Source organism: Polyangiaceae bacterium (assembly GCA_020633205.1).
GTDB lineage: Bacteria > Myxococcota_A > Polyangia > Polyangiales > Polyangiaceae > JAHBVY01.
In genome coordinates, this window is sequence record JACKEB010000010.1 from 519,044 (window position 1) to 749,729 (window position 230,686).

At 64.5% G+C, this 230,686-nt stretch carries 180 protein-coding genes (2 of these 180 cut by a window edge); 95 read left to right on the top strand and 85 right to left on the bottom strand.

Features of this window, described 5'->3' with window-relative positions; genetic code table 11:
* From H6718_02135 to H6718_02155, 5 genes are all read left to right on the top strand, one after another.
* A protein-coding gene (locus H6718_02135; GenBank protein MCB9584162.1) for a hypothetical protein crosses the window boundary here: on the top strand, positions 1–1,068 show its 3' portion. The gene continues 162 nt to the left of window position 1, outside the view; 1,068 of the gene's 1,230 nt are visible here — the last part of the coding sequence; its start codon lies off the left edge, out of view; its stop codon occupies positions 1,066–1,068.
* Positions 1,069–1,236: 168 nt separating this feature from the next.
* Complete coding sequence (locus H6718_02140; protein MCB9584163.1) at positions 1,237–2,556, top strand: serine/threonine protein kinase; 1,320 nt, start codon at positions 1,237–1,239, stop codon at positions 2,554–2,556.
* 142 nt (positions 2,557–2,698) lie between these two features.
* Positions 2,699–3,811 carry an Mrp/NBP35 family ATP-binding protein gene (locus H6718_02145; GenBank protein ID MCB9584164.1) on the top strand — a complete coding sequence of 371 codons (1,113 nt, stop codon included), beginning with the start codon at positions 2,699–2,701 and terminating at the stop codon, positions 3,809–3,811.
* A gap of 157 nt (positions 3,812–3,968) precedes the next feature.
* Entirely contained in the window at positions 3,969–5,762 is a 1,794-nt protein-coding gene (locus tag H6718_02150; protein ID MCB9584165.1) for a 30S ribosomal protein S1, read from the top strand.
* A gap of 282 nt (positions 5,763–6,044) precedes the next feature.
* A complete protein-coding gene (locus H6718_02155; GenBank protein MCB9584166.1) occupies positions 6,045–6,848 on the top strand; it encodes a hypothetical protein in 804 nt (267 codons plus the stop codon).
* A 72-nt stretch (positions 6,849–6,920) separates the two neighbouring features.
* Here the strand turns inward: H6718_02155 and H6718_02160 are convergent, their stop codons facing one another.
* Genes H6718_02160 through H6718_02175 form a run of 4 tightly spaced genes read right to left on the bottom strand, consistent with a single transcriptional unit; the run spans position 6,921 to position 11,465 of the window.
* Positions 6,921–8,150, bottom strand: a complete 1,230-nt coding sequence (locus H6718_02160) for an ABC transporter permease (GenBank protein MCB9584167.1) — start codon at positions 8,148–8,150, stop codon at positions 6,921–6,923.
* A gap of 39 nt (positions 8,151–8,189) precedes the next feature.
* Positions 8,190–9,398 carry an ABC transporter permease gene (locus H6718_02165; GenBank protein MCB9584168.1) on the bottom strand — a complete coding sequence of 403 codons (1,209 nt, stop codon included), beginning with the start codon at positions 9,396–9,398 and terminating at the stop codon, positions 8,190–8,192.
* Positions 9,398–10,153 carry an ABC transporter ATP-binding protein gene (locus tag H6718_02170; protein MCB9584169.1) on the bottom strand — a complete coding sequence of 252 codons (756 nt, stop codon included), beginning with the start codon at positions 10,151–10,153 and terminating at the stop codon, positions 9,398–9,400. Before H6718_02170 ends, H6718_02165 begins: the two co-directional genes overlap by 1 nt.
* Before the next feature lie 7 nt (positions 10,154–10,160).
* Positions 10,161–11,465 carry an efflux RND transporter periplasmic adaptor subunit gene (locus tag H6718_02175; protein ID MCB9584170.1) on the bottom strand — a complete coding sequence of 435 codons (1,305 nt, stop codon included), beginning with the start codon at positions 11,463–11,465 and terminating at the stop codon, positions 10,161–10,163.
* Between the two features lie 222 nt (positions 11,466–11,687).
* On the opposite strand from H6718_02175, the gene H6718_02180 reads away from it, so the two are divergent.
* From H6718_02180 to acs, 8 genes are all read left to right on the top strand, one after another.
* The gene (locus H6718_02180; protein ID MCB9584171.1) at positions 11,688–12,857 is read left to right on the top strand and encodes a hypothetical protein; all 1,170 of its coding nucleotides are present in this window, start codon (positions 11,688–11,690) and stop codon (positions 12,855–12,857) included.
* A gap of 341 nt (positions 12,858–13,198) precedes the next feature.
* Positions 13,199–13,783 carry a sigma-70 family RNA polymerase sigma factor gene (locus H6718_02185; protein ID MCB9584172.1) on the top strand — a complete coding sequence of 195 codons (585 nt, stop codon included), beginning with the start codon at positions 13,199–13,201 and terminating at the stop codon, positions 13,781–13,783.
* Entirely contained in the window at positions 13,783–14,898 is a 1,116-nt protein-coding gene (locus tag H6718_02190) for a hypothetical protein (protein ID MCB9584173.1), read from the top strand. Before H6718_02185 ends, H6718_02190 begins: the two co-directional genes overlap by 1 nt.
* Positions 14,899–15,028: 130 nt before the next feature.
* Entirely contained in the window at positions 15,029–15,196 is a 168-nt protein-coding gene (locus H6718_02195; GenBank protein MCB9584174.1) for a hypothetical protein, read from the top strand.
* An 8-nt stretch (positions 15,197–15,204) separates the two neighbouring features.
* Positions 15,205–15,468, top strand: coding sequence for a 30S ribosomal protein S20 (gene rpsT / locus H6718_02200; protein MCB9584175.1), 264 nt, complete (start codon positions 15,205–15,207; stop codon positions 15,466–15,468).
* A 611-nt stretch (positions 15,469–16,079) separates the two neighbouring features.
* Positions 16,080–17,480 carry a serine/threonine protein kinase gene (locus tag H6718_02205; GenBank protein ID MCB9584176.1) on the top strand — a complete coding sequence of 467 codons (1,401 nt, stop codon included), beginning with the start codon at positions 16,080–16,082 and terminating at the stop codon, positions 17,478–17,480.
* Between the two features lie 91 nt (positions 17,481–17,571).
* Entirely contained in the window at positions 17,572–19,020 is a 1,449-nt protein-coding gene (locus tag H6718_02210) for a hypothetical protein (GenBank protein ID MCB9584177.1), read from the top strand.
* A 326-nt stretch (positions 19,021–19,346) separates the two neighbouring features.
* Positions 19,347–21,305, top strand: a complete 1,959-nt coding sequence (gene acs, locus H6718_02215; protein MCB9584178.1) for an acetate--CoA ligase — start codon at positions 19,347–19,349, stop codon at positions 21,303–21,305.
* Between the two features lie 101 nt (positions 21,306–21,406).
* Here acs and H6718_02220 read toward each other — a convergent pair whose 3' ends face one another.
* Complete coding sequence (locus H6718_02220; GenBank protein MCB9584179.1) at positions 21,407–23,824, bottom strand: hypothetical protein; 2,418 nt, start codon at positions 23,822–23,824, stop codon at positions 21,407–21,409.
* A gap of 287 nt (positions 23,825–24,111) precedes the next feature.
* Between H6718_02220 and H6718_02225 the strand changes: the two genes are divergently transcribed.
* The 3 genes from H6718_02225 to H6718_02235 are packed head-to-tail and all read left to right on the top strand — an operon-like array spanning position 24,112 to position 30,717.
* Positions 24,112–26,628 (top strand): FAD-dependent oxidoreductase, encoded by a 2,517-nt coding sequence (locus H6718_02225; GenBank protein ID MCB9584180.1) that lies wholly within the window; start codon positions 24,112–24,114, stop codon positions 26,626–26,628.
* Positions 26,625–28,418: a cyclic nucleotide-binding domain-containing protein gene (locus H6718_02230; GenBank protein ID MCB9584181.1), complete on the top strand. Its 1,794-nt coding sequence runs from the start codon at positions 26,625–26,627 to the stop codon at positions 28,416–28,418. The genes H6718_02225 and H6718_02230 overlap by 4 nt, the downstream gene beginning before the upstream one ends.
* Entirely contained in the window at positions 28,411–30,717 is a 2,307-nt protein-coding gene (locus H6718_02235) for a hypothetical protein (GenBank protein ID MCB9584182.1), read from the top strand. Before H6718_02230 ends, H6718_02235 begins: the two co-directional genes overlap by 8 nt.
* 192 nt (positions 30,718–30,909) lie before the next feature.
* Here the strand turns inward: H6718_02235 and H6718_02240 are convergent, their stop codons facing one another.
* From H6718_02240 to H6718_02250, 3 genes are all read right to left on the bottom strand, one after another.
* Complete coding sequence (locus H6718_02240) at positions 30,910–31,230, bottom strand: four helix bundle protein (protein MCB9584183.1); 321 nt, start codon at positions 31,228–31,230, stop codon at positions 30,910–30,912.
* A gap of 1,072 nt (positions 31,231–32,302) precedes the next feature.
* Complete coding sequence (gene fbaA / locus H6718_02245; GenBank protein MCB9584184.1) at positions 32,303–33,328, bottom strand: class II fructose-bisphosphate aldolase; 1,026 nt, start codon at positions 33,326–33,328, stop codon at positions 32,303–32,305.
* A gap of 79 nt (positions 33,329–33,407) precedes the next feature.
* Positions 33,408–34,712, bottom strand: coding sequence for a M20/M25/M40 family metallo-hydrolase (locus H6718_02250; GenBank protein MCB9584185.1), 1,305 nt, complete (start codon positions 34,710–34,712; stop codon positions 33,408–33,410).
* A 176-nt stretch (positions 34,713–34,888) separates the two neighbouring features.
* Here H6718_02250 and H6718_02255 point away from each other — a divergent pair, with 176 nt between their 5' ends.
* From H6718_02255 to H6718_02290, 8 genes are all read left to right on the top strand, one after another.
* Positions 34,889–35,668 carry a phosphocholine cytidylyltransferase family protein gene (locus H6718_02255; GenBank protein ID MCB9584186.1) on the top strand — a complete coding sequence of 260 codons (780 nt, stop codon included), beginning with the start codon at positions 34,889–34,891 and terminating at the stop codon, positions 35,666–35,668.
* Between the two features lie 3 nt (positions 35,669–35,671).
* Positions 35,672–36,493 (top strand): haloacid dehalogenase-like hydrolase, encoded by an 822-nt coding sequence (locus H6718_02260; GenBank protein MCB9584187.1) that lies wholly within the window; start codon positions 35,672–35,674, stop codon positions 36,491–36,493.
* Positions 36,494–36,785: 292 nt separating this feature from the next.
* The gene (locus tag H6718_02265) at positions 36,786–37,928 is read left to right on the top strand and encodes an acyl-CoA dehydrogenase family protein (GenBank protein ID MCB9584188.1); all 1,143 of its coding nucleotides are present in this window, start codon (positions 36,786–36,788) and stop codon (positions 37,926–37,928) included.
* 75 nt (positions 37,929–38,003) lie between these two features.
* Positions 38,004–38,720, top strand: coding sequence for a hypothetical protein (locus H6718_02270; GenBank protein ID MCB9584189.1), 717 nt, complete (start codon positions 38,004–38,006; stop codon positions 38,718–38,720).
* Between the two features lie 51 nt (positions 38,721–38,771).
* Positions 38,772–39,512, top strand: a complete 741-nt coding sequence (locus H6718_02275) for an SDR family oxidoreductase (GenBank protein ID MCB9584190.1) — start codon at positions 38,772–38,774, stop codon at positions 39,510–39,512.
* A complete protein-coding gene (locus H6718_02280) occupies positions 39,509–41,158 on the top strand; it encodes a tetratricopeptide repeat protein (GenBank protein ID MCB9584191.1) in 1,650 nt (549 codons plus the stop codon). The genes H6718_02275 and H6718_02280 overlap by 4 nt, the downstream gene beginning before the upstream one ends.
* 101 nt (positions 41,159–41,259) lie before the next feature.
* Positions 41,260–41,913, top strand: a complete 654-nt coding sequence (gene msrA / locus H6718_02285; protein ID MCB9584192.1) for a peptide-methionine (S)-S-oxide reductase MsrA — start codon at positions 41,260–41,262, stop codon at positions 41,911–41,913.
* 55 nt (positions 41,914–41,968) lie between these two features.
* Entirely contained in the window at positions 41,969–42,220 is a 252-nt protein-coding gene (locus H6718_02290; GenBank protein MCB9584193.1) for a hypothetical protein, read from the top strand.
* Between the two features lie 3 nt (positions 42,221–42,223).
* On the opposite strand, the gene H6718_02295 is transcribed toward H6718_02290, so the two are convergent.
* Together H6718_02295 and H6718_02300 are read right to left on the bottom strand one after the other, a co-directional pair.
* On the bottom strand, positions 42,224–43,084 hold the full coding sequence (locus H6718_02295) for a hypothetical protein (protein MCB9584194.1): 861 nt from the start codon (positions 43,082–43,084) through the stop codon (positions 42,224–42,226).
* A 67-nt stretch (positions 43,085–43,151) separates the two neighbouring features.
* Entirely contained in the window at positions 43,152–43,541 is a 390-nt protein-coding gene (locus tag H6718_02300; GenBank protein MCB9584195.1) for a PilZ domain-containing protein, read from the bottom strand.
* A gap of 297 nt (positions 43,542–43,838) precedes the next feature.
* Here H6718_02300 and H6718_02305 point away from each other — a divergent pair, with 297 nt between their 5' ends.
* Complete coding sequence (locus H6718_02305; GenBank protein MCB9584196.1) at positions 43,839–45,215, top strand: penicillin-binding protein; 1,377 nt, start codon at positions 43,839–43,841, stop codon at positions 45,213–45,215.
* A gap of 43 nt (positions 45,216–45,258) precedes the next feature.
* On the opposite strand, the gene H6718_02310 is transcribed toward H6718_02305, so the two are convergent.
* Complete coding sequence (locus H6718_02310) at positions 45,259–46,995, bottom strand: DUF2330 domain-containing protein (GenBank protein MCB9584197.1); 1,737 nt, start codon at positions 46,993–46,995, stop codon at positions 45,259–45,261.
* A gap of 159 nt (positions 46,996–47,154) precedes the next feature.
* On the opposite strand from H6718_02310, the gene H6718_02315 reads away from it, so the two are divergent.
* Together H6718_02315 and H6718_02320 are read left to right on the top strand one after the other, a co-directional pair.
* Positions 47,155–48,291 carry an acyl-CoA dehydrogenase family protein gene (locus H6718_02315; GenBank protein ID MCB9584198.1) on the top strand — a complete coding sequence of 379 codons (1,137 nt, stop codon included), beginning with the start codon at positions 47,155–47,157 and terminating at the stop codon, positions 48,289–48,291.
* Positions 48,291–48,914, top strand: a complete 624-nt coding sequence (locus H6718_02320; GenBank protein ID MCB9584199.1) for a CoA pyrophosphatase — start codon at positions 48,291–48,293, stop codon at positions 48,912–48,914. Before H6718_02315 ends, H6718_02320 begins: the two co-directional genes overlap by 1 nt.
* Positions 48,915–48,956: 42 nt before the next feature.
* Here the strand turns inward: H6718_02320 and H6718_02325 are convergent, their stop codons facing one another.
* Entirely contained in the window at positions 48,957–50,567 is a 1,611-nt protein-coding gene (locus H6718_02325; GenBank protein ID MCB9584200.1) for a hypothetical protein, read from the bottom strand.
* Between the two features lie 507 nt (positions 50,568–51,074).
* Between H6718_02325 and H6718_02330 the strand changes: the two genes are divergently transcribed.
* Both H6718_02330 and H6718_02335 read left to right on the top strand, forming a co-directional pair.
* Positions 51,075–51,527, top strand: a complete 453-nt coding sequence (locus H6718_02330) for a hypothetical protein (GenBank protein ID MCB9584201.1) — start codon at positions 51,075–51,077, stop codon at positions 51,525–51,527.
* A gap of 412 nt (positions 51,528–51,939) precedes the next feature.
* Positions 51,940–52,968, top strand: coding sequence for a phosphatase PAP2 family protein (locus H6718_02335; protein MCB9584202.1), 1,029 nt, complete (start codon positions 51,940–51,942; stop codon positions 52,966–52,968).
* Positions 52,969–52,983: 15 nt separating this feature from the next.
* Here H6718_02335 and H6718_02340 read toward each other — a convergent pair whose 3' ends face one another.
* From H6718_02340 to H6718_02350, 3 genes are read right to left on the bottom strand one after another with little or no spacing between them, the layout of a single operon-like run.
* A complete protein-coding gene (locus H6718_02340; protein ID MCB9584203.1) occupies positions 52,984–53,694 on the bottom strand; it encodes a hypothetical protein in 711 nt (236 codons plus the stop codon).
* Positions 53,695–53,718: 24 nt separating this feature from the next.
* A complete protein-coding gene (locus tag H6718_02345) occupies positions 53,719–55,611 on the bottom strand; it encodes a protein kinase (GenBank protein ID MCB9584204.1) in 1,893 nt (630 codons plus the stop codon).
* On the bottom strand, positions 55,608–56,681 hold the full coding sequence (locus tag H6718_02350) for an FHA domain-containing protein (GenBank protein ID MCB9584205.1): 1,074 nt from the start codon (positions 56,679–56,681) through the stop codon (positions 55,608–55,610). Before H6718_02350 ends, H6718_02345 begins: the two co-directional genes overlap by 4 nt.
* Positions 56,682–57,008: 327 nt before the next feature.
* Here H6718_02350 and H6718_02355 point away from each other — a divergent pair, with 327 nt between their 5' ends.
* Both H6718_02355 and H6718_02360 read left to right on the top strand, forming a co-directional pair.
* Complete coding sequence (locus H6718_02355; protein ID MCB9584206.1) at positions 57,009–57,872, top strand: hypothetical protein; 864 nt, start codon at positions 57,009–57,011, stop codon at positions 57,870–57,872.
* Entirely contained in the window at positions 57,862–58,605 is a 744-nt protein-coding gene (locus H6718_02360; protein ID MCB9584207.1) for a hypothetical protein, read from the top strand. Before H6718_02355 ends, H6718_02360 begins: the two co-directional genes overlap by 11 nt.
* Before the next feature lie 51 nt (positions 58,606–58,656).
* On the opposite strand, the gene H6718_02365 is transcribed toward H6718_02360, so the two are convergent.
* The 6 genes from H6718_02365 to H6718_02390 all read right to left on the bottom strand — a co-directional run bounded on the left by H6718_02365 (position 58,657) and on the right by H6718_02390 (position 66,844).
* Positions 58,657–60,084, bottom strand: a complete 1,428-nt coding sequence (locus H6718_02365; protein MCB9584208.1) for a hypothetical protein — start codon at positions 60,082–60,084, stop codon at positions 58,657–58,659.
* Positions 60,085–60,276: 192 nt separating this feature from the next.
* Positions 60,277–61,971 (bottom strand): hypothetical protein, encoded by a 1,695-nt coding sequence (locus H6718_02370; protein MCB9584209.1) that lies wholly within the window; start codon positions 61,969–61,971, stop codon positions 60,277–60,279.
* 234 nt (positions 61,972–62,205) lie between these two features.
* Complete coding sequence (locus tag H6718_02375; protein ID MCB9584210.1) at positions 62,206–63,552, bottom strand: sigma 54-interacting transcriptional regulator; 1,347 nt, start codon at positions 63,550–63,552, stop codon at positions 62,206–62,208.
* Positions 63,553–63,709: 157 nt separating this feature from the next.
* Entirely contained in the window at positions 63,710–64,411 is a 702-nt protein-coding gene (locus H6718_02380; GenBank protein MCB9584211.1) for a hypothetical protein, read from the bottom strand.
* 91 nt (positions 64,412–64,502) lie between these two features.
* The gene (moeB, locus tag H6718_02385; GenBank protein ID MCB9584212.1) at positions 64,503–65,669 is read right to left on the bottom strand and encodes a molybdopterin-synthase adenylyltransferase MoeB; all 1,167 of its coding nucleotides are present in this window, start codon (positions 65,667–65,669) and stop codon (positions 64,503–64,505) included.
* A 368-nt stretch (positions 65,670–66,037) separates the two neighbouring features.
* The gene (locus H6718_02390) at positions 66,038–66,844 is read right to left on the bottom strand and encodes a hypothetical protein (GenBank protein ID MCB9584213.1); all 807 of its coding nucleotides are present in this window, start codon (positions 66,842–66,844) and stop codon (positions 66,038–66,040) included.
* Between the two features lie 425 nt (positions 66,845–67,269).
* Between H6718_02390 and pilB the strand changes: the two genes are divergently transcribed.
* The 3 genes from pilB (at position 67,270) to H6718_02405 (ending at position 71,861) form a co-directional block, all read left to right on the top strand.
* Positions 67,270–68,973 carry a type IV-A pilus assembly ATPase PilB gene (gene pilB, locus H6718_02395; protein MCB9584214.1) on the top strand — a complete coding sequence of 568 codons (1,704 nt, stop codon included), beginning with the start codon at positions 67,270–67,272 and terminating at the stop codon, positions 68,971–68,973.
* 117 nt (positions 68,974–69,090) lie between these two features.
* Entirely contained in the window at positions 69,091–70,224 is a 1,134-nt protein-coding gene (locus H6718_02400) for a type IV pilus twitching motility protein PilT (GenBank protein MCB9584215.1), read from the top strand.
* 242 nt (positions 70,225–70,466) lie between these two features.
* Positions 70,467–71,861 carry a porin gene (locus H6718_02405; protein ID MCB9584216.1) on the top strand — a complete coding sequence of 465 codons (1,395 nt, stop codon included), beginning with the start codon at positions 70,467–70,469 and terminating at the stop codon, positions 71,859–71,861.
* A 14-nt stretch (positions 71,862–71,875) separates the two neighbouring features.
* Here H6718_02405 and H6718_02410 read toward each other — a convergent pair whose 3' ends face one another.
* The 9 genes from H6718_02410 to H6718_02450 all read right to left on the bottom strand — a co-directional run bounded on the left by H6718_02410 (position 71,876) and on the right by H6718_02450 (position 82,882).
* Positions 71,876–73,774: a response regulator gene (locus H6718_02410; protein MCB9584217.1), complete on the bottom strand. Its 1,899-nt coding sequence runs from the start codon at positions 73,772–73,774 to the stop codon at positions 71,876–71,878.
* Positions 73,775–73,997: 223 nt separating this feature from the next.
* Positions 73,998–75,518 carry a circadian clock protein KaiC gene (gene kaiC, locus H6718_02415; protein ID MCB9584218.1) on the bottom strand — a complete coding sequence of 507 codons (1,521 nt, stop codon included), beginning with the start codon at positions 75,516–75,518 and terminating at the stop codon, positions 73,998–74,000.
* Positions 75,505–75,810, bottom strand: a complete 306-nt coding sequence (gene kaiB / locus H6718_02420; protein MCB9584219.1) for a circadian clock protein KaiB — start codon at positions 75,808–75,810, stop codon at positions 75,505–75,507. Before kaiB ends, kaiC begins: the two co-directional genes overlap by 14 nt.
* The gene (locus H6718_02425; protein MCB9584220.1) at positions 75,804–76,628 is read right to left on the bottom strand and encodes a response regulator; all 825 of its coding nucleotides are present in this window, start codon (positions 76,626–76,628) and stop codon (positions 75,804–75,806) included. Before H6718_02425 ends, kaiB begins: the two co-directional genes overlap by 7 nt.
* Complete coding sequence (locus tag H6718_02430) at positions 76,625–77,011, bottom strand: hypothetical protein (GenBank protein ID MCB9584221.1); 387 nt, start codon at positions 77,009–77,011, stop codon at positions 76,625–76,627. The genes H6718_02425 and H6718_02430 overlap by 4 nt, the downstream gene beginning before the upstream one ends.
* A gap of 78 nt (positions 77,012–77,089) precedes the next feature.
* Positions 77,090–77,479, bottom strand: a complete 390-nt coding sequence (locus H6718_02435) for a response regulator transcription factor (GenBank protein ID MCB9584222.1) — start codon at positions 77,477–77,479, stop codon at positions 77,090–77,092.
* A gap of 84 nt (positions 77,480–77,563) precedes the next feature.
* Positions 77,564–78,196, bottom strand: a complete 633-nt coding sequence (locus tag H6718_02440) for a response regulator transcription factor (GenBank protein MCB9584223.1) — start codon at positions 78,194–78,196, stop codon at positions 77,564–77,566.
* On the bottom strand, positions 78,193–79,761 hold the full coding sequence (locus tag H6718_02445; GenBank protein ID MCB9584224.1) for a PAS domain S-box protein: 1,569 nt from the start codon (positions 79,759–79,761) through the stop codon (positions 78,193–78,195). Before H6718_02445 ends, H6718_02440 begins: the two co-directional genes overlap by 4 nt.
* 100 nt (positions 79,762–79,861) lie before the next feature.
* Positions 79,862–82,882 carry a hypothetical protein gene (locus tag H6718_02450; protein MCB9584225.1) on the bottom strand — a complete coding sequence of 1,007 codons (3,021 nt, stop codon included), beginning with the start codon at positions 82,880–82,882 and terminating at the stop codon, positions 79,862–79,864.
* A gap of 383 nt (positions 82,883–83,265) precedes the next feature.
* Between H6718_02450 and H6718_02455 the strand changes: the two genes are divergently transcribed.
* From H6718_02455 to H6718_02470, 4 genes are all read left to right on the top strand, one after another.
* Positions 83,266–84,735, top strand: a complete 1,470-nt coding sequence (locus H6718_02455) for an amidophosphoribosyltransferase (protein MCB9584226.1) — start codon at positions 83,266–83,268, stop codon at positions 84,733–84,735.
* A gap of 228 nt (positions 84,736–84,963) precedes the next feature.
* Positions 84,964–85,881 carry a hydroxymethylglutaryl-CoA lyase gene (locus H6718_02460; protein MCB9584227.1) on the top strand — a complete coding sequence of 306 codons (918 nt, stop codon included), beginning with the start codon at positions 84,964–84,966 and terminating at the stop codon, positions 85,879–85,881.
* Between the two features lie 181 nt (positions 85,882–86,062).
* A complete protein-coding gene (locus H6718_02465) occupies positions 86,063–87,415 on the top strand; it encodes a hypothetical protein (GenBank protein ID MCB9584228.1) in 1,353 nt (450 codons plus the stop codon).
* 82 nt (positions 87,416–87,497) lie between these two features.
* Positions 87,498–88,832 (top strand): sigma-54-dependent Fis family transcriptional regulator, encoded by a 1,335-nt coding sequence (locus H6718_02470; protein MCB9584229.1) that lies wholly within the window; start codon positions 87,498–87,500, stop codon positions 88,830–88,832.
* Between the two features lie 227 nt (positions 88,833–89,059).
* On the opposite strand, the gene H6718_02475 is transcribed toward H6718_02470, so the two are convergent.
* The gene (locus tag H6718_02475; protein MCB9584230.1) at positions 89,060–90,688 is read right to left on the bottom strand and encodes a putative metal-binding motif-containing protein; all 1,629 of its coding nucleotides are present in this window, start codon (positions 90,686–90,688) and stop codon (positions 89,060–89,062) included.
* Positions 90,679–91,284: a hypothetical protein gene (locus H6718_02480; GenBank protein MCB9584231.1), complete on the bottom strand. Its 606-nt coding sequence runs from the start codon at positions 91,282–91,284 to the stop codon at positions 90,679–90,681. Before H6718_02480 ends, H6718_02475 begins: the two co-directional genes overlap by 10 nt.
* 427 nt (positions 91,285–91,711) lie before the next feature.
* Between H6718_02480 and H6718_02485 the strand changes: the two genes are divergently transcribed.
* The 4 genes from H6718_02485 to H6718_02500 all read left to right on the top strand — a co-directional run bounded on the left by H6718_02485 (position 91,712) and on the right by H6718_02500 (position 94,703).
* Positions 91,712–92,092, top strand: a complete 381-nt coding sequence (locus H6718_02485) for a DUF192 domain-containing protein (GenBank protein ID MCB9584232.1) — start codon at positions 91,712–91,714, stop codon at positions 92,090–92,092.
* Positions 92,093–92,163: 71 nt separating this feature from the next.
* Positions 92,164–93,120: a peptidylprolyl isomerase gene (locus tag H6718_02490; GenBank protein MCB9584233.1), complete on the top strand. Its 957-nt coding sequence runs from the start codon at positions 92,164–92,166 to the stop codon at positions 93,118–93,120.
* A gap of 167 nt (positions 93,121–93,287) precedes the next feature.
* Positions 93,288–94,220: a DUF4349 domain-containing protein gene (locus tag H6718_02495; GenBank protein ID MCB9584234.1), complete on the top strand. Its 933-nt coding sequence runs from the start codon at positions 93,288–93,290 to the stop codon at positions 94,218–94,220.
* Between the two features lie 12 nt (positions 94,221–94,232).
* Positions 94,233–94,703, top strand: coding sequence for a serine/threonine protein kinase (locus H6718_02500; protein ID MCB9584235.1), 471 nt, complete (start codon positions 94,233–94,235; stop codon positions 94,701–94,703).
* 73 nt (positions 94,704–94,776) lie between these two features.
* Here the strand turns inward: H6718_02500 and H6718_02505 are convergent, their stop codons facing one another.
* Positions 94,777–95,184: a hypothetical protein gene (locus H6718_02505; GenBank protein MCB9584236.1), complete on the bottom strand. Its 408-nt coding sequence runs from the start codon at positions 95,182–95,184 to the stop codon at positions 94,777–94,779.
* 31 nt (positions 95,185–95,215) lie between these two features.
* Positions 95,216–96,613, bottom strand: a complete 1,398-nt coding sequence (locus tag H6718_02510; GenBank protein MCB9584237.1) for a hypothetical protein — start codon at positions 96,611–96,613, stop codon at positions 95,216–95,218.
* 163 nt (positions 96,614–96,776) lie between these two features.
* Between H6718_02510 and H6718_02515 the strand changes: the two genes are divergently transcribed.
* The 10 genes from H6718_02515 (at position 96,777) to def (ending at position 105,479) form a co-directional block, all read left to right on the top strand.
* Positions 96,777–97,424 carry a DUF177 domain-containing protein gene (locus tag H6718_02515; protein MCB9584238.1) on the top strand — a complete coding sequence of 216 codons (648 nt, stop codon included), beginning with the start codon at positions 96,777–96,779 and terminating at the stop codon, positions 97,422–97,424.
* 4 nt (positions 97,425–97,428) lie between these two features.
* Entirely contained in the window at positions 97,429–97,617 is a 189-nt protein-coding gene (gene rpmF / locus H6718_02520) for a 50S ribosomal protein L32 (protein MCB9584239.1), read from the top strand.
* Between the two features lie 351 nt (positions 97,618–97,968).
* Complete coding sequence (locus tag H6718_02525) at positions 97,969–98,970, top strand: ketoacyl-ACP synthase III (protein ID MCB9584240.1); 1,002 nt, start codon at positions 97,969–97,971, stop codon at positions 98,968–98,970.
* A gap of 130 nt (positions 98,971–99,100) precedes the next feature.
* Positions 99,101–100,033: an ACP S-malonyltransferase gene (fabD, locus tag H6718_02530; protein ID MCB9584241.1), complete on the top strand. Its 933-nt coding sequence runs from the start codon at positions 99,101–99,103 to the stop codon at positions 100,031–100,033.
* A 339-nt stretch (positions 100,034–100,372) separates the two neighbouring features.
* Positions 100,373–101,116: a 3-oxoacyl-ACP reductase FabG gene (gene fabG, locus H6718_02535; GenBank protein MCB9584242.1), complete on the top strand. Its 744-nt coding sequence runs from the start codon at positions 100,373–100,375 to the stop codon at positions 101,114–101,116.
* A gap of 176 nt (positions 101,117–101,292) precedes the next feature.
* The gene (gene acpP, locus H6718_02540) at positions 101,293–101,535 is read left to right on the top strand and encodes an acyl carrier protein (protein ID MCB9584243.1); all 243 of its coding nucleotides are present in this window, start codon (positions 101,293–101,295) and stop codon (positions 101,533–101,535) included.
* A gap of 216 nt (positions 101,536–101,751) precedes the next feature.
* Positions 101,752–102,999, top strand: a complete 1,248-nt coding sequence (gene fabF / locus H6718_02545) for a beta-ketoacyl-ACP synthase II (GenBank protein ID MCB9584244.1) — start codon at positions 101,752–101,754, stop codon at positions 102,997–102,999.
* 231 nt (positions 103,000–103,230) lie between these two features.
* Positions 103,231–103,695 carry a transcriptional repressor NrdR gene (gene nrdR / locus H6718_02550; protein MCB9584245.1) on the top strand — a complete coding sequence of 155 codons (465 nt, stop codon included), beginning with the start codon at positions 103,231–103,233 and terminating at the stop codon, positions 103,693–103,695.
* Positions 103,696–103,744: 49 nt separating this feature from the next.
* Complete coding sequence (gene ribD, locus H6718_02555; GenBank protein ID MCB9584246.1) at positions 103,745–104,857, top strand: bifunctional diaminohydroxyphosphoribosylaminopyrimidine deaminase/5-amino-6-(5-phosphoribosylamino)uracil reductase RibD; 1,113 nt, start codon at positions 103,745–103,747, stop codon at positions 104,855–104,857.
* A 106-nt stretch (positions 104,858–104,963) separates the two neighbouring features.
* A complete protein-coding gene (gene def / locus H6718_02560) occupies positions 104,964–105,479 on the top strand; it encodes a peptide deformylase (protein MCB9584247.1) in 516 nt (171 codons plus the stop codon).
* A 45-nt stretch (positions 105,480–105,524) separates the two neighbouring features.
* Here the strand turns inward: def and tadA (H6718_02565) are convergent, their stop codons facing one another.
* Together tadA (H6718_02565) and H6718_02570 are read right to left on the bottom strand one after the other, a co-directional pair.
* Positions 105,525–107,447, bottom strand: coding sequence for a Flp pilus assembly complex ATPase component TadA (gene tadA, locus H6718_02565; protein ID MCB9584248.1), 1,923 nt, complete (start codon positions 107,445–107,447; stop codon positions 105,525–105,527).
* A 295-nt stretch (positions 107,448–107,742) separates the two neighbouring features.
* Positions 107,743–108,063 carry a hypothetical protein gene (locus tag H6718_02570; protein MCB9584249.1) on the bottom strand — a complete coding sequence of 107 codons (321 nt, stop codon included), beginning with the start codon at positions 108,061–108,063 and terminating at the stop codon, positions 107,743–107,745.
* A 202-nt stretch (positions 108,064–108,265) separates the two neighbouring features.
* Between H6718_02570 and H6718_02575 the strand changes: the two genes are divergently transcribed.
* Positions 108,266–108,790, top strand: a complete 525-nt coding sequence (locus tag H6718_02575) for a hypothetical protein (protein MCB9584250.1) — start codon at positions 108,266–108,268, stop codon at positions 108,788–108,790.
* Between the two features lie 455 nt (positions 108,791–109,245).
* On the top strand, positions 109,246–110,265 hold the full coding sequence (locus tag H6718_02580) for a tetratricopeptide repeat protein (protein MCB9584251.1): 1,020 nt from the start codon (positions 109,246–109,248) through the stop codon (positions 110,263–110,265).
* Between the two features lie 69 nt (positions 110,266–110,334).
* Here H6718_02580 and H6718_02585 read toward each other — a convergent pair whose 3' ends face one another.
* Positions 110,335–111,222, bottom strand: a complete 888-nt coding sequence (locus tag H6718_02585; GenBank protein MCB9584252.1) for a carbon-nitrogen hydrolase family protein — start codon at positions 111,220–111,222, stop codon at positions 110,335–110,337.
* Positions 111,223–111,625: 403 nt separating this feature from the next.
* Between H6718_02585 and H6718_02590 the strand changes: the two genes are divergently transcribed.
* The 12 genes from H6718_02590 (at position 111,626) to vgrG (ending at position 132,154) form a co-directional block, all read left to right on the top strand.
* Complete coding sequence (locus H6718_02590) at positions 111,626–112,990, top strand: sigma 54-interacting transcriptional regulator (protein MCB9584253.1); 1,365 nt, start codon at positions 111,626–111,628, stop codon at positions 112,988–112,990.
* A 979-nt stretch (positions 112,991–113,969) separates the two neighbouring features.
* Positions 113,970–116,507: an outer membrane protein assembly factor BamA gene (bamA, locus tag H6718_02595; GenBank protein MCB9584254.1), complete on the top strand. Its 2,538-nt coding sequence runs from the start codon at positions 113,970–113,972 to the stop codon at positions 116,505–116,507.
* Between the two features lie 344 nt (positions 116,508–116,851).
* Entirely contained in the window at positions 116,852–118,183 is a 1,332-nt protein-coding gene (locus H6718_02600; protein MCB9584255.1) for a PQQ-dependent sugar dehydrogenase, read from the top strand.
* A 146-nt stretch (positions 118,184–118,329) separates the two neighbouring features.
* Positions 118,330–120,339, top strand: a complete 2,010-nt coding sequence (locus tag H6718_02605) for a molybdopterin-dependent oxidoreductase (GenBank protein MCB9584256.1) — start codon at positions 118,330–118,332, stop codon at positions 120,337–120,339.
* Positions 120,340–120,650: 311 nt separating this feature from the next.
* Positions 120,651–123,377: a DNA gyrase subunit A gene (gene gyrA / locus H6718_02610; GenBank protein MCB9584257.1), complete on the top strand. Its 2,727-nt coding sequence runs from the start codon at positions 120,651–120,653 to the stop codon at positions 123,375–123,377.
* Complete coding sequence (nth, locus tag H6718_02615) at positions 123,374–124,375, top strand: endonuclease III (GenBank protein MCB9584258.1); 1,002 nt, start codon at positions 123,374–123,376, stop codon at positions 124,373–124,375. The genes gyrA and nth overlap by 4 nt, the downstream gene beginning before the upstream one ends.
* 150 nt (positions 124,376–124,525) lie before the next feature.
* A complete protein-coding gene (locus H6718_02620) occupies positions 124,526–126,175 on the top strand; it encodes a serine/threonine protein kinase (protein ID MCB9584259.1) in 1,650 nt (549 codons plus the stop codon).
* A complete protein-coding gene (locus tag H6718_02625; GenBank protein ID MCB9584260.1) occupies positions 126,172–127,257 on the top strand; it encodes a pentapeptide repeat-containing protein in 1,086 nt (361 codons plus the stop codon). Before H6718_02620 ends, H6718_02625 begins: the two co-directional genes overlap by 4 nt.
* A 3-nt stretch (positions 127,258–127,260) precedes the next feature.
* Positions 127,261–127,989 carry a DUF3540 domain-containing protein gene (locus tag H6718_02630; protein ID MCB9584261.1) on the top strand — a complete coding sequence of 243 codons (729 nt, stop codon included), beginning with the start codon at positions 127,261–127,263 and terminating at the stop codon, positions 127,987–127,989.
* A gap of 45 nt (positions 127,990–128,034) precedes the next feature.
* Positions 128,035–128,406 carry a DUF4150 domain-containing protein gene (locus tag H6718_02635; protein ID MCB9584262.1) on the top strand — a complete coding sequence of 124 codons (372 nt, stop codon included), beginning with the start codon at positions 128,035–128,037 and terminating at the stop codon, positions 128,404–128,406.
* 21 nt (positions 128,407–128,427) lie between these two features.
* Positions 128,428–130,566, top strand: a complete 2,139-nt coding sequence (locus tag H6718_02640; protein ID MCB9584263.1) for a DUF2169 domain-containing protein — start codon at positions 128,428–128,430, stop codon at positions 130,564–130,566.
* 88 nt (positions 130,567–130,654) lie between these two features.
* A complete protein-coding gene (vgrG, locus tag H6718_02645; GenBank protein MCB9584264.1) occupies positions 130,655–132,154 on the top strand; it encodes a type VI secretion system tip protein VgrG in 1,500 nt (499 codons plus the stop codon).
* Positions 132,155–132,219: 65 nt separating this feature from the next.
* On the opposite strand, the gene H6718_02650 is transcribed toward vgrG, so the two are convergent.
* The 4 genes from H6718_02650 to H6718_02665 form a co-directional block, all read right to left on the bottom strand.
* On the bottom strand, positions 132,220–133,803 hold the full coding sequence (locus H6718_02650; protein ID MCB9584265.1) for a methyltransferase: 1,584 nt from the start codon (positions 133,801–133,803) through the stop codon (positions 132,220–132,222).
* 2 nt (positions 133,804–133,805) lie between these two features.
* Positions 133,806–137,039, bottom strand: a complete 3,234-nt coding sequence (locus tag H6718_02655; protein MCB9584266.1) for a hypothetical protein — start codon at positions 137,037–137,039, stop codon at positions 133,806–133,808.
* 255 nt (positions 137,040–137,294) lie between these two features.
* Positions 137,295–137,822 (bottom strand): type II 3-dehydroquinate dehydratase, encoded by a 528-nt coding sequence (aroQ, locus tag H6718_02660; GenBank protein ID MCB9584267.1) that lies wholly within the window; start codon positions 137,820–137,822, stop codon positions 137,295–137,297.
* 33 nt (positions 137,823–137,855) lie between these two features.
* Positions 137,856–138,215 (bottom strand): roadblock/LC7 domain-containing protein, encoded by a 360-nt coding sequence (locus tag H6718_02665; GenBank protein MCB9584268.1) that lies wholly within the window; start codon positions 138,213–138,215, stop codon positions 137,856–137,858.
* A gap of 594 nt (positions 138,216–138,809) precedes the next feature.
* Between H6718_02665 and H6718_02670 the strand changes: the two genes are divergently transcribed.
* The 3 genes from H6718_02670 (at position 138,810) to H6718_02680 (ending at position 142,146) form a co-directional block, all read left to right on the top strand.
* On the top strand, positions 138,810–140,585 hold the full coding sequence (locus tag H6718_02670) for a 3-isopropylmalate dehydratase (protein ID MCB9584269.1): 1,776 nt from the start codon (positions 138,810–138,812) through the stop codon (positions 140,583–140,585).
* A 135-nt stretch (positions 140,586–140,720) separates the two neighbouring features.
* Entirely contained in the window at positions 140,721–141,527 is an 807-nt protein-coding gene (locus H6718_02675) for a hypothetical protein (protein ID MCB9584270.1), read from the top strand.
* A 148-nt stretch (positions 141,528–141,675) separates the two neighbouring features.
* A complete protein-coding gene (locus H6718_02680) occupies positions 141,676–142,146 on the top strand; it encodes a VOC family protein (protein ID MCB9584271.1) in 471 nt (156 codons plus the stop codon).
* Between the two features lie 40 nt (positions 142,147–142,186).
* Here H6718_02680 and H6718_02685 read toward each other — a convergent pair whose 3' ends face one another.
* Positions 142,187–143,302, bottom strand: coding sequence for a hypothetical protein (locus H6718_02685; protein ID MCB9584272.1), 1,116 nt, complete (start codon positions 143,300–143,302; stop codon positions 142,187–142,189).
* Positions 143,303–143,461: 159 nt separating this feature from the next.
* Entirely contained in the window at positions 143,462–143,755 is a 294-nt protein-coding gene (locus tag H6718_02690) for a septum formation initiator family protein (GenBank protein ID MCB9584273.1), read from the bottom strand.
* 349 nt (positions 143,756–144,104) lie between these two features.
* On the opposite strand from H6718_02690, the gene H6718_02695 reads away from it, so the two are divergent.
* From H6718_02695 to H6718_02710, 4 genes are all read left to right on the top strand, one after another.
* Positions 144,105–149,414, top strand: a complete 5,310-nt coding sequence (locus H6718_02695; protein ID MCB9584274.1) for a tetratricopeptide repeat protein — start codon at positions 144,105–144,107, stop codon at positions 149,412–149,414.
* Positions 149,415–149,528: 114 nt separating this feature from the next.
* Positions 149,529–150,206, top strand: a complete 678-nt coding sequence (locus H6718_02700; GenBank protein MCB9584275.1) for an RNA polymerase sigma factor — start codon at positions 149,529–149,531, stop codon at positions 150,204–150,206.
* Position 150,207: 1 nt separating this feature from the next.
* The gene (locus H6718_02705) at positions 150,208–150,720 is read left to right on the top strand and encodes a hypothetical protein (protein MCB9584276.1); all 513 of its coding nucleotides are present in this window, start codon (positions 150,208–150,210) and stop codon (positions 150,718–150,720) included.
* Positions 150,713–152,092, top strand: a complete 1,380-nt coding sequence (locus H6718_02710) for a hypothetical protein (protein MCB9584277.1) — start codon at positions 150,713–150,715, stop codon at positions 152,090–152,092. Before H6718_02705 ends, H6718_02710 begins: the two co-directional genes overlap by 8 nt.
* A gap of 151 nt (positions 152,093–152,243) precedes the next feature.
* On the opposite strand, the gene gspN is transcribed toward H6718_02710, so the two are convergent.
* From gspN to H6718_02790, 16 genes are all read right to left on the bottom strand, one after another.
* A complete protein-coding gene (gene gspN, locus H6718_02715; protein ID MCB9584278.1) occupies positions 152,244–153,284 on the bottom strand; it encodes a type II secretion system protein GspN in 1,041 nt (346 codons plus the stop codon).
* The gene (locus H6718_02720; GenBank protein MCB9584279.1) at positions 153,281–153,859 is read right to left on the bottom strand and encodes a hypothetical protein; all 579 of its coding nucleotides are present in this window, start codon (positions 153,857–153,859) and stop codon (positions 153,281–153,283) included. Before H6718_02720 ends, gspN begins: the two co-directional genes overlap by 4 nt.
* Entirely contained in the window at positions 153,856–155,322 is a 1,467-nt protein-coding gene (gene pilM / locus H6718_02725) for a pilus assembly protein PilM (protein ID MCB9584280.1), read from the bottom strand. The genes H6718_02720 and pilM overlap by 4 nt, the downstream gene beginning before the upstream one ends.
* A gap of 70 nt (positions 155,323–155,392) precedes the next feature.
* Entirely contained in the window at positions 155,393–156,874 is a 1,482-nt protein-coding gene (locus H6718_02730; protein MCB9584281.1) for a general secretion pathway protein GspK, read from the bottom strand.
* Positions 156,871–157,617, bottom strand: a complete 747-nt coding sequence (locus H6718_02735; protein MCB9584282.1) for a prepilin-type N-terminal cleavage/methylation domain-containing protein — start codon at positions 157,615–157,617, stop codon at positions 156,871–156,873. Before H6718_02735 ends, H6718_02730 begins: the two co-directional genes overlap by 4 nt.
* Positions 157,614–158,477 (bottom strand): type II secretion system protein, encoded by an 864-nt coding sequence (locus H6718_02740; protein MCB9584283.1) that lies wholly within the window; start codon positions 158,475–158,477, stop codon positions 157,614–157,616. The genes H6718_02735 and H6718_02740 overlap by 4 nt, the downstream gene beginning before the upstream one ends.
* On the bottom strand, positions 158,474–159,223 hold the full coding sequence (locus tag H6718_02745; GenBank protein MCB9584284.1) for a prepilin-type N-terminal cleavage/methylation domain-containing protein: 750 nt from the start codon (positions 159,221–159,223) through the stop codon (positions 158,474–158,476). The genes H6718_02740 and H6718_02745 overlap by 4 nt, the downstream gene beginning before the upstream one ends.
* A gap of 44 nt (positions 159,224–159,267) precedes the next feature.
* A complete protein-coding gene (locus H6718_02750; GenBank protein ID MCB9584285.1) occupies positions 159,268–159,759 on the bottom strand; it encodes a prepilin-type N-terminal cleavage/methylation domain-containing protein in 492 nt (163 codons plus the stop codon).
* A 41-nt stretch (positions 159,760–159,800) separates the two neighbouring features.
* Positions 159,801–160,217, bottom strand: coding sequence for a type II secretion system protein GspG (locus tag H6718_02755; GenBank protein ID MCB9584286.1), 417 nt, complete (start codon positions 160,215–160,217; stop codon positions 159,801–159,803).
* 93 nt (positions 160,218–160,310) lie between these two features.
* A complete protein-coding gene (gene gspF / locus H6718_02760) occupies positions 160,311–161,537 on the bottom strand; it encodes a type II secretion system inner membrane protein GspF (GenBank protein MCB9584287.1) in 1,227 nt (408 codons plus the stop codon).
* A complete protein-coding gene (gene tadA / locus H6718_02765; protein ID MCB9584288.1) occupies positions 161,537–163,300 on the bottom strand; it encodes a Flp pilus assembly complex ATPase component TadA in 1,764 nt (587 codons plus the stop codon). Before tadA (H6718_02765) ends, gspF begins: the two co-directional genes overlap by 1 nt.
* 2 nt (positions 163,301–163,302) lie before the next feature.
* Positions 163,303–165,822: a type II secretion system secretin GspD gene (gene gspD / locus H6718_02770; protein ID MCB9584289.1), complete on the bottom strand. Its 2,520-nt coding sequence runs from the start codon at positions 165,820–165,822 to the stop codon at positions 163,303–163,305.
* A gap of 86 nt (positions 165,823–165,908) precedes the next feature.
* Positions 165,909–166,895, bottom strand: coding sequence for a general secretion pathway protein GspC (locus H6718_02775; protein MCB9584290.1), 987 nt, complete (start codon positions 166,893–166,895; stop codon positions 165,909–165,911).
* A gap of 248 nt (positions 166,896–167,143) precedes the next feature.
* Complete coding sequence (locus H6718_02780; GenBank protein ID MCB9584291.1) at positions 167,144–168,550, bottom strand: sigma-54-dependent Fis family transcriptional regulator; 1,407 nt, start codon at positions 168,548–168,550, stop codon at positions 167,144–167,146.
* A gap of 149 nt (positions 168,551–168,699) precedes the next feature.
* A complete protein-coding gene (locus H6718_02785) occupies positions 168,700–169,257 on the bottom strand; it encodes an isochorismatase family protein (GenBank protein ID MCB9584292.1) in 558 nt (185 codons plus the stop codon).
* A gap of 108 nt (positions 169,258–169,365) precedes the next feature.
* Complete coding sequence (locus H6718_02790; protein ID MCB9584293.1) at positions 169,366–169,716, bottom strand: (2Fe-2S) ferredoxin domain-containing protein; 351 nt, start codon at positions 169,714–169,716, stop codon at positions 169,366–169,368.
* 126 nt (positions 169,717–169,842) lie between these two features.
* Here H6718_02790 and H6718_02795 point away from each other — a divergent pair, with 126 nt between their 5' ends.
* Positions 169,843–171,147 (top strand): hypothetical protein, encoded by a 1,305-nt coding sequence (locus tag H6718_02795; protein ID MCB9584294.1) that lies wholly within the window; start codon positions 169,843–169,845, stop codon positions 171,145–171,147.
* A gap of 128 nt (positions 171,148–171,275) precedes the next feature.
* Here H6718_02795 and H6718_02800 read toward each other — a convergent pair whose 3' ends face one another.
* From H6718_02800 to H6718_02810, 3 genes are all read right to left on the bottom strand, one after another.
* Positions 171,276–172,352, bottom strand: a complete 1,077-nt coding sequence (locus H6718_02800; protein ID MCB9584295.1) for a DUF2804 family protein — start codon at positions 172,350–172,352, stop codon at positions 171,276–171,278.
* Positions 172,330–173,856, bottom strand: a complete 1,527-nt coding sequence (locus H6718_02805) for a hypothetical protein (protein ID MCB9584296.1) — start codon at positions 173,854–173,856, stop codon at positions 172,330–172,332. The genes H6718_02800 and H6718_02805 overlap by 23 nt, the downstream gene beginning before the upstream one ends.
* A 106-nt stretch (positions 173,857–173,962) precedes the next feature.
* The gene (locus tag H6718_02810) at positions 173,963–174,874 is read right to left on the bottom strand and encodes a hypothetical protein (GenBank protein MCB9584297.1); all 912 of its coding nucleotides are present in this window, start codon (positions 174,872–174,874) and stop codon (positions 173,963–173,965) included.
* 89 nt (positions 174,875–174,963) lie between these two features.
* On the opposite strand from H6718_02810, the gene dnaX reads away from it, so the two are divergent.
* The 5 genes from dnaX (at position 174,964) to H6718_02835 (ending at position 179,963) form a co-directional block, all read left to right on the top strand.
* A complete protein-coding gene (gene dnaX / locus H6718_02815; GenBank protein MCB9584298.1) occupies positions 174,964–177,186 on the top strand; it encodes a DNA polymerase III subunit gamma/tau in 2,223 nt (740 codons plus the stop codon).
* Positions 177,187–177,269: 83 nt separating this feature from the next.
* Positions 177,270–177,584, top strand: coding sequence for a YbaB/EbfC family nucleoid-associated protein (locus H6718_02820; GenBank protein MCB9584299.1), 315 nt, complete (start codon positions 177,270–177,272; stop codon positions 177,582–177,584).
* Complete coding sequence (gene recR / locus H6718_02825; GenBank protein ID MCB9584300.1) at positions 177,584–178,192, top strand: recombination protein RecR; 609 nt, start codon at positions 177,584–177,586, stop codon at positions 178,190–178,192. Before H6718_02820 ends, recR begins: the two co-directional genes overlap by 1 nt.
* A 58-nt stretch (positions 178,193–178,250) precedes the next feature.
* The gene (locus H6718_02830; GenBank protein ID MCB9584301.1) at positions 178,251–178,655 is read left to right on the top strand and encodes a RidA family protein; all 405 of its coding nucleotides are present in this window, start codon (positions 178,251–178,253) and stop codon (positions 178,653–178,655) included.
* A 48-nt stretch (positions 178,656–178,703) separates the two neighbouring features.
* Positions 178,704–179,963 (top strand): hypothetical protein, encoded by a 1,260-nt coding sequence (locus tag H6718_02835; protein MCB9584302.1) that lies wholly within the window; start codon positions 178,704–178,706, stop codon positions 179,961–179,963.
* 95 nt (positions 179,964–180,058) lie between these two features.
* Here the strand turns inward: H6718_02835 and H6718_02840 are convergent, their stop codons facing one another.
* The 6 genes from H6718_02840 to H6718_02865 form a co-directional block, all read right to left on the bottom strand.
* Positions 180,059–181,036 carry a hypothetical protein gene (locus H6718_02840; GenBank protein ID MCB9584303.1) on the bottom strand — a complete coding sequence of 326 codons (978 nt, stop codon included), beginning with the start codon at positions 181,034–181,036 and terminating at the stop codon, positions 180,059–180,061.
* A 145-nt stretch (positions 181,037–181,181) separates the two neighbouring features.
* Entirely contained in the window at positions 181,182–182,078 is an 897-nt protein-coding gene (locus tag H6718_02845; GenBank protein MCB9584304.1) for a hypothetical protein, read from the bottom strand.
* A gap of 271 nt (positions 182,079–182,349) precedes the next feature.
* Complete coding sequence (locus H6718_02850; GenBank protein MCB9584305.1) at positions 182,350–183,225, bottom strand: aminotransferase class IV; 876 nt, start codon at positions 183,223–183,225, stop codon at positions 182,350–182,352.
* Positions 183,226–183,258: 33 nt separating this feature from the next.
* Complete coding sequence (locus tag H6718_02855; GenBank protein ID MCB9584306.1) at positions 183,259–183,930, bottom strand: lysophospholipid acyltransferase family protein; 672 nt, start codon at positions 183,928–183,930, stop codon at positions 183,259–183,261.
* Positions 183,931–183,977: 47 nt separating this feature from the next.
* Positions 183,978–195,215 carry a tetratricopeptide repeat protein gene (locus H6718_02860; protein ID MCB9584307.1) on the bottom strand — a complete coding sequence of 3,746 codons (11,238 nt, stop codon included), beginning with the start codon at positions 195,213–195,215 and terminating at the stop codon, positions 183,978–183,980.
* A 100-nt stretch (positions 195,216–195,315) separates the two neighbouring features.
* Positions 195,316–196,167: a tetratricopeptide repeat protein gene (locus H6718_02865; protein MCB9584308.1), complete on the bottom strand. Its 852-nt coding sequence runs from the start codon at positions 196,165–196,167 to the stop codon at positions 195,316–195,318.
* A gap of 264 nt (positions 196,168–196,431) precedes the next feature.
* On the opposite strand from H6718_02865, the gene H6718_02870 reads away from it, so the two are divergent.
* From H6718_02870 to H6718_02885, 4 genes are all read left to right on the top strand, one after another.
* Positions 196,432–197,328, top strand: coding sequence for a 3-hydroxybutyryl-CoA dehydrogenase (locus H6718_02870; protein ID MCB9584309.1), 897 nt, complete (start codon positions 196,432–196,434; stop codon positions 197,326–197,328).
* A gap of 27 nt (positions 197,329–197,355) precedes the next feature.
* The gene (locus H6718_02875; GenBank protein MCB9584310.1) at positions 197,356–198,147 is read left to right on the top strand and encodes an enoyl-CoA hydratase/isomerase family protein; all 792 of its coding nucleotides are present in this window, start codon (positions 197,356–197,358) and stop codon (positions 198,145–198,147) included.
* 145 nt (positions 198,148–198,292) lie between these two features.
* Positions 198,293–199,069, top strand: coding sequence for a MerR family transcriptional regulator (locus H6718_02880; GenBank protein MCB9584311.1), 777 nt, complete (start codon positions 198,293–198,295; stop codon positions 199,067–199,069).
* A 96-nt stretch (positions 199,070–199,165) separates the two neighbouring features.
* Positions 199,166–200,989, top strand: a complete 1,824-nt coding sequence (locus tag H6718_02885) for a hypothetical protein (GenBank protein MCB9584312.1) — start codon at positions 199,166–199,168, stop codon at positions 200,987–200,989.
* 83 nt (positions 200,990–201,072) lie between these two features.
* On the opposite strand, the gene efp is transcribed toward H6718_02885, so the two are convergent.
* A complete protein-coding gene (efp, locus tag H6718_02890; GenBank protein ID MCB9584313.1) occupies positions 201,073–201,642 on the bottom strand; it encodes an elongation factor P in 570 nt (189 codons plus the stop codon).
* A gap of 291 nt (positions 201,643–201,933) precedes the next feature.
* Here efp and H6718_02895 point away from each other — a divergent pair, with 291 nt between their 5' ends.
* Entirely contained in the window at positions 201,934–202,794 is an 861-nt protein-coding gene (locus H6718_02895) for a tetratricopeptide repeat protein (protein MCB9584314.1), read from the top strand.
* Positions 202,795–202,806: 12 nt separating this feature from the next.
* Here the strand turns inward: H6718_02895 and H6718_02900 are convergent, their stop codons facing one another.
* Positions 202,807–203,994 carry a polysaccharide deacetylase family protein gene (locus tag H6718_02900; GenBank protein ID MCB9584315.1) on the bottom strand — a complete coding sequence of 396 codons (1,188 nt, stop codon included), beginning with the start codon at positions 203,992–203,994 and terminating at the stop codon, positions 202,807–202,809.
* A 109-nt stretch (positions 203,995–204,103) separates the two neighbouring features.
* On the opposite strand from H6718_02900, the gene H6718_02905 reads away from it, so the two are divergent.
* Both H6718_02905 and H6718_02910 read left to right on the top strand, forming a co-directional pair.
* On the top strand, positions 204,104–204,820 hold the full coding sequence (locus H6718_02905) for a sigma-70 family RNA polymerase sigma factor (protein MCB9584316.1): 717 nt from the start codon (positions 204,104–204,106) through the stop codon (positions 204,818–204,820).
* Positions 204,817–206,070, top strand: coding sequence for a hypothetical protein (locus tag H6718_02910; GenBank protein ID MCB9584317.1), 1,254 nt, complete (start codon positions 204,817–204,819; stop codon positions 206,068–206,070). Before H6718_02905 ends, H6718_02910 begins: the two co-directional genes overlap by 4 nt.
* 19 nt (positions 206,071–206,089) lie before the next feature.
* Here the strand turns inward: H6718_02910 and H6718_02915 are convergent, their stop codons facing one another.
* Positions 206,090–207,409 carry a hypothetical protein gene (locus H6718_02915; protein MCB9584318.1) on the bottom strand — a complete coding sequence of 440 codons (1,320 nt, stop codon included), beginning with the start codon at positions 207,407–207,409 and terminating at the stop codon, positions 206,090–206,092.
* A gap of 240 nt (positions 207,410–207,649) precedes the next feature.
* On the opposite strand from H6718_02915, the gene H6718_02920 reads away from it, so the two are divergent.
* From H6718_02920 to H6718_02930, 3 genes are all read left to right on the top strand, one after another.
* Positions 207,650–208,381: a TetR/AcrR family transcriptional regulator gene (locus H6718_02920; GenBank protein MCB9584319.1), complete on the top strand. Its 732-nt coding sequence runs from the start codon at positions 207,650–207,652 to the stop codon at positions 208,379–208,381.
* Positions 208,382–208,415: 34 nt separating this feature from the next.
* Positions 208,416–209,426 carry a ferritin-like domain-containing protein gene (locus H6718_02925; GenBank protein ID MCB9584320.1) on the top strand — a complete coding sequence of 337 codons (1,011 nt, stop codon included), beginning with the start codon at positions 208,416–208,418 and terminating at the stop codon, positions 209,424–209,426.
* A 113-nt stretch (positions 209,427–209,539) separates the two neighbouring features.
* Positions 209,540–210,295 carry an alpha/beta fold hydrolase gene (locus H6718_02930; protein MCB9584321.1) on the top strand — a complete coding sequence of 252 codons (756 nt, stop codon included), beginning with the start codon at positions 209,540–209,542 and terminating at the stop codon, positions 210,293–210,295.
* Positions 210,296–210,322: 27 nt separating this feature from the next.
* On the opposite strand, the gene H6718_02935 is transcribed toward H6718_02930, so the two are convergent.
* The 3 genes from H6718_02935 to thiD form a co-directional block, all read right to left on the bottom strand.
* Positions 210,323–211,873, bottom strand: coding sequence for a 3,4-dehydroadipyl-CoA semialdehyde dehydrogenase (locus H6718_02935; protein MCB9584322.1), 1,551 nt, complete (start codon positions 211,871–211,873; stop codon positions 210,323–210,325).
* A 94-nt stretch (positions 211,874–211,967) separates the two neighbouring features.
* On the bottom strand, positions 211,968–212,552 hold the full coding sequence (locus tag H6718_02940; GenBank protein MCB9584323.1) for a hypothetical protein: 585 nt from the start codon (positions 212,550–212,552) through the stop codon (positions 211,968–211,970).
* Between the two features lie 42 nt (positions 212,553–212,594).
* Positions 212,595–213,425, bottom strand: a complete 831-nt coding sequence (gene thiD, locus H6718_02945) for a bifunctional hydroxymethylpyrimidine kinase/phosphomethylpyrimidine kinase (protein MCB9584324.1) — start codon at positions 213,423–213,425, stop codon at positions 212,595–212,597.
* Between the two features lie 132 nt (positions 213,426–213,557).
* Here thiD and H6718_02950 point away from each other — a divergent pair, with 132 nt between their 5' ends.
* Positions 213,558–214,505, top strand: coding sequence for a hypothetical protein (locus H6718_02950; protein ID MCB9584325.1), 948 nt, complete (start codon positions 213,558–213,560; stop codon positions 214,503–214,505).
* Here H6718_02950 and H6718_02955 read toward each other — a convergent pair.
* The 7 genes from H6718_02955 to H6718_02985 form a co-directional block, all read right to left on the bottom strand.
* Entirely contained in the window at positions 214,495–216,183 is a 1,689-nt protein-coding gene (locus H6718_02955) for a hypothetical protein (protein ID MCB9584326.1), read from the bottom strand. The two genes, H6718_02950 and H6718_02955, sit on opposite strands and share 11 nt — an antisense overlap.
* The gene (locus tag H6718_02960) at positions 216,180–217,586 is read right to left on the bottom strand and encodes an MATE family efflux transporter (protein MCB9584327.1); all 1,407 of its coding nucleotides are present in this window, start codon (positions 217,584–217,586) and stop codon (positions 216,180–216,182) included. Before H6718_02960 ends, H6718_02955 begins: the two co-directional genes overlap by 4 nt.
* Positions 217,583–218,056 (bottom strand): hypothetical protein, encoded by a 474-nt coding sequence (locus H6718_02965; protein ID MCB9584328.1) that lies wholly within the window; start codon positions 218,054–218,056, stop codon positions 217,583–217,585. Before H6718_02965 ends, H6718_02960 begins: the two co-directional genes overlap by 4 nt.
* Before the next feature lie 4 nt (positions 218,057–218,060).
* Positions 218,061–219,599: an AMP-binding protein gene (locus H6718_02970; protein ID MCB9584329.1), complete on the bottom strand. Its 1,539-nt coding sequence runs from the start codon at positions 219,597–219,599 to the stop codon at positions 218,061–218,063.
* 13 nt (positions 219,600–219,612) lie between these two features.
* The gene (locus tag H6718_02975) at positions 219,613–220,596 is read right to left on the bottom strand and encodes a bile acid:sodium symporter (protein MCB9584330.1); all 984 of its coding nucleotides are present in this window, start codon (positions 220,594–220,596) and stop codon (positions 219,613–219,615) included.
* Positions 220,597–220,671: 75 nt separating this feature from the next.
* Positions 220,672–221,421: a hypothetical protein gene (locus H6718_02980; GenBank protein MCB9584331.1), complete on the bottom strand. Its 750-nt coding sequence runs from the start codon at positions 221,419–221,421 to the stop codon at positions 220,672–220,674.
* A 34-nt stretch (positions 221,422–221,455) separates the two neighbouring features.
* The gene (locus tag H6718_02985) at positions 221,456–221,947 is read right to left on the bottom strand and encodes a GNAT family N-acetyltransferase (GenBank protein ID MCB9584332.1); all 492 of its coding nucleotides are present in this window, start codon (positions 221,945–221,947) and stop codon (positions 221,456–221,458) included.
* Positions 221,948–222,309: 362 nt separating this feature from the next.
* Here H6718_02985 and H6718_02990 point away from each other — a divergent pair, with 362 nt between their 5' ends.
* Positions 222,310–223,854 (top strand): hypothetical protein, encoded by a 1,545-nt coding sequence (locus H6718_02990; protein MCB9584333.1) that lies wholly within the window; start codon positions 222,310–222,312, stop codon positions 223,852–223,854.
* 405 nt (positions 223,855–224,259) lie between these two features.
* Positions 224,260–225,531 carry a tetratricopeptide repeat protein gene (locus H6718_02995; GenBank protein MCB9584334.1) on the top strand — a complete coding sequence of 424 codons (1,272 nt, stop codon included), beginning with the start codon at positions 224,260–224,262 and terminating at the stop codon, positions 225,529–225,531.
* Here the strand turns inward: H6718_02995 and ylqF are convergent.
* Both ylqF and H6718_03005 read right to left on the bottom strand, forming a co-directional pair.
* Entirely contained in the window at positions 225,528–226,847 is a 1,320-nt protein-coding gene (gene ylqF / locus H6718_03000; protein ID MCB9584335.1) for a ribosome biogenesis GTPase YlqF, read from the bottom strand. The two genes, H6718_02995 and ylqF, sit on opposite strands and share 4 nt — an antisense overlap.
* 99 nt (positions 226,848–226,946) lie before the next feature.
* Positions 226,947–227,396, bottom strand: coding sequence for a PilZ domain-containing protein (locus H6718_03005; protein MCB9584336.1), 450 nt, complete (start codon positions 227,394–227,396; stop codon positions 226,947–226,949).
* Positions 227,397–227,493: 97 nt separating this feature from the next.
* On the opposite strand from H6718_03005, the gene H6718_03010 reads away from it, so the two are divergent.
* Entirely contained in the window at positions 227,494–227,880 is a 387-nt protein-coding gene (locus H6718_03010) for a hypothetical protein (protein MCB9584337.1), read from the top strand.
* A complete protein-coding gene (locus H6718_03015) occupies positions 227,877–229,034 on the top strand; it encodes an SMP-30/gluconolactonase/LRE family protein (protein MCB9584338.1) in 1,158 nt (385 codons plus the stop codon). The genes H6718_03010 and H6718_03015 overlap by 4 nt, the downstream gene beginning before the upstream one ends.
* Positions 229,035–229,041: 7 nt before the next feature.
* Here the strand turns inward: H6718_03015 and H6718_03020 are convergent, their stop codons facing one another.
* Positions 229,042–229,683, bottom strand: coding sequence for a TetR/AcrR family transcriptional regulator (locus tag H6718_03020; GenBank protein ID MCB9584339.1), 642 nt, complete (start codon positions 229,681–229,683; stop codon positions 229,042–229,044).
* A gap of 111 nt (positions 229,684–229,794) precedes the next feature.
* Between H6718_03020 and H6718_03025 the strand changes: the two genes are divergently transcribed.
* On the top strand, positions 229,795–230,610 hold the full coding sequence (locus H6718_03025; GenBank protein ID MCB9584340.1) for a hypothetical protein: 816 nt from the start codon (positions 229,795–229,797) through the stop codon (positions 230,608–230,610).
* A 3-nt stretch (positions 230,611–230,613) separates the two neighbouring features.
* Here H6718_03025 and H6718_03030 read toward each other — a convergent pair whose 3' ends face one another.
* Positions 230,614–230,686: the end of a PEGA domain-containing protein gene (locus H6718_03030; GenBank protein MCB9584341.1), read on the bottom strand. The gene runs 1,343 nt beyond the window's last position; 73 of the gene's 1,416 nt are visible here — the last part of the coding sequence; its start codon lies beyond the right edge, outside the window — the gene reads right to left on this strand; the stop codon is at positions 230,614–230,616.

A 230,686-nucleotide genomic window follows, 5' to 3' on the forward strand; every position in this document is an offset into this window, starting at 1 on the left:
GCTCTCGTCCAGGTAGCTGGAGAGATGAAGGTATCGGTCGGCGTGGCCTGCAAGGGCATCGCAATGGCCGGTGGCGAAGATCCGGGTGCCGATATCACCGCGGAGTCGTCCGACGAGGACCTGCAAGCGGTCTGCGGCAAGGCTGAAGCGGCAATCACCGCAAACCTCAGCGCTGCAGGCAGCGTGAGCCTCACCATCGAGGGTGGGAAGTGCGAAGTCGCCGCTGAAGCGCAGCTCAACTGCGAAGCCAACTGCTCCGTCGAGGGTGAGTGCACCCCAGGCAGCATCGAAGCTCGCTGCGATCCGGGTGAGCTCAGCGTCTCGTGTGAAGGCGAGTGTGCTGGTGGCGCCACCTGTGAAGGCTCCGCCGAGGTTGCAGCGAACTGCGACGGCGAGTGCTCAGGCAACTGCGTGGTCGAAGTTACTGGTGGCTGCGAAGGCACCTGTGAAGGAAGCTGCGACGGAACCTGCAGCGCGATGGACGGCCAGGGCAACTGCGCGGGCACCTGTGAGGGCACCTGCACGGGTACGTGTTCCGCGCCGAGCGGAACCGCTCGCTGCACCGGACAGTGCACCGGTGAGTGCAAGCTCGCCGCTGACGCCAAGATCGAGTGCGGCGCCGAGGTGAAGTGCAAGGGAACCTGCAACGGCACGGCAACGGCGCCGAGCTGTGAAGCCAACCTCGAACCGCCGGAGTGCAACCTCGACGCGGACTGCCAGGCGGGCTGCGAAGGCCAGGCAAGCCTGAAGGCTGAGTGCACACCGCCCAAGGTGACCTTCAACTTCAGTGGCAACGTGGACGCGAACTTCGTGGCCGCACTGGAAGCGAACCTCCCGGCGCTGCTGAACGTGGTCGCGAAGGGTGAGCTCGCGGTGAAGGCGGCGGGCGATGTCGCCGTGAAGTTCGGCGAGGTCGTGGTCGAAGTGGGCAAGGCTGCTGGCTGCGTGGCGAAGTTTGGCGCCAGCCTGGCCGCCAAGGCGGAAGCCTCGGTGAAGGCCAGTGCCTCGGTCAGCGTGTCGGTGAACGCCTCTGCCAGCGCAAGCGGCAAGGCGAGCAGCGGCGGCTGATCCTCAGGGCCAAGCAAGTCGAAGAACGGCGCGCTCTCTTGAGCGCGCCGTTCTCATTTTGTCCTTAAGTTTCGGGCTCCATGAACACTCCGGGTCGATGTTTCGAAACAGGATGGAGGGGCTCAAGGTTCCGCCTGACACGCCGTTCGCCATCAGCGGAGGTGTCCGTTGGCAGCCGTCGAGAGAATCAGTCGCTCCCCCGTGGTGGAGTCTGGAGAGCACGTCAAAGCCCCACCCGTTGAACACTCCGGGTCGTTTCAAGACGCCGCGGGGCAGGCGAATGAACACTCCGGGTCAACGACCCGGAGTGTGATTGGTGGGAAGTTTGCGCTGTTGAGGCGCCTGGGCAGCGGTGCGGCTGCAGAGGTGTTCGAGGCGGAGAACCTCTTGGTCGGGAAACGCGTCGCATTGAAGTTACTCCACCCGGAGCACTCACGACGCGCGGACGTGCGGGGTCACTTCGTCTCCGAAGCGCGCGCCGCTGCGCGCATCGCGCACCCCAACGTCGTCGATATCCACGACCTGGGCACCACCGCAGACGGCTCGGCCTACATGGTGATGGAGCTGCTCGAAGGCGAGAGCCTCGCGGACATCCTCTCGACGCGCGGCACGCTCAGCCCGGCCTACGCCTGCGAGCTGATGATACAGGTGCTGGCCGGGATAGGCGCCGCTCACCGTCAAGGCATCGTGCACCGCGATCTCAAGCCAGCGAATATCGTGGTGACGCACCCCGCGCCGGATCGCCCCCTCGTGAAGGTGCTCGACTTCGGCATCGCGCAAGGTGTGAACCCGCTCAGTAACACCGAGGCGAATGGCGGACTGGTGTTCGGCACGCCGCTCTACATGGCGCCTGAACAAGCCATGGGACGCACCGTCGACAGCCGCGCGGATATCTACGCCTCCGCCGTGGTGCTGTACGAAATGCTGTGCGGCGAGGCCCCTTACTCCGCTCCCGACGTACGCGGATTGATGCTGCGTGTGGCTCAAGCTGACTGGGTGCCTCTGGCGCTGCGCGCACCGGAGCTTCATCCAGGTCTAGTCGCCTGCATCGAGCGCGCGCTCAGCCGCGATCCGGAGAATCGCCCAGAGACGGCGGAACAGTTCGCTCGCGAGCTAGAACCGTTCGCGCGCCTTGCGCTCGCGATGCCTTCTGCTCTCCCGAGCGTGAACCCCATCCCACTCGTGCGGCGCAGCGAACAGCGCGAGAGCGGCGTCCGGCTCTCGTTACACAGCTCCCGCAACAGCGACTTGAGCGATGAGCAGCTGCTGAACCCCAGCTTTCCCAAGCCGCCTTCCACGCCTCAGCTGGTGGAGGACGCGCTGCCATACGAGGGCATGGACACCTGCGAGCTCGAGCTCGAGCAGGCGCAACGCCAAGCGTCGACTTGGATGCCGACGCGCAGCAAGCGCCCCTCACCGGTGGCCTGGATCGCCGTGACCGGCGTGACGCTCGGAGCGCTTTGCGGCTGGTTACTCAGTCAGCTGTAGCGGCTGAGCGGCGCGCCTCACCCCCAAACCCAGCGAGAGTGCCGACAGGGTCACCAAGATCGACGACGTGTGCACGAATCGAGGGCGATTGGGGCGCTTCTCGGTTGCTTCCAGCGGTGCTGGCACTACGGTCCACCCCGCCATGCCGAGTCTGGAAGAACAAGCCCTGGAAGTGCTCTCCACCCTCAAGGAGCCGTCGCTCGACCGCGGCCTCGGCGAGCTGGGAATGCTGGGACGCGTCCGCGCAGACGGCGGGCGACTGATCGTACCGCTCAAGCTCTCGAACCCCGCCTACGCAGGCAAGGAAGAGCTCGCGGAGAAGGTGCGTCACGCCCTCGAGGCTCTCGCGGGTGTTACCCATGTGGAAATTGACTGGCAGGTGGAGGCGAAGGGGCGCGAAATCAGCGCCGACGATCCAGTGCCCGGCGTGAAGAACGTGATCTTGGTGATGAGCGGCAAGGGCGGCGTCGGCAAGAGCACAGTCGCCGCGAACCTGGCGCTTGCACTCAAGCGCATGGGCGCGCGCGTCGGCCTACTCGATGCGGACATCTACGGCCCCAGCGTGCCGACCATGTTTGGCATTCAGGGTCGCCCCCAGAGCGACGGTCAGCGCATCGAGCCTCTGCAGCGCTTCGGCGTGAAGCTGATGAGCATCGGCTTCTTGCTGGACGATCCAAAGAGCGCGGTGGTGTGGCGCGGTCCGATGCTCCACGGCGCGCTGCTTCAGTTCTTGAAGGACGTCGCCTGGGGCAACTTGGACTATCTGCTGCTCGATCTGCCGCCTGGCACCGGCGACGTTGCGCTGACGTTGGCGCAGCGCGTTTCGACCACGGGTGCGGTGATCGTGACGACGCCCCAAGAAGTCGCGCTGATGGATGTCTACAAGAGCGTCTCGATGGCGCAGAAGGTGGGCATCAAGGTGCTCGGCGTCGTCGAGAACGAGAGTTACTTCGTGTGCGACGGCTGCGACAAGCGACACGAAATTTTCGGTTCGGGCGGTGGGCAGAAGGTGGCAGAGCACGCTGAAGCGCCGTTGCTCGGGCAAATCCCGATGGAGCCCAGCGTGCGAGAATGGGGCGATGCAGGAACTCCGGTCGTTCAGGCGTCACCCGGTTCAGCAATCGCCAAGGCGTTCCAAGACGTCGCTGAACAGCTCGCGCAAGCGGTCGATGCCACCCACGAGGGCCGCGCGGGCGCTGGCTTCACGATTGATCGCTCGGGCGGTCAAAATCGTCGCCTTCCTGTCGCGCGCTGAGCTACTTAGGGAAAGTCACAGCGATCGCACACGCGAGTTGAAGCTTGCGCGGTGCGCATCGTCACAAAAAAACGCGTCTATCCATCCGCTAAGCGCGCCGGCTGATTGGCAGCTGCCAAGAGGCGCGATATAGGCGGCATCTACCTCTGGGTTCGCCATGGCGTCCGAAGAATCAAATCAAGAGCAGGAGCAGCAGCCGAGCGCTGGCGCTCCCGACGCGTCCAACGCAGCAGCCTCTGCTGACGCTGGGCAAACCGAAGACACGAGCACGGCGACTGCCGCGACGGCAGCCGAAGCTGCTGCGCCCGCACCCGAAGCTGCTGCGCCCGCACCCGAAGCTACGCCTGAAGCGGCCGCCGCCGCGACGGAAACGTCGGCCACGGAAACGGCTGGCACGGAAGCGGCGGCTGACGGCGGCGCCGAAGCGGCTGAGGCTTCGTCCGCTGAGCACAGCTCCCCAGGTGCTTCTGCCGAGGGCGCGGAAGGCGACAAGAAGAAGCGTCGTCGACGTCGCAAGAAAAAGAAGAAGCCTGAGGGCGCCGAGGCGACCCAGCGGCCCGCGACGGATCGCGCTCCTTTCCACATGGGAGAGGAAGTCTTCGGCAAGGTGACCGCCGTGCTCGAGACGGCGATCATGATCGACCTCTCCGGCAAGGCGCTCGCCATCTTCGATCGCTCGGAGATGGAGACCGACGACTTGGTCCCCGAGGTGGGTGATCGCTTCGTCGCGCGCGTGCACAACGACGGCTCCCGTGGCGGACTCGTCGTGCTCACCCGCAAGCCGCTGCGCGAGGAAGAGGTGAAGCCCTCCCTCGAGATCGCCGCCAAGGAAGGCACCCTGGTGAAGGGCCTGATCACTGGCGTGATCAAGGGCGGCGTCGAAGTCAGCCTCGGCGGCCTGCGCGCGTTCGCTCCGGCGAGCGGCATGGATCTCCACCCCACCCGCGCAAACTTCGTGGGTCTGGTGGGTCAGGTACTCGAGTTCAAGATCGTGCAGTTCGAGAAGGGTGGCCGCGACGTCGTCGTGACTCGCCGTCCGATGCTCGAGCAAGAAGCCCACGAGCGCCGCAAGAAGGCGCTCGAGACCCTGACCGAAGGTCAGGTGATGAAGGGCGTCGTGCGCACCGTCGTCGAGTGGGGCGCGTTCGTCGCCCTACCCGAAGCGGAAAACCTCGAGGGCCTAGTGCACATCTCCGAGGCCAGCCACGATCCCCGCGCTCGCATGGAGGATCTGCTCAAGGCCGGCGAAGAGGTCGAAGTCCAGATCACGAAGATCGACGATAAGGGCAAGATCTGGCTCTCTCGCAAGGCTCTGATCAGCGACCCCTGGGCCGAAGCCAAAGAGAAGTTTCCTCCGGGAAGCAAGCACACTGGCAAGGTCACCAAGCTCACGGACTTCGGTGCGTTCATCGAGCTGTCTGATGGCGTCGAGGGTCTGATGCACGTCGCCGATCTCTCCCTCACCCGCGTGTCTCACCCGAACGAGGTGCTGAGCGAGGGTCAGGAGATCGAAGTCGTGATCCACAACTTCGATCGCCGCCACAAGAAGCTCGGCCTGCACCCCGCGCCCAGCGCGGATCAGGCAGACGAGCAGCCACAGAAGATCGTGAAGGGCGCGAAGCTCGACGTCGAAGTGGTGAAGGCTGAGTCCGCCGGCCTCGTGGTGCGCGTGCTCGGTGTCACCGGTCGCGCGGCGCGCGGCTTCGTCCCCGCGGGTCACACCGGTACGGAGCGCGGCACCGACTTGCGTAAGGCGTTCCCCGCCAAGTCCAAGATCCGCACCAAGGTCATCGACCTGGATCCCCGACGCGGCGAGCCGAAGCTCAGCATCCGCGCACTCAGCGAGGACGAGGAGCGTCAGGCCCACCGCGACTACCGCAAGAAGGTCGCGGCGGAGAGCAAGTTCGGCACCCTCGGCGACTTGCTGCAAAAAGCGCTGAACCAGAAGTAGCCTTCGCGAATCAAGCGAACGGAGCCACTCCTCGAACCGAGGGGTGGCTCTTGGCTTTTGTAGGCCCTGATGCGCCCACAGTGCCTGAAAAGCGCCTCGTCCTCCGCGCCTGAAATCTCCTCACGGGTTTGGGGGTGAGGCGCACCGAAGGGCGCCCGGGCGTCCACCCCACGGCGTTCTTCAGGCTTTGCTCAGGCGCTGTTCAAGCTTCGCGCGCTGCGTCTCGCATGCTCCGAGTAGCAAACCTGAACCGCCTCCCGGCGCCGCGCGGAGACCCTGCAGATGTCCAACGCCCGTTCCCTACGACCGACTCCCCCAATCCTAGCCGCCCTGTGTTGCATCGGTTTGGGGCTCGCGGCGCCCACTGCGGGAGCGCTGATGAAGTCGTTCAGCGTGACGGCGAATGGCACCAGCGCGGGAGCAACGCGGAGCCTCGAGCTGACCAGCGCCGTCGCGATGAGCGGGGTGAAGTTCTACTTCCAGGGAGGCAACGACCACAAGATCGAGCGCGTCGGCAATTGGCAGACGCCCGGCATCATGAACTACGTGTTCGAAGATCAAGACGCAGGCGACAAGTATGTGGCGCGCGCCGGGTTCCGCCGCCTTTCCACGAATGTAATCCACGAAGCCTCCCGCAACGACTGCCGTGGCAGCTGCGCCCTGCCCATCCATGCGGAAACTGACAAGGTCTTCGTGCTCGCGGGCTTCGAGTTGTCCAACCGGCGCGGCGAAGACCGGAACATTCGTCAGATTGCGATCTTGCCGGAGCTCCACAAGGGGCGCATCAACGTCACGTTCGCGGACAACTCGGGCTTCGATTTCTTGGCGCGCGTGCAGTACCTGCTGCTGCCGAAGTCTGAAGTGCGTACCGTGGAGACCTACACCACCACGGAGAAGCAACGCGCCGTGGCAGCAAAGAGCACCGCCGACCGCGTCATCCAAGGCTTCAACGTGCGCTTCACCAACGGCGACCACCACGTCGGCGACTTGACCATCTGGGCGAGCCGCGAGATCACAGCCTACATCAAGGACAAGAACGACGATGACCCAATGCGCGGCGAGGTGCGCGTCGTGGTGCTGCGTTAGGCGTCCTGCGTTAGGCGTCCTGCCGACCAGCTTTTCCGCACGGTAAACATTCGGCGGCACTCCCGTGGCTGTCTACTCACGCCGCAAGGCTTGAATCGGATCGAGACGCGCGGCGCGCCGCGCTGGCAGGAAGCCAAACAGCACACCCACCAGGCTGCTCGTACCAAGGGCAATGAGCAGCGCGCGCGGCGAGACTCGCATATCCCAATCGAGCGCACGCCCGGCGGCTGAGACGCCCAGGGACGCGAGCAGCGCCCCGGCGAGCCCACCAAGCAGGCACAGCAGCACGGCCTCGATCAGAAACTGCACCAGGATATCGACCTCGCGTGCGCCGATCGCCATGCGGATCCCGATCTCCCGGGTGCGCTCGGCGACCGACACCAGCATGATGTTCATCACGCCGATGCCGCCAACCAGGAGGCTCACTGCGGCAACGCTGAGCAGCAGCACTTCGAGCACGCCGAACACCTTCTGCTGCATCTCGCGGAACTCCTCCTGGCTGCGGATGCGAAAGTCGTTCTCCGCGCCTTCTTGGAGCCGATGCCGCTGACGCAGGATGGCCGTCGCTTCACGCTTCACGCTTTCGGGGTTCGCCTTGGGGTCCGCACCGACGAGCAGGCGCTGCACCTGCCCTGGAGGCGTCGGCAGGAACTTCGCGCGCATGGTGACGATGGGCAAGATCACGACGTTGTCCTGGTCTTGGCCAAAGGGGCTCTGACCTTTCGAGTCGAGCACCCCAACGATGCGCAGCGGGGTCTTCCCCAAGCGAATCACCTGCCCGACGGGATCCCCGTCGGCGAACAGCTCCTTCGCGGTCGTGGCGCCGATCAGGCACACGTTGCCGCCAATGGAGTCGAGCTCCGGTGCCCACAGGGCTCCGTCCCCCACCTTCCAGGCGCGCACGGTGAAAAAGCTCTGATTCGTGCCGATCACCTGCGCGGCGGTGTTGTTGTCGCGATAGCTCACCTGGTTGAAGCTCGAGAGCAGCGGCGCCGAATAGAGGATGCTGGGCGCCTCGCGTACCAACGCCTCACCGTCGTCTTGGGTCAGCGGCGGCAGGGAGTTACCGCGGGCGCCGCTGCGAATCGTTTCCCGAGGGATCACCGCAAAGGCGTTCTCCCCCAGGCTGTCAATCGCGCCGCTCACGGCGCGCGTCGCCCCTTCCCCGAGGGCGACGACGATCGTCACCGCGGCCACGCCGATCAAGATCCCGAAAGCGGTGAGCACGGCGCGCAGCCCGCTCTTCCTCACCGCACCAACAGCGAGATTGAACGTCGTCAGGAGATAGCCGACTCCCCTCACCCCCGCCCCCACAAAACGCGCCTACTCAGGCCGCTCCGACTACTCATGGCGCAGGGCCTCGATGGGATCGAGCCTGGAGGCTCGGCGTGCGGGCAAGAAGCCAAACACCACGCCGATCACGAGGCTGGTGATGATGGCAGTGATCACGGCATCGCTGCTGAGCACCATGCTCCAGCCGAGGCTCCGCTTGATCAGCTCGATCACCCCAACTGCAAGCCCGATCCCAGCAACGCCGCCCAGCAGTGTCAACGCCACAGCTTCCGCAAGGAACTGCACCTGGATATCTAGTCGTTTCGCGCCAATGGCCATGCGGATCCCGATCTCCCGGGTGCGCTCGGTGACGCTCACCAGCATGATGTTCATCACCCCTACCCCGCCAACGAACAGGCTCACCCCAGCCACCGTGACGAGGAGCAACGTGAGCACGCCGTAGATCGCCTGCTGGCCTTGCTTGAAGGCGTCTTGGGTGCGCACCTCGAAGTCGCTCTCCTCCTCTTCGGCGATGCGGTGGCGTTGGCGCAAGATGGCCTGCACTTGTCGCACCGCGGCTTCGGTGTGCGCCTCACTCTTGGCGGTCGCCATGATCAGCTGCACTCGGTTGCCGAGCGTGGGGTTGATTCGCGCTCGCCAGGAGCCGATCGGAATCAAGATGCGGTCGTCCTGGTCCTCGAACGGCGACTGGCCCTTCGGCTTCAGCGTGCCGATGATGCGAAACGGGTGCTTTCCGAGGCGGATGTAGTGACCAATGGGATCCTGCCCCGGGAACAGCTTGTCGATCGCCGTCTGACCAATCAGCGCAACCTTGGCCTTCACCTGCTCCTCGCCCGAGTTCCACATTCGGCCCTGGAGTACTTCGAACTTCCGCGCGCCGAGGTAGTTCGCGTCCACTCCGCACACCTGGATCTGGTCATTTCCGTACGGACTAATGACTTGCACCTTGGTGTCGGAGTAGACCGTGACAAGGTCCACAGCCGTCGCTTCGTTGCGAATGGCCAACGCGTCCGCGTCGGTCAAACCAACAGCGGCAGTGCGCACGCCGCTCTTTGCGACCGGCTGACTCCAGACGAACAACAGGTTCGAGCCCAGGCTCTCGATCTGATCACCAACGCGCTCCCGGGCGCCTCGCCCAAGCGCCGTGACCACGACCACCGAGGCCACGCCGATCAGCACTCCCAAGGTGGTCAAGATCGAGCGCAGCCAGCTGCGCGACAGCGCAGAAAAGGCGATCTTGACCGAGGCTCTGAGCATCAGCCGCCTTGCTCCGCGAGCGCCGCGCTCTGGTTCAGCTCCGCAAGCATGCGTGCCGCGCGCGCGGGCTCGTCGCTCCGCTCGTCAAACTGGATGCGACCATCGCGCACCGTAACGACACGCCCTGCACAGGCCGCGATATCCGGCTCATGGGTCACGAGCACCACGGTCAAGCCGCGCAAGCTCACCAGCTCCTGAAGCAGCGCGAGCACTTCGTAGCTCGTGCGGGTGTCCAAGTTACCCGTGGGCTCATCCGCCAGGAGCAGCGGCGGGTCGGTCACCAGCGCGCGGGCGATCGCCACGCGCTGCTGCTGCCCTCCGGAGAGCTGCGCGGGCGTGTGGGTGAGACGATCGGCGAGCCCGACCTTCGCCAGCGCCCCAATGGCGCGCCGCCTGCGCTCGCGCGCGGAAACACCTCGATAGACCAACGGCAGCTCGACGTTCTCCAGCGCCGTCGTGCGCGGCAGCAGGTTGAAGCCCTGAAAAACGAAGCCGATCAGTCGATTGCGCACGATCGCGCGAGCGTCCGCCGAGCGCTGGCCCACGTCGACGCCAGCGAGCAAGTAGCTCCCCCTGGTTGGTCGATCGAGGCAGCCCAGAATGTTCATCAGAGTGCTCTTGCCGGAGCCGCTCGCACCGATAATCGCCACGAACTCCCCCGCGCCGATGCTCAAGTCGACGCGATCCAGCGCGCGGACCACCTCAGGTCCCGTCGCGTAGTCCTTGGACACACCGCGGATGTCGATCAGCGCCATACGCGGCTCAGAAGAGCTTGAAGCCCTTCTCCTGTTTCGCGTCGCGCTGCTCGATGATGACCTCCGCACCGGGCTGCAGTTGGTCAGACTTCAGCACCGTCCACACCCCATCCGTGATGCCAATGTCGACGATCTGCTCCTTGAACGTCTCTTGCCCCACGGGAACGCTTTCGCCCACCAGATAGAGCCGTCCTTGGTTCGGCTCCAGCGGCGTCTTCGGAACCACGGGTTTCGGAGGTTGCCCGGGTTCGCCAGCCTCCAGGGGACGAAAGCGCAGCGCCGCATTGGGAATGGCGATCGCTCCCATCGCCTCACGCGTGCGGATCGTCACGGTCGCGGTCATGCCCGGGCGCAGCTTCAGGTCTGGGTTGTCGACATCGATCACCGCGGAGTAGGTCACCACGCCCTGGACGTTGTTGGGGCTGTAGCGCACCTGGCTCACCTTGCCGCTGAATTTTTCCCCAGGGAAAGCATCGACAACCACCTCGGCTTTCATCTTCTCTTCCAGGCGCCCAACGTCTGCCTCGTCGATTTCCGCCAAGACCTGCATCTTCCGCAGATCCTGAGCGATCACGAAGAGCACGGGCGCGGAGAAGCTGGCTGCCACGGTCTGGCCTGGATCTACCGAGCGATTGATCACGACCCCGTCGATGGGGGAGTAGATCTTCGCGTAGGCGAGCGTGGTCTGCGCGCTGCTCAACTGCGCGCGGATCTGCCCGATCTGCGCTTGCGCGGCGGCAACGTCCGCCTTGGCGACGTCTCGAGTGCCCTTGATTTGATCGAGTTCTGCCTGGGAGGAGAGCCCCGAATCGAAGAGCTTTTGCGCGCGCTTCAGGTTCGCCTCCGCGGTGGTCAAGCTGGCCTTGGAGCGCTGCAGCGCGGCCTTCGAAGCCTTCAGTTGCGCACCGCTCTGGCTCACTTGGGCGCCGTAGAGTTGGGGGTCGATCTCCGCCAGCAAGTCGCCTTTCTCCACCTTCGAGTTGAAGTCGACCAACACCTTCACCACGCGCCCCGAGACTTGAGCACCCACCTGCACTTCGGTGAGCGGCTTGACGTTGCCCGTCGACTGCACCTGCTCGACCACGTCGCGCTTCTCCAAGGCCTTGAGTTCGAAGCGCGGTTGGGGGGGAGGAGCACCCAAAGACTTGTAAATGCGAAAGCCAACGAACAGGGCGATCACGCCAAACACCAATAGCCCGCGGCGCAGCCAGCGCCTGAGTCCTTGCGCCCGTAGCTCCCGCTCGAGTTCCCGCACCGTGTCGTCCACGGTGCCGCCGGCGGCTTGCGGCTCGGTCGTCTCGCTCACTGTCATCGTTCTTCCATCTCAGATCGCACCCCGCCCAATAGCTAGGTCAAGCGGGCGGTCTCGCCCAGCGCGGAAACTCCCGGCGAGGCCAGTTTGCTTCCCGCACGCGTACTTCTCCCCAGGTGCAGTGCTTATTCGCTCGCCTTTGCGCATTCTTGCGCGGCTTGGCTGGCGCATGCCCTATCACACGCCCGGCCGGAGACGGAAAGCACTCTCGAGGACCTGTGAATGCATAGCGGAACCATCACGGAGCTGGACCCGTATGACTCGTTGGGCTGGATCGAGCTCGACACGGGGGAGCGAGTCCGCTTCGGCGGCACGTCACTGAGCGGCTTTCAATCACTGCCAGGGCCGGGAACTCGAGTTTGGGTGGAAGGCACCGTTCCCGGCTTCCGTGGCGTGCCCAAGGCAACGCGCGTGTTGCCTGCGCCGCTTCAGTCAGGCGGCAGCGTCGAGCCAGGCGAGCCCGATGCCCAAGCCAGATCGCATTCGACATTCGTGGCGGAGCACCCGCGCTGGAGCGATTTGGACCAAGTGTGGCTGCGTCCACAGGTCGATGCCAAGCCGCTCTGGCTCCCACCTCAGAGCCTGTTCGCCCCGTGGCATGCTGAGCTCGTCGCGTCGACACCAGTCATCACGCCCTTGAGCGTACCGAACTACCGCGCACCGGACCTTTGTGAACCGACTCCCCACACCTGCGTCGCCCAGGGCCTCGTTGCGTTCCTGGAACAGCCTGAGTGGCCCGCGTGCGGCCGCTGCGGGAAGCCGCTCGAACACTGCATCCAGCTGACGCCAGCAGTGATGTTGCCGTGGGGAGGCAACGGAAGAGGCTTCGTCGCGATGTTCTGCTTCGAGTGTGGAATTCAGCACCGCGAGGACCCACGCGTGCTCTTCACGGCGTTCGTCGAGCCACGCCTGCGAGTGACCCGCGGGGCCGCGCCTACAGCGGCCAGCACTCCGATGCTTGGCAGTCGCCGGGTGGAGCCGCGCCCGGCCGCGCGTCAGCCCCACAGCACGCTCTGGTATCGTTACCGCTCGGAAGTGAACCCTGACTGCGCCGCGAGCGCTCTCTTCGGTTACGAAGAATCCGTGCGGCTCAGCGACCTCCCCGACGGTTGGGCAGGCGGCGTCGACCCCGATGATTTCGAGCTACCCTTGGGATCTGAGGACGTGTCTGACTTGTTCGAGGGGTGGATGAAGTTGGCTCGGGGCACCGCTGGCTGGGCCGGAGCGGCGCTTGGTGGTGCGCCGAACTGGGACCAGGGCGACGCCACGCCGAGCTGTCACGGCCCGATGCGCCAGCTCCTCGAGTACGACGGGGGTCAGTTCCTCGACGGAGCCCTCCACGTGTTCCAGTGCAGCCAGTGCTCGGATCTGCGTTCGGTGGTGGAGTTCTAGGGACGTAAAGGTGACCCGCTCGTCCTCAAATTGAAGTGATGCGGCCGAGCCGGCGGCGACAGTGCTTTCGCTGCCCCGGACGGCTCCACTGTGAGCGGAATCTCAAATCATTGAAATTCTCTCCAAAGGTTTCCGAGGCGCTCACTGTCCAATCGCTTGGTGCTCAACTATCGTCAGCCGCAACCCGTTGGGAGGCCACGACAGGGGTCACCCACTCCCTGCGGCCATCGTCGCCAAGTCCAGATCGCCACTCGCTCGTTCCGCTCCGTTGCGGCTCGAATGAGAACCCGCTCAACCTGTAACTTCGCCGGTGACCGTGCATGTATCTCGCGCACAAACGCATGCCCCAAAGGACGGATCGCGAGCTCGTCGACGCAGCTAGGGAGGGCGACGCAGAGGCGTTCGGCACCTTCGTGCGGCGACACCAGAAACGCATCTATCGTCTCGCTGCACATATGCTGCGAGATGCTGCGGAGGCGGAAGACGTCACGCAGGATGCGTTTGTTCGCGCCTATCGAGCGCTCGACCGCTTCGACGGTCGCAGCGAACCGTTCACGTGGCTCTATCGCATCGCCGTGAACCTCTCCCTGAACACGATTCGCTCCCGCAAGACCCGGCGTACCGGGCCTAGCGTGGACGACCCACGCGTCGAAGGCGCGATGGTCGAGACGCGAGTGACCATCGGTAACCCAGCGGAGCTCACCGCGGATCGCCAAGCTGCCCAGGTCCTCGCCGAGGGCCTCGACAGCCTCAGCGAAACACTCCGGGTGACTTTGATCTTGGTCACTGTGGACGGGCTAAGTCACGGAGAGGCCGCGGAAATCCTCGGTTGCCCGGAGGGCACCATTGCCTGGCGCGTGCACGAAGCGCGCAAGAAGCTGCAAACGTTTCTCGAGAAACGGGGTCACACACGGGAGGCGGAGTGATGTCAGACGACGCCAAACTCCCGGATCCCATGGAAGCACTACTTAGCGCCTGGCCAGTGGCGCACCGACCCGAACTTGATTGGGAAGCCTTCGCAGATGCGACGGTGACTCACGCATTCGCAGACGACCACCCCGTTGCAGACGACTTGCTCGGTGCCCCACCCCTCGAGCCTGAGGAGGGTGAGCCAAGCAAGCCCCGGCTCGCCGCCTTGCCGAGCTTGGACGACGAGGAACTCAGCCTGACCGATATCGCGAAGGCGAGCTTGGAGGACGACGATCCCGAAGAGGCGCGGGAGCTCGCACAGCTGGCGTTTAGCCATGCTCACCGCGAGCGCGTGAGCCGGCCTTCGTATCCAGACGTCCCGCGCACCAGTGAAATCCGGGCAACGCCGCGTCCGCCCATCCCGGTGGAGAACCCCGCTCCACAGGCGGATGTCGTGCCGCTCGAGAGCACGGGACGCGGACAGCGAGGTGGCGGAGGGCGCTGGGGCATCGCAGTCGCCGTGCTCGGCATCGCCGCTGCAGCGGCGATGATCGTGTTCCGTCCCAGCCAGGGCAGCGAGTCGGCTACGGCAGCAGCGCCGCCAATCTCGATCCCGACGGAAACGAACGGTGGCTCTGCCAAGGGAGGAGCCGGCGAGCAGGAAGTGGCGATTACTCCCCAAGGGACGGTCGCACCGCCCTCGCTCACCGTGGAGGAGCTGAAGCCCGAAGCTCCAAGCGCGCCGAGGCTCGCGGTGACCGCGGCCAAGCCAGCCGCGGCGGCCCCAACACCGGTCGCAACGCAGGCCGCGCCCGAGCAGGAGGAGCCCGACGATCCACGTTTGGTCCCGGCGTCTCAGGCAGGCAACGTGCCCCTCGAACCATCCACCGGCGCCGCGCTCGCGGCTGTGGGGCGCGTGATGGGCGGGGCGAAGGCTTGCGTCGCAGGTCACTCTGGCCCGAGCAACGCGACCATCACCTTTGGCTCGGACGGTAAGGTGCAATCCGTTGGCATCAGCGGTCCCGCCGCGGGCACCGCCGCGGAGAGCTGCATTCGCAGCGCCCTGTCGGGCGCTCGGGTGGCCCCGTTCGCCAAGCCGACTTTCACCGTGCGGGTCCCGATCCGTCCCTAGCGGCCCCGTTGGAGCTGGATTGCGCGGCAAATCGCAAGCGACGCGTTGACAAGCCCCGGGTCTTCGCCCATATTCCCGGCCCCTTCGCGCCCGGCCCGAGGTTTTGGGCGGCGCTAGTTAGGAAAAAGTCATGGTTTCAGCGACTCAGCAGACCGAGCGTCGGCGCTCCATTCGGGCTCGCAAGGCGGGCACCAAAACCGCCAAGGCGCGTGCAAAGTCAGGCACGCCCGCGTTCGCCGTTCATCCCGAGGGTTACGACCCCAAAGCGCCGGATGCGAAGCCGGCCAAGTCAGAGTGAGATTCTAGATGGCAAATCACGCATCAGCCGCAAAGCGCAACCGTCAGACCATCAAGCGCACCGAGCGCAACAAGGCGCTTCGCAGCGCACTTCGCACTTCGGTCAAGAAGGCGCGCAGCGCGCTCGAGGCCGGACAGGCTGCCGAGGCGAAGCCGTTGGTTCTGGCTGCGAGCAGCTTCCTCGCGCGGGCCGCGAGCAAGGGTATCATTCACCTGAAGAACGCTTCGCGCACTACGAGCCGCCTCCAGGCGCACCTCGCGAAGCTCGGCTGAGAGTCGCGCTCTAGTTCGCGACCAAGCGAAATCGCCGGCCCTGTGATGGGGTCGGCTTTTTGCGTTTCTGCCAGCTCGCTTATCCTTTCGGAAAAGCCGACTGTATCCGCGCGGCAAATCCCGAGCGACAGGGGTGACAGGGCGACAGGGCGACAGGGCGACAGGGCGACAGGGCGACAGGAGCGGTGTTTAGGGCACGCAGCCGCCAAGCAGCGTGCCCTCCCCCCAAAAACAGGCAACGCTGGCTGGATGGTCCGGGCATTCCAGTCACAGCGGTAAGAACGCGAGCTGGGACAGCGAAAGCTATCCCGTCCAACTTCGAAGCTTACTTTGAACAGCTGTCTGCCCTCCGGGCACTCACCCTCACCGCGTCCGCCGCTCCCCGATGGCACCTTCGGGCTCTATGGCTTTCTCCTGCGCGCTCGCACTGCGCGTACTGAGGCCCCGCTCCCGGCGACGCACGGAGGTTCATGGCAAGCCCCCTTCCTGCGCTGGAGAAGCCTGTCAGTGTCGCTCGATCCACGAACCCAGCAATCCGTAAGCCATTTCGTTGGAAGTTCGCGGAGCGTGCTACGCTGTGGACCCACCGAGCTCAGACCGAGACGCGCCGAATGAACGCGAACGACACACCGCCTGACTCGCTGGTCGGGAGCCTGATCGACCGAAAATATCGGATCGAACGCTGCATCGGACGCGGCGGTATGGGAGCGGTGTACGAGGCGACCAACGTCGCCATCGGCAAGCGCGTCGCACTCAAGTTCCTCGAGGTGAGCGATGGCGCCGCCGATCGCGACGCGGTGGTGCGTTTTCAACGCGAGGCAGAGGCCGCCAGCGCCGTCGAGAGCGGGCACATCGTCCAGATCTTCGACTCCGGCACCACGGAGGACGATCGCCCCTACTTGGTGATGGAGCTCTTGCGCGGTGAGGACCTGCGGCAGCGCATGAAGCGCGTGGGCAAGCTGCCGGAGAGCGACGTCATCCACATCACGATGCAGACGCTCCGAGCGCTCGTGCGCGCCCACGAAGCCGGCATCGTTCATCGCGATCTCAAACCCGATAACCTCTTTCTCGACTCTCGAGACGACGACCCATTGTTCGTGAAGGTGGTCGACTTCGGGATCTCCAAGGTCACCCAAACCCGAGCGACGAACAACACGCTCACCCGTCGGGGCACGGTACTTGGAACCGCGTACTACATGGCTCCCGAGCAGGCCCAGGCTTTCCCCGACATCGATGGGCGAGCCGATCTCTACAGCCTTGGAGCCATCTGCTACGAGGCGCTCACCGGCGACGCGCCTCACAGCGGCGGGAGCTACGAAGCCATTCTGGTCAAGGCGTGCACACAAGACGCACCGGATGTGCGAGGCAAGGCTCCCGACGTCAGCGAAGCGTTCGCCAAGGTGATCGCTAAAGCGCTCGCTCGCGAGCGCGCCGATCGCTTTCAAGACGCGCGAGAGTTCCTCGACGCTCTAATCGATGCCTGCCCCGACTTGGTGCGCAGCGGGCCCGTGGTGCTCAGGAGCTCTCGGCCTGAGGTAGCGCCGGGGCAGACCGCAGTGGTGACTGCTGGCGGCACTGCGGTGCCGACCCCACGCCAGGATCGCGCCACCCGTCGCACCTGGGTTGCCGCGTTGGTGGCTGCCCTGGGTGCCTTCGCCATCACGGTCTTGCTGATGGCCCGCAGTCGCCCCGAGGCGGACGCCGAGCCCGCGCAACCGGCGCCCGGCTCCACGTTACCGGTGGCTGCCGCATCCGAAGCTCCCATCACTGCGCCTGAGAGCAGCACTGCGCCTGAGGTCACCCCGGAGCCCGAATCCTCCGCTTCTGCGGCGCCATCGGCGAGTGCAGAACCCGCGACCGACGCCCCTGAGAAGCCCGTGGCTGAGAAACCAACGCCGAAAGTTGGCAAGCCCCGCCCCACCAACATCCAGGGGACCAAGCCGCCAACCGTCCCGCCAAAGGGCACGTCCGGCGTCGCGACTGGGCTGACACTCAATCCCGAAGAGCCCTGACTCGGGCCGTTCCAGCTGCTGCTTCGGGGGGCCCTGAATCCTGAGGTATTACCGAAGCTGAACGCATGGTACGAAGCGGACTGCTCAGGTGATGCGTCGGAAGCTCGTCCTCCTCGGTTTGCTGGCTGCTTGTGCGGCACCCAGCGTGGCTCTCGCTGCCCCTAAAGACAAAAGCGTCTCGGACAGCGATCGCGAGTCTTCGCGCGTGCACTTCCGCAAGGGCATCAAGCTGTTCCAGGACGGCAACTTCGTGGGGGCGCTCGCTGAGTTTCAGGCCTCCTACAAGCTGAAGCCCGCGGGCTCGACGCTGCAGAACATCGCCCTCTGCCAGAAGCAGCTGTTCCGCTACGCCGAGGCGGCAGAGACCCTGGCTGATCTGCTGAAGCTCCACAGCGCTGAGCTCAACGACGGCGAAAAGACCGCCGTCCGGCAGACCATGGAGGAGCTCGAAGGACTCGTGGGGCGGGTCTCCATCAGCGTTGTTCCCGCGAGCGCCAAGGTCAGTGTGGATGGGCGCATCTTGAGCGCAGAGCAACTCGCGGAACCGATTCGCCTCAACGTCGGCGAGCATCGCATCCGCGCGGAAGCGCCTGGCTATGCACCAATCGACCAAACCGTGCGCATTGCCAGTGGAGACGCGGCGAAGCCATTCAACTTCGAGTTGCGCGCAGTAAAAGGCTTTGTGGAAATCCACGCGAGCGACCCAGCTGCGGCGATCGCCATCGATGGCCAGGCGATGGCCTACGAGCGCTACAGCGGTCCGGTAGAGCCAGGGAAGCGCCTGGTACAGGTCTACAAGGGCGAGAACGAGCTGTTCGCCAAATGGGTGGATATCGAGGTCGGCCGCACGGTGCGCATCGACGCCGACGTAGGCAAGGGCGACGGCAAGCCTCCGGTGATCGTCGATCGTGCACCGGAAGCGCCTCCCACCAAGCCGCCTCCCCCGGAGCAACGCGGCTGGTATGGCCTCGTGAGCTTGAACGCCTTGGGCTTGAGCGCCAACCCATCGCTCTTCGACAGCAACACGGACAACGCCGGTGGCGGTTCGTTCGGGGTCCATGGCGGCTACCGCGTGTGGAGCCCGATTGGCATCGAGGCCTTGATCGAAGGCGCACGTCACAACGTCGAGACGTGCGTGAAGGACGTCTCTGACTGCTCGGATCAGCCCAGTAGCAAGCGTGAGTACTCCCTCAACTCTTTCCGCTTGGGAACCAACCTGCGGCTCTTCAGCAGCGGGCAAAAGCTGCGCTTCTCCGGTGCGCTTGGCTTCGGCGTGGTGCGCCAAGCGCTCGAGCTCAAATCGACGGGCGACTTCCAGGGTGGGAGCGCAGCGGGCTTCGACTCCTACTTCATGATTGAACTCGGCGCTCAGTACAACGCCGGCCACTGGCTCTTCGGGCTCGCAGCCCTCGGCTATTTCAACGGCACCTCGGGTATCAACGACGAGACCATCAATGGTCAGCGCGTCTACGAACAGAACGGCCTCGTCACCGGTGGCATCGGCATTCGGGTGGGTTGGAGCGCCTGGGAACCGAACTGAGACCCCACGTCACAACCCACGGTCGCATTTCCCCATAGAATTTAGCGGGGCGCGGTTACTCAATCCCCACGTCGCCTCGCGTTTTTCTTGGGGGAGGTCCGCCGCTCACGCGCCGCAAAACAGCGCGCGAAACGTCCCTCCCTCACCCCCAAATCCGCAGCACTTGAACGCGAAGCACCCCGGGTGACGCTGTGCGTCGACGCGTGTGCTCGGATGTTCGAAGCTGAAACGCCTGGAAAGCAGCCGCTTGTCCGAGAATGCAACAAGCCGCGAGTGGGGCAACGCGGGTACGAAACCAGGGGGAAACTCGGGTACCATCCAGCCCCATGAGTGACGCGATTGGTAAGTTCTCCGGAGAGAGCCGGCGCTTCGAGCCGCCGGAAGCATTCAAGAAGCAAGCGCGGGTGGGGTCCCTCGAAGACTACCAACGTCTGTATCGCGAGAGCCTCGACGAGCCCGAAAAGTTCTGGCGCCGCGAGACCTCGGAGCTGGTGTTCAAGAAGCCTTGGACGAAGCTCGTCGAGTGGGATGCGCCGTTCGTGAAATGGTTCTCCGACGGAACCTTGAACATCACCGAGACCTGCCTCGATCGCCACCTTGATACCCCACGGAAAGACAAGGCGGCGCTGATCTGGGAGAGCGAGCCTGGCGAGACCCAGACTATCAGCTACGCGGAGCTCCACGCACAGGTCGTGGCTTTCGCGGCCGCGTTGAAGAAGCTCGGCGTACAGAAAGGCGACCGCGTCGCGATCTACATGGGCATGGTCCCGGAGGTGGTGGTGGGCATGCTCGCCTGCGCGCGCATCGGCGCCCCCCACAGCGTGGTATTCGGTGGCTTCGCAGCGGACGCTCTTCGGGATCGCATCAACGACTGCGGCGCCAAGGTGGTGCTGACCCAGGACGGCGCTTTACGGCGTGGCAGCGTGGTGCCCCTCAAAGAGACAGTGGATCACGCCGTGCATCAGACGCCTTCCGTCGAACACGTCGTGGTGTATCGGCGCCTGCCGGAGCGCTGCGAGATCGAGATGCTCGAAGGTCGCGACGTCGACTGGTACGAGGCGGTCAAGGCAGCGAACCCAGCGAGTGCCGCGGAGGCCACCGAGGTAGAGGCGGAGCACCCGCTGTTCATCCTCTACACGTCTGGTTCCACCGGGAAACCAAAGGGCGTATTGCACACCACCGCAGGCTACCTGGCGGGCACCCACGTCACGACCAAGTACGCGTTCGACCTACAAGAGGACGACGTGTACTGGTGTACTGCGGACGTTGGTTGGATCACCGGACACAGCTACATCGTCTACGGCCCGCTCTCGAACGGCGCGACCTGCGTGATGTACGAAGGCGCGCCGAATCAGCCCGATTGGGGCCGCTTCTGGCAGCTGATCGACAAGCACCAGGTGACCATCCTCTACACCGCTCCAACGGCCATTCGCGCGTTCATCAAGGCCGGCGACGACTGGGTGCGCAAGGCGAAGCTCGATAGCTTGCGCCTGCTCGGCACCGTGGGTGAGCCGATCAACCCAGAAGCTTGGATCTGGTACCACAAGGAAGTGGGCAAGGAGCGCTGCCCGATCATCGACACCTGGTGGCAGACGGAGACCGGCGGCATCATGATGACGACGCTCCCCGGCGCGGCAGCGGCGCAGCCAGGCTCTTGCGGCTTGCCGTTCTTCGGTGTGGAGCCCGCGGTAGTGACGCGAGAGAACGAAGACGTGCCCGCCGGCAGCTCTGGCTTGCTCGTCGTGCGCCGCCCCTGGCCCAGCATGCTGCGCACGGTTTGGGGAGACGATGAGCGCTACGTGAAGCAATACTGGAGTGACATCCAAGGGTGCTACTTCACCGGTGACGGCGCGAACCGCGATAAGGACAACTACTTCACGGTGATCGGTCGCATCGACGACGTGCTCAACGTCAGCGGGCACCGCATCGGGACGGCGGAGATAGAGAGCGCCCTGGTGAGTCACCCGTCCGTCGCCGAAGCAGCCGCCGTGGCACGTCCCGACGACCTAACGGGACAAGCGCTCGTGGTCTTCGTCACGCTCAAGCCCGGCTACACGCCGAGCCCCGAGCTTGGCACCCAGCTGAAAGCCCACGTCGGCGAAGAAATCGGTAAGTTCGCGCGCCCGGCGGAGGTGCGCTTTGCTGACGCACTGCCGAAGACGCGCAGCGGCAAGATCATGCGTCGCCTGCTCAAGGACGTAGCCGCGGGTCGAGAGACCCAGGGCGACATGTCCACGCTGGAAGATTTGTCGGTGATCGCGAAGCTCCGCGGTGACGACGAGTGAGCCCGAACTGGACCTGACCGAGCGGCAATACTGACGCCGCCTGAGCGTACGCCGAGTGTTTCCTCCAGGAGATGCTCGGCGTTCGCGCCTAGTCCCCGCCGCTAGCGGTCGGTATATGAGTAGCGCGCGCTGTAGTTCATGAAGCCACTTCCGGTTCCAGTTCCAGAGGCGGTCATTGGTCCCTTCATCGTGATCAGCAACAGCCGAGAAGTCGCCACGTCGAGTTCGAGACTCCCGCTCAGCTTGGCCGCGATCTTCACCGGTCCGCGGTCGTCTCGGATGTCGAGGCTCATGTCGAAGGTAGCAACCTTCGACCCGCCTTGGTTCTGGGTTCCGGTGTACGTCAGGGTGCCGGTGTCGAGGGTGGTGCCAGAAGGCACCAGGCTAGGCGGCAGCGGCACCGACTGACCCACCTTGAACTCAGACTCTGGCAAGAAGGACACCGGTCCAATCCCCAGGTCGTCATCACTCACGTCTTTGAGCTGAGCCGCGGTAGGAGCCTGCCCCGCGGCCGTCGTGATCGCCTTTTCCCCACGGCTCAGGTCGACGATGAAGGTCTGCCCTTGCGCCGGACTCGTTTCCGCCTTGCCGTTGGTCTCGCTACGTTGAATCACGTACTCGACCTGCATGCGAGTCGGAGCGTTCCCATTCACGGCGAGCACCTGGACGCGCCGCTGGGACGAACCGCGTACCTTGACTGGGTTCCCGTTCGCCTTGAGATCGATCTCCATCTCCTCACGGATTTGCGCCTGATCTCCGACTACTGGTGTGCGCAAGGCACCGCCGGTGGCTGGCGCAGCGGCGTTCGTGCTGGATCCGCTGCCGCTGGTCGCAATCAGCACCACAGCGACGACGAGCACCACGAGTACGAGGCCACCACCCACCGCAATGCCGAGCGCTCCGATGGCGCATCCGCCAAGCGCACCCTTGGCCATCGAGCCGCTTTTTTCTGTCGACCCACCTGGCCCCGTCGCGGCCACCACGCCTGGGGACGAGCTCGAAGGCGGCGCAGCGGCTGGATGTGCGCCGGAGACGGAGGACGATGGCTGAAGGTCCGAAGCGCTTGCGAACGAGGGCCGTGCCGCGACCGTAGCTGCGAGCTCCGCAGCGCTCGGCGAGGAAGCCCTGGGGGGATCCGGTTCGGTTACCGCGGGGATCAGGGATGTGCCCTGGGGCGCGGGACGCGCGGGGCTCGCCTCGGGGGTACTCGGCCGGTTCAGCACAGGGCTCGGGGCGCCGAGCTCAGTTTGCGCCAGCGCGGGATCGAAGACGCCCATCGCCTGGGTGCCCTTGGGCCTTTGACTGACGACGTTCTGTGTCGCCGCAGCCTGAGTCTCCGGGATTTCCGTGGCCGGAATTTGCGTTGGGGGCAGCTGGGTTGGCACGGCCTGGCTGTCAGCACGGGTGGCCGGACCGGCGACGCTCGGCACAGCAACGCTCGGCACGGCAACGCGAGCGAAGCCGCTGGAGTCCCGCTGCTCCGCTGCAGCGCGCGGGACGACGGGAACACTTCCCGTGTGCAAATTCTGATGCCCAGAGACCGCGACCCCCGCGCCCGGGATGGGCCCCGGAAAGCTTGGACGCCCAGGGGCGGCGCGCTCCGGCTCAGGCACCGTTTGCGCTTGGCTCTGAACACCAAGGATCGAGTGCACGCGCTTCGCGCTGGCGTCCAAGGGGACTCCCGAGAGCACCTTGCGGAATCCCTTCAGAACCGCAGCCGCGTTCTCAAAGCGCGCCTGGGGATCCACATGCACACACTTCGAGAACCAGGTGTCGAACGCTTGTGGGTACGGAAGCGTCACATGCAGCGTTTGCGCGGCGTGCCCGGCAGGCGGGATCACCGCAGCGCCATGGGTTGGATCCGTCGCGTCGGGTGCGTCCCAAAAGGAGCGCCCAGTGAGCATGAAGAAGCCGACCAAGCCCAGCGCCCAGACGTCGATGCGCGGATCCTGGACCGCCCCTGCCGACTGTTCGGGCGCCTTCCAGAGCTTTTCTCCAGTATCGACGAAGCGCGCGACGCCGTAGTCGAGCAAGTTGATGGAGAAGGCCTCGCCCACGCGTCGAGCCGATGCGAAGAAGAAATTCTCCGGCTTCAGATCACCGTGTGCCTCACCTTTCTGGTGAGCCTTCTGCAGCGCACGGCAACTCTGATCGAACATTTCGATCGCGAGCTGCGCCCCAAGCGGGCCCTTGCTTCGCACACGGGCGCTGCCGTTTTCCCCGCGTAACAGCTGCATCACGAACCACGGCGTCGAGTCCGCCATGCGGAGCCCTGTGCGCAGCACCTCCACGTAGTGCTCTCGATCCAGTTCGCGACCTGAGCGAAGCACGCGATCGAACGCGACCGCATCAAACCCAGACGCAACGACGTGGGGGTGAATCAGCTTGAGGGCGCGACCGCGCCCCGACTCGACCTCCTCCACGTTGTAGATGGAGCCCATATGCCCCGTCGCGAGCATCCCGAGTACTCGATAGTCTTCGAAGATCGCACCGGTCGCCAAAGCAGCTGGAGAGGCCACCGACGAATGCTACACGAGCGCACCTATCGCCAACAGGTGCTCTTTCGTCATGAGATGAACTCTGGGTCTAAGGACCCAACCCGAACGTGAAGCGGAAGACAGCAGCAAAGCAGAGAAGCGAAAGGCAACTGCGCCGCTTCGAACGCCAGTCGCGATGGAAGTGTTTCAATACCCACATGAGATCACTCGCTGCGACGTAGCCCACGGCGGCGATATCAGGCGCTGATATCGGTCGGGAGCACTTCGAAGACCAGTGGCTGCCGGGCTCTTGTTAAGGTTTCTGGATCGTGGCGCGAACTCGCTATCTGATCATCGGTGACGGAGGGGCTGGCATTACTGCCGCGGAGGCGATTCGAGCTGAAGACAGCGCCGCGTCCATCGGCATCTTGACCGACGACCCCAACCCCGCTTATTTCCGCGCGGCACTAACGAACTTCCTGCTCGGGGAGCTACGCGAGGATCAGATCTGGGCAGTACCGCCCGACTACTACGAGGCCGCACACATCCATCGCATCTTCACTCGGGTCGTGGGAGTCGACACGGGGAACCGGCGAGTTCAGCTGAGCAACGGGAACAGCGAGGCCTACGACCAGCTGCTCTTGGCTTCTGGCGCACGGGCGCGCCACCCAGATTTCCCCGGCTCCCAACTGCCGGGGGTGATGACGATGCGCACCGTTCAAGACGTGCGCAGCGTGCTCGACTCGATCCGCGCTGGACGGGTGAAGCACGCGGTGGTGCTCGGCGGCGGTGCCCTTGGCCTGGAGTGGGCGCACGGCATGCTCGAGCACGGCGTGAAGGTCACCTTGCTCGAGTTCGCGCCCCGGCTGCTGCCGCGATCGCTGGACCCGGTCGCGTCCGATCTGCTCGCCGCACGCCTGCGTCGCGCGGGTGTAGAGGTGCACCTCGGAGACGCGGTGGAGCAAGCCCATGCGGGGCCTGACGGGCACCTAGCTCGCGTCACGACGAAACAAGGCCGCATCCTTGAGGTGCAGATGGTGGCAGCTGCAATCGGCGTGATCCCCAACTCGGAGTTCCTGAAGGACAGCGGCGTGAAGCTACATGAACGCGGCGCGATCCTGGTCAACGAACGCATGCAGACGAACGTTCCGAACGTCTACGCCGCGGGAGATTGCTCCATGTTCAACGGCCAGGCGCTGGCGCTCTGGGAGCCGGCGCGCGCTCAAGGTCGCATCGCAGGGCTCAATATGTGCGGCGTGGAGGAGAGATATCAAGTCGGCGAGCACTATTTCGCGACCCGCCTGTTCGACCTGGATTTCGCTGCGGTAGGCAGCGTGCAAGACCAAGCTGGCGGTGAAGACCTCATCGATTTTCCGCGTGGCACCGGAAGTATCTCCTATCGTCGATTGGTGCTCAAGCAGGGCAAGCTCGCCGGGGCGTTGATGGTGGGTGAGCGAAGCGCCCGGGTAAGGCAAGCGGGGCGCGCCTACAAGCGCCTCGTCGACCTCGGCATCGACGTCAGTGAAGTAAAGGCCAAGCTGCTCGACCCGGGCTTCGACGTGAAGGGCTTCATCGAGCAGAACAAGTTGGTTCAGAAGCAGACCGGGGGAACCCTACCGCCACCAGGAGCCTCGCCAGGCTATCGCGCGACGATGACTATCGCAGCGACTTCCCTCTCCCCCCCCAAACAAGAAGCAGGAGATCAGCAAGAAAAACGCACCTTGGCGTCTTCGGGTGAAGTCGCCCAGCGGATCGCGGAGGAAGTCACCCAGCTGCAAGCCGAACCCGCTCCGGCGGGCGCTCAGCTCAGCATTGGTCTCCGCGCGGCAACATCGGCAATGCCTGTGTTCGGTAGCCAGGCGAGCGGCCTCGGCGCGAGCATCTACATCGAAACGCCGAACGGCGCGGGCCAGCGCTGGCAGGTGCCTCAGGAGCCCATGAACATCGGCACCGACTCCACCTGTGAGGTGAAGCTCACCGACCCTGGAGTCTCCGTGGTGCACGCGCAGATCGTGCAATACGGTGAGAAGCTCTATCTAAGGGATCTAGGGAGTCACAGCGGAACCCGCGTGAACGGTCAGCCGCTCACCCAGGTGCACACCCTGGGAAATGGAGATCGCATCGAACTCGGCTCGACGCGCCTGGTGCTCGACTGTCCTCGGTTGCCCCAGACCGCGGCGCCGGCGCAAGCTGCTCCGGTTTCTCGCGCTAGCCAGGCGCCCCGCGCTCCACGCCTCGAGTTCCGGTCCGGTCACTCTTTCGGCCTCAGCGTGGCGCTCGGCAACCACCCGGTGACGATCGGCAGCGACCCGAGCTGTCATTTCCGCGTGGCAGATGCAAGCGTGGCGCCCCAACACATCGGCTTACGCTACGTGAACGGCCGCGCCTACCTCATGGACCTTGGAGGACACGCTGGCACGACCGTGGCGGGACAACGCTTGAACCCTCGCCAGGAGATCGCGCTCTCCGAAGGCAGCGAGGTGCGCCTCGGAGACGTACTCGCCGTCTACACCGAGGAGCCGCTCGCAATCCATGGCAGTGTGCTCGACGGTAGCGCCCAGCTCTCGGTGATCGCGGGGCAAGCCCTGGGCCGCGCAGTGAGCATTGGGGAACGCCTGTATGTGGGGACTCACGCCGAGTGTGGCTTGGTTCTCAGCGACCCCGGCGTGCCCTCTGTGGCGCTCGAGATCACGCGCAACCAAGGCAACTTCTTCGTGCGGGATCCGTCTGGGGGCGGTGGCAGCAGCAAAGGCGGCATCCCCATCGGCGCGCAAGCCATCCCCATCGCGCACCAGGAAGTTTTGATGGTGGGCGGCGCCATGCTGCGCTTCGAGGAGTTGCCGTGAGCCACCTCGACGCATTGCAGGCCGAAGACTACTCGGCGGAGGTCGCCGAGCTCGCGCTCACGCAAGCCATGGCGTGCATCGGCTGCAATGACTGCATGCTGGCCTGCCCCATCTCCCAGTCGCGCAACGTCACAATCGCGGAGCTGAACGCCGCGGTCCACTTGCCGACGATCAGCGATCCACGCGTGGCCGACTTCGTCACCGCCTGCACCCAGTGCGGTCAGTGCGTGCCGGCTTGCCCCGCGGATCTAAGTCGCGCCAACATGGTGCTCTACAACAAGATGAAAGTTGAGGACAACGTCCCCGACTATGACCTCTTGCTGCAGACTGCCCAGGGCGCGATGCCCTCTGGCTGGTCCCTCGACGAACTCTCGGAGCAGCTCGCCGAGCTGCCATTGTTCAACGGCGCGAGCCCGACGGATCTGCGACGGATGGTGCTCCAGAGCACGCTGCGCTTCCTGCAACCGGGTGAGGTACTGTGCTGGGAAGGGAGCTTCCACGAGCGCCTGTTCGTGGTGCTCGAGGGCTCCCTCGAGCAAAGCAACCGCGGCTTGCGCGGCGAACACATCCGCATCTTGGTGCTCTCCCCCGGTTCTTTCTTTGGGGAAATGGGCGTGCTCGCAGATGCACCAGAGCCTTACACCGTTCACGCGCTGGAGCGCTCGATCGTGGTCGAAGTGCCGAAGGTGAGCGTGATCCGGTTGACTCGCCACGCACCGACTTTCAAGCAGACCCTCGAACATCTGTATCAAAAGCGCGCGCTCTGGAGCTACGCGAGCAACCCCGGAGCTCTTGGCGTGTTGCCCGAAGCCGCGGTCGAAGATCTGTTCGCGAACGCCAAGCTCCAGCTGGTTGCCGCCGGGGAGACACTGTTCGCGCAGGGCACTCCGCCCAAAGACGCTTTCCTGGTGCGCAGCGGCTTCCTGCGCGCGAAGCAAACGACGGAGAAGGGCGAGCGCCTGCTCGTCTATTTCCGCGAGGGAGACGTCTTCGGCTTGCTGGACTTCGTGGAGAACACTGGCGTGCGGCTCTACTCCACCGAAGGCGCTAGCCGCGCGGAGGTGATCCGCATCCCAGGCGCCGTCGTGCAGGAGGTCCTGGCTGAGTACCCGGACGCTCGCAGCGCGTTGATGCGCGGGAGCTTCGACACGGACCGCTTGGCTCGCTCGCCGAACATTGGCTGGGGCGGCGTCGCGGCGCATGGCCAAGGCGGACCAAGCCTGCACGTCTTGGTCGAAGAGGGCTTGGCGAAGGGCCGCGAAGTGCTCGTGGTCGATCAAACCCTGTGCACGAACTGCCAGAACTGTATCGACGCTTGCGGGCGCCGCCACGGTTATAGCCGCTTGCAGCTGCGCGGCCTGCAAATCGATCAGTACCTCTTCCCCACGGCGTGTCGCCACTGCGACGACCCAGCGTGCCTGATGTGCAGCGTCAACGGCATCGTGCGTCTGCCGAGCGGGGAGATCCGCATCATCGAAGACAACTGCATCGGCTGCGGGGCTTGCGCCTCCAGATGTCCGTACGGAAATATCAGCATGCACGCCGTCCAGAAAGAGAAGCAAGGCCTCTGGCCGCGCCTCATGGATTTCATCGCGGGGGGAGAGCGCGAGCGCCGCGCGAAACAGGAGGTCGAGGTCAGGACCCAGCGCATCGCCGTCAAGTGTGACCTGTGCTCCGGCTACTCCGACTACGCCTGCGTGAAGGCCTGCCCGGTGGGCGCAGCGTGCCGCGTGGACCCGGCCGTCGCGTTCGCCGACTTGCTCAAGGAAGGCGGCCCAGGCAATGCCTAAGCGCCTTCGCAAGCCGAAAGGTTTGGAGTCGAACATCTGGTGGCTGGTGCTCTTCCTGGTCACTGCGCTCGGCAGCTGCAGCCTCACTCAGGCTTACAAGAGCATCGCGGGCGTCGTCCGTGGGTACACCTTCCTCGGCGTGCTGCTCGGCTTGCTCGCCACCGCGCTCTTCTTCTCCACATTCTTCTTTTCCTTACGCAAACGCTCACTCCAAGAGAGCAAGGTCTTCGGCCGCGGCAGCATGATGGCCTGGATGTCGGCCCACGTTTGGCTCGGCTTGCTCGCGCTGCTGGTCGCCTGGGCCCACGCCGGTAACGGCGTCTTCAGCTTCAACTCCTCGACGGGCAAGACACTTTTCGGCGTGATGGCGTTCGTCGTCGTCAGCGGCATCGTGTGGCGGCTGGCCTATGTACGGGTTCCGCCGCAAGCCGCGAAGGAAGTAGGCAACTACAACAAGAGCGCGACGGAGGACCGCTCCGCAGAGCTCCTGACGGAGATCGAGAAGCACTCCGCGGGCCGCTCCACAGGCTTTCGTGATCTCAAGGTTGCGCTCCTCGAAGGACGCGAAGTCAACGAGCCAGAACTCGAGGCGCTGCGACACGCGCTACCCACCGAGGAGCTTGGCGTATTCGACGAAGTCGCCTCTCTGATCCGCGAGCGCCGCAAGGAGCTCGCGAAGCTCGCAAAGCAAAGCAAGTTCACCGATCGCCTGCAGCTCTGGCGAGCGACGCACGTGCCACTCGGCTTGATCTTGGTCGTGCTGATCCCGCTGCATGTCTGTGGCGCGTGCGACATGCCGGCCAAGGTGTTGCCAGTCGGCGCGCTGCCGAACGCGACCTTGGGCGGCCTGCACTCCGCAGATGACTGCGCCCAATGCCACAAGGAAATCGTCAAGCAGTGGCGTCACTCGATGCACGCCCACGCAATGACTAGTCCGGTCATGGTCGTGCAGAACAACCAAGTCGCCGCCCTGATCCTCAAGGATGCTCCCTCCCCCGATCCCAAGAAGATCTGCGTCAACTGCCATGGGCCAGTAGGCTCGAACCTGAACTCCCAGGTCGAGCTCCCATTCAGCGGATTTCCCCTGGGAGACTCGGACTACGTGAACGAGGGCGTCACCTGCTCCGCCTGTCACCAGTGGAACGGCACGCCGGTAACCGGCGGCGGCGGCCTCGCGCAGTGGGCGAATGGCCTCAAGCCCGGCAGCACATTCTTCGGTCCAAGGGACGATGCCGTGGGGAACGCCTTCCACTCCAGCGAGAAGATCCCGCTGTTCGACAACCCGGACCAGCTGTGCCGCAACTGCCACGTGGTGGCGTACGACACCACCGGCGACGGCCGCATCGTCAAGGGCCAGGACCTCGTCCTGCAGCAGCTCTTCGATGAGTGGACCGACTACCAAGCGGCGGGCAATCCGGACACCTGCGTGAGCTGCCACATGCCGTTCTCGGGCTCGAACCGCGCTGCCAGCAATGCCTGGCCGCTCTTCGAAGTCGACGGCTTTCAGCCGAAGCGAGCCGTGCGCGACCACTCCTTCGTTGGCGTCGACTACCCAATCAACATCAGCCCGAACGACGACCCCCACCGCGACAAACGCCTCGCCCTACTCGCGAGCGCGGGCACCATCGCGGTCACCAGCGCACGCAACTTGGGCTCCTCGGTGTCGTTCAACGTGACCATCAGCAACACGGGGACCGGCCACAACCTGCCAAGCGGCTTTGCCTTCGTGCGCCAGATGTTCCTTGAAGTGAGAATCGTCGATTCCTCGGGGCAACTGATTGGAGGCTCCGGCGTGCTCTTCAACAACACCGACGACCTGTGTGACTCCACCACCATGGACGACCCCACGAACCCGGTGCGCCAGTTCGTGCAAGGCTGCCAACAAAGCGATCCCCAGCTCGTCAGCTTCCAGCAGCTCTTGCTGGATCGCATCACACCGAAGATTGGTGCCAACGGTCAGGTCGAAGTCGACGCCCGGGGCGACGCCGTACTCGCAAAGCCCGAAGGCGCTGTCGAGGTCGTGATTCAGCACACCACGAGCGGCGCCGTGAGCCGCGTGCGCCCCTTCGACAAGAAGCCGGTCAAGCCGATCCCGCCGGGGCAGAGCAGCACCTTCGGCTACAACCTGCCGGTGCGCGGCACTCCCGCCCAGCTCACGGTCAGCGTGAAGATGCGGGCTCTACCGCCGTACTTTCTCCGTGCCCTTGCCGCAGGGCAAAAGACCGGCAAGCACGACCTGCGGGACTACGTGAAGAACTGCAGCGCCGACACGATGTTCAGCCAGACAGTTCGGCTCTAAGGCTGCCTCCCCCAGCGCCACGCGTTTCCGCGTGGCACGCCCCCTCCCGGCCCCGGACGCGACTCGCCTTCGGCTCGCGCGCGGGACGGAGGGGGTGGACGCGTTAGACCCTGGCCGGCCGAGTGTATTGCCGAGTAGCGTTGGGTGGGTGAGCCGCGTGACCCGACAAGAGCCGAATCACGCGGCGGGCTACTACTTGATTGCGAGGCGATGAAGCGTGCCGATGATGCGATTGAAGCGCCTACGCAACGCCTCCTCTATGGGGCGAACCTGCCCCAGCGCAGCCGCGACCTCGAGGCAGGCGAGCGTTTCCCGCGCAGAGCCCATCGCGCTGTGAAAGCGCGCTGCTTGGTTGCGCCCACGGCTGTAGGAAGCCTCAGCGACGTTGAGCGCGATGGAGGATTGAGCGCGCTTGAGCTGCCGCCCCAGATCTGGATCCTCGCGGTAGATGCGCTCCGAAAGCGGCTGAATGAGAGTGATGGTCTCGAGAATGAACGGATAGATTTGTAGCATCGAGTGACCTCCTTTCGATCACGCGATCGCCGCGCCGGCGAGTCGCAGGCGCTGTCCAGGCTGCGAGCGCAGCGAGCACCGGGCGCAGCCCGGCCCCGGCCTGGACGGCGCCGAGCACGCCGGCAAAATTGGAAGTGAACGAACGAACGAACGAACGAACGAACGAACGAACGAACGAACGAACGAACGAACGAACGAACGAACGAACGAACGAACGAACGAACGAACGAACGTGTTCGAGCCAAAGCTAGAGCCAGTCAGAATCCACCCGGAAACTGCCGGGCCAGGCGAAGCCAATGCCCGGCCAGCCTTGAGGAATGACTGCAGGGCCAGGCGAAGCCGATGCCCGGCTAGCCTAACGAACTGCCGGGCCAGGCGAAGCCAATGCCCGGCCAGCCTAACGAACTGCCGGGCCAGGCGAAGCCAATGCCCGGCCAGCCTTGAGGAATGACTGCCGGGCCAGGCGAAGCCGATGCCCGGCTAGCCGTGAAGAACTGAAGGCCAGGCGAAGCCGACGCCGGCTAGCCGAAGCCAGGCGAAGCCGACGCCGGCTAGCCGTGAAGAACTGCCGGCCAGGCGAAGCCGATGCCGGCTAGCCTAACTTCTGAACTGCCGGGCGAGGCGAAGCCGATGCCCGGCTAGCCGTGAAGAACTGCCGGCCAGGCGAAGCCGACGCCGGCTAGCCTGAAGAACTGCCGGCCAGGCGAAGCCGATGCCGGCTAGCCTAACGAACTGCCGGGCCAGGCGAAGCCGATGCCCGGCTAGCCGTGAAGAACTGCCGGCCAGGCGAAGCCGACGCCGGCTAGCCGTGAAGAACTGCCGGCCAGGCGAAGCCGATGCCGGCTAGCCTAACGAACTGCCGGCCAGGCGAAGCCGATGCCGGCTAGCCTAACGGAAACTGCCGGGCGAGGCGAAGCCAATGCCCGGCCAGCCGGCAAGAGGCGCCAAAACGCAACCCCGCGGAAACGGTGCCACCCGAACCCGAACCCGAACCCGAACCCGAACCCGAACCCGAACCCGAACCCGAACCCGAACCCGAACCCGAACCCGAACCCGAACCCGAACCCGAACCCTACTTCAGCAGCGTCTTCCCGTTGCTCTTCAGGTCATGCACCGACTGAACAACGCGGTCCTTCATCGACCCAATCGCAGCCTTCATATAGCTCCGAGGGTCGTACACCTTCTTATTCCCGACCTCCGAGTCGACCTTCAGCACGCCGTCGTAGTTCTTGAACATGTGATCGGCAATCGGCCGCGTGAACGCGTACTGGCAGTCGGTGTCGACGTTCATCTTCACCACACCGTACCCGAGGGTCTCGTGGATCTCCTCGAGGCTCGAGCCCGAGCCGCCGTGGAACACGAGCAGTAGCGGATTGTCACCGGTGTTGTGCTTCGCCTTCACGGCCGCCTGGCCATCACGCAGGATCGTCGGCGTGAGCTTGACGTTGCCCGGCTTGTACACGCCGTGCACGTTGCCGAAGGTCGCCGCGAGCATCCAGCCGCCCTTGCCCTGGAGGCGCTCATAGGCCTCCACCATGTCTTCGGGTGTGGTGTAGAGCTTCTCTTTGGAGACGCCACTCGTGTCGTGGCCGTCTTCCTCGCCGCCGACGACGCCCGTCTCGATCTCGAGCAGGATGTTCAGCTCGGCGCAACGCGCGAGGTACTCTTCACTGACCTTCAGGTTCTCCGCCAAGGTGAGCTCCGAGCCGTCGAACATATGGCTCTGGAAGAGCGGGCCGCGTCCGGCGCTGACGCGCTTCTTGGAGGCCTCGAGCAGTGGATCGAGAAACGGCTTCAGGTTCGACGGGTGGCAGTGATCGGTGTGCAGCGCAAACAGCACGTTGTAGCGTTCCGCAAGCTTGTGCGCCGCTTCCGCGAGGACTTCCGCGCCGAGCGCCATATCACCCACGGGGCCCGATGCGTGCTTACCCCCGCCGGTGGACACCTGAATGATGCCGTCCGCCTCTGCCTCGGCGAACGCGGCCATCGATGCGCTGAGCGTCTCCAAGCTCGTCACGTTGATGGCTGGGAAGGCGTACTGACCCGCCTTGGCCTTGTTCAACATCTCTTGGTACTGCTCGTGAGTTGCGATGGGCATGGCTAATCCTCGTGGCTATTGAGTGGGCGAAGCCAGGGGTATGGCGAACGCCGAATTGCGTAAAGAGGGATCCGTCAGATCAGCCCAGGCGCTCGCAGATCTGATCCAGGATCGCGAAACCCTGCTCGAAGTGCTCGAGCTTCGCTTGCTCGTTGGGCGCGTGATAGTAGGTCGAGCGCCCGAAGCCGGTGATCTGCACGTCGAAGCCGTTGCGCTGCAGATCGCGCACCAGCGGAAGTGAGCCGGTCATCGAGTACTGATGGGCTCCGTCGGGACCGCGCACGCTCTTCATCGCGTCGACCAGCGCCTTCAGGCCTGGTGAATCCAGGTGGCAGGCGATCCCCTCCATGGTCCGACCTTTGGGGACCAGCTTCACGGAGCCGCGCTGGCCTTGCGCCGTCATGTAGCGAGGGAAACCCGGCAGCTCGTCCGCCGTCTGGAGCTTCTGGTTCAGCTCTTCCACGAACTTCACGGCGCCCGCCATCGCCTCGCCCATATCGTAGAACGGCACCAGGCGAATATCCCCGCGGATTATTGCGTCACCGGGGATCTTGGTGATCTTCTCGTTCTTCACGTGGATCACCGTGCTCTTCAGGGTCGAGCTCGAGACGAAGCCCCAGCGTTCCTCATCAGGATGCGTGGGGTAGGCTCCAGCGAACCACTTCACCAGCTCGAAGGCGACGTGCATGCCGAGCTCGAGGGCGTTGACGCAGTTCTGGGTCATGCCCGAGTGGCCGCCAACGCCCTGCACCTGAAGTTCCCACATACCGGTGCCGCCGGTGCCCACGGTGGGGCCGAAGTCTGCGCTGTCGAGCCAGTAGATGGGGCCGTCCTTGAGGGGCTCCATCGCGCCGGAGCTGACCACGTAGTCGAGCCCGCACTCGGCGATGGGTGCTTCCTCTTCGTTACTGATCAGCACGACCTGGATGCGCCGCTTCGGTCGCTCACCGCGCTCGGCGATCTGCGCGATGAAGTCGGTGAGCACCGCGACATGGCCCAAGCAATCGGTGACGCCACGCCCGTAGAGCGTTCCGTCATCGCCGACCCACAGCTCGAAAGGATCCCGCTCCCAGTTCTCGGCTTCGCGATCCGCGGGGACGACGTCAAAGTGCGCGCCGACGAAGCCGATGCTCCCCTCGCCTGTGCCCTCGATGGTGATCACTAGGCTCGGGCGCTTCTCGTACCCCGGTCCTGCAAGCCGCTCGACCTTGAGAAAGCCACTCGCCACGTGAGGCGCGAGCGCCTCCTCCACGATCTCGGCGACCAACACCTCTTCCGGGATCAAGCCTGCATCGGGCGAGTTTTGAAGCTTCGGTCCCAGGCGGATCATGCGCCCCAACAGATCCAGGAAGCGGTCACGGTTCAGCACGAGGGGTTGGCTCATATGGCCTCGGACCATCGCCAAAAGCACCGCCAAGCTCAACCGCTAACGAGATTTCGGAGCCGCTTTTTCCGCTGGTCCAGCGACTACGCAAGGCATGCGCGGGGCACGCTGTAAGACGCGGAAGCTTCAGCCTGGCTTGCGCATTCACGGCGCAGCGCGACACACTCCAGAGGCCCATGAAAGCCATCATCATCGGCGCCGGTCGCGGCAGCCGCCTTCAGCACAAGACAGACGAAATTCCGAAGACGTTGGTTCCGGTCATGGGTCGGCCCATGCTCGACTGGATCCTGGACGCGCTGGGGGAAGCAGGGGTCCGGCGCGACGACATCATCTTCATCTGCGGGTACGCCGAGGAGGTGGTGCGCGCACGTCACCCCGAGTTCACGTATGTCCGCAATGATCGCTGGGAGCACAACAACATCCTCGCGTCGCTGATGTGCGCTCGGGAACACCTCCAAGATGGCTTCATCTCGACCTACGCCGACATCGTCTACGACGGAGCGATCGTGAAGAAGCTCCTCGCGAGCCCCCACGATCTCGCGCTGGGCTGCGACACGGACTGGCGCCGCCGCTACGTCAACCGCAGCCAGCACCCAGAGAGCGACGCTGAGAAGCTGCGCGCTGACGGTACACGCGTCCTCGAGATCTCCCGCAAGCTGCCCGGCGACGACGCGAGCGGCGAGTTCATCGGGGTGATGAAGGCGACGCCTCAGGGCGCAACGCAGCTCATGCAAGCGTTCGACCACGCGGAGCGCCGCTTCGGCGGTGGCATGTATCGCGAAGGGCGAACCTTCGAGAAGGCATACCTGCTGGATCTCCTCGCGGAAATGCTCGAAAGCGACATCGAAATGCATCGCGAAGACACCCACGGGGGCTACATGGAGATCGACACCTTGGAAGACCACGCTCACGCCGACAAGTGGTGGAACGAGCGACGCGATCCGGAGGGACGCTAGTCCATGCGAGGCACCCGAGGAGAATCCGACAGCGTCACGCCCCCCGCGGAGCTACCCGTCCGCCTCGCCTCCGAGCAGCTGATCGAACGCCTCGAAGTCCTGGCCAAAGAGCACTCCGGCGGCGCCCTCGCCTTCGATGGCGACGGCACGCTGTGGGTCGGCGACGTTGGTGAAGATGTGTTTCACGCGCTGCTGTTCGAGCGTGGGTTGAAGGACGCTGCGGCGGAGCCACTCCGAGCATTCGCTTCCCAGTACCAGCTGGAGACCCATGGCACCCCCGAAGAGGTCGCGCTCAGGATCTTCCAAGCGTACTTGGCGGAAGACGTGCCAGAGCGAGAAGTCTGCGAGCTGATGGCCTGGTGCTTCGCCGGCTGGAGCCGAAGCGAGATCGAGATCTTCGTCTCGCGAGTGCTCATCGAGCGCGGTCTCAACGGACGCCGCATCGCGGAATCCAATCACGTACTGGATTGGGCGCGGCAGGCCGGGTTGCGCTGTCTCTTGATCAGCGCATCGCCCCACAGCGTCGTCGAAGTGGCCGGCGGTCTGTACGGATTCGCAACGGACGACATCCATGGCATCCGCACGGAAGTGCTAGACGAAGTCATTCAGCCTCGCGTCATTGAACCGTCGACGTATGGCCTAGGGAAAGCGCGGACAGGGCGCAGCGTGCTCGGCGACGTACCGTGGCTCGCGGCCTTTGGAGACAGCGGCTTCGATGCCGCGATGATGCGTGAAAGCCAGCTGGGAGTGGGCGTGCGCCCAAAGGGAACGCTGCTCGCGGAGCTTGGCCAGCTCCCCCACGCAGTGATCTTGCTCGAGAGCTGAGCGGCGCGACGACGGTCAGGCGCGGCGACTGGCCACCGAGCCTAACCCCCAACCCCTACATCGACTCCCTCGTCGCAACGACTTGGTCAATGGGGCTGTAAATCTGCAGGTCGCACGGCACGAAAAACGCCGTTTGCACGATCTCGACATGCAGGCGTCGGTGTTTGGCCGTCGCGACGAAACGGCTTCCTGACAGGCTTTGCGGCGTGCTTCGAAAGGACCGCCTGAAAATGGCGCGGCCGCGACCTCACTTCGCTTGTGACGCGGCGCTCTACGAGTAAGGTTCCGCGCCATGGATTTCCAGCTGACCGAAGAGCAAGCCATGCTCCAACAAACCGCTCGTGAGTTCGCCGATCGCGAGATCGCTCCCAAGGCGGCGGAGTTCGACAAGCAAGCGCGCTGGCCCACCGAAATCGTGAAGCAGATGGCGGACCTCGGCTTCCTCGGCATGATGGTGCCGACGGAGTACGGCGGCTCCGGGCTCGACGCGATCAGCTACGTGCTGGCGATGGAAGAGGTCAGCCGGGGCTGCGCCTCGTGCGGAGTGATCATGAGCGTCAACAACTCGCTCTTCTGCGACCCGGTGCTGAAATTCGGCACGGAAAAGCAGAAGCAGGAAATCCTGAGCGTGGTTGCCAGCGGTGAGAAGCTCGGCTGCTTCGGCCTCACGGAGCCGATGAGCGGCTCCGACGCCCAGACCATGCAGACGGTCGCCGAAAAAAAGGGCGACAAGTGGCTGATGAACGGCAGCAAGAACTTCATCACCAACGGCCCCCACGCCGACTACATCATCGTCTTCGCCGTCACGGATAAGAGCGGCCCCAAGGTGAAGCACACCGCCTTCATCGTGCCGATGGATGCACCCGGCGTGACCGCCGCCCACCACGACGAGAAGATGGGCATCAAGGCCGCCCACTCCTGCACCATGTTCTTCGAGAACGTGGAGCTCGGTGACGACGCGATCCTCGGGGAAGTGGGCTCTGGCTTCAAGGTGGCGATGGCCACTTTGGACGGCGGACGCATCGGCATCGCGGCGCAAGCCCTCGGCATTTCCAAGGCAGCGCTGGAGAAGAGCGTCGCCTACGCCAAGGAGCGCAAGGCATTTGGTCAGCCCATCGCCAAGTTCCAGGCGATTCAGTTCAAGCTCTCCGACATGGCTACCGAGCTCGACGCCGCGCGCTTGCTAACGCTGCGCGCCGCCGCGATGAAGGACCAAGGCCAGCGCCACAGCCTGGAGAGCGCCGCCGCCAAGCTCTACGCCTCCGAGGCGTCGACCCGCATCACCCACTCCGCAATCCAAATCCACGGTGGCTACGGCTACACCACCGAGTACGGCATCGAGCGTCACTACCGCGACGCGCGCATCACCGAGATCTACGAAGGCACGAGCGAGATCCAGCGCCTGGTGATCGCAAACTCCGTGCTCAAGGCCTGAACATTCCCGGGGGAAAAGCTCTTGTCTCTTCTAAGCCGCACCGCTCATCAGACTCGCCCGCTACCCGCTCTAGCCTTGCGTATCGCGACTTGCGCGCTCAGCCTCGGCCTCTTCACGCAAGCCGCGTGCGGTGGTGGGGATCCCCCGCCCAAGACGCCATCGCAGGAGACGGACGACGACGGAAGTGACCGCGTCGAGCGACCTCCGCTCGATGTCTCCGCGGAGATAGGCGCGCTGGACGAGGGCGCAGTGACGAAGACCTTCGAGGCCGCGCTGCCGGACCTCGAGGCCTGCATGAAGACCGGCGCGAATCGCGTGGAGTTCATCGGCGGCGCCGTGCAGTTCAGCCTGAAGATCAACCAGGGCGGCTCCCTGACCGAGGCCTACCTCGAGCGCACCACCCTCGGCGATCGCGACACGGAGAAGTGCCTGCTCACCGCGCTCGGCAAGCGCACCTGGCCCGCGCCTCAAGGTGGTGTGCACGGGCTCGCCCACAAGGGCTTCGAGTTCGACATGGTGAACGACGTGCGCCCGCCGGTGATCTGGGACTCGTCCGAGGTGCAGGAGACACTGGATACACTCGGCAGCAAGATCTCCGAGTGCAAATCGGGCACCTCCGGCGACTTCGAAGTCACCATGTACATCGGGACCCGTGGCCAAGTGCTTGGCGCAGGCGTCGCTCAGTCGAACGCTAGCGATGACACCGCCGCCGACTGCCTGGTCGACGTGCTCAAAGAGGGCAAGTACAAGAGCCCAGGCTCCTGGCCCGCCAAGGTCAGCTTCCACCTCTAAATCCTTCCCCTGCGGAAACGCAGCCTCAACCAGCACTAGGCGCAAGAAGGAATGACCCAGCTCAGAGCCCTGGTCACCGGCGCGGGCACCCGCGTTGGTCAAGCGATTGCGCTGGCCCTGGGTGGGCGCGGCGCGAAGGTCGCGGTCCACTATCACTCGAGCCGCGAAGGCGCGGATCACACCATCGAGCAGATCCGCGCGGCAGGGGGTGACGGGGTCGCGCTGCAAGCCGACTTGAGCGATCGCGCGTCGGCGAAGCAACTCGCACTGGACGCCGTGGACGCGCTTGGCGGCCTCGACCTCCTGGTGCCGAGCGCCGCCAACTTCGAACGCGTGGCGTTGGACGACGTGGACGACGGCTACTGGGACCGCGCCATGGATCTCAACCTCCGCGCGCCATTCCTCCTCGCTCATGGCTGTCGCGAGGCGCTCAAGCAGAGCAAGGGCTCCATCACCTTCATCACCTGCTCCAGCGCCACCGTGCCGTTCCGCAATCACCTGCCGTACACGGTCTCCAAGGCCGCGGTGCGCCACCTGATGCGCACCTTGAGCCTCGAGCTCGCGCCGGACGTGCGGGTGAACGCCATCGCGCCGGGCACGGTGCTGCCGCCCCCTGACATGAGCGAGGAGGCTCTCGCGCTCTTGACCAGCCGTATCCCGCTGAACAAGGTGGGCTCCGCTCAAGACATCGCGCGCACAGTGCTGTTCTTGCTCGATAGCCCCTTCATCACGGGGCACGAGGTGCACGTCGATGGTGGCCGCAGCGTCGCCGGCTTCGAGCGCTTCGTGTGATTGCCTCGCGGAATCACCGTTTCGGCAGAGCATACGCCGCGCTAGTCGTCGCCTCCAGCCTGGCCGGTTGTGGGGGAGAGGTCCAACGCACGGGCGCCAAGGATCCACCGCGAGCTGAAGCGCACCGCGCGAAGATGAACGCGCTCTGGAGCCCCGCACGCCAAGCGCGCCTGGAGAAGGCCGTTCGCTCCGCCTCGCCGGCGTTTGGCGATGCGGACGTGGAGCGCCTTGGGGAGCGCGTCGATGCGTGGACAGACGCCTGGGTCATGACCGCGGCGCAGACCGACCGTGCGCAGCAGACGGGCGACCTCCGGAGTGCCGAAGCGACCGCAGTGAGGGCGTGCCTGGCGGTGGAGAGCACACGGTACGCTGCGCAGCTGGACGGCTTGAGCCAGGGCTGCCTCGAGCCCGGATGCCACGCAGAGCGCGTCGCGAACCTCGACTGGGACCTGGTTGAGGCAGAGCAGTCCAGCCGCGCCTGCATGCACAGAGCGCACTACAAGGCCTATCTGGGCACGAACCTGGCACGCCCTGAAGCCATCGAGACCCAAGGAAAACTCTTGGCGCTGGACGCGCTGGGCGACGCCCCGCAGCTCGAGCGTTCCCTCACGGCAACACTCAAGCGTCAGCGCTCCGCGTCGGCCTTTCGCACGCGGCTGTTGATGCTCGAAGCGAGGCGCCTCCTTCGGGCTCTGCACCCTGAGGCCGCGCTCGCGCTGATCGACGAGGCCGTACCGGAAGCTCAACGACGAGGCGATGCGCTGCAACTCGCGGCCCTCCAGACAGAGCGAAGCAACGCGCACCTGGCACTCCAGGAGTTCCCCGCAGCGCTGGCAGATGCGACCCGCGCCCTCGAGAGCTCGCGGCGCGCGCTGGGCGACGAGGGCGACGAGCGCCCGGAAATAGCTAGTGCTCGAGCGCACCTGGCCGACGTCGCCATCGCAGGCCCCAAGCCCGACTTGATCCAGGCCGCTCAGCAGCTAGAACGCGCCCGCCTCGCGCTGACTCGCACCCTCGGGCCGACTCACCCATACACGGCGCAAGTCGAGCTCTCTCTGGGCGGACTCGCCGCCGCCACTGGCCACGCGGAAGCGGCGCGACACTGGCTCACTCGCGGAACCTCGAGCACCGCAGCCGCGTTTGGAACCCAGCACCTGCTGATGGCCAACGCAGTTCGCTTCAACGCCCACGCTGAGTCGGCCCAGGGGAACACCAGAGCCGCCCTCGCGCTGTACGCTCGCGCTCTGGAGCTGGAGCGTCGAGTGCTGGGAGAAGTGCACGCGCGTGTCGCCCAGGGCTGGGAGGCGCTGGGCGTGCAGCAACGGCTCGCAGGGCAACCGCTGGCGGCACTGGCTAGCTACCGCCACAGCCTGCAGATCTGTCGCAAGCTCTACGGAAAGGCGCATCCGCAAGTCGTGGTGACGCTGCTCAGTATGAGCAGCACCTACGCCGCGCTGGACAGACCCACAGACGCGCTGCGCGAAGCGGAGCGCGCCGAGGGACTCCTGGCGAGCATCCCCGAACACCAGCGCGCGCGCCTGGCTCCGCTGGTGTGTGAGACGCTGAGCGACCTGAACGCCACGCTGGGTCGCTCGAATGAAGGCGCTTGGAGCTGCGAGCCGTCGAGTCCAGGCCCGAGCCACTGAAATGGCCCGGTTGCTCGCTGAACCGGATTTCCGTAGGGCAAGCGAACGGGCCAGGAAGCTCAGGGCTGGGCAGGCAGCCACGCGCGTCTTATGCTCCACCCATGTTCTTCAGCCGCAAGCCTGCTCGCCTCCCCACTCCGGAAGAAGCCTTGAAGGGCCGCTCGGAGCCGCTCAAGGTAACGAACGAGCATTTCGTCAACGGGGCGCCGCTGTATCCTCCTTTCCCGGGGAAAGAGCTCGCGCTCTTCGGGCTCGGGTGCTTCTGGGGAGCGGAACGTAAGTTCTGGCAGACCCCGGGGGTGTACTCTACTTCCGTGGGGTACGCGGCGGGCCTCACCCCCAACCCTACCTACGAAGAGGTGTGTAGCGGCATGACCGGGCACAACGAGGTCGTGCGGGTGGTGTTCGACCCGGACGTCGTCTCCTACGACGAGCTGCTGAAGGTGTTCTGGGAGGCCCACGACCCGACTCAAGGCATGCGCCAAGGCAACGACAGCGGCACACAGTACCGCTCCGGGATCTACTGCTACGGCGCCGAGCAAAAAACCCAAGCGGAGCGCAGCAAAGCTGCTTTCCAGGCGGAATTAAAGGCCGCTGGTTACGGCGAGATCACGACCGAGATCCTAGAGGCGCCGGAGTTCTACTACGCGGAGGGTTACCACCAGCAGTACCTGGCAAAGAACCCCAATGGGTATTGTGGTCTAGGGGGGACGGGGGTGAGCTGCCCTGCTCCTCTTGAGCGGCCCGCGGGCTAGCGCGCTGTCCCAAGCTGCGTTTTGCAAAGCTCCGCGCACGCGCTAGAACGCGGTCATGAAGCACCGCGAAGAGCGTGAGTTCGCCATCCACCTGCACCTGACGGCGGAGTTCCCCGAAGACTACGAAGGGGAACAGGACGGCTTCGCGTGGCACAAACGCTTCCAGGAACGGGTGCGTCCGGCCCTGCTACGGGCCGTCGTGGATGTTCTCCGTGCGGAATCGGGCGCGGAGGTCGTGGCTGCGCCGCGAGGCCGCAACCCTGAAGACGCCGTCGAGTTCAACGTCAGCTTCAGCCAGAAGCGCTGACGCCTACTCGCTGGCGTCGGCCTTGGTCACCGGCGAGATGCCGATCACCAGCGACCGCGGGTTCTTGCTCGTCGCCTTCTTCGCGGCGTCTTCATCACCATCCACGCTCACGGTGATGCTCTCGGAGTCTACACCGACGCCAGCCAGCGCTTCAGCGACCTGGCTCAGACGAAGCAAGGTCGAGTCGGCGTTCGCGTCACTCCCACGCTCGGAAATGTCCAGCTTGAAGCTCACGCCGTCGCCACCCCGAGCACGCTTCGCGATCCGCATCAGGCGTTGGCTCCCCGCGCTCGAGAGCGTCCCGTCCTCGGCGTACATCTCCGCAGCAGGGAACTGCAGCACTGCGACACCACGCTCGGAGCTAAGCTTGACGTTGCCCTTGGTAATTTCCGTGTGAAATTCAAGCGTGAGATCACGCATCAAGAGCACTTGGGCCTGGCTGGCTCTTTCCACCTGTCCCAGCTGATGGGCCTCTTGTTCCTTCTGCTTGAGCTCCTGCGCCAAGCGCTCCCGCTCGCCAGCGTAGGCCTTCAGGTGCGTACCCACACGAGCCAGCTCGCCACGCAGCTGCTCGACCATTGCCTCCGCCTCGTCGCGTTGCTTGAGCGCGACGTCGTAGTCGAACGTCGCCTGGGCGACCGCGTCGCCATCCTTCTGAACAGTGGCCTTCTTATCGGCGAGCTCGCGCTCAGCCTTATCCAGGCGCTTCGTTAAGTCGTAGACTTTCTCCGCAGTCTCGCGATGTGCGCGCTGTTCGACGCGCAATGCCGACTGCGCTTCTTCGACGCGAGCGTTGGGCACCAAGCACCCGCTCAGAGACGAAGCAGCGAGAAGAACGAAACCAGCGGTGAGTACAAGGCGCATGATCAACAGCAGTAGGTCGAGCGTGTTCGGTTACGCAACATCTTGGCGCTGATTGTTCGCGACGGGATCAGGCGACCAGCGCCCCACGCAGCGTCGCGAGATCCACGTGCTCCGCCAGGCTCAAGCGATCCGCGTCGCTCACGCGCTCGAAGCGAAACGCCTGCTGGGCTCCGTAGCTCCAGATGCGTCGCGCCAACACCCGGATCGCCCCGTGTCGCTCCGGCAAGTAGAGCTCCAAGGTGAGCAAGCTCGGTCCGGCGCCCGCCCCGCGCGCGCGCACGATGATCGCGCCAGAAGCCGACAGCTCGACGCAGCGCGAGCTCGCCTTCAAACTGCCTTCCCGTATGGTAACGGCGAAGTCGGTGCGAGCCCGCGCCCCACGGCGCACGCGCAGTGCATGTGCTCTGGCTGTACGCTCGAACCGCCCCTGAAAATCCACGGTGTCGCTGTTGCTCATGTGTGGCCTCCCCACGTCTCAGCTCAGACACCCTGGCTGCCGACCGAGGTGTGCTGCGTGTTGTGGAAACCCGGTCTCGAAGAACCGGACTTGCGACTGAGATCGTAAGGAGGGCCGCTCCAGCGGGGCCAACTTCGAGCAAGTAAGCACTGCACTCTCCCGCGTAAGGTCTGAGAACTATTGAATTCTGCAAGCACTTACTGACGACTTACGGAAACCTAGCCAGAGCGATGTAAGGCTCTGTCGCACATGTAGGTTTCTTGGCCGCCGGCTGCCGCGCTCTTTAAGCGATGGGGCGTGCTGCCGACCAATCTGCCCTCAGTCCGCGACCTGCTCCTGCAAGCGGAGCACTGGTTTCCCAGCTCTCGCAGTCTACTCGACCGCGCGCGCCCAACCTGGCGCACGGCGCTGCCAATCGTGCTCTCATTGGGTGTTCTCGCTGCCATCCCGCACACGCTCCATGCGGAAGCGAGCGCTGCGGAAGCTCAGGTAGCCACCGAAGGAAAGCCTTCAGAACCGCCGACCGCAGCCGTCATCTTGGCTTCCACAGGGGCGGACACCAGCATCCCGACGACAGAGCCCAAGGCGCCCAAAGTCGACCTGGGACATGTCCGCTACGACCAGGGCAAAGCCTTTGCAAAGACTGACGACGGCAGCGAAGCGGAGCTCACAATAGACCCTCGGGTGCAGCACGGCGCCGAGCGTCTGTTGCGCCGCGCCCATCCCGTACGTGGAGCGATTATCCTCACGGATATCCGAACAGGAAAGGTGATCGCGGTCGCCGACGCGAGCCACGACAAGTCAGCCGACGGTCGGGTCGCCTTTGCGTTCGCCGCGCCCACCGCGAGCCTCTTCAAGATGGTGACTGCCGCAGCCCTGCTGGAGCATGCGCGCGTCTCGCCGAAACTCCGGGTATGCACCGACGGCGGCCATCGGCGCATCGAGCGCAAACACCTCGAGCCGGCAAAGGGGGCACACGCGCTCTGCGCGCCATTCTCCAGCGCGCTTGGCCATAGCCGCAACGCGGTCTTCGCCCAGCTCGCGACCCGCTTCCTGATGCACGATCAGCTCGCGGAGACCGCAGAGCGCTTCGGCTTCAATCGAGACTTGCCGTTTTCCCAGAAGGCCATCGTGGGCCACAGCGAGATCCCCTACAACGACCTCGAGTTCGCGCGCTCCGCAGCGGGCTTCGGCGACACCCAGTTCACCGCGCTTGGCGCTGCCCACGCCGCATCGATCATCGCCCTGGGGGGTCGCGACTCCGAGCTCACGCTGGTTGAGCGCTGGAAGGACTACCAGGCGCCTGAAAGCGTCCAGCTTGGAGATCGGCGCTTCAAGTCCAGCACCGCGCGCCAGCTGCGCAAGATGATGGAGCTCACGGTCAGCGGCGGAACTTCCCTTGAGGCCTTCAGCCGCAAGGACGGCATCAGCTACTTGCCGAATATCCGGGTCGCTGGGAAGACAGGCACCCTCAAGCCAACCCGCAAGTCCCCTACTACCTCATGGTTCGTGGGCTTCGCGCCGTCTCGCTCACCCCACGTCGTCGTCAGCGTGCTGCTGATGAACGACGACGTCTGGTACTACAAGGCAAACGAAGTCGCGCGGGACGCGCTCCGTCTCTACTACGAGAAGCAACCCGGCGTGACGAACCCGTTCGAACCCGAGCACGACTGAACCACCGCCCCCCAAGCGGTGGTTGCCTGCAGGTCGCGGCGCGCTACTTCGCGTAGCGACGTCGACTTAGCCAGAGGCCGAGGCCAGCGAGGAAGCCCACGGCGGCAGCACCTGACGTGCCCGTCGCGCCGGGGCTCAGCTGACAGCCTCCGCTCTTCTTTTCTTCACCGGCACCCGCGCTGGCGGACGGCGCCGCCGCGGGATCTTTCTCGTCAGCGATGCCGGGGATCCCCAGGTCCGCCACAGGGGTGATCACCACCTTTTCGGGGACGATTTCCTTGCGGTTACGTGTCGCGAGGTCCTCCGCGAGCCAGATCTTCCGCAGTCCGCGGTAAGTGCGCGGCGGCTTGCCCCAACGCCAGCGGTTCGGGTTGTCACATTTCAGCACGGAAATGTCTGGGTGCAGGTTAACGTAACGCATCTGCAGCATGTTGCGATCCGCGGGCTTGGTCTCGATGGGCAGCTCACCCTTCGGCCCCTTCGGTAGCTCGACACCTCCACGCACGCTCTTCGCCGGACCGATCTCGATGTCCTGCTTCAGGCTCTCCTTGTCGTAACGGTGGTGCATACGACTCAAGGTGTAGGCGTGACGCTCAACCAGGGCCTTGCGCCGCGCGATCTCCTTGCGCCCGATGTCGTCTGCCTTTTTCTCTTCCTTCTTCTTTTCGTCGTAGATCTTCTTCTCTTCTTCGGTCCGCTCCGGAGGATCCGGGTTGCGCACGTCTTCGGGCAACGTCGCTTCGAAGACATCCGCCCCGAGGCTCAGTAGCTCGTGAATGTAGAGCGGGGGGTTCGGGCAAGGCTGGCCGCACTCGAGGGTGCTCCAGGCGTACTCATTGAGAATGCCCTTCGGGTTCTTCGCCAGCAGCTTGTCGTGCATCGCTGCGTAGAACTCGCCCATGCGCTCTTTGACCTTGAAGTCTACGTTCAGGTTCGTCGGCGGGAACACATTGTCGTAGTTCTTCGCTTCGTAGCGGTCCTTCGCGTCGAGCACACTGATGACCAACTCTTGCTTCTTCCCGCCAGAGTTTAGCAGCCCGAGGGTCGACGGGATCTTGGTGTAGTTCGTTTCCGTCCAGAAACGGATGGGGCTGAGCTGGGCGCGTCCATCACCCACCAGCTCGACTTTGGCCTGATCGACGCTAGCAACCAGGAAGCGCTGCTTGGCGTCCGCGTAGGGCTTCACCGCTTCGGCCGTACCCGCCGGGAGCTTGTAGCCCTGCTTCTCCAGCCAGCCGGTGATGTTGGCGGAGTCTGCTTGATCCAGCAGCTTGAAGGTGTACTCGCTCGCGTGCTTGAACTCGGGCTCGACGGTGAGCGTCATCTCCTTCGCTGCCTTACCCCCCGGCGGAGGCGCACCGCCGCCAAGGAACGCCGTGTCCGTGTTTGCCTTCAGGTTGCGCTCCCACTCCTGCTCTGGCGTTCCGGATTCGCATGGATCCATCTCCCAGAACTCGTGAAATCGCGGAGCAGTCAGCTCGTCGATGCGCGTGACGAACTCTCGCTTGAGCGTGACCACGTGATCCATGGAGACGTCCTCCGGGAGCGGCATCACCAAGGCGAACTCCTGACTGGGACCGTCGTAGTCCGTCATCACGGTTACCACCGTGCGCTGGTCGCGATGCATGATCACGATCTGCGTGGCGGCGCTCAGGCGCGGCTGGTCGTCCTTACCGACGAAGAAGCCGGGGAAGGCCTGAGCACTGGGAGCAACCAGCAGAGCGGCGAAACCAGGCAGCAGAGCCGCCAGCGCAAAGCGAGGGAACCTACGTTTGGACATCGGGGCGCAGGCTACCAAAAGCCCAGGGGCCGCGCCGCTCATCCCGCGAAGAAGCCTGCGTCGCCTTTTCTGCTCGCTGTAACTTTTTCGCTTCAGCAAAGGAACGGCGTCACTAGCGAGGATTGATTGCGCCCTGCGCTAGCGCTACTGAGGCGGACCATGCGCCTCGAGCTGACTGAAACCCAGGAGCTGATCCAACGCACCGCCCGCGAGTTTGCAACGCGGGAGATCCGCCCGAAAGCCGCAAACCTCGACAAGACGGAGCGCTTTCCCGAAGAGCTCGTGCGCGGCTTGGCAGAGCTCGGCCTCTTGGGCGTGAATGTCAGCGAAGAGTATGGCGGAGCGAACGCCGGGGTGCTCGCGTACAGCCTCGCGATGATCGAGGTGGCCAAGGCCTGCGCCTCCACCGCCGTCACCATGGCTGTGACGAACATGGTCGCCGAGGTGATCGAGCGCTTCGGTTCCCCAGAGCAACGCGAAGAGCACGTCACCAAGATCACCAGCGGCGAGCACCTGACCGGCGCGTTCGCGCTCAGCGAGCCCGGAGCGGGCAGCGACCCAGGCTCCATGGGCACCACGGCCAGAGAGACGGACGCTGGCTGGGTGCTGGACGGGCAGAAGCAGTGGATCACCAATGGTGGCTACGCCGGCGTGTTCGTCGTGTGGGCGCGCACCGGCGGCCCTGGCACCAAAGGCATCTCATGCTTCCTGGTGCCGCGCGGAACGCCGGGCCTCAGCATCGGAAAGAAGGAAGACAAGCTCGGGCTGCGAGCGTCGAACACCGTGCCCCTGACGTTCGATAGCGTGCGCGTGCCAAGGTCCGCGTTGCTTGGAGAGCTCGGGGGCGGCTTCAAGATCGCCATGATGGCCTTGGACGGGGGACGCATCGGCATCGGTTCTCAGGCCATTGGGATCGCAGCCGCAGCCCAAGAGGAGTCGGTTCGCTACGCCCAAGAGCGAAAGCAGTTCGGCAAGCCGATCGCTGACTTCCAGGCCATCCAGTGGATGCTGGCAGACAACCGTACGGAACTAGACGCAGCGAAGCTCTTGTGCTGGCGGGCAGCTACGATGAAAGAGCGTGGTGTACCGTTCAGCCGTGAAGCATCCATGGCGAAGGTCTTCGCAAGCGAAGCGGCAAACAAGATCTGCAACCGGGCGGTGCAGATCCATGGCGGATATGGCTACACGCGCGAGTTCCCAGTGGAGCGCTACTTGCGGGACGTGCGGGTCACCACCATCTATGAGGGAACGAGCCAGATCCAGCGCGTGGTCATTGCGCGCGAAATCCTCAGCTAATGCCACCACTGCTGATTCAACGCGTCCGCGAAGCGCTTCAAGGTCTGGATGCGGACGACGGCGCCGCCGCGCTCAGGTCTTCTGCGGCCACGGGTGACGGCGGCCGCTTTGCGGCGGTCGCCGCGGTGCTGCGCCCGACTGACGCAGACACCGAGGTGCTGCTAATCCGACGCGCCGAGCACGAAGGGGATCCGTGGTCCGGGCATATGGCGTTCCCTGGGGGTCGCCACGACCCCACAGATCCCGACCTGCTCACGACTGCGCGCCGCGAGACCCTGGAAGAAGTGGGTCTGGACCTGAGTCGCCGAGCGCGTTTGCTCGGCGCGCTCCCGCGCATCCCCGCAGTCGCGCGAGGCAAGCGCCTGGGTCTCGCGATTGCGCCCTTCGTGTTCGAGCTGGAGACGGCAGCCGAACTCAGCCCAAACTACGAGGTCAGCGAGGCGCTATGGGCCCCCCTGGGGCCGTTGCTGAGTGGCGAGCGAGACATCAAGCACGCATACGAGTGGCAGGGGCAACGCGTGTACCTACCCGCATTCGACGTCGATGGCCGAACCGTGTGGGGGCTGACGTACCAGATGCTGCAAGTGCTGTTCGATCGGCTCAGGGCGCCCCACGGCCCGTGAGGCGCGTAAATTGGTGACCACGGAGCGACCGCGGTCACGACTTCACATGCTCTGACCGGTCTCGTCCTGCTGGGGCGAACACTTCTGTGAGAAGTCGCAGTTGAAGCTGCCCTTCGCCGTGATGGTCAGGCGGTACTCGTCGCAGGTCGGCGTCGCCCCCGCCTTGCGCGATACCTTGAGGAAGTACTTCTTGCCGTGGGGTCCGCAATGACGCGCAGCCTGAGGGCCACAGCTCTGCTCGCCAATGGTCTCGCCGAGTGGGCCGGTGCCCGTTCCGTCGACGCACCACGTGTAGCTCGTTAGCCCGCTGTGGCTGGCCTCTGGTGTCGCGCAAGCGTCTCCGCGCACCAGCGCAAACTCGAACTCGTTGTTGGCTGGCACCGGCGCCGTGAAGTCGATCTGGATGTGATAGGAGTTCGTGGTTGACTCGTTGGAGTCGGTGGTCTGGAAGGTGTACCAGTCAACGTCCGTGTCGCTCGTGAGACGCCCCGAGATGTTCAGCGCGTTGAGAGAGGCATCGCTCACGGTCCCTGCATCCGTGGCGGCACCACAAGCCTCGTTTGGCTCGGTCGTCTCGACCTTGCATGTGCACCCTGCGCTCTTGGGCAGCGTTGGCGGGTAGGCAGCCCAGCCCGCATCGCAAGGGCCAAGCTCGCATTGGCCAGAGTTACAGGTGAATTCCGTATGTGCGGGGTCGCCTGCGCTCGCGCACAGCTCCGCATCCGTCGCGTCGTCCGGCACACCGTTGCAGTCGTTGTCCGCCCCGTCGCAGACCTCGGGTTGGGGTGAGCTGGCGGTGCAGCCTTCCCAACTCCCCGTCGCGCCGTTGCAGGTCTCCGTGCCCTCACACACCAGGCCACCCGACTGGGCGGTACAGCGACGCGCGACACCGTCGCGTTTCGTGTCACAGGCGCAGGACTCGTTTCCGGAGGGAACACAAACCATGGCGGCATTGGGCGTAGGGGCAGCGCCGCCCGTACCACCGCTAGCGGCACCCGCCGTACCAGCCGTACCAGCGCCACCGGTGCCGGTGCCACCCGCGCCGGTGCCGCCCGTACCGCCGGCGCCACCGGTGCCGGTGCTAGGAACGGTGCCGTAGGCCTCGGGATCCGTGCAGGTGAAGCCAGTGCCACACGTCGAGTCGTAAGAGCAATCGCGACCACAGAAGCGATCGACGTTGGGGGAGATCAAGCAGCGATCGCCGATCGTCGGGCAGTCTGAGTCCGCCGTGCACGGCTTGCACTGATTGCCGGCGTCGGGCACGCAGATGTAGCCCTTCTCTTTGCTGAACGCGCAGTATCCGCCATCCGGACACGCCTGACCGTCGATGCACGGACCCGTGCACACCTTGTTCGGTGTCGTCTTACCGATGTCGCTGCACTGACCGGTTCCGCAATCCGCGTCGTTATCACATGGAGATCCGAAGCCAGTGCTCGGCCAACCGGTACCGCCGTTTCCGCCGTTTCCGGCGTTCCCGCCATTCCCGCCATTCCCCGCGGTACCTCCGGTGCCGGCGGACGCATCCGCCGATCCGGCGGAGCCACCATTCGCGTTGGGGTTGTCGATTCCTGGATCCGTCGCGCAAGCAACGGGATACAGCAGGGCAAGCAAGGCACCGACCAGGAGCCGGGTAGGCGTGAATAAGGAGCGCATGCGGATTGCAAAAGGGTAGGCGGCCGGCCATCCGGCGTCAAACAACGCGGGCGCGATGCTACATTCGCGAGCACTTCCTGCTGTATGCCGCTTTGCGCAGCGCGACACCCCGTTGAGGGTCACGGCTGTGTCGTGTCTTCTGCTGGAGGCGGACTCGAGTCGAGTGGACGCGCTCGCCTTGGAAGCGAACGGTTGGCGAGGCGAGCGATGAAACAAGCAACCTGCAAAGTGTGCAGCGCACCCCTTAGCCCTCACGCTGGGGAGTGTCGACAATGTGGTACGGTGTACGATGAAGCGAGTCGTTGTCCGCACTGCCGCGCGCTCGCGGGAACTGAGATTCGGGGCGATCGCTACGTCTGTAGGATTTGCGGAGGCCCCCGGGTGCCCGCATTCGATCGCCGAGTCCAGCGCCGAGGTGCCGAGAGGCCAGCGCTCGAGCAAGCGCAGCGAGCGCGCCGCAGCGCGAGGCGCCGGGGGGCATTGGCGGTCCTAACCGGGGCGTCCGCCTTGCTCTCAGCGCTGGTGGCCGGCGCGCTCGGGTGGCTAGACGTCTCACTGGCAAGCGCGAGCTGGGTCGCCTCCGCGGTTTGGTTCATGGCCATGCTGTTGGCCTGGGTCGGCGCGCGCCGCGCACGGACCGCCAGCTCAGTCGCGGAAGAGCGGGCTTGGACCGCGGTGGCGGGAGAGGCCGTCAACAGCTTCCCCGCGGTAACAGAGCGCAACGTCGGGGAGCTATTGGGCGTACCGCCTTCCCGCGCGGAGCAGCTCCTCACCCAGCTGGTCCGTGAAGACCAAGTGGAGAGCGAAATCGACGACCACGCACGAGTCGTCTACCGGCGCCCGCGCATCCAGGCGGAGACACTCAAGCTGCGAATCGGCGAAGACGACCTGTCGTTGAGCTCAGAAGAGGCGAGCGAGCGCGAAGAAGAAGTGAAAACGGAGCAGCGCAGCCGAGTGTGAACGCTCGCTCTCTGTGTAACTCGCTACCCGGTGCGAAGCCTCATACGCACCGCGCGGGGATTGCCGGAGGGTAACGCGACGCCACGTCAGTGATGCTGCATGCGTCCTTAGAGGCTCAGCCTCTGGTCGAGGTATTTGCGGCATTTATGCGTGAAACGACGAGTTTGCATCACCGTCTGCTGGGTGTGCAATCCACACCGCCCCAGCGCCCAGGCGACGAGAGCTGAGTGGGTGCCAGGCTAGCTGGCGTCAGCCGAAGTCGGCACGGGCCTCGCATGGACTTTCCCAACGGAAGTGGGTCTGGCGCGCGTCAGGACCATGACGTAGAGGAGTCCAACAAGGAATCCTTGGCCCGTGCGCGGAAGCGGTGAAAAGTCGAGTCCGCGCCACGCGAACTCAGTCGCTCGAGAACATGGCTGTCAATCACGACATCGTTGCTCCCGCCAGTAGCGGATCTCTCACGGACGGCGTCCGCCGATTCTTCCGTGAGTTTGCGTTTCAGGACTGGCTCGTCGTGTTGTTCCTCAGCACCTTGAGCACTGCCGTGCTGCTCGCGCCGCCTAGCGCTGCCAGGAGCAAGAGCCTGTCGGACGTCCTGACGCTCGTCACGGTCTTCAGCATCACGCTGGTGTTGATCCGCGGCTCATTGGTCAAGCACGGGGTCGCCGCGCCGCTGTTGTACCGCCTAGGCATGTTCGGGCCAGTGCAGCTGAGCTACTTCATCCTTGCAGGGCTCCTCCCAGTAGTGAACCCCGGGAACCTCGACGAGCAACTGTATCAACTCGACCTGCGTTTCCTCGGGGTAGAACCCGCGGTGCTGCTGGACAACTTCGTGGGTCCAACCAGCAGTGAATGGTTCGCGTTCTTCTACTTCAGCTACTTCTTCCTGCTGGCGCTGCACGTCCTGCCGATGCTGTTTTTCGTGCGGCAACGACGTCTGATGAACGAGTTCACGCTCGGCATGATCATGCTCGTCTGCACGGTACACGTCACCTACATGATCGTGCCGGGATTCGGGCCGATTCGTCATCTCACGTTCGCGAACGAGCTGCCGTCCGGGATGTGGCACGACATCGTGATCAACACGGTTAACTCCGGTGGCGCGCAGAAGGACATCTTCCCTTCGCTCCACACCGCCGGTCCGAGCTTCTGCGCACTCTTCTCCTTCCGCCATCGCGACAAGCTGCCCTTCAAGTTCACGTGGCCAATCGTGACGTTCTTCGCGTTGAACATCATCGTCGCCACCATGTACATGCGTTGGCACTGGGCCATCGACGTCGTCGTTGGGCTGTCCCTGGCGTACGCGCTGAGCGTACTGGTTCCGCGAATCAGCGCGTGGGAGCTGAAGCGACGCGAGGCGAAGGGACTGATGGAGATCTGGCCACGCTTCTCGCGAGCGTCCGAGTCAGCTCAGACGTCACTCAGCAGCAGCGCACACTGAGTCGCTAACGGCGCCTCAGCAGTTGCAGCCGCTGCAGCTCTGACACGGATTCCACTGGCAGGCTGAGCTGCAGTACTGCCATTTGCTCGCTCCGCAGCAGCGCGGGTTGCTGCCCTGCTCCCAATCGCACGCGTTCCCGGCCTTCAGCTGACATCCGCCCCAAGTGCAGTTGCTCTGGCAGACCTTTTCGGAGCAGCTATCGCAGCCGCCGCCCTGACGCGTCCCCGGGACACAGGCGCCCTCGCCGCCGCAGCTGCCGTAGCCTCCCCAACGACAGTCGTTGCCGCAGGTGCGCTCCTGACTTCCGCAGTTCCCGCACGGCTGATTGGACTTGGTGCCCGCGTCGCACTCCCCGACGTCCTCACAGCTCGGCAGCTCCCAGGTGCCCGAGTCCCCGCAGTGGCGCCGTAGGACGCCGCAGCGATCACAGGGGATGGGGGGGTTGGGAATGTCTTCCACGTCGCCCGGAGTACAGCTCGGGCTCGAGCCGCTCCCCGCGGAACCCGCAACCGCGCCGCCGTTGCCGCCCCAGGGAGTGGTTCCGCCAACTCCGCCGTTGCCACCAATGGAACTCGTCGCCCCAGCACCAGCCGACCCACTAGCCCCGCTGCCGGAGATCGCGCCACTTCCCCCGATGCCTCCGGGGCCCGCGATGGTGTCGCCACCAGCCGAACAAGCGACGGAACAGCCAACCAGAGCTGCCACCCAGAGGGGACTCCTGCGCACGGAATCAGCCTAGCACGAGTTGAATCACTTGAAGCAGTGACGCTTCGGTACCCGCACGCCATGGGAGTCCAGAGTCCACGGCGGGTTACAGCTGTCCACCGCGGCGGGTCGGCTCGTTTGAACGCGAGGAGTCGCTGGGTGCACGGAAGTTTTGGGCTTCGCGCTGGGTTCGCTGGGGAGATCTCCCAGCTCAACCACTTCCGTAGATGAGCCAGATGGACGCGCCGTCACGCCCGCTTGGGCGGTCACGGGCGCTGCAGGCAATTCGTCGACGCTCAGCGGTTCATCCGTGGCGGCCGTCGCAGCAGGCGGCTCTTGAGCGCTCGGGAGCTGCGCCGCAGCTTCGTCGCCGCCTCCCAGAGACGCCCAGAGCACCCCTCCCCCAACCAAGAAAACCACCGCGGCAACGGCGATTCCCACGCGAACCGGAGCGCGGTAGATGGGCGCCGTCACAGCACCCGGGGGCAAGCTGAAGCGATCGGGGGGGAGGCTGACTCGCTCCGACTGGGTATCTCCGGGAGGAAACGCCCCTGGGTTGATGGCGGCAGTACCCACGGAAGTCGCCGAGGTATGAACCGCTGACCCGAGGCCCGTCGCCGCGGTCATGGCGGTTGCCCCGACGCCGGTGGCAGCGGTGGGGAGCGTGCCCCGACTGGACTCTGCAGGGTTCGACGCAAGCGCCAGCTCGGGCGCCTGAACTCTGGTCAGTGCCTGAGGGCTCAGACGTTCGGCAGCGTAGTCCAGCGTACCCGCACCTCGGCTCGCGTGTTCCGCCTGATTCAGCAGTACACCAACGGCTGCGCTCTGTGGCTGCCAGCTGTCCGCCTCGATGTCATAGGCCTCGATCTGGGCGACACGGGCAGCGCGCCTTCCGAGCGCCGAACCGGCAACCTCCTGCAGCCAACGCTGGATTTCCCGTGGGGGAACCACGCCCGTGACGTGCTCCAGGGCCTCAGCCATCTCTCGTGCGCTCTGAAAACGATCCGACGCGTCGAGGGAAAGACCCCGCATCACGACTTCGTCGAGCTCGGGAGGGATATCGCTCCGGAAGTGCGAAGGCGGGTCGAGGGCTCCCTGCGCAACCAGCTTGACGAGATCATTCGGGTGGTCCGCGCGGAATAGTGGCCGCAAGGTGAGCAACTCCCACAGCACCACTGAAGCGGCGTAGACATCCGCCCGTCTGTCCACCGCCTGCTTGTACAGCTGCTCCCGCGGCATGTACTCGAGCTTGCCCTTGAGCTGCCCCGTCGCCGTCACCTGGACGCGGTCATGAGCCATCGCGATGCCAAAGTCGACGACGCGGGCCAAGCCATCCTCCCCCACCAGGATATTCTGCGGAGACACGTCGCGGTGCACCAAACCAAGCTCGCTGCCGGTGTCGCTCAACGTCTCGTGAGCACCATGCAGCCCCTCCAACGTGCCGACTAAAATCCCCACGGCAACGTGAACTGGAACCTGTTTACCTCGTTGCCTGAGCCTGTGGACGATTCGCGAGATCGACTCACTTGGAACGTAGTCCATCACCAGCAGGAGCTCACCCGGAGCGCTCACTACATCCGTGACGGAGACGACATTCGGGTGTCGCACGCGACCCGCGAGACGAGCTTCGTCAACAAACATGCTGACGAAGCGTGCCTCGCGCGCCAGATGAGGATGTAGACGCTTGATGGCGACCGCTCGAGAAAACCCAACCGGGCCAATCAACCGCCCGATGTGTACCTGCGCCATTCCACCGGAGGCGAAGCTATCGAAGAGCAGGTAGCGGCCGACGCGAATCGGATCCTGCAGGGCGTTCGCGTGCGGCGCGATACTCGCGTGGAACCCCGACTGCGGATCCACGCCGCCAGACGGCGTCGCCTGACTGGGCGGAGTGGCCTGCGAGCGATCCTTCGGGGCCTGGCTGCCCTGCCCGCTCAAGCTGCCCCCCCTGCCTCGGCAAGCACGAGATGACGTGGTCCAACCGCGCCCTCTCGCTCAGCCACTGCCCGTGCGACGGCATCTCGCACAGTGCGCAGGAGTTGCCCGACATGGCCCGGCCAACTCTCGAAGTAGCAGGCTTCGACGAACTCCACTTGAATCCCAATCAGACCGCGCGGAATCACTGAAGAGATCAGCGCGGGGATATCGTGACGGCGCTCAGCCAACATCGGCAACGTCACCCGGGGCGCTCCCGTCAGAGCAGCGTCAGCAAGCAGCGGACTGTGGTCGGGCACGCCGAAAAGAAGTCGCGTTCCTGGCGCCTTGGCCTCCTCCACCAGGCGTGCCAGTTGCCCTGAAGTGAGCTTGTCGCAACGGGTTATGTACAGCGCGCCCTCCCCTGAGCTGCGTAGGGCTCCGCGAACCCGCTGGTTGCCGAATAACTCCACATCCAGCAAGCGAGGAGGGATACGCGTGGGGTCGAGCTCGGTCCACGCGCGGCCCTGCCGGCGCGCGAGAGCGTGCGCGAATGCCCGCTTGCCACTGCCTGATGGCCCAACCACCAAGACGTGGGCGGTGGATTGAGCACAGGCGTCCAGGGCTAGCCTTACCTCACGGAAACTCGAACCACCAATCAGTCCGTCCGCGACGCTCGGCGCGCCCAAATCATCTGGGTGGGCGCAGGTCGCCAGGCTGCGACCGATTCTCAACAAGTCGCCGGGCCTCAGCAGGCACTGCGCGACTCGCTCTCCATCAAGCCAAACGCCGTTGCGGCTGTGTTGGTCCTCGACCAACAGCCCGTCGCCTGTGGGGGTCACGCATGCGTGCTCGCCCGAAACGTGGGGATCGTCCAGCTCGAGCCGGGGACCCGTGTGCTTGGAGGTGCCACCTCGTCTCCCTATCCATGTCGGAAGTACGATCGTCTCCGCGACGTGAACGGTGCGCCGCGGAGCTTGCTCATCGAACAAGCATTGAAAAACCCACTGTTTGGTGGGCGAAAGACGCACTGCTCGCTCTCCGCGGGAGGCGTCCGCAGTCGCTTCGACATCGCGCACCAAGCTCGTCGTCAAGCCTGGCATTGTACTGCCTGGATGAAGCTCGCGGCAACACGCCCGGCTCGTCATATCCACGCTGAAAGCCTGAGCCTACCAGTGGGTGTCGAGCCCGCTGAGAACGCGACCGTCGCCGCAAACGCGCCGGTGTGCGACTGCTGGACGCGCAAAACGCTGCGCACCCCGCCACTCGGTTCTCGCTGTCCCCTTCAACTGCATCCAAACCGCCCCAAAACCAAGTGGTCGGTAGAGCACTTGAGCTTGCGAAACCATCTCAAGCGCTGACAATCTAGCGCGCTCACCCGGCGCCCCATCCACCCAAACGCGCGCTCCTCACTCTCGACCATGGTCGTTCCCCGATCGACACCGCTACGCCACAAAGTTGCTCACCGCCTGGGCCACTGGTTGTGCGGCGCAGCGTGCCTGGGTCTCGGAGCGACCACCGCACAGACGAGTCACGCCGCGCCAGAAGCGTGCTTCAAGGCCTATGAGCTCGGGCAGCGTCTCGACAAGGACAAGCGCCCTCTGGACGCTCGCATCGAGTACGCCCGCTGCGCGGAGCTGTGTCCCGACTCGCTGCAAAGGGACTGCATCGCCTGGCAGGATGCGGTCGAGAGCAAGCTCGCGAGAGTTGTCTTGCGGGTTGCTCATGCGGAGGACGAAGTGAGCGTCTACCTCGACGGGGTACAGCTCACGCCGCAAGAATTCGCAGGCCCGGTCGACCAACGGCCGCCGCTGTGGGTCACGGCGGGTCGTCACCAGCTGCGCGCCAAACTCTCCGGTTACGACGACTACGCCGAACAACTCGATCTCTTGGAGGGCGAAGAGCGCCCTGTGGTGATTTCCTTCCAGAAGCACGAGGAACCCGCGTCGTCGGGCGAACAGATCGCGCCCTGGGTGGCCCTCGGTGTCGGAGGCCTGGGGATCCTGGGTTTCGCGTACTTCGGAAGCCAAGGGCTCGCCGGAAAGTCAGATCTCGACTCGTGCAGGGGCCACTGCTCAGCGGAGGCCGTGGATGACGTGCGGCGCGACTTCCTGTTCGCAGACATCTCGCTCATCGTCGGTCTGGTGGGCCTTGGAGTTGGAACCTATCTGCTCGTAGACGGAGGGCAAGACGACGTTCGGCGCGACGGCATTGCTTCCGCATGGATACAACTTGGCACTCGGGGAGGCGTTTCGGGCGCGTGGGTTGGTGGCGATGTCTGGTAGTTGGTCGCGCATCGCCTGGTGGAGCGCGAGTTGCATAGCAGTGGTCGCCTGTAGCCTGACTCAATCTCTCGACGGCTACGAAGGTCCGCCGGAGCAGCCCTTCAAGGACGCGGGTCAGGACGCAACCCAAGACGCACAGAACGACTCGGGCGAGTGTGTTCTGGGGACGAAGCGATGCGGAGGGTCGTGCGTGAGCGTGGATGACCCGAGCTTCGGTTGCACCGGCGAGACCTGCGCCCCCTGCGCCGTCGCGGCGCATGTCCAGGCCGTGTGTGGCTTGTCCGGTTGCGAGCCTCAGGGTTGCGAGGACGGCTTCGCGAGCTGCGATGACGATCTCACCAACGGTTGCGAGACCCCACTCGGAACGCCCACGGACTGCTCGGCCTGCGCCGAAGTGTGCAGCGCGCCGAGCGGCGACGTCGCCTGCGACGCCTCACAGTTGCGCTGCGTGATTCAGAAGTGTCCGGCGGGGAGCGGCGACTGCAACGACGACCCAAGCGATGGTTGCGAGGATCCCCTCAACACCATCGACCACTGCGGCGCCTGTTCCAACGTGTGCCCAACGGGCTTCAGCTGCACCGACCCTGGAGACGGATTCAAGTGCGCCTGCCCCGACAACGCCGGCTGCAACGCCGGTAGTGACGGCAGCTGCGTCCAGGGACTCTGCGTGTGCGGAGGGACAACGTTGTGCGACGCGGGCCAACGTTGCCAGGCAAACGGCAGCTGCGGCTGAGCCGCCCAGACGCGCCGCCGCCTAGCCGCAAGCTGCTCGCGTTGACCGCACTCAGCGTGACGTGCGGCGACGCCGCACGGCGACGAGTCCGAGCGCGGCGACGAGCCAGAGTGGCGATGACGAGCTCCGTTCGCTGCCCGCGCCACTCACGCTGCACCCACCGTCTTCGCTCACGATGCGCGTCCCAGGGCCTGTCCCCATCGCTTGCCCCGCGGAACCGCCGCTATCAGCCTTCCCGCCTCCGCCGGGCCAGGCGGCATCACCGGCGGTGCCCGCTCCACCCGCGCCAGGGTCAGCCCCTGCGGCGCCAGCAGAGCCAGGATCCGTACCGCCGGTTCCACCGGTTCCGCTTCCTTCGCACTCCACGACTCGATAGCTCAGCCACATTTCAGGACCGAACCACGCGCGAGCTTCGTCAACCAACTGCCAGCGAGTCACGTAGACGCCCGGCGCGCTCGGCGCCGTGCCCGAAAGGTCGAAGCGTGTTTTCGCATTGGGCGCCACGCTGGTGTTCGAAGCAGCGTTCACGGAAACGCGATTGGTGCCCAAGAACGGGTCAGCGGTATCCCCAGGCACGCCCAGGCGCACCGATTGTCCAGCACTGCTACCGCTGCCGTCGGTCCAAGTCGCCGCACCAATGTTCTTCACCTCGAACCAGGAGTCGACCGGATCGCCGGCGCACACCTGGTAGTAGGCTTCGCCAGTCGCGTCCTCCTCGTTGCTGCTGCCTTGATCGACGAATTGCGCGTCCAAGTCGGGCACCTGAGGTTCCGGGGGGGTGATGCAGCTGCCGGTCGCCTGCAGGAGCTTGATGTCGGAGCCATAGAAGAACTGCAGGATCTTCTTGTAGTCGTAGCCCTTGGAGTTCTCGAGGCAGCGAGCGCCCCATTGGCTCATGCAGCCGCGGTTTTGCCCAAATCCAGGCGGCCCGATGTAACCGAGCGCCGTCTGCTCGACTGAGTTGCCAGACTTGCCTTCGTTGTAAGTGACCCAGTGCTCCGTGCTGCCGCTGCTACCAACGCAGCTCGGCGCCTTCACGCCAGAGTCGCCCGCGACGTAGAAGCCGTAGGTGAGCATCTGCCCGTAGCTGAGGTAGATCCCCGCGGTTTCTTTCACCGCCTGCTTGTGAATCGCCGACGGCGTGGCGCCGCACGAGTACACCTGGCAACCCTGACCGTCACAGATCTTCCCCTGGGTTGCCATGTTGTAATAGGCAACAGAGCGCGCAGCGATCGCCTGGGCCTTGAGCGCCTCCAGGTTCGCGCCACCGTTCTCGCACTGGATCACGTGGGGCAGGTAGTTGTCCTCCATCGAGATCGTGCCGGTGCCGGTGACGGTCACGTCACAGTAGGCACTCCCGAGGGGCGCGCTGACCGCTTCGCTCTGTTCGCCAACCGGTTCATCCAAGCCATCCGTCGGCCCGCAGGCGACTAGAGTGGACAGCCCCAACCCAACCAAAACCCTGTGCAGCGTCTTCACCACGCGCCACGTTTTGCACGCTCGATGCCAAGACGCGTACCCGCGCAAATGCGCGCTTTTTGGCCTGAGTTTGGGCGAGCAAAGAGCAGGAACCGGGCAATTGCACAGTGCATTGCACAAGGCTGCACAACCGGCGCCGAGTCACGCACCCGCGTGAGAAGTCGAACATTCCGCGGCCTTCACACGCGATACCTAGCGCACCCTACGGCGGCGCCGAATCAGACCAGCGAGGCCGACGAGCAAGAGACTCGGACCCAGGTCGCCGGACCTCCGCTTCCCCACGGTACTACAGGCACAACCGTTGTCGTCGCTGACGATGTTCGTCCCTGGCTTCAAGCCCTCGCTTCCGGCCGCGCCCGCGGCTCCACCTACGGGCTGTCCCCCGCTGCCCCCTGCGCTGGTGGCGCCTGCGCTGCCTCCAGCCTCGCCCGTTCCGCCGCTTCCACCGCCTCCTGTGCCACCCCCATCGGTCGGCAGCGCATCATCCACCAGGTATACGGCGGAGCCGCTGCCTTGAACGAGCACTGGGCGACTCCGAACATCGGGCCCGTCTGGTAGCTGAGCGAGGTCCGCCGCAGGACGCGTCTCGATTGCCCCCCAGTCGAAGCCCCAGCTATCCATCACCGCGGGACTCGGCACGTGGCGCTTCACCCCCGAGTCGAGGAGGTAGACCGAAGCGCTTCCGTCGTCAGCCTTGACGAGCGAGGGCTGCGCTTGCACGGGTAGAGCCTCCTCGTGCTCTGCTAGCGCGGCGTCGGAGACCGGCATCACGTCCCAGAAGTAGTCAAGTTGCCACGCGGCAAATACATCGGGATTCGGCACGTGCCGAAGCACGCCATCTGGAATCATCGGCTCACAGCGCAGCGCCTTCGGGCTCGAGCTGAGCTGGGAATTCTCACCGCCGCTTGCGTCGATCCCGTAAGCGTGCACCGCGTGATCCTGGCCATCATGCAGGCTCAGGGGAGAATCCGCCTCAAAGCCGTGCTCACAAGAGCCGATCGCGCCGCACAGGTCATCGCGGTACTGGTCCGCCTTCAACGCGAAGGATTTCGCATTGGCATCACCCGCGGGCCCGCCGAAGTAGAGGTGGACGTCGATAGGCGTGTTCGCCTTGTCTTCGTCCTGTGCCCAGCCAGCCACGCGATCGCAGTCAGCGGCGTCCAGGTATCCGCGAGGCGACTTGTCGGTGTTCACGCAGCTACCTGGCGAGGTGAGAAACTTGATGTCCGCCCCGTAGAAGAACTGCAGAATACGCTTGTAGTCGTAGCCCTTCGAGTTCTCGAGGCAGCGCGCCCCCCACTGGCTCATGCAGCCACGGTTCTGACCGTAGCCAGGCGGCCCAATGTAGCCGAGCGCCGTCTGTTCGACGCTGGTGCCCGTCTTGCCGTCGTTGTAGGTGACCCAGTGCTCGGTGCTCCCGCTGCTGCCGACACAGCTTGGCGGTTTCACACCCGAGTCACCGGCGACGAAGAACCCGTAGGTCAGCATTCCGCCGTAGCTCAGGTAGACGCCTGCCGTCTCTTTTACCGCTTGGTAATGAATGGCCGAGGGCGTCGCACCGCACGAATAGACTTGGCAGCCTTGGCTGTCGCAGATGCTGCCTTGGGTGGCCATGTTGTAGTAGGCTACGGAGCGCGCGGCGATCGCTTGCGCCTTCAGCGCCTGGAGGTTCGCACCGCCGTTTTCGCACTGAATGACGTGAGGCAGGTAGTCGTCCTCCATCGAGATGGTGCCCACCCCCGTGACCTTGATCGTGCAGTAGGCGTTTGGCAGCGGCGCGCTCACCGCCTCGCTCTGCTCCCCGATGGGTTCGCCGTATCCAGCGGGATCCGTCCAGCACGCGGTCAGTACCAGTAGCCCTGAGCAACCCAAGAGAATGCGCTTCACACCGCGCGGCAATGCACGGCGAGTGCCAAGCCTTCAGCGCTGAAGAAGCACGCTAGATTCCCGTGCTTTTCCGATTTTTGGTGGCTCTGGACGCGGTGCCCCCTCCCCCCCAACCGAACGGGTTACACAACCCTTTGCACAACTCGAGGTGGTTCGAGCGCAAGCGACGACTTCGCCCGCCCTCGGCGTACGGCGCTTCCAGCAGGCTGGCCTGCACGAATGTTTCCGCGAGGTTTAGCGTTTGCGCGGGCGCGGGAGCTTGAAGCGCTCCAGGCGGTTGATCAGGGTGCGGCGTGAGACTCCCAAGAGTTCAGCGGCGCGGGTCTGGTTTCCCCGTGCCTGCTCGAGCGCTGTCTGGATGCGTTCGCGTTCCCAAGCATCCGCCGCATCGGGATCGCTGGGTCGAGAGCGCGTGTCGTTGAGCTGAGGAACCTGCTGAGGCCGTGCCTCGGAGCTGCCCAAGGCTGCTGCCACGGGATCGATGTGTACGTGGTGCGCCTCGATGGCGCCCCCACCGCTCAGCACCACGGCACGCTCCACCACGTTCTTGAGCTCACGCAGGTTGCCGGGCCAAGAATGGCCAAGCAAGCGCTGGATGGCCGATGCGGAAACGGCCGGGGGCGCGATACCCGAGCGCCCCGCGTGCTCGGTAACGAAGGTCTGAACGAGCGTCGGGAGCTCATCCAAGCGCTCACGCAGAGGCGGGATTTGTAGAGTGATCCCCGCGAGTCGGAAATACAGATCCCTACGAAAACGCCCCTCGAGGATCTCCTTGTCGAGCTCCCGGTTCGTTGCCGCGATGAAACGCACATCGAAAGACACGGGCCGCACGCCGCCCACCCGATACACCTCGCGTTGTTCGATCGCGCGCAGCAGCTTTGCCTGAACGCCCAGCGGCATCTCGCCGACCTCGTCGAAGAAGATGCTGCCTCCGCTCGCAGCTTCGAGCAGCCCTTGCTTCGACTGCACGGCGCCGGTGAACGCGCCACGCTCATGACCGAAGAGCTCGCTCTCGAGCAGGTTCTCCGCCAACGCGGCGCAGTTGAGTCGCACCAGGGGGTGACGGGCCCGACGGGAGCGTCCGTGGATTTGGCTCGCCATCACGTCTTTGCCAACGCCGGTCTCGCCGCAAAGCACCACGCTGATGTCGCTGGCTGCAACACTGGCGATGAGCTGCCCAAGCTCCTGCATGCGTTGGCCGAGGGGGCGAGACTCGGGCGCCTGAGTTGGGGCCGCCGCTTGCTCCACCACGAGCACGACGCTTCCAAGCTGCACTAGCGCGCCCAGCGGCACCCGAATGGCTTGATTCGGCGTCAGCGAGGCGCCGGACACGCGCGTGCCGTTCGATGAGCCGAGATCCACGATCTCGACTCCCCCCGATGTGAGTCGCACCCGAGCGTGCTCACGCGAGACACTCTTGTGGTCCACGCTCACGTCCGCGCTGCGCGAACGCCCGATCACCAGGTCATCTCCCTGGGACAACGGACGCGTGAGTGAGCCGTTGTCCCAGAGCAGCACCAGGCGTTCTTCACCCGCGGCGGCTTGAGGCAGCACGCGAGACCAAGTGACCTCTTCGTTCATGGGACGCCGCACTATAACCAAATGCGTCGCCCACACTGCCAGCTCGCGTGGGAAAACCCCGGGGCGATTCCCGGTGGTCAAACCAATCCTGGAGCACCCGATGGGGTGTCGATCGAAGCCGTACTTGACTCCCGGACGGTGAAATCAGCCGAGATCCCTACTTCTCGAGCACGCGCGCCACGGCGGTGCCCTGACCCGCCGCTGCGCTGAGCACGGCCTTCACGGGCGTCGATGGCAGGACCCACTTGAAGCAATCGGGAGCCGGTGCGACCACCGCGTTTGGCTCACTCGTATTATCCGCGGCGAGCACCGGGCTACCGAAGGTGGGCAGCGCAATCTCCGTGACCAACTTCAAATCGAGGTTGGTGATCTGCCCAGTGCTCATCCCAACCAGGGTGTAGCACTTGCCCGTTTGCGCCTGGAAACGCAGCTCGAGCACCTGACCCTGAGTGAAGTTCCCGCCGATAGTGCCGATGGTCTTTGCGCCGGGCGCGTGCTGCGTCATCAGCGGACCGAGCAACGGCTCGGCTGCAGCCAATGCCGTAGCGTCTAGGGGCATCGCGTTTGGACCGGGCTGATACATCGTGTTGCCCAAGCCGCCCATGCCCGCGACTGCTCCGCTGCCTCCATTGGCCATCCCCGCGCCGCCGCCCATGCCGCCGTTCGCCGCGCCGCCGTTCGCCATGCCCGCGCCGCCGCCGTTCGCCCCACCTCCGTAGCCCGCGTCGTTCACGCAGTACTGGCCGTCGTAGTGCTGCCCTGGTGGGCAGTTCACTGTGGGAGGCGCTTTCGCGTCGTCACCGCCACCGCACGCGGTGACGCAACCAAACAAAACAAACAAAGCGAGGGACTTGTGCATGCTGCCTTCCTTCTTCGCGCCAGCGTGGCGCGAACGACTTGAAGCTGGAAAGCAGAACGCCGAGTCCCTCGCCTGGCTTACACCTCTACGTTCAGCCGCCGGAGCAGAAGCCTTCGTAGTCGATGTACTCCTTGATCGTGGGGTTCTCGCCACACACTGGGCAGTGCTTGTCCTTGCGCAGCTTCAGCGTACGGAAGGTCATGCCCAAGCTGTCATAGGTCAAGAGACGCCCTGACAGGTTGTTTCCGCGATCCAGGATCAGCTTCACGGCCTCGGTCGCTTGGAGGACGCCGATCGTGCCGGGCAAGATGCCGAGCACGCCAGCTTCCGCACAAGATGGCGCGAGGTGCGGCGGCGGCGGCTCGGGGTAGAGGCAGCGGTAGCAGGGCCCCTGATGCGGAATGAAGGTCGTCACCTGACCGTCGAAGCGGAAGATCGAGCCATGCACCACCGGGATGTTGTGGAACACACTGGCGTCGTTCACCAGGTAGCGTGTCGGGAAGTTGTCCACGCCGTCCACGATCACATCCCAGTTATCCGCGAGGATACGCTCGATGTTCTCGCTGGTCAGTCTCTCTTGGTACTTGATGATTTTGACGTCAGGGTTCAGGTCCCTGAGCGCCTGCTCTGCGCTATCCACCTTCGGCATACCCACCCGGGAGGTGGCGTGGACGATCTGCCGCTGCAGGTTGGAGGCATCCACGACATCAGCATCGATCAAACCGAGCGTGCCCACGCCCGCTGCCGCGAGGTAAAGCGACGAGGGGCTCCCGAGGCCGCCAGCGCCGAGCAGCAGCACGCGGGCCTTCAAGAGCTTTTCCTGGCCCTTCTCCCCCACCTCTGGCAGGAGCAGGTGTCGGGAGTAGCGATCGAGCTGGGCGGAAGTGAGCTCTGGAGGCGTCTCCACCGGCCAGCTCATGTCCTTCCAACGGATGAAGCCAGGGTTGACGGAAACCACATTGCTGTAGCCCAGCTCCGCGAGCGTCTTTGCAGCAAACGCGCTGCGCGTACCGCCGGCGCAGTAGACGATGACCTCCGCAGATTTGTCCGGTAGCTTGTTCTCCGCCTGCATCTCCAAGAATCCACGCGGAATGTGCGTCGCGCCTGGGATGAAACCACCGCGGAACTCGTCCTTTTCCCGCACGTCCACGAGGGTCTTGATGTCTCCCTTGTCGAAGCGCTGCTTCAACTCTTCCAGGGTCATCAACTTCACCGCGTCGCGGACCTCCATGAACAGGTCGCTGTAGGTCTTGGCCATGCTTCGTTTGCCTACTTCTGGCTTCCCCCGAAGGGGATCCTTTCGGCCGCAGCTGCTACCCGGGTGAGGTTCAGTGCGACTCGTGTTTTTTTGGGGGTGAGAGAACGCCGGTAACCAGCGAAAGGGCGAGGAGACTAGCGCGAGGCACCACCAGACCGCAGCGCGGCGATGCTCAAGCAGAATCTTGACTTATCCGATGCAGGAATCCGGCAACGCTTAATATTGAGGATCCCCGCCCCACGTCAAGCTGGCGCACACTCCGGGTCGTTTCGAATTCGCGCCCGGGAGGCTTGAACGAGCGCGGGTGCCCAAAAAAGAAAGGGCGCGTCCGGTTCGGACGCGCCCTCGAGTCGGTTTCGATTCTTGACTCAGAACGTGTAGATCCAGGTGAAGCGACCGGTGATCTTGTCCTGGTCCTTCACCTGCGCCTCCTCCACCGTCTCGTAGCCAAGGAACATGAGCAGCGTCGCGCCCTTGCCGTACGCGAGACTCACGGCCCCACCCACGGGCAGGCTCAAGAGCGCCTTGTCTGGCTCGCCCTGGTCGTTGGGGATCTTTGCCGCGTTGTTCAGACCGTAGGTCAGCTCGAACTGAGGTCCAACGCTGACGTCACGGCCGACCTTGAACAGCAGGAAGTTGCGGGTGTAGAGGGTGTTCGGCTCTTCATCGTTGTGGAACACGCCCTTGTTGATGAAGAACTGAATCCAGGACTCGAAGTAGATCGGGTCGCTGGAGAAGATCGTGAACAGCTGCGGCGCGATCAGCGGGTTTACCCGCTGACCATTGAAGTTGAAGTTCACGCCAATCATCGGGGTCAACGTGAGGTTGTCCAACGAGATGACTGGGCCGATGTCGAACTCGCCGTTGGTCTGCGCCCCGACGCCCGTCAGCGCTCCCGTCGTTGCGTCCGCGTCGCCGCCCACGCCCTGGAACACGTAGATGTCGCTCGCGATATCGACTCCGCCTAGGCTGTGAGTCGCACCTGCCCAAAACTGCAAGCCAAGGGGATCCGCATCCATGCGAAACCAACCGGGCACGTCGGACTCTTCTTCGGCAGCAGGCGCCGGCGCGGGCGTTGGCTCTGCGGCGGGGGTGCCTTCTTGAGCCCAGACGCCGTGGGAGAACGTAAGCGCGGCCGCAGCCGCCAAGACGGAAAGTCGCTTATGGTGGTTCATGTGTACTCCGTAGGTGGTGGGTCGCTGTCACACACCGGCCTAGAGTCACCCCCAACCGAGCCGTGCAGCGCTAGTCGCCCGCCATGGGCGAGCTGAGGCAGTCTCGCCGCGGCATTTTTCGCAAAGGTTTCCGTCGGGCTACGCCTGACGCAACGCGCCAAGAAGAATGCTGCAGCTCGTCGCATTGGCGCTGTGAGCATGGTCCCCTCCCCACCATGGTTCGAGGGCATTGCGAATCAGCGAACCAGCGGATCAGCGAACCGGCGTATGAACCACGATGCATCCCGTTTCGATGCGCCAACCGGCCTTCGAGGGTTGCTAGACTGCGAGGCTCTGGACTCGCGCGCGCCCGCGCGATTGAAACTAGAAGTCGGTCCCATCTCTTCACGGAGCCCGCGTCCCAAGCTCCGAGACCTGCGAGGAAAATGTCTACAAGTCGTCTGGGTGAGCTACTCGTTCGAGAAAAACTCATCAGCCTTCAGCAGCTGCGACAAGCGCAGGAAGAGCAGAAACGCAGCGGCAGCAACCTGGGGTTCACCCTGGCCCGGCTTGGGTACATTTCCGATGGGGAAATAACGAACTTCCTCTCGACACAGTACCGCCTGCCAGCGATCAACCTCGACGACTACGAAATCGAGGCCGACGTCATCAAGCTGGTCGGACGAGACGTCGCAGAGAAGCACAAGATCATCCCGGTGAGCCGCTCAGGCTCCTCGCTGATCGTAGCGATGGCGGACCCCACGAATCTGCATGCCATCGACGACATCAAGTTTCTCAGCGGCTACAACGTGGAGCCAGTGGTTGCCAGCGAGACGGCAATCACCAATGCCATCGAGCGCTACTACAACGTCGGCCCCAGCTACGACGAAGTGCTCGGCGAGCTCGACCTAGAAGACGCGGACATCGACTTCGAAGGCGATGATGAGGACGTCAACGTCCTCGAGTTAGAGCGCGCCAGCGAGGACGCGCCGGTCATTCGTCTGGTGAACGTGTTGCTCCTGAATGCGATTCGCAAAGGCGCGAGCGACATCCACGTGGAGCCGTACGAGAAGCGCCTCAGAGTGCGCTACCGCATAGACGGAGTTCTCCACGAGGAAATGACTCCTCCGCTCAAGCTGAAGAACGCGATCGCCAGCCGTCTCAAGATCATGAGTCAGCTGGACATCGCGGAGCGTCGCCTACCTCAAGACGGTCGTATCAAGCTCAAGCTCGGCAAGGGCCGCGAGATGGACTTCCGCGTCAGTGTCTTGCCGACGATGTGGGGCGAGAAAATCGTCTTGCGTCTGCTCGACAAGGGCAACCTACAGCTCGACATGTCGAAACTCGGGTTCGACCCCAAGCCCCTCGAGGACTTCCTGTGGGCGATTCACCAGCCGTGGGGAATGGTCCTCGTCACCGGACCAACGGGTTCCGGTAAGACCACGACGCTGTACTCCGCGCTGAGCGATCTGAACAAGCCAGAGGCCAACATCAGCACCGCCGAAGATCCGGTGGAGTACAACCTTCACGGTATCAATCAGGTGCAGATGCACGATGACATCGGCCTGAACTTCGCGATGTCGCTGCGCGCGTTCCTGCGCCAAGACCCCGACATCATCATGGTCGGCGAGATTCGAGACTTCGAGACCGCGGAGATCGCAGTCAAGGCAGCTCTCACCGGGCATATGGTGTTGTCGACGCTCCACACCAACGACGCTCCGGCGACCATCTCGCGCTTGCTCAACATGGGCGTGGAGCCCTTCTTGATCACGGCCTCGGTGAACCTGGTGCTCGCTCAGCGTCTCGCGCGTCGTATCTGCAACGACTGCAGACGTGAGGTCAATGTCGAGCAGTCGGTGCTCGTGGACCTCGGTGTGCCCGAAGCCGACTGGCCAACGTACAAGGTGTTCCGCGGTCAGGGTTGCGCAACTTGCAACAACACGGGCTACAAGGGCCGCGTGGCGCTCTACGAGGTGATGCGCTTCACCGAGAACCTCAAGGAGCGCGTGCTCGAAGGCGCCTCCACCGCGGAGCTGAAGCTGGAGGCCATCCGCAACGGCATGTCCACCCTGCGCATGAGCGGCATTCACAAGGTGTCCGAGGGAATCAGCACCCCGGAAGAGATCATGCGCGTTACCATGGCTGACTGAGGGACTGCGCTCGGAACGTCTCGCCCCGCCCCCTAGCGTCTGACGGAGCGATGCGTTCCCACAGAGGGCAATAGTCGGCACCCTTCGCCCCGCGGAATCGGCACAGGAACAGCACTCATGACCCAACAGGACGGCCTCAAAGTAAACCTCCACCAGTTGCTGCGCGCGATGATCGAGAAGGGCGCCAGCGACATGCACATCACGACCGGGTCTCCCCCTCTGCTGCGTATCGATGGCGCAATCGTGCCGCTGAAGCTCCCGCCGCTTGGGCCCGTGGAAACCAAGCAGCTCTGCTACTCCGTGCTGACCGAAGAGCAGAAGATCAGCTTCGAACGCACGAAGGAGCTCGACCTATCCTTTGGTGTGAAGCAGCTCTCGCGTTTCCGCGCGAATATCTTCATGCAGCGCGGTGCGGTGAGCGGCGCGTTTCGAACCATCCCGTTCAAGATCCTCACGTTTGAAGAACTCGGCCTGCCAGCGGTGGTTGCCGAGCTGTCGATGAAGCCTCGCGGGCTCGTGCTCGTGACGGGGCCGACGGGTTCCGGAAAGAGCACCACGCTCGCGAGCATCATCGACAAGATCAACACCGAGACTCGCCAGCACATCATGACCGTGGAGGACCCCATCGAGTACCTCCACCCCCACAAGCGCAGCATCGTGAACCAACGCGAGGTCGGCAGTGATACCTCGACGTTCAAAGACGCGCTCAAGTACGTCCTACGTCAAGATCCCGACGTGGTGCTGATCGGCGAGATGCGTGACCTCGAGACGATCGAGGCAGCGCTAACCATCGCGGAAACCGGCCACTTGGTCTTCGCAACGCTGCACACGAACAGCGCCGCACAATCAATCAACCGCATGATCGATGTGTTTCCCCCGCACCAACAGGGTCAGGTGAGAGCCCAGCTCAGCTTCGTGCTCGAGGGTGTGTGCAGTCAGCTCTTGTTGCCGCGCCATGGCGCCCCCGGTCGCGTCCTCGCGCTCGAAGTGCTCGTGCCCAACGCGGCCGTCCGCAACCTGATCCGTGAGGATAAGGTGCACCAGATCTACTCCCAGATGCAGGTCGGGCAGGCCAAGTACGGCATGCAGACGCTCAACCAGTCGCTCTACTCCTTGTACGCCCGTCGGCTCATCAGCTTGGAAGAGGCCATGGGCCGCTCGAACGAGCCGGACGAGCTTCAGATGATGCTCGAGGGCAAGGGAGGCGACGATATCTCAACGCGCGTGCGCGACGTACCGCGCCGAGGCTGAGTCCCCCGCGCGAGTTTGAAACGGCCGAGTGACGTGGACCGCGAAGCTGGGCGACAGGTCTGTTGCCGAGCCCCCCCAGCTGGCGGTCGCTTTTGTTCGCAACGGCCAAGCCGTATTGCTATGCCTCGGCTTGCGACAGGGGGTCGCCGCCACGCTCGGCAGACGCACTTCTTAGGCGCAGCCACCTTTGGCCGGCGTAACACTCTTGCAAGCGCAGGCGCTCCACACTGAGGTTTCTCTCCATGCAACGACGCTCGTTCTCCTGCTTCTCTCGAACCTCGACCACCAGCCAGATCACTCGACGCCTCCGGGCGCGGGTGCTGCGCGGCTCCGCCGCGTCGGCGGGCTTGCTGGGTCTGATGTTGCTCAGCACGGCGGCTCACGCCCAAGAGGCAGACGAAGAACTCCCACCGCTTCCGGCACCGCCGAAGGCCGCGTGGTACGAGCTACTCGAACTGTCGGCGTTCGTGGATGCCTACGCCTCGGTCAACTATAACTTCCCAAAGCCCGCGGGCGGCGCCAACGCCACGACCCGCGCCTATGACACCGACACCGGCTTCGCGCTCGCGTGGGCGGGTGTCGACGCAAGCTTCCCTGCGGATCCAGTCGGCGGGACGCTGAGCTTGCGTTGGGGACCAGCCGCAGACACCTATGCAGGGTCCGAGCCGGGTACGCTCAAGCAGGTGAAGCAGGCCTTCGCTTCCTGGAAGCCCGGCGGCGCCGACGGCAGCGTGACCCTCGACTTCGGCAAGTTCGATACGATCTACGGCGCGGAACTCGCGGAGAGCTGGCTGAACTTCAACTACACCCGAGGCGCGGTGTACTGGTTCGCCCAGCCGGCGTTCCACACTGGTTTGCGCGTGGGTTGGGAGCTCAGCCCGGAGTTCACGCTCCGCGCCTTGGCGGTGAACGGTTGGAACAACACCGTGGACGGCAACACGGGGAAGTCCTTCGGTGCCCAGGCAGCGTGGACGCCCAGTGACAGCTTCGGCCTCACCGTGGGTTGGTTGGGCGGTCCTGAGCAGGCGGATGTGCTGGACATCGACTGCGCGGATGACACCGCCTACGACGCGAGCGCAGGAGGCTGCGCGAGCTCCCCCAACACGCCCGCGGCCAGCTACCGCGTTGACCGCGGAGGCGCGAACGATCTGGAGGCGTGGCGCCACCTGATCGACGCGGTGGTCACCTGGAACCCAAGCGACGCGCTCAACTTCGTGGTCAACGTGGACTACGGCTGGGAAGGCATTCGGCAGAGCACGAGCACCAGCGACACCACGAAGTACACCTGGCTAGGCGCGATGGCGGCTGGCCGCTACGCCTTCAACGCAACCTGGGGCGTTGCGCTGCGCGGTGAGTACTTCAAGGCGTATGGCGAGGATGAAGGTGATTTGCCCGCGCTCTCCGGCGACTACTACCCCTTCGGCGTCCCCGACTTGGCCATCGGAACTGGCACCCTCACAATCGACTTCAAGCCAACCGACAACCTAATTATCCGCTTGGAAAATCGAGGCGACTTCGCGTTGGATGCTCACTCATCCGTCAGCGACGACGCAAAAAAGATCTTCCCCAAGAAGCAACGCGAGACGGCGGACAGCCAGATCACCACGACGCTGGGCGTGGTCGTCACGACCAACTGACGCCTTCGAGCGCGCTACTCCGCGCTGCGGCTCTCTGCAAGCGGTGCCCCGCAGAGCGGCGCTGCTTGGCGGAGCATGCTCTCCACTAGGATGCGCAGCGCGGTTGGATCGAAGGGCTTCTCCAGCCGCTGGTTCGGCACTCGCTCCAGGAACTCCCGCGCGTCGCTCGTAAACGCGCCGCCCGTTAGGAATACGACCCGTTCACTGCACGCAGGCAGTGTGGCGCCCAGGACCCTGAAGAACTCCATCCCGTTCATCTGAGGCATCATCAGATCGCACAGGATGAGGTCGAAGCGATCGCCTTGGTGGAGCAGCTCGAGCGCTGCGGTCGCGCGCGTGAGGCAGGTCACGTCGTGAGTGCGCCCTAGCATGCGGCGGATGGTCTTCACGATCAGCGGATCATCGTCAATCACGAGCACTCGCGCCCGTGCCGCGGCCTCGTTCTCCATCTGGGGCGGCGGCGCCGGAATGGTGAGCGCCACGGAGTCCGCAGCGGGCAGCGCGACGGAGAACGTCGTGCCTTTGCCCTGCTCGGTCTCGAAGTAGATCTCTCCCCCCTGCTCCGTGAGGATCTGTTGGCAGATCGCTAGGCCGAGACCCGTGCCGACTCCTGCGGGCTTGGTCGTGAAGAATGGCGTAAACAGACGGTCCTGCACATGGGGAGGGATGCCCCCGCCGGTATCCGAGATTTCCACCAGGATACGGCCGTCGTAGCTCTGCCGAGTGCGAATGCGGATTTCGTTCTTCTCCGCCATGCCCGGCTCGATGGCGTGCGCGGCGTTGACGACCAGGTTCAAGAACACCTGATTGATTCGGCACTCGTTGACGAACACCGGCGGGACGTCGCCGTAGTCCTTCACCAGCCGCGCCACGCTGCGCACCTCGCTGCCCGCCATGCGCACCACCGAGTCGAGGATGCGATGGATGTCTTGAGCTTCCGCCGTGTCCTCCTTGGTGCGAGAGAAGCCCTTCAAGTCGCGCACGATCACGCGAATGCGCTCTGCAGCGTCTCGCGAGTCTTCGAGCTCCTCGAGGAGCTCTGAGTGGAGGTCACTGCCCCGAGCGAGTCGGCTCACCTCGCCCACTGCCAGGCCGAGGTTTGCCGTAAGCGCGGAGAGCGGGTTGTTGATCTCGTGAGCGACGCCCGCCGCGAGAGTGCCCAAAGACACGAGGCGGTCCGACATCAAGAGCCGCATCTCTAGCTCGCGCTGCTGGGTCACGTCACGGATCGATGCGAGCAACGCGGGCTCGCCCTCCCACTCCAGGTCGACCAAGCGGAGCTCGCCCACGCGCTCAATGCCAGGGCGACTGACCCGGATCTCGGTCGCGCCTTCGGCGCCGCCAGCAAAAATCAGCGGCTCTTGCATGAGCTCAACCCGACTGCGCCCGAAGAAGCGCATCGCCGCCGCGTTCACGAACTTGACGGCACCTCGCGGATCCACGACCAGCACCGCGTCGGGGTTGGTGTCCAAGATTTTCTGCAGCTGGCGTTGCTGCTCCTGAGCACGATTGCGTTCGATCACGTAGAGCACGCTGAGGGTCAAGAGGCGACTATTCAGGTAGTCCTTGGAGAGGACCTCTTGCGCTCCCAAGTTGAGCGCTGCCTCACGGATATATTCGTCGATGGCGGACGACATCACGACCGTCGGGATCTGCAGCAAGTCCCGTGCGGTGTGCAGCGTCGCGAGGCCTTGGGAGTCTGGCAGGCCCAAATCCAGGATGATCGCGTCGCACGCGCTCTTCGCTAGCCACTCTACCGCATCCTTCAAGGCGGCGACGTGGGCCACCTCGAAGCGTATGTCCTTGTTCTCCGCGAGTTGCTCGGTGGCGAGGAAGGCGTCCGCAGGATTGTCTTCCACCACGAGCACACGCATCGAGCGCTGCATGTCCGTCATCAATTCCCCCAGACTCATCAGGTTCCCCTCCATCCTGCCGAAGATCAACTACGACTGGGCAGACGAAGCCTTAAGTTTGAGCGGGGCAGTCCGAACCGTTGCAACGGTGGTTTGTGGTTTCTCTAGTTGCTAGGCGTTCCCTTGCGGCAAAGTTCCTGAAGCAAGGGTGGCCACTCTGGCCACCCTTTGGGACTTGCTGCAGCTATTCGACGTTTCCTTGTGGATCCTGCGGAGACGCCACTTACAGAGCGGGGTCTGTACCCCGGAACATCTCTCCGAGGCGCAGCCGCTCCTCGTCGAAGGTGTAGGTCGGAGTTCCCGTAAGGATTCCATGCACTCCGCGGAACGGTGCATGGACGTGCAGCCCCTGGCTGTCAATCAGGTACTCGCGGATCCCCTTGTCGTGGAAGGTGCCCCGCATCTTCAACACCGTCAGTCCGCGGCGCATCTCGCCCATCAACTCCACGTAACGCAAGAGGATGATGGTGTCGGTGATGGTAGAGATGTGGGTCTCTGTGATGGACTCGCCGCCCGTCAGCATGGAGGTGGTGTTGGTGAAGAGCCCAGTGATCTCCAAGTGCTTGATTGTACTGGTCAGCGCGATCACGAACTCACGGAAGGACTTATGGGTCGACACCCGCTCGAAGGCGGACATGCTGTCGATCGCCACCCGCTTCGGCTCGAAAGCCCGGATGTCGCGCTTCATCTGCAACAGGTGGTCCTCGAGGCCCATCACCTCGGGGTAACGACACACGATGCGCAGCAGGCCGTCGCGCTCCGCCTTCTCGAAGTCCACACCCCAGGACGCGGCATTACGTGTCAGCTGCTCGCGGCTCTCTTCGGCGCCGAAGAGCAACGCTCGCTCCCCCGCTTCGATCGCAGCCTTCACGTACTGCGCGACCATCAGGGTCTTGCCCGTACCGGTAGCGCCGCTGACCAGGATGATTGAGTCGCGATACATGCCGCCACCGCACATCTTGTCCAACTCGGGCACCCCGGAGGACACGCGGATCTCCGAGGACTTCTGCTTCAGCTCGATGGCGGAGAGCGGGATGATGGTGACTCCGTCCTCCGAGTCGATGGTGAAGGGGTACTCGCCCTTGTGATGGGTGGCGCCGCGAAACTTCAAAATCTCCACCGTGCGTCGTCGCTTCTCGGCCTCTAGACGGTTCCGCAGGAGGATCACGTTGTCGGCGACGAATTCCTCGACACCCCAGCGACCCACGTTACCCTCCTCCTTGGTGCGCTCCATGGTCACCAGCGTCGTGACGCCCAGCTTTCTCAGCCCCGCGGCGATGCGATGGATCTCCCGCCGCACGACGTTGGGGTCCGTCAGCTGAGGGAAGAGTGCGCCCACCGCATCGAGGATCACGCGCTTGGCGCCCACCGAGGTGATGGCGCTCTCCACTCGGGCGAGCAGCGCAGACAAGTCATAGGGCCCGGTGGTGATGGTCTCCTCCCCGGGCTCCGGGGTCGCGTCCACGACCGCGATCTTGTTCTCGGCGACCAGGCCTTCGAGATCCCAACCAAAGCTCCGCACGTTCTGCATCAGATCCGCGGGAGCTTCTTCAAAGGTGACGAACACCCCGTTCTCCCCGAAGTTCCTCACCCCCGCGAGCAGGAACTGCAGGGCCAGCACCGTCTTGCCACTGCCCGCGGTGCCGGAGAGCAGCGTACTTCTTCCGCGCGGAATCCCACCATTGGCGATTTGGTCGAATCCGACGATACCCGTCGGCAGCTTGGGCACTTCACACGCGGTCATAGGGCATTCCCCTTTCTAGCTTTTCCAGATCCAGACCGAGCAGCACCTTCTCGCGGTCGCTCAGGTCTCCGATGATTTTCCGTACGGGTTCTGGCAACCGCTTGACCAGCGTCGGCGTCGCCAGGATTTTTTCGTTCTCCGCAAGAGCTGGGTACTCGAGGACATCTATCACCTCGACCTCGTACTGGCCCCGCAGTTCCTCCTCGCAGATCACTCGCAGGTTCTCCAGAGCGCGATGCGACTGAGGGGTACGTCCGGTGATATAGAGGCGAAGCTTGAACTTCCTCATGATGTGCCTCCTTCCATGAACCGCCGTCGATGACCGACGCGGTAGTAGTCAACCAGCAGCCCCATCATCTCGAGGGCGAGTAGCCGCGCCTCGTAGACGATGGAGCGCGCTTGTGGGGTCTCGCCGTTGGCGATCGCGCGGTCGAGCGCGGCGACGTGAACATCGAGCAAGTCGCGCGGCCCGCCGCTCGCATCGCCAATCGCGGCGATGATGTGTTCCAGGGATTCCCGCGCAGGATCGACTCGCTCGGCGTGCCCGACGACATAAGGCTCCAGGAGTGAGTAGTAGCGGCCAACGATCTCTTGAAAGGCGTTGGGTTGTCGCTCGGCGATGGCGCCCGAACCAAGCAGCGCCGCTGTCACCCGCGTCTTCTGCGTGGCGGAAGACAGCGCTCGATAGCGGCTGAGGGTCTCTCGCAGCTCGACCGCATGGGCTTCCGCCACGCGACTCGCCGCGTAAGCGAGCACTCGCCGCAACTGATGATCGGTGATCTCCCCTCGCGGGAGATAGTCGTGGGCGCCAGCCTCCGCGCAGCGCGAACCAGGGTATTCGCCCCGTTCGTCGGTAAGCGCCACCAGGGCCACAGCAGGGAACTTTTCGCGAACCTCTCGCAGCCCTTCGACGCCCACACCCTGCACGCTCGGATCGATGATGAACGCTTGCACATCGACGCTCCCGAGATACTGCATGGCCCCCGCAAGCGTCGTGACCCGGCGCACCTTGTAGTGCTGGGCCTCGAGCAGCGCAACGAGGTGGCCGAAGCCAGTCTCCCCATCGTCCGCAAGCAGCAGGACATGGATCCTTGCAAGCGTTTCTGTCATCTGCTCCTCTCCTGTCCAAATTTTTCCTCAAGGAAATTATGAATACTTCCCAGCGCGACCACCTGGTCCACACCAGCAGCGATCGCGCTCGAACGCTCTTGGGGGCAAACTTCGGGTACAATCAGCGCCACAGGCAGCTGCAGGTTGCAGCGCCGAAGCTCCTTCACGATTTCCAGACACGCTTCATCGACTTCATCCACCTCGAACACGAGGTGCTGAGGGTTCAGTCCTTCAATCCAGGCGATGATTTCGAGAAATGCTGGCGCGCAGCGAGTGATCTGGACGCCCAGTAGGTTCAAGAAAGCCCGATAAGCGGCGGAATCCGCAGGCGCGGTCCGCGTGACGAAGACCACCAGGATCGGCGGCCAGAAGCTGTCGGGCATACCGTTAAGATCGTCACATTCGGCCGCGCACGCCAGTCGCGGGATCCCTGAATCTGTGCAGGCATGCTGACTACAGCTTTAGTCGGCTGGCCCTGCGGGCTCCGCGAGGATCCAGGCGGGCACCCGCTCAAAGTCGCGGTCCTTGCGCAAGAACGCGTCAGCCCCCAGCGCCAAGCACTGCTGACGGATCTCGTCCTCGGGCTCCGCGGTCAGCATCACGACCCGGCAGCGAATGTGGGCCCGGCGAATCGCCTTCAACACGTCGATGCCGTTCATTCCCGGCATCGCGATGTCCAACACCACAACGTCGGGTTTGAGGCCAGGAATCGCGTGAATCGCGCTCAGCCCGTCATGGAATACACCGACGACGTCGAGGCCTGCAGCCTCGAGCAGTCTGCGCATACGCATCACGACGGGTGGGAAATCATCCACCAGCACGACTCGCACGCGCTGGTCCAGCGCGTTCATGCGTGCACTATGGCCTGCCCTACGCGAGTCGTACTGTCGGTGACTTCCGGTTTTGTCGTCGGCAAATCCCCGACATTCCCGTGCTCAATCGACGAGCTTGTGGTGGACGGCATAGCGAGCCATGTCCACGTAGCTCTGAAGCTCGGTCTTCCCCCGGATGCGCGCGATGTAGGTGGCCACTGTTTTGTCGCTCAGCGACAGGTCTGTTGCGATAGCCTTTACGCTTCGCCCAGCCGCGATTGCGCAGAAGATCTCGAGCTCACGCTTGGAGAGTCGCTCGTGGAGCACGGGAGCTGCCGGTGCAGCGAGCCTGGCTGCGACCTCGGCGGCGTTTTCTGGGTGCAGGTAGCGCCCTTCGCGGCGGACCTGCTCGATTGCACCAAGCAGTTCCGTCGCGGCGCGGTGTTTATGGATCAAGCCGTTTGCTCCGGCGCCAAGCAGCTGAAACACATACTCGAGCTCCGTTGCCGCGGTGAGCATCAACACCGGCACCCTCGGTAGATCCGCGCGGATTTCCGCCACCAGGTCCATGACCTCCGGCCCGGGCATCAACACATCGAGCAGCAGCAGGTCCCATTCTCCCTGGAGAAGCTGGGCTAGCACAGCGTCGCCGTCGCCAGCCTCGACGACCTCCAGCCCGGGATACGCCTCTTGAAGCAGTTCACGGATCCCGCGCCGGGTGATCTCATGGTCGTCCGCAATCAACACTCGCTTCATCGCTCTGCACCATTTTTCTTGGGGATTCGCACCACCGCGACGGTGCCCGATGGGATCGCTCTCGAAAACGTGACCTCGCCGCCGAGGGACAGCGCGCGCTCCCGGACGCCGAGCAGCCCGAGGGCTGCGCCGTCCTCTAGCACATGCGGGTCGATCCCAATCCCATCATCAATGACTCTGAGTTCCCACTCGCTCTCTAGGTCCTGAAACATCACCTGAACCACCGAGGCCTTGGCATGCCGGGCCACGTTGGTCTGCAGTTCTTGGAGGATGCGGAAGAGCTCAGTCGCGACTTCGGTCGGGACGGTCGGGTCATCGACCCGCGCCATGACCCGAATGCCGCTGCGATCGGCGAAGCGCCGCGCTTCGTCGCGGATCGCTGCAGCGAGCCCCAGCGAGTCGAGAGCGGAAGGCCGCAACTCGAGCGCAACCTTCTGCACTGCGCTGATCGTGTCGTCGACCAGGGTGTCGGCCTGAGTCAAACGCTGCTCGATCGCCCCTTCCTCGTCGCCGACCAGGTGTCGCCTCACCCACCCCAAGTCGAGCTTGAGACAGGTCAAGAGCTGACCGAGCTCGTCATGCACTTCCCGGGAGATGCGCGTGCGCTCCTCCTCCCGCAGATCATTCATACGGCGAGTGAGGGCCCGCATCTGCTCCGCCCGTTCCTTGAGGGCTTGATGGCTCTGCACCAACGCTTGGTCCCGGCGGCGCTCATCGGTGATGTCGCGGGCGATAGCCGCCATCCCGTTCTGTTTCCCCGTGGCATCGTAGATTGCACAACCAACGATTGAGAGACACGCTACGCTGCCGTCTCGACGCCGGCGCAGAATTTCGCGAGGCTTCGCCAGGCTCTCCGCATCGAGCGTCAGGCTCTCACGCTGCCCCTGCTCGGAGATCGTATCCACAGGGGGAGCTACTTCCGCGATCTTGCGTCCCAGCGCTTCTTCGGCGCTGTAGCCAAATATCCGCTCGGCCCCGCTATTCCAGCTCTGGATCGTGCCATCCAAAGCCACGCTCGCGATCGCGTCCGGAGCGGCATTCACGATCGCCGCGAGCCGCTCGCTGATGGCCGTGGCGTTGCGCCGCTCCTCATCGATCTCCGCACGGGTCATGGCGTAAGCCACGGCGCGGCGAATGGCTGCCGGTTGGAGGTTGTTCTTGGGTAGGTAGTCCTGAGCCCCCGCCTTGATGCACATGAGCGCCAGCGAGTGGTCGTCGCGCCCGGTCAGCACGACGATCGGCACTTGATGTCTGGCAACCACCGCACGAACCGCCTCCACCCCTTCGATGCCGGGCAACCCAAGATCGAGCAGCACCGCCCCGATCGCCTGCCCTCCCAAGAGTTCCAGAGCTGCCTCGAGATCCTCTGCCTCGAGCACCACCGACTCGGGCACACCCACTTCGCTCAGCAGCTCGATGATCAGTCGTCGATCCCCGAGGTTGTCATCCACGAGCAACAGCGGGCGCTCCCGGCTGAGGTCGCTCAGCGGGTCCCGATGGAGGGCACTGATCAGGTCACGGGCCGGCATGGCTAAATAGCTCTGATTGGTGTGAGAGCCTCTCATGGCTATCCCATGCGCCCTCGACCCTGAGCAAATGGATTTGACTGGTGGCTCTTGGCGCTTTCCAGCAATTGGAGTCTAGCGTCGCACCCCGGACCAGCGGCTAACGGAGAATCCCGATGGCCTTGGCAGCGATCACCACATCGGGGTGGCTCGCGTGCTTCTTCATGAGTGCGGCGACATAGCCCTTTGCACGCTTGTCCCCGGCGGCGGCGAGGGCGCGAGCCGCCAGCAGGCGCACGGGCAGCGGCGCAACATCCGGGGGTTCGTCGAGGGTGCTCAGCTTGGCGGCGGCAAGGCTGGCCTTGCCATCCTCCGCGTCAATCAGCGCTTTCAGCCAGTCGTTCATCGGGCCGAGCAAGGTTGGGTACCGCGCGGCAAGGTTCCGGGCGCCGTCTGCGTCCTTGGCGGCTAACAAGTCGTAGCATCGCTCTAGCAGCGCCGGGACGGTTGCACCTTCGGCCTTGCCTGCTGCTTCCGCCGCCTGCTTCGCCTCGCCTTGATAGCGTAGCAGGCGTGCCTTGCGTAGCGCCTGGGCGGCGGTGAGGGAGTCCCAGTCCTTCGTGAGCTCCTGGGCTAGCTCGAGCTTCCCGTTGTCCAGGGCGTAGTCCACGGCCACGAGGTTTCCCCAGATGGCTTGCGGCTGGGCTAGCTCCTTCAGCTGCTCGTCCGCAGGAATCGTTTCCCCGCGGAGCCGAGCTAGCCCGGTCTGCAACCCCTTGAGCGTCGTCCCGCCCTTGGCTTCGTCACCGAAGGTGCTGAGCGCAGCACTTAGCTCCCCTTCGTCCAATGTCTCGTAGCCAATGACGGCCCGCACCACGGCGACTTCCGACGACTTCGGGTCCAGCGTCTCGATGGCCTTCTTGGCCTCGTCGAGGCGCCCGCCGAGCAACGCCACGCGCGCGGCCAGAGCGCGGGCGCGCGGGTAGATTGCGCTGAACTTGAGAGCACGCAGCGCCGCCTTACGGGCCAGCTCCTCATCGCCGTTCCGCACGGCAACAAAGCCGAGCCAGGTCGAGATCGCTGGACCTCGACTGATCCCGATGGCGCTCTTCAGCTTCTCCCGGGACTCCTTCGGGTCCTGGGAGGTGAGCGAGTCGACCAGCAGCGGGATAGAGCGTAGTGAAGCAGGCAGCTGATTGCGCTCCTCATCGCTGAGCTTGCCCTTCGCCGGCAGATCGCCTTCCGCCCCCTCAGCGACCCAGCGCAGCGCAACGATCGCCTTGCCCGAGGGACGCTCGCCGAGACGCTTGAGCGCTTCATCGACCACTGGCTTCGCCTGCTCCGGCCCGAGCTCGATCAGGGCCAACGTCGCCAAGAAGATCTGCGCCGGGATCAAATCTGGGTCGAGCTTGACCGCGGCCTGGTAACGCTCGAAGGCCCGGTTGTCGCCCGCGAGGTCGAGAGCCGCAGCCGCCGTGAGCTGATACATCGGGTCCTGGGCGACCTTCTTGTCCCACTTGCTGAGCAGCGCCGCCGCGCCCGCCAAGTCGCCTTCCGCCATGAAGGATGCCACCTGGCCAAACGCAAGCTGCTCCTCGGGCACTTCGACGCTGCGAGCGCGATGAATCGCGGCGTCGATGCCTGGCGCCTCACCGGGTCCCATGAGGGCATTCAGCACGCGGTTCTCGAGCCAGAGCCGGGCGGCCTTCTGGTTGCGAGAGTCGAGCTCGAGGACTTCGTTGAGCTTGCCGTCCGACGCGGCGAGCTCGTCCAGCTTGCCGTCGTGGAGCATCTTGCTCACCTGAACGGTCAACGCCTCGGCTTGGGCGGCCTTCTCAGCCCGCACCTTCTGGGTGTAGACGAAGCCTCCGCTACCGCCCACGCCGACCAAGAACGCCAGGATGGCGAGGGTCCAAACGCCGCGGCTCTTTTCCTTGGGCGGGCGCTCCCAAGCAGGCGGAGCACCGCCACCCTTTTCGTAGACACCAACCAGCGCCAGGTGCTCGAGGACGTGTTCCGGAGTCACGCTCGCCGAGTCATCGATCTCGACTTGAAGCGCTGCACGTCCGGGGATGGTTGGCTCATGTCGGCGCGGGTCGGGTGCGACTGGCGCGGGGGAAGGCATGGGCGCTGGAGCCTGAGCCAGCGCTGGCATCTGCGGTGCGAGCTGAGCGCGCACCGCTGGAGACAGCTCGAGGGTCGGCTGCCCGTCGCTCAGCGAGTGCATGCCGTTTGCTCCCGGCAAATCGATCGGAGGTAGCGGCGCGGGAGTCGGCTGCGCTGGTCGCGGGGAGTGCGCCTCCACCGACTGTGCGGCGGCACCCATCGACGAGAGCCCCGGCAGCGGAGGCGGCGTGCTCTTGGGCAGCGGGGGCGGCGTGCTCTTGGGCGGCGCCGCCGGCTCGAAGACTCCGGGTAGCGGCGGTGGCGCCGACAGCGGACGGGGACCTGGAGCCTTGGCGACAGGAGAGGCAGCTGCGAGTGGGCTCACCCCCAAACCAACCGGCACCTTCGGGGCCTTGGGCAACGCGTCTGGAGGCGCAGCAACGGGCGCCTGAGCGACGGGATGCGCTGACGGGTGGTTGTCCAGCTGCCAGTTCGCCGCTGAGTCCATCACCGTCGTTGGATCATCGAAACTCAGGGCATTTCCCCGAGGATTTGTCACCTCATCGCTGAGGCTAGCTCGGGGATTGACGGTGGGCGGGGGAATCGAGTTCTTCTTGGGCAGCGTGCGCGCGACCTCGGTCGCAACCGCTTGGATCCCAACGCGCTTCTGCAGCGCGACGTAGACCGTGGCGCGTTCGTGCCAGAGCTGGGTATCCGCATCCTGGCTGCCGAGTTGTATTGCCCGCGCGAGCACCTTCTCGGCGCGCATCGCGTCGCCTCGACGCAGCAACACCTCACCCAAGTAGCGGAAAGCACGTGCGTCCCGACCGTCCGCCTTGCCCGCGCTCACGAGTGCCGCCTGCGCCTCTGGCAGTAGCTGCGAGTCGAGGAACATGCGGCCAACGGCCAGCATCACTTGAGGATCGTCGAGGTGCCACGTCTGCGCGTTGGTCCCGACCTCGCGAATCAGATCCTCCATCCCCGCGGTAGTGCTCAGGAAGGAGCACAGGGCGACCGTCGCATCTGCGTCGGGGTTGGCTCGCCACTTTCCAATCAACTCATCGACGGCACCCATCGCCGGCAGCATACCCACGTCCGCGCTTACTAGAAAAGCTGGGCGATGAGTTGGGGGCTGCTCCACTCACGCGTGGGGCGAAACCCACACGCAACGAAAACAGCGTCCCGCGCTGGCGCAAGCGCCGATCAACTGGCTCCAGTTACGGCAAGATCTGCGTCGTGGGGTTTTCGTCGCTACCGCTCGCGTGCTAGAGGCACGCGCGAAAACGCTGTCGACCCGAGGCGCACTGGAGGTGCCCTTCGGTAAGCGGCGCGGTTTCTTCCCCCCAACGTCACGCCAGTTTTGGCGCGATTTCGGGACTTGGTCGGCTGAAGCCGACGCGCGCCTGAAAAAACTCCCCAAAGGAGCGTCCCTGTGACGCGGAGAGCGAAGGTCGAGCCATGTGCGGTGTATTCGGCATCTACGGCCACGGTGAAGCGGCAAACCTCACCTACCTCGGCCTTCATGCGCTCCAGCACCGGGGTCAGGAGAGCGCGGGCATCGTGACCACGGACGGCAACCAACTCTTCGCGCATCGCGCGATGGGCCACGTGATCGATGTCTTCCCCCAAGAGCAGCTGGCGCGTCTCCAGGGGCATTCGGCTATTGGCCACGTACGCTATTCGACCGCCGGAGGCTCCTTCCTCAAGAACGCGCAGCCCATCGCGGTCGAATACTCTCGCGGCTCGATCGCGATTGGACACAACGGCAACCTGACCAACGCCGAACGGCTGCGCGAGAAGCTCGAAGCCCAGGGGTCGATCTTCCAAAGCGCGAGCGACACGGAGGTCATCGTGCACCTGGTCGCGAAGAGCACCCAGCGCGCCGTGGAAGACCGCGTCGCCGACGCGCTGAACCAGGTCGAAGGCGCCTTCTCGCTGCTAGCGCTCAGCCCCGACACCTTGGTGGCGGTGCGGGATCCGCGCGGAATCCGTCCACTTTGCCTCGGCATCGTGCCGGGGCGACCCAACGCCCACGTAGTTGCCAGCGAGAGCACCAGCTTCGATCTGATCGGGGCCGAGTTCGTGCGCGAGATCGAGCCGGGTGAGATGATCGTGGTCAACTCCAACGGCCTGACCAGCTCACGCCCCTTCGACAAGGTTACGCGCAAGCTCTGCATCTTCGAGTACGTGTACTTTGCCCGACCGGACTCCACGATCGATGGCATCAGCGTCTACGAGGCTCGCAAGAACCTCGGGCGCAAGCTCGCGATGGAGCACCCCGTCGAAGCGGACGTCGTGATCCCCGTGCCGGACTCTGGCGTGCCGGCGACGATCGGCTATGCAGAGCAGGCGGGCTTGCCCTTCGAGATGGGCCTGGTGCGCAGCCACTACATCGGGCGCACGTTCATCGAACCCGAGCAGCGCATCCGCCACTTCGGGGTGAAGCTGAAGCTGAACGCAATTTCCCGTACGCTAAAGGGCAAGCGGGTCGTCGTTGTCGACGACTCCATCGTGCGGGGCACGACGAGCCGCAAGATCGTCAAGATGCTGCGAGATGCAGGAGCGCGGGAGGTGCACTTCCGCATCTCGAGCCCGCCGAACAAGTGGCCCTGCTACTACGGCATCGATACGCCGACGCGCAGCGAGCTGATCGCCTCGAACCACTCGATCGAAGAGATCAACAACTACATCACGACGGACAGCCTGGCTTACCTGTCCCTCGACGGCATGGTTTCCTCGGTCATGGCCTCGCGCCACGGCGAGGGAGCGGCGCCACTGAAGAGCGGAGACTCTGCGCGGCGGCTGCCCATCGCGCCCGCCCTAGAGGCAGATCAGCAGTCGTTCTGCCACGCCTGCTGGAGCGGCGAGTATCCCATCGAGTTCCGCGGCAACCCCGGCGCCCGCCAGATGCGCCTGCTAGAGGCTTGATCGTTTGGGGGGGAGGGCGCCACGAGCGTCAGAGAAAGCGCTCTTGCAGCAGCCTTCACGCGCTCTTGAAATGCACGAAACTGCGCTCCCACGTCGAGCCGGGTGCAGCTGACTTCAGAGTGCCCAATCTCGCTTCGCTCTGCTAAGCACTCAGCAACGCTTCCACTGGAGGCTTGGAACACCACTCGCGCCGCCGTACGCGCCGCGCCCCAACAGCAGCTTACTGGGATGCTCGACACTCCGCCTGACCGCGTTTCCGTTTACGAAGTCTCCCCGCGAGACGGGTTACAGAACGAGGCTTCGCCGATCTCCACCGAAGCCAAGCAGCGCTTGGTCGAGGCGCTAGTGAAGGCGGGCCTGACGCGAGTCGAGGTTTCGAGCTTCGTGTCACCGCGCTGGATCCCCCAGCTGGCGGACGCGGAAGAGCTGCTTGGTTTGCTCGAGGCGCCCGAAGGCGTCACCTTCAGCGCGCTCTGCCCCAACGCGCGTGGCTTCGAGCGCGCGAAAGCCTGTGGCTTGAAGGAAATCGCCGTCTTCATGTCGGCAAGCGAGACCCACAACCAGAAGAACACAAACAAGTCGACCGAGGCGTCGCTGCGAGTGTTTCGTGAAGTAGTGCCTCCCGCCCTGGAAGCCGGGATGCAAGTGCGCGCCTACGTCTCGACGGTGTGGGGTTGCCCCTACGAAGGTGACGTCGATCCTCAGCGCTCGCTGGACATCACTCGCGCGCTGCTCGACATGGGCTGCTATCAGGTCTCCTTGGGTGACACTATCGGCGTCGGAACGCCCATCCAGACCCGCGAGCTAGGCAAGCTTTTCCTCAAGGAATTTCCTCAAGAAAAGCTCGCGCTCCATCTCCACGACACGCGAGGCACAGCACTCGCCAACGCGCTCGTCGGCCTCGATCTCGGCTTCCGTCACTTCGACGCGTCGGTTGCTGGCCTCGGCGGTTGCCCCTACGCGCCCGGCGCAGCCGGCAACCTGGCGACCGAAGACCTGGTCTACATGCTCCATGGCATGGGCATCGAGACCGGCATCGATCTCGAGCTGCTCGTGGAGGCGGGCCGGGTGGCTGAAGCGGTGGTTGGACGCCGCCTACCCGGAAAAGTGCATCAGGCCGGCGTCAGCAGCCGGCGCGCGATCTGACTGCTCAGCCACTGCGGAAACCGCAGCGATGGTGCGGAATCGGCAGCCCGACAGTCCTTACGGCTAACTGCGGAAACCGCTTCGCGCGCTAGGCGAAGTTGGAACGGCGCTTGCTCAGTGCAGTTTGCGAGGCGAGCATCGATCCAGGCCGTGGACGACGCATCGGCCCCGATCCCGACGCATGTCCGACCCAGAGCCGCCCCGACGAGCCTCCAGGCCACGTAGCTGGGGACGCCCAGCGCTCGCCGCGGGAAGCTTGCTCGCCATCCTGGCGCTGCTGCTCACGCTCATCATGAGCTACCGCAACGTCGAGCGCGCGGGCATTGCTCTGGCTCGAGGCGAAGCAGCAGCTTGGTTCGATCGGGTGCGCCGCACTCGACCTGACGAACGCGGTGCCCCCCCCGACCTCGACCGGTTCCTGAAGCGGCACGAGGACGCCGGGTTGCGCTACGTCGCGCTCGGATCGCCGGAAGGGATTCAGCACTCGGCGGGGGAACCCAAGCTCGGCCCGGTCAACTCACGGGATTTCCTGAAGGGCAGCCTCACCATCCGCGACAACCGGGTGCGCGCAGTGTCTCTGCCCGTGCCGCCTCCCCCGCCCTGCCCACCAGAAGCCCCTGACTGCGATCCCATCGACCTCCCACCCCCGCACTTGCCGCCGGGGATCTTGCTCGAGTTCGAGACGCGCTCCGTACCGGAGCTCAGGGAGGGAGCGCTGCAAAGTCTAGGCGTGGGACTCGCCGCCGCCCTCGCGCTGGGCGCGCTGACGATCCTGCTGTGGCGCGCCTTCTCGAGCCACGAGCGGCTGTTGATCGAACTCGCGCGAGAGCGACGCCTGGCGAGTCTCGGCCAAATGAGCGCCGTGTTGGCCCATGAAATCAAGAATCCTTTGGCCTCCCTCAAGGGCAACGCCCAGCTCCTCGCGGAAGTGCTGCCTCGGGAGAGCAAAGCCCACGCGCGCAGCGAACGCGTGGTGAAGGAGGCAATTCGTCTGGAGCGCTTGGTGCTGGACCTCTTGGCGTTCGCGCGCTCTGGCGAGCTCGCTGTGACCGACGTAGAGCTCCATCCGCTGCTCTCGAGCGCGATCCAGCAAGCTCAGGCCCATGTGTGGACCCCCAGCGCGGAGCGGGACATCTCGGAGTCCCAGCAAACCGGGCGCTGGGTGCGCCTCGATGCGCCCGACCTGCCAGCGACGTGGCCACTGGATGCGGAGCGCATTCGTCAGGTCTTGGTGAACCTCTTGCAGAACGGCCTCCACGCTTCGCCTGAGCCGGTGAAGCTCGAAGCACGCGTCCTCGACAAGCTGCTCGTGCTGCGAGTACTCGACGAAGGGCGCGGCATCGACGGCGACCCCGAGGCGCTCTTCGAGCCCTTTCACACGACCCGCACCCAAGGCACCGGCCTTGGCCTCGCCATCGCGCGGCGCCTGGTAGAGCTACACGGCGGCAGCATTTCGGCCTCGAATTTGCTTGATGACACAGGGGCCGTCAGCGGCGCCTGCTTCGAAGTGCGACTCCCGCGAGGCGTTGGCTGAACACTTGCAAGGCTTTGCGACAAGGCTCGCGACAGACGCGAAGCGACCCCCGCGCAGCAGCGACTTATTTCCTGGAGGAGACTTGGCGAGAATCTTGGTGGTAGACGACGAGGAGGGACTCCGCGAGTTTCTGGTAGAAGCTCTCGAACTCTCCGGACACGACGTGACGCCAGCGGAGACGGCCGAGCAGGCCCTCAGCCAGGCCGCCAACTCACATTTTCATGTGGTAATCAGCGACCTCAGGCTACCAGGCAAGAGCGGCATCGATCTCTTGCGGCAGCTGCGCCAGGACGCTCCAGACACTCAGGTGGTGATGCTGACCGCCCATGCGAGTGTGGAGAGCGCCGTCGACGCGATGCGACTTGGTGCGTTCGACTACCTAGAAAAGCCCATAGGAAGCCCAGCGGAGCTTCGTCTGGTCGTCGACCGAGCGCTGGAGAAGCGCGGCCTGCTGGCGGCGAAAGAGCAGGCGTTGCGCACTCAGGATTCCGTGGACGCGTTGAGCTACGGCGCTGAGTCCATGCAGCCGGTAGTCGCTGCCGCCGAGCGCGTGGCTCGCACCGACGCGACCGTGCTGCTCCTGGGTGAGAGCGGCACGGGCAAGGAAGTCCTGGCCCGAGCGATCCATCAAAAGAGCAACAGACGGGACGCGCCGTTCGTCGCCATCAACTGCGCCGCCCTCTCGAGTCACTTGCTCGAGAGCGAGCTCTTCGGACACGAAAAGGGCGCGTTCACCGGCGCTCACGCTCGGCGCCAGGGACGCATCGAGCTGGCAGAAGGTGGCACCTTCTTCTTGGACGAGATTGGTGAGCTGGAGCCCGCGCTCCAGGCCAAGCTCCTGCGAGTACTGCAAGATCGACGCTTCGAGCGCGTGGGTGGTAGCCGCACGCTCGCCGCTGACGTGCGCTGGGTCGCCGCGACGAACCGCGACCTACGTCAGGCGATGGCCGAGGGTAGTTTCCGTGAAGATTTGTATCATCGCCTCGCGGTCTTCCCCATCCGCCTGCCCCCGCTACGGGAGCGCCGTGAAGACATCGTGCCGCTGGCGGAGGCGCTCGTTAAGCGCCTTTCCGCCGAACTTGGGCGCAGCGCCCCGGACCTCTCCGCGAGCGTTCAGCGTTACCTCAAGGAAGCAGAATGGCCAGGCAACATTCGTGAGCTGCGCAACGTGCTCGAACGCGCGCTGATTCTGTGTGACGGTACCACCGTGGAAAAGAGCCATCTCTGGCTCGAGCCAACCACCAACGGCAAGAGCGAGCCGCCAGACCTGGCTCGCCCCCTGGTGGACATCGAGCGTGAAGCGATCACCCAGGCACTCGCGCGCTGTGGTGGTAATCGCAAGGCAGCCTCGGAGATGCTCGGGATCGGGCTCCGGACGCTGTACGACAAGCTGAAGCGGTATGAGATCACGGCGTGACGCGCGCACGCCACCCATTGCCGTGTGGAACACGCGCGGCGCGCCGAGTGCGCCCCAGGGCCGCGGCAGTGGCTTCGAGCGAGACGGCTAGTGAGGCGAATCTGTGATTCGCTGAACAAGTCAACACAGCGTTTCCTCGTCTCAAAAGCAGTGCGAAGGCGCAAAACTCGTGCGCCCACACCCTCAGGGGGCGGGCGAGTTTTGCAGCGAACTACGGAGACAGGACACTAGTTCCCCGCGGCGCACTCGAGCTTCGTGAAGTACGTCTGCCACGAGCCGCTGCGTCGATCGTCGAACAGCACGCCCACGTCGCCAGCGGCGCCAAAGCTCGCGATTGGACTGACAGTATCCGAGCCATCGAAGGTGATGCGCTCGCGCGCCGTCAGCTCCTCGAGATCTGCGCTGAGCAGCTTCGAGTAGAGTTCGTAGTTGCCGTCGTGATCGTCGGCCCACACCAGCAAGAAGCGATCGCCAAGGGGTAGCATCGCGTGGGAGCGAGCGAAGCTAGCGCCGGTCGTCAGCTGAGTCGCAGGGCGCAGGATGTTGCCATCCTCATCGACGAGGGCACCCCAGATCGCATCGCCAGGGGTGACGTCGCGCTTCTCCCACGCAACAACGAAGCGGTCTCCAAGCCAAACGATGCTGGGGTCGACGGCGTCGCTATCCAGGGAGATGGGAGAGGTCGACTCCTTCAAATCCGGGGTGATGGTGAGGAATCCGATTTCCTGACCGAGGCCCTGGTTCATGTTGAACGCGGTGCCGAGCTTGCGCTCACCCTCTGCGACCCGCGGTGACTCCGCGATGATGGAGGGCAACGTGTACTGGGTGATCTCCGAGATCGGCTTGCCCTCGGCGTCGAGCAGCACGCCCACCAGGACGAACAGCGAGGAGCGCTCCTCCTGCCAAATCACAGCGTACTGGCTCCCGTTCCAGAGCAGCGACGGGTTCAAGCTGAAGCCTGCGGCCTGGCTGATGCGTATGTCAGCCCCGAGCTTGTTTCCTCCGGGATCGAATCGATTGAAGTAGATCTCGTAGTCCGAGTCTCGACGGTCCTCCCACACGGTCGCGTAGACGGAGCCGGTCCACACCACAGGACCGGTGAAGTTGTCGTTGTTGACGTTGGTGATCGCCGTCTCCGGGAAGCTCGCGAGGGGCGTCCCGTCAGACGCAATGCCCTGGGCGAAGTTCTTCCAGTGGGTCTCTTGACCCGTGTAGGTCGCCACGTAGTTGGTCTCCGCGTAGACCAAACCGCCAGCCCCCGCCTGGCGCAGGTCGGCCCCGGAGATGCGCACGTCACCGCCCCCCGTGGGCACGTAGCGCGCGTTGTCGTCGACGATGCCGTTGCAGTCGTTGTCGACGCCATCACAGATCTCCTCTCCCCCAGGAAAAGCTAGCGGAGAGGTGTCGTCGCAGTCATCGCCGCACGAACCTGGCTCGCCGGCGGCGTAACCTGGACGCGGGCCGTAGAAGCCGTCCTTGTCCTCGTCACGCACCAGGCTCTCGAACACGCACTGACCATCCTCAGAGTTGCAGGTGTCCTGAGTGCACTCGTCGCCGTCGTCGCACACGACAGGCTCTCCCTCGACACACTTCCCCGCGGAACAAACCATGGTTGTGCACAGATCGGGCGGAACGCATTCGCTGTCGATGGTGCAGTCTGGCGCATCAGCCGCCGCGTCAACCGTCGCGTCGGCTCCTGCGTCGGTTTCCTCCGCTGGCGGTCCGTGTAAGCCGGTGCGGGACCCGCACGCGACCTGCACCGCGGCCGCTGCGGCCACGCTGGTGAGAGCAAACAGAGCAGCACGAGAAGTGCGGAGCGGGCGCTTTGAGAGCCACCCGCGATTTCCTAGAAGCATCCGCCGAATCCTTCAACGTCCACCGGGAGACAGAACAAGCCAGGCGGGCAGCCGTCATCGCCTTGGAGCTGACACATCTGAACGCACTGGTTGCCCTGGCCCGTGATGACACACACGAAGCCGCCTGCGCAAGCTTCGCCTCCGCACGGATCACCCTGCTGCCCAGTCCCAGCGGGGATACAGTAGGTGCCGTAGGTCTCCTGTTCGCAAACGGAACCCGGATAGATCACGTACGGGTAGCAGCCCTCACCAGGGCCGCAACCCGTGACCGCGGCCCAAGGATCGCACTGCAAGTCGGGTTGGGGCGGAGCCGCATCCGGGCAGCCGGGGTCGACGTAGCCACTGTCGACCTCAGAGCCACCCACTCCCGCGTTGCCTGCGGTGCCGGCACTCGAGTCCTTGCCAGCGTCCTTCACCGGCGTCGTCCCACCGAAGCCTGCGCTCCCCGCCTGAGCGTCGGAACCAGAGCCGCTGCTGCCACCGCTACCAGCATCGCTGAGGTCGGCGACAGCGCTTCCGCCACACGCGGAAACCAAGGCAATCGCTGCCCCTACCATCGCGGCGCGTGAGCGCCACTCAACGCCAGAACCCCACATGCGCCACATGCGGGGAGCATAGGCTAAGCCCTAGCTCGATGCGAAGTCGCATTCAGGGCACTTCGCGTGGTGGCTGGTGCGTTTCTAACGCCGTGGTATACGCCGCGCCATGCGCGACCGCGAGCGAACCGAGAAAACCCGCCGGAATTGGCAGGCCGGGCGCCGAAGCGTGCAGATATTAACGGTCACGAGCGGCGTCCTGGCGCTGGTTGCTTGCGATCCGATTGGCAGCCCGAACTCTTCGACCTCTAGCTCGACGCACGCTCCAGCGCGTGCAGCTCATCAGGCGCAAGGCGCTTCGGCGCCCGCAAAGTCTGACCACGCGGAGCCGGCCAAAGCCGCTTGTACTGTCCCATTCCCCGAGGCGCCGGCGCCCAAAGCAGAGCCAGCGGCTGACTGCCCCGAAGCTGCTGGACCGCCATTGGCCTTGCCGCGCGGATTCGTGTCCTTCCCCGAAGCCAACGGCAAACCTCGGGTCGCCGTCGAGGTTGCTTCGAACGACACCAGCCGCCAACGGGGCCTGATGTTTCGCACGAGCATGGCCCCTGAAGAAGGCATGCTCTTCAGCTGGCCCACCAACGCGCCGCGCTCCTTCTGGATGAAGAATACCTGCCTGCCCCTGGACATGCTGTTCATCGACAGCCAAGGCTTCGTGGTGGGCATCCTCGAGCAGGTCCCGGTGCTGAATGAGCACCCACGAGCGGTCCCCTGCCCGGCGGCGTTCGTGCTGGAGATGAACGCCGGCTGGAGCCGGGATCACGGGGTGAAGCCCGGTCAACAGGTAAAAATCGAATACAGCTCCGAGTGACCGCTCACGGTCACTCTCAATCTGCGCGTTTCCGCAAGGATTAGCGACACAAAGCTTTCAAGGACAACAGCATGCGATCTTTGGTTTTTCGATTGGGGTTAGGCGCACTGGCCGTCAGCCTGGGTACGTCCGTGGTTGGCTGTGACGAGGCCAAGAAGGAACCGGAAACCAAGCAGCCCACCATCAAGAAGGAGAGCACGCCGGGCACCAACCCAAGCGCTCGTGCGCAGCTCAAGCTGGGCGGCGCCAAGAACCTCAAGGGTTTGCTCTCGCGCATGAATCGCCCGGGGCAAGCGCCCGGTGGCGCGCGCAAGATCGCCGCAAAACCGGTGGCGACGGTTCCGGTGACTCCCGATGATCCGGCCAAGGGCAAGTTCGATCTCACGGACGCCGCCAAGGGCCTCAAGGGCGAGGGCTACTTCAAGGCGGCCATCGACACGACCGCTGGCAAGCTCGAGTGCGAGCTCTGGCACGACAAGGCGCCGATCACGGTCGCCAACTTCGTCGGCTTGGCTCGCGGCCTCCGTCCGTGGAAATCGAGCGACGGCAAGTGGGTGAAGAAGCCCCTCTACGACGGCACGCCGTTTCACCGTGTGATCAAAGGCTTCATGATCCAGGGCGGCGATCCCAATCACAACGGCTCCGGCGGGCCCGGCTACGTGATCCCTGATGAGATCTGGGAGAACGCCCACCACGACGAGCGCGGCTTGCTTTGCATGGCGAACCGCGGACCCAACACCAACGGCTCCCAGTTTTTCATCATGGATGGCGTCGCGGCTCACCTCGATGGCGGCTACACGATCTTCGGCAAGTGCGGCCCCGAAGAGGTGATCGAGAAGATCGCAAACACCAAGGTGGTCGGCGACAAGGCCGCCGATCCGGTGAAGATCAAGAGCGTGAAGATCACCCGCGACGCGAAGATGCCGGAGCCCAAGCAAGAGGCGGCCGCCGCGCCATCGGGCAGCGCGGCAGCTAGCGGCGCTCCCTCCGCGGCCCCCAGCGCCGCTCCCGCCCCAAGCAGCAAGTAGCCCCGGCGCAATCCGCAAACCGAGCCTCGCACCGCCCAAAACCAAGCGGGCTGCGAGGCTCGTCGGCGACGTGCACTCCGAGAGCGTGGTGCTCGTCGGAATGCGTGCGCGAAATACCTCGAGTCGACTGTAAGCCCACGATAACTTGCGCGTTCGGGAGGCTACTGATGCGAGGGATTTGCTTTTGGGAGCCGCAGAGCTCGGCGTTTGCCAGGCTGTACGCGGTATTGCTCTTGGTCTTGCTGCTGTTCGGCGTCGGCTGCGGTGGCGCGTCGTACGCCAAGGAAGCGTCGATGTCTCCTGGCGAGGCCGACTACGGCGGCGGTCAGCCCCAAGCCACTCAGACCGCGTCTGCCGGCGGCGACGGCATGGCGGAGATGAGCCTGGACCGCGAGGAGATCGCGTTCAATGACGCACCGGTAGCCCCCGGAGCCGCTCCGCCAGCCGCACCGCCGGGACCTCAACCGCCCCCGGCTCCGCCGAAGGCGAAGCCTGATACCCCTGGTCAGCCGCCGGTTGAGCCGGCCGGTGGCAAAGAGCCTTCGGACCAGACCCCGCAGAAGGTCGCCGGCCCGCTGTTGATTTACCGCGCAGAAATCAACATGGGAGTCTTTCAGACTCGTGAAGTGATCGACAAGACGGAGAAGATGGCGCGAGAAATGGGCGGGTACTTGGTGCGGCGCTCAGACCGCGAGATCGTGATCCGCGTGCCATCGGCCAAGTTCCGCGAAGCGCTGGGCAAGGTCGGGGGCTTTGGCGACGTGCTGCATCAGAACGTAGAGGTCGAGGACGTCACCGAGAAGTTCTTCGATTTGCAGACACGCCTGAAGAACATGAAGGCGGTGCGCGATCGCTTCCAGCAGCTCTTGACCAAGGCGAATACCGTCGAGGACTCCCTGAAGATCGAGCGTGAGCTCGAGCGGGTGACCACGCAAATCGAGGTGATGGAGGGCCGACTCAAGTTGATGCGAGAGCTGATTGCCTTCTCCACCATCACCTTGCGCCTGGAGCCCCAGAGCTCCGAACACGTCGCCCCCAAAGTGAACTTGCCCTTCGACTGGCTACGCAAGCTCGGCCTGCCCAGCCTGCTCTCGATGTGATCGGAGACTCCGATGCGACTCTCATTGCTTTTCGTTTCCGCGATCTGTCTTTTCACTGCCGCCTGCGGCTCACCTTTCAAGGCGTCTACTCCGCCCGGTTTCGTCGAGGTCGACAACCACGGCTACGACGACCGCTACGACTACCGCGCGACCACCGCTGATGGCCTCGTGATCGCCGTGCGCGCCGTAGACAATGAAGACGGCGGCACCCTCGAGTTCTGGACTCGAGCCATCGAGAACCAGCTCCGCAGCCAAGGCGGCTACGCGCTCCTCGAAACCGTGGATGTCAAAACGCGCGCTGGTGTAGCCGGCAAACAGATGCGCTTCGGCCTCGATCAAGAGACCACGCCCCACCTGTACTACGTGAGCATCTTCGTCACGGACGACACCGTGTTCGTCCACGAAGCCGGCGGCAGCAAAGAGCTCATGACGAAGAACATGGCTCAGGTCACTGCCAGCATCGACAACTTGGAGCTGAAGTAGCCGGTACTTGGAGAGCATCTTGGCGCTACATTTTGGGCGATGTCGTTCACCCGGTCGCTGGAGTTGCTCGCGGTCAGTCCGACACACCGAGATGCAGCAGGACGCGACCCTTGGGAGACGCGAGGATGAAGTCGTCCCATGACGCTTCGTACCAAGGCTTCAGCCACTCCCCAGGGGGAGCGCTGATCTCAAGTCGTCTGACCTTCGTTGCACTCGCAAACAGGGCACTAAGCACCTCGGATGCTTCCGCGGTCTCACCAAACCACAGCCCAAGTGCCGCCTCGACTTCACTCCAGGTAGCGTCCGAGACACTCACTTGCCAGTTGGTGCCCGCGGTGTAGCGCGCGAGCGCGTCCTCAACCGTTCCCTCAGCAGGCAGCGCGAAGAGTTCAAACACATAGCCCTCGTCCGCTTGGGTGCGGGCGGCCGCAGCGGCCTGGAGCCACGCGTTGATGCGCTTCAATTCGGCTAGGTCGACCACCACTCACACCGCCCCGAACCCGAACCCGCCCTCAATCCCGCTGATAAAACTCGCCGGGATTCGTCACATAGTACCCGCGTGCCTGGGGCCGATCGAAGCTCCACGCCCCGAAGCCGTTGACCGCGATTGCCCACACACATGCCGCACGGAAAATCCAGCCAAACTGGCGCCCGCCGAGCGCCAGGAGCATGAACAGGAAGATCGCGTAGTCGTTGCTGAAGCGCTGTCCGAACTGCTGCCAGCCAGTGTTCTGATAGAACAGTGTCCACACGGAAACGATAGCCACGGTCGCCCACAAGGCGCGGTACAGCCAGCGCTGGGCGTTGCCTCGCGCCGGCCATAGCAGCCAGAGGTACATCGGCGTGGTGAACCACAGCGCGAGTCCATGGGCGTTGATCTGAAACGGCGCGCCGGCACCCTTGTTCCAGTAGGGCAAGCCGCTGAGCATCACGCCCAGGTTGCGACCCAGGTAGTGATAGTGAAACAGGCCCCAGGTCTCCATGCGCCCCGCCCAGCGCACCTTGAGGTAACGGTAGCCTACCTCGCCTACGCTGCCGAAGCGCGCGTAGTTATGCCAGAGGTAGAAGGCGACGCACAGCGCCGCGGGGGCCGCAAACGTGAGGTAGAGCCGCAGAAGGCGCGGCTTGTCCAGGCGCTGCCACCAAACCTTCAAGCGTTGCCCCGCGGATTCATCCACGGCTGCCGGCGGGCGCACGGACTCCTGGGTGCGCGCCATATCACCCTCTCCCCCACCCGCTCGGCCCTCGCTGCACACCCGAAGTGCCTCGAGGGCAAACAGCACTGCTGCAAAGGCTAACGGCGCCCGGGTGAGAAAACCGAAGCCGAGCATCAGGCCGGCGAGCAGCGGGCGCTCGGCGTCGAGGGCGAACAGCACGTACAGCGCACACAGACCCGCGCCCACGACATGCGCCGCGAACCACACGGTGCCTTGCTCGGCGCTGAAGAAGTACACGCTGCCAAAGGCAAACAGCAGCGCGAGCGCAACGTTCTCGATCACGTTGCGCTTCGAGTGCTCGCGACGCCTCAGCTTCTCGAGCACCAAGAACAACGCGGCGGGCGCGATGCCAGCAAGCCAGAGGAAGGCTTGGCCATCTCGCACGCCTTCCGCGCCGCCCGCGAGCCACACCCAAGGCAACAAGAGCAGCGCAGGGAACGGCGGAAACGCGATGAACCAGCGGCCGTTGAACTCCGCGAAGTCGTTCATCTGGGCGTACGCCGGCGGCGGGCCACCGAGGTCGAGGCGCCCATGGATCCAGCTGTCCGCGAGCAACGCGAAGTGGTTGAACGGCGTGTGCGCGTGGAGGCGTTCGGGCTGCGCGAGCAGGAAGAACACCAGGGTGCACAGCACGTAGACCGCGAGCGCGAGCGCCACCCGCCGCTTCCGATCGTCCCGCTGTAGCCAACCCATTTGCAGAGACGCTAGTGGCACGCCTGGCGCCGAAGCCAGCCTTTTTGCAGCGTTCGAGAGGCCACGCGACGAAACTCGCGCTGGCAGTAGGACACGACACCGACCGCCGAGCTTGCCAGCAGCGTTTCCCCGGCTAAGCTTCGCGCCCCTTTTCCCGCGCACCATGGCCAAGCAACCCGAACCCCAGTTCAGCGTCCCGCTCGCGGACCTCGAAGACGACGAACGTCAGCTCGAGGTGCCGATCCCGTCTGCGTGGCTCGCCGGCGCGCTGGAGGGTACGGAAGCGCGTGCGCGTGGGGTCGACGGGGAGCTCGACGTCACCGTCAGCAAGCAGGGCCGGGAGGTGATGGTGCGCGGGCATCTGAAGGCGCCCGTCGAAATGGACTGCGCCCGCTCCCTGGAGCCTTTCGACCTCGACATCGAGACGGATGTCTTCTTGCTGCTCGCGCCAGCCACTTCGGCGGCCAAGCACAAGCACACCAAGGCCAAGAAGGGCGCCTCGAGTCCCCAAACTTCTGCGGCTCCGCAGCGCGAAGCCCGCAAGACGAAGAAACATCGAACAGAAGACGACGAAGACGAACTCCTCAGTGAGGAGGACGCGGCTCGGGACGTCTACAGCGGCGAGGAAATCGTGCTGGATAGCTTCATCCGGGAGTTCATTCTCCTGGAGCTACCGCTATTTCCCTTGCGCTCGGAAGACACTCCCCCTATAGCCTCGCCCTCTTTGGAGCCGCAAACGGCAGATCGCCCGCTCGATCCGCGTCTGGCTCCGCTCGCAGCGTTGAGAGATCGTCTGCGCGATAAGGAGTAAGACCGTGGCAGTTCCCAAGCGACGACAGAGCAGCGCCCGACGCGACACGCGCCGTGCAAATCACGACAAAGTAGCTGCGCCCAACATCATCCCCTGCCCGAACTGCTCGGCGCCCATGGTGCCGCATCGGGTTTGCCCCGCCTGTGGCCACTACAAGGGCCGCGCGGTGGTGAAGTCGACCGACCAGAGCTGAGAGCCTCCGCGCTCCGCTGATTGCCCGGTGCCCCTCGTTGGTCACCGGGTTTTCTCGTTTCTTCACCGCGTCGCCCTCCACGAGTTTGGGGGTGAGGCGCGACGGCTCACTCCGCGGCCCTCCAGCACCACTCCGGCTGAGCCAGCTCTGACAGCGCCAAGTTTTTCGGCACTCGGTGCAGCGCTCCTAGACGCACGGCATCATTTCCGCACAGACATTCTGGAGCGCTTCACCAGCAACCAGGTACGTAGAAAACTACGCACTTTCCCCGCTTAATTTGCTGACGAAGCGGTCGCGGATCTGGTTGAACCAATTCTAGACGCGAAGGCTACGGGATCGTAAGTGATCAGCATGAGTGCTGAGCAGCTCACCCCGAAGAGCCGCATTGTTGGAACGGGTGCCTACGCTCCCTCCAAGGTGCTGACCAACCACGATCTGGAGAAGATCGTGGATACCTCCGACGCCTGGATCCGGGAGCGCACTGGGATTGGAGAGCGCCGCATGGCGGCCGAAGGTGAAGCAGCCAGCGACATGGCGCTCGAAGCGGCCAAGCGCGCCTTGGACATGGCGGGTGTGAAAGCCGAAGAGCTCGACATGATCATCGTGGGCACGATCAGCCCTGACATGCCGTTGCCCGCGTGTGCTGCGTTCCTGCAGGCCAAGCTCGGAGCGCGCAGCATCCCGTCGTTCGACGTCGCCGCAGCCTGCGCTGGCTTCCTCTACGCACTCTCCATTGGCGACCAATATATCCGCACGGGAATGGTGAAGCGCGTCCTGGTGGTCGGCGTAGAGCTTTTGACCCGTGTGTTGAACTGGGAAGATCGCACCACCTGCGTGCTCTTCGGCGACGGCGCTGGTGCCGCGGTCCTGGCCCCCGCGGAGGGTGGCCCCGCTGGCGTGCTTTCCACGCAGCTATACACCGATGCTTCACTCGCCGAGTCGCTCTGCATTCCTGCTGGCGGCAGCAAGGAGCCCCTCACCCCCGAGCTCATCGAGAAGCGCCGCGACAAGGTGCACATGATCGGCCAGGACATCTTCAAGGTTGCCGTAAAGAACCTCTCGAGCGCCTCGAAGTCGGCTCTCGAAGTCGCTGGGCTCGAGCTCGATCAGGTCGACTGGGTCGTGCCCCACCAAGCCAACCTGCGCATCATCAACCAGGTCTCTCAGCGCCTGAAGATCCCGATGGATCGCTTCGTGCTCAACATCGAGCGCTACGGCAACACCTCGAGCGCGTCGATCCCGATCGCGCTCGATGAGGCCGTGCGCGACGGGCGTATCCAGCCCGGACAGACGGTGCTGATGTGTGCCCTCGGAGCTGGGATCTCCTGGGCCAGCGCCTTGGCTCGTATGTAGTTCACGCCGTCGTGCCACACACGGTGCGCCGCGGGTTTCCGTGGCGCCGCTGCCTGAGTTAAGGTCGGCCCGGCGGTAGTTCGACAGCCGCAGCTCGGGAGCGCCAAGCGCTCCAAATGGGAGAGATTCGATGTCAGTCGCGTGGTTGTTTCCTGGTCAAGGCACTCAGTTCGTAGGCATGGGCAAGAGCCTGTTCGAGGAGAGCCCGGCGGCCCGCGACGTCTTCGAGCGCGCGGATTCGGCACTGGGGTTCTCCATCAGCAAGCTCTGCTTCGAAGGCCCCGAGAGCGATCTCGTGCTGACCAAAAACACTCAGCCAGCGATCGTCACGGCGAGCATGGCTGCGCTCGCGGCACTGAAAGAGATCATTCCCAACCTGCCCGCGCCGAGCGTTGCCGCAGGTCACTCCCTGGGAGAGTACAGCGCGCTCGTCGCAGCCTCCGCGCTCACGTTGGAGGACGCCGTGCGTCTAGTGCACCTGCGTGGAAAGGCCATGCAGGACGCCGTCCCCGAGGGCCGCGGCGCGATGGCAGCGATCCTCGGAGGCGACGCGGCCGCCGTGGAGGAGCTTTGCCGTGCGGCACAGGACGCGGGCAGCGTGTCGCCTGCCAACTTCAACGCGCCCGGGCAAATCGTGATCGCTGGTTCGAGCGAAGGCGTCGCGCGCGCTTCCGAGCTAGCGGGCGAACGCAAGCTGAAGGCGATCCCGCTGAAGGTCAGTGCGCCTTTCCATTGTAGCTTGATGGAACCCGCCGCGCGCGCCGTGGAGCGCGCCTTGAGTGATATCCAGATCGGCCCGCTCGCCTTCCCGGTGGTCAGCAATGTGGAAGCCGAGCCGAACCAGGCGAGTGAGCGCGTCGCCGCGCTACTGGTTAAACAAATCGACGGGCCGGTGTTATGGGAGCAGAGCGTGCTCCGCATGCGCGCCATGGGCGTGGACCAGGCGCTGGAAATCGGGCCGAAAAACGTGCTCGCAGGCCTAGTGCGCAAGATCGACAAGGCGCTCAAAGTGCAGTCGCTGTTCGAGATGGACGCGCTGCGCAAGCTCGCCGAAACACTCTGAAGTAACGCTGGCGCATAGCGCGGCTCAACACAGCGCGAAGACCGCAACACACCCGCTTTGACGCGCTGAGCTGAAGCAACGCGCCACACGGCTCGGATCGCTTGGGTTCGCGCCGGTTTCGCTCGCGCGCGTCAGGCGAAGCATTGAAGACACCGAGTGCACGCGTAGCGAACGCGCCTACGCACGATCCGCTCCTCCTCAGTGCGCGTCTTCGGGGCGCTGCTATTCAGCTCGATAACAGGGCGAAACGCCCGCCGACCGGTTTGCGCCTCCACCTAACTTTCACCCTTGTTTTGTGCGTGCACGTGGTAAACAGGCGCGCCCTGTCAGGGGGAATGCATGTTCGATCTGAAGTCTAGAGTAGCAGTGGTCACGGGTGGTTCGCGCGGCATCGGTCGCGCAGCGGCGATCGCGCTCGCCGCCCAAGGCGCCCATGTGGTCGTCGGGTACGCCAGCGGCGAAGCGGCGGCTCAAGAGGTCGCCAGCGCGATCACGAACGCCGGTGGCAGCGCCGAGACGGCGCGCCTGGATGTTTCCTCGAGTGAGGTCGAAGCAGCCATCGCGGAGATTGCGAAGCGTCACGGCCGTCTGGATATCCTCGTGGCAAGTGCTGGCATCAGCATCGACGGCTTGCTGCTGCGGCTCAAGGACGACGACTTCGATCAACTGCTCGCCGTGAACCTGAAAGGCGCGGTGTACTCCGCGCGCGCCGCGATCAAGAGCATGATGCGCGCGCGCTTTGGCCGCGTGATCTTGCTCTCCAGCGTGGTTGGCGAGATGGGCAACGCAGGGCAGACCGCCTACGCGGCGACCAAGGCCGGCCTGGTGGGAGTCGCCAAATCCCTCGCCCGTGAGTACGCCTCCCGCGGCATCACTGTGAACGCCATCGCACCTGGTTTCGTGGAAACCGACATGACCCGCGCGCTGACCGAAGAGCAGCGCAAGGGGATCCTCGATGCCGTCCCGGTTGGGCGCATCGGATCCGCCGAAGAGATCGCTGCGGGCGTCGTGTACTTGGCCTCGGGAGAGGCGGGCTACGTCACTGGCGAAACCCTGCGGATCAACGGCGGGATGTATATGTGAATTGCCCACGCCCAGACGGCGTGGACTGAGTGTCTGGCCGTTCGCGCTCCCCCTGGGGCGTCAGCGAGACCAAAGCGCCATCATCAAGATGGCGACTGACTTAGAGAGACGCGCGACTCGCGCGCAGGAACGAAAGAAACAGAGCAATGGCCGCGGAGAGCGGCCTTGGAGGCAGCATGGCTGAAGGTATCGAGGCGAAGGTCAAGCAGATCATCAAAGAGCAGCTGGACGTGGACGAAGCAGACATCAAGGCGGAGTCCACCTTCATCGACGACCTGGGAGCGGACTCCCTGGGCCTCGTGGAGCTCGTGCTCGCCTTCGAGGAAGCGTTCGAGATCGACATCCCCGACGAAGACACGGAGAAGATCCGCACCGTCCAGGACGCAGTCGACTACATCCAGCAGCACCAAGCTGGCTGAGTCGCGCACCGCGCGACCTTGATTCGCTTCGCGTGGACGCGCCAGAGCCACCGGATACGGGCCGCACCCCGCTGCGGCCTGTATCCGCTCGCGCACACAGCCAAGCACCTGTTCGACACGCCGAGCTCCGCGCCATCAAGAGCAGCGGGCTCGGCATAGCTTTGCGCGGCACGCGCACCCCTTCTCACGCCGTCGCGTGGGCACCATGAGGCAGCAATGGAACGCGTCGTCATCACCGGAATTGGTCTGATCACCCCCAACGGCATCGGCACAGAGGCCACCTGGCAGTCGCTGCTGAAGGGCGAGAGCGGTGCTGGACCTATCACTCAGTTCGAGATCACCGACGAGTATCCAACGCGTTTCGCGTGCGAGGTCAAAAACTACGACCCCGCAGAGTTCATGCCGCGCAAGAAGCTCAAGGAGGTCGCCCGCTTCATCACGTTCTCGATGGGAGCGACCAAGCTTGCGTTCCAAGACGCTGGGCTGGAACTCGCAGAAGCCGAACGCGATCGTGCAGGCTGCTTCATCGGAGTTGGCCTCGGCGGCCTGGAGAATCTCGAGCGGGTCAAGATGATCCTCGAGACCAAAGGCCCGGGCAAGGTCAGCCCCTATTTCATTCCCTCCCTCATCGGTAACCTCGCGGCTGGCCAAGTCAGCATCGAGTACGGCCTACGCGGACCGAGCTTCTGCCACACCACGGCATGCTCCTCGAGCGCCCATTCCCTCGGGGAAGCGGCTGAATGGATTCGTCGCGGCAAGGCAGACGTGATGGTCGCCGGCGGCGCGGAAGCGACGATCACCCCAATCGGCATCGCGGGCTTCAGCGCCATGTTCGCCCTCTCGCGGCGCAACGACGCCCCCCAAGCCGCCTCTCGTCCTTGGGACAAGGGTCGCGACGGATTCGTGTGTGGCGAGGGAGCGGGAACGCTAATCCTCGAGTCGCTCTCCCGTGCCAAGCGTCGCGGCGCAAAAATCTACGCGGAAATCACCGGATTCGGAGCTTCCAGCGACGCGTATCACATCACCAAGCCGGCTCCCGACGGCGCCGGAGCCATCCGCTCCATGCGACTCGCGCTGGAAGACGCGAAGCTGTCTCCAGAGAGCATCGGCTACATGAACGCCCATGGTACTTCGACTCCAGCGGGTGACATCGAAGAGAGCAAGGCCGTAGAAGCCGTCTTTGGTGACTACGCGAAAGACCACAAGCTGTGGGTCAGCTCCACCAAATCCATGATGGGCCACCTGCTGGGCGCCGCCGGCGCCGTGGAGGCCGCGGTGTGCGCGAAGGCCATCGAGACCGGTGCTATCCCGCCCACGATCAACCTCAAGGATCCGGATCCGGAGTGCCGCCTCGACTACGTGCCGAACCAGGCCAGAGAGCGTCGTCTCGACCACGCCATGAGCAACTCCTTCGGCTTCGGTGGAACCAACGCGACGTTGGTCCTCAGCCGCTACAAGGACTGAGCAAATCGCCAGCGGTAGGCGCCCAACAACTGCTGCCGGGGCTGCCGCACAGGCACAACTCGCGGGCTCGAGCCGGGATGGCCACGCGATTCCGAGGTGCTGAGTCCTGACCTTGACTCAACCGGGCGGCACTGCGAGGCCGCTGCTACACCCCTCAGGCGCACCAATCTGTGCTGGTCATTTGAATGCGGCGGTACTACCACACCGGCCCGCTCCCCCCTCGAATCTCTCATGCAGTGCCCTTTCTGCAGCCACACGGACAGCCGTGTGACCGACTCTCGTCTCGCCTCTGGCGGCACCGTCGTATGGCGGCGGCGGGAGTGCGACTCGTGCAAGAAGCGCTTCACGACCTACGAACGCGTGGAGCATTCGTTGCCGACGGTGGTGAAGAAGGACGGGCGCCGCGAGCCGTTCGACCGCCAGAAGCTCCTACGCAGCCTGCAGATCGCCTGTAACAAGCGACCGGTGCCAGCAGACCGCCTCGACGAGACGGCTGAGGCCCTGGAGCGCGAGCTCGGTCAATCCGGGGAAAAGGAAATCGTCTCGCGCCTAATCGGCGAGAAGGTGATGGAGCGCCTCAAGGATTTGGATGAAGTGGCCTACGTGCGCTTCGCCAGCGTGTATCGCTCTTTCCGCGACATCGACGAGTTCATGGCGGAGATGGGAAAGCTAGTTCAGTCGCGAGCGGCGCAGTAGCCGGCGACGCGCGCCCGAATGCTGAGCTGACGCAGACGAGGAAGTAGACATGGGTGATCTCGACGCGGAGTTGATGGCGAAGGCCCTGGAAGCAGGGCGACGCGGCGATCCGTCTCCCAATCCCCACGTGGGCTGCGTGATTGCGCACGGCAAGGACATCGTCGGCACCGGCCATCACGAGGTGGCTGGAGAGGACCACGCAGAGGTCGCCGCGCTCAAGGAGGCTGGCGAGCGAGCCAAGGGCGCCACGCTGTACGTCACGCTGGAGCCCTGCGCCCACCAGGGTCGCACAGCGCCCTGCGTCGACGCAATCATTGCCGCGGGGATTGAGCGCGTCGTCATCGGCTGCAAGGATCCAAACCCGCACGTAGAGGGCGGCGGTCAAGGGTTGCTCGAGCAAGCAGGCATCGCGGTCACGCTCGGCGTGTTGGAGACCGAAGCCAAGCAGCTGATCAAGCCTTGGGAGAAGTACATCACCCGAGGCAGCACGTACTTGGCCCTCAAGCTCGCGACGTCCCTGGATGGGCGCACGGCGACGCGCACTGGGGCGTCGAAGTGGATCACGGGCTCCGACAGCCGCGCCAAGGTTCATCTCCTGCGGACTCAGCTCGATGCGGTCATGGTTGGCATCAACACCGTGATCGCGGATGACCCCCGCCTCACCGTGCGGGATGTTTCCGGACGGAACCCAGTGCGGGTCGTCATCGACAGCAAGCTACGCTTCCCCCTCGATAGCCAGCTGGCGCAAACCGCCGACGAGATCCCGACCTGCGTGATCACGACTCCAGAGGCACCGGAAGAGGTTGGTCACGCGCTGACCGATCTGCGGGTCAGCGTGATCCGCGTACCGGCTGGCCCTGACGGCCGAGTCGACATGGCCAAGGCGCTGGAAGCACTCGCGGCCCGGGAGGTCGTGTCTGTGTTATGCGAGGGCGGCGCAGAGCTCGCGGGGTCGCTGCTGGCTTCGAAACTAGCGGATGAGCTCCATGTCTTCATCGCGCCCGTGATGTTGGGTCCCCGCGGCAAGCCGGGCGCCGTCGACTGGGCAGGTCCCGAGCAGCCGACGGAGGCTCCGCGCATTGACCCGCCGCGCTGGGAACTCTGCGGTTCAGACGCCTACGTCTACGGACCCTTGAAGTACCCGCGCAAGGTCCGCAAGTAAGCCCCCAACGGCGTCGTCTCGGGTGGCGCACGCACCCCGAGTAGGTTCGGGGGTGAGGGTCAGTGCGTTGCGAGCGCCGTAGGCGGGTGATACGTTCCCTTACGTCATGGCTCTACGCGAAATCCTCGAGTTTCCCGACCCCCGTCTGCGCGAAGTAGGACAACCGGTCACGGTGTTCGACGACGATCTGCGTCAGCTCGTCGAGGATATGGCTGAAACCATGTACGACGCTCCCGGGGTCGGGCTCGCAGCCACCCAGATCGGTGTCGCCATACGGCTCTTCGTGATCGACATCGCCGGCGAGGACGAACCGAGCGACTTGAAGGTCTTCATCAACCCGGAGTTGCTCGAGCTCGATGGCACGCAGGTGTGGGAGGAAGGCTGCCTTTCTTTCCCTGGGGCAACTGAAGAGGTGAAGCGCGCAGAGGTCGTGAGGGTCCGCGCGCAAGACGAGTTCGGAGAGACGTTCGAGCTGGAAGCCGACGGCCTGATGGCCGTGGCGATCCAACACGAGAACGATCACCTCGACGGCGTATTGATGATCGACAAGCTAAACGCGATCAAGAAGCGCCTGTTCAGCCGCAAGCTGAACAAGGCGAAGCAAGCCTCTGCCCGCGCGTAGTGGCACGCTGACGAGCCATCGACTAGCGTCCGTTTCGCGCGTCGCCTAGCGGCCGTTGCGAGAGAACAGCGAGGGCTCCATGGTGATGCCCCGTGCGCCTAGGTCCTCGGCCAGCTTGGGAACCGTCCCCGTGGATGCGAACGTGCCTTCCACAGCACCGCCAGCGGCAGTCCGCTGGAAGCTGAAGGCGAAAATATCGTCGAGATCGAAGCCATCGGCGGACAAGCCTGCCGGCTCCGCGATGCGCAGCACGCGGTAGCGCTGATCTCGCAACTGAGCGATCTCCACCAGCAAGTCGAACGAGCCGACAACCTGGTGACGCGCGGCTTCTCTTGCGGCGCCAGTGCTGCTCATGAATGAAGCCATCAAACGCTCCAGCGCTTGCTCCAGATTGCCCGCCTGGGTCGAGACGACGCAGCCACGAGCCCCAGCTGCGATGTTCTCGATCACCGCGGTCGCGACTTGGTTCTGGGCGTTCTCCACCAGCAGGCGAGCATTGCCCAGCACACTAGCGGCGCCAATCACTCGGCGCGCGTTCGGGTCGTTCGATTCCAACATCAGTCGGGTCACCCGAGCGTCACCCGACAGAAGCTCGCTCTCAGCCACACACAGCCAGTAGGCATCACTGAGGTTCGCCAGCGCGTTGAGCAAGTCGGCGGCGCGAGCCTCACGCGTTCCGACGACCAGGATATTCGCGCCGCCAGCGGTTGCGTGGCGGAGAAAGGTCGCCATATGGCGAGAGAGGGTGCCCCGACGCACCAAATCGTCAGCAACGCTCGTCACCCGCCGGGCCTTGCGTAGGGACAACAAGCTGCGTCCGCCGGCGATTGAGCCCCGCACTGCGCGCATACGCACCGCGCCTGGAAGAATGCGCTCGACGACCGCCTCGTCGGCAGTGGGCTCCTTCCCCGCCAAGCGACAGAGGCGCGTCACCACGCGCTCGAGTGACTCCTCGGAGGCGAACGGCGGCTCGACAATCCGCCAACCTGTCGAGGAGTCAGCGGCGACATGAGCAAAGCCGGTCACGCTCACTTCGGTCACATCGTCGTCGTTGAGCAACGGACCTAGTGGCCCCAGCGCGCAGAGCTCAGCGCGCGCGTCGGACAGCACGCGATCTTCGTCAGCCTCTGCACCGACGGCACCTTCGCCGCGCAGCGCGCCGAGCTGTTCCACCACGGCACGTTCCACCCGTTGCCGCGCGGATTCATCAACCGGTTGAGCGAGTCGAACCGCGCTGAGCAACTCCGTAACCCGCCCAACCAAAGCACGCACTCCCTGGCGGTGAACCGCCACATGAGGCTCCAGCTGGAACTCTCGCGCGCGGGATGAAACGCGGTCGCTCGAAGAGGATTGCTCGGGCGGCTCGGAAGTCACCGGGGGTGGAGCTGAAGCGGCGACGGGAGGCGCTTGAGAGGTATGCACTGGCGCCGAAGGACGCGGCGGGGGCGGAAGCGGCGGGGGAACCGACGGCGCGGGAGGTGCCGCCGAGGGCGCTGGCGGAGGCACCGGCCGTCGGGTGTGGTGGTCCGGGGGTTCCGCGTCGGGGATCGACGCGAATGACGGCTGCACCGGCTCGACGGCACCGGCGGGCGCAGGGGCGCTGACGCTCACTTCTTCGCTGCTCGAGGGTGCTTCGTCGGACTCGCTGTCCGGAAGCTCGATGCGCAACACGAAGTCCCCGATGTAGACGCGGTCGCCTTCGCGGACGATTGTCGCCTGGGAGATCCTGCGCCGGTTGACGTAGGTCCCGTTCGTGCTGTTCAGGTCCGTGACGATGAAGCGGTTGTCGCGAAAGAGCAGGCGGGCGTGTCGCTTGGACACGTTGCCCTTCGGCAGCATCAAGTCGTTTCCCTGCACGCGCCCGACGCTGATCTCAGGGCGATCGAACACCTCGCGGCGCTCGGCTCCCCCTTTTTCGCTGATGACGACTGCGAACAATGATGGATTGCTCGGGTTGGGCGCTGCCACGTCGGAAACTCAGGTGTCGGTTACCTTCGCCAGGGCGAGGGGTTGGAGAGCAGGTGCGGTGAACGGCGGGGTGTTGACTGGAGCGGGGTGGCTCGGTTGCGTGCTCGCACGCGGAAAGGCCTCAACGTGGGGGTTGGGGCCAGGTTTGGGCGAAGCCCAAACCGGGGTCGCTAGCATCCTCTAAGGATATCCGCCTGGTAGCAAGACTGAGGCGCAGAAGAACAGCCTGATTCCGGACTTTTTCGGGACTAAGCGCTTCAGGCGAGAAGCCTCGCGACGGCCCAAGTCCGCCTGACTAGGCCGCGTAGCGCGCCACGACGCTCTTCTCGGGTCGCTCGACGGAGCACAGGATGCTTGTAACCAAGTCCCTGCCACCTTCGCCGAAGTAGAGCGCCTCACCCACCGTCGGCTCGCCATTCACGGGGATCGCGACGCCGTTCTTCTGAAAGCGCACCGCGCCGCTGAGCGAGCGCCCACAAGCCAAGTGGGAGGTGAGCCAGTTACCGCTCTTGCGGTCTCGCACCCCCACGCAACGCCGATCCCGGAAGTGGTACTCCGTGTTCCGCGTCACGAACATCTTATGGCGTCGGCGTTCTTTGCCAGTTCCAGCTGACATTGCAGCGTCCCTCCAACACTTGTGCGAGCACGATGAATCCCCGCCAAGCGCGGGGCGCGGCCCGAACGGGTCGCATTCAGGATCGTCGCAGCCACGCGTCCAGACGGCCAACTTCGCGCCGCGCAATGCACCGCAACTTCCCCAATGGCAAACGGGGGGCAGAAACTTCCGCTTTCGGCCCGCTTCTCCATACGATCCTGAGGTGCCTCGTCGACCGCCATCCATCCCACCGAGCCAGCGCAGCCTGCTGGTCGGGGGCCCAGGCTTGGTCAAGACGTCGGGCATCCCACGACCAAGCAAGCGGGCCTTCGAGCTGTGGCTCTGCCCCGACTACTGGTGGCGGGAGCTATTCGAGCACGCGGATGTGATGAGCGAGGGAGCCACGCGCGCCGAACCAGGTCCAGCGACGTACTTCGGCACCACGAGCATCCTCTTGCCGTCCGTCGCGCACGGCGGGCGCCTCAGCCAAGCTGAAGTCGACATCTGCCGACCTCTTGTGGCGCGGGATGTCCACGCGCGAGTGAGGGCAATTCGCATCGCTTGTCGGGAGGCCGAGGTACGGGCCGGGGCCCCGCTCGGACGCATCCGCGCGGAATTGCGGTCCGTAAGCGACCCACGGGGCCTGCGCCTGGATGTGGAGATTGAGGCCCCCCTCGCAAAAGCGCGGGGCGTCAGTAAGGCGCGACCTACCAAGCGGACGCGCCCGGGCAAGCGCACGGCGCGCTAGTTTTCCACAAGGCAACCATAGTGGACCCCGCACGAACGCCTCTTGGTCCGAGGCCGCGACGGAAAAACGTCGCGCCTCTCCCCCAACCCCACTTGCAAAGCGTGAAGGTGCGTGAGCCTGGTTCACGCGACCAAAGACGCACCCTCGGCGTGCGCTCCTCAAAGAGGCAAGCGCTGGCGAGAAATGTCAGCCGAGCTGCGCACTCCACAACGCCGACCGAAGCAAGCACAAAGTGCTTGAGCGGTTCGCAGGCCGAGCTTCATCATTCGTCAACCTCGAACGAGCCACCCATCAACTCCACTCGCACTTGCTTCGCACTGCACGTGATTTGAAAGCGAGAATTTTTTCGCTTCACTCAACCACGAGCAAAGCTGCGGATTTCGTCAGTCGCGAAAGGGGATGCTTGACACCAGGGTGCCAGAAAAGGAATGGATGCGGGTCCTTTCCGAGGCACGATGGCTGGCCGCAAGCGGAGCACAAATCGCAAACGCAAGCAGCCCGAGGGGAAGCTGATCCACGTAGTGTTCGGCCCCGGCGGCGGACGCGTACGAGCACTCGAACCTGGGGGCGAGGACAACGACGACGAACGTCCTCACTCCAGTCGAGAACCGATCACCGATCAGTTCACGCGTGCTGAGATCGCACGGCTGCTTCACATGAGCCCTGGCCGGCTACGCACGCTGGACAAGAACGGCGTCGTTTCGCCGTCGGGTCGTCGACGCGGTCGCCGTGCCTACACCTTTCAAGATCTGATCGCACTGCGCACCGCACAGGCGCTGCTCGAGAGCCGCGTCCGACTCCGCGACGTGACTCGCGCCGTGTCCGCGCTTCGGCAGTCTCTGCCCCGAGTCACTCGGCCGCTCTCCGAGCTGCGCATCGTGAGCGACGGGCGACGCGTCGTCGTGCGCACCCAAGATGGCACCTTCGAGGCGCTCACCGGGCAGATGGTGCTGGACCTCGAGGTGAAGAGCCTGCGCGACGACGTCGTGCGCGTGCTACGCCCCAATGCAGGACGCGAGCGCGCCCGCACCGCCTACGAGCTGTACCTGCAAGCCAGTCAACTCGACGAAGATCCATCAACCATGGACGAGGCCGAGGCGCTCTACGCAAAGGCCGTCGAGCTCGATCCGTGGCTCGCCATCGCCTACACGAACCTCGGGAATATCCGTTTCCGCAGGCACGACGCCACCGGCGCTGAAGCGCTCTACAAGAAGGCGCTCCAGATCGACGTCCGTCAGCCAGAAGCGCAGTACAACCTGGGCTACGTGATGCTCGAGCGCGGCGAAGCGGAGAAGGCCATCCCGTTGTTCCAGGGGGCGATCGCTGCAGACCCCAAGTTCGCCGACGCCTATTTCAACCTAGCGATGGCGTTCGAACAAACGGGTGAACCGGAGAAGGCGCGGCCCTACTGGCGCGACTACATCGCGCTCGAGCCCCACGGCACTTGGACCGAGATCGCCAAGCGCCACCTGTGAGCGGCGGCTACCTTCGAGCGGACAGTACCTCCGAGCAAGGCGGCTTGGAATCCACACGGAATTGAACGGCTACTTGAGCTTGCGATGCTGCAGGCAAGGCAGGCCCGCGCGCACCCGCGCGAGCTGATCTAGGTCCAAGTCGGCAAGGACGACGCCAACTCCGTCGGAGGCTTCGGCGACGATTTGGCCCCACGGATCGATGATCAGCGCGTGACCGTACGACGCGCGCCCTTCCGGGTGCTTGCCCCACTGCGCGGGTGCCACAACCCAGCACTGGTTCTCGATCGCGCGCGCGCGAAGCAAGACATGCCAGTGCGCCGACCCGGTCTGAGCGGTGAACGCCGCAGGCACGCTGATGACGTTCGCTCCCTGCTCCACTTGTCGCCGGTAGAGCTCAGGAAATCGCAGGTCGTAACAAACGGAGAGGCCGAGCCTCAGACCAAGCACTTCGGTTACAACGACCCGATCGCCTGCTTGCGTGGCGCGCGACTCACGCAAACTGGTTCCGTCCGGCAAGTCGATGTCGAAGAGGTGAAGCTTCCGGTAGTAGGCCGCTAGTCGTCCGTCGGGCCCAAGCAACGCCGAGGTGTTGAACGGGGGCGAACTCTCGCTGTCTGGAGTTTCCTGCTCTGCCTCCGCAGCCGGCGCCCGCTCAGGGAAACCTCCGAGAAGCAAATGCACCTGATGCCGCCTCGCAAGCTCGACCATGCGTGTCTGAATCGGGTGGGCCAGCGGCTCGTACTCGCTGCTCCCGATGAGCGGCTCCGCGATCTCGAGCTTCTGCGCCTCGGGGCCGAGGAACGCGAAGTTCTCTGGCAGCATCACCAGCGCGGCGCTTTCCGCCACAGCGCGCGCGACGAGTTCTTCAACAACGTCGAGGTTTGCTGACACGTCCGCGTTGGAGTTGAGTTGGAGCGCTGCGACGCGCACGCCCTTGCCAGCAACCAGGCTCGACATGCGGCGTGTTCTAGCGCTTTTTGACCCTTCCAGCGCCCGAGAACCTCTCTAGTGTCCTGTCTCCGTAGTTCGCTGCAAAACTCGCCCGCCCCCTGAGGGTGTGGGCGCACGAGTTTTGCGCCTTCGCACGACTTCTGAGACGAGGAAACGCTGTGTTCACTCGGTCAGCGAATCACAGATTCGCCTCACTACGCTCCCGAAGCGAGTACAATCCATGCACCTTCTGCGGGCCTGTTCCGTCTGAGCAAAAAACCCGTTACACCGCCTGAGCCGGGATCCAATTCGCCGCCAGGTCACGACCTCGGCCGGCGGGCGCCGGAGCCCCAGCCTCCCCCCAAAAATGAGCGATACGACGACCGGAGCCATGCAGCAGTTCGGAGCCCCGTCCTCCCCTCAAGGAGGCATGGGGCCCCGCTCGGGCTTGGTCTTGCTCTACGCGGATGAACACGCGAGCCTGCCGGGTGGCTGGGCGCTCACCCAGAGCCCAACGGTCATCGGCCGCGACGAGGGAGTCGATCTGTGCATTCCCGTACAGTCGGTATCTCGCCGCCACGCGGAAATTAGTTGGGAAGGTTCCCAGTGGATTCTGCGGGACCTCGGCTCTCGCAATGGAACGCTACTCGACGGCCAGCGAGTTCACGAAAGTCCACTGGAACCCGGCCAAGAGGTGCGAGTGGGCGACGTGCTGCTGAAGTACGTCGACAAACACGCAGAGCTGTACGCGGGGTATCAGCTTTCCGGGCGGATGTACGCCAACAGCGAGCGCAAGTGCCGCGAAGCATCGCAGCTGGTGGGCGGCTACCAAATGGATCGTATCGCCTCGGACGTCGAGCGCATCGCTCCGAGCACGCTCAGCGTCATGTTGCTGGGAGAGAGCGGCACCGGGAAGGAAGTCGTCGCCCGGGAGCTACATCGCTTCAGCGGGCGGCGGGGGAACTTCTGCGCGGTGAACTGCGCAGCGATCCCGGGTCAGCTCCTGGAGAGCGAGCTCTTCGGCTACAAGCGCGGCGCGTTTAGCGGCGCCCAACAGAACAAGCCCGGGCTGGTACAGACCGCACACAACGGCACGCTGTTACTGGACGAGATCGGTGATATGCCGCTTGAGGCGCAGGCCAAGCTCTTGCGTGTCCTCCAGTCCAAGGAAGTGTTTCCTCTCGGAGCCACCGCGCCTGAGCCCGTGGACGTACGCATCGTATGTGCGACGCATCGAGACCTATGGCGCCTTCAGCGCGACGGGACATTCCGCGAGGATCTATTCGCGCGCCTCAACGAGTATCAACTGCGCCTGCCTCCGCTGCGGGATCGCAAGGAAGACGTGTTCATGCTGCTGCAGGCCTTCCTGCAGCGACACGGTAGACCAGAGCTCGTCGCCTCGTTTCAGTTCATGCTTGGCATGCTGCACTACGACTGGCCATACAACGTGCGCGAGCTGGAGGCTGCGGTGAAGCGCTGTGTCGCGCTAGTCGAAGGTCACCGCCTCGACGGCGAGCACCTGCCGCCGCAGGTCGCCGAAGCAATGCAGGAGTACGGCAACCGACGGAGCGTGGACAGGTTCAGCGTGGACTCCGGGCCCTCTGGCCACTTCGACCGGGTCTCCAGCACTCCCAGCTCACGCAACACGGTACCCGACGAGCAACAACTCCGGGATCTGCTGCGGACCCACGCAGGCAACATCGCGGCCGTGGGCCGCGAGCTAGGGAAAGCGCGCATGCAGATCCATCGCTGGATGAAGCGCTACAACATCGAAGTCGACGACTACCGCAGCTAGGATTATTCCGCGCGGCAATCCGGCTCTCCAGCGACCAAGGCGCACGCCCGGCTCTCATCGGCGCACTTGCCAGCAACGCACGCGCGAACGCGTAGGGTCCTCTGGGAGCCGCACGCGCAACACACGCCGTTACACGTCGACGCCGTCTGGCACGGTCCTCCCGCCTGCCCCGCGTCTAGGGCCGGAACGCAAGCAGCGACAGCCACGCAGCCCAGGCTCTCGCTCGTGAGGCTGCCCCCTTCAAGGCTTCGTGACCGAACGACCCCGGCCGCGCACTCCGAGATGCGTTCCGACACTGCTCGGCGTTCGGCCAAGCAGGCGCCAACTGGGTCCCTCTTGAAGGTGCCAGCACACGGATGCGCTCTCGCGCACTCGATCAACTTTCCAAGTTCCCTCCCGGCGTGGGCATCGCGTCCCCGCTTCACGAGGTCCTGACATCGGCTCGCGCAGTCCGCTGGGTTGGAATTCGGGCACTGGGTCGACCCAGCGCAGACGATGTTGCAGTCCTCGAGCGCGAGCTCGGCCGGCTGATCCGGCTCGCAGCGACAGCCCACCAGCCAGCAACCCACTAACAGGCCGAAAAACGCCCGTGATCCGCGCTCACTCCGGCGAATTTTCCGAGCTTCCATGCATCGGACGGCGCAAGCGGTCGCGCTGCGAGCCGGCGCGCCGCGGCTTGCAGGGGGGCAGACCTGCCCAGGCGCACGTCGAGCCGACCCCAACCACCCGATCATCCCCAGCTTTCCCATCATTCGAACCTTGAGACCATGGCCGCTCTGAGCTACGCAGGCGCGCACCGCTGATCGGGAACGTTTCAGCTCGCCCAGCGGAGTTCCAGTGACAGTGTCCTGCGGGACGCGTTTTCTCTTCTAGTGCTTCGGCACCCTTGGCTCGACACCGGTCATCACGCCTCTAGTGAGGTCAGCCGGTAGGAGCAGCAGGTTTTCCTTAACCGAGTCGGAATCCAAGCCGCGTGAACATGCACCCAATCTACACGGCCGCCCGTGTGCTGCTGTCCTGGCTTGGCGGAACTCGCGCCCTACTCCGACTCGGAGCGGTGGGCGTCGCGCTCGGCATCCTGCTCGCGAGCGCCCCAGTGGAGGCTCAGGTTCCCGCCGCCGCTGCCGCTGGTGAAACCGAGCTTCCGCGTTCGGAAGCGGAAAAGGCGCGTGGGCTGCCAATCGCCCGCGTGGATGTGGCAGGCAATCGCCGCATCACGAAGGACGACATCATCAGCTACCTGCGGTCTCGGGTTGGTAGCAACTTCAGCCCGGAGACCCTGAGCCAGGACGTACGCGAGCTCTGGCAGTCAGGCTTCTTCGATGACGTCGAAGTCGATCTCGAACTCGAGGACGCAGGCGTTGGCCTGCGCTTCTTGGTCCGCGAGCGCCCGAGCGTCGCGGTGGTGGAGATCGAGGGCAACTCGGAAATCGACACCGATGACCTAACCGAGGCTTTGGAGGTCAAGGCCGGTAGCGTCCTCAGTTACCCCGCCGTGCGCCGCAGTATCCAGAAGATCCGCGACATGTACGCGGAGCAGGGGTACTTCCTCGCGGAAGCTAAAAGCGACGTCGTTCCTCAGAAGAACAACGAGGTGATCGTCAAGTTCACCATTCAAGAGCACGGCCAAGTCACGGTCAAGCGCGTCACCTTCATCGGCAACGACAGCATCCCCGACGCCGAGCTTCGGGCCGCGATGTTCACCGGCAACGCAGGCTTCTTCGCCTTCGGCTCAGGTGGACCATTCCGTCAAGACGCCTTCGAGCGGGACGTCGCGCTGATCAGCGCGCTGTACTACGACCGCGGCTTTCTCGCGGTGAGCGTGAACACTCCGCGAGTGATGCTCACTCCAGACCGCACGGGTATCGAAGTCAGCATCACCATCAACGAAGGCCCCCGCTTCCGCATCCGCCAGCTGCGCGTCTTCGAGCGTGGCGAGGACGGCAAAGAGGTCGAGCCCATTGGTGGGCGGCGAAACCTGCGCAACCTCGTGCGTGCGAAGCCCGGCGACTACTTCAACCGAGCCGAGCTCCTCGAGGACCTGCAAGCGGTGCGCACGCTGTACCGCGATCATGGCTACGCCAACGTCGAGGCCAACCCGCAGACCCCGATGAGCGAGAAGGAACACCTGGTGGACATCGTCGTCCCGGTGGTCCGCGGGCCGCTCGTTCACTTCGAGCGCATCGAAGTGCGAGGCAACAGCAAGACGCGGGACAAGGTGATCCGTCGGGAAATGGAGGTTGCCGAAGGCGAGCTCTTTCATGAGACGAACCTGGAAGAGTCGCGCCTTCGCATCACCTCGCTTGGCTACTTCGAGCGCGTCGATATCTCGACCGAGCAGGGGTCCGCTCCCGACAAGATGAACGTCTACGTCGAAGTCACGGAGCGCCCCACCGGCACATTCCAGGTCGGCGCTGGCTTCTCGAGTATTGAAAACTTCATCGCGACGGCGCAGGTCCAGCAAGCGAACCTCTTCGGCCGTGGCCAGAGCTTGTCTTTGCAAGCTCAGCTCAGCGGTATTCGTCAGCTGATCAACATCCGCTTCTTCGAGCCCTACTTCCTCGACAGCGACTTCTCGACCAGCGTCGATCTCTTCGATCAGCTGCGCATCTTCAACGACTTCTCTCAGCGCACCCGTGGCGGCAGCCTCACCTTCGGCTACCCGTTGGTCGAGCCGGAGCTGCGCGCATCGCTGACGTACACCCTCGAGCTCGACGAGATCACGACGCAGACTACGAACACATTCCTCGGCACCTCAAACGCCGTGAGCGTGTTCACCCGCCTGCCGCTCGCGAACCTGTTCAACGACGGCGTCACCTCGAGCATCAAGCCCGCACTGACCTACGACTCGCGAGACAACCGCCTCTTCCCGACGAAGGGTGTTTACCTGCGTGGCTCGACGGAGCTCGCGACCAACACCTTGGCGTCGGACAACGAGTTCCTGAAGCACACGCTAACCGGCCGCTACTACTACCCGCTCGGCGGTGGACTCGTGTTGAAGCTCAACCAAGAGCTCGGCCACGTCACGAGCCCGTCGGGTGAAGGTGTGCCGATCTTCACACGCTTCTTCTTGGGTGGCATCCTCGACCTCCGCGGCTACCGTTTCCGTACGGTTGGCCCCCGCCTCCCCCTCTACACCACCACCGATCCCAACGGTCGGCCGTTCTCCATCGGCGCCGCTATCGGTGGCAACCTGCAGTACTTCCAGAACCTCGAGCTCGAGTTCCCGATCATCGACAGCGTCGGGATCCGCGGCGTGGTCTTCACCGACGCTGGCAATGCCTGGAACCTCGAGGACATCTACTGCAAGGCCGCTGGCGCGGGCGTGCCGTACAAGGAGATCAGCCCCTGCTTCGATGGCCTCGACAGTCTGATCACCTTGCGTACATCGTACGGCTTTGGTGTTCGCTGGTTCTCGCCGCTTGGCCCGCTGCGCTTTGAGTGGGGTTTCCCGTTCAAGCCACTGCCCTACGAAGAGACGAGCGTCTTCGAGTTCACGATCGGCAACTTCTTCTAGCTCGAGCGTCTCGCTTGGGGGAGAGGAGCGCCGGTCGAGCACCCGGTGTGCACTGGAGTTGCGCGTCCAGCACGTAGCCCCGATCAACAGCCCTTGACCAGGCAGGAGGGCGTGGCGCTAGTCGCTCGCCTCCTGCACTGGTGAATTTCCATCGTGAAAACCGCTCGCTCTGATGGCCACAGCCCACATTGCAGGAAAGGCGTGGGGGCGCGCGCCTGCGGGTATGCGGCGCCGAGCGTGCGCGAAGCAGCGAACCGCTTGCCCATCCGCGACTCACCGCTCAAGCTGTCGGACGGCTTTTGGGGACGCGCCTTCGCTTGGCGTTTTGGATGAGGAGCACGCAGATGAGAGCTTGGTTGGTAGTAGGTACGGTTTCCCTCGGCGCTTTGTTGACAGCTGCGTGCGGAGACGACAGCTCGGGCGGTGGCGGCGCTGGTGGCACGGCGGGTACCGCGGGGAATGGCGGCGCGAGCGGCAACGGCGGCGCGAGCGGCAACGGCGGCTCGGCGGGCAACGCGGGCTCTGCGGGCAACGCAGGCAGCGCGGGCGCCGGTGGTACCGCGGGGAACGGCGGAACGGGTGGAACGGTGACCAACACGTGCACGGGTAACGCGCCCCCGTCGGTCACACTGACAGAGGTCGCGAGCGGGCTCAACGGGCCGATGGAAATGGTGGGGGACCCTCAAGACGTCAGCCGGATGTTCATCATCGAGCGCAACGGGCGCGTGCTGGTGAAGAACGGCACCGCCGATCCCAAGGTGGTGCTGGATATCACCAACAAGGTGAGCTCCAGCGGCGAAGGCGGCCTCCTCGGCCTCGCCTTGCACCCAAACTTCGGCCAGGCTGGCGAGCGGCGCTTCTATCTTAGCTACACGGAATCGGGCAGTCCCCTCACCTCGGTGGTGGCGGAGTACCAGATCTCGGGGAGCGATCCTGACGTCGCTGACGCGACGGAGAACCGCCTCTACACCATCGATCAACCCGCTTCCAATCACGACGGCGGCGACCTCGCCTTCGGCTCGGACGGCTACTTGTACGCCGCGTTCGGCGACGGCGGTGGCGGCAACGATCAGTACAAGAACGGGCAAGATCCAGCTACGCCACTCGGCGCGATCTTGCGCTTCGACGTGGAGAACCACCCGACACCTCCCGCTGGCAATCACCCGAGTCACGAGTACGTGTACCACTGGGGCGTGCGCAATCCGTACCGCATCAGCTTTGACCGCGGAAACGGCGATCTCTACTTTGGTGACGTGGGCCAGGACACCTGGGAGGAGGTCAACGCCGTCACAGCTGATTCCGGGCGGCACAACTTCGGGTGGAACATCATGGAAGGCATGCACTGTCGTGGCGGAGGCAACGGCTGCGACCAGACCGGCCTCACCCTGCCGCTGACGGAGTACTCGCACCAAGGTCAGGGCGACCTGTCAGTCACCGGTGGTGTCGTCTACCGCGGCACGAAGATCCCGGGGCTCGTCGGGCGCTACCTCTACGCGGACTTCTTCCTGGCACAGCTCCAGACCCTGGTGTTCACCGGCAGCGAGACATGCGACGAGTATCCGCTCACGACGACTGGCGAGTCGCTCGGCGGCGTGGTCGCATTCGGCGAGGACAAGGATGGTGAGGTCTACGTCGTCAGCCTCTACAACGGGAACATCCTGCGCATCGACCCCTGAGCCTGCCCAGAAGAACGTTACGCCGAAGCGTTCGGTAGCGTTATCGAGAGTGAGCGGGACAGCGAACACGCCGCCCGCTCACGTTTGCGCGCTCGCCGCAATAGCTCGACATGGCTTGGCGTTTTGTCGTCATGCTAAGCAAGACCATGGCGAACGCTTCGAGACCGACGACCGACACGACCGCCCCTAGCGAACACGGGCGAAACGTCGAGTTCCGCCGCACCACGTGCAATCGCGACTGTCCGGACGCTTGCGGGATCGTCGCGCGGGTTGAAGATGGGCGCATCACGAAGCTCTCAGGCGACCCAGAGCACCCCATCACCCAGGGTTTTCTCTGCTATCGCACAAACCACTTCCTCGGGCGCCAATACGCCGCGGATCGCCTGACCCAACCGCTCCTGCGCAAGCAAGGCGAACTCCAGCCGGTACCTTGGGAGGAAGCCCTGAGTTTCTGCGCGGAGAAGCTAAGCGCGATTCGCGCCGAGCACGGTCCGGCGGCAGTATTCAACTACCGGAGCGGCGGCAGCTTGGGCCTGTTGCTCAAGCTCACAGACTACTTCTGGGAGCTTTGGGGACCGGTTACGACCAAGCGCGGGGACATCTGCGGTGGCGCCGGCAATGCGGCTCAAGAGCTGGACTTTGGCGTCTCCGATAGCTCGGCGCCAGAGCTCCTCGAGCAAAGTAAACACGTCTTGCTCTGGGGAAAAAACGTTATCACCTCGGGGCCTCATCTGGTCCCCATCCTCAAGCGTGCCAAACAAGCCGGAGCGAAGCTCATGCTGATCGACCCGGTGAGCCAAACCAGCGCGAAGCTCTGCGACACGGTCGTGAAGCCGCGACCCGGCGGTGATTTCGCTCTCTGCATGGCTGCCGCGCGGATACTCTTCGAGCGCGGATGGATCCCAGCAGACGCGGCAGAATACATCGCCGGGATCCCGGAGTTCCGCACGCTGTGTGAGAGCAAGACACCAGAAGAGTGGTGCAACGAAGCCGACATCTCGCTGGCAGAAGCTGAGCTAATAGCCAGCGCGCTACATGAGGGCCCAACGGCGTCGCTGATCGGCTGGGGCCTCGGGCGCCGTACAGCTGGGGGAGCGGCGGTGCGCGCGATCGACGCCCTGAGCGCCCTCAGCGGAAACCTGGGTGTCCCGGGCGGAGGCGCCTCGTTCTACTATCGCCGGCGTGCCGCGTTCGACGACGGCCTGATCACCGGTGCTAGCGCGCGCACCATCCCGGAACCCTTGTTCGGCTCCGGGATCTTGGAAGCTTCGGATCCGCCCATCCGCGCCGTCTGGGTCACGGCAGGCAACCCGGTCGCGATGCTGCCAGACAGCGAAACCACCCGTCGAGCGCTGCAAGGGCTCGATCTACTCGTCGTCTGTGACTCTTTCCTCACGGATACGGCAGCGTTGGCAGATGTGGTGCTCCCAACGCCCACGCTGCTCGAGGCGGACGACCTGGTTGGCGCCTATGGGCACCACTACGTCTCGAGCGCCGTGCCGGTCGTGGCTCCCCCCGGGGACGTGAAGAGCGACCTGGAAATCATCCAGCTGCTGGCTGCGCACTTCAGCGCGACTCACCCCCAAATCCAGGCGCAAATGGCGGGGACCCCGCGGGAGTGGAAGGAGCGATTCCTTGGCCCAGGACTGCGCAGAGCCGGCGTGGATCTGGATACACTGGACAGGAGCGCGGTGGTGAACCCCGAGGCGCCCAGCGTGCTGTTTGCGGACCGGCGCTTCGCGACGGCGAGCGGCAAGGTCGAGCTGATCAGGGAGTTGCCCGTCCAGGCGCCGCCGCTCAGCCCGCGCTTTCCCCTACGCCTGATGGCGCTCTCCACTCCCCGTGCGCAGTCTTCTCAATGGGCGACCAAGCCGGAGCTACCCTTGGAGGCGCGTATCCATCCGGAAACAGCGAGTGGCTTCACGGACGGCGCTGTTGTCGATCTCGAGTCGGCTCACGGATCGATGCCCGTGCGTCTGGTGTTCGACCCGGACCAGCGTAAGGACGTGGCGCTGTTACCCAAAGGTGGACACCTCGCTTGGAACGCCTCGGCGAACGCGTTGATCACGGCGCAGCTGACTGATTTGGGTGAGGGCGGCGTGCTGTACGATGAGCCCGTTGGGCTACGCCCCCGCACACCGAGCAGCACCCCTTGAGACGCTTTGCAGGTGCGCTCAGTGCAAGCGCCAAGCGGCGCTGATTGCACTCCGCTCGACGCAGAAAACGGCGGCGTTTCGCGCGCCGTTTTCCTTTGCTTGGAAGTCTCCAGCGAAGGCTCCGCCGAGCCCCGAAAAGAAACTTACGCCGACGCCCAAAGCAGCTGAAATCACAGTGCTTTTAATGCTTCGTCGGGATTGCTACCGGGGCCCTTCTGGGGTACCTCGATGTGTCCCTGAGCAGAGGCGCGAGTTCGCGAGAAAAGTCGCGTTGAACGCGCGCTAGTCGCTTCGCAGGGCGACCGAGAAACATGTCAGACGAGACTCCCACCACACCCTCCTCCGACCAGCCAATCAGCATTCGCGATGAGATGCGCACGTCGTATCTCGACTACGCGATGAGCGTCATCATCGGCCGCGCCATCCCTGATGCGCGCGATGGCTTGAAGCCTGTTCACCGCCGCATCCTCTACGCGATGCGGGAGATGAACCTGACTCCCGGTAGCGGCTACCGCAAGTGCGCGAAGGTCGTTGGCGAGGTGCTTGGCAACTACCACCCGCACGGTGACGCGAGCGTCTACGACGCCCTCGTGCGCATGGCCCAAGACTTTTCCATGCGGTATCCGCTGGTAGACGGTCAGGGTAACTTCGGCTCCGTCGACGGCGACCCACCGGCTGCCTACCGCTACACCGAGTCGCGCCTGGCGCGCGTCGCGATGGAGCTCTTGACGGACATCGACAAGGACACCGTCGATTACACGTCCACCTTCGACGACCAGGGCACTGAGCCCACGGTGCTCCCGGCGCGCTACCCGAACCTGTTGGTGAATGGCTCCGGCGGTATCGCCGTCGGTATGGCGACGAACATCCCGCCTCACAACCTCAACGAAGTGATCGACGGCTGCATTCAGCTGATCGCCAACCCAGACCTGAGCATCGAGCAGCTGTTCGAGATCATCCCCGGCCCCGACTTCCCCACCGCGGGCATCATCTGCGGGCGCGGCGGCGCCTATCAAGCCTACAAGACGGGCCGCGGCAGCGTGGTGATGCGCGCGCGCAGCAACGTGGAGAAGGTGCAAGGCAGTGAGCGCGAGCAGATCGTGATCACCGAGCTGCCCTATCAGGTGAACAAGGCACGCCTGCACGCGAAGATCGGCAGCCTGATCCGCGAGAAGCGCATCGAAGGCATCCGCGAGGCAAGAGACGAGAGCGATCGCGACGGCATGCGTCTGGTGATCGAGCTGAAGAAAGACGTCTTCCCCGATGTCGTGTTGAACCAGCTCTACAAGCTGACCGACATCCAGACGTCCTTCGGCATCATCAACCTCGCCATCGTCGAGAACCAGCCGGAGGTGCTCGATCTAAAGACCACGCTGCAGCTGTTCGTGGATCACCGCCGCGAGGTGGTCACCCGGCGCACGCGCTTCGACCTGACCAAGGCTCAGGCCCAGCGGGAGTTGGTGGAAGGCCTCGGCATGGTCACCACCGACACGGACCTGGTGATCCAGACGATTCGTTCTTCAGCGGATCCCGACATCGCGCGCGAGCGCTTGATGAAGCTGCCCCTCAAGGGCCTCGAGGCGTTCGTCATTCGTGCGGGTCGCCCGGAAGAAGAGGTCGCGAGAGCCAAGGCCCGCGGTGACTACTTCCTCAGTGAGCGTCAAGCCAAGGCCATCTTGGACATGCGCCTCGCTCGCCTCACGGGCCTCGAAGCGGAGAAGCTCGCGAAGGAGTACGCCGACCTCAGCGATCTCATCGCGTTCCTCGAAGCCATCTTGGCCAGCGAGACACGCTTGATGGAGGTCATCGTTGACGAGCTCAACGAGGTCAAAGAGAAGCACGGTCAGCCTCGCCGCACGGAAATCATCGACGACGAGGCGGAGATCCAGATCGAGGATCTAATCCAGGAGGAAGAGATGGTCGTGACCATCTCCCACACCGGCTACATCAAGCGCACAGCGCTGAGCGTGTATCGTGCGCAGAAGCGCGGTGGCAAAGGTAACCGCGGCATGGAAGCGGCTGACGACGATTTCGTGAGCCAGCTCTTCATCAGCTCGACGCACAGCTACGTCCTGTTCTTCAGCGAGCGCGGTAAGGTCTACGTGAAGAAGGTGTACGAGATCCCGCAAGCCGCGCGGAACGCGAAGGGGCGCGCGATCGTCAACTTCATCGGCATCGAGCCTGGTGAGCGCGTGATGGCAATCACCATCGCGGAGAACTTCGACGACGGCCACTTCGTGACCACGCTGACCAAGAAGGGCCAGATCAAGAAGACCGCCCTCAGCGACTACCAGAACTACCGCGAGAAGGGCATCATCGGCGTGAAGATCGCCGAAGACGATGAGCTGCTCGCCGCGGTGATGACTGATGGCAACGCGGAGTTCTTGATCGCCACCAAGACGGGCAAGTCGATTCGCTTCGACGAGTCTCAGGTGCGTACCATGGGGCGTGGCGCAGGCGGCGTGAAGGCCATCGAGCTCGTCGACGACGACGTCGTGGTCGGCTTCGCGACGACGGGGCAACCGGGTCGTGACTCGGTGCTCGCGGTGTGCGAACGCGGCTACGGCAAGCGCACGCGCCTCGAAGAGTTCCGCCAGCAGAACCGCGGCGGCAAGGGCATCATCCTGATCGACGCGAGTGACCGCAACGGGCCAGTCGTCGGCATCGCGATCGTCGGCCCGAAAGAAGAGGTCTTGCTAATGACCGATCGCGGCCAGACGATTCGCACCCGCTGCGAAGAGATCCGTGAGACGGGTCGCAACGCCCAAGGCGTACGGGTGATGAACGTCGACGAGGAAGAGCGCGTAGTAGCCCTGGAAGTCGTCGCCGAGAGCGAAGACGACGACGAGGTCCTTGGCGCGGCGGACGGGGTTGGGGGTGAGGACAGCCTGGCTGACACCGAGACTGACTCCACCGACGCCGCAGCAGGCTCCGGCAGCGACGGAGAAGCAACAGGCGCAGACACCGCGACCGACACAGACACCGCGAGCGACGCCGAAAACGCTGGCGACGAGCTGGGTGAGCCGGAGTCCGAATGAGCCGAAAGCCGGCGCGCATCGCCCAAGCGCAGCGTATCTGCAAGGAAACGTTTGCCGCGCTGCGCGCCAAGCATCCCGACGCTCACTGCGAGCTCGACCATCAGTCTCCCTTCCAGCTCATCGTCGCCACGGTGCTGTCTGCGCAGACCACTGACGTACTGGTCAACCAGGTCACGCCGGAGCTGTTTCGCCGCTGGCCGACACCACAAGCGTTGGCGAAAGCGGAGCGTGGCGACGTCGAGCAGGTGCTCAGCCGCATGGGCATGTTCCGCCAGAAGGCGAAGAACATCACCTCGCTCGCAGGGCAACTGCTCGAGCGCCACGGCGGCGAGGTGCCTCGTAAGCTGGACGAGTTGGTTGCGCTCTCTGGAGTCGGGCGGAAGACGGCGAACGTGGTCCTGGGTGTCGCGTTCGGTGCGCCCGAAGGCGTTGTGGTCGACACGCATGTGCAACGCATCTCGCAGCGCCTCGGCTGGACTCAGGAAACCACTCCCGAGAAGATCGAGAGTGATCTGATGGGGCTCTTTCCTCGGGAGGACTGGGACATGCTCTCGCATACTCTCATCTTCCACGGTCGAAGGATCTGCGCCGCTCGGTCACCCGCCTGCGCCGCATGCCCCGTGACCGATGCTTGCCCCAACGCGTTCGCGGCCGAGAACGTCGGGCGCAAGCCGCCCCGCGCGCGACGGACGAACGACGGGCCGAGCGGCGGCGCCACCTCGGCGAACAAGAAAGCGGCGAAGAAAGCGCCTGCCAAGGCGTCAACGACCTTGAAGCCGATCAAGGCGAAAGCGCCCAAGGCAAAGCCCGCCAAGCCGAAGCCCGCCAAGCCGAAGCCCGCCACCGCAACGCCAGCAGCGCTCACCAAGGCAGCAAAACCAGCGCTGCCCAAGCAAGCAGAGGCGAAGCGGGCGAACGCGAAGCAGACGACGAACGCAAAGCAGGCGAACGCAACACCGACCAAACCACCAAAGCTCGCAAAGCGTTCACCAGCTTGACGCGCAACGCCACGGGCCGCCCGCCCCGACGCTAGCGTGAAGCGCCGAGCGCGTGCTGATTCCCACGGCGACGCGGTTGAGACTGCTGCGCGCCGCGGATAAGGTGCCGCTTGAATCCGCGCCGGCTGCGCGTCGATTCCCGGAGGTGAGATGGAGGAGCTGAGCGTTGGTAGCAAGCTGTCGGACGACTTCACTCTGACTGACGAGCTGACACCGCATCCGCTTGCCCAGCGCTTCCTGGCCGACTCCGCGCAGTATCAACAAGCTGTAGAGCTTCGGGTGCTGCGTGCAGACTACGCCGCTCACAAGGAGGCCATCGAGCGCTTCAAGCGCGAGGCGGAGCTAAGTCAGCGGTTGGTGGCGCCCCACCTCATCCGCGGTCTCACCAGCGGTGAACTAGAAGATGGGCGCCCCTACATGGTCATCGAACATATCCCCGGGGAACCACTCAACGAGTACCTCGAACGACACGGCCGGCTCGCCCTGAGTAACGCCGCCGAGCTGGTACTCCAAGCCGCAGAAGCCTTGGGCTACGCCCATCGCGCCGGGGTGGTGCACCGCGATGTCGCTCCACGCAATATGGTCGTGAGCGAAGATCCGCTGCGCCTTCACGTGGCGAACTTCGACGTGGCGCGGGTCGCCATGTCCGCGCTCACCTCGCAGGAGCAGGCGCTGGGAACGCCGACGTACATGGCGCCAGAGCAGATCCAGGCTTCCCGCGACGTTGACGAACGCGCAGACGTTTGGGGCCTGGGCATCATGCTGCACGAGCTGTTGACGGGTGCCATCCCGTTCGAAGCCACGAACCTGACGGGGCTCGTTCTGTCGGTGCTCAACGATCCTCCAGAGCTCTCGCGTGATCTGCCACAAGAGGTGGCGGGCGTGATCCGTCGCTGCCTCGAGAAGCAACCATCGCGCCGTTTCGCCAACATGGCGCAGCTCTCCGCAGCGCTCAGGGCTGCAGTCCCCAGTGCCCCCGGAGCCAAGGCGGCGGCACCTCAAGCGTACCAAGCGCCTCCGGCGCGTGACGCAGCTGCGTTCTTTGTTTCCCCGCAGAACCAAGGCGTCCCCGCTCAGGCGGCACCAAACCCGGTGGCACAGCGACAGGTTCCCCCCTTGCCGGTGAGCCCGGTACCGGTCATGCCCGCGCCGCGTCCCGTCGCCTCCCCGGTTCCGCACTCCCCCGCTCCTCCGATGCCCGTGGTTTCGCCGGTTCCCTTTCCCGCGCAGACCCACGGCCAAGCGCCGGTTCCGGCGCCTGCTCTAGCGCAACCGGCCCTCGTGGGCTCCGCACCGGTGCCCAAGCCGATTCAACAACCGGGGACGGGCTGGCCTAGCTCACCGCCCCCGCCTCCAGCCGAGGTGCAAGAGCCAAAGCTTCAGCGCACCGAGCGTACCCTGCCCATGGGCGACGACACGGAGGAGCTGCAACGTCAACTCGAGGCCGCGACCCGCGGCGACCTCAAGCGAACCGCGATGGCCGGGGACGTGGCCCCTGGCTTCGCGGCGCCCGCGCAGCCACCGGCACCCCAGGCTGCTCCGGCCGCGCCCGCGGGAGGCGCCGCTCCCCAGCTCACGCTCTTCGAGTTCGCGATGCTATGCGCCGAGATCGCCGTGGCGCCACGGGAAGCCAAGAATCAGGTGCTCCAGAAATATAACCTCACGGAAATGCAGCGACACAGCCTGATGACCGCCTATCGTGAGCGACTAGCAGCGAACCCAGAGGAGTACGCTCAGTGGAAGCAACAATACGAAAGCGCCACCCGTCATTGGCGTAAGATCTATGGAGGCGAGGCGTGAGTACGGATCAGCCCGCCAGCCCAGCCTCGCTGCTGATCGAGGATCAGGCGCAGCTGCTCGCCGCCGCCGCGAGCGGTCAGCTACTGGGGTGCGAGCTGCGGGGTGTCGTAGCGAACGGCATCGACCTCAGCGGGCAGGACCTTCGCCAGGCTCGTTTTGTAGCTTGCGAGCTCAGCGAGGCCGTCTTCGACCGTGCGAGGCTATCTGGAGCGCGCTTCGAAAAGTGCAACCTGCGGGGTGTAAGCTTCCGGAGCTCAGATCTGGCTGACTCGGATCTAAGCGAACATGCGTTTGCAAACGCCGACTTCACCGGAGCGAACCTCACGCTCGCCCACCTCGGCTCCAGTGATCTGACGCAGGCGTGCTTCGACGACGCTCAGTTGGTCGGTGTCGTGCTCAGCGCCGCATGGCTCAGCGGCCTCGACTTGAGGTCGGCCCGAGTGGTGTGCGCCAAACTCGAGGGCGCCGACTTGCGGGGCGCGCGTTTCCACCTTGCCGACTTCTCGGACGCGAACCTGCAGACAACCAAGTTGGATGCGAGCACCAGCTTCGACCAATGCCTCTTCGAGGGGAGTGACCTCAGCCACCTCGACCTACGCAAGCTGAACCTCCACAACTCAAACTTCGCGAAGGCCAAGCTCGTCGGCTGCGACCTCAGCGATGCCCGGGGTCTCCAAGTCGGCTTCGCAGAAGCAGACCTGAGTCTGGCTCGGTTGGTAGGCTTCAAAGGCGAACGCGCCGACTTCTCCGGCGCGACCCTGAGTGGCGCGGACCTCGGCTCCGGTGAGTTCAGAGATGCCGAATTCGGCGGCTGCCTCGCTCAGCGCGCTAGCTTCAAGCAAGCGAAGCTCGACCACGCGCGGTTCGAGAAGGCCGACCTGAGTGAGTGCTCCTTTCGCTCGGCGAGTTTGGTCTGGGCGATACTCGACCACGCAAAGCTCGACAAGAGCGTGTTCATGGACGCCAACTTGAGCCACGCAAGCCTGCATCGTGCGAGCGTCGGTGGCTGCCATATGAGTCGCGCCCGTCTCGATGACATTCGGTACAACGACCCAGAACGCGAACGCGCGGAGGATTTCTAAGCTATGACGGATCCCGCAGTTACGCACCCCGTCGAAGGTCCCCGCACCCAGGAAGCACTGGTGCTGCACGTCACGGGGCAGCGTCTGGAATTGAGGCTGAGACCCGGGGGCCAAGGCGAGGCAAGTGTAATTTCCGCACGGTTAGCTATTCCAAACTACGTGGCCCACGCCGGCGACCGCGTCCTGGTCCACTCCACCCCGCGCGAAGCGGGCGGTGGCGGTGAACACTTCGTGATCGGCGTACTGCACACCTCGACGCATGAAGATTCGCTTCGTGTCACTTCGGAGACTGGCGCTTATGCGGAACGCACCGGGAGCACACTCGCGTTGTACGACAACGCGGGGCGCTTGCTGGTCAACTACGACACGCAGAGCGGAACGCTGGAACTGCGAGCGACAGCGGACCTACACCTCGCTGCGCCCGCTGGTAGCGTGCGAGTCTCAGCAGGGCGGCGTATTGAACTAAGTGCCCCCGAGGCCGAGCTGGCAGGCCGACAACTCTCGCTCAGAGGCGACGCAACCCAGGTCGACTTCGGCCGCCTCGAGCTGCGGGGCGAGCGCCTGTTGACTCGAGTTGCTGAGGCGTTCGTCGACGTCGAACGGGTTGCGGAGACGCGCGCCAAGCGCCTTCGCACCCTCGTCGAGTCGACGCTGGAGCTATTCGCACAGCGCACGAGTATCCGCTCGGAAAAAGACACGCGCGTGGACGGCAAGCGCATTCTACTTGGGTAAGGAGAGAGCATGTTTCCTGCATCGAGCAAAGCAAATGGAACCTGCATGGCCGTCCCCGACGTGTGCCAGGTCCCGGCCCCGCCAGCTCCGCCGGTTCCAACGCCATTTCCCAACACCGCGATGGTCGCCAACGCGACCAAGGTGAGCACCAAGGTACTGATCGAGAACAAGCAGACCGTCATCGAGACGTCGGAGATCCCGAGCAGCATGGGGGACCAAGCCGGGACAGCCGGAGGCGTGGTCTCGGGTACCGTGGGTCAGAAGGTGGTGTTCAAGAAGGGAAGCTCGAAGGTCATCGCCGAAGGCAAAGGCATGGTCCACCAAGTCGCCCAGTCAGCTCACAACGGCTCGAACCCCAACGCCCCCGGGGGCCTCCAAATGGCCCCCAGCCAGGCCAAGGTCACCATCTTCCCCTGAGCCTTTCCCACGAGCAGACCCGTGTTTGACCTTCCTCAGCGCCCCAAGGAGACCGTCCCCGTCTATACCGACGGCGCGTTCTCAGTCGCGAGCATGCCGTGGCGCTTCAAGCCGGAGTTGCCCGCGCTCGTAATCATCGCGAAGAGCACCCTCGAGCTGCGCCCGGGAAAGACGGCTGCTCCACTAGTCGAGAGCGACCCGCTCTCAGCCGACGTCTACTGGGACGATGACCCCGAGGCGAGCCTGCGCTACGCGAACGATTTCTCGCCGCTCAAGCTGGGCGTCGATGTCTGGGTTCACGGGCACGCTTATCCCCACGGCAATGATTCCTCGAGTTTCATCAGCCTCGAGTTCGGGAGTCTGCAGAGGCGCATCGCGTGGATTGGGGACCGCTACTGGGAGTCGCTTGGGATGACCCGGCCGTCGAAGCTCAAGCAGCTCCCGCTCCGCTATGAGTATGCGTTCGGCGGCGCAACGCATCGAGCGAACCCAGTGGGACGCGGTGTCATCGAAGGTGGTGGCGCACGTCTACTGCCGAACTTTGAAGACCCGGACCGATTGATCAAGTCACAGCGCGATCGCCCACCGCCTGCGTGCCTCGGCCCCTTGCCTCAAGGCTGGGGGGATCGGCAGACCTACCTCGGAACCTACGACGATCGTTGGTTGGAGAAGTACTGGCCTTATTTCCCTCCGGATTTTGACTACAAGTACTTCAACGCGGCGCCTCCGGCCCAGCAGCTCGCGGAGGCGTACGGCAACGAACGCTTCTGCCTCGAGGGACTCCACCCCGAGTTCGCCCGACTCGAAGGCCGACTGCCCGGCAGGCGCGCGCGCGCGTTCACCCAGACCACGCGCCAGCACGGCTTCCAGTTCAACGAGGTCCCGTTGAAGCTCGATACGGTCGTCTTCGATACCGACTCAATGCGCGCGCACCTCGTGTGGCGGGGCTTCACCGAGGTCACCTCGGCGATCGCGCCTGAGCTCGCGCTGGTCTACGTGACCTGGGATGATGTGATGCGCCCCGCAGACGTCGAGCACTGCCGCAGACGCTTCAGCGCGTGGATCAGCGGCGGCCAAGAGCCTGCGGCGGACGCGATCGGCCTGCGCTTCGGCATCACAGATCCCAAAGCGGAGGCTGAACGAAGAAAGCGGCGGGAACAGCTCAAAGAGCGGCTTCCGCTCCGCGACGAAAAGCCACGAGCCTCAGTGCCGCCAGCCGCGCCTACTCGGAGCCGTGAAGAGGTCGAAGCGCTCGTCGCGTCGGGGGGATCGCTCTCCGGAATCGATCTAGCTGGCTGTGACTTGTCCCGTCTGGACCTGAGGGGCCGCGATCTGAGCGCGAGCAAGCTTGGCGGCGCGGCGCTCAGCGGCGCCCTTCTGAGCGGGGCGAACCTGAAGCACGCCTCCCTAGTAGGCGCAAACTGCACGGGCGCGGCCTTGGACGGCGCCGATCTGGAGTCAGCAAACCTCGCGGAAACACAGCTCTCCGCAGCAAACTTCGAACGCGCCAAGCTCTCTAGCGCCAATCTCAGCAGTAGCCGTGGAAACGGCGCCAACTTCTACGGATCTGATCTGACCGGCGCCAACTTGACAGACTCCGAGCTCGACAGCGTGAGCTTCAGCGGGGCGAACCTCACGGCAGCGGACCTGAGCGCTTGCAAGTTCGTGAGCGGCAACTTCACTCGCGCGACGCTGGTAGACACCACAGCCTACGAGGCTCAGCTCTCCGGAGCGAGCTTCGACGGGGCGAACATGCAGCGTTTCCGTGGAGATCAAGCGGACCTGAGCGGCGCTTCGCTGCGCGAAGTCGACGCGCGCAGCGCTAGTTTCAGTGAAGCGGTCCTACGGGCAGCGCGCCTAGACGGGGCGCTCCTGGACGAGGCCGTGCTCAACCACGCCGATCTGACTCAGGCAAGCCTGATGCGGGCGAAGCTACCCAAGGCACGCTTGCGCTACGCGCTGCTGACCGACGCGCACGCCGGCTTCGCGAACCTGATGGAAGCCAACCTAGAGGCAGCCGATCTGACGCGAGCCGACCTCCGCGGCTCGAACCTGCACGGCGCGGAAACCCTCGAAGCGACATGGGTCGACGCGCGCCTCGAGCAGGCGATCCTCACCCAAACCAAGCTCACCCACCCTATCCTGAAGCGCAGGCACTAGCAGCGAACAGCCGCTCACAACGCAGCCGCACAGTCGCAAGCCAGCAGCAAGCCAACTCAGCCGCAACGCCAACCGCACTAGAGGGGCAATGGACGACGAAAAGATCCGCATCCGACTGATTTCGAACGCATTCTCCGGCATGCTCGAGGTCTCGAGCTTGCGCGGCATCGAAGCCATCGGTCAGCTGTTTGATTTCTCGATCGACTGCGTGCTCGAGGCCAGCGATCAGGTCGAGACTGGGCGCCTGGTCGATCCGCGAGCTCGCGCGGGCCTTCTGTTTCTCCGCGGCAATGAAATCCTGCGCGTGGTCTGGGGTCGCGTCGTCGAGGCCAAGCAGCGGCTCGCCATTCAGGAAGATCAGCGAGACATCACCATTCGCTTCGTCCCGAGGGCCTGGAGTACCACGATCCACGAGCGGACAGAGGCGTACGTTGGGTCTGCCCCCCAGATCATCGCCCGCGTCATGAAGCGCGCTCTTTTGACGCCCGACGCGGACTTCCAGCTACGGCTGAGCGGTGATTACCCGGAGCGAGAGTTCGTCCTGCAGTATCACGAGACGGATCTCGGGTTCTTGCAGCGCTTGTGTGAGCACTGGGGGATCTACTTCTTCTTCGAACATGGCAAGCGGGACAAGTGGGTGTTCTGCGATGACAACGAAGGCATCATGGACGTCGCAGTGAGCCCGCCGGAACCCGAGGGTGAAGAGTCGACGGACGACGATGCAGAGCAGCCCGCGAATCCGGGATCCGAGCACACGAGCGTGGCCTACGCCCCGTTTGATGAAGTCGGCTTGGGACGCCGCTTGGGTGTGCAACAGTTCTTTCGCATCGAGCGCGCGTTGCCGAGCGCCTTTGGGACTCACGACTACAACTACCGCACCCCAACGGTGAACTTGCAAGCCAGCGCGCCCGTGTCCGGCAATGGTGACGGGCTAGTGATCGAGTACGGCTTGCACTTCAAGACGCCAGACGAGGGACAGTTCTTCGCCACGCGACGTGCCGAGGCACTCTTGGCGCAACAGACCACCTACGAAGGCGCGAGTAACCTGCCGGCATTCCGTGCTGGTGGCACGCTCACGCTGGAAGATCACCCCGACCAGGATTTCGACTTGCTCGTCACTCAGGTTGAGCACGCAGTCGAACAGGGTGGCTACACCAATCGTTTCCGCACGCAACTCAGCTCCGTCAAGTATCGGGCACCGGTGGTGTCCCCTCGCCCGCGTATTCCTGGGCTCTGCACGGGCATCATCGTCGGCACCACTCCAACAGAGCCCATGATCGACGATGAGGGCCGTTATGAGGTCTCGCTGCTCTTCGACGCGGTCGACCCCGGAGAGACTCGGGCGTCGCGCCCCATCCGCATGATGCAGCCTCACACAGGCCCGGACTACGGCATGCACTTTCCACTGAAGCCGGGCACCGAGGTGGCGATCGCGTTCATCAACGGCGATCCTGATCGACCCGTGATCGTTGGTTCGATCCCCAACCCGATCACACCTTCCCCGGTGCGAGGCTCGCGCCTCAACACGAGCCGCAACATCCTGAAGTCGATGTCTGGAGTGCTGCTCGAGATGGACGACGATGCATAGGCGTCTACCGCCGGCCTACTCAGCCACTGTAGTTCGCTCGTTCAGCGAACCACGGTTTTTCACCTCTAGGAGCGTAGAGGTTCTGACAGTGGCGACGTGGCCACCTCGGGATTGAATAGCCCGAACTGCACCGCTTCGAGCGTGCACTGGCGGACCAGTGCCAGCACGCTCTCGTCGTCCTCGAAGACCTTACGCTCCTCGGCGCTCAGTCGCAGTTCCCCCGCCTCGAAGAGAGCCCTCAGCTCCCCCACGAGCTGAGCCAGGTCGTGGCGTCCGTCGAGCAGAGTCAACAATGCCGCACGGAAACCATCCAGGCTGAGCGCCTCGTGGCGCGGCGTCGTCACGTGCCCACGCGTTGCTTCCAGCCGGGTGAGCGCAGGCAAACAAGGACGCGGGCTCGCGATGCGAGTGGCGGGCTCCGGCGTCCAGGGCAACAGCTCAAGCTGCCTCCGCTCGACCAGATCCAGTAGGTCACGAATGGCGGCCTCGATGGAGCTCGGTGAAACCGGACTCGAGTCCAACAACGCTCGCGCCCTGAGTTCCGCCAGCGCGGCGCTCATCAGATCTGCCATGTGGAGACCACGCGGAAAGCTCTTCGACAGCACGAGCAGCGCGGCCTTCTGTAGCGGCTCTTCGGATTCGATCACGACTCCGTGCACGGTTTCGAAACCTAACTTCTCACCTGGGGAGAGCAACGGCTCTTTCGCGAGCACGCTGAGCTGACCCGCCAGGTAGCCAGCGTCACGCAGCCGGGCTACGAGCTTGGGCTTCAGCGCTCGCTCCCGATGGCAGAGCAACGTCGCACGGAACTGCCGATAGCAGAGCACGTCAAGGTGACGCTGAGCTTCGGCCTCCGGCAGACCAAGCGCCTCCAGTTGGGCCGGGAGCCGCTGCTCTAGTGCGCCGTCTGGTGTTGCGGCGACCTGTTCCCCGAGGAATTGAAGTCCTTGCTCCCCTGCTCGCCTCAAGAAGTCGCCGACGAAGAGCGCTTCGTTGTGTTCAGCCAAGTGTTCACCAAGCAGATAGCCATCTTGCTTGTTGAGAACCAGCCCCAGCTCGGCGCCCAACAAGGCACCATAGGGATTGTCCTGGGGCACGTGTTGCTGCAGGCGACTGACAGCGAGCTTCGCCTTGCGCAGCCTGCCCCGCGGCTCGAGCTCTTCAGCCGCGGCATCGCGCATCACGGATCGCAACACCCCGCGAATGCCCCAACCCGGCAAGGTGTTGTAGCTAACGTACAGCACCCCACGCTCCGCGAGCCATGCCTGTCCCCGGCTCAGCAGTGCGACCTGCACATCCGACGCGACCCAGGAGTACACGCCATGGGCGACCACGAAATCAAAAACGCCCCCCAGCTCCACGTCCTTCAGATCGCCGGCTATCAACCTTAGATTCTTCAGGCCCAACGCCTGAGCGCGTCGTTCGCCCTGGAGCACTGCGGCCGTGTCTAGGTCAACGCCAACGAACGTTGCCCCAGGGAATTGTACAGCGAGAGGCAGCAAGTTGCTCGCGTCCCCACACGCCAGCTCGAGGTAGCTGAACGTGCCGCGGAACTCGACGTCCAGCCCACGCTGGATGGCTACCGCGGCGAGCCTGGCCGGGTGCGTGTAAGCTATTGCCGAGCTCGGATAGTCAAACTCGTCGGACATGCTCAGTGCTCATAGAAGACGTCGGTGTCGTCAGGTTCCTTGCGGCCCAACTTCTTATCGTCGACATCGTAGAGCTTCGCCTCCGCGATCAGCCGATTGCGGTCGACATTCAGGTCGGCCAGCTCCGCCTTCATATCGACGAATTGTTCCTGCAACAGGTGCAAGGCCTTGTCTGCCGCCAGACGTGTTGGCGGCAGAATGGCCAGAGCGCGACTCTTTTCTGCAGCCTCGAGCGCTGTGATCACGCCGTCTGCGGCGGCGAGCAACGCCTTCGCTTGCACCATCAATGCGGTGTACTCCGGCTTCAGCTGCAGCGCCCTGGGGTGTTGGGCAAGGACGCTCTTTACGACGGTCTTCGGGCTGAGTTTGCCGCTGCTCTTGACGACGAACTCCGGGCCTACTTTGAACTGGCCCATCACTTCGACGCCAGCGCTCTTCAGCGTGATGCCTGCGGTTCCACCCGCCAAGCTGAGTTCGCTCTTGCCAGCGAGCAGAGGGTTCGCGTCGCTCTCCACGACGAGTCCATAAGCAACCTCTCCCCCCATATCACCGGTTCCAACGGCAACCGACTCCTTGCCGGACTTGGTCGAGACCTGCACTCGGGGCTTGTCGAGCTTTGAAGCGAAGGCTTGGGTTCCGCGGCCACCCAGCGTGACCGTGTCGTTGTCCATGACGAGCGCGGTATTGACGGTCTTCAGCTCGACCTTCTCCTTGCTCACCATGCGGATCCACTCGGTGGCCTTCTGCTTGTTGAGGTCCGCCTCGGAACCCAAGTTGATGCCCTTTGCCTCCACGCCAAACTCGCCCTCGCGGACGCTCAATTTCATGTTGGCGGCCGCTGTGAGATCCAGGGACTTCGCCTCTGCCTTGAAATGCCGCAGGGAAACGAGCCGCATATCATCTCGGGATGCCATGAACACATCCTCACAACTCACCACGCGGATCCCGCTCGTCTTGTGGCCGTCCTTCTTGGGCACCTGGAAGGGGTGCCCCGCGTCGCGGTTCTTCCAGTACTCCTGAAGCGGGTCCCACTCCTGGGCTTTGACCAGCCACTTCTCCACCGGGCCCATCGCGAACTTGTCCTTGTCGGGTTCACCTTTGGGGGTAGAGACAAGGGTAATTCCGTCCGCGGTGCCGAAGAGATGACCGCCGGCACCAATCGTGATGCCATCACCAGCGAAGAGTCCGATCGCAGAAGGCGGCCCGAGGCTCAATCCAGCGAACGCTAGCGCTTCATCGATGATGCCCTTGATGCGATCGTAGACCGCCATCACGTCCTTCATCGCTTCGATCACGGGCCTGAACAGGTTGCGCACGTCTTCCGGCCACTTCGCGATCTCGAACTGCAGCACCCGCAGATCCTGGAAGGTCTTGTAGAAGCCGTCGTCGGTGCCCTGGGCCTTTGCGGGATCCTCTCCGAACAGACGGGCGGTCGGCCCTCCGGTGATCTTCAGGTATGCCGAGCTACCACTGCCGTTGTGAGTCACGGTGCAAACGGACGAGCCCAGATCCTCAGGAGCGCCGGCGCTCGCCGAGTAGTTGAGCCCCAAGGAGTTGAGGTTTGCTGCGAGCCAAGCGGCGCTACCCTTGACATCGCCCACATTCTCTATCCGCTCGGAAATACCCAACCAGGCCTTCGCGAGCTTGAGCTGATCCTTGTCGTCCTTCTCCTTGGGGATCTTGATCGTGGAGGATGGTCCAATCGTCGCGCTCGCAATGTCTACGCTCGTACCCGACTTGGTGCCGAAGCTCCCGAACGCGTCGGCGACAGCTTGGGCGCGATCCGCAGCCCCGGCCAGCGACGAAAGGCCGATCGTCTTGGTCTGCCCATCCACCTCCGCGGTGATGGTGCCGCTGGCGGCGCTGGTGAACGTGCAGTTGCTCGCCCTTGAGACGTTGAACATGCCACCGTCAGCGCGACTGAAGGTATTCCCGGTGCGCCTGTAGCCAAGCGGCACGTTACCCCACGCGAACCCGCTACCAGAGAGCTGCCAGTAGACCGTCCGCGAGCCGAGCTTGATACTCGCAGGCGACGTCGGGGTGGTGACCGTCACCGTGATCTCCTGGTGCTTCGTCGAGGGCGTCAAGCTCGCAGGCGCGCAGGCGACGTCCGCGAAGTCGAGGGTCAATGTCTGGGAGTGGCCCTCGCTGTCGTAGACTTCGAGGTCGAGGTCGCTCCCCGACAGCCCAGTCAGATCGTACATCTCCGGCACGCTCGTTAGGCTCGCGCCCGAGCTACCGAAGTTCTCCGCGTTGGTGGGCCGAGCCGCGACGTTGCCGAACTCGTCCGTCATGGCGAAGCCGGTGTCGCCGGTCTTCTGGTCCCAGCGCACGAAGTCGCCGACGTTCATTGCCGCTTGGAAACCCTCCTGGGCGTTTCCCCAAACGTTGAGCAGGTTCTGGATGCGCGAACCAATGAAGTTGTCCGTGATCAGCGGGCCTACCTTGCCCAGCACGTCCACGAAGCGGTGAAAGAAGTTCACCGTCTGGAGGAAGTAGCCAAAAGTTTTGGCGGGCCCAGGGTTGCGGTAGCCGGCGGCGGGGTACGGATCGAAGGCCTTGAACGCCGGGTAGACGCTACTGTCAGCACCCGGCGGAAAGCCGTTCTTCATCTCTAGGTAGTTGCCTTCCCACTCGAGCGGCTGCAGGCACGCGCGGGCTTCCTCCGGTGAGTGCCCCAGATCCTCGAACTGCTTTCGCAAGTCTTCGAGCAACCCGCCACCGTAGCCGTCCTTATAGGCCTCGAGTTGGTCCGACTGGGAGTCGCCGCGCGCGGTCTTCCAGTCGTCCTTGCCATACATCAGCTCGCGCACGCCGTTGTGAGCTTCTTCCACGCGGTAATGGAGGTCGAGGTTGTTGTAGTCAACCATGCGGGGCGTGACATGAGGCTGCGCATGGTCGAGAGCCGTGATCTGACCGTGGCCAGCGCCCGCTGCGATCACCACCTTGGCCGAAGCAGCAAGGGTGTTGGATGCGGTGCACGCCATCACCATGTTGGCGTTCGAGTACTGCAACCACTTGCCGCCGACTTGCCACATGGAATGGCTGCCGCTCTGATACAGCGCGACCTTGTTCACATCGATGAACAAATGGCGGTCGGACTGCAGGCTCATCCCGGTGTAGCCGAACGTCCCGACACCATCCTCAGGCTTGTAGATGGGCAAGCCCATGTTCAAACGAACCTTGGGCGATGGGACGTACACACTGAAGCGGCTGGAGCGCTCCCGCTCACTCATCGTTCACCTCCACGACGCCCGAGTGTACCCAGCTACCGTGGATACAACGCACAAGACTTTCCGCGATCGTGGGGCCGACTCGTAAGCGTTGGTCGTCGCTACGTTTCGACGCGTAGCTCACACTTCGGCTAGGGTGAGGAGGTTCAGGGGGTGAGGCGCACCAGGTGCCACCACGACTCGCTTCAATCCCTGCAGCCGCGAGTCAGCGTCACGCTGGAGTTTGCGCCGAGGCGCTGTGCACGCCGCGCCAAATGCTCAGCGTTTCGACGCTAGCTTCTGAACGAGCCCGATCAACGCCAGACGATACGAGTCCGCACCGAAACCCGCCACGCGACCAACACACACCGCAGCGACCACGCTCACGTGGCGGAACTCTTCGCGCGCATCAGGATTCGACAGGTGGAGTTCCACGCAAGGCAGGCCGCTCGCCTTGATGGCGTCGTGCAATGCGTAGCTGTAATGCGTGAGAGCTCCGGGGTTGATCAGAATTCCGGAGAAGCCTTGGTCCCCTGCCTCGCCCAACCATCCGACTAGCTCGCCCTCGTAGTTGGACTGCTTGCAGTCGACTTCCACGCTCAGGTCATCGGCGACCCGCGCCAATTCCACATGGATATCTTCGAGAGTCTTGCGCCCGTACACCTCGGGCTCACGCTTGCCGAGCCGTTGCAAGTTCGGCCCGCTCAGCACGAGAAACCTCCGCCGCTTTGGCGTGCGCGTGCTTGCCGCCTTGGCTGCGGCGGCAGTGCTCGAGGTCGCGCCTGTCTTGGTGCGCTTCGTGGCCATGGATGCTAACCGCCGCTATCGGCCGGGAGGCGACTACTCGAGCTCGCTGAGCAGACGGGGGGCAGTGGTGCGCAGCATGAAGCGACCTTTGCCGAAGTTGCCATCTGGCTTCATGGTCAGCGCCAGGAAGTACATCTCGTTCACGACACGGATCAGCGTGACCATGCGCTCGGACTTGAAGCTGACTTCTTTCGTGTCGCCGGCGTCGAGCATCTCGGTCGCTCGTTGAATGGCCTTCACCACGACGCTGACCTCAGCGCCCACGGCTTCGATGTCCATCCCGGCCTCTGGCTTGACGTAGGTCTCGAGGGCTATGCCCTCGAAGTCCATCAACACACCGGCCAGCCCACCGTCGGTCCCCTCAACCACGCCTTCGAGCGCCTCGCGAAACATCGTGTTGAGCGTAGCCGGATTCCCGAAAAACGTGAATCTTTCTGAGGACCCCCAGCGCCATGGCCGGGCCGACCACGCAGCGCAGGGCGGCGCATGAAAGCTGATCACCGACGAGTTGACCGGCGATGCTTAATGAACTGCTTAGCTTGCCGCCGCCCCAAACGTAGCGCCCGCGTCTCGTTTGCTTTGCGGGACTCGACGCGTTCCGGCTCAGGGTTCGAGCGCCTCACGTCGGCTTGCTCCGACGCTCCCTCACCCCCAAACCCGGCTCTTGCACCTCGCCTGACGGCGTGGAGATTTGCCGTATAATCTCTGGCAGTTAGCCCATGGGAAAGGTCCGCTGGCCACGGGCTGACGGGCCACTCTCCACGCGGATGCTTGCGAAATCTCCCGGGCGGCTGACGGCAGGCTTGCACCCTCCAGGTAACTGGGCCATGCCCGCACCCGAGGTCGCCCGCCTGAGCGCGCGCCAGCGACCTTGACCCTGTGGAGGTCTGCCGGCTACTTTCCCGTCTCCCGCGGGCCCGGCAGTGGTCCATTAACAGAAGTCACTGAATCACTATGCGCGCGCGAGCGGGCGATCCGCCCCGCACCATGCCCCAGAAGATCCTCGCGGGACGTAGCGACGACCCGCTACTCCAGAACGATCTGACACGAGTCAAAGTCGATCAGGTCATTCTGGCGAGGGATCCATCCCGCACCATCAACGAGGCGTTGGCTCGTGGGTTGCGCAAGGTCGCCGTGGAAACTGCGGTGGCTTACGAGACCCACTGCGTCGCCCGCAAGGGAGAAGACAACACGGGGCGCGTGCCGGACAGCATCGTCCAGCAGGGTGTGCTCCTATCCCGCGCGGGCATCGGCTTCCCGGCTGCCGTGCACCTCGAACGCTTTGGCTCACCGGCGCGTCTCGCGGTCACGGACGAGCCTCGCATGGCAGCCACCGGAGGCGTCGGGATGCTGACCCTGGTGGTATCGCCGTCCCAGCTAGCGGACGCGATGTTGGCCGGCTCCTTGAAAGTCCGGCCGCCTCGGAGCGTTCAGGTCTTGCTGAGCGGCCGCATCCGACCCTTCGTGTGCGTGCGCGACGTGGCTCTCGAACTCTTGCGGCGCGGAATCGGCGAGATCATCGAGCGCATCGATCGGGAGCACGGAGCACCGGTGGTGCTCGAGTTCGCTGGGCCTTCCGCCAGGCTCATCTCCGTCCCCGATCGCGCCGTGCTGTGCGCGCTGGCTCCACAACTCGGCGCAGCAGGCGCGGTGTTCGTCAGTGACGAAAAGACCGAAGTCTACCTGCGCGATCAACGCCGCTCGAAGGCGCATCGCGCGCTCTCTCCCGACGCAGGCGCACCCTGCGACGACGTCTTGACCGTCGATCTGTCTGCGGTTGACCCACTGGTGCTCGACGTAGATGGCAAGGTGAAGCCAGTCCGCGAGCTCAAGGGTAAATCCGTACGGCAAGTCATCCTGGGAGGCGACTGCGGCGCGAGCCTGCGGGATATCCTCGCGGCAGCGGCGCTGCTCAAGAGCAAGCGGGTGCCGACGCGGCTTGATCTCCTGCTGGTCCCGCCTTCCCGCCAAGTTCTTGAAGTGCTCGCCAAGGCGGGCGCGCTGGTCGACCTGATCGCGACGGGTGCGCGCCTACTCGAGCCGGACCATCGGGTACTCACAGGCGAGCTCTATCCTCCGCCGAGCGATGGTGTCAGTCTGCGGACCTTCGACGCGGAGCCCAGCTCCGAGGGGCGCTTCGTCGTGGGCTCTGCGGAGACCCTGGCCTACGCGGTCGCGTACGGGGAAATGGGCGACCCGCGAAGCTTCAAGCGACCGGTCCGCGTGACGGTTCCTCGCGCCCTACCGACCGACGATGTGCTCGTTGTGCGCAAGGCCAAGGGCAAGGCCAAGGCTTTGGACGATGACGCATCCAAGCATCAGTTCCCTGCGGCAGTACCCTGGTCCGGCGAGACGACCCTGCGCGTGGTGGCCAACGCAACGAGCCTCGACGCGCCGTCGGCGTTCGTCTTGTCGAATCCGGGCGACGTACACTGGCTAGCCCGCAGCGCGCCCACGCTCGCTCCGGCCTTGCGCGCAGTCGTGGCCCCGTATGTCCCGTCCGCCCTAGTTCCCCTGTTGTCCGGGCTCGGAGTGTTGGCGCTCACCGCCGACGTCGAGACCGTTGGCCGTCTCGCAAAACAGACCGAGTTGGTGCTGCCCGCGCCGGAGAGCTGGGACGGCCAGAAGACGCTGAGCGCAAAGGCGGGGGACCAGCAGTTCGACCTCACGTGGCTGGCTTTGGACGCTGAGCGAAACTGGACGAAGCTCGGGACCGCAAGCGAAGCAGGCCCACAAAAACCGCGAAAATCCAGCGCGAGCTGATTGCAACGCGCCGCTGATTGCAACGCGCCGCTGATTGCAACGCGCCGCTGATTGCAACACGCCCGCTGATTGCAATACGGCCCAGCAAACCGACACCATGACTTGGGTCATCGGGTGCTGTGATACCCTGCCGTCGTGAAACGCTCTCCTTTCGCGCTGGCCTCCCTAGCACTCCTCTGCACCCAGACCGCGCTTGCGCAGCCGGCGGAGGATCCGCCGGGAGAACCCGCGGACGCCGCGCCCACCGCGTCGCCGGAGGTGCAGAAGCAGGTTGGGATGGGCACGGAGAAGGACACGAGCACCCCTCCCCCCGCTCCACCGGCGGAAGAGAAAGCCACCCCACGACCAGAGTCCCGCGAGGTTGGCGAGGACGACACCTACGGCCACGGCATGCAGGTCGGGCTCCGAGGTGCGTTTCTCGGCGGATACAAGATGGTGTTTCGCTATGACCAGTCCCCGCTGTGCAAGGAGCCGGATCTGACCAAGGCGGCGAAGGACCAGCAGAAGTTCTGCGGCTATGGCGCTCAGCCCATGGTCGACTTGGCGATCTCGTTCTCGCCGCTGGACTCCATCGAGCCGTTCCTGTGGGCGCGCTTTGGCCTGGACGGAGAGAGCCAGACCAATACCAATCCACTCAAGATCTTTGGCGCGGGGCTGCGTGCCTACACGATGAGCGACTCGCGCTTCAAGATCTTCATCGAGCCGGCGGTAGGCGTCGAGACCGAGGACGGCGCGGGCAACGTCGACTTCAACTTCCCCGGCGACCAGACGTACAACCCTGAGTACAAAACCGACTTCGTCTTCCACCTCGCCGCAGGGCCCCAGTACGATTTCGCGAAGGCCTTCGGAGCATATATCCACGCGGGAATGACAGTCGGCGTGCTCCGTTCGATCAACGCCACCATGGAGATCGGTGGCGGCGTGCAGATCCGCGTCCCCTGAGCTGACGACCTGAACGCCAGCCACGTAGCTCGGACCAGCGTGCCAGCTGTGCGACCTCCGCCATATGCCGCGTCTTTTTGGTTTCGGCGCGGCATGAGCGTGCGCTGAGCTGGACCCCCAAGGTGAGCCGAGCTACACCCCGCGCGTCATGACGAGTCGTCCGTTCCGAGTCCTAGGCGTACAACAGATCGCAATCGGCGGCGCGAGCAAGAGCGCGCTGCAGAAGCTCTGGCTCGACGTCTTCGGTCTAAACAAGATCGGTGAGTTCAAGAGCGAGCGCGAGAACGTCGACGAGGACATTGCCGTCTGCGGCAAAGGGCCCTTCAAGGTCGAAATCGACTTGATGCAGCCCATCGATCCCGAGAAGAAGCCCAAGGTGAACGAGCCTCCGCTGAACCACATGGGTCTGTGGATCGACGACCTTCAGGCAGCCGTCACGTGGCTCGAGGCTCAAGGCGTCCGCTTCACACCTGGGGGCATCCGCAAGGGCGCAGCGGGTCACGACGTATGCTTCATCCACCCCAAGGGCAACGCGGACTTTCCGCTCGGGGGTGAGGGAGTGTTGATTGAGTTGGTGCAAGCGCCCGCAGACGTGATTGCGGCCTTCGACGCCCTGTAGCAGGCCAAGGTCGTCGCGCCGCGCGCGCGGCTCGGGTGCTTCAGCCCTTGAGCTTGCGATCCATCAGGATGCGCTCGAGTGCTTCGCCCGCAGCGCGAACGAAGAGCTCCGCACGACGCGTGATGCGACCGCTGTCCTGCACCAGGGTAGACACCACGACCAGCGCAACTCGGGCGCCAACCAGCACGGGCTGTACCAGCACCTCCCCCAGAGGCTGCTCCAAGAGCTCTGCGAGGCTCGCGTGCGCGAGAGTCTGCGGTAGCTCCCCGAGGTAGTACCCCGCCTCGCAGGCTGTAGCCACGACGCTTGGCCTATCCGCGGGGATCCGGAGTTCAGTCAGAGCGTTCTCTGCCATCCCGCGAGCAGCGGCGCGCCCCACGTACTCATTTCCACGCAGGGCCAGTACGACCACCCGCGGCGAGAGCGCTTCGAAGCCACGAGTCAGGTGCTGCACGACTTCGTCAGCGCTCGCCGACTGCATGAGCAACGTGAGCACCTGTTCGTCGTGCAGTGCTGCCTGTTCTTCGCTTTGCACGTACGTGGGGCTCGCAGGCGGGTGCAAGCTGTTGCGAGAGCGACGAACTAGGGGGATGGCCGCGTCAGATGGTGGGCGCGCCTGGCCATAGTCGTGGGTCTGGGGCACAGGCGTCCCTGGGGGTGGCCCAAGGTCGGGCAGCCTCGCGCGGTGCACTGGTGCGATGACGCGCTCGGGCCTTGCGACCTGAGTCCCGAAAGCCGGCGTGCGCTCAGAGTGCGGGGTACCACGTGAGACCCCTTTCAGCGCGCGCACGAGCTCGCTGACGCTCGCTTGCAGGACTCGCACGGGAACCCCCAACTGATGGGCGAACTCGCGGGCGACATGTGGGTCAAGCGGATCGGCGGTCGCGACGTCCACGGTCTGTGTACGTGGATCCCGTCGAATGGGAACGGCTAACAAACGCTCACACATTCCGTACGGAACCTCTCGGAGCACATCCTCAGCGACCACCACGCGCTTGATGGTCGGCACGCTCGCGCGTTCCGCGGCACGGAGCAGCAGCTGTTCAACTCGTGGCTCTCGCTCGACGAGCACCGAAAGGAAGGACTCACCGCGATTGACCCAGCGGCGCAAAGCCTCCTCGATGGCGTCCACCGGCACCGAGCCGGAACGAGCCAATCTGCGCGCGAGGTCTACGGACACCACTAAAGAATCGACGACTACCGGAGCCGGACGCAAGCGCTCAAGCTACGGCGCACGAGCAACCGGGATCGTAGGTACAGCGCGCCCGGCACCGACTCCCAGCCGGACACTCCAAAAGCTCGTACGGCGCGGGAGCTACTTCGAGAACTGATAGACGATTTCGGTCTGTCGCACCAAGCCAAGCTCGTCTCGCGCCACCTGCTCGACCGCGGTGGGGTCCTGCTTGATTCGGGCCTGCTCCGCTCGCAGTTCGTGGATCTCCTGGCTGAGCTTCGACACTTCATCATCCACCTCGGCACGCTCGGCGCGAAGCCGGTCGAGGCGCGGAAGCCCTTCTGGAGACAACATCAGCCAGGGCACGGAAACCGCCGCCAACGCCAAGATTGCGATGGGAAGCACGCGCTCGAAGAACAGCTGACGATGCAACATCCTGCATGTCCTCGCTCAGCGCGTGGGCGCGGGCCAAGTTTGTCGGGGAACTCGATGCTGCTCTCGCCGCAAGTCTTCAGGCTGACTGAACGCCCTCTCGCGAGATGATCCGGAGTCTCACTCCACCGCCGTGAGCCGCCGTCGGCCAACGGTTCAGGTGTCAATTCCCAGGGCGTTTCGCTATGATGCGCCGCCTTGGGCGCCACTAGCCAAACACCCGATTGCTGAGATCGTCAGCCCCAACGTTCACCCACGGATATGCAGAGCGCCCCACTGGGACGCTTCCGCGGGGGAGCCGCTGGCCAACCTCTCAACGCGCGTCACCCCGGAACAATACAGCATGGTCGAGATGGACATTCTGCGTGCGGAGCTAGAACGACTGTTCGAGCTCGATGAAATCATCAACCTCACGCGCGGCGTGCTGGGGATCGAGCCAGAGGCGGTCGGTGGAACCGCCGCCAAGGGCTCGTTCGTGCGCGCCCTCACTGAGCATTGCGCCGAGGTCGACGCGATCGAGGCGCTGTGTGACGCCGTGCTCGCGACCAAGGAGGAGACGAGCCCCAAGCTGAGTCAGATCCGCGTCCACGGGCTGTCTCAGCCGGAGGAGCTGGAGCTGGGAAAGGCGTTCGGGGATTTCCAGCTGACGCGCAAGCTTGGCGAAGGCCGACTGGGAGTCAGCTATGTCGCTCGCAGGGGCGACCAGGACTATCGCCTCAAGGTCATCCGGCGCGAGGCAACGCGCGATCAACGGGGACTGATGCGTTTCCTTACGGTAAGCCGGTTGATCGCGCAAACGGATCACGCTGGTTTGCCCACTGGTCTCGAGGTCGGCGAAGTGGACGGGCGGCACTACGTCGCCCATCATTTCGTGGACGCTCAGCCGCTGGCAGCGCGCATCGAGCGGACCGGTCCGATGCACATCAACGAGGCACGCCCCCTCCTGCAGGGCATCCTCGAGCCGCTGGCGGCACTGCACAAGAAGCGCATCGCCCATGGCGACTTGCGACTGGAAAACGTCCTGGTCTCCCGCGGTAGCGACGGAACCAGCCGCCTGGTGCTGCAAGACGCGGGCTCCGACCGTCTCCGGGCTCGGGCGCGCGTGAACAGCGGGCAGCGGGAACTCTTCAGCACCGTAGGCTCACCCAAGACCGTTTCGCCGGAGCAAATCCGTGGCATGGGCGCGGACCCTCGGGCAGACGTCTACTCCTTTGGTGCTCTGCTGTTCGAAGTACTGAGCGGCAAGCCGCCCTTCGAGGCGAAGACCGCGATCGACGCGGCGATCGGTCACCTCAAGCAGGAACCGGTCGCTCCCAGCAGCGTGGCACCTCGGGGCTGGGTGACGACGGAGCTCGACGAGTTCGTGCTCAGATTGCTCAACAAGGACCCCGACAAGCGGCCCGCCGACGCGAAGGTTTTGCTCGAGGCTCTCGAGACGCTCGGTCGAGGCAGCATGGCCAAGCGCGAGCAAAAGATCGACGACGCCGAGCTCGACGAACGCATCGATGCGCTGGTCGCTGACCCCGAAGACGCGGACGCTGCGCTGGCCCTCGAAGCGGCCGTCGAAGAAGGCGCCGACGCAGCACGAGTAGCCGAAGCGTTCAGCATGGCCGCTGACCAACTGGAGGCAAGCGACAAGGACCAGAAGGAAGCCAGGAAGGGTCTCCTTTTCCGCGCGGCAAGGCTCTACGAGCACGCGAAGACCGACGACAAGGCGGAGCAGGTATACGTCTGGCTCACTGAGCTCGACCCGACGGACGACATCGCCGTCACCGGGCTAGAAGATACGCGGCGACGCCTTGGCAAATACGAGGAACTGGTCGAGATGTTGCTCGCACGCTCCGAGGGCGCGGAGAGCCGCACCGAGCGCGCGCGGGCCCTGGCGGAGATCGGCCACCTGTACGCCCACGAGCTCGACGATCACGAGCAGGCCCTGGTCGCTTACACCCAGGCCTACTGTGAAGACGCCGAGAGCGACGAATACGCCGACCAGATCGAGAAGCTCGTCGGCTCCAACACAGAATCGTGGAACGAAGTCCTCCACACCTGTAACGAGGCAGTCGCCGAGGACCTGCCGCAAGAGGTGAAGACGCTCCTGCTCCTGCGTATGGGCAAGTGGTACGCCGAGGGCGTCAGCCGTCCAGACCTCGCCCTCCCCTGCTACCAGGCGGTGATCGCGAACGAGCCAGCCAACGAGGCCGCCCTCGACGGCATGACCCGCATCTACCGCAAGGCCCAGCAGTGGCCAGAACTCGGGATGGTCCTCACGCGGCGCGCCGACGCGGCGCCCACACCGGCGCGCTCTCGTGACTTCCGCGCGGAAGCCGCAGAGATTCTGGAGCATCAGCTCGGGGACACCGGCGGCGCGCGTGATTTGTACGAACAAGTCCTGGCCGAGGATCCAGGACACGCCAAAGCCAGCGAGGCGCTGGCGAAGATCTACGAACGCACCAACGACTACGCGGGTCTGGTGAAGATCTTGGATCGCCGCGCCGACGCCCTGCGGGGCGACGAGAAGCTGTTCGTGATGTGCCGCGCGGCAGAGATCCACGAGGATAACCTGCGCGATGAAGCTGAGGCGACTCGCCGCTATCAGACGGTCCTCGAAGAGGACAACTCGAACTTGGACGCGCTGCGCGGTCTCGATCGCCTGCTGAGCAAGGCCGGCCGGTACCAGGAGTTGCTGGAAAACCTGGCCCGCCAAATCCAGCTCGCGGCGACCCCGCGCCAGAAAATCACGCTGCTGGAACGTGTCGCCGGTATTCACGACGAGGAGTTCCTCGATCACGCAAAGGCCACGGACGCGTGGGAGGCGGTGCTCAAGATCGATCCCGCCCACGAGTCTGCGTTGACTGCGCTATCCCGGCACTACCGCGCGCTCGATCGCTGGGAAGACCTGGCCGAGCTTTATGAGCAGCACCTGAAGCTCGTGACCGACCCCGGACGGCGCGTTGAGCTGGCACTCGCACACGGTCGAGTGTTGAGCGAGCAGATCGGGAGCCCCGAGCGGGCGACCCACGCTTATGAGCGAGTGCTCGAGGTCGATCCCGAGCACGCCGGAGCCCTCGAGGCCCTGGCTCGGTTGCGTGAATCCAGCGGTGACGCTGACGCGGCGCTGGACGCAATCGAGGCCCTGGCCGCAAAGGCAAGCTCACCCGAAGCCAAAGCGGAACAATACATCCGCGCGGCAAAGCTCCTCGAAGGACGCGGCGATCGGGACAGCGCTATCGAGCGCTACAAGCTCGCCCTGGACGCGAACCCGAAGGACAGCACCGCCGCCGCAGCACTGCGCGAGGCATACGCGGCGCGAGGCGACGCCAACGCGGCGATGCAGCTGCTTCAGCGAGAGCTGGAGCAAACCGAGGGCGACCGCGCCAAGGCCAAGCTCGCCGCCGAGATGGCAAAGCTGGCTCGCGACCGCCTCAAGGACGAGGCGAAAGCGGAAGACGCCGCGAAGAAGGCTCTTGGCTTCGACCCCACGAACTTGGTGGCGCTCAGTATCCTCGGTGACCAGGCGTTCGCCGCAAAGCGCTTTGTCGAGGCCGCCACGCATTACGAGCTCGTCGCTAACCGCGCCGACTCTCTAGAGAAGGCCGAAGCGACGCGCATCCTCGTAAACTTCGTCGATGCGCTGAGCCAGAGCGGCTCCACGGAGAAGGCCCTGGCCCCGATGGACACGCTACAGCGCATCGCTCCCGACGATCGTGAAGCGCTGATGCGAGTCGCACGCGTGACCTTCGAGCACGGCGCCCCGGCGCGCGCCTACGAGATGTACACAGACCTGCTCGCGCGTTTCGCCAAGGACCTCTCGGATCACGAGCACGCGGCAGCGCTCTATCGCCTCGGTGAGTCCGCCCGCCGACTCGGAAAGCTGGACGAAGCGAAGGCACCTCTCGAAGAAGCCCTGGACCTCAATCCGTCGGACCTCACCCCCATGAGCTCCCTAGCCGAGTTGCTCTTGGAGAAGGGTGACTTCCAGGCGGCACTGACCATCAAGAGTCAGCACCTCGAGGCGGTCGAGGGTGACGAACGCGTGCGCCTGCTAATGGAGATGGGCGATATCGCCTCGGAGAAGCTCAACGACCGCACCCAAGCGGCCAAGAGCTACGTCGCGGCGCTGGAGGAGAAACCCGACGATCGCCGTCTGCTCACGAAGCTGATGCAGCTCTACAGCGAGGAAAAGGACTGGGGAAAGCTGGTAGAAGTGGTGCTCCGTCTCGCCGAGTTCGTCGACGACTCCCGCCAAAAGGCGAAGTACATGCACACCGCAGCTATCGTTTCCGGACGGCAAATGGGCGATGTGGATCGCGCAATCGAATACTACGAAAGAGTCCTCGAACTCGACCCGGAGATGGGCAAGGCGCTGACCGAGGCCATCGAACTCCAGCGGCAGCGCGGTGACCACGAGGCGGTCGAGAAGCTCTTGAAGCGTCGCCTGAAGCGCGCTTCCGAGAAGAAGGACACGAAGACGCTACTCGAGACCTTTACTGAGCTTGGAGAGCTCTACGAGAAGCAGCTCGGGTGGACCGACAAGGCAATCGATGCGTTCGAGGCGGCCCACACCCTGGATCCCGAGAACAAGGAGCGCAGCGAGCTGCTCGCGAATCTCTACGCCTCGGATCCGCACAAGCACCTCGGCAAGGCCGTAACGGCGCAGCTTGCCATCTTGCGCCAGAACCCCTACCGCCCCGACTCCTACAAGCTCCTGCGGCGCCTCTACACCGAGGTCAAGCGCGCAGACGCGGCGTGGTGCTTGTGCCAAGCGTTGTTCGTAATGAATCTCGCGGAACCAGATGAGGAGCGCTTCTTCCGCCGCATGCGTTCGGAGACGCCCGCGCACGCTCAGGACGCCTTCAACGACGAGGACTGGTTGGGACGCGTGTTCCACAACTTCGCGGACCCGCTGCTGACCAGCGTGTTCGCCCTGATCGAACCCGCCGTCATCCTCACCCGTGGTCAGAGCTTCGTGGATCTCGGATACGATCAATCTTACCAGGTGGACCTCGCAACGGACCCTTACCCGATGAGCCAGACGCTGCACTACGCCGCCGGCGTGCTCGGGATGCAGGCGCCCCCGACGTTCCACAATCCCAACGACCCGGGCGGGCTGTCGTTCCTTCACGCTCACGCGCCGTCCATCGTGCTCGGTACGGCCGCGCTCAGCGCCGAGGTCCCGCCGCAAGCTGCTGCGTTCATTGCCGCTCGCCACCTCACGTATTTCCGCCCAGGAATGTACGTGCGACACCTCGTACCGTCCGGTACTGGCCTCAAGTCGTGGCTGTTCGCGGCGATCAAGCTCAACGCGCCGCAGTTCCCGGTTGCGCCCTCCTTGGAGGGCCCGGTGCGCGACTCGATCGAGGCGCTGGAGCGACACCTCTCGGCTCAGGCCCGCGACCAGCTCGCTCGCGTGGTCGCGAAGCTCCTAGAGAGCGGCGGCGCGCTGGACCTGAAGCGCTGGGTCGCTGGCGTGGACCTGACCGCCGATCGGGCGGGTCTCGTGGTGTGCCACGACCTCGAGACCGCTGCCGAGATCATCAAGGCATCGGACGAGGCGTCGAGCGCCGTGCCAGCGCAGGAGCGGCTCAAGGAGCTGGTGCTCTACGGTGTCAGCGAGCCGTTCTTCGAGCTTCGGCAGCGCCTGATGATCGGCGTCGATTCCTGAGCCTCGGTCAGAGACCACACAAAAGCCCAACTGGCCTCGGCACTCGCCGGGGCCCTTGGCGTTTTTTCCTGAGCGCGCGAAATATCCCCAGCTCCGGCGCGAAGAGCAGGGGTAATGACCACTTTGACGCTGAATTCGCCCTGGCAGCTCCCAAGCTGGCGCGAGTGTTTCGGCCCAGTGTTCTGGGCGCGGGGCGAGGAGCAGCTCGAGGCGCGACCCTCGCGACCCGCTTGGGATACCCTCGACGGCGCCCGAGCTGCCATGAGCACGACCGCGCCGCCGCCGGAGGACGCTCCAAGTCCTGAGTTCAGCCGAGCCCTGGCTGAACTCAGGCCCGCGCTCCAAGGCTATATTCGACGCCGCCTGGGACCAGGCAGCAATCACGCCGACGTCGAGGACTGCCTGAGTGAGACGTTGCGCCGCGCCCTGGAGGGACGTCACAAGCTGCGCTCCCTCGAGGACTTGAGCCGCTGGGCGTTTGGAATCGCACGCCACGTGACCATCGACCGCAGGCGAGGCGCCTCGCGCGAGGTTGTGCTCGACACGACTACTGATACGGCCTGGGACGGCGCCTCCCCCGAGTACGAATTGATAGACCGCCGTCGCAAGCAAGCGCTGCTGGTGGCCCTCGAGACGTTGCCCGCTCAAGAACGGCGCGCTCTGATATTTTTCCACGCAGAAAATAAAAGCTACAAGGAAATCTCGCAGATGCTTGGCGTGCCCCTGGGCACCGTCTGCACCTGGATCGCCCGAGCGCGCAAGCGACTCGAGCAAGAGCTCATCGAGGCCTGATATGATCGAAGACTCACTACCATTCGACCTGGACGAGACGGGTCACCTCTCGGAAGAGGCGATTGTCGCGTGCGCGGACGGGCAGCTCGACCTGGTGACTCCGCTGGTGCTTCAACACCTGGACGGTTGCGCGGCTTGTGGCGACCACGTCAGCAATGCCGCAGAACTCAGCTTCAGGTTTGACCTCGCGCTAGCACCCGAAGCGGAAGAGCTCGCGACTGCGCTCGCGCCAGCCAGCCGCGGCGTCCCTAGAGCGGCACTCGCCGCCGCGCTGCTCTTGGCGGTGGTTGGCATACTGCCAAGTGCGCTTGGCTCAGCGTGGTCCGTCAATCTACGTCCGTTGTGGCAGGCGACCCAGGTGACGCTGCGATCGCTACCGCAGCTCATGAACTCCGTGCGCGCGGAGAACCCCCTCGGTTCGCTAGCGCCGTTTCTGCTGGCCGTGCTCTTGATGGCCATTGGAACGGCAATCGCGCTTCGTCAGACCATTGCCACGAGGAATCAAAATGCTTAGTCGAACCCTGATTCGCCGACTCGGCAGTGTCGTTGCCAGCGTCGGTCTCCTGACGCTCTCTGCCGGCAGTGTCCAAGCAGAGGTGGAGAAGGCCGGGAGCTGGCCGGATTCTTCTCCGAAGGTCTCGCTCTCCCTTTCCCGCGCAACTCGCTCCGAGGCGCTTCACCAGCTCGCTGAGGCTGCACACTGGAACGTGATTTATCGTGGTCCCGAGGGCCAGCCAATCGATCTACACGTGAAGCAGCTGTCCGCGGACGACGTGATGCAAGCGCTCTTTGCCGACGCGAATTACCGTGCGGAACGCAAGGGCGACTTCATCACCATTCTTCCGCTCGCGGAATCTCCCGCACCTAGCGCGGCTGCGGCTATCGCTGCTCCCAGCGCTGCGGCGGCGCCAAGCGCGACTCAAGCTGCGCCGGAGCCGCCGGAAGTGCCCGCGGCGGCAGCGCCGGCAGAGGTCACCCCACCCGTACCGCCGATACCGCCCAGTGTTGTCGAGCCACCTGCCTTGAGTGCGGACACGCCAGCCGAGGCAGCTGAAGGCAAAGATCGAGTCATCACCGGCAGCTCGATCCGCATCGAAAAAGGCGAAGTCGTTCACGATCTGACGGTGATGGGCGGCAGTGCGGAGGTCTTCGGCACGGTTACCGGCGACCTCACCGTGATGGGCGGACGCGCGGTACTACGCCCCGGAGCGCGGGTCGGAGGCGACGCCGCGGTGGTTGGTGGCAACTTGGAGCTCCAAGACGGCACCGAGGTTGGCGGCGACGTTGGTGTGATGGGCGGCAAGCTCAGTCAGGCCAAGGGCGCGAGAGTCTTGGGTGAGGTCCAAACGAATCGAACAAGTGGCGACATCCACGTGGACGGCGAGGAGAGAGGAAAGACCATGGGATTGATCGAACAAATCGGGTCAGCGCTGACCAAGAGCGCGATGCTCTTCGTCTTCGGTGTCGTGCTGATGGCGCTGGCCACACGGCGCATGGATGCGCTCAGCCAGGAGGTCACGCTGCGCCCGATGCGAAGCTTCGCCCTTGGCGTAGTCGCCTGGCTGGGTGCCTTGATCGGCTTCATCGTGTTGTGTGTCACCCTGATCGGGATCCCGATCGCGCTGCTTGGAGTGCTCGTCCTGACGTTCGTCAGCTACGCGGGGATTTGCGCGGTTTTGCAGACCCTTGGAGGAACGTTGGTACAGCACCGCACGAAGAACCCGTACACACACCTTGCCGTTGGCTGCGCCGTGTTCCTCCTAGTTGGTGCCATTCCCTGGCTCGGTGGCTTCTTCACCTTCGCCGTGGTCACCATGGGCTTGGGGGCGGCGGTTGCGAGTCGCAAGCTCAGCCTGCGCCTCCGGTCGGCAGACGCTGCCGCCTAGCGCTTGGTCAGCAACGCCGCAGCATGGTCGCCCGTTCGCGCCTCCGGACGCGAAATCGAATTGTTACTTGTTCGCGCCTCCCGGGCGCGAAATCACAGAAAGCCCCGCACGACTACGAGCGGGGCTTTCGCTGTTCTTGAACCGCCGGAGTTCACTTCCGCTGCAAGACGCTGCCGCCCTTGAGCCGGTTGCGGATCGAGTTGCCCCGCAATGATGCGCCACCGCTCGCCGGATCGAATCGAAGCTTGCCGACGGGCCCACTCAAGCGCCAAGCGTAGGAGCCGTCCGGCTTTTTCGCTCGCTTCACCTTGGGATCCAAGTCAAGAACGCCCGGAGGGCCACCAGGCTTGCCGAGGAGCGCCGCGGTCATCTCGTTCTTGTTTCGGTAAGCGTCCTTGAACGAGAAGCTCAGAGTCATTTCCGCGAGGGAACTATCGAAGGGGTCTCGCAGCTTGATCTTTCCAGCGGCGTCAACCTTGATATCCGTACCGTCGCACTTCAGCTCGGACACCGTCACGGTGCCCGCCGCGGCCTCAGCTTTCAAGCTCAAGGTTCCCGCCTTGATCTCAGGTAGCGCGATGGTGTCGCGGATTTTCGTCTTTCCGTCGCCTACTCGTAGACCCTGGACCTCGAGATCGACGGTGCCGTCGGCTTCCGCAAGCTTTCCACCAGGGATCGTCAGATCCACGCTACCAGTCATCGAGCCTTGCATCGGGATCCCGATGGCTGCCTGGACGAACGGCAGCTTGTCTACACCGAGATCCGCGACCTCGATGTGGATGTGCTGCGTCCCGTCCTCGTTCCCGTAGGTGCCCTTGATGGTGCCGTCGAACGCCTCTGCGTCGAACGACACCGACGTGTCGCCGACGATCGCGCTCCAAATCGACGCACGCGCGGTCGCGCGGGTGATCGAGAAACGCTCGGCCTTCCCCAGCTTGCCGTCTTCTTTGACCTTGGGTTGACCGACCAGCTCCACGTCCTCAACCTCGACGCCGCTAAGCCAATAGGTGTCTAGGTCCCCGATGCGCAGCGTGAGCGGGTTCTCGTCGGTCTGCCTAGCGTTGAACTCCGCTTCGATCTTGGCTTTGGCGCGATCCGTGGGCAGCGTCAGGTAGAGGAATACGACCAGCGCGAACAGGTAGAAGAAGGGGTAGCCTACCCACTTCAGGATCTTTTTCCCGCGGGGGCTCATCCTTCTTCTCCCTTGGGCTCAGTGCCAGGGGTCTTCTTCTCTGGCGCCTTGCGGTCGAAAGCGGACACCGTCATCGACACATCGTACTGGTCCGGCTGCGCTCCGCTGCGGCGTACGTTCAGCTTGCTGATCTTCACCGGGTAGCCCGAGCGCTCGATGGATTCCATGAACTTCGCCAGCGGGAGCATCCCCACCTTGCGCAGGGTGATGCGCGTCGAGCGTTCCTCATATAGCTTACCGTGGGGAACCGTCGCCTGGTCTTGGCTCTCGGGGATGTCAACCTTGTTCTGCTTCGCGAGGCGATCCAAGAAGCCCGCTAGGGCGGGCGTCGTCTTCGCGTAGCGCTCGACCACCGCGTCTTGATTGGCGGAGCGAGCGGCGTACTGGGCACGTCCCTCGCGAATCGAGCGAATGGCGCGCTGCAGCGCCTCGTTGTCATCTCGCTTGGTGCCAACCGCGCTCGTGATCAGTGCCGGAATGCCAATCAGGATGAACACACCGAAGACCGCCATGAGCACCATCGCCAGCCGACGCTCGCGGGGTTCCAGCTGTGCGAAGCGTTCGCCGAGGGTCATTTCTCGCCTCCCTCTTCCTTCTTGGCAGGCTTCTTAGGTCCACCATCTTCCGGACAGGCGACATCGAACTCGAGCACGTACTTCTGACGATCGCTGTTCACCACCTGGGTGATCTTCGAGACCTTCACGTCCTGAAAGCATGCGTGCTCTTTGAGCGTCGAGGAGATGTTCTGCGCTTCGTCGGTTGAACCGACGATCGCGTTCATCTTCACCTTGCCGCGCTGCATGTCGAACTCTTGGATGTCGTGAGTCACCGTGTGTGGCACCGCCTTGCTGATCTCCACGATCACATCGAACGCGTCAAAGTGCGGCATTGGGTCGTTGTCTTGCTTGCCTGGCCCCTTGTCCAGGAGCTCCTGCACGCGATCGGGCTCTGACGTCTCTTCGCCCAACACCTTCATCGAGATTTCACCAAGCGCGCTGCGGAGCGCGGTGTTTTCTTGGTTTAGTGAGCGCATCTCCGCCCAGGTCGAGAACACGAAGAAGACGAAGATCGTCGCGAACAGCCCACTTAGCGTCGGCGCCTTTTCCCTGAGGAAAGCAAAGCCGCTTTCGTAGCCCAGCCCGCCTTGACGGAGGTTGAGGTCTCGAGCCTTGCCCCGAAGCCCAAGGGCAATGCCAACCGCTCGCGCGAAGCGCGGCAACGCGGCGAGCTGATCGGGGGTCGCGTTCTCCAGAGTGAGCCCCGGCAGCACCTCGACCGGAGTACCCAAGTGATAGGCCAGAAACTCTGCGGCGCCCGCTGGCAACGTTCCGGTGAGATAGACGACTTCGACGCTCTGTCCGCCCTTCGCGAGCCACGCGGTGAGGCTCTGCCGAAGTTCAGCCGCGAGCGCTTCCGCGCCTTCCGGGAGCGTTCCCACGCCGCGAGACAGGGTGCGCGCGAACACGGGCAGTCCGCCCTCCATCACCACGAAGTCCGTATGGGAGCCGCCGAAATCTACTACGGCAGCGGGGCGCGCCCCGAGCACGCTGGGGACCAGCTCCACCAAATTCGAGAGCGGAAGCGCACCAGCGGAGACGCGCTCCGGTTCACGGCCAGTCGCCGTTTTGACCTGGGCGATTACCGAGAGCACGTCGGTCTCTCGTGCCGCCACGGTCAAGACCTCTGCCGTCGGCTCGCGGGTCGCAGCGGGCGGCCGGAAGTCGTAGACGACCTCCTCGATGTCCAGTGGAAGCTCGGCTTCCAGCTCGAACGGCAGCACATCGGAGAGCTGCTTGAGCGCCGTAGCCGGCACGCGGATGCGGTGCACAAACGCCTTTTGACCGTCGATGGCCACGGCAAAGTGCTCGCCCGCGTGGAGCAGCGGCATGAGCGCCTGGCGCAGCGCCTCCGCGGGATTGACCGCTTGGGCCACATCCACCTCGGTCATTTGCTCGAGCTCTACCGCACGGTAACGCGTGCGCAGGAGCACTGCGCGCACGTGGGTGTCTCGGATGTCGATGCCTACGATTCTGGCCATGTCGTTCTAAGGAGGCGCGCCGATTCGGGAGAGCGCTAGCTGCGAGCAGAGAGAAGACGGAGCTTTGCCTTCACTCCAGGCGGTAATACACGATGCGACCCGCCGGGTCCGGTTTGAAGTAGTTTGCGAGTGCGGAGTCGGTCGCGCCCTCGGGGAGATTCGTGGGCGTGGCGCTAGGATTATTGCCCTCAGGCGCGGTCTCACCAGCGCTGGAAACTCCCGGGATTTCCACTCCGAGGGCACCGAGCGCGTCCGTGATCGCCTGAGCCGGCTCGGGCGCGCCCCGCATGTCGACGACCGCGCGCAGGCGTGCGTTGGTCTCACGCTTGGCGCTCTTCACGTAGCCGGTCACCGCCACGTTGAACACCTTACTCTCCGTCGTGATGGCCTTCATGGTCTCGTTTGGGGATTTGAACGTCACGGGCTGGAGACCAAGAGCCGCGAAGACCGCGCCGAACATGCCCTTTCCGCCCATCGCGTTGATGAAGCCCTTGGGGGAGTTGAAGAGCGGTACGCCCGACGTGAACCCCTTGAGCATGCTCACCACCGAAATGAAGTGGATCGCTTCTTCTGGGTCGGAGCACATCGGCGTGTTCTCCACCGCGTACTGACAGATGATGGTCCAGAGCGCTTGAGCGTTGGCGGTGTTGACGTTGAGTTCCCCCTGCCCCCACACGGTGAGCGGACGCTTCTCGGCTTCGCCTCCGTCCGGCTCGACGAAGTTCGCCCAGATATCGTCACTCATTCCGCGCACCAGCCTCAGCTCCTCCAGGCTGTCGAACGCGGCGTTCTTGCGCACGTACTTGAGACCGATCTGTTGATAGAAGGAGTCCTCGGGCGCAGCAGTCTGGGCGGTGTCCGATCCAAGCTGGCACACGGCAGCCTGTTGATCCGGGTCCGTCCAGTCGATCAACGCGGAGCACATCGCCTGGCGATCCGTGAACTGCCCGTCAGCGTCTCGGTTCTCGAACAAGGCGTCGTACTGCAAACCGCTAATCAGCGTCGCGATGGCGGTGCCCGTGCGCACCTGGCTGAAAGCGTCACCCTTCGCCGGCAGGTTCACGTTGATCTTGGAGTCTTCGTCCACGATCTTGATGTCGAAGCCTGCGCCGTCGAGCCCGAGGTTCTCGCCCTCTTCCAGACGCACGCTGGCCAAGCTTTCGAAGCGCTTGCCGCCATCCTTGTCGTTGAACGCGCCGAGCACCAGGTCGGCGAACTCCCAGACTGGGATCTGGAAGGAGCGCCCGCCCATCAGCAAGAAGATCGGCGCCGCGGCCTTGCGGATGGTCGGCTCGGACGCGAGCAGAAGGCGCGATAGGTTCAAGCCGCTCTTCGCGGCGTATTCCGCGCGGATCGAGTCCCGATGAGATAGCGCGCTCGAGAGATCCGCGGTGGACTCGGTCTGGAACTCGGTGAGCATCACGGTGAGCACCGCCAAGGCGCCGAGCACCATGATCAGTGCAACCCCGCGCTCCCTGGAGCGGCGCTTCCGCAAGCGATAGCGCCGGAGGGCACCCTGCGCCTCGCGAGTCGGCTGGCCAGCGCCCGTCATCGCTGAAGGGCCCCCAACCCTGCGAAGTCCATCGGGGACTGAATTGGAATCATCACCTTGGTGTCGAACTTGATGGTGCCGCGGGCGCGGCCCTTGGAGGAGCGTTGTCCTCCGTTGAGCACCAGCGTGATGTGCACCTGGTATGGTAGGCGATTCGTCTGACCGATGGACTGGCTGGAGTCCCACTGCTCCGTCCAGCGCCCGGTGAAGGGATCGAGGTACTCGAGCTGGAACAGGTCGATGTCCGTCGCTAGCACCTGGACACGACCGCCCCTGTCGGGCTCCAAATCAATCACCGTCGACTCGCGACGCACGAGGTCCGTCACCGCACGTTGCTTGGGGTCCTGAGAGCCGAAGTAGGAGAGCTCGCACTGATCTGACTCGTGAGCGTCACGCTCCAGCCGGCGATGGGCAAAGGCAGTGAAATCCACGCGATCAGCGGGGGAGCCGCGGCTGCCCTTGAACAGCGTCTCTCGCGTGACGAGTGATTGATCGATCGGGCGATTGAAGCTCAGGAAGGCGCTCTGCAGCTCACGGGCGATGCGCTGCATTGCGCTGCGCCCCTCGTGATAGCGGCCGCTCACCTCACCCACGCCGTCGCGGGTGCTACGAAGCCCAGAGAAGGCGCCGTAGAGCAGCATGCTGATCATCGCCAGGATCGTGATCGCCACGATCAGCTCGAGCAACGTGAAGCCCGCGAGCTGGCGCCGGACGCGCCGCCCCAAGCGTGCAGCCACGCTCATGGCCGGCCCCCAGGGCGCGCGAATGGGCTCGGCGAGCGGGTGAAGGCACCATTTCCGGCGGGATTTCTTCCGGCGGGATTGCTGCCGCCTGTCGTACCAGACGGGTTGCTGTTGCCGGTGAGCCCACCCGCGAGATCTTCCAGACCCTCGAGCCCGGCCGCAGCGTTGGGATCGAGGCCACCCTGCTGGGGATTCGTCACGAACTGCACGGCGGAGAGCTCACGGCGATTCTTGCCTTCCTTCCACACGACCGTGACCGTTACCCTGCGGATACTCGCCTCGAGCATCGGCTTGAGCTGGGGGTACACCATGCTCATCACGATGCCCGCCACGCCATCGATGGGGTTACCCCCCGCTTCGGTGAGCGAGCTAGCCAACGTCCCGAGGTCCGGCGGTTGCCCTCCTTGAGTCGCGGCGCTGAGCCCTCCCCCCGACTGCGCGAGGGTGCTCAAGGCCCCGAGGCCGCCGTTGTCGCCGGCGATGCCCGCGTCCCCCGCGAAGGCTCCAGAGCTCGGCTCCGGCAGCTTGATCAGCTCGACCTTCCACTCACAGCTGAAGCGCTTGTCGCTCTCGTCAGCGCAGCACGGGCCGGAGTCCTTCTGGTCGATGATTCCGTAGCCCTTCTCCAGCAAATCGAGCTCGACCTCGTTCATCTTGCAGCGCAAGAGCTCGGGCGCGACGCTCATGTTCTCGGCGCGGGCGGCGTTGTTGAAGAGCCCTGCCTGCGCCGACAGGATCACGCTGAGCCCGAGGCCCAGAATGGCCACGGCGATCAACACCTCCAGCAACGTGAAGCCCCGCTTCCCACGCGCGGGGGTCGGCAGCCTGGAGTTCCCTCGGGATACGCTGCGCGCGATCATTCTTCGCGCTCCCCAAAGGCGTCGTCTTCCCGCGGCGGCTCGAGTTCGACCCAGCCGCGCTCGATCTTCGTGCGGCCCGTCAGACCGTTGACCAAGATGCTGACCCCGTCGTCTTCCGACTTACCCTTCTGTAGCTGGATGGACGCCCTCTCGGTGCCCCCACCAGGAAAGAAGTAGAGGTAAGCGCGCCCCGAGGTGCGCGGGTCACTGTCGTGATCGGTCTGCACGCGGCGCAGCTTGACTCCGCTCTCGAGGGCCCTGCCAGGCTCGCCGTCGTCGCTCTCGAAGCCGAACTCTTTGACCGGCGTGAAGCTCGGGCGCGGCGCGCGGGGTGCTTTGATGAGCTTCTCTGCTTCCTCACGCGCTGCTTTCTCGGCCTCCGTCGCGGCTTCGGCGCCACCGCTCTCATCGTCCTTCTGCAGCAGCATCTTGCCGCTGCTCTCCTCGAGGATCACCCGGTTCGACTCGAAGTCGAAGACCATGCGCACTGGCTTGCCCGTGGAGTTCGCCCGGTTCAACCCGACACGGATCCCCGCGGAGATGAGTGAAGCGGAGGCGCGCATCTTTGCGCCACCCAGCACGCCGGTGCCCAGTAGGACTGCGCCGGTCAGGATGCCGATCAACGCGACGACGATCAGCACCTCGAAGAGCGTGAGTCCCCGCGCCTTGCGCTGGGCACGCAGACGGACCGCGCTCCTCACCCCCTGGAAGACACCCAGGGACGAGGTGAGACCAGTCCGTTGCATGCAGCGCATGCCTCGCGGCCCCGTTCCTCGCCCCCGATTAGACATCACTCCTCGTCGCCGCCCGTCTGACCGCCGCCTGGGATGCGAATGTCGTCCTTGGTGCCCTTCTGCTTGTCGGGTCCCTTGGAGCCGACGTACACCTCGTCGTCGACGCAGGTCAGGATGTAGGCCTCGCCCCACGGATCGTCGGTGTTGGTTGCGGAGTCGATGTGCTTCTCCTGCACCAGCTGGCTCATCGTTGGGCAGCTCGTCTCGTTATTGGCTGCCTGCCACTGCTGCACTGCCGTGCGGATCGTGCGGGCACCCGTCCTCGCGGTGTCCACCTGGGCTTCGCGATACTTCGGTAGCGCGAACACGGCGACGCCACCGGCGACCATCGCGAGGATCGCGACCACGATGAGCACCTCGAACAACGTCACGCCGCGCTGATCAGCGCGCGTTGCCCTGCGGAGCTTGGCTGCGAGACGCAGGCGCTCCAGCAGCGTGAGGTCGGTGTTTCGTAGCTCGTGGGAGGCGAGCAAGCTGTGTGTCTTCATATCAGAGCTCCAAATTCGCGCTGGGAGGCGCGATGAACGTTTCACTCGATGCGATCCAGCCCGCCGGGCAAGCCGTCGGGGCCGTCACTCATCAACTCGTAGCGGGACCCTTCTCGGCGTCCCGGACAGACCAAACGCAGCGGGCGTCCCCACGCATCGCGGGGCACCTGCTGCGAACCAGAATATTTGGCGAGGTCGCTCAAACTCGGAGGACATCCGCCTTGGTGATCGGCGAGGTAGGCATCCACCGCCTGCCGTGTGTCGAGCAATGTGGCGCGCGTCTGCCGCACCCCTGCTCGACGTCGCTCGCGCACCGCGATGGTGACGAGCAAGCTCAGAAAACCTGCCACGATGAGCACGCGCCGCAAGCGGTGTACGCGCAGCCGTCGACGCAACCCTCCCCGTCTCTCCCACGGAAAGAAGATGTCCTGCTCGAGCAGTCGTCGACGGCGTAGCATGGGTCATTGCACCAGCTTCAAAAGTGAGGCTTCGGGGTGGCTTTCTGAATACGGCTTGAGTGTTTTCCGCGCGTGAGCACGGCTTGCTTGTTGTCACTTCACCATGTCGTTCATCTGAATCAGCGGCATGAGGATCGCCATGGTGATGAAGCCGACGAGGCCACCCATCACGACAATCATCAAGGGCTCGAGCAAGCTGGTGAGCGCCTGCACACGAACCTCCACATCAGCTTCGTAAGCTCGGCTGACGTTCTCCAGCATTTGCTCCAGCTGACCGGAGCGCTCCCCCACGGCGATCATGTGGGTCACCATGGGCGGGAACTCGCCGCTCTTCTTGAGTGGCACTGCGATGCTCTCGCCCTCGCGAATGGAACCAATGGCGTTGGACACCACTTCCTCGAGCAACGCATTCTCGAGCACGTTCTTCACGATGCCCATGGCGGTGAGCAGGGGCACGCCGCTCGAAAGCAGCGTCGACAGCGTGCGGCTGAAGCGGGCGACGGCGACCAGCAGGTTCAAGCGCCCAAACAGCGGCACCCGCAGGCGGAACTTGTCCCACTTCTTGCGCCCTTCAGGCTTGGCCTTCCAGCGCCGGAAGCCAATCACGCCCACCACGATGAGCCCAATCAGGAGCCACCAGTAGCCAGCAACGATGTCGCTGACGAAGATCAAGAGGCGGGTGTACCAAGGCAGCTGCTGCCCCAGGTTGTCGAAGATCGCCGTCACCTTGGGCACGACGGCGACCATCAAGAAGCCGACCAGGATGGTGCCAACGATCGCCATCAGCACGGGATAGGCCAGCGCGCCGGTGACCTTACCCTTGAGGCGCGCCTGGTTCTCCATGAAGTCCGCCAGGCGCTCGAGCACTGCCTCGAGGGTGCCTGAAGCTTCACCCGCCTCCACCATGTTGATGTAGAGCGGCGGGAACACCTTGTTGTGCGCGCCGAGGCTCTTGGCGAAGCTGGTGCCCTCGTTCAGGCTCTCGCGTACTGCCGTGAGGATACGCACCAGCTGCTCATTTTCGACCTGCTCCGAGAGGGCTCCAATCGACTCGACCAGCGGCACGCCGGCGCGCACCAGCGTGGCGAGCTGACGGGTCATGACCGCGATATCGCTGGTCTTCGGCCGCTGGAACACCGCGAGGAGGTTCAGCTCCTTCTTCGCTCGAGCCTTGCGCTGAGCCTCCTCCGTCGCTTCCGTGAGGAGAATGCCTTCACGGCGCAGAGCTCCGCGCAACGCCTTGATGTTGTCAGCGTCCTTGTATCCCTTGGTCGCCTTGCCGGTGTTGACCAGGATGCCGCGGTACTCGTAGACGGCCATCAGTCGTAGGAGTCCTCTTGGGTTGCGGCGAGGACGGCTTCCACCGTGGTGCGTCCGAGCAGCACCTTGCGCGCGCCGTCGTCACGCAGGGAGTCCATGCCGTTTTGCATCGCGGCACGCTTGATTGTCTGCGCGTCAGAGCCGGCCATCACCAGCTCACCGACCTTGTCGTCGGCCATCAACAGCTCGTAGATGCCGCGCCGACCGATGTAGCCGCTGTTGTTGCAGTTCTCACAGCCAACCGCGCGGAAAATCGTGGGCATGCCGGGACCGGTCCAGCCTGGCGGTTTGTAGTTCACACCATGCGCCCGGTAGGCGTTGCTCACCTGGCGCTTCAGGCGCCGCTCCGTCGACTCGGGATCGATGCCGAGCTGCTCGAGCTCATAGGGCGTCGCCTCGTATGGCTCCTTGCACTCATCACACAAGATGCGCACCAGACGTTGAGCCAGGAGGCCAATAACGGTCGAGCGGACCTTGAACGGCGCGACGTTCATATCGACCAAGCGCGTGAAGGCGCTGGCGGCGTCGTTCGTGTGAATCGTCGAGAGCACCAAGTGACCAGTCATCGACGCTTGGATCGCGATTTCAGCGGTCTCAAGGTCACGAATCTCACCGACCATGATGACGTCCGGGTCCTGACGCAAGAAGGCGCGCATCGCGCTCGCGAAGGTGAGGCCGATCTTGGGCTGCACGTGCACCTGATGGATGCCGCCGATCTCGTACTCGACCGGATCCTCCGCGGTGAGGATGTTCACGTTGGGTCGGTTGATACGGTTGAGACACGCATAGAGCGTCGTCGTCTTACCGCTACCCGTGGGACCCGTGACGAGGATGATGCCGTTCGGCCGCTCGATGATCTCATGCATCAAGTGCAGATCGCGCTCGGAGAAGCCGAGCTCGTCGAGGCCCAGCAGCGTGTTCGTCTTCTGCAGGAGACGCATCACGATGCGCTCATGATCGCGACTCGTGGGGATGGTCGAAACGCGGACGTCGATGCCGCGCCCAGCGATCTTGAGGCTGATACGGCCGTCTTGCGGCAGGCGCTTTTCAGCGATGTTCAGCCCAGCCATGATCTTCACACGAGCGACCACGGCGCTCATGAACTGGCGGCTGGCGGTCTTCACCACCTTCAGCTGCCCATCCACGCGGAAACGCACGATGACTTCGCGCTCTTCCGGCTCGATATGGATATCTGAGGCGCGCTCACGCACCGACTGGGAGAACAAGCCGTTGACCCAGCGAATGATCGGCGCGTCGTCGTCCGAGTCGAGGATGTCGATCTCGTCGTCATCCGCCGCCGCGTCCTCGCTCTTCAGCTCTTCGTTCGTCTGGCCTCGCTCGAAGACCCGGTTGATCGCCTCTACGATGATCGATGCAGGGGCGACGTCAGCCACGACACGCTTGCCGAAGGACGCGCGGATGTCGTCGAGCCCGTCGGTGTCCAGCGGATCAGCACACACCACGCGCACCGTGGCTTCGTCCTCCCCCACGACCAACAAGCGGTGAGAGCGGGAGTAGCCAATGGGCACGCGGATCGCGAGCTGCGGGTCGATCGCGTCGATGTCGAGTTTTGGCAGGAAGCGCAGCCCGCACTCAGCGGCGAGCGCCTGGCCGACGGCTTCTTCCGAAGCGAGCTCGCCTTGTACGAGCAGCTCCGTGAGAGGCTGACGCTTCTCCGCTTGCTGCTCGAGAAGCAACTCGAGCGCCTCGGGCGTCACCACGCCGCGACGCACGAAGACCTGGCCTAGTGCGCGCTGCAACATGCTTACTCCGTGCGCTCCGCAGTGACGCGGCCGCCGCTCTCGGGGGCCTGGGCGACGCTGCGAGTCATGGGGTTGATCTGGATCGGCGTCTCCAAGGCCCCGCTGCGGGGATTGGCGCGGCGCGGCGTGCGGCGCGGCGTACGGCGCCGTTGCGGCGTTGCCGCAGGTGCTGATTTGCTCCCGCCCCCACTCTTGATCACCTGGGGCATGTCGATGGGCTCCGACGGCTCGTGCTTGGGCTTGTCCTTCGGGGCCTCGAGTTGAGCCTCGAGCTGCCGCCGCTCCTCTGCCTCGCGGTACGACTGACGGATGTCTTCGACCAGTCCGTTGGTGCGCGTCCAGTCGCGGGGCGGTGTCCAGTCCGAGTCGCCGAACACGAAGTAGCGATCCAGGAACTCCTGCCGCTCCTGCATCTTGCGCTGGAAGATCGTCCGTAGATCCCGGGAGTCGTGGATGATGTGAGGCGTGAGCACCAAGAGCAGGTTGCTCTTACGCTTCTGCGTTTCCGTGCGGCGGAATAGGAAGCCGAGCACCGGCAAGTCGCCGAGCACCGGCACCTTGGTCTTCGTGGTCTGCTCGGAGTCCTTCATCAAGCCGCCGATGACCACCGTCTCCTGGTCGCGCACGACCAAGGTGGTGTTCGCCGTACGCTGGGTGATGCTGACGGCGCCGAGAGAACCCGCAGCCGCACCCGGGGAGCTGTCTTCCGCCTCGATCTCCAGGCGCACCTGGTCGGAGTCGTTGATGTGCGGCGTGATCTTGATCTTGGTACCGACGTCTTGGCGGGGGCTGGAGAAGCCGCCCAGGCCACCAAGGCCACCGAGCGCACCGAGCGCACCCGCGTTACCTCCAGCCAACGCCCCCAGGCTGCCGAGGTTCAAGCCACCGCCACCAATGTTCGTCTGCAGCGGGATGTTCTCCCCGATGTTGATCTCCGCAGGTGTGTTGTCCGTCGCGATGATGTGCGGGGTGGCGAGCACATTGGTGTCGCCGCTGGTCGCCAGAGCGTTGAGCACCACGCCGAACGCCGGGATGCTGACGCCCGTGCCGAGGATGTTGGACGTGCCATCGAGCTCTGGACCGCGCACGCCAACAGCGAAGCCTTGCAGCTGATCCGGGGTGAGCACGATCGAGTTGATCGGATTCAAGCCGCCGAACAGCAGGCTGTCGTCTTGGTCCTTCGTCGTGAAGGTGGTGCCGCCGTGGTAGTTGATACCAAGAGTGGTTCCGCGCGAAATCGACAGGTCCATGATCGCCGCCTCGATGAACACCTGGCGGCGCGGCATGTCGAGCTGCTGAATCACCAGCCGCAGCTGAGCGTAGTCTCGGCCGCTGGAGGTGATGATGAGCGAGTTGGTCGGCGAGTCGGCAGTGACGCGAACCTCACCCTCGAAGGAACCTTCACCCGTACCGGCGCCGCCAGCGGGCGCCGCCGGAGCCCGCCCGCGAGCGCCAGCCTGCGCTGCGGCGGTCCCGCTGAGCATCTGAGTGAGCGTCTGAGCGAGCTCGTCGGCTACGGCGTGCTGAAGCGGGAGCACGTGGATCTTGCCTTCGGCTGCCGGCGCGGTGTCGAGGCGCTTCATGAACTCCAGTAAGCGCAGGTACGAGTCTTCCGTACCGACGATTACCAGCGCGTTGGTTTGCTCATCAGCCACGACCTTCGAGAGGCCGCCAGCGGCTCCGCTGCCACCAGCTCCGCCAGCTTGGCCAGACAGCTCGAAGATGTCGTTGATCTGTTTCGCCAAGTCCGTGGCAGCGCCGTAGTGAACGGGCTCAATCCACATCTTGGTACCAGAGCCACCGACGTCGACTTCTTCGATGATGCGGATCATGCGCCGCACGTTCGAACCGGTGTCCGTGATGATCAGCAATTGCCCCGCGGAAAAGGTGGAGATATCACCTTCCTTGCTTTTGAATTTCTGGAGCAGCTGGGCGACGTCGTCAGCCGACACGTGCTGCAGGCGGTAGAGCCGCGTCAGGTAGCCATCGGTGCCCGCGACGGGCGCCCCACGGGAGAAGATCGGGGTCGCCTGGCTCGAGATGTTGCCGGTGTCCACGATCTTCAGGAAGCGCCCATGAGGCACCACCGTCATGCCGTTGGCTTCGAGGATGCTGAGGAACGCCTCATACGCCTCAGCCAAGGTCACCGGTGTGGGGGACACCACGGTGGCTTTGATCTGCCGAACCTTGGAGCCGTAGATGAAGCGCTTCCCGGTCATGCCGCTGATGTGGTTCACCAGCTCCGCGAGGTCCGCGTCCTGCAGGTTGAACTTCACCATATGCCCCATGCCCTTGGGCCGGTATTCGGTCTCCACGGCCTTCGCGATTGAGTCCATGGACTTCGGCGGCGCAGGTGCGGCTCCCGGAGGATCGTCGGCAGTCTTCGGTGCGGCGGTCGGAGGCGTGGCGCGCGCAGCAGGCTTCTTCTGTGCGCGGATCTGCGCAGAAGCCTCAGGGCTCATCAGGCACAGGGCCAAGCCGAGTCCGGTCAGGGTGGAGGCGAATTTCGCGGCGCTTCGCATGGTTCGGTATGTCACAGCTGTTCTTGGTGAGCGGTCAGGGCCGGCGCTTGCCGGAGTAGTTGATGTGGCGCGTGGCGCGGTGGCGCTTACTTGATGCGGAAGTCCACGGTCACGGGCTTGCCGCGACGAGTGATTTGCACCTTGAGGTTCCCGGCGGTGCGCAGCCTTGCGTAGGCCTCGAGCGCCTTCTCCGGGGAGGTCATGTCGAAGCCGTTGATGTTCTCGAGACGGTCACCGTTCTGGAAGCCGAGCGTCCCGAGCAGCGTATCCTTACGGATACCAAACATGCGGATGCCTACGACCTTCCCGTCCTTTTGCTCGGGAACGATGCGAGCAGAGCGCATCAACGCGGCCTGGTTCTCGAGCACCTTGTCGACGACTGAGCGATCGACTTCGAACTCGTTGTCCGACACCTTCTTGATCTTATCCGCGATGTCGGAGGGAACCGTGTTCGCGCCGCTCTTCTTGTCGGTCTTCGCCCGGGTCGGCTTGGCGCGGGGAGCCGCGGCGGGCTTCTCTTCCGAGCTGAACAGCAGCACCTGACAGAGTGAGCTACCCGACTCCATCCACACCGAAGGGCTCTTCTCGACGGGGTTTCGTCCGATGTAGGCCACGGTCTTGTCAGCGACTTGATCGCCTACCCTCCGCACCACGGCTGCGGGATCTGAAGGGCCGCGCAATGCAGCGAAAGACCAGAGCGGATCAGGGGACTCCGTGATGATCGTCACGGTCACGCCGTCGCAGGCTGGTGCGGTCAGCGGGTCCGTGTTGATGGGCCCGCTGGGCTCGTCCGTTTCTTCGGGCTCTGGCAGACGGTCTAGTGGACCCGTGACGGAGTCGAAGGGATTTCTGTGCAGAATCGGATCCGCGCTCGCTACCTTCGCGCCGCTCTTGTTGAGCCCGGCGAGATCCGGATTCTTGGGGGGGAGGAGCGCCAACGCCTCAGCGTCCGAACCGAAGAGCCAACTTCCCAGCAGGTCGGAAGACCCCGCCGCTTGGAAGTACGCAGCCGTGGCCAGCAAGGCGAGGACCACGCCGGAGAAGTACTTCTTCAGGAGGGTGTCGATGGGCATGAGGGGTGAGGGCGGAAGGCTGGCGCCGGAGGTGTGGCGCTGAACGAAGGTCGACTCAAGTCGAGTGGCGGGGTGAGCACCCGCTGCCTGGTTTGGCAAACGGGGTTAAAGCGAGAGCCGTGCCAAGGGTCAATGGACAAAACTGCGGATTTTTGGGGGGTTTGCGCTTCCGGTAGGGGCCGGGCCGCGCCAGCTTGTCATCGCACTCCTGAAACACCTGCTCAGTGTGCCAAAGTGGCAAAACGCTCTCAGCCCTCCCCCAGCTTGCGGTAGATAGTCCGCGTCGAGATCCCCAGCAGTTGCGCGGCCAGGCGCTTGTCCCCGGACGTGTGTTTGAGGGTCGCGCGGATCAGCCGCTGCTCCACCTCCTCGAGGGGAGTGCCGATGGGGAACTCGAGGCTGTCTGGAGCGCGAGGCGCTGCCTGGGCGACGGCGTCCGGCAGGTCGCCGAGCCCCAAGGTGTCACCGCGAGCAAGCACCGCGGCGCGCTCGATCACGTTCTCGAGTTCACGCACATTGCCGGGCCACTCGTAGTCGAGGAGCTTCGCAAGCGCCTCTCGGGAGAGCGCGAGCCGGGAGCGGCCGTTCTTCTTGCAGTAGACACCGAGGAAGTGATCGACCAGGAGCGGGATGTCTTCCCGGCGAGCGCGCAAGGGTGGCGCCGTGACGGCGATTACGTTGAGCCGGTAGAACAGGTCCTCACGGAAACGCCCCGCCTCGACCTCCGCGGTGAGGTCGCGGTTGGTCGCCGCCACGATGCGGACGTCGGCTCGCACCATCTCACCGCCGACCGGTTCGTACTCACCCTCTTGCAGCACACGCAGGATCTTCACCTGAACCTGGGGCGTCAGCTCGCCGATCTCGTCGAGAAACAGCGTCCCTCCCCGAGCGCGAGCAAAGCGCCCTTCCCGCTTCCCTACGGCACCAGTAAAGGCTCCACGCTCATGCCCAAACAGCTCAGCCTCCAAGATCGATTCGGGGATCGCCGCGCAGTTCACGGCGACGAACGGTCCGCTCGAGCGCTGACTCTTGGTGTGAATGTAGCGGGCGATCAGCTCCTTGCCTGTGCCGCTTTCCCCCAGCACGAGTACCGTTGCCATTGAAGGCGCTGCCTGAGTAGCGATCTCCAGCACGCGCCGCAGAGCGCCGCTTTGCCCAACGATTTCCCGCGTGGTAAGTAGCTCGATCTCTTTACGCAGCGAGCGGTTCTCCGCTACCAAGCTGAAGCGCTCAGCGGCTTTGCGCACAGTCTTGACGATTTGCATGCGCTTGAGCGGCTTCTCCACGAAGTCGTAAGCCCCCTCACGCATCGCTTGCACCGCGGTCTCGACGGTGCCGTAAGCCGTCATCAGCACGACCTCGGTGTCGGGCGAGAGCTCCTTGAGCGCCTTGAGCAGATCCACGCCACTGGTCCCTGGCATCATCAAGTCGGTGAGCACCACTTGAACCCGGTGGTGCCTCGCCACCTCCAGCGCGGCCTTTGCGTTCTCCGCGGTGAACACCCGCATCTGATCGCGCTCGAAGATCTTGCGCAGGCTCGCCAGGTTCGAAGGCTCGTCGTCGACGACGAGCACCGTCAAATCCTCCGCGAGAGGGCCCGGGGCTGGAGCTTCAGAGGCTGGAACCGGAGTCAGGGTTGCCACGCTGTCAGTCATGCGCGACACCTTGTCACGCACAGACAGACAGTCAACTCAGTTCGCAATCAAGACCTAAACCCATAATTTTCTTGAATTTTTCTGTGCCATTTTGACACTCAGGCCGCCTAGCAAAACGACCCGGAGTGTTCCTGAACGCCCCGGAGTGCTTAGCGGATCAGCTTGGAGAGTTGTTTGAAGGCGTCGCCACCGGCCTTCGCGAGCCAGTCGAAGACCACCGTCTCCGTCGTCGTGGAGACGGCTCCGGCGCGCTCGCACAAGGCGATACCGGTCGCTTGATGGTCCGCCCGGCGAGAGCTCACCCCATCAATCGGCACGTGCACTTCCAGACCCCGTTGGGCGAGATCGCGCACTGTCTGGTAGACGCAGACGTGACTCTCCATGCCAATGACCACGGCAGCCCGCGCCTTGCTGCGTTCTAGGCTCTCGGCGAAGCCATCGGCCTCCCACGCGCTGAAGCACAACTTCTCGAAGCGTGCTGCGTCGCCTCCCTCGAGCGCCTCATTGACCGGCGCAAGGGTCGCACCGAGCCCCTTGGGGTACTGCTCGGTGACAAACAGCGGCGCGCCAAGCAGCCGCGCGCCCTCTACCAGTATCCGCGCGGAACGCACCACCTGAGAGAGCTGCTCCTCGGGCATTGCAGCGGCCAGCCGGTCCTGGATGTCGATGATCACCACCGCGGTGGTCTTGGGGTCGAGTCGTTGCATGGGAGCCTCCTGAGCGCACGTGGCGCGGATGAGCCAAGGCGCGCCCAGCGGCGCGCTTGAAGAACACTGCGTGCTAGAAGAACACTGCGTGCTAGAAGAACAGCGCGCCTACTTTCGCTTGAGCAATGCGGGGTCGATGAAATCGTCCTCTTTGAGCACCAGGCGCTCCACTCGCTCGCCCCGCTCGAGCGCGTCGACGATTTCTTCCACGTCCTCTAGCTTCACCCGACCGTAGAAGTAGTCGTCGGGCTCAACCGCGATGACGGGCCCCGCCCAACACACATCGAGGCAACTCGCGCTGCAGGGACGCACCTCGGTCTTCGCCAAGCCACGCTGCTTGAGCAGCTCCTTGAGGCGGGCGTGGATCGCTTCAGAACCGCTGAACGCGCAAGAACCGCGGGGATTGTCGTCTGGTCGGCGATTCACACAAACGAACAAGTAGCGCTTTCGCTTCGACATGGGCGGAGGGTCGAGCCGCGGAGCGCCCTGGTCAAGCCCCAACGCGCGTTGCCGGCGCTCGCGAGAGCTCGGCGTCGATGGCTGGGATGTCATTCACCGCGCTAGTGGGGCATGCTTGCTAACTAGATGGCGGACACTGCCCTGCTCCAGACTCCAGCGGACCTCACCTTGCCCCGCGCGGGTTCGACCACTGCGCGACGCATCCTCGGCAGCTACCTCAAGTGGCTCACACGGGAGCTAGTTCAGATCCCCATGGGGCGCTTCCAAGCACCGGTCTTCGACAACTTCACCGATGCGCGGTCGCGCTTGCTCGGTCTACTGAAGACTCCCAAAGCCGGCATGGTCTACGCCAGCCTCAGGCGCCCCTCGATCTCTGTGCTGATCCGATGCCTGCACCGGGAGCTGTGGGGTGCCGGCGACGTCAAGGTGCTCGATCGCATGCTTGGAGAGCTTGGCAGCCTGTTGTGGCTCGAACTAGCGCTCGCCGACGAGCTACCTGCAGGCGGCGTCGGGTTGAAGCACGCGCCAGCAGTCGTCTACTGGGCCGCGCTTGGGGTCAGCATCGAGCGCCCCGAGGAGCTTGCGCTCGGAGTTCGCGAGGGCGAACTAGTGCTCGGCAGCGGGGACTCGGAAGAGCGCATTGCGTTTGCGGATCTGGCGGCGATTGGCACTGGGACCGAGGCGGAACGCGAGGTTGGTACCGCGCGGATCAGACGGGTGCACTTTCCGCTAACTCAGGGCATTGCGCTCGTCGCCGCGGACAACAACCCGCTCTCCGATCAGGAGGCGCACCCTGAGAAACAGGGCAACGCGATCGACTTGGGCGAGCGCAGCGCGGCTGAGTGGAGCGCTGCCCTCGGAGCTGCCTTCTCAACGATCGAGAGTCACTACCCAGAACTCGCTCAGGAGATGCAGCTCGTGATGCAGAGTTACCATCCCGTGGGCTACGACCCCGAGCGACACTTGTCGGCTTCGTATGCTGAGGCCATCGGCGCGGCCTACCTCAGCCTGCACCCCGACTCGATGACCTTGAGCGAGGCGCTGATTCACGAATTTTGCCACAACAAGATCAACACGCTCTTCGCAGGGGACCAGCTGCTCGAGAACGCCTTCGAACCGCTCTTCAGCTCCCCCGTGAGGCCCGACCCACGACCGCTGTACGGTGTGCTGTTGGCGGTCCACGCGTTCGTTCCAGTCGCCGAGCTCTATCGACGCATGTTGGAAGCCGGCGCAGCGGTCAGTGCGAGCCCAGCCTTTCGCGCTCGCTACGAACAGATCGTCGCGAAGAACCTCGACGGCATCGCGACGCTGCGAACTCACGCTTCCCCTACCCCCACGGGTGCTTGGTGCCTCGCGGAACTATTCGCGTGGGCTGATGCTCAACACCAACCGCAGGTGACGCCCGAGGTCGCCCGCGCAATCCCGGACTGAATCATGCTGCTTCCGCAGCGTCCCGGATCTCAGGGGGGGAGGTCAGCCGAAGTGCCCTTGCGAAGCACCTCTCCCCCGAAAAAAACCGCCTGCGCCTTGGCGTCACCATCAGCGCCGACCCACTGCGACTAGCAGCGCAAGTGGAAGGCTTCGCCCATCCCGAACCAGTCGTCGAGCACGAGCTCCGGCAGACCTTCCGCCGCCAGGCGACCACGCACATGACCGAAGGGTCCGCGATAGCGGCTCTCGACCACCAACGCATTGACGCGCACGTCGCCGGGCACGGTGGGCCGGAACTCGACATCTACGCGGCCCGAGTCGTCACGCACGAGCCACACCTCGTCAGGCCTGCCCTCGTTGCGGCGCTCGAAGTGGACTTCAGGCAGCGCGCCAAAGCGATCCTCACGCCACACACAGTTCTCGTTGTAGCGCTCTGGTTCCCGACACTGGTTCCGCGTGAGGTTGAAGCCCCAAGCGACCCCTGACGCATCTCGCTTGGCGCTGGTCAGCCAGTCCCAGAGCATCACGTACGGGTAGTAACCCTTGTGGTCATCGAGCAACGCCAGGCCGCCCTCTTCGGCCAGCTCGTGAGTCGTGTCGCCGATGGTCAGACGCCCCGCCGCCGGAAACATTCCCTTATGGGAATACATACCGCCATCCACGAGGGGCATGCTCACGACATGGGGCGCGCCGCGGTGCATGTCGATCCGCAGCTTGCCGCTGATGCGCGGGCGCTTGCCCTCGCCTTCCAAGTCGACCAGCACGTCCAGGTAGCCGAGGGCAGCGCGGTTGTCGAAGGCGAGGATCACCTTGGAGCCCGCGTAGCCGTTGTGAGAGTAGAGCAACGAGTCGGCGATCTGCATGCTGAGCGGCGGCAGCTTGCGCTCGAAGACGTGCTTCTGGCCGCGCCGCTTGTCGTAGATCTTGATCTGCACGAGGCTCATCAACTTCGCGTCGAAGAGCGCGAGGTTCATGAACAACTCTGGAGTGCTGATTTGCACCGCCTGCCATTCCTTCAGTCGCCACCGACGAAGTCCGCGAGGCAACCCGAGAAACGGCGCATCCAATAGGTTCGCGCGCGCAGGCGTGGTGGAGAACCGCCCATACGCCTGTTGCCCAGACGCGACCAACGCGCTCGGTGCGGCGACGTGCTTGGACGCCTCAGACGGGGATTTGGCGGCTTCAGGCTTTGCGTCGGGCAGCATCGATCAGCTTCTGCAGGTGGGGAGGGAGCTCTTCTTCGTCGTCGTCGGGTTTGCCGACGGGCAAGAATAGGCTGATGTCCGTACCCTCGCCTGGGGAACTGTCAATCTCCAACTCGCCGCCGTGTGCTTTGACGATGCGGTCGACGATGGGCAGTCCGAGCCCCGTCCCGCTTGGCCGAGTGGTGAAGAACGGATCCGTCGCGCGACTCATCACGTCCTCGTCCATGCCGTGACCTGAGTCTGAGATGGTGACCTTGACCATCGGCCGACCGCTCCGTTCCTGCACCTGAGCGGAGATCTTCACGCTACCGCCGTCGCGCATGGCCTGGCAGGCGTTGGACACCAGGTTCTCGAACACCAGCGGCAAGAGCCCCGCGTCGGCCCACACCGTTTGCACGTCTGGGTCCTCGCTGATCTCGAGTTCGAGCTCGAAGCCTTCCAGCAAGCGAGCCTCGGCGCGCTGGAGCAAGATCGCCATCGCCACCGGGGAGCGATTCACCTTCACGGGCCGAGCAAAGCGCAGCAGATCCGTAACCAATCGGTTCAACCGACCGGCCTCTTCCTCGACGATCCCGAGCAACATGGTGCGATCGTCGTCGGCCAGCTGAGGCCGCCTCAAGCTTGCCGTAGCGTTCACGATGATCGCCAGGGGATTGCGCACCTCGTGAGCGATGGCTGCAGCGAGCTCGCCCACCTGGGCCAGCTGCTCCTTACCTGTTAGTTGGTCCTGAACGACCTGCAGCTCGACGTAGCTGTTGCGTAGCTCCTGGGTGGCTTGCGCCAGATCCACGGTCTTCGCCTCGAGCTCTTTCTCTGTGGTCTGGTAGCGAGCAGGTAGCGTCGTCGCGATCGCGAAGATGTACACCAAGAATCCGTGCGGAACTAGATAGACGCTGGGAAACTTCCCGGTGATGAGCAAGATGTCGTTGATCGCGACCAACACCAGCACGCTGCTGCCCACCATCACCCAACCTGCTTCTCGCTGGCCGCCAAGGAAGGCGCGAAGCAGCAGCACGAAGCCACCGATCAACTCCGCAACGACTACCAAGTAGAACGTCGCGGGCAGCAGGCGCGGCGATGCCACGGCGTGGGCTACGGGATTTCCGAACACCTCCGAGTGCAGCACTCGAACGGTGCCAGGCTCGAACCAGAAGTTTCCGATATCCAGGATCAGGAACAATCCGGCGAGCGCGTAGGCGATCTGGATCAGCCGCTTGCTCTCGACACGCGTGTAGCGCATCACGAAGTGCAGATTGAGCGCTCCGGCAGCGATCGCGCCGGCGTGAGCGAAGCGCGCTGCGGTCAGCCACTCGGTCTTGTCCGTGGTGTGGTACGCCGCCGCGATCCCCGCGGAGTCGAGGGCGATGGCGAAGCACAACAAGCCGAACAGCAGGTACTCGGCTTCACGCCGACGATACGCGTAGGCGAGCAAGAAGAACGCGCCCACCGCGATCTTCGCCAGCGCCCAAGCGAGGGCCATGCCGCACAGGAAGGGAGAGTCCATGGAGGCCGGGGGCAAAGGTTGTCCCCCCCTCTGACCATACACGCTTTCCTGCCGATCCAAGCGGGTCGTGAAGCGGCACCCGCACCGCTCTGGCGGCCGGAGCGCTTTACTTCGGAGCGTCCAAGTTGACGGTGATGGTTTGGGAATCTACCGCGCCACGGGTGTCGAGCGGCTTGCCGTCCGAACCGAGGAGCTGCACTTCGAAGCGGTAGTCACCGTTCTGCAGCCCAGAGATCGCGAAGGGCCGCGCGTCTTTCACCAGTTGCTCGAGCTTCTCCCCGTGCTCTCCGCTGACGACGATGCGAGCCGCGGCGGCTGGACCCCGCCCAAGGGGTGGATAGACGCTGAATAGCATCCGAGCATCTTTCACCGAGGCGTCGCCGTTGAACGTGCCCCGAGGCGAGAGCACGCGGACTAGCGGGCCCGCCGTCACCTCGCGACTGTCGATGCCGAAGCGCACGATGGCACTTGGGCCACGAGACCACTCAGGCTTCGACATCCAGGGTTCCCCTGCCTCATCGAGGACGATTCCGAAGAGCACGTGCTCGCCCGCCGTGAGTTCCATATCCGCATCCAGCAACTTCCCCAGTTCGATGGGCGACTTGGGGTCGACAACGTGTGGCTGATTGTCGTCGAGGCGCAGCGCCACTCGATAGCGCTTGCCCTTCGGTTGGCCATCGAGCTGCAGATGGATCTTGTACTTGGCTGCCTTTGCACTGGGGATGAGCTGTCCCAATACGGGGAACTCGAACTCGAGATTGAGATCCGCGCTTGGAGCAAAGTGGGGTTCGAGCGCAGTGAGGACCGGTGGTGGCGCGCTCGGCGGGGCGACGGAGACGCTCGGCAAGGCGCTGGGCGCCGCAGACGTGGGTGCAGCGCTTGCCACAGGCGGTGCTAGCGGCGCTTGGCTTGCTGGGGCGGGCGCGGGCCCGCAGCCGAAAGCCAACACGCTGATGACTGAGATGAGGGAACTCGCGTAGCGCGTGCGCCGCAGAGGCGCGTCCAAACGTCCGATCACGCGCCGGAGCATACCAGCTGATCACCTGAGCGACGCCAACACAGCGCACCCTGGAGACGCGCCGAGCGATCTGCTACTCCCCACCAGCGATGAGCTATGTGGTGCTGGCCAGAAAGTATCGCCCACTGGGCTTCACGGATCTCGTGGGCCAGGATCACGTGGCGCGTACGCTGGCGGGTGCCATCGCGAGCGGACGCGTGGCTCATGCGTTCCTGTTCACCGGGGTTCGCGGCGTTGGTAAAACGACTTCAGCGCGCATCCTGGCCAAAGCGCTGAACTGCATGCGTGAACCCGGGAGCGTGGAACCGGGGGTCGATCCCGGGCCCACGGCATCGCCTTGTTTGAAGTGCGCTGCATGTCTCGAGATCACCGACGGCAAAGATGTCGACGTGCTGGAGATCGACGGCGCAAGCAATAGTGGCGTCGACGAAGTACGTCGCCTGCAAGACAGCCTGCCTTATCGGCCCCAGCGGGATCGCTACAAGATCGTGATCGTGGACGAGGTCCACATGCTCTCCCAGAACGCGTGGAACGCGTTCCTCAAGACGCTGGAGGAGCCGCCGCCCCACGTGAAGTTCATCTTCGCGACCACAGAGGTGCACAAGGTCCCAATCACGATCTTGAGCCGGGTTCAGCGCTTCGACTTCAAGCTCATTCCCTCCCAGCTCATCGTCGGAAGGTTGCGCGAAGTGCTGGGTCTCGAGCAGATCCCCGCGGAAGACGCAGGGCTCTCGATCATCGCCCGAGAGGCCGCTGGCTCCATGCGCGATGCGATGAGCCTCCTGGATCAAGTGATCGCGTTTGGGGACCAAGAGCTGACCGCGAAGAGCGTCGCGGAGGTGCTCGGCGTGGCCAGCCACCAGGTGCTTCACGACATCGCGCGTTCCCTGGTCGAAGGCAACGCAGCCCGCTGCCTGGAGATCGTCGCGAGCCTCGCAGAACGCGGCAACAACATCGCCCATGTGACTCGTGACTTGCTGGCGCTGCTGCGCGACCTCGTGGTGGCGAAGGTCGTGCCTGATCCCAGCGGATTGCTCGACCTCGCGGATGAGGAGCTCGGAGACGTGAAGCAGCTCGCCGAGAGCGCAAACGCCGACGACCTCATCCGACTTCATCAAGGCTTTTCGCGCGGATACGATGAAGTGGTGCGCGGAGCGGCGCCGCGGGCGGCGCTCGAGATGCTGCTGGTGCGTCTCGCTCGGCGTCCCGCGTTGCTCCCCGTGGATGATCTGATTGAGCGCTTGCACGCACTCGAGCGCCGGCTCTCCGCCGCACCTCGAGGCGGCGCGGTCGAGCGGCGCCCCGGAGCGCCGGCTCCCAGCCGTCCCCGCAATCGCGACCCGCGTAGCCCAAGCCCCAGCGGCGTCGCACCGGCGGAACGGGCCGACGAGCCTCCAGCTGCGCGGCCGGCCCCAACCACGCCTGACCCACGCACGGTTGGTGCGGTAGCTCCGCCGGTTGCTGCTGCTCCTCCGGCTCCTGCTCCTCCGGCCGCGGCTCGCCCCGCCGCTGGGACGTCGGCGGCTGCGCCTGCTTTCGCGGCGCCCCCGCAGGCTCCTAGCCCGCAGCCTCCTAGCCCGCAGCCTCCTGGTGGCGCACCGCCCACTGCCGCGTCGCCCCGGGCGGTGCCCCACGGTAACGAAGAGCATCCCCACGCGCCGCCCGGCTACGGCTCGGAGGCTGACGCTTGCTACTCGGAGCCACCGCCCAGCGCGCCTGCGCGTTTCGAGAGCCGCGGTGGTGCCCCGGTCAGGCGCGACGCACCTGGCGCTTCCTCACCCCCAAATTCGCGGCAGCCTGAGCGACCTTCGGCGCCTCCCCCGCCCAAAGAGCGGGCGAAGGATGCGGCCGACGTCGATCTCGAGGAAATCCTCGCTCGCGCCCGCAAGCTACCGCCACCAGAGCCGGAGCACCTGAAGAAGCTCAAGACCTGGGCCGACCTGCTGGAGCCAATGCGCGGCGATCGCGCAGACCTGGCGGCGGTGCTCAACCACGCGATCCTGATCGAGCTCGGAAAAGAACGCATCGTGCTCGGCTTCGACCGACACACCGTGTTTCGAGGCCGCGCGGACTCTCACGAGTCGAAGGCCGCGATCCTGACGTATGCAGAGAGGCTATTCGGCAGCGTGCCCGAGCTGGACTTTCAGTTCGAGCTCCCCGACTCACCGCTACATACGGTGGCGACGCTGGAAGCCGAACGGCGCGAGCGGGAGCGCCTCCAAGCCATCGATCGGGCGAAAAATCACCCACTGGTGAAAGCTGCCGAGCGCACCCTGGGCGCCCGCGTCAAGCGAGTGCTGCCCTACGAGTGAAAGCCCCGCTGAGGCCTTGCCTCGGCGCGCGCTGAACGGCAAAACCTGAAGCCATGAAGAAGCAGTCGCGGGGCGCACCGGGGATGAGCATGGCCGGTGGTGAGATGATGCGTCAGGCCGCGCGTCTGCAGCGCAAGCTCGAAGCTCGTCGCAAAGAACTGAAAGATCACGAAGTGTCCCACAAGGGGCTCGGTGACAAGATCGAGGTCACCGTCACTTGCGAGGGTCGCGTGAGGCGCATCGAGGTCGACCCTGAGTTTGCTGCGAGCGAGGGACTGGAGTTCACGTTGGACGCGGTCGTAGCCACCATCAACTCCGCGCTCGAGGCAGCGGACAAGCTGGCGCAGAGTGAATACGACAAGGTGACTGGTGGGCTGCGCCTCCCCGGGATGACCTGATGATCCCGGACGCGCTCTCGCGCTTGGTCCACCTCCTGGCGAGGTTACCCGGCGTCGGTGAAAAGACTGCCCAGCGCTTCGCGCTGCACCTGATCGGTGATGGCGGCGATCTTGCGCCTCGCCTGGGCGCCGAGCTGGTCAGCCTGATGGAGCGCATTCGTCCCTGCGAGCGCTGCGGAAACATCGCCGAGGTGGACGACGCCGGACACGCCGAGTGCGGCGTGTGTCGCGACCCGCGGCGCGACAACAAGCTCTTGTGTGTGGTGGCGCGCGTACAAGACCTGCTCGCGGTGGAGCGCAGCGGCGCCATGCGCGGCCGCTACTTCGTGCTGGGCAAGCTGCTCTCCCCGCTCGACGGCGTCGGTCCGGATGACCTGCCCCTCGGTGAGCTTGGCCGACGCATCGAGCAAGATGGCGTGGAAGAGCTGATCGTGGCCACGCCACCGTCGGTGGACGGTGAGGCGACGGCGCTCCTGCTCTCGCGTGAGCTAGGCGCGCGGGTGCGCTTGTCGCGCATCGCGAGCGGCGTTCCCCACGGCGGCGATCTGGAGTTCGCCGACATGATCACCCTGGGGCGCGCCATCGACGGCCGCCGCAAGCTGGATTGAAGTGTTCTTCGCCGCCGCGCTTGCTTCAGGAGCCAGCTAAAGGCCAGGATCCCGCCCAATGACTCAGCCCGCCGCTCGTCAAACCATCCAAACCAGCGACGCCCCCGCTGCCATCGGCCCGTATAGCCAGGCGGTGAGGACGGGCGATCTGCTCTTTCTCAGCGGACAGATCCCGTTGGACCCGAAGAGCGGGGAGCTGGTGAGCGGCAGCGTCGCCGACGAGACGCATCGCGTGATGCAGAACCTGGGCGCGGTGCTGAAAGCTGCCGGCTCGGGCTATGGCGACGTAGTCAAGACCACCATTTACCTTATGGATATGGCCGACTTCACTCAGGTGAACGAGGTCTACGCCACGTACTTCGACGAGAACCCCCCGGCCCGCGCAACCGTTCAGGTCGCCGGACTTCCGAAAGGAGTCCGCGTGGAAATTGACGCGATCGCGCGAGTCAGCGGACAGGTTTGAACTAGCACTGTAGGTCGCCCCCCGACCGCAGACGACACGGAGCAACCGATGAGCAAGTCACAAAGCACCTTCTCCGATCAGCAGGTGAGCGCAAAGGCGGACCAGGCCTTGGCCGAGTTGAGCGCCGCCGGCGATGCTGCAGCGCAACTGATCGACGCCTGGGTGGCGGCAGGCAACGCCGAAGCCGTTCTCGCGGCAGCCGACAGCAGTCAAGGCACCTGGCGCAAGAGCGCTCGGCGTGGCCTGAACGTGCTGAAAGCTCGCGGCGTGAGCATTCCGGTGGCGAAGCGCGTCGCCCGCCCCACCAAGCAAAGCGCGCGTACCTGGGAGGCCTGGCTGATGTCCCCAGACGCGACCGGAACCGTAGCGATCATCATCGCCACGCGCGAGCCCGCGGGACGCTACAAGGCGTGCTTCTCCTTCGCGCGCGACGGCGCGGGGATTTTCCGCGTAGAAACCGGTGAGTTTTCTGCAAGTGCGCTGCGCGAGGCAATGGATAAGCTCATCCCCGGCGCAGGCTACAAGCCAGTGAAGGTGCCCCTCGAGTGGGCCCGCGCGCGGCTCGCCAATTGCCGTACCGCACACCGCACGAACTCGACCCCGGAGCCTCTGGGACTCAAGCGAGCTGCCGAGCTGATCGAGCCGGCCCCGAGCGATACGCCCACCCATCCCTTCGACGAAGAAGGTCTGGAGCTCTCGGCGGAAGACGCGCGCGAACTCGCGGAGTCCTCCGGAGACCTGCACCGCCTCCCAGAGTTTCGCGCGTGGTTTCCCACGAAGCCGGCGGTGGACGAGCTGCTGATGGAGGTCGGCAAGACGCTGAGCCCGGGCGTGGAGCCTGATCAGGACAAGCTCAACCAGACCCTGGAGACGAAGCTGCTCGAGGCAACGGACCGCTACTTCTCACCCCAGCGCCGTGAAGACCTACTGCGCAACATGAAGGACGCGGCGCTCAGCGTGCTCGCCAGAGAAGGCGAACAAGCAGCGCTCGAAGTCGTGGCTGCGATGCGCATGATCGAGGCGCGAGGTCTGATCACGGATCCGCCGAGCGAGCTGGCGTTTCTCCGCGGCTTCTTCCAGAAGGCGCTGAGCTTGCTCGCTGCCAGGGACGGCGGAGCGCTACGCATCCCGATCCCTGGGCTGCCCCTGGGCGTCAGCCCCGAGGCACCGGAAAACCCTGCCGAGGCACAAGCCTCCACCGAAGGAGCGGAAGCGGCGGCCGAAGGCGCGGAGGAAGCGAAGTCGGCGGAGGCAACGTCCGCAGCGGCTGAAGGGGAGACGCCCTCGGCGATCGATAACGAGTGGTGATCCCGTAATCCCTACGGAATCACTGCCGACAAGACATCAGCGGGGCGACACGAGTCGCCCCGCTGCGTTTTGTACGGCCTCTTCGCCAAGGCTACCTACTGCGGGTCGAGGTAGTGCGCCCACAGGAAGCACATCTCGTCCTTGAAGCCGGTACCGAAGGTCACGTCCTGGTCGGTGTAGTTGTCGTACTCGCACTTGAGTTGCAGCGAGTCGCCAGCCTGAATCTGGAGACCGGGATCCCACGCATCGAAGGGCGGCGAGTCCCAGTCGTTGGACTCGTGGATCAGCTCGCTGCTACCGTCGTTGTGCTTGAGCTCGATGGTCGCGTGAGTGCCGAGGGAGTGGGTGTGAGATGTGAGCGCGACCAACTCCGCGCCAGGGACCAACGAATACTCTCCCTGCACCGTCTGCTGGGTGTGAGCCGGCAAGAAGATGCTGAGCTCACCAGTGAACAGGAACTGCACTTGCCTGAGGCCAGAGTCGGCCGGAGCGAGATCGAACTCGATGTCTCCCCAGATGTCTTCGGGCGCGCCGCTGAAGTAGTTGATGTAGTGCAGCTCGAGGGCGATGCTCTGGTGCGCTTTCACGGCGACTCCAGTTCCCTGAGGATACTCAAGTTCGGCAGCCTTTTTCTCTGCGATGAACAGCGCGCCGTCGGGATGGCTGAACGCGCCACAGGGACTCGCGGGCTGCGGCGGGCCATTGGAAGTCGAGATGATCAGGTGATGGCTGCCCTCGGTCAGCGTGGTGCGCACGCGACGGATGACACCGGGCACTTCGTTACCGAGATCGAGCGTCACACACTGGGTCTGCTCGTCTCCTGGTGCCGTGTTGAAGGGACCAACTCGCAGTGACTTGGAGGTGGTGTTGCCTTCCCCACCACTGCCTCCAGCGCCAACCCCGGCGCTGCCGCCTTGACCGCCACCCGAGGAGCCGCCCTGGTTCGAGCCGCCCTGGTTCGAGCCGCCCTGGGACGCCCCCGCTGTGCCACCGTCGCCGCCACCCGAGCTCTCACCACCGCAAGCACCCAGCAGCAAACACAAGCTGCCGACCAACATCGTCACGCCGCGCATACTGGATGGCTCGCACGGTCTTCCGAGCGCGGCTACTCGCTTCTGTTACCGCGGGAAAACTCAGCACAAAGCAGTGCGCGGCTGCGAATGCAGCCGCGCACGGTGTGTGAGTAATGCTCGGGTTGCTCTGCTATGGAGCAAAGACTCAGTAGCTGACGAGGATGTCCGCGCCGGGACCATCAGCCGTCACGACGTAGTTTGCGCCGCCAGCGTTGCAAGTCAGCGTCTTCGAGTTGCTGGCTGCCTCGTTGATGCTGCAGGTGCTGGGGTTGCCCATGTCGACGGAGTTGGTCGCGATGGCTTGGACGCTGAAGTTCCCCGTGGCCGGCACTGCGAGCTCGATGTCGCCATTGTCGGCGAAGATGGTGCCGCCGCTACCGCCAGGGGAAGCCACCTCGACGAATAGGTCACCGTTGCCAGCCGTGATGTTCACGTCGTTCGCGAGGCCGGTGACCGACGTGCTGCCGTTGTCGCAATTGACCGTTGTCGAGACCACGCTAGTTGCCGCACGGATGTCGCAGGAGCCGTTGTCGCTGAAGATGTCGAGCGCGGTCGCGCCGGCGACGCCCTTGACCTCAGTGCTACCGTTGCCCTGGTTCAGCTTGATGGTGCCGTTGAAGCCGGGGGGCAACTTCACCACGACGCTCACAGAGTCCACGCCGCCGCCGGGAGCGCGGACGACCGCGTTACCGTTTGCGTCGCCGGCCACCTGGGTGTCGTCGTTCAGCGCCTCGAGGGCTGCGGTGAAGTCCTCCGCAGGCGTGTCATGCGCCTTGCCAACTCGGGGAGTCGTCTCGACGACCACGGTGTCGCTGCTGCCGTTCACGATGGTGATGGAGCCGTTCACCGTCTTCACGTCGAGGGACGCGCCAGACTGGTAGTTGACTTCGGTGACCTTCGGATTGGCCGCCTGGACGTACTTGAGCGACTTGCAGGTGGTTCCGCCGGTTTCCTCGTTCTCGGAGCACTCGGCGCAGCCGGTGGTGTTGACCAAGATCCCAAGAGCGAGACAGCTAAGCGTGAGGAGTTTGAAAGCGTTCATGTGGTCCCTCGCAAATGCCGCCTTTGGATGCGGCACACGCGCCAAGCGGCGCGGACATCGTTTCGTGGCCCTGGTCGGGCGCTGTAATCATCCTACGGGAGAAGGTCAGCCGTCTTCCCGAGGAATGTCCGTCAAAGCACCCCCGAAAAAGCCGTCGACCAGCCCCATGTTAGAGCCAGCAAACAGGACGAGGGCAATCGCTCGACTATTCAAAGATCGCTGGGGCGGAGCGCCTCGAGTCTGTGACGCGGGGCAGTGAACCACGCCGCGGCTATCCGCGCCTGACGAACTCCCGAAAAGCCTCATGGAGTCGCTTGGTTAGCGGACCCGGGCGAGCATCGCCCAGCGTCTGATCGTCGACCCGCACGACCGGAAGCAGCTCACGAATGCTGGACGAAATGAAGACTTCGTCCGCCTTCACCAGATCATCGAGCGTGGGCGCCTCGAACTCGATGCGGAGCCCAAGTTCACGCGCCACCTCCAGCACTCCGGCTCGGGTGATCCCCGCCAAGATCCCAGACGACTCCGGAGGCGTGACCAAGACCGAAGAACCCTTTGCGTCGTGTCGGAACAGAAAGAGGTTCGATGTCGCACCCTCGACGACATGCCCATCGGCATCGAGGATCAGCGCTTCCGCCGCACCTCGCGCCTTCGCCTCCTTCATGGCCAGCACCGACGCGAGGTAGTTCCCAACCTTCGCCCCTTCGGCGAGGGTGGAGTCGGTAGCCCGGCGAGTGTGGTGAGTGATCACGGAAATACCGTCGGCGTAGGCGGCGGCAGGGGGGGGGGTGAGTGGCGTCACCAAGATCACGACGAGGGGTGAGACTGCGAGATCCGGCGCCAGCCCGAGTTCACCTGAGCCCCGGGTCACCATCAGGCGAATATAGCTCTCCGGGTTGTTACTCGCTGTGACCACCGCATGCACCTGGCCCCGCAGTTGCCCTACGGTAACGGGGAGGTCTATGGCGACCCGTTCAGCGCTACGCGCGAGACGCTCGAGATGCTCGTTTAGAGCATACGGCTTGCCGTCGTAGGTACGGATCGTCTCGAAGACGGAGTCCCCATACAGAAACCCGCGATCGAAGACGCTGACCTTTGCGTCAGCTGGGGCGACGATGTTGCCGTCGATGGATACGAGAGTGGCCATCTGCCCGTCCAGTTACACCCGTTGCGGACCGGGTCAAGGCCCCCGCATGAGCAGGGGGTGAGGTACGTCGCTCGGTCCCTTGGAACCTTCAGACCAGGCCCGCAAAGCGCGCTCCGCCTGCCGTTCGGCGCAATCGAGGTCCTCCGTCAGCCTGTCGGCGCTGCTCGGTTCCGAAGCGTCGCCGATCACCACACACACACGGCTGAATGGCAGCGGAAGCTCGAAGCGATCCCAAGCACGCCGGAATACGAAGCTCCGTCCGAAGGCGATACCGAGCGGAACCAGAGGAGCACCTGCCAAGCGACTCGCGAGCACCGCTCCAGGTTTTGCGCATCGCCGCGGTCCTCGAGGGCCATCCACCGCGAGCGCGACGTCCTGCTCGGGCAGACGGCGCACCAGCTGACGCAGCGCCGCCCCTCCCCCCTTCGACGACGAGCCGCGCACCACCGTCAGCCCGAAGCTCTGCATGGCCGCGCTCTGCAGCTCGCCGTCTTTGGACCAACTCACGAGCACCTGAGTCGGTCGGGGACGCGGTACCCTCAGCAGACCTAGCTGCTTACCATGCCAGAACGCAAACACGCTCGGCCCCGCTGGCAAGGAGCCAACGACGCGGACCCGCAGCGTCCAGAGCAGCAGGCGCACCGCAAACGCGAGACCCCGACCCAGGAGGCGTCGGCCGCCCCCACTATTGCCCCGCGGTAACACTTCAGGAGGAAGTATCCGCGGGGCGACCGCTCGCGGGTCCGAAGGGGTCAGCCCTTCAGCTCCGCGAGCAGGGTCTTTGCCTCTTCCAGGTCACCATCCGCCTGGATCGCGCGCTCTAGCATCTGCACCGCCTTGGGCTTTTCTCCCAGGCCGTTGTGCACCTTTCCGAGGTTGAGGAACACCTCAGCCTTGGTGATGGGCGACGAATCGTCGAGCTTCTGCAGCAGCAGCGCGCGGAACATCTGCTGGGCCTTCTTCATGTCGCCCGCTTCCAAGCTCACGCTGCCGAGCTGCTTGAGCACGCTCACGTTGCCAGGCTCGATACGGAACGCCTTGTCCAGCTCCTCGAGGGCGCGCTCCTTCTCACCGTCCGCGAGGTAGGCGGTCGCGAGTCGGCGGTGGATGTCGCCAAGCTCCTTCGAGCGCTTACCACCGTAGCTCTCCACGATGCGCTCCAGCACCTCGACCGCCGCCTTCCCTCGGCCGCTGCCACTGTATGCGTCGCACAGGGCGAGCATCAGCTCGCGGTCGTCGGGCTTGAGAGCGCTAGCGCGCTCGAGCATCTCCGCGCTGGCAGCCACGTCCTTGCGCTGCTTCGCGTGGAGCTCCGCCGCCTTGACCAGCAGCTTGACCTTCTCTTCGACGTCTTCCGTTGCCTCGGCGTCGTCAGCGATGTGCGCCGCGAGCTTTTCCCATGCGGAAAGTTTGGTATAGAGCGCTGCGACGCGGCTTCGAAGTTCGGCGTTGCGCGCGTCGTGGCTGAGCCCGCGCTCGAGCGCCTCAGCAGCGGCCTCTGGCCTGTCGAGGCGCTCGTAAGCGTCTGCGAGCTCGGTCGCCAGCTTCAGCGCTTCTTCCCCGGAGCTCTGGTCCAGCAAGCGGCTCAGCATGTCCGCCTCGCTCTGGTGCTCGTTCTGAGCGCGGTAGAGCCGCGCCAGTGCTTCAAGCGCGCCGCGATGAGCGGAGTCACGCTCGAGCACCGAACGGTAGGTGTCGATGGCCTTCTGGCGATCGTTCAAGCGCGAGTCGTAGATCTCGCCCAAGCGCACCTCGAACGTCAGCTCGGCGTCGGTGTCTCCGCGTTCCTTCGCCGCTTCGATCTGCTCCTTGAGCAGCTCGGCCAGCTCTTCGTCGCGATCCGTTTGCTCATATAGCTCGCTCAGCGCGACCACGGCGTCTGCACGACTTGGTTCGTCGTAGAGCACTGAACGCAAGAGCTCGATCGCCGTATCCGGCAGATTGAACTTCTCGCGGTTCAGCTGGGCGAGTTCCATCCGCAGGTCGCTGCGGTCGCTCGGAGAGTCGGCGATGTCGACGAGCCGCTCGAGCAGCCGCCCGAGCTCATCGTGGCGGTCGGCGGAAGCAAACAGCTCACGCAGCGCCTTCGATGCCTGAGCATCCGTCGGGTCGTCCTCGAAGAGCGCCTCGAAGAGTTCGATGGCGCGGTCCGAGTCCTTCAGCTTTTCCTGAGCGATGGTTGCCGCACGGAGACGCAATTCGCGCAAGATGCCAGCGTCGGCGCGCAGCTCCGCGCGGCGCACCAGGAGATCGAACGTCTCCTGGTAGTCCTCAGCCGCCTCGCGAAGCTCCGTCAACTCCGACAACGCCCAGAGGTTCCCGTCGTCCAGGGCCAAGAGCTCCCGCAACAGCGACTCCGCTAACTCGCTGTCGTTCAGGCCGTTCGCGAGGTCCCTGGCTTGCTGGAACAAGGTCTCCCGCATGCTCACGTCGAGCTGCAGCTTGGCGCGGCGCCGCAAGGTAGCGATCAGATCGCGCTCGCGACCATCTGCTGCGCGTTGCAGCTGCTCGAGCTGCAGCAACACCTCATCACTCTCCGGGTCGTACTCCAGCGCCTTGAGCAGTGCGGCCTCCGCGGCAGCCTGATCCTCCACCTTGTCGCGGTACCAACTCGCGAGCTTCAGGCAGAGCTCCTTGGCAATGTCGGGAGATAGGTCCTGCTTGGCGTTGATCGCGTCGCGCAGGGCGGCTGCGGCGCCTTCCCAGTTGCTCGTGATCGGTGCCAAGCGCTCGAGCTCGGCGAGCAGCATCCCGTCGCTTGGGTCGTCGTTCAGGCCCTGCTGAAGCACGCGCTGGGCAGCAGCGGCGTCCTGACAGTCGTCCTCCAACACCTTGGCAAGGTTGCGGCGCATGTCGATGCGCTCGGTCGGCGAGTCTGCGAAGCCAACGCGCTTCTCGTACAGCCCCGCCAGATCCTGAGTGCGACCAGCGGAGCGGTAGACCTCCTCCAACAGCTCTGCGACCTCTTCGAACAAGTCGCGATCCGAAGTGAGCTTCTCCAGTGCCTGCGCCGAGTCTTCGTGACCAGGCACGCGCTCGAGCGCCATGCGGAGGGAGGCAAGGCCGCGTGCCGGCTCCGAGAACTTGTCGATCTGAACGGTGGCCAGACGATGGTAGATGGCAGCCTGTTCGCTCTCCGAGGCGTCGAGCAGGGCTCTTCGCTCGAGGATGTCCGCAAGAGACTGGAAGTCCTCCACCTTCTCGTACAGTCGGTCCAAGGCAAGCAGCAGATCCGCCTGATCGCCGGCCTGCTCCACCGCGCGCGAGTAGGCATCGATAGCGCGCTTCGGATCGCTCAGGTGCTCCTCCGCCACGGCACCGAGCCGCGAGTAGAGGTCCTTCACCAGCTCGGGATCGAACGTCGCCTGAGCGCGCTCTTCGAGAGCCTCGGCGTACTTCGCGAAGCCATCGCTCTGTTCAGCGAGACGCACGATGTCACCGTGAAGTTCCGCTGAGTCTGGCGTTTCGCTCAGGGCGCGCAGGAGCGCGTCCAGAGCCTTCGCGGGCTCCTCCAGGTTGATCTCGTAGACCAGACCGATGGTGCGCAACGTCTCGCCGCGCTGCAGGGGGTCGGTCTCGACGCTGAGCCGCAGCTCCAGCACCTCGACGAGCTCCGCGTGCGCAGCGCTCTGACGCAGCACTGGCACCAAGATCTCGGCCACGATGCTGCGCAGGTCCTCGTGCTCCTCACCTAGCTTCCGCACGGCAGCGCGGGCCTCGGCGTCTTCCGGCGCCTCGTCGAGCACGAGGCGATAGGCGTCCAGGGCCTCATCAAAGCTCTGAAGCTGCGTGCCGAGGATATCGCCGATCTGCTTTCGCAGTGTAACTCGGGCGGATTGATCTTCCTCGGTGCTGGCCTCGAGCTTGAGATTGTCGAGCAGCTCTGGCCAGCGCTCCTCGGCGCGGTAGAGCCGATCCAGGCCGCGTAGCACGGGCTTGTCGCCAGGCTTCGTGCTGAGGGCTCGCACCAAGGCGTCGATGGCGCTCGGCCGGTCCTCAAGACGCTCTTCGTACACCTTCGCGGCGGCGACCAGGAGGTCGTAGCGGAGGTCAACGTCGTCCTCGTCGCACAGCTCGACTCGCTGCTGGTACAGATCGACCAGGCGCGAAGCGTCGCTCGCTCCGGACTCTTGCTTCTCGAGGTAGAGATCCGTGAGGCAGTCGATGGTGAACGCGCTCTCGGGGTCCAGCTCGATCGCGCTCTCGTAAGCCTCGATTGCGCCAGACCTGTCCTCCAGCATGTCGCGCCTCGCTTCACCGACACGCCGCCAGATGCTCGCGCGCTCCTCATCGTCGAGCACGAGATCTGCCTTGGCCACGAGGACATTCACCAAAGCGTCCCAGTCGCTGAGCAGTGTCGCGAGTTCCTCGATCTTCGCGACCGGTTCGAGGTCTGCCTCGTCCACCTCGCGCAAGCGCTGGTAAGCGTTGAGCGCGGCGCGCGGGTCGTCCCGGTGCTTGTCGTGGACTTCCGCGAGGTAACTCAAGACCTCGCGTGCGCTCAACAAGTCGGGCTTCTTGTCGAGCATGCTGGTGTACGTCTTCGAGAGTTCGTCCCAGGCGTCTGTTGCTTCGGTCAGGCGCTGGTACTCACCGCGGACTTCCCCGTCCTCGGGGTCCAACTCGAGAGCGGCCGCGAGGGCCCGTCGAGCGCGGTGAGCATCGGAGCCTCGCTCCTCCCACAGGCGTGCGGTCTCACGCAGAACGGCCACGCGCTCGATCGGATCTTCCGCTAGCTCGTAGCGGTCCTCGTTCAGCTTGATCTGGCGACGCCAGTCGTCGGCTTCTTCGTAGAGCGGGCGGAGAATCTCCACCACACGCTCCTTGTGCTCGGGATCGTTCAGTAGGGCCTCGAGCTCGACGACCGCTTCCTTGTGACCAGGAGACGCCAGCACGATCTCTTGCAGCTGATCGATAGCGCGACCCGTGTCCGAGAGTTCGCTCTTGTAGAGCTTCGCTAGGTCCAGACGGTAGCCGGCTCCTGCGCTGCCCCCCTGCGTTTCCGCGCGGCGCAAGTATAGCTCCGCCAGGTCCTCCCAGCGCTTGGACTCGCGATACAGCTCCGTCAAGGCCTCGAGGGACTTGTTGTCCGAAGCTTCCACATCCAGAGCTTGGACGTACGTGAGGATGGCCTCCTCCGGCTGGGACAGCTTGGTGCGCTGGAGGTCAGCGATCACGTGGAGGACTTGCAGCCGGTCTTCGGGTTCGTAGCGATGGTCCAGCGCTTCGCGGTAGAGGGAGACGCGCTCCTCGTGCTTCTCGGTCTTGACGAGTAGTGCGTCGATCGCGTCGAAAAGCTCACGGCTCTCGGGCTCGAACGCCAGAGCCTTGCGGTAGTAGTCGAGCGCACGCTCGTGGTTCCCGAGGTCAGCGAACAGCTCACCCGCGCGCCGCGCAAGGCGCAGAGTGCTCTCATCGGTGACGCTGTCTTCGAGCTCGGAAGCGTAGATCTCAGCGAGGCGCCGCTCGGCGCCAGCCACCTTCGCCAAGCGCTCGAGTTCGGAGATGGTGTTCTCGTCCTCGATGTCCTCGTGGAGGAGCTTCGCGATGGTCTCTAGAGCCTGCGCGTAGTCTTCCTCCTGCTCCTCATACAGCTGGGCCAGGCGGGTCAGGAGCTCCCGACGCTCTTCCGGGTCCTGCGAGAACTCGAGGCGAGCGCTGATCGTGCTCATCACCTTCGAGAACTCACCTCGGCGCAAGTACACCGGTTCTAGTAATGAGGCGGCGCGGGCACGGTGCTCGGCCTCTGGAGCTTCCGTCAGCCAGCGCTCCAACACGGCGATCGCCGCTTCGTAGTTGGCGTCCTCCTCCAAGGCCGCCTCGATCTCGTCGAACGCTCGGGCCAAGTCGTTGAGCTTCTCCGCTGCGACTTGAGCGATGGCGACGTGCAGCTTCGCGGCATCGTCTGGCGTTGCATCCAGCTGACGCTGGTACAGCTCGATCAGCTCGTCCCAGCGTTCAGCCTTCGAGTACAGCTCGATGAGCGCGCTGATCGCCGCCGGATCGAGTTCGAGATCCAGGATCGACTCGTACACGTCGATCGCCTGTGAGCGCTCTTCCAACACCTCGGCCAACAAGCGGGCGCGACGGAATAGGAGCTCCTTGCGTTCGCTATCGCTCTCGGCAGCCTCGACTCGACGCTCCAAGATCTCAAGCAACCGCGGGCCGTCGCCGGCTTCTTCGTACAGCGACTCGAGCGCCACCAGGGCGGTGCGATCGTCAGACTGAAGCTCAAGCGCCTTGGTGTAGTACTCGCGAGCCAGCTCACGATCCCCGAGCTGGTTGCGCGCGAGCTCGGCGATCTTCAGCGTGACCTTGAGCTGCACCTCGCCGTCGAAGATCTCCGGAACGATCTCGCACAACAGCTGAACATGGGCGGGCTGCTTCTGGGTCGCACCGGCCAAACGCTCAAGCTGCTCGAGCCAAGGTGCGAGGTCCGTATGCCCCACGGCAACGCGCACGGCGCGCTCGGCAAAGGCAAAGGCGCGCGCGGGGTCCTCGAGGGGGCCATCGGCGACGCGCAGCGCCGCCTCGAGGCCTTCCAGCTTTCCGAGCGGATCGTCGAGAGCACCGATCTCGATTTCGAGCACCTGGAGCAGGCGTTCGTGGTCGCCCTCTTCTTCGAAGATGGGCCGCAATATCCCCGCGGATTCACGGCGCGCATGGACTTCCTCGTGTTCCAGCAACTTCTCGAGGGCGGCGCGGCTCGCGCTGTGCTTGCTGTCGACGGTGAGCGCCTCCCGATAGGTCTCCAGGGCGCCATCCACGTCGTTCAAGCGCAGGTTCCTGAGGTCGCCTAGCTTAGCTAGCAGGTCGAGGCGCTGCTCGGTCTCGCTGACGAGATCGAGATGAGCTTGATAGGTGTCTCCGAGTTCATCCCAACGCTCTGCGGCGTTGTAGAGCCGCTCGAGGGCGACCAGCGTTTCCTCAGCGGGGCCAAACTCATCCTGAACGGCGCGCCATGCGTCGATGGCTTCAGCGCTGTTGTCGAGCTTGTCGCTCAGAACCTGGGCGCGACGCACCATCAACTCGCGGCGTACGTCACCCTCGGCGCCACCGTCAGAACGCCGCTCGAGCACGTCGACGAGCTCACGCCAGCTCTCGGTCTTCTGGTAGAGGTCGTCGAGAGCGACCAGCGCAACCGCGTCCGTCGGATCGTCCTCGAGTCGCGCACGCCACGCCTCGATCGCGCCCAGGTTGTCCTCGAGGATGTTCTGGGACAGCTCGCCCAGGCGACCGAGCAGCTCGCGGCGCTTGTCGCCGTCGGCTTCCAGCTTGACCTGGATGCGCAGCATTTCCGCGAGGTTTTTATGCTCAGACTCTGCGGCGTAGATGCGCTCGAGCGCGCGCGCAGCAGGCAGAGCCAGAGTCGCGTCGTCGCGATCCAGATCCAATACCAGGCGGTAGGTCTCACCGGCCTTGGTTGCGTCGTCCAACAGGTCTTCGTAGATCTGCGCGACCTGCATCAAGATCTCGCCCTTGAGCGCCTGATCCTCGGCGGTCTCCGCTGCCTTGGTCAGCACTTCGGCGACCCGCGCGTGGGAGCCGAGTCGGCGCCCGACGTCGAGCAGCCGCGCCCTAGAGTCCACGTCGAGGGGATCCAATGGGACCAGCTCTGCCAGCGCGTCGAGGGCGCCCTCGTCCTCGTGCAATCCCTCGTCTCGCAACACCGAGATGCGCCGCAAGAGTTCTTTGCGTTGCTCCAGCCGCTCGTCAGCGTCCTCGCCGTCTCCGCGCAGGGTCTCGAGCTGTACCGCGAGCACTCGCACCAGATCGCGGGTCTCGTCGCGAGACTCGTAGACGGTCTCCAGCATGCGCGCCGCGCGACCGCGCAGCTGACCGATCTCGAGCAGCTTCTCCGCGAGCTCCCGGGCCTCGAAGTCATTCACTTGCTCTGCGAGCACGGCCTCGATGTGGTCCACCGCAGCGTCGGGTCGATGCAGACGCTCGAGGAACAGTGCGGCGAGCCGCTTCTTGAACTCGAGCAACTCGTCGCCGACCGCGGTCTCCACCCGTTGCTCCAGCAGGCGAGCGAGGTCCTCATGACGCTCCTGGGAAGCGTACAAGCGGTCGAGGGAGCGGAGCGCCGTGTCGTGAACGGGATCGATCTCGAGAATGCGCTCGTAGTGCTTGGTAGCCTTGGCGGCGTCCTCGATGATCTCCTCACAGATCAGCGCGACCTCCACCAGCATGTCGGCGCGACGACCGGGGTCATCGGTGGCGAGCGATGCGCGCTCGTAGAGCGCCTCGAGTTCCGACCAGCGCTCGGCGGCGGTGAGGATGTCCTTCAGGCGAGAGAAGGCGCGCTCGTTACCCGGGTTCAGCTCGAGCACCTTCTCGAGGTAGGGCGTCGCGCCCATCGGGTCCCCTAGCTTGTCCTCGTAGAGCGCTGCGGCTCGTTCGCAGAGCTCCGCCTCGATCTCCTTGGGGATCTCCCGACTCAACATCTCGCGGTAGCACTCCGCGAGCTCCGTGGGCCTGCCAGAGAGCGCGCAGAGCGAATCGGCGCGATCCCAGAGGGATAGTTCCGTGGGGTAATCGCGCACCGCGCGTAGCACGACGTCGAACGCCGAGCTGTAAGCGGTGAGCTTCTCTTCGTGGACGTCCGCTAGGCGGTTGTAGAGACCCAACTTCTCGCTCGGGTCACTGGCGCTCGCGATCATCACCTCCAAGGCCTCAGCCTCGCGGCGCGCCTCACCCCCGCTCGCGTAGGCGGTCGCGAGGACTTCAGCGGCGCGTGCCTTGGTCGCTTCCTTCTCGACCAGCTGTTCCAGCACTCGCATGGCTCGGCCGTCGCCGGGTTCCAAGTCCAACGCGCGCACCGCCGCCTCAAGGGCGTCTTCAGGGCGATCCAGGCGCTGCAGGTAGAGCTCCGCGAGCTCGACTTCGCGCTGTGCGCGCTCGGATCCGTCTAGCTGATCGCGATGGCTCTCGATCACCTTCGCGGCACCGGCGAAATCTTCCGAAGCCATCAACAGGCGAGGCAGCGCCGACAGTGCGACGACCTCAGTCGGGTCGAGCTCAAGCACTTTGCGGTACAGGTCCGCAGAGCGAGCCGGCTCCTCGAAGACTTCTTCTTCGAGCGTGGCCCACTCACTCAAGATGCGCACGCGGTCGATGTCGCTCCCGGCGTGCTCCACGCGCAGACCGAGCAGCCAGCGCAACTCGTCGCGCTTGCCCTCCCGACGTAGAATCGACTCGAGCGCGCTGGCGGCGTCGGCGTCCCCCGGGTCAGACTCGAGCAAGCTCTTGAACGTCGCCACGGCCTCGTCCGCCTTGCCGAGCTCGTCCGCATAGACCCGCGCGAGCTTCAGGCGCAGCAAGCGCGACTCCCCATCGGGGATCTCCGCATCCGACGTCAAGCGGCCTTCGATCGCCTCCACGAAAGTCTGCCAGCTGTTTGCCGCACGGCAACTCTCTTCGAAGATGGTGAGCGCCTGATCGCTGCCCGGAGCGAGCTCGTACGCTTGTCGAGCGTAGCCTGCAGACGCGTTGCGGTCATTCAGCTTGCCCCCAGTGACGTCAACGAGCTTGCCCAGGAGGTCCAACTTCTCGGCATCCGACTCGCTCTTCTTCAGCAACACATCGTAGAGAGCCGGTAGCCGGGCCCACTTCTCGTCGGTCTCGTAGATTGGAATCAGGGCGCTCGCGGCGCGCGCGTCTTCGGGGTCCGTCGCGAGGATGCGCTCATACGAGCGGAACGCGCGGTCGGGGGCGTCCAGCTTGTCTTCGTAGACCTTTGCCGCGCGGTAAGACAGATCGATCTTGGCCTCGGGCTCCTTCGCCTTGTCCGCCGCCTGGCTCAAGACATCGGCCAAGCCGTCGAAATCGTTCTGTGACGCGTAGAGATCTTCGAGCCCCTCGTAGTCTTTGCGCTCGAGGAAGGCGTCGCGAAGCGTGCGCAACGCACGGCTGTTTCCGGGCTGTAGCTCGAGCACTCGACGCCACGCGCGAGTGGCGCCATCGAAGTCAGACAGTTGATCGCCGTACACGGCACCCAACTTCTGCAAGACGCTGAGCCGTTCCTTCTCCCCCTCTTCGAGTTCGACGCGACGCTCGAGTGCCTCGGCGAGGACTTTCCAGTTCTTTCCGCGCTCGGCGTAGCGCTCGAGCTGGTCCAGCGTCGCGCGATCGCTCGGGTCGGCCTCTAGGGCAGCTTGGAACAAGCGGATCGCGTCGTCCTGACGCTGTAGACGCTCAGCGGCGAGCTTCGCCATCTCCCGCGTGAGCTCCAGACGTCGGTCAGCGTCGACACTCTCGAGCTGCCCTTCGTAGAGCTCATAGAGCGGCGCCCAAGCGCGCCGCTTCTTGTACAGCTCTTCAAGGCGTTCACGAGCTTCGGCGTCGGTGGGGACCGCCTCGAGCAGGCGCTGGTATGCCTCCGTCGCGTTCTGCACGTTGGAGAATTGATCCAGCCAACGTCGCGCGACACCGCGCAAGATGGTCGCCTTCTCATCGACGTCGTCGGTGAGCTCCGCCAAGCGCTGCTGGTTCGTCAGCAGGTCGCGCCAGCGACCGAGCTGCTCGTACAGCCCAACCAGTTCGCGCACGGCCTCCACGTCGTTGCCGTCGATCTGCAGGATCTGGTTCAGCACCGTCACGAGCGCGGTGTCGCTCTTGATGAACTGACGATACGTAGATGCCACTTCCCGGAGGATCCCCAGGCGAGTCTCGCTGTCGTCCTTGTCCGCGCGCTCCAGCTCCTGACGCAGGAGTTCGACCAGGGCGTTGTAGCCTTCCGTCTTGCGGTACAGGCGCTTGAGCGCGTCTCGCGCTTCGGTGTTGTCGGGATCCTGGCGCAGTACTCCCTTGTACTGTTCGATGGCCTTTTGAGCGTCCTGCTGGCTCTCCGCGAGCTTGGCGATCTGCTGGGTGATCTCCGTCTTGTCAGGCCCTTCGGTCATCACCTTCTGAGCGGCCTGGAGCACGCTCAGCAGACGACCTTCGTCGCCGACCTTCTCCGCGTACTCACGGAAGAAGTTCAGCGCCAGCGGGTTGCTCGGTTCGAGCTTGCGGATCCGCTCGAACCAGGGCTCGGCGTCCTCCACGTTTTCGAGCTTGCGCCAGTGGAGCATGGCGATCTGCAGCATGTCTCCCAGGCGCTCGCTGCTCTCGAGGGACCCAGAAAGCAGCTCTCGCTCGTACACGCTGACCAGCAGATCCCAGCGCTCGAGCTTCGAGTAGTGCTCCGAGAGGAAGCTCTTCGCTTCGGGATGGCTCGGCACCAGGCCGAGGACCTTCTCGTAGGCCTTCGCTGCGGCTTCAGCGTCGGAGTTCACGTTCGAGTGCAAGCGCCCAAGGCGCACGCCCGCGGACACCCGGTCTGCGTCGCCTTCCGCACGATCGATCAATCGGTCGAGCACGACCGCGAGGGCCTCCCATTTTTCCGCACGGCGAAGTGCCACCTCGAGCATGCTCGCCGCTCGCACGTTGGTCGGGTCGAGCCGGACCGCCTGGTCCAGGCGCTTGGCGATGCGATCGGCATCCGCTTCTTCGCCACCAAAGCGCAGCTCCATCTCGGCAGCGCGCATCAACATCGAGCTCTTGTAGACGTCGTCCGGAGCGTTCTCCGCTTCCTCGAGGTAAGACTTGGTCATGTCTGACCAGCGGCCCTTTTTGCCCTCGGCTTCTTCGAGCGCCGTCTTGGCCTGACTGTCTTCCGGGAGGAGTTCGAGCACTTGCAGCTGCGCCAGCTCGTGGTCGTCTTCGTTGAACAGACGATCCTGGTGCAAGCTTGCCAGCTCTCGTAGGAGCTCGACCTTGCCGCTTTCCGCGTGGTCTACCGCGAGCTCCAGCAAGCTCGCAGCCGCCGACCACTCACCTCGCTCCTCGTGGCGCTGGCGCGCCGCAGAGAGCAAGCGCATCAGTTCGTCTCGTTCTAGGTCCCCGTCCGGTTGCTTCAGCGCTTCTCGGAGCGCCCCCCACGCGTCCTGCGAGCCGGGGTCGTCTTGTAGCTGTCCAAGCGCTGTGCGGATCGTGTTCGAATCCATTCCTCACCCGTCGAATGCGGCCCACGTTCCCCCTCTTGGGAATTGGGCTCGATGGCGGGCGAGAGTACGCCGCGGGCCCCCACACTACAACCCCGCGAAACTAGCGTTTCTCCTTGACTTCCGCGGCCTTCCTAAGGTGCTGGAGCAGCTGCCGCTGACGGGCGACCACCCGCCGATTCGCCCCCAACTCAGCCCCCCGATCGAGGGCTTGCTCGGCCTCGTCGTAGCGGCCGAGGCGTAGCAATGCCCAGCTCTGACCCAGATATCCCGGAGCAAACCGAGGGCGGGCCCTGAGCAGCGCGGTGTAGTGTCTCAGCGCAACGCTCGGTTGGTCCGCCTGAACTGCCAACGACGCCAGGCCGAGGTGGTTCTCCACCGCGCCAGGATCGGCCTGGAGCCCGCTCGTGTAGGCCTTCCGCGCACCCGATAGGTCCCCTAGTTGAGCCCTTACCAGCCCGAGCGCGTGCCAGGTCTCAGCGTCCCGCGGGTCGCGCCGGGCCGCTTCCTCGAGGCGTGGTGCCGCAAGCTCTACTTCTCCCCACCGCGCAGCCCGTAAACCTCCCGTCTTCGGCCCACGAGGGTCTTTGGGGGCGACCTCCGTCGCCGCGTCATAAAGTGCGAGGGCTTCTTCGTAGCGGTGGCTCAGCTCGAACGCATGTCCGAGCTCGATGTACGGCAACGCGTCACCTTCTGGAAGCTGCTGACGCAGCTCTTCCGTTTGCTCACGGGCCTCCCCAAGCTGACCAGACGCAGCAAGCACGCGGATCAGCAGCTGGCGCTCAGGGATCGCCCCGGGGTGCTGCGCGAGGTGCTCCCGCAGTAGGCGAGCAGCTTCGCCGTAGTCCTTCCGATCCATGGCGACCGCCGCACGCTGACGGACGGTCGGCTGCACGCCAGCGCAGGCGACGCTGAGCACGCTGCTCACGCAGAGGATGGCGATTCGTCGCTTCACGGCGTGGAGTATAGGCACGATCCCGAGGGGCACCCCAGGGGATCGATGCCAGCATTGAACGTGCTCTGCCGGGCGCCGACCAATTCCGCGAAGAAACGCGAGCGGGGGTGTTTCGGGACGGCCCCGGGCGAGCGCAGGAGACCGATCGCCGCGCCTCCCCCCAAGAAACACCAGGCGTGGCCCTGAGGAACGCTGAAGCGCATGACGCAGTGGGCAACGAGCATGAGCCTTGCCCGCGCCGGCGCACGCGACTACGCCCGCAGCATGTTGGCAAAAGACATCCAGCAAGTAGGCGTGATCGGGGCGGGCCAGATGGGCGGAGGAATCGCTCAGGTCTGTGCCGCGACCGGTCTCGAGGTCAGGCTCAGCGACGCGACCGTGGAGCGCGCCCAAGGCGGCAAGGACAAGATCGGCAAGATCCTCCAGAAGCAAGTCGACAAGGGCAAGCTCGAGGCGAGCGCGCGACAGGCGCTGCTCGATCGCATTCAGCCGGTTGGCGGCGTGGCGGACTTCGGCAACTGCGACCTCGTGGTGGAAGCGGCGACCGAAGACGTGGAGACCAAGATCCGTATCTTCAAGGCGGCCGACGAAGCGATGAAGGCCGGAGCCATCTTGGCCTCCAACACCTCGAGCATCTCCATCACGCGCTTGGCCGGCCAGACCAGCCGACCCGAACAAGTCATCGGCATGCACTTCATGAACCCGGTGCCGCTGATGAAGCTCGTCGAGATCGTGCGTGGTGTGCAGACCAACGCAGACACCATGAAGACGGTGGGCGAGCTCTCCGAGCGCCTCGGCAAGACGGTGATCCACAGCAAGGATCAGCCAGGCTTCGTCGTGAACCGCATGCTCGTGCCCTTCCTAAATGAAGCTTGCTTCGTGCTGCAAGAGGGCCTCGGCACACCGGAAGACATCGATCAGGGCGCGAAGCTCGGCCTGAATCATCCCATGGGGCCGCTCGAGCTCGCCGATTTGATCGGGCTCGACACGCTGCTCTTCATTGCCGAGGTGCTGCATCGCGAGTTCGGCGACGACAAGTACCGCCCAGCGACGCTGCTCAGGAACCTGGTCGCCGCTGGCTGGTACGGGCGCAAGGTGGGGCGCGGCTTCTACGTCTACGACGAGCGCGGGCAGAAGACGGGCCGCGCCTTCGAGCACTGAATTATTGTTGCTACAAGGAAACAGAAGATGAGCTACGAAACACTCCTGGTCGAGCGCTCCGCGGTGGAAGGCGGAGGCGAGATCGTGCACTTCGTGATCAATCGGCCCGAGAAGCTGAACGCGCTCAACCCTCAGGTGCTGAGCGAGCTGTCGAGCGCGGTGGACACGCTGAGCGCAGACACCCGGGTGGTGATTCTGCGCAGCACTGGGGACAAGGCCTTCGTCGCCGGCGCGGACATCTCGGCGATGAGCGAGATGAGCGTACCCCAGGCCAAGGCGTTCACCGATCAAGGTCACGCGTTGGGGCGCAAGCTCGAGGGCCTGCACTGCCCGGTGATCGCCCAAGTTCAGGGCTTCGCCTTGGGCGGAGGCTGTGAGCTCGCCTTGGCTTGCGACTTCATCTATGCGTCGGAGAAAGCCAAATTCGGCCAACCCGAAGTCAACTTGGGTCTGATGCCTGGCTTCGGCGGCACCCAGCGCTTGAGCCGCAGAGTGGGCCTCGGAATGGCGCGGGAGTTGGTCTACACGGGCCGCCAAATCAAGGCAGACGAGGCGCTGCGTATCGGTTTGGTGAACGCGGTGTTCCCGGCGGAAGAGCTCGCCGCAAAAGTGCTCGAGACGGCCAAGCTCATCGCCAGCAAGGCGCCGCTCGCCGTTAGCGCCAGCAAGCGCGTGTTCGAACGCGGCTTCGATGCGGATCTGATCACCGCCAACGAGCTCGAGGCGATGGCTTTCAGCGCGCTCTTCGGCACCGAAGACCAGCGCGAAGGCACCAAAGCCTTCGTTGAAAAGCGCGCAGCAGCCTTCAAAGGCCGCTGATCCCGCGCAGCCGCGAGCGGTGACAATTCAGCGTCGAGCGGGTTTGGGGGAGAGGCGAGCCAGGTGCAAACGCGCTCCCCCACTCACCTCCCAGCAGCGAAAAGCTTGACGGTCACGGGTCGCCACGAATACCTCCTGGAGTTCAATGTCCGCGCGCAAGAGCAAGTCCGAAGCACCCGAGCTGGTCAAGATGTCGACCTTGGCCAAGCTGAGCGGCGTGCCCGCGGCGACCATCAAGCACTACCTGCGGGAGGGGCTCCTGCCACCGCCGGCCAAGCGCACCAGTCGCAACATGGCCTTCTACGACCCGGAGTTGGTTGGGCGGATTCAGAGCATCAAAGCGCTGCAACGTGAGCACTTCCTGCCCCTGAAGGTCATCAAGGACATGATGGAAGAGGGGCACGCGATGGTGGAGAGCGAGGCCACCACGGCTGCCAGCATCGCGAAGGTGCTCCAGCGCTCGGCACCGAAGCACAGCCGCTCGCGCGCAGAGCTCTTGGACGGCGGCGTCGCCGAAACCGATCTCGAGATGATGAAGGCGCTGAAGCTGGTCGCGCCGGACGGCAGCGGCAGCGAAGAAGAGTACAGCGGAGACGACCTCGAGCTGCTGCGCCTGCTGGGGCGCGCCCGCAAGGTCGGTATCAGCCCGGAGATGCTGCCAACGAATATCCTCGCGGATTATCTCGAGGCGATCCGCGCCCTCGTGCGCACGGAGCTCGCGCTTTTTCGGGCTGGCGTAGTGCCGCTGGCCGGCGAGAGCCTGGGAGAGCTGGCGGAAGACGCAACGGAGCTCTCCGAACAGCTCGTGGTGCTGATCCGCCGACGGCTGCTGCTGCCCACCTTGCGCCAGCTGGAGACCGAAAGCGCCAAGGCCAAGCCAGCCAAAAAGAAGGCAAGCAAAGCAACGAGCCGGAAACGCTGAGCGATCCTCGCCCAGGCTGGAAACTCAGCCGGCTGGAAACTCGGCCCGCCCGCGAAGAATGCACGCGGCCCGGGCGTTCTGCTAGTAACCGCTCCCATGACCGGCTCTCAGCATGCTCCGCTAGGCGTCACCGCACGCGCGCTCCGCCGCCCCCAGCTCCTCGCTTGGGTCCTCGCCCTGTCTGGAGCACTCGTCGGCTGCAACGCTTGCAGCGAAGACGCCCCGTACACGCCGTTCACGGTCGGCTCGAGTAGCGCGAGTTCCGTCGCGGCGGCGACGGGCAGCGCGGCGCCTGACGCGGCACCCAGCAGCGAGCCGATGCCAGAGCCACCCTTCAAGGGCAAGGCGGCGCTCAAAGCCCCGGCTCAGGCGACCAAGTGGAAGATCGCTGGCATGGAAGTGAGCGCGCCGGACGGGCAAGTCTTTGAACAGGCCCTGGAAGCGGACTTCGATGGGGACGACAAGGCGGACGCCATCGCCTGGTCCGTCGCTCAGGCGCCAGGCAAAGGCGCGGCGGGTACCCTGACGTTCTTCTCTTCCTCGGGGAAAAGCAAATCGCTGACGGACTTGCCCGGCTTCGTCCCGACGGGTCCGGAGTGCAGCCTCACGACGAAGCTCGACCAAACGGGACCGAAGACGGTGACGTTGATCACCCGCGCTGCCTGCAAGGCCGCGCTGATCCCCCGCTCACCCGTTGGGGCACTCACGGTGCTGGCACCTGGGGCGGACAAACCGAAGCTCATCGAGCTGCGCCTCGCAGACGTCGTCCCCGGGGAACGCCGTCAGATCCAGATCGACAGCACCGACCACGACAACGATGGCCTCGACGACGTGAGCTTGAAGCTCCGTCTGGAGCGAGGCAGCGTGAACGCGACGGCGAGCTTCGCCTGGTACCAGCGCGCTCAAGGCACCGCGCGCGACGACTCGGAGCCGCGCAAGAGCCTGGACGCGGCGAGCTACGGCGCGCTCAGTGCAGCCAAAAAGAGCGGCAACAAGGCGCTCCCGCAGATCCGAGCGCTGCAGCGCCTGTGGGTCAATATCTGCTCGGAGAGCGCGACGCCGCGGCTCTTCGACGGCGAGGGCAACCCCATCTCCTGCCACGCGGAAACTGTTCTCGCGCGATTGAATGAGGCCGAGGCCCAAGCCGCACTCCACGACAAGCAGCCCGCGCTGGCGCTGGCGTTGCTCGAGCGCAATGGCTGGCTCGGGCACTTCGAGCCCAAGACCCTTGCGGCACTGGACAAAGCCGCTCGCGGCCAGCTCACCGAGCGCGGCGTGAAGCTCAAGCGCCTGAGCGTGAAGGCGCTCTCTCGCGGTCCTGAGCCACGCCTGAGCCCGCTGAACTTCGAAGACTCTGGGTCGCTGTTGGTGCAGACGAGTGAAGGTGTGAAGCGGGTGAGCACCAGCGGTGAGGTGAGCGACGCGAGCGAGGAAGTGGACGCCTGGCCCCTCGCCGTGAAGAACGAGAGCGGCGTCGTGAGCCGCATCTCGACGCCTTGCGATGGTGCGGAGGTGTTGCTTGGTCCCGCTCAGGGGGACGCCAAGCCGACCGGCATTCTCTCCCCTCGCCCCGGTGCGTGTAGTCTGAAATCCAGCGTGCCAGAGCTCAACCTGGTGGTGCTCGGCAGCGACGACAAGGGCCTCGAGGGTTTCCTTGCGGGAACGCATATCGGGCCACAAAAGAGCCGCGCGGAGGTCGTGATGCGACCGCATCAAGCGGGCACGGCGCGCGCCCCCGATGGCAAGTCCGAGGTGTTGCCGCTGAAGGCGGGGGTGGCCGTGATCAACGATCAAAAGCCAGAGCTGTGGACGGCCAGCGGGCTCGACGCAGCGGGCCTCGGCGACTGTGTCGTCGCCAGCAAAGGCAGCGCTGTCGCTTGCGTCGAGAGCTCGGGCAGTGTGGTGTTCCTCACCCCCTGATCAACCGAAGGCCTGCGGAAGCATGAAAAAAGCGCCCATCCCAGACTCTGGGAGGGCGCTTTCGCCATTTCTGAAGATCCGAATCAGGCGTTCGGGTTCTTCACGCGCTCTTGGTACTCACCAGTGCGCGTATCCACGCGGACCCAGTCGCCCTCGTTGATGAAGAGGGGGACGTTGATGGTGGCGCCGGTGGAGATGGTCGCGGGCTTCTGCACGTTGCTCGCGGTGTCACCCTTCACGCCCGGCTCGGACCAGGTGATCTCGACGAGGATGTGCGGCGGCAGGCTGATGTTGATGGGGTTGCCCTTGTAGATCAGGATGCTGACCTCGAGGCCGTCGATCAGGAAGTTCTTGGAGTCGCCCACCGCTTCGGCCGGCACGCTCACCTGCTCACCCGTCGTGGCGTTCATGAACACGAACATGTCGCCTTCCGGGTAGATGTAGCTCATCGACTTCTCTTCGACGTCCGCCGGATCGAAGCGCTCACCCGAGCGGATGTTGCGCTCGAGCACGCCACCCGTCAGGAGGTTCTTCATCTTCGTGCGGGTGAAGGCCTGGCCCTTGCCCGGCTTCACGAACTGGAACTCGACAACCACGTACGGCTGTCCGTCCCACATCATCTTCAGGCCCTTCTTGATGTCACTGCTATCCATGTCGTCGAAGCTTCGCTAGGGGCAGCCCCGGCTGCCGGTGAGGGAGCAGGCCACCCAAAAGAGCGGCCAGGGGAGCCGGGGTCTAGCCGCGGATCGCCCGACGTTCAACCCCCAAGCTCGGCCAAGACGCTGCGGGTGGCGGCAGTTCAAATGCCTCCATCCGGAATATCCAAGGGGTTTTGACAGGTTTCAGTGGGTCAGGAGCACTGTCAGGCGGCGCTGGAACTCGCCAAACTCGCTGGCGGGCGCTTGCGTGGCCGCCAGCGCCGCGATACTTCGGAGCCGCACGTGATGGATGAGTCAGGACGCGAGCTCGAGGAGCTTCGACGCGAAGTGGTGGAGAGCCGCTCGCTCACCATCAAGACCAACAATTTGGTCAACGCGCTCGCGGCCGACCTGAAGAGCATGGCCAAGCGCCAGCAACAGCGCGAGCGCGGCGTGTGGCTGAACAACGCGACCATCTACGTGGTGAGCGTCGCGGTGCTGCTGGTGGTGCTGAAGATCGCGTGGGACGCGCGAGTCGAAGCGGTGACGTCGTCCGCGAACACGCGTCTCGCGCGGCTCGAAGGTGTCGAAGCCGAACTCGAAGCGCTGAAGAGCAAGAGCACCGGTCGCGGCGAGTCCAGCAAGACAGCCGGAGAGCTGTACGAGCTGGTGCGCGCCAACAAGCAGAAGGAGCTGCTCGAAAAGTGGCCCGATGCGCAGAAAGCGAACCTCTCGAAGACTGAACGCTCAATCTTCGAAGACGCCGTATCCAAGGCGCGATCGGATCTGTCACTGGTCGCCTACCAAGAAGGCTTGGACCATGTGCGCACCGGCCGCTGGCACGAAGCGCGAACGGCCCTCGAGGAGAGCCTGCGCCTCGACTCGGGCGCGGCTCACAGCCCTCAAGCTCAGTACAACCTGGCGTTGGCTCTGAAGAACCTCGGGGATCAGCGCAAGGCCATCCCGATCTTGATGAAGCTCTCGGAGGCCTCCTCCGATCGCGAGGTGATGGACGACGCGCTGTGGCTGCTCGCTCAGTCGCAGATCGACATCAAGGCGTGGAACGACGCGAAGAGCACCTTGCGGAGCTTCATCCGTCGCTTCCCGAAGAGCCCGTACATCAACGACGTGCGCATGAAGGCGGCGGAGATCAACCTGCAGCACTGACTCCGCAGTCGCTCACTTCGACGCCGGGCGCGCCGCCATCATCGCCTGACGCAGCGCCTGCGGGCCGCAGCCATATTTGGCTTCACTGTAGCTATCGAGGCTGACGACTTGCCAGTCTTCCTGCTTGTCGAGTTCGCTCAGGTAGGTCTCGAGCGCATCCTTGCGGATATAGTCATGGAGCAGCACCACACCGCCGCGGCGAGTGCTCCGACGCAGATTGTCTCCTAGCGCCAGCGGGTCGTTGCGCACGCCGTCCACGGTGTCCCCGGACGCGTCGTGCCACAGCACATTCAGAAAGCCAACTCGCTCGAGCGCCTCGTCGTTCAGCTTGCGCAGGCGCCTCGGTGCCCCGAGGTAAGGACCACCGCCCGGCGGACGCGAATAGACGATGGGGTAGCGACGCGCGCTGTCGTCCACGTGGCTCACCACCGGGTAGCCGCGCTCACGCAGGAGCTCGAAGTGCCGCGCCTCCCACTCGGGCCACTTCGTGCGCAGCTCCGTGCCCGACAGGTAGCGCCCCTCGGCGACGCCGAACACCCGCTGATAAACCGCCCGGAAATCTTCGGGTGAGGTCGCGACGAGGGCAAGCTCGATGAGCATCTGCGTCGTCTCGTGCTGTCCCTGGATGTAGCCAACGCTGCGGCCGTTGTCACGAAAGGACATCTCCACGTCGTGGTTGTAGCTGTGGGAGCCGATGGTGTGGCCCTGCTCCAGCATGCGTTGCACCAGGTGAAAGGTGTTCGAGCGGATGTTCTTCCCCACGAGGAAAAACGTCGCGGCGTAGCCGTGCTTCTCGAGCAGCTTCAGCACCCGCGGGGTGTGATTGACTGTCGGTCCGTCATCGAAGGTGAGGATCACCTCTCCAGCGGTGTGCGCGTCGTCGCGATAGAAGCCGTGGGGCAAGCTCGACGCCGGCAGCACGCACGGCGTTGGAGGCGCAGCCGACGCGACCTCGACCTGCTCGGCGGTGGGGTCGGGTGAACGATCCTCCGGAACAGACTTCTGACGGGCGCCGCTCGGCTCCTCCAGCGCGTGGCGCTCGGGGACCTCGCTGAAGCGGGCCGGCGCCTTGGCGGAAGACTCAGCCGCGCTCGAATGCGCTCCGCTCGGGTTTGGGGGGGAGGCGGGCTGTCGCTGAACTGGGGCACAACCCAAGGCGAAATTCAGAGCCAATAGACAACAGGCGATGGGGCGCTTCATGATGCCGGGGCTACGCCCATGCGTGACAGCGAATCCTCTGAGATTCTCAAGACCTAGGTCATGTCACGGTGCTCCGTATCCCTCCCGCAATCGGTCTGATCCCCGCCTCATGCCTCCCGAACTCGTCGCCCTCAATCCGCGCCTCCGAAGCCTGGCCAACGCCAGCGAAGCGGAGCTGCTCGGCGCGGTGGCGGGCGGAGGAGACGCGAGGCGAGCGGCTCAAGCCGAGTTCTATTCACGACACGTCCACTACCTGTTCGCCGTGCTCGTGAAGCAACAACACCGCCTGCGCAGGGTGGTTGGCATCAGCGCGGAGGACCTCGTGCAAGATACCTTTCATCGCGCCTTCAGTCGCGCTCACACCTTCTCCGCTGACGGCATCGAGGATCCGGATCACCTGCGGCGCCGCACTCGAGCATGGCTCGGTCGCATCGCCCAGAACCTCTTGATCGATGCCGTGCGGCAATCTAGCGAGATCGCCGACAGCGCGGCCCTCGAACGCCTGGAAGACGAGCCACCCCCGAGCTCCCGACCGCCGCCCGACTCCCAGCGTCCGGTCGCGGAGCTCAGCCCCGCGGAGCGCATGACGCGCGCCTTCCAGCGCCTAAGCGAGCGCGAGCAAGACGTACTGCGGGTGAGTGCCCTCTACTACCGTGCGGGCGACGAACACCAGAGGCTGCCAAACGACGTGTCCCAAGAGCTCGCCAAGCGCTGGCAGACCAGCAACGAAAACATCCGAGCTATCCGCAGTCGAGCCTTGAAGAAGCTCAAAGGCTGGGTCGAAGAGCTCGAAGCGTCTGGCCTCCAAGGAGCTGAGGCCCCATGAGCGACTCGAAGAACACGGACCTCGAGCAGGAAGAAGCTGCGCTCTTGGCACAGCTCAGCGATGCCCTGGGAGAGACAGGCGAGCTGCCGCCGATCAGCGATGCGGAAGTCGAGGCGTTTGAAAAGGGACTCGGAGCAACCGAGCTCCCGGAGCACTTGCGCGGCTACCAGCCTCTAGACCCTGAGTCAGAAACGCCGGGGGCGGCTCCCGAGTCGAGCCAAGAAATGCCCCAGCGCGGCGCCTTGGTGGACCTCGCAGCGGCTCGGCGTATCCGTGCAGAAAAGGCGGAGAGCAAGCGCGGAGGCTGGGTGAGTCACCTGGTCGCGCTTAGCATCGGCGCAGCCGCAGCGACCGCCTTGTTCATGACCCGCCAGCCGACGACGCAGAGCGGCGGCCTGCCTTCGAGCGAACCCGTCGAGAAGCAGCCGGACGCCGCCGTGGATGCCGGGCCGCGCATCAAGCTGACACTGCCGAGCGCGTGTCCCGAGCCGTGCTGCGCTGGTTCGAGCTGCGAGAAGCTCGACTTGCGCTCCACGCCGCCCGCAGCTCCGGGGAGCGAGCCCGGCGCGAGCCTCAAGACTTGCAGCTCCGGGCGAACCTGCGTCAGTTGCAACGCGGACGCCGACGCGCGCTATCGCGTGCGCACCGGCGGCTTTATCCCCACGGAACAAGGCAAGGAACGAATCAAAGGCGCAAAGCCCGGGCAGCTGGCGTTGTGCTTCCGGGGTGGTAGCTCCGCCGAACACTGTGTGGACGCGCACCCCAGCAAGGATCAGGACCAAAGCTGGCGTGATCTGCCGTTGGTGGTTGGCGGGAGCGACTTGATCGGCGGGCTTGCAGTGGAGGTGCGTTATCGCGGGGCGAACAAGCCGCTCGGCACCTGGCAGAGCCCAATCAAGGTCAACCCGACGCTGCTCTGCAACGGCCTCGCGGTGCGCGTGAAGGATGAGAAGGGCGAGCTCATCGGCAGCCTTTCAGCCTTCTTGATGGACACGCACTATGTGGACCTTGGGCGAGCCACATCGGTGAGCGAGCTAGAGAGCCGCGCACAGCACTTCGAGCTGAGCGGGATGCAGGCTTCGATCTACGAGCTGAACACCACCACCAAGCAACGCTTCAGCCTTGCCCTGGGCCCGTTCAGTGAGGCGCGCGCCGAAGAGCTGCGCTGGCAGGTGTTGAAGCAGTCCGGCGAAGCAAAGGTGACCATCGGCGCCGAGCATCAGGGCAAGGGGCGAGTGCTGACTCAGTAACCCGAAGCTCGCTGGCAGTTCATGGGTCGTTTGGCAGCGCCACGACCCTCGGCGCCTGCCACCAGCCCTGCTGAGCAAAGCCCGGGTTCGGACCGAGCAGCACCACCGTGTAGTTCTTCTCGTTCTCGAGGGTGATGCCTCCGAGGGCCGCCTGCCAGTTCGTGGTCACGCCCGGCGTCGTGGCCCCGTAGGCAAAGACTTGGAGCTCCACGCCCGATAGCGGAGAACCGTAGCTGGACGCCGGATAGTCTAGGTTCGGGGGTCGCGGGGCGATGCGCCCAAAGACGATCCGCGAGGCAACGGAGATGGGGCTGCCGCTGGCTTGCTCCGTCGGTACAGAAAGTAGATCCGACTCGCCCGCCGCGGCGGAACCGTTGAAGAACTGCACGCCGCTACGCATCGGTTGAGTGATCCGACTCAGCTCCACCACCGAGTTGGCGAGCGTCGGGGTCACATCGGAGTAGCCCTTCCCGCAGATTGTCTCCTCGGACGCGTCGCTGAAGCTTGGCCCCCCCATGCAGCCGCTGAGCAACATCAAGTAGCTGCGGTCAGCCAGGAGGCTTCCGGGAGGTATCATTCCCAGGCGCGCAAAGCGCAGTACCGGCGGCGGAATACTCGCATCGCCACCAGCGTCTGAGCCACCAGCGTCTGAGCCGGCACTCGCGTCGCTTGCGGCCGTGCCCGCGCTGCCCGCGCTAGCATCAGGAACCCCGGCGTCGACTCCGCCCGCGCCTGCCGCACCCGCGGCGCCGTCGGCAGCCCCTCCGCTGCCACTGGCTCCACCACTGCCGCCGCTGCCGCTGACGCCTCCGCTACCGCTGGCGCCTCCGCTACCGCTGGCGCCTCCGCTGCCACCCGCATCAGGCCCGCTGCCTTGAACGAGCTCGAGCGCGCGGGCGCAGTCCAAGTTCCCGAGTAGCTCGAGTTGCCCGGCAAAGGCGAACGTCTCGAAGCCTTGAGTCGCAGGCTGCCATGGCAGGTCACTCACATCGAGAATGGCTCCGTACGGTAACCCGCTAGCAGGTGATGGCGTGCCGATCCATGCGTCGTCGCCACTCTCTAGTTTCACGCGGAAACACAAGCGGACGCGATCGGCGTCGACCATGCCATTGAGCACTCGCAGACGAAACGCTCCCGATGGCTCGGTTGGTGCGTCTGGGGCAGCGTCTCCACCGCCGGCCCCAGCGTCCCCTCCGCCGCCAGCTCCGCCTTCACCAGCCAAGCTGCCCCCACTGCCCCAGTCACGCTTACTGAGCGACTCGTGGTCGGTGGTGCAAGCGCCTGCCAGCGCGACGCCTGCAAGCACCAAGGCCACTCCGGGAGCTACGCGAAAGACCATCTCGATCCGTTCTACAACGCAGCTCCGGCATTCGCAGCGCCTCGCCCACTCCCGCAGGATCGCTTTTCCCGCTTGAAGCCTCAGGACTTGGGGGGGAGGCACGCCGGTTGCTCGTTGGGCCTGACGCGACCCATGAAAAGCACACAATTTCAGCGATTTATACCGATGCTCAGGCTCACCGGCGCGAGCCTGCTTGACGCAGGAGCCGCCACACCTATGCTCCGTCGAATGAGAACTGACATGTCAGTTCTGGAGAAACCAGATCTCGACGCGGACGCGCCGCGCTCCAGCAAAGCCAAGAAGCGCACCTACAAAAGCGCCGAAGCGCGGCGGCAGCAGATCCTGCAGTGCGCCCTCGAGGCGTTCTCGGAGCGCGGCTACCACGCGACCAGCATCGGGGAAATCTGCGAGCGCGCGCGAATCGGCCGCGCGACGCTGTATCAGTACTTCACCGACAAGCGTGACGTGCTCGTTGCGCTGCTGGAAGGGATCTACTCAAAGGTCGTCCAGGCGGTGGAAGACCGTCAACGGCTGAGCCTAGAGCGGGCGCTCTCCGAGGCGCGAGGTAGCGACACGAGCGTCCACCGCGTTGGGTCGAGCGGCATGCCCACGCATGAACAGAGCATCGCCTTCATGCGCGCGCGCTTCATCGCCTTCTTGTCTCTGGTTTTCGAGGACGAGGCCACCACGCGGCTGATCTTGCGTGCGGCTCGGGGTGCCGATGGCGTCGTAGACGAGCTGCTGGGGCGCCTGGACGCGGTGGTCATCGAGTCGATTGAGCAGGAGCTGCGACTAGCCATCGCCGCAGGCATCGTGCGCGACCTCGATGTGCCCTTCGTCGCGCGCTTCTTCGTGGGCGGCTTGGAAAAGGTGGTGCTGCGCGCCATCGATGAAGAGCGCCCGCTGGACATCGAGCAGATCGCCGAACAGGCCGCGCTGCTCGAAGGCATCGGTATCCTTACGGCAACGTAACAACTGAACACTTCAGGCAAGACACGAGGACCCCATGTTCACGATGAGCAACAAGCGAGTCTCCACTGCCTCCGCGAGGGAGCGCGCGGCAGCGTTCCCTCCATACGAGATGCTCGATGCGGTCGCGAGCGGCATCGCTGAAGCAGACAGCAAGACGCGCAAGCTCGAGCGGCTTTACCACCTCACCCAGAAGCACTCCTGGGACGGCCCGACCGTCTTTGGCGAGCTGATTGAGCGCTACGGCGAGCCGGGCGCCAATATGGCTCCGGAACTCCGGGAAGGGCTGTCGCGTATCCTCACGGTGTTGATGTGGGGCGAACTCGCAGCGTGGAACATCAGCGCGGATCTGGCGCTGGAGATCCCCGACATGGACGCCAAGATGGCGGCAACCGCGCAAGTCTTCGACGAAGCCCGACACTTCTATGTGTTGAGGGACTACGTGACTCGATTGGGTCCCACCCCGGCAATCGGGGGGCTGCCGACACGGCTCTTGCGCAAGGTGCTTCAGGCGCCGACGCTGGCGCAGAAGCTCGTTGGTATGCAGCTCCTGTTCGAGACGAATGCCGTCGTCATGTTCCGCCGCATCGGACAAAGCGAAGTGTGCCCGATCCTCCATGAGTTGCTCCCCTACTTCGAGCGGGACGAGTCCAGGCACGTCGGCCTCGGCGTGATGTACCTCCCTCGCCTGATCGAGCGCATGTCTCGCCTCGAGGCGTTTCGCACGGCGCGCTTTCAGTTCGAGTGCACGATGCTGCTCCTCACCTCTGGGTTCACCTTCCACAAGGACTTCGAGCTCTTGGGCATGGATCCTCGCCAGATGGCGGAGCGCGTTAGCAACATGCAGGACGAAATCGTGCAGCAGATGGCTGAAGCCCATGGCAGCCAGATCCTGCGCGCGGTCCTCAGCCCGAAGGGCGGCGTGGGGCCGTATATCAAGGACTTCGTGCATCCTGAAAAGGGCCTTGCTCAAGCGCCTGAGTGGCACCAAAGGGTCCACGCGGGTATCACCAGCGCAGCCCACAGCTTGGACCGTGCGCTGAGCTGAGTACGTTTTCCCCACAGAAATAGTTTATGTACGTCGACGTCTCATCCAAACCTGGCCGCCCCATACGCCTCCACTACGAAGTCAGAGGCCCCAGCAGCGCCCCTCCATTGCTGTTGATTCGCGGCCTCGCCCGACATTTGTTGCATTGGGGGAGGTTGCCGGAGCTCCTGGAAGACGACTTTCGCGTGGTGCTATTCGACAACCGCGGCATGGGGCGTAGCGACGTCCCAAGGCCCCCCTACACCACGGCGCGCATGGCGGATGACGCCGCGCTCGTCCTAGAAGCCGCAGGCTTCGAACGCGCGCACGTCTTCGGCATGTCGCTGGGAGGCATGATCGCCCAGGAGCTTGCGCTGCGGCATCCGGCGCGGGTCGAGCGCCTGGTGCTCGGGTGCACGCGGGCGGGCCCGGGCACCGGACCGCGCATCGCCCCGAGAACGGTGCTCGCGATGCTCGGCGCGGGCCGTTTCAAACCGGACGAAGCCATAGCCCGCACCGCTCATATGGCGCTTGGCGAGCAATTCATCGCCGAGCATCCCGAGGTGATCGAAGAGTGGCGGGAGCTAGCCCGCAAGCACCCACCCGCACGGGCGGGCTTCCTGGGCCAGCTACTGGCGGGGGCGCTTCACGACACACGGCGCCGCTTGAGCCGTGTGGTTCAGCCAACGCTGGTGATCACTGGCGACGCCGACAACCTGATCCACGCGGATCACTCTCGCTTCTTGGCCAGGCAGATCCACGGAGCCGAGCTCGAGGTGCTGCCTGGTGCAGCCCACGACTTCACCACGGAGCGTCCGGCCGCGGCAGCTGAGTTGCTGAAGCGCTTCCTGCTCGCAGAGCATCAAGCGCGGTCCGCCGCCGCCGAGTGATTCGCGCGGCGCGCCGGGCGATGCGGGTCAGCCGCCAAGGTAGCGCGCGATCAGCGGACCGTTGCCCTGAACTGCCGTGCGCTGTTGATACAAGCCGAGCCCTCGCAGCCCACCCAGCTCTTCGCCGCCGCCAGCGCGGCCCGGACCGCCGTGCAAGAGCTGCGGCATGACGGTACCGGGTCCGGGAGCGCGATCGGCGACCTTGGAGTCAGTGACCACAACTCGACCGTTGAAGGGCAAGAGCTCCTGCAGGAGTTCTCCGGTTAGCTCCCGGTCGTCGCCATACACGCTCGTAACCAGGCTCCCAAAGGCGGAGCGCACCAGCGCTGAAGCTTGCCCCACGGAACCATCGTAGGGGATCAGGGTCGCGACCGGGCCGAAGGCTTCGATGTGGTGAACCGGATGCTCGGGACCGGCGTGTTCCACCTCTAACAGGAGCGGCGCCACGAAGGCTCCCTTGGCAGCGTCGGCGCCTTCCAGGTGAAAACCATCGAGCTTGCCCCAGGCGATCTTCGAGGCCTCCAGAAGCTTGCCAATAGCGGCACGCACGTCGACTTGCTGGCGTTTGGTCGCGAGGGGTCCGACGCGCACGCCTTCGATGCTCGGGTCGCCGACACGCGTCTCGCTGAGTCGCTCCGAGAGCGCTTCGCGCACGCGCTCGAGATCGTCCTGGGGCACGAGGATGCGGCGAATCGCGGTGCACTTCTGGCCGGCCTTCTGCGTCATGTCCCGATGCACGTCGCGAATGAAGGCGTCGTACGCTGCGTCCTTGGCTCCCGCGAGCAAGATGGCTGCATTCAGGCTATCCGCTTCGACGTTTACCCTCACCCCCCGATCCAGGAGGTTTTCCATTCCGCGGATCCCCCGCGCCGTATGACTGCTCCCGGTAAACGCCACCACGTCGCTCCACGTCAGGTGAGAGAGCAGGTCGCCTGGATTTCCGCACAGCAAAGATAGCGCCCCAGCGGGGACATCCGCCGCGTCGATCACGGCCTTGAAGCTCTTGTAGGCGGCGAGCCCCGTGGCCGTCGCTGGCTTCGTGAGTACCGGCATGCCGGCGAGCAAGGCGCACGCGGCCTTTTCCGCCCAGCCCCAAGCTGGGAAGTTGAAAGCGCCGATGTGAACCGCCACCCCGCGCAGAGGGATCCTCACGTGTCGCCCTTGCAAGCGCGAGCCGGTGCCGATGTCGATCGGCTCACCGTCCTCGAGCAAACGTCGGTCACCTAGTTCTTTTCCGAGCTCCGCGTAGGCCATCAAGGTCCCGGAAGCTCCATCCAGGTCGAACTTTGCGTCGCTACGGGTGTTGCCACAGCTCGCTACCCCTAGCTCGATCAGCGGCTCGCGCTGAGCATGCAAGGCCTGGCTCATGCGCTCGAGTAGTGCTCCACGCTCAGCGAAGGTGAGCGCGCGCAGAGCCGGTCCGCCTACTTCCCGAGCGAAGCGCAGCGCTTCGCCCAGGTCGAGCCCCTGGGAAGAGCAGCTCGCAACGAGGTCGCCCGTCGTTGGGTCGAAGAGCTCGCTCGCGGCTCCTTCACCGCGCACCCACTTGCCCCCTAGATAACTCTCAAGGATCTCCACGTAGACCTCCGAAACTGCTTCTCGCCAGTGCATGTGGCGACCGCTGCACGTCTCAACCAGCGCGGCTGAACGGTCAAGCGAAGTATGTTGCGGCTCACAAGGGCAGCAGCTCGGCGTAGACGATGTCCGAGGAATAGGCCGTGTCGAAGCCACACTCCGTACGGATCGCCGCGGCGCTGACGGTGGCCACTTCGCTTGTGTTGATGAAGGACAACTGCTCGAGCTGGGTGCCTGCGGGCAGCACGCACGGCGCGCCCGTCTGCGCTTCATTCGCGTAGAAGTGGCTGTCTTTCATCAGCACGTCGATCCCAGAGCCGTATGCGTCAACGGCGCAATCGGACGTGAAATCCTGGTCTTTGATCAGGCCCGTAGAGAAGTCGTCGTCGAGCTTGCCAGCGTTGCCGTCTTTGTAAGCGACGTAGCCGCGCCATTTGTCGAAGGAAGGAGACACCAGGAACTCGGTTCCGGCGGGCGCGTAGAAATCGTCGAGGCTGTTGCCGCTCCAGGTTCCCGCTGCCACCGCAACTTGGACGTCCAAGTCGACCAAGAGCGTGCCCTTGCAGTAGCCGCCAAACTCCGAAAGGTCGATGCCGCCGCCCCCGCTGCCAGAGTCGTCGCTGGACCCGCATCCGGCAGCAGCAAGCCCAAGCAGCATCGATACGGCGATTCGCTTCACCATCAGTTCCTCCTCAGCTCGGGAACGCCCCACCAACAGGGTAATTCAGCTGGACCCCGAGCGCCGAGGAAAGAGCGGATGTGAGTGTCCCAGGGGACCCCGACCATGACCAAACCCTGGGGCATGACGCAGCGCTGCGAGGACATAGTCGCGAGCTCGTGCGACGGCGTGGCGCAAGGTGTGACCTTCTCCGATGCCACAGGCGATCGCCGACGCCAGGGTGCATCCCGTTCCGTGAGTCGAGCGCGTGTCGATGCGCTCGCTCTCGAACCAGTACTCCTCACCGTCAGCCGTACGCAGCAGGTCTCGCACACGCTCCGTCTCGAGGTGCCCCCCTTTGACGAGCACGGCCCCAGCACCGCGACTCAGCAGCGCATCCGCTACCGCGCCAAAATCATCCCAAGTTTCCACATGGATACCTGTCAACGCGATCGCTTCAGGTACGTTCGGCGTGACGACAGCAGCGCGTGGCAGCAGATCCTCCACGATGCTGCGAGCGACGTCGGAGTCTGCCAGCCGACCGCCGGAGGTCGCGACCAACACTGGATCGACGACGATGGGGATTTGCGAGCTACGGAGGGCCTTGCACACGGCTTTCACTGCGCCGCGCGTGGGCAGCATCCCGGTCTTGATGACGTCCGCACCGATATCGCTCAGCGTGACCTCGATTTGACGCTCGACGAGCCATCCCTCGATCGCCTCAACCTCAGCGACCTCGAGGGTGTTTTGTGCGGTGATGGCGGTGATGGCGGTCATCGCGTAGCCACCAAGCATGCTGACGGTCTTGATGTCAGCTTGAATGCCTGCTCCCCCGCTCGAGTCGCTGCCAGCGACGATTAGCACGCGAGGCGGTGCCTCCTCTTGCTCCTGTTCCATGACCGCCAGAGACCGCAGCTACAGCAAGAAATCAAGCAAGGGCTGAGCGAACGGGTCCCGAAGTGTTGACGTGAAATTCGCTCAAGGACCCTCAACGACGGCCGTTCACTGCCATGTCGGAGGACCATCCGCATGGACAGCACCTACCCCAGATCGGCTCTGCTGAGTCTTCAACCGACGGCCAACACGGCGGTACCGCGAGCTCCCCGACGCGGACGGAGACCGCTGGGAGTCGCGCTGGGGGCGGTTGCCCTGATCGGTCTAGGATCGATAGCGCAGGACAAAGCTGAGCCTCCTCAGGCCCAGATCGTCAGCGGCGCCGCCGAGCTGCGCTACACGGAGACCGGGTACCCTCAGCGCTGGGCCGCCAAGAGCCTCACGCTCAGCGTAGAGGCCGACCTCTCTAGGATTTCTCCGGACGCCGTGGGAGCGGCTTCTCGAGCTGTCGCCGTTTGGCAAGAGCAAGCGGAGCTGCCGCGAGTCTCACTGGAGAGCGAAGCGCCAGCAGAACAGAGCGAAGACGACGCGGAGGTGCCGCGCCTCGACGCCGCGGATCTAGTTCCCGACGGAAAAAACACGATCGGCTACCGACGCCTGAACCTGCCGGGTCACCGTAAGGATCTAGCAATCACCGTTGCCTACTCCGACCCACGAACTGGTGAGGTGGTCGAGGCGGATATCTACGTCAACGCGCGCCGTGACTTTGGGATGCTGAACGAAAGCCGGGAGGTCGTTCCTAGCTGCGCGACCACGAACTCGAGCAGCCAGTGTGGAAGTCGCTACGACCTCCAGAGCGTGCTCACTCATGAGCTCGGGCACTTTTTCGGGCTGGGCGAGGACGTCGCCGACCCGTTGAGCACGATGTATGAGTGCACCAGCGCGTGTGAGACTCACAAGCGAGCGCTGACACCACCTGACCAGCTCAGCGCGGCTGAGCTCTACCTCGCGGCATCCCCTGAGGAGCCGCAGGCCGGTGGCTGCAGCGTGCGGTCTAGTCGCACACCTTCCCCAATCACCTGGACACTGCTCGCGGGCTTCGTGCTGCTGGTCGCCCGCCGACGGTCCCGCACTAGAGCGTGATCGGCGCCGTTGCCCGCGGCGGACGCGAAGTGAGCAATCGGATCGCAGGCCGCGCCGACAGCCGATGACCATCGAGCGCGAGCAGCCGCGCGTCGGCCGAACGCGATACGCCGGGCCGCAGGATGGCCGCACGGAATTTTTCTCCGCGCTGACGCGTGAGGGGTAGAGCCGCGTCAACTGCGCCTGATTGGCCCAACAACCAATCGACGACCGCATAGGCCAAGAAGCGCCCTGCGAGCGCCGCTGGCTCCATGCCGGGACAATTCGTAAGCCGGGGATCCGTCGCCCAGAAGACGGGCGCATTTAGCCCGGTGAGGCGCGCCGAAACCTGCCCCGCGAGTCGGTCCAGATCCTGCTTGGGATTTGCTAACGCGCGGCGCTCGAACGTCATCCAAGCAATGCTTTGACGCAGCTCGAACAGGCTCCGAGTACGAAGCGCGTGGCCGACACGGAAAGCTTGGCGCGCGGGTAGCTTCGCGTACCTCTCGAGCATGCGCTGGTCCATCAACAACCCCGCAAACACCTCGGGGATGGCGCGGTCGAAGGTCGGCGCCGCCAGTCCCGGTAGCCAAGGGTAGCCCTTCAACACGGGCTCTGACTCCGCCACATAGTTGAACTGAGCAAGGCGCCCGAGCTCCAACATCACCATTCGCCAGTGCGCGAACCCCTCAGCGGAGCGTACCAACGGCCTAAGCCCCGCCGGGATACTGACGGGCAGGCTCAACGCTTCCCCAAGGCAATAGATCGATCGCGCGCCGGTCCCAGCGTCAATGTGGGTGAGGTTGCCAATCGAGCGCGCCAAAGCGTTCAGACCGAGATCCGTCGCCACGCCGTGAGCCAGTTCACTGGCCTGCTCTCGAGGAAACCAGCGCACAGGCAGCGTGGTGAGACGATCCAGCGCCAGGGCAGAGTCGTAGGGAGCGTAACTACCCCGACGGCGCCCCACACCAACTCGCATCATGCGTTGTAGCGACCGAGCGACGCCGCGCGTCTCGTCGTCTGTCGCGCGCACGAAAGCTTGCGCCAGCTCCTCCAGGCTCGAAAGCTGAACGCGGCGTACACGCAGCAGCGCCTCGTAGTAGTCCTCCCCGAGCTCTCGCGCCCGTGCCTTACGCCGATGGAGTAGCTCCTTTGCGATGGGTGCGGACCGGCGCTGAAGCTCGGTGAGCGCCTGCACGGCCAGATCACGCTGCTGCGGTTCTTTGGCTCGCACCATGGCATCGACCTGATCGCGCTCGAGGGACTCCTGGCCAACGCTCACGGGCGCTTGTTGGGCTGCTCTGAGCCTTCGCTCGAGCGCGGTCGTTTCGGCGTCTTCCAGCAGAGCACCGCCCAGTGCACCGAGCTGCCAACTCCGGCTAGCCGCCGGGGGGAGCAGCGCTTCGTGATACTCCAGAAGGCGCTCGGCCCGGGTCAGCAAGCGCGCCTCGCGAGCGCGACAGTCCGCCAGGCGGCGTTCGCCATCCGCCTGATGCTCGAGGGCACGAAGTACTGCGCCAGCGTGGTCAATCATCAGCGCTTCATACTGAAGGCTGAGCTTCGTCATCTGTTGCCGAGCGGATTCACGGTCGGGCACCGCTTCAAAGGGCGCTGGGCGCGCCTCAGGAAGGCACCCAGGCAGTACCGCGCCGACGGAGACGCTCGTGAGGAAACTCAAGACTTCCCTACGGGTGGTCATCGCGCAAGCTCTCCACGGGTCGCCGATATCTGTTGTAGATCGACGCCCCGTCCCCAGCGCCCAGCGCGAAACGCCAGCACCGACCAAATCGAGCGAGCGATGTGATCACCCACGAGCACGCTCCACACCCAGACCACGCTCGCGCCGTGAGTCGCGAAGAGATACGCCAGCGGAACTCGGATCAGCCAGTTACCCAGCGCGGCTCCCATGAACGGCGTCATGGTATCCCCCGCGCCGCGCAACGCGCCAGAGAGTGTGAAATGGACTCCCATGAACGGCTGCGCGATGGCCAGTGTCAGGAGGAAAGGTACGAGGTCCTCCAGGATCGCCGTATCCGCCGTGAAACCGCGCGCCAGGCTTCCCCGGAGAAACGCTACCAGCACGCCGAGAAAGGCCATGACGAGCAGCGCGAGGCGCACCGATCGCCACCCAGACTGCCGCGCGCGGGCGACGTCTCCTGCACCCAGGGCCTGTCCAACCAGGGTCGCTGCGGCGACGCCAAAGCCCAACCCGGGGATCCAGGAGAAGGCGAGCAAGCGCACTCCGATCGCGTACGCCGCGATCGCCGCTCCGCCGTAGCCCTTCGACAAGATGGCGAAGTAGGTGAGAAGGGCGACGTTCATCACCATTCGCTCTCCCAACGCCGGGAGCGCCACGCGACCCATTTCCCCCAACACCCCCCGATTGGAGGCCAGCGCTGACAAGCTCGGAGACAACCGCTCCCCTCGCGGCTCTCGGTCCACCCGGCGGGCTAGCCAGTACACCCCGAGCCCGGCGGCATGCGCTGCCAGCGTCGCGATGCCGGCTCCCTGTAGGCCGAGCTTGGGCAATCCGAAGAGCCCGAACACCAGGAGCAAGTTGAGACTGAGCTTCGTGACGCCAGTCGCTGCCACCGCGAACAGCGGCACCCGGGTGTTCTTGCGCGCGCGATAGGCGCTTTCGATGCTTGCGTCGGCCGCGACGAGCAGTGTCCCAGTAATTACCAGTCGGAAATAAGGAACAGCTAACTCAATGACCTCGGGCGTCGCGCCGAGGATCGCGAGCGGTACGCTTGGCGCGGACCATACGACAAGCGCAACCAATCCCGATAGACCCAGGCTGAAGAAGCAGCCCGCGGTGAACGCCGCGCGCGCGCGCTGCAAGTTGCCACCGCCCACAGCGCGAGCCATCAAGGCGACACTGGCGATCGCAATCGCCTGAAGCGAGGTCACGATCAGGTGGACGTACTGCGCCGAGTATCCAACCGCAGCGACGGAGTCCCGCCCAAGACGCGAGAGCATCGCGATGTCGATCAACTCGATCGCGTTGACGACCAGCAACGAGACGATGACCGGCCAAGCCATCCGACGGATCTCCTGATCGATCCGCTGACGCCGCTCACGTTCGTCGTTGGGTGCGCTCACTGCGATGGCTCACAGCTCGGAGGAGGTTCCCCGACACCGCAGACCGTACCAGTGCATTCCCACTCTTGGGTGTCGCAACGCCGGAAGCAGCGCAGCGCACACCAACCGTCATCGCTCGCAGCGTCAGCCGCGGCAGCGTCTCCTGCGCTAGCGTCTCCCGCGGCAGCGTCTCCTGCGCCAGCGTCACTGCCGTCGACCACGTCCACATCACCGGCCGCGTCGACACTGGCGTCAGGTGGGGCGGTTGAAGAGGTCAGTGTGCAAAGCACCGCGCTTGCCTGCCCGCACGCTGGGCCGGGGTAAGGCGGGAAGTCCCCTCCCGCGTCGACTTCGACCGTCTCGTCGTCATCAAGGGTGATTGGGATGTTGCTCTGCACGATCTCGCACCCCACGCTGGCGAGCAAAGCAGCGCTCAGGCTCAGCGCTACCACCAAGCGGCGTCGCGTAAGATGAGAAGCGGGATCGGACATCAGTTCAAGCGCGGCCCAGCTGGGTCGCTGCCAGCTTGCGTAGCTCCTTCTTCATGATCTTGCCCACCCCATTTTTCGGAAGCGAGTCCACGAAGAACAGATGGGCCGGGGTCTTGTACTTGGCGAGGTGGGCCTGGGCGTGCTGAGTCAGCCTGGCAGCCTCGAGCTTCGCTCCAGAGCGCAGAACAACGTACGCGGCCACCTCTTCGCCTAGCACCTCGTGGGGTACGCCGACGACGGCGCACTCCTGAATCTCCGGGAGTTGATGCAACACCTCCTCGACGTCCTTCGGGTAGACGTTGAATCCGCCCCGAATGATCAAGTCCTTCTTGCGTTCCACGATGAACAAGTAACCGTCGTCGTCGAGGTAGCCAACGTCACCAGTAAACAACCAACCGTCTCGAAACGTCGCCTGGGTCTCCGTTGGCAGCCCGAGGTAGCCGGGGCTGATGTTATTTCCGCGCGCAATCACCTCTCCAAGCTCTCCCCGCGGCACTGGCGCGCCGTCGTCATCCACGATGCGCACTTCCACACCCTCCATTGGCAACCCGGTGGAACCGGCTTTCCGAGGATGGCCCTCGCGATCGATGGCAATTCCCGGACACGCCTCCGTGAGGCCATACCCGGTGTACATGCGTCCTCCAAACCGCTTCTCAAAACGGACGAGTTGCTCCGAAGGCATTGGCGCGGCGCCAACCAACCAGCGCTCGACAGTGCTCGTGTCTACCAGTCCCCCGGCTGCCTCGAGCGCATCCGCGCACGCCATCAAGCCGATGTACATCGCGGGCACGCCCGCCATCGCTGTAACCCGATGCTCGCGGATGGAGTCGAGCACCAGCTTCGGGTCGAACCAGCGTATCAAGACGCTCTTGCCCCCAAATAGGTAGCCTCCCACCAGGACCCCCAGCCCGAAACTGTGCGCGAGGGGTAGCACCAACAAGCCGACGTCCTTCGAGCCATCTCTGCCTGAGGAGGCTTGAGAGTTGCGGGTCGCCGCCACCAAGTTGCCGTGGGTCTGCATGACCCCCTTGGGGCTCCCCGTCGTCCCGCTCGTATACAGCAGCACCGCTAGGTCCGAGTCTTTTCGCGACACAACCGGCAATCGTTTCCCCGTGGCAATGAGTTCTGTAAAACTCATGTGTTCCGGTCCCGAACTACCTGCGACGAGGATGTGTTCGAACACCGCACCGCACTCCTTGGCGGCCTCGACCTTCGGCAACAGCTCGGTGGTGGTGATCAGGATCTTGGCGCCGCAGTTCTGCGCGATGAACGCGATCTCGTGAGCCTCGAGCAGGAACAGCACCGGCACGGCAACTCCACCCGCGCGCCAGATCGCCGCGTAGCTAATCAGCACCTCGGGGCGATTTGCCATCAGCAGCAGCACTCGCTCCCCGGGAGCAAGCCCCAGCTCCGCGAGCGCACCCGCGAGGTGCTGACTCTGCTCGTGGAGCTGCAGGTTAGAGAACCTATCCGCGTCAAAGATCAGGCGCTCGTAGACGCCGAACTGTTCCAGGTTCTGCTCAGCCAGGCTCGCGAGGGTCATCCCCCCCAGGGTATCAAGGCATGCGCGCTTCCGCAGCGGGGAGCGGTATCGCGCGGCCCACCCAGCCAATCACCCAAACCATCGGGACCGTGATCAGGATGCAGGGCAGCACCACCCCTGGGCGCTCCGGGTAGAAAGCCAGCGCGTACGCCACCGCCAGGCCGTTGTTGACGTAAACGCAGTTACAACCGAACGCGACCGCATCCTCGCGACCCATGATGCGCCCCGCGAGCGCTCCCGTCCCAAGGAATGCCAAGCTGGTCAAGCTGACCATGACCAGGACCGCCAACAAGCCGCTCAGACCTTGCTCGAACCAGCGCGCGCGGGTGGCGCTCGTCGCCAGGAAGATCAGCGCGAGGAGGGAGACCAGCGCCAGTGGCGTGAATCGTCCTTGCTGCCGCGCGACCCAGGGCGCTGCTGCTCGGCGGGTCACTTGCGCGGCGACGAACGGAACTCCAAGGAGCACGGCGATGTAGCTGACGCGGGCTGCGACTTCGGACGGCGTGAGAGCATGAGCCTGAGCTTTTCCGAGCAAGCGAGGCAGCTCGAGGCTCAATGGCACACTAACTGGTGAGAGCAGACTCGTCGCGAGCAGGACCAACAGGGCCAGGGCGACGTTTCCGCGATGCACATCGGCGAATGCGACGCTCGACATCCCCGCAGGCATCGCCGCGAGGATCAACAACCCAAGGCGGTCATCCTCAGGGAGCCACAGGCTCGAGATGAACACGAGCAGCGGCAAGCCGAACAACTTCACGACGATGAGTGCTGTCAGGCGCCGCGCGGCGCGCGGCCTCCGTAGCTCGACCAGCACTGCCCGCGGACTGACCTTCAGGCACGTGAAATAGAGCACCGCCCCCAGGCAAACTGGAATCGCTTGCCGGGCCATTTCCAGAGGGATTTCAATCAGCAATCCCAGCCCGAGTAGGCAGTAGGCCAGCAACCAAAAGCGCTCCGTCAGGAGGACACGGGCGCGCGCGAGGACAGTCTCAGACACGAGCGTCCTCGCAGTGGCAACTCATCGAACGTGCTGGCGCGCCGAGCATGCGCCGCGCCAGCACGAGGTCGAGGCTCACTCGTTTCCGGTACCTGCAGCACCGCCGCTGGTGCCAGCGCTACCACCCGTACCGCCCGTCGTGGCGCCCGAGCTGCCGCCAGTCGCCGCGCCGGCGCTTCCTCCGCTCGTGCCCCCACTTCCGGCGCTGCCTGCGGCGCCGCCAGTGGACGTGCCGGCCGTTCCGCCACTTCCAGAGGTCCCGCCGGTTCCGCCCGCACCACCGCTACCACCCGCGCCGGCTCCACCATCCAACGGGCAGAGGGCGGGACACTCCGCGTCTGACAAGCACGCAGTGATACGCAGTCCGAGCCCTGCAGAGGGTCCTGTGATCCCACCGTATTTGTTGATCACGTCCTGACACACGCCGGGAGACGCACAGGTCACGCCTTCGCAGCGCTTCTCTTTGGCGCATGCGCGGATCTCGGTGCAGCCCTCGTCTGCCACGCACTCCGCCAGCAGGCAGGCGCATGCGTTGCAACCACACACAGTGACCTCATCGCAACCTGACGTGCCCGTGTCGATGCAGTTCTGAACGAAGGCTGGTGTCGCGACGCATTCTGCACCGCCCGTGCCGGCACTACCGCTGCTGCCCGCTGCGCTGCCTGCGCTCCCACCAGAGCCACCGGTCCCGGCGGTCCCGGCGGTCCCGCCGTTGCCGAGCGGCGCCGGGCGGTCATCGTCGCTCGAGCACGCGGCAGCGAGAGAAGCCAAGCTCAATCCGAGGAACGCGAGCGAGCGAATGGGAGTGCGGGTGAAGAAGTTCATATAGGTCTCCGGGTTCGTGAGAAAGCTGCCACGATCAAGAAGCAGGGGAAGGCTCGCCCTGCGGGCGCGCGCCATTCAATTCGGGTGCGAAGCGCACCATGATGAAGTCGTCAATGAGTTCCCCTCGCAGAGTCCGAACGAAGCCGCGACGCACACCCTCGAGCACGAAGCCCACGGACTCGTAGAGCGCGATCGCCCGCCCGTTGTCACTGCGAACATAGAGCTCCAAGCGCGACACCCCTGCGGCGTCGGCCCAAGCGACAACAGCCTGCATGAGCGCGCGTCCGACCCCCTGCCCCTGGAATCGGGGGTGAACCGCAACCGCCGCCACGCAAACGTGCCTTACTCGAGCGGGGAACAGCTTCCTTGCGGAAGCATAACCGGCCACATCCGAACCAACCTCGACGACGAGCACTTGCTGCAGGCCCGAGGCTAGTGATCGGCGGTCAATCTCACCCAAGTCCTGCTGGACTTGGTCGCGATCGAGCACCATGCCCTCGCCCACTTCCGCGCACGCAAGGTCCACCGCTAGGATGCCAGCGGCGTCAGCCGACGCATATGGTCGCGGGGCGGATGGACCACGGCGCACCGAGGGTCCGTCTGTCGCTTCGGGGGTGATCAAGCGCCAAACCTCAAGGGGCCAGTAGTAACACGCTATGCGTCCCCTCGCCCGCCTTCGTGGACAGACGCGATCGCTCCTACGGAAACGACTGCGGGATCCAAGGAAGCGGCAGGTGCGACCTTCCCGAGGGCAAGGCTACATCTGAGATCCGACCTGGCATGTCCGCTTTCGTCCGTTGTTTGTTCGCGCTCTCTGGGGACGAACGCCAAACAAACGCCAAGACGGTGTACGCTGCTAGACGCAGAAGTGCGTGGGCGGAGGGACGAATGATCGGGGATTGTTGCGGCAGGTTGATGAAATGTGAGCGCTTGTCGGTTGGCCTCCTGGTAGCCGCCGTGAGCCTCACCGGTTGCTCTTCCGACTCGGCTTCCAATACGGAAAATAGCGGGGGGAGCGCTGGAACTGGGGTCGGCGGAAGCGCTGGCAGCAGTGGCTCTGGTTCCGCTGGATCGGGGAACACTGGAGGCTCCGGGAGCACCGGGGGCACCGCAAGCCCAGGTGGTGCGGGCGGAAACGGCGGTGGAAGCGCGGGCGTCTCGCAATGGGCACCACAAGCCTGGGAGGACTGCGAGGCAAACAGCCGCGCTGTCAGCGCGGGTCCAACGAACTATCGCGAGGCGGTCGATAGCCTGATGCCAGGAGATGTGTTGACGCTGGATGCGGGGAACTACGACCGCGGTTTGCCGATCCGAGCATCAGGCACGCCGGGTCGCTGCATCGTCATCCAAGGCTCGGCCTCCGGGGGCACTCGCATCACTGGCAGCGACGCCTTCAACTTGGTTGCGCTATATGGCGCAAGCTACATCAAGATCCGCAACCTTGTGCTGATGGGAGACGGGAAGGCAGGCTTTGGGGTTGCGTCTCAGGGAACCGAGACCGTCCACCATATCCTTGTAGAAAATCTGGACCTCAGCGGATTCGATGCAGATCAGCAGATCGTTGGGATCTCGACGAAGACGCCCGCGCACAACTGGGTGATCCGCGGCAACCGTATCGCAGGCGCTGGCACCGGGCTCTATCTCGGCAACTCCGATGGCAGCCTGCCGTTTTACGCAGGAGTGATCGAGTTCAACAGTGTGAGCAGCACGCTTGGCTACTCCATGCAGATCAAGCACCAGCTATCGCGCCCGAGCGACGTCCCGGACGGAGCTGAGACGCTGATCCGTTACAACGTCTTCAGCAAGGGCAGCGAGAGTTCGAGCGGCGGGAATGCCCGTCCGAACCTACTGCTCGGGCACCAACCACTCAGCGGAAGTGGCTCCGGAGACCGCTTCGTGGTGTACTCGAACTTTCTCTACGATAACCCCACGGAAATGCTCTTTCAGGCTGAGGGCAACCTAGTCGTCTTCAACAACCTGTTCGTCAACCCTAGCGGCGGGGGGGTCAACATTCAGCCCCACAACGCAACCCCGCGCCAGGTCGACGTGTTCTTCAACACCATCGTCACGAACGGTGTCGGCCTCCGCATCAGCGGAGGTGACAGCGCGTTCACCCAGCAAGCGTTCGGGAACGCGAGCTTCGGCCCCCAGCCGTTCTCGGTTGGCACGGCACAGGACAACGTTGAAGGCACTCTCGCCGAAGCCGCTCAGGTGTTCGTCGGTGCGAACACGCTAGACCTATCCACACTCGATCTGCATCCCCAAGGTAACGCCCTCGTCGGCGCTAGCATTCCCACTTCAGCGATGCCTTCGGGTGTTGATGCGAGCCACGATTTCGATGAGGTCACGAGGGACTTCACGCGGCGCGGGGCCTATGCAGGCGCGCCCCCAAGCGGCGCGTGGAAACCCAGCTTGGAGCCGCGGAGCTACTGAACATCGCGACTTTACTCCGCGCGCGAGCTGACCGATGGTCGACAGATGGGAACTCAGCACCGTATCGCCGGCTGCGCGCTACTGCTCGCTCTCGCGTCGTCTTGCGCGGAAGCCGCTCCCCCTCCCTCCCGCGCCCCAGAGACCGCGAGTTCGACCCAGGTCCCGACACGGTGTGGCGAAGGCGAGACGTGTTCGGACAGCTCGTCGGATGAGCCCCTAGCAGCTCCTCCTGGGGTCGCCTGTCTGCGCGGTTCCGCGTGGATAAGTGGCCAGTGCTCTCCGCTCCCCTGCCTCGAAGGCTCGGAACGACACACGAGCGGCGCCTGCAAGCGGACTCGTCGCGGGGCTGAAGCCGAGGCTCTGTCGGCGAAGATCAAGTCAACGGAGCGGGCGTATCGCGACTCGATGTTCAAGGATCTGGAGCTGGCGGTAGAGCTGGCGCGGCTCCAGTTGCTGCGAGACGCGGAGCGCAGCACCATCGACACCGACCGAGCGGAGGCCCTACGCAACGCCCAACGGGCCACGGCGACCGACGCGAACCGCCCCTTGTCTCGCCTGATCGTGACCCTCGCTCAAGGTCGGGCCATGCTGAAGCCGATGACCCAGGCGGGGCCCGCCTTGCGGGCGCTCCTGCTCGGGCTCTTTCAGCAGCTCACGGAGGGCGCGATCATCCAGGCCAAGGGCGCTGAAGCGGCTGCCATGCACACGCTGGTCGGCTTCATCCAGCTCGATCGCGGGGACGTCGCCGCCGCCCATGCCGCTTTCCTCACGGCACTGGATCAGCACCCGCGTTTCGCCCCTGCAGAGCTTGGTGCGGGAGATGCCGCCCGCGCCCAAGGTGATTTCAAGGAGGCTCGCCGCGCCTATGAGCGTTGCCTGGCGCTCGACCCCCAGAGCCCGGATGCAGCCCTCGGCTTGGAGGCGGTCAAGCGGCGCACCGCGCTGTTGGTTCAGCCCCCGCCGGAGCTACCGCCGGGCACTCCAATTCTCGACTCAGAGCCTCTGGCGAGCACGCAAGCTACGCCGAACCTGTGTAGCCCCACGGCGCGCAAGTCGACGCCAGCGCTCTGCAAAGCATTGGACGAGCTGCACAAGGTCGACACGCCGGACGCCACTGCGCAAAGCGGCAAGGCGGTGCTCGACGAGGTGTGGGGCCAAGACTGCATAGAACAGCGCACCCAGTGCGATGACCACATCGCTCTTGCCGTGCTCGAAGTCTCGAAAGCGTTCGCGCGCGGAAATAGCTTCGCAAAGTCCATTGTGGTGGCGAAGGTGGCGATGGCGAACCCTGGGCTTGGCAAGGCCAATCAGGAAGCGATCCTGCTGGCAGCAGACGCCTACTATCGGATTGGCATCGCGAGCATTGCTGCAAACTTCTACGCTAGATACTCGGGCACCAAAGATCTAAGAGCGAAGGCTCATTTACGGGGGTTCATGCTGAAGCTGGTGACACTGAGTCCCAGCGAAATCCACGGCGAGGCGCAGCGACTAGCCAGAGAACGCGATATCCCCAAGGAAACACGTGACGCGCTGATCCAACTCGCGGAGTTGGCCAAGCCCCGCCGCTCGACTCAGGAGCCGAAAGCGGAAGCCGGCCCGCCTGAGGTACTCAGCGTGGCAAGCGGCCTCTGGGCAATCCTCGAAACGCCCAGCTGGAGCCCTGCAAGCGGACGCTAGCGCCCCCCGCCCATGCGCTTCTTCAGCGACAAGCGCTTCTTGACCTTGGATTTGGCGGGGCGATTCTTGATGTCGGGCACGGCGGCTGAAGTTGCCTTGGCTGCCTTCTTCACCCGTGTATTTGGGGGTGAGGCGCGCCCAGGCTTGCGTGGAGCCGCTCTACGGCCACCCTCGGTGGTAGCGCCCTCTGCCGCGCGCGCCCCTCGGCCCACAGAGTGCTTGCCCAGCTTTTTTCCGCGCGGCTTTGATTCTCGCGGGTCGACACCATCACTCGCCTTCGCCCACGCCGCGGTGCGCCCCCGCAGCACCGGCTCGGGAGGCTTCGGCAGGTTGAGGCGGCTTTCGTCGGTCCAGTCGAGGCTCACCTGGCCGAGCCTGCCCTGTCGCCAGTCGTGCAAGAAGACACGCGCAGCCTTCTCGCGGTCGAGTTCGCCACCCTTGAGCAGACAGCCTCGGCGCTTCCCGATCAGCTCCAGCAGCAAGTAGGTGTCGACGCCGCGCTGGCGCTCGAGCGCACCGACCACGTCGAACGCGCCGACTAGATCGAGGCTTTCGTCGGCGTTGGGAGATGTCTCCGAGACGTCCGCTTGCTTCGCGCGAGGAGCTTTCCTCCCCCCCGAACCCGACTCGGAGTCCGCCTGCGCCTCGGACGGATCGATCTCGTATCGCTCGCGCAGTGCCTTGGGGTAACGCTCAGCCATCAGCCCGAGGCCGTACCGAGCGATGCTCTCCACATCGATCACCGCCTCGCGAATCGCTCCGCTGAGCGCGAGACGGGTAGCGCCTTCTTGGTCGTCCAGGCGCGGCCAGAGCACGCCGGGGGTGTCCATCACCAGCACGTCATCGCTGGCTTCGGTCTGCTGCTGACGCTGGGTGACCGCAGGGCGGTCCTCGACCGCAGCGACCTTTCTGCCCGCAAGGCCGTTCAGTAGGGTGCTCTTCCCCACGTTCGGGATACCCACGACCATGGCGTAAGTGGGGCGCCCAATTTTTCTACGCGGTAATGCGAGATTGCGGCAGGCTCCGAGGACACGCGCAGCGTCGCTCTTCTTGTTGCCAACAATCGCCAACGCGGCCTTGCCCTGGGAGTCGAAGTGCTCCAGCCAACGCGCGGTCTGCTCGGGGTCGGCGAGGTCGCTCTTTGCGAGCACGCGTAGCACTGGCACTCTACCGGCGAGGCGCTCGAGCATCGGGTTGCGGCTCGAACGTGGCAGACGGGCGTCGAGCACCTCGATCACTACGTCGGTGCGGCGCATGGCCTCGCGCATCTCGCGCCGGGCCTTGTTCATGTGCCCGGGGAACCAGTTGATTCTCATGGTTGGCAGATGCGTTCGTTGGCGAGGACGGTAACGACGGCCCCGCACAGCCAAAACTACGCGAGTTCGTCAGCAGGTCATTTCGATGACCGGCAGGCGCTAGTGAAGCAACGGCGCCAAGCTACGCAAGCCAGATCGAACCGCGCGGCGCTCGAGCAGAGTTCCCCAACGGGAAATGTCGATCTCCTTGCGCGGGCGCGGCGCGAGCCAGCGGCTGAGCGCGGCAGATTCGATGTCGCTCAGATCGCCAAACTCGAGAGCCATGCCGAGGGTCGGAGCGCCCTGGACCCGCCGCTGGATGCGTTGAACTTGAGCAAAGACTTGAACCTCGTCACCGTGCCACCCCATCAGCGGGCGAAAGCAGAGGACCACGTCGTCGCCACGGTGGAGGGGCTCTTGCGTCTCGAGCCAGATCCCGACCCGACTCAGATCGGTGGCCCAGAAGAGCAATGGCTCGTCGCACTGGCTGGTGATCAGCTCACAAGGGAGTTCGACCTCGTGCCGCACGCCGCGGCGACAACCCTTTGAAATTGCTTGCTTCTGAGTCACATCTGCCTCCTGTGCGCACACTATACTACATACACCTACCCAAGCAGAAGATTCGCGTTGGCTTGTCGCTGCGGCTGGGTTCGGTACCAATCAACCCGTGGAGGAAGAACCTGGAGTCTACGTAGTGCCCGAGCCGGGGACGCGCGTATTGCGCGTGGTTCGCAACCCAGTGCCTTACTCGAGCGTGACCGAGCTCGTGCGGGTGCTCGACGAGATCGATCACCAACTCGCGAGCGTGGATCGAGGCAGCCACGCGCTGCTCATCGACATGCGTCGCGTCCAGGGCAGGAGTGAGCCGGAGTTCGAAGCTGCCTTCCGCCACTGGCGGCTGCGTCTGATCAAAGGCTTCGCCAAAGTGGCGGTGCTGCTCGAGACCGAGCTCGGCGCTGCCCAAGCTCAACGCTACATTCAACAGGACCAAGTGGCGACCCGCGTCTTTCTCGACGAGGCGGACGCACTGCGCTGGCTCGAGACTCCGACATGAATAAATTTCCGCATGGTTTTTTGGTCTGTGGTCTAGGTTGCACGCTCGCCCTGACCGCCTGCTCTAGCGACTCCGACTCGGGTGGCGGGAGCACTGGGGGCGGGAGCAGCGGTGGAGCCGCAGGTGTGAGCGGCGGTGGCGCAGGCGGCAGCGCCGCGGGCGGCAGCGGCGGCTCCAGCGCAGGTACGACGAGCAGCGGTGGCACCAGCACTGGTGGGAGCGCTGGCAGCGGCGGCGCGGGTGGAGCAGGCGGCAGCGCTGGCAGCACCTCGACGACGATCTGCGATCCGAACGCCAGCTACGGTTCACCGCTGCCGAACGACAAGACCGCTCAGCTCGTGGCTGGTGGATATCACTTCCTCGAAGGGCCGGTGTGGTCGACGGAGCTCAGCGTGCTGTTCTTCAGCGACATCAACTTCGGCGCAGCGGATTCGAACGGCGTGCCGCCGTCCATCATCTATCGGCTGCCAGCTGGCTCGAGCTCGCCCGAAGTGTTCATCGACACCATCGGTTGCAACGGCAACGCGATCGATCAAAACGGCTTCCTCGTTTCGTGTACTCACGACACGAGGAGCGTGTCCCGTATCGATCCCGTGACCAAACAGCGCACGCTGATTGCCGACAAGTTCGAAGGAAAGGCGTTCAACTCCCCGAACGACGCCATTGTGCGTAGCGATGGCACCATCTATTTCACCGACCCCAGTTGGCAACTTGGAACGCGACCGGCTGAAATCGGCTTCAAGGGCGTGTACCGCATCGATCCACAAGGAAACGTCACTCTGGTCAGCCAAGGCCTGATGAGCCCGAACGGTGCGGCCCTCTCCCCCGATGAGCAACTGCTCTATGTCGCGGACGACAACACCGGGAACGTACACCGTTTCGACGTGGCGAGTGACGGGACGACCAGCGGCGGCAGCGTGTTCGTGAACGTGAGCGGCGCCGACGGGATGGCGGTGGACTGCGCTGGCAACCTATACGTCACCGCCCAAGGTGGCGTTCGTGTATTTGAACCAAGCGGCAATGAACTCGGCACGATCAGCGTCGGGGAGAAGCCCGCGAACACCACCTTCGGCGGGGTCGATCACACCCGGCTGTTCGTGACGGCTCAAACTGGTCTGTACGCGATCGACCTGCTCGTGCCCGGCCTCTCCTGACTCACGCTTAGCTCGGCGGCTCGAGCGTTTGCACCAAGAGCCGGGCGAGCCAGCGCCTGAAACGCGCTGGTGCGTCCGGGTCGTCGCCGAGCCCCGCGCTTTGGCGCAACGACGCGCCGATCAGCGCCTCCCCCATGATCGCGTGGGTCGCTAGCACACAAGTGAAGAGGCTATCCTCGAAGTCCGGTGGTTTGGTTCCTGGAGGCAATGACTCGAGCCGCCTCGCGTGCACTACTTCCGCGACGAGGCGCATGCGATCCTTGTCCACCGCGTCGACCACACCGCTCAGGTTGAGCCAGGCGATGATTCGGGCATGCCCAGCGGTCTCGAGGGTCTCCGCCATCGCATTCAAGATCTCAACGCTCGATGCCTCACTGGCCTCGGCGTGACTCAACACGTCGAAGAGCTCCAAGTGGAGGCGCTCGAGTGCCTCTTGCACCACAGCAGCCAAGAGCTCCTCACGGCTTCCGAAGTGGTGGAGGATCGCTGGATGGCTCACCCCGACATCGCGTGCGATGTCGGCTAGCCGGATGCTCGCCGGCCCGGCGTCGCGCAGGCGCTCCACCGCGGCCTCCAAGATGGCTTGTCTAGCCTCCTCGGCCGTCCGCCGAATCCGTTTCTTGCCGTCCTTCTTCTTGCTCTCGCCCAAATCGTCGGCCCCCTATTGACACTTCTGTAGATAGCGCTACTTACAGTACTGTAACTAGCAAACGCGCTATCCTCGAGGCGGTCAACCCCGTGCGATAGCAGAGGTGGTTCGATGCAACAGCCAGCGGAAATCAACAACCCGATTCGACTGAGGGACGCTGCCCGCGCAATGCGCGGACTGCTCAAAGACCCTGACAACACCCGCTTGGTCTTCGAGATCATCGAGGCGCTGAGCGGAAACACCGGCCAGCGGCTGCTCAAACGCATTCGCCGCTCCGCCACTGGGAATCGTCTACTCAGCGAGAACAGCGAAGTGCTGCCCCTGCTGAGGGACCGCGCGTACCTCGAGGGCCTCCCGGAAGGCAGCCTGGGACAGGCGTACCTGGCGTTCCTCGACAGCGAGGGGATCACCGCCGCGGGTCTGGTCGAGGCGAGTGAAACGGGACGTGAGCTACCGGACACGGACCTCGCTCGCGAGCTGTTGTGGCTGCACCATCGGCTGCGGGACACCCACGACCTCTGGCACACCGTCACCGGCTACCAGGGAGATCTGGTCGGCGAAGGCGCACTGCTGGCGTTCTCCTTTGCCCAGACTCGTAACCCTGGCGTCGGTTTCATCGTGGCGTCCGGGTTGCTCGCGGGCCCCTGGATGCGTGGCGCGGGTCATGAGCCGCTGCGCTACCCCGACGGCAGCCTCGCCCCGAATCCTCGCGTCGTGATCCTCAAGGGGCTGCTGCGAGGCCTGCGCGCCGCTTTTTTCCCCGCGGTACCATGGGAGGAGCTACTAGCTCGCCCGCTAAGCGACGTGCGTCGCGAACTCGGCGTAAGCGAGCCACCTCGCTACCAAACGGTGCGCAGCAACGAGATCGATTTGGCCACCGGCACGCGTCGCGCCATGACCGACGTCATGGCGCAGGCTGCCGAATGAGCTTCAAAACTTGACGGCGACGACCTGAGTCTGCCCCGCGCCGACCCTCACCGAGCGCGCCTTGCGCCCGGTTGGG

What these genes read in the sequence shown, in the direction of transcription:
- H6718_02145 (MCB9584164.1), top strand. Translation starts at nt 2,699, where the DNA reads ATGCCGAGTCTGGAAGAACAAGCCCTGGAAGTGCTCTCCACCCTCAAG.
- H6718_02150 (MCB9584165.1), top strand. Translation starts at nt 3,969, where the DNA reads ATGGCGTCCGAAGAATCAAATCAAGAGCAGGAGCAGCAGCCGAGCGCT.
- H6718_02155 (MCB9584166.1), top strand. Translation starts at nt 6,045, where the DNA reads ATGTCCAACGCCCGTTCCCTACGACCGACTCCCCCAATCCTAGCCGCC.
- H6718_02165 (MCB9584168.1), bottom strand. Translation starts at nt 9,398, where the DNA reads ATGCTCAGAGCCTCGGTCAAGATCGCCTTTTCTGCGCTGTCGCGCAGC.
- H6718_02170 (MCB9584169.1), bottom strand. Translation starts at nt 10,153, where the DNA reads ATGGCGCTGATCGACATCCGCGGTGTGTCCAAGGACTACGCGACGGGA.
- H6718_02175 (MCB9584170.1), bottom strand. Translation starts at nt 11,465, where the DNA reads ATGACAGTGAGCGAGACGACCGAGCCGCAAGCCGCCGGCGGCACCGTG.
- H6718_02180 (MCB9584171.1), top strand. Translation starts at nt 11,688, where the DNA reads ATGCATAGCGGAACCATCACGGAGCTGGACCCGTATGACTCGTTGGGC.
- H6718_02185 (MCB9584172.1), top strand. Translation starts at nt 13,199, where the DNA reads ATGCCCCAAAGGACGGATCGCGAGCTCGTCGACGCAGCTAGGGAGGGC.
- H6718_02190 (MCB9584173.1), top strand. Translation starts at nt 13,783, where the DNA reads ATGTCAGACGACGCCAAACTCCCGGATCCCATGGAAGCACTACTTAGC.
- H6718_02195 (MCB9584174.1), top strand. Translation starts at nt 15,029, where the DNA reads ATGGTTTCAGCGACTCAGCAGACCGAGCGTCGGCGCTCCATTCGGGCT.
- rpsT (MCB9584175.1), top strand. Translation starts at nt 15,205, where the DNA reads ATGGCAAATCACGCATCAGCCGCAAAGCGCAACCGTCAGACCATCAAG.
- H6718_02205 (MCB9584176.1), top strand. Translation starts at nt 16,080, where the DNA reads ATGAACGCGAACGACACACCGCCTGACTCGCTGGTCGGGAGCCTGATC.
- H6718_02210 (MCB9584177.1), top strand. Translation starts at nt 17,572, where the DNA reads ATGCGTCGGAAGCTCGTCCTCCTCGGTTTGCTGGCTGCTTGTGCGGCA.
- acs (MCB9584178.1), top strand. Translation starts at nt 19,347, where the DNA reads ATGAGTGACGCGATTGGTAAGTTCTCCGGAGAGAGCCGGCGCTTCGAG.
- H6718_02235 (MCB9584182.1), top strand. Translation starts at nt 28,411, where the DNA reads ATGCCTAAGCGCCTTCGCAAGCCGAAAGGTTTGGAGTCGAACATCTGG.
- H6718_02240 (MCB9584183.1), bottom strand. Translation starts at nt 31,230, where the DNA reads ATGCTACAAATCTATCCGTTCATTCTCGAGACCATCACTCTCATTCAG.
- fbaA (MCB9584184.1), bottom strand. Translation starts at nt 33,328, where the DNA reads ATGCCCATCGCAACTCACGAGCAGTACCAAGAGATGTTGAACAAGGCC.
- H6718_02250 (MCB9584185.1), bottom strand. Translation starts at nt 34,712, where the DNA reads ATGAGCCAACCCCTCGTGCTGAACCGTGACCGCTTCCTGGATCTGTTG.
- H6718_02255 (MCB9584186.1), top strand. Translation starts at nt 34,889, where the DNA reads ATGAAAGCCATCATCATCGGCGCCGGTCGCGGCAGCCGCCTTCAGCAC.
- H6718_02260 (MCB9584187.1), top strand. Translation starts at nt 35,672, where the DNA reads ATGCGAGGCACCCGAGGAGAATCCGACAGCGTCACGCCCCCCGCGGAG.
- H6718_02265 (MCB9584188.1), top strand. Translation starts at nt 36,786, where the DNA reads ATGGATTTCCAGCTGACCGAAGAGCAAGCCATGCTCCAACAAACCGCT.
- H6718_02275 (MCB9584190.1), top strand. Translation starts at nt 38,772, where the DNA reads ATGACCCAGCTCAGAGCCCTGGTCACCGGCGCGGGCACCCGCGTTGGT.
- msrA (MCB9584192.1), top strand. Translation starts at nt 41,260, where the DNA reads ATGTTCTTCAGCCGCAAGCCTGCTCGCCTCCCCACTCCGGAAGAAGCC.
- H6718_02290 (MCB9584193.1), top strand. Translation starts at nt 41,969, where the DNA reads ATGAAGCACCGCGAAGAGCGTGAGTTCGCCATCCACCTGCACCTGACG.
- H6718_02295 (MCB9584194.1), bottom strand. Translation starts at nt 43,084, where the DNA reads ATGCGCCTTGTACTCACCGCTGGTTTCGTTCTTCTCGCTGCTTCGTCT.
- H6718_02300 (MCB9584195.1), bottom strand. Translation starts at nt 43,541, where the DNA reads ATGAGCAACAGCGACACCGTGGATTTTCAGGGGCGGTTCGAGCGTACA.
- H6718_02310 (MCB9584197.1), bottom strand. Translation starts at nt 46,995, where the DNA reads ATGTCCAAACGTAGGTTCCCTCGCTTTGCGCTGGCGGCTCTGCTGCCT.
- H6718_02315 (MCB9584198.1), top strand. Translation starts at nt 47,155, where the DNA reads ATGCGCCTCGAGCTGACTGAAACCCAGGAGCTGATCCAACGCACCGCC.
- H6718_02320 (MCB9584199.1), top strand. Translation starts at nt 48,291, where the DNA reads ATGCCACCACTGCTGATTCAACGCGTCCGCGAAGCGCTTCAAGGTCTG.
- H6718_02325 (MCB9584200.1), bottom strand. Translation starts at nt 50,567, where the DNA reads ATGCGCTCCTTATTCACGCCTACCCGGCTCCTGGTCGGTGCCTTGCTT.
- H6718_02335 (MCB9584202.1), top strand. Translation starts at nt 51,940, where the DNA reads ATGGCTGTCAATCACGACATCGTTGCTCCCGCCAGTAGCGGATCTCTC.
- H6718_02355 (MCB9584206.1), top strand. Translation starts at nt 57,009, where the DNA reads ATGGTCGTTCCCCGATCGACACCGCTACGCCACAAAGTTGCTCACCGC.
- H6718_02360 (MCB9584207.1), top strand. Translation starts at nt 57,862, where the DNA reads ATGTCTGGTAGTTGGTCGCGCATCGCCTGGTGGAGCGCGAGTTGCATA.
- H6718_02375 (MCB9584210.1), bottom strand. Translation starts at nt 63,552, where the DNA reads ATGAACGAAGAGGTCACTTGGTCTCGCGTGCTGCCTCAAGCCGCCGCG.
- H6718_02380 (MCB9584211.1), bottom strand. Translation starts at nt 64,411, where the DNA reads ATGCACAAGTCCCTCGCTTTGTTTGTTTTGTTTGGTTGCGTCACCGCG.
- moeB (MCB9584212.1), bottom strand. Translation starts at nt 65,669, where the DNA reads ATGGCCAAGACCTACAGCGACCTGTTCATGGAGGTCCGCGACGCGGTG.
- H6718_02390 (MCB9584213.1), bottom strand. Translation starts at nt 66,844, where the DNA reads ATGAACCACCATAAGCGACTTTCCGTCTTGGCGGCTGCGGCCGCGCTT.
- pilB (MCB9584214.1), top strand. Translation starts at nt 67,270, where the DNA reads ATGTCTACAAGTCGTCTGGGTGAGCTACTCGTTCGAGAAAAACTCATC.
- H6718_02400 (MCB9584215.1), top strand. Translation starts at nt 69,091, where the DNA reads ATGACCCAACAGGACGGCCTCAAAGTAAACCTCCACCAGTTGCTGCGC.
- H6718_02405 (MCB9584216.1), top strand. Translation starts at nt 70,467, where the DNA reads ATGCAACGACGCTCGTTCTCCTGCTTCTCTCGAACCTCGACCACCAGC.
- H6718_02410 (MCB9584217.1), bottom strand. Translation starts at nt 73,774, where the DNA reads ATGAGTCTGGGGGAATTGATGACGGACATGCAGCGCTCGATGCGTGTG.
- kaiC (MCB9584218.1), bottom strand. Translation starts at nt 75,518, where the DNA reads ATGACCGCGTGTGAAGTGCCCAAGCTGCCGACGGGTATCGTCGGATTC.
- H6718_02425 (MCB9584220.1), bottom strand. Translation starts at nt 76,628, where the DNA reads ATGACAGAAACGCTTGCAAGGATCCATGTCCTGCTGCTTGCGGACGAT.
- H6718_02430 (MCB9584221.1), bottom strand. Translation starts at nt 77,011, where the DNA reads ATGCCCGACAGCTTCTGGCCGCCGATCCTGGTGGTCTTCGTCACGCGG.
- H6718_02435 (MCB9584222.1), bottom strand. Translation starts at nt 77,479, where the DNA reads ATGAACGCGCTGGACCAGCGCGTGCGAGTCGTGCTGGTGGATGATTTC.
- H6718_02440 (MCB9584223.1), bottom strand. Translation starts at nt 78,196, where the DNA reads ATGAAGCGAGTGTTGATTGCGGACGACCATGAGATCACCCGGCGCGGG.
- H6718_02445 (MCB9584224.1), bottom strand. Translation starts at nt 79,761, where the DNA reads ATGAGAGGCTCTCACACCAATCAGAGCTATTTAGCCATGCCGGCCCGT.
- H6718_02450 (MCB9584225.1), bottom strand. Translation starts at nt 82,882, where the DNA reads ATGGGTGCCGTCGATGAGTTGATTGGAAAGTGGCGAGCCAACCCCGAC.
- H6718_02455 (MCB9584226.1), top strand. Translation starts at nt 83,266, where the DNA reads ATGTGCGGTGTATTCGGCATCTACGGCCACGGTGAAGCGGCAAACCTC.
- H6718_02460 (MCB9584227.1), top strand. Translation starts at nt 84,964, where the DNA reads ATGCTCGACACTCCGCCTGACCGCGTTTCCGTTTACGAAGTCTCCCCG.
- H6718_02465 (MCB9584228.1), top strand. Translation starts at nt 86,063, where the DNA reads ATGTCCGACCCAGAGCCGCCCCGACGAGCCTCCAGGCCACGTAGCTGG.
- H6718_02475 (MCB9584230.1), bottom strand. Translation starts at nt 90,688, where the DNA reads ATGCTTCTAGGAAATCGCGGGTGGCTCTCAAAGCGCCCGCTCCGCACT.
- H6718_02480 (MCB9584231.1), bottom strand. Translation starts at nt 91,284, where the DNA reads ATGTGGGGTTCTGGCGTTGAGTGGCGCTCACGCGCCGCGATGGTAGGG.
- H6718_02490 (MCB9584233.1), top strand. Translation starts at nt 92,164, where the DNA reads ATGCGATCTTTGGTTTTTCGATTGGGGTTAGGCGCACTGGCCGTCAGC.
- H6718_02495 (MCB9584234.1), top strand. Translation starts at nt 93,288, where the DNA reads ATGCGAGGGATTTGCTTTTGGGAGCCGCAGAGCTCGGCGTTTGCCAGG.
- H6718_02500 (MCB9584235.1), top strand. Translation starts at nt 94,233, where the DNA reads ATGCGACTCTCATTGCTTTTCGTTTCCGCGATCTGTCTTTTCACTGCC.
- H6718_02510 (MCB9584237.1), bottom strand. Translation starts at nt 96,613, where the DNA reads ATGGGTTGGCTACAGCGGGACGATCGGAAGCGGCGGGTGGCGCTCGCG.
- H6718_02515 (MCB9584238.1), top strand. Translation starts at nt 96,777, where the DNA reads ATGGCCAAGCAACCCGAACCCCAGTTCAGCGTCCCGCTCGCGGACCTC.
- H6718_02525 (MCB9584240.1), top strand. Translation starts at nt 97,969, where the DNA reads ATGAGTGCTGAGCAGCTCACCCCGAAGAGCCGCATTGTTGGAACGGGT.
- fabD (MCB9584241.1), top strand. Translation starts at nt 99,101, where the DNA reads ATGTCAGTCGCGTGGTTGTTTCCTGGTCAAGGCACTCAGTTCGTAGGC.
- fabG (MCB9584242.1), top strand. Translation starts at nt 100,373, where the DNA reads ATGTTCGATCTGAAGTCTAGAGTAGCAGTGGTCACGGGTGGTTCGCGC.
- acpP (MCB9584243.1), top strand. Translation starts at nt 101,293, where the DNA reads ATGGCTGAAGGTATCGAGGCGAAGGTCAAGCAGATCATCAAAGAGCAG.
- fabF (MCB9584244.1), top strand. Translation starts at nt 101,752, where the DNA reads ATGGAACGCGTCGTCATCACCGGAATTGGTCTGATCACCCCCAACGGC.
- nrdR (MCB9584245.1), top strand. Translation starts at nt 103,231, where the DNA reads ATGCAGTGCCCTTTCTGCAGCCACACGGACAGCCGTGTGACCGACTCT.
- ribD (MCB9584246.1), top strand. Translation starts at nt 103,745, where the DNA reads ATGGGTGATCTCGACGCGGAGTTGATGGCGAAGGCCCTGGAAGCAGGG.
- def (MCB9584247.1), top strand. Translation starts at nt 104,964, where the DNA reads ATGGCTCTACGCGAAATCCTCGAGTTTCCCGACCCCCGTCTGCGCGAA.
- H6718_02570 (MCB9584249.1), bottom strand. Translation starts at nt 108,063, where the DNA reads ATGTCAGCTGGAACTGGCAAAGAACGCCGACGCCATAAGATGTTCGTG.
- H6718_02580 (MCB9584251.1), top strand. Translation starts at nt 109,246, where the DNA reads ATGGCTGGCCGCAAGCGGAGCACAAATCGCAAACGCAAGCAGCCCGAG.
- H6718_02585 (MCB9584252.1), bottom strand. Translation starts at nt 111,222, where the DNA reads ATGTCGAGCCTGGTTGCTGGCAAGGGCGTGCGCGTCGCAGCGCTCCAA.
- H6718_02590 (MCB9584253.1), top strand. Translation starts at nt 111,626, where the DNA reads ATGGGGCCCCGCTCGGGCTTGGTCTTGCTCTACGCGGATGAACACGCG.
- bamA (MCB9584254.1), top strand. Translation starts at nt 113,970, where the DNA reads ATGCACCCAATCTACACGGCCGCCCGTGTGCTGCTGTCCTGGCTTGGC.
- H6718_02600 (MCB9584255.1), top strand. Translation starts at nt 116,852, where the DNA reads ATGAGAGCTTGGTTGGTAGTAGGTACGGTTTCCCTCGGCGCTTTGTTG.
- H6718_02605 (MCB9584256.1), top strand. Translation starts at nt 118,330, where the DNA reads ATGGCGAACGCTTCGAGACCGACGACCGACACGACCGCCCCTAGCGAA.
- gyrA (MCB9584257.1), top strand. Translation starts at nt 120,651, where the DNA reads ATGTCAGACGAGACTCCCACCACACCCTCCTCCGACCAGCCAATCAGC.
- nth (MCB9584258.1), top strand. Translation starts at nt 123,374, where the DNA reads ATGAGCCGAAAGCCGGCGCGCATCGCCCAAGCGCAGCGTATCTGCAAG.
- H6718_02620 (MCB9584259.1), top strand. Translation starts at nt 124,526, where the DNA reads ATGGAGGAGCTGAGCGTTGGTAGCAAGCTGTCGGACGACTTCACTCTG.
- H6718_02630 (MCB9584261.1), top strand. Translation starts at nt 127,261, where the DNA reads ATGACGGATCCCGCAGTTACGCACCCCGTCGAAGGTCCCCGCACCCAG.
- H6718_02635 (MCB9584262.1), top strand. Translation starts at nt 128,035, where the DNA reads ATGGCCGTCCCCGACGTGTGCCAGGTCCCGGCCCCGCCAGCTCCGCCG.
- vgrG (MCB9584264.1), top strand. Translation starts at nt 130,655, where the DNA reads ATGGACGACGAAAAGATCCGCATCCGACTGATTTCGAACGCATTCTCC.
- H6718_02650 (MCB9584265.1), bottom strand. Translation starts at nt 133,803, where the DNA reads ATGTCCGACGAGTTTGACTATCCGAGCTCGGCAATAGCTTACACGCAC.
- H6718_02655 (MCB9584266.1), bottom strand. Translation starts at nt 137,039, where the DNA reads ATGAGTGAGCGGGAGCGCTCCAGCCGCTTCAGTGTGTACGTCCCATCG.
- aroQ (MCB9584267.1), bottom strand. Translation starts at nt 137,822, where the DNA reads ATGGCCACGAAGCGCACCAAGACAGGCGCGACCTCGAGCACTGCCGCC.
- H6718_02665 (MCB9584268.1), bottom strand. Translation starts at nt 138,215, where the DNA reads ATGTTTCGCGAGGCGCTCGAAGGCGTGGTTGAGGGGACCGACGGTGGG.
- H6718_02670 (MCB9584269.1), top strand. Translation starts at nt 138,810, where the DNA reads ATGCCCCAGAAGATCCTCGCGGGACGTAGCGACGACCCGCTACTCCAG.
- H6718_02680 (MCB9584271.1), top strand. Translation starts at nt 141,676, where the DNA reads ATGACGAGTCGTCCGTTCCGAGTCCTAGGCGTACAACAGATCGCAATC.
- H6718_02690 (MCB9584273.1), bottom strand. Translation starts at nt 143,755, where the DNA reads ATGTTGCATCGTCAGCTGTTCTTCGAGCGCGTGCTTCCCATCGCAATC.
- H6718_02695 (MCB9584274.1), top strand. Translation starts at nt 144,105, where the DNA reads ATGGACATTCTGCGTGCGGAGCTAGAACGACTGTTCGAGCTCGATGAA.
- H6718_02700 (MCB9584275.1), top strand. Translation starts at nt 149,529, where the DNA reads ATGACCACTTTGACGCTGAATTCGCCCTGGCAGCTCCCAAGCTGGCGC.
- H6718_02705 (MCB9584276.1), top strand. Translation starts at nt 150,208, where the DNA reads ATGATCGAAGACTCACTACCATTCGACCTGGACGAGACGGGTCACCTC.
- H6718_02710 (MCB9584277.1), top strand. Translation starts at nt 150,713, where the DNA reads ATGCTTAGTCGAACCCTGATTCGCCGACTCGGCAGTGTCGTTGCCAGC.
- gspN (MCB9584278.1), bottom strand. Translation starts at nt 153,284, where the DNA reads ATGAGCCCCCGCGGGAAAAAGATCCTGAAGTGGGTAGGCTACCCCTTC.
- H6718_02720 (MCB9584279.1), bottom strand. Translation starts at nt 153,859, where the DNA reads ATGACCCTCGGCGAACGCTTCGCACAGCTGGAACCCCGCGAGCGTCGG.
- pilM (MCB9584280.1), bottom strand. Translation starts at nt 155,322, where the DNA reads ATGGCCAGAATCGTAGGCATCGACATCCGAGACACCCACGTGCGCGCA.
- H6718_02730 (MCB9584281.1), bottom strand. Translation starts at nt 156,874, where the DNA reads ATGACGGGCGCTGGCCAGCCGACTCGCGAGGCGCAGGGTGCCCTCCGG.
- H6718_02735 (MCB9584282.1), bottom strand. Translation starts at nt 157,617, where the DNA reads ATGAGCGTGGCTGCACGCTTGGGGCGGCGCGTCCGGCGCCAGCTCGCG.
- H6718_02740 (MCB9584283.1), bottom strand. Translation starts at nt 158,477, where the DNA reads ATGATCGCGCGCAGCGTATCCCGAGGGAACTCCAGGCTGCCGACCCCC.
- H6718_02745 (MCB9584284.1), bottom strand. Translation starts at nt 159,223, where the DNA reads ATGCAACGGACTGGTCTCACCTCGTCCCTGGGTGTCTTCCAGGGGGTG.
- H6718_02750 (MCB9584285.1), bottom strand. Translation starts at nt 159,759, where the DNA reads ATGAAGACACACAGCTTGCTCGCCTCCCACGAGCTACGAAACACCGAC.
- H6718_02755 (MCB9584286.1), bottom strand. Translation starts at nt 160,217, where the DNA reads ATGCTACGCCGTCGACGACTGCTCGAGCAGGACATCTTCTTTCCGTGG.
- gspF (MCB9584287.1), bottom strand. Translation starts at nt 161,537, where the DNA reads ATGGCCGTCTACGAGTACCGCGGCATCCTGGTCAACACCGGCAAGGCG.
- tadA (MCB9584288.1), bottom strand. Translation starts at nt 163,300, where the DNA reads ATGTTGCAGCGCGCACTAGGCCAGGTCTTCGTGCGTCGCGGCGTGGTG.
- gspD (MCB9584289.1), bottom strand. Translation starts at nt 165,822, where the DNA reads ATGCGAAGCGCCGCGAAATTCGCCTCCACCCTGACCGGACTCGGCTTG.
- H6718_02775 (MCB9584290.1), bottom strand. Translation starts at nt 166,895, where the DNA reads ATGCCCATCGACACCCTCCTGAAGAAGTACTTCTCCGGCGTGGTCCTC.
- H6718_02780 (MCB9584291.1), bottom strand. Translation starts at nt 168,550, where the DNA reads ATGACTGACAGCGTGGCAACCCTGACTCCGGTTCCAGCCTCTGAAGCT.
- H6718_02785 (MCB9584292.1), bottom strand. Translation starts at nt 169,257, where the DNA reads ATGCAACGACTCGACCCCAAGACCACCGCGGTGGTGATCATCGACATC.
- H6718_02790 (MCB9584293.1), bottom strand. Translation starts at nt 169,716, where the DNA reads ATGTCGAAGCGAAAGCGCTACTTGTTCGTTTGTGTGAATCGCCGACCA.
- H6718_02795 (MCB9584294.1), top strand. Translation starts at nt 169,843, where the DNA reads ATGGCGGACACTGCCCTGCTCCAGACTCCAGCGGACCTCACCTTGCCC.
- H6718_02800 (MCB9584295.1), bottom strand. Translation starts at nt 172,352, where the DNA reads ATGCTGCCCGACGCAAAGCCTGAAGCCGCCAAATCCCCGTCTGAGGCG.
- H6718_02805 (MCB9584296.1), bottom strand. Translation starts at nt 173,856, where the DNA reads ATGGACTCTCCCTTCCTGTGCGGCATGGCCCTCGCTTGGGCGCTGGCG.
- dnaX (MCB9584298.1), top strand. Translation starts at nt 174,964, where the DNA reads ATGAGCTATGTGGTGCTGGCCAGAAAGTATCGCCCACTGGGCTTCACG.
- H6718_02820 (MCB9584299.1), top strand. Translation starts at nt 177,270, where the DNA reads ATGAGCATGGCCGGTGGTGAGATGATGCGTCAGGCCGCGCGTCTGCAG.
- recR (MCB9584300.1), top strand. Translation starts at nt 177,584, where the DNA reads ATGATCCCGGACGCGCTCTCGCGCTTGGTCCACCTCCTGGCGAGGTTA.
- H6718_02830 (MCB9584301.1), top strand. Translation starts at nt 178,251, where the DNA reads ATGACTCAGCCCGCCGCTCGTCAAACCATCCAAACCAGCGACGCCCCC.
- H6718_02835 (MCB9584302.1), top strand. Translation starts at nt 178,704, where the DNA reads ATGAGCAAGTCACAAAGCACCTTCTCCGATCAGCAGGTGAGCGCAAAG.
- H6718_02840 (MCB9584303.1), bottom strand. Translation starts at nt 181,036, where the DNA reads ATGCGCGGCGTGACGATGTTGGTCGGCAGCTTGTGTTTGCTGCTGGGT.
- H6718_02845 (MCB9584304.1), bottom strand. Translation starts at nt 182,078, where the DNA reads ATGAACGCTTTCAAACTCCTCACGCTTAGCTGTCTCGCTCTTGGGATC.
- H6718_02850 (MCB9584305.1), bottom strand. Translation starts at nt 183,225, where the DNA reads ATGGCCACTCTCGTATCCATCGACGGCAACATCGTCGCCCCAGCTGAC.
- H6718_02860 (MCB9584307.1), bottom strand. Translation starts at nt 195,215, where the DNA reads ATGGATTCGAACACGATCCGCACAGCGCTTGGACAGCTACAAGACGAC.
- H6718_02870 (MCB9584309.1), top strand. Translation starts at nt 196,432, where the DNA reads ATGTTGGCAAAAGACATCCAGCAAGTAGGCGTGATCGGGGCGGGCCAG.
- H6718_02875 (MCB9584310.1), top strand. Translation starts at nt 197,356, where the DNA reads ATGAGCTACGAAACACTCCTGGTCGAGCGCTCCGCGGTGGAAGGCGGA.
- H6718_02880 (MCB9584311.1), top strand. Translation starts at nt 198,293, where the DNA reads ATGTCCGCGCGCAAGAGCAAGTCCGAAGCACCCGAGCTGGTCAAGATG.
- H6718_02885 (MCB9584312.1), top strand. Translation starts at nt 199,166, where the DNA reads ATGACCGGCTCTCAGCATGCTCCGCTAGGCGTCACCGCACGCGCGCTC.
- efp (MCB9584313.1), bottom strand. Translation starts at nt 201,642, where the DNA reads ATGGATAGCAGTGACATCAAGAAGGGCCTGAAGATGATGTGGGACGGA.
- H6718_02895 (MCB9584314.1), top strand. Translation starts at nt 201,934, where the DNA reads ATGGATGAGTCAGGACGCGAGCTCGAGGAGCTTCGACGCGAAGTGGTG.
- H6718_02900 (MCB9584315.1), bottom strand. Translation starts at nt 203,994, where the DNA reads ATGAAGCGCCCCATCGCCTGTTGTCTATTGGCTCTGAATTTCGCCTTG.
- H6718_02905 (MCB9584316.1), top strand. Translation starts at nt 204,104, where the DNA reads ATGCCTCCCGAACTCGTCGCCCTCAATCCGCGCCTCCGAAGCCTGGCC.
- H6718_02910 (MCB9584317.1), top strand. Translation starts at nt 204,817, where the DNA reads ATGAGCGACTCGAAGAACACGGACCTCGAGCAGGAAGAAGCTGCGCTC.
- H6718_02915 (MCB9584318.1), bottom strand. Translation starts at nt 207,409, where the DNA reads ATGGTCTTTCGCGTAGCTCCCGGAGTGGCCTTGGTGCTTGCAGGCGTC.
- H6718_02920 (MCB9584319.1), top strand. Translation starts at nt 207,650, where the DNA reads ATGTCAGTTCTGGAGAAACCAGATCTCGACGCGGACGCGCCGCGCTCC.
- H6718_02925 (MCB9584320.1), top strand. Translation starts at nt 208,416, where the DNA reads ATGTTCACGATGAGCAACAAGCGAGTCTCCACTGCCTCCGCGAGGGAG.
- H6718_02940 (MCB9584323.1), bottom strand. Translation starts at nt 212,552, where the DNA reads ATGGTGAAGCGAATCGCCGTATCGATGCTGCTTGGGCTTGCTGCTGCC.
- thiD (MCB9584324.1), bottom strand. Translation starts at nt 213,425, where the DNA reads ATGGAACAGGAGCAAGAGGAGGCACCGCCTCGCGTGCTAATCGTCGCT.
- H6718_02950 (MCB9584325.1), top strand. Translation starts at nt 213,558, where the DNA reads ATGGACAGCACCTACCCCAGATCGGCTCTGCTGAGTCTTCAACCGACG.
- H6718_02955 (MCB9584326.1), bottom strand. Translation starts at nt 216,183, where the DNA reads ATGACCACCCGTAGGGAAGTCTTGAGTTTCCTCACGAGCGTCTCCGTC.
- H6718_02965 (MCB9584328.1), bottom strand. Translation starts at nt 218,056, where the DNA reads ATGTCCGATCCCGCTTCTCATCTTACGCGACGCCGCTTGGTGGTAGCG.
- H6718_02970 (MCB9584329.1), bottom strand. Translation starts at nt 219,599, where the DNA reads ATGACCCTCGCGAGCCTGGCTGAGCAGAACCTGGAACAGTTCGGCGTC.
- H6718_02980 (MCB9584331.1), bottom strand. Translation starts at nt 221,421, where the DNA reads ATGAACTTCTTCACCCGCACTCCCATTCGCTCGCTCGCGTTCCTCGGA.
- H6718_02990 (MCB9584333.1), top strand. Translation starts at nt 222,310, where the DNA reads ATGATCGGGGATTGTTGCGGCAGGTTGATGAAATGTGAGCGCTTGTCG.
- H6718_02995 (MCB9584334.1), top strand. Translation starts at nt 224,260, where the DNA reads ATGTTCAAGGATCTGGAGCTGGCGGTAGAGCTGGCGCGGCTCCAGTTG.
- ylqF (MCB9584335.1), bottom strand. Translation starts at nt 226,847, where the DNA reads ATGAGAATCAACTGGTTCCCCGGGCACATGAACAAGGCCCGGCGCGAG.
- H6718_03015 (MCB9584338.1), top strand. Translation starts at nt 227,877, where the DNA reads ATGAATAAATTTCCGCATGGTTTTTTGGTCTGTGGTCTAGGTTGCACG.
- H6718_03025 (MCB9584340.1), top strand. Translation starts at nt 229,795, where the DNA reads ATGCAACAGCCAGCGGAAATCAACAACCCGATTCGACTGAGGGACGCT.